Source organism: Halomonas sp. MCCC 1A11062, from assembly GCF_021404355.1.
Lineage (GTDB): Bacteria > Pseudomonadota > Gammaproteobacteria > Pseudomonadales > Halomonadaceae > Halomonas > Halomonas aerodenitrificans.
Window position 1 is genome coordinate 114296 of record NZ_JABFTW010000003.1, and the last position, 168698, is coordinate 282993.

Annotated in this window: 135 protein-coding genes and 7 tRNA genes (1 of these 142 cut by a window edge); 56 read left to right on the plus strand and 86 right to left on the minus strand. The window is 63.6% G+C overall.

The window, feature by feature from the left end:
- The 3 genes from HOP58_RS04695 to HOP58_RS04705 all read left to right on the plus strand — a co-directional run.
- A protein-coding gene (locus tag HOP58_RS04695) for a carboxylate--amine ligase (protein WP_010627881.1) crosses the window boundary here: on the plus strand, nt 1–266 show its 3' portion. Its footprint begins 958 nt before the window's first position; the window shows 266 of its 1224 coding nt (coding positions 959–1224); its start codon lies beyond the left edge, outside the window; the stop codon is at nt 264–266.
- Between the two features lie 60 nt (nt 267–326).
- Complete coding sequence (locus tag HOP58_RS04700; protein ID WP_234259762.1) at nt 327–2357, plus strand: hypothetical protein; 2031 nt, start codon at nt 327–329, stop codon at nt 2355–2357.
- 77 nt (nt 2358–2434) lie between these two features.
- Nucleotides 2435–2782, plus strand: coding sequence for a nitrogen regulatory protein P-II (locus HOP58_RS04705; RefSeq protein ID WP_010627879.1), 348 nt, complete (start codon nt 2435–2437; stop codon nt 2780–2782).
- A gap of 3 nt (nt 2783–2785) precedes the next feature.
- Here HOP58_RS04705 and HOP58_RS04710 read toward each other — a convergent pair whose 3' ends face one another.
- Complete coding sequence (locus tag HOP58_RS04710; RefSeq protein ID WP_010627878.1) at nt 2786–4777, minus strand: monovalent cation:proton antiporter family protein; 1992 nt, start codon at nt 4775–4777, stop codon at nt 2786–2788.
- A gap of 69 nt (nt 4778–4846) precedes the next feature.
- Nucleotides 4847–5869, minus strand: a complete 1023-nt coding sequence (locus HOP58_RS04715) for an AbrB family transcriptional regulator (RefSeq protein ID WP_010627877.1) — start codon at nt 5867–5869, stop codon at nt 4847–4849.
- A gap of 94 nt (nt 5870–5963) precedes the next feature.
- Between HOP58_RS04715 and HOP58_RS04720 the strand changes: the two genes are divergently transcribed.
- A complete protein-coding gene (locus tag HOP58_RS04720) occupies nt 5964–6728 on the plus strand; it encodes a TlyA family RNA methyltransferase (RefSeq protein WP_010627876.1) in 765 nt (254 codons plus the stop codon).
- Nucleotides 6729–6737: 9 nt separating this feature from the next.
- On the opposite strand, the gene mscK is transcribed toward HOP58_RS04720, so the two are convergent.
- Nucleotides 6738–10163, minus strand: a complete 3426-nt coding sequence (gene mscK / locus HOP58_RS04725) for a mechanosensitive channel MscK (protein ID WP_234259699.1) — start codon at nt 10161–10163, stop codon at nt 6738–6740.
- A 137-nt stretch (nt 10164–10300) separates the two neighbouring features.
- Between mscK and HOP58_RS04730 the strand changes: the two genes are divergently transcribed.
- From HOP58_RS04730 to HOP58_RS04745, 4 genes are all read left to right on the plus strand, one after another.
- The gene (locus tag HOP58_RS04730; protein WP_010627874.1) at nt 10301–11317 is read left to right on the plus strand and encodes a phospholipase A; all 1017 of its coding nucleotides are present in this window, start codon (nt 10301–10303) and stop codon (nt 11315–11317) included.
- 79 nt (nt 11318–11396) lie between these two features.
- Nucleotides 11397–11729: a DUF883 family protein gene (locus HOP58_RS04735; protein ID WP_010627873.1), complete on the plus strand. Its 333-nt coding sequence runs from the start codon at nt 11397–11399 to the stop codon at nt 11727–11729.
- Nucleotides 11729–12130 (plus strand): phage holin family protein, encoded by a 402-nt coding sequence (locus tag HOP58_RS04740; RefSeq protein ID WP_010627872.1) that lies wholly within the window; start codon nt 11729–11731, stop codon nt 12128–12130. The genes HOP58_RS04735 and HOP58_RS04740 overlap by 1 nt, the downstream gene beginning before the upstream one ends.
- Entirely contained in the window at nt 12111–12449 is a 339-nt protein-coding gene (locus tag HOP58_RS04745; protein WP_010627871.1) for a YqjK family protein, read from the plus strand. The genes HOP58_RS04740 and HOP58_RS04745 overlap by 20 nt, the downstream gene beginning before the upstream one ends.
- A 110-nt stretch (nt 12450–12559) precedes the next feature.
- Here the strand turns inward: HOP58_RS04745 and HOP58_RS04750 are convergent, their stop codons facing one another.
- The 4 genes from HOP58_RS04750 to HOP58_RS04765 all read right to left on the minus strand — a co-directional run bounded on the left by HOP58_RS04750 (nt 12560) and on the right by HOP58_RS04765 (nt 16886).
- On the minus strand, nt 12560–13210 hold the full coding sequence (locus HOP58_RS04750) for a hypothetical protein (RefSeq protein ID WP_234259700.1): 651 nt from the start codon (nt 13208–13210) through the stop codon (nt 12560–12562).
- 48 nt (nt 13211–13258) lie between these two features.
- Nucleotides 13259–14239, minus strand: a complete 981-nt coding sequence (egtD, locus tag HOP58_RS04755) for an L-histidine N(alpha)-methyltransferase (RefSeq protein WP_234259701.1) — start codon at nt 14237–14239, stop codon at nt 13259–13261.
- 1 nt (nt 14240) lies between these two features.
- Entirely contained in the window at nt 14241–15554 is a 1314-nt protein-coding gene (gene egtB, locus HOP58_RS04760; RefSeq protein WP_234259702.1) for an ergothioneine biosynthesis protein EgtB, read from the minus strand.
- A 126-nt stretch (nt 15555–15680) separates the two neighbouring features.
- Complete coding sequence (locus tag HOP58_RS04765) at nt 15681–16886, minus strand: NAD(P)/FAD-dependent oxidoreductase (RefSeq protein WP_234259763.1); 1206 nt, start codon at nt 16884–16886, stop codon at nt 15681–15683.
- A 158-nt stretch (nt 16887–17044) separates the two neighbouring features.
- Between HOP58_RS04765 and HOP58_RS04770 the strand changes: the two genes are divergently transcribed.
- On the plus strand, nt 17045–18016 hold the full coding sequence (locus HOP58_RS04770) for a tripartite tricarboxylate transporter substrate binding protein (RefSeq protein WP_234254195.1): 972 nt from the start codon (nt 17045–17047) through the stop codon (nt 18014–18016).
- A 227-nt stretch (nt 18017–18243) separates the two neighbouring features.
- Entirely contained in the window at nt 18244–19170 is a 927-nt protein-coding gene (locus HOP58_RS04775; RefSeq protein ID WP_010627865.1) for a DNA-binding response regulator, read from the plus strand.
- 68 nt (nt 19171–19238) lie between these two features.
- Here the strand turns inward: HOP58_RS04775 and HOP58_RS04780 are convergent, their stop codons facing one another.
- From HOP58_RS04780 to HOP58_RS04840, 13 genes are all read right to left on the minus strand, one after another.
- Entirely contained in the window at nt 19239–20504 is a 1266-nt protein-coding gene (locus HOP58_RS04780) for a TadG family pilus assembly protein (RefSeq protein ID WP_010627864.1), read from the minus strand.
- Between the two features lies 1 nt (nt 20505).
- Nucleotides 20506–20958 carry a TadE family protein gene (locus HOP58_RS04785; protein WP_010627863.1) on the minus strand — a complete coding sequence of 151 codons (453 nt, stop codon included), beginning with the start codon at nt 20956–20958 and terminating at the stop codon, nt 20506–20508.
- Nucleotides 20959–21021: 63 nt separating this feature from the next.
- Nucleotides 21022–21972 carry a tetratricopeptide repeat protein gene (locus HOP58_RS04790; RefSeq protein WP_051004628.1) on the minus strand — a complete coding sequence of 317 codons (951 nt, stop codon included), beginning with the start codon at nt 21970–21972 and terminating at the stop codon, nt 21022–21024.
- Nucleotides 21973–22008: 36 nt separating this feature from the next.
- Nucleotides 22009–22989, minus strand: coding sequence for a type II secretion system F family protein (locus HOP58_RS04795; protein WP_234259703.1), 981 nt, complete (start codon nt 22987–22989; stop codon nt 22009–22011).
- Nucleotides 22990–23002: 13 nt separating this feature from the next.
- A complete protein-coding gene (locus tag HOP58_RS04800) occupies nt 23003–23989 on the minus strand; it encodes a type II secretion system F family protein (protein ID WP_010627860.1) in 987 nt (328 codons plus the stop codon).
- Nucleotides 23980–25341, minus strand: a complete 1362-nt coding sequence (locus HOP58_RS04805; protein WP_010627859.1) for a CpaF family protein — start codon at nt 25339–25341, stop codon at nt 23980–23982. Before HOP58_RS04805 ends, HOP58_RS04800 begins: the two co-directional genes overlap by 10 nt.
- A gap of 26 nt (nt 25342–25367) precedes the next feature.
- Nucleotides 25368–26555: an AAA family ATPase gene (locus HOP58_RS04810; RefSeq protein WP_234254197.1), complete on the minus strand. Its 1188-nt coding sequence runs from the start codon at nt 26553–26555 to the stop codon at nt 25368–25370.
- A 102-nt stretch (nt 26556–26657) separates the two neighbouring features.
- Nucleotides 26658–26957: a hypothetical protein gene (locus tag HOP58_RS04815; protein ID WP_010627857.1), complete on the minus strand. Its 300-nt coding sequence runs from the start codon at nt 26955–26957 to the stop codon at nt 26658–26660.
- A 28-nt stretch (nt 26958–26985) separates the two neighbouring features.
- Complete coding sequence (locus HOP58_RS04820) at nt 26986–28608, minus strand: type II and III secretion system protein family protein (RefSeq protein WP_234259704.1); 1623 nt, start codon at nt 28606–28608, stop codon at nt 26986–26988.
- Nucleotides 28609–28683: 75 nt separating this feature from the next.
- Nucleotides 28684–29514 carry a Flp pilus assembly protein CpaB gene (gene cpaB / locus HOP58_RS04825; RefSeq protein WP_234259705.1) on the minus strand — a complete coding sequence of 277 codons (831 nt, stop codon included), beginning with the start codon at nt 29512–29514 and terminating at the stop codon, nt 28684–28686.
- Nucleotides 29511–30872 carry an AAA family ATPase gene (locus tag HOP58_RS04830; protein ID WP_234259706.1) on the minus strand — a complete coding sequence of 454 codons (1362 nt, stop codon included), beginning with the start codon at nt 30870–30872 and terminating at the stop codon, nt 29511–29513. Before HOP58_RS04830 ends, cpaB begins: the two co-directional genes overlap by 4 nt.
- Before the next feature lie 27 nt (nt 30873–30899).
- Entirely contained in the window at nt 30900–31439 is a 540-nt protein-coding gene (locus HOP58_RS04835) for an A24 family peptidase (RefSeq protein WP_234259707.1), read from the minus strand.
- A gap of 55 nt (nt 31440–31494) precedes the next feature.
- Nucleotides 31495–31680 (minus strand): hypothetical protein, encoded by a 186-nt coding sequence (locus HOP58_RS04840; protein ID WP_234239777.1) that lies wholly within the window; start codon nt 31678–31680, stop codon nt 31495–31497.
- 413 nt (nt 31681–32093) lie between these two features.
- Between HOP58_RS04840 and HOP58_RS04845 the strand changes: the two genes are divergently transcribed.
- Nucleotides 32094–33194 (plus strand): efflux RND transporter periplasmic adaptor subunit, encoded by a 1101-nt coding sequence (locus tag HOP58_RS04845; protein WP_234254202.1) that lies wholly within the window; start codon nt 32094–32096, stop codon nt 33192–33194.
- Complete coding sequence (locus tag HOP58_RS04850) at nt 33194–36310, plus strand: efflux RND transporter permease subunit (RefSeq protein WP_234259708.1); 3117 nt, start codon at nt 33194–33196, stop codon at nt 36308–36310. The genes HOP58_RS04845 and HOP58_RS04850 overlap by 1 nt, the downstream gene beginning before the upstream one ends.
- A 73-nt stretch (nt 36311–36383) precedes the next feature.
- Here HOP58_RS04850 and HOP58_RS04855 read toward each other — a convergent pair whose 3' ends face one another.
- Complete coding sequence (locus HOP58_RS04855) at nt 36384–36809, minus strand: DUF3617 family protein (RefSeq protein WP_010627849.1); 426 nt, start codon at nt 36807–36809, stop codon at nt 36384–36386.
- A gap of 121 nt (nt 36810–36930) precedes the next feature.
- Entirely contained in the window at nt 36931–38850 is a 1920-nt protein-coding gene (locus HOP58_RS04860; protein ID WP_234259709.1) for a GGDEF domain-containing phosphodiesterase, read from the minus strand.
- 1001 nt (nt 38851–39851) lie between these two features.
- On the opposite strand from HOP58_RS04860, the gene HOP58_RS04865 reads away from it, so the two are divergent.
- The gene (locus HOP58_RS04865; protein ID WP_234259710.1) at nt 39852–41033 is read left to right on the plus strand and encodes a site-specific integrase; all 1182 of its coding nucleotides are present in this window, start codon (nt 39852–39854) and stop codon (nt 41031–41033) included.
- Between the two features lie 103 nt (nt 41034–41136).
- On the opposite strand, the gene HOP58_RS04870 is transcribed toward HOP58_RS04865, so the two are convergent.
- Nucleotides 41137–41826, minus strand: coding sequence for a hypothetical protein (locus tag HOP58_RS04870; RefSeq protein WP_234259711.1), 690 nt, complete (start codon nt 41824–41826; stop codon nt 41137–41139).
- 142 nt (nt 41827–41968) lie between these two features.
- Here HOP58_RS04870 and HOP58_RS04875 point away from each other — a divergent pair, with 142 nt between their 5' ends.
- The 4 genes from HOP58_RS04875 to HOP58_RS04890 are packed head-to-tail and all read left to right on the plus strand — an operon-like array spanning nt 41969 to nt 47835.
- Nucleotides 41969–42838 (plus strand): DUF2220 domain-containing protein, encoded by an 870-nt coding sequence (locus HOP58_RS04875; protein WP_234259712.1) that lies wholly within the window; start codon nt 41969–41971, stop codon nt 42836–42838.
- The gene (locus tag HOP58_RS04880) at nt 42822–45815 is read left to right on the plus strand and encodes a hypothetical protein (RefSeq protein WP_234259713.1); all 2994 of its coding nucleotides are present in this window, start codon (nt 42822–42824) and stop codon (nt 45813–45815) included. The genes HOP58_RS04875 and HOP58_RS04880 overlap by 17 nt, the downstream gene beginning before the upstream one ends.
- Entirely contained in the window at nt 45812–47230 is a 1419-nt protein-coding gene (locus tag HOP58_RS04885; RefSeq protein ID WP_234259714.1) for a hypothetical protein, read from the plus strand. The genes HOP58_RS04880 and HOP58_RS04885 overlap by 4 nt, the downstream gene beginning before the upstream one ends.
- Nucleotides 47227–47835 carry a hypothetical protein gene (locus HOP58_RS04890; RefSeq protein ID WP_234259715.1) on the plus strand — a complete coding sequence of 203 codons (609 nt, stop codon included), beginning with the start codon at nt 47227–47229 and terminating at the stop codon, nt 47833–47835. The genes HOP58_RS04885 and HOP58_RS04890 overlap by 4 nt, the downstream gene beginning before the upstream one ends.
- A 78-nt stretch (nt 47836–47913) precedes the next feature.
- On the opposite strand, the gene HOP58_RS23250 is transcribed toward HOP58_RS04890, so the two are convergent.
- From HOP58_RS23250 to HOP58_RS04950, 12 genes are all read right to left on the minus strand, one after another.
- Nucleotides 47914–48798, minus strand: coding sequence for a Kiwa anti-phage protein KwaB-like domain-containing protein (locus HOP58_RS23250; protein ID WP_234259716.1), 885 nt, complete (start codon nt 48796–48798; stop codon nt 47914–47916).
- Nucleotides 48791–49309, minus strand: coding sequence for a hypothetical protein (locus tag HOP58_RS04900; protein ID WP_234259717.1), 519 nt, complete (start codon nt 49307–49309; stop codon nt 48791–48793). Before HOP58_RS04900 ends, HOP58_RS23250 begins: the two co-directional genes overlap by 8 nt.
- Nucleotides 49310–49349: 40 nt before the next feature.
- Nucleotides 49350–49763, minus strand: a complete 414-nt coding sequence (locus HOP58_RS04905) for a hypothetical protein (RefSeq protein ID WP_234259718.1) — start codon at nt 49761–49763, stop codon at nt 49350–49352.
- A gap of 17 nt (nt 49764–49780) precedes the next feature.
- Complete coding sequence (locus HOP58_RS04910) at nt 49781–53551, minus strand: helicase-related protein (RefSeq protein ID WP_234259719.1); 3771 nt, start codon at nt 53549–53551, stop codon at nt 49781–49783.
- A 14-nt stretch (nt 53552–53565) separates the two neighbouring features.
- The gene (locus HOP58_RS04915) at nt 53566–55266 is read right to left on the minus strand and encodes a DUF262 domain-containing protein (protein WP_234259720.1); all 1701 of its coding nucleotides are present in this window, start codon (nt 55264–55266) and stop codon (nt 53566–53568) included.
- 28 nt (nt 55267–55294) lie between these two features.
- Entirely contained in the window at nt 55295–55981 is a 687-nt protein-coding gene (locus HOP58_RS04920; RefSeq protein WP_234259721.1) for an RNA ligase family protein, read from the minus strand.
- The gene (locus HOP58_RS04925) at nt 55974–56516 is read right to left on the minus strand and encodes a hypothetical protein (RefSeq protein WP_234259722.1); all 543 of its coding nucleotides are present in this window, start codon (nt 56514–56516) and stop codon (nt 55974–55976) included. The genes HOP58_RS04920 and HOP58_RS04925 overlap by 8 nt, the downstream gene beginning before the upstream one ends.
- Nucleotides 56513–57907: a DUF3696 domain-containing protein gene (locus tag HOP58_RS04930; protein ID WP_234259723.1), complete on the minus strand. Its 1395-nt coding sequence runs from the start codon at nt 57905–57907 to the stop codon at nt 56513–56515. Before HOP58_RS04930 ends, HOP58_RS04925 begins: the two co-directional genes overlap by 4 nt.
- A gap of 12 nt (nt 57908–57919) precedes the next feature.
- Nucleotides 57920–61165, minus strand: coding sequence for a DUF1156 domain-containing protein (locus HOP58_RS04935; RefSeq protein ID WP_234259724.1), 3246 nt, complete (start codon nt 61163–61165; stop codon nt 57920–57922).
- Between the two features lie 133 nt (nt 61166–61298).
- Nucleotides 61299–61931 carry a hypothetical protein gene (locus tag HOP58_RS04940; protein ID WP_234259725.1) on the minus strand — a complete coding sequence of 211 codons (633 nt, stop codon included), beginning with the start codon at nt 61929–61931 and terminating at the stop codon, nt 61299–61301.
- A 9-nt stretch (nt 61932–61940) separates the two neighbouring features.
- Nucleotides 61941–65207: a DUF499 domain-containing protein gene (locus tag HOP58_RS04945; protein ID WP_234259726.1), complete on the minus strand. Its 3267-nt coding sequence runs from the start codon at nt 65205–65207 to the stop codon at nt 61941–61943.
- Nucleotides 65208–65431: 224 nt separating this feature from the next.
- Nucleotides 65432–66091 (minus strand): SH3 domain-containing protein, encoded by a 660-nt coding sequence (locus HOP58_RS04950; protein ID WP_234259727.1) that lies wholly within the window; start codon nt 66089–66091, stop codon nt 65432–65434.
- A 219-nt stretch (nt 66092–66310) separates the two neighbouring features.
- On the opposite strand from HOP58_RS04950, the gene HOP58_RS04955 reads away from it, so the two are divergent.
- On the plus strand, nt 66311–67585 hold the full coding sequence (locus HOP58_RS04955) for a hypothetical protein (RefSeq protein WP_234259728.1): 1275 nt from the start codon (nt 66311–66313) through the stop codon (nt 67583–67585).
- A 427-nt stretch (nt 67586–68012) separates the two neighbouring features.
- On the opposite strand, the gene HOP58_RS04960 is transcribed toward HOP58_RS04955, so the two are convergent.
- The 12 genes from HOP58_RS04960 to HOP58_RS05015 all read right to left on the minus strand — a co-directional run bounded on the left by HOP58_RS04960 (nt 68013) and on the right by HOP58_RS05015 (nt 72867).
- Nucleotides 68013–68100 (minus strand) — tRNA-Ser (locus HOP58_RS04960).
- A 105-nt stretch (nt 68101–68205) separates the two neighbouring features.
- A complete protein-coding gene (locus HOP58_RS04965; RefSeq protein ID WP_234259729.1) occupies nt 68206–68709 on the minus strand; it encodes a YiiD C-terminal domain-containing protein in 504 nt (167 codons plus the stop codon).
- Between the two features lie 3 nt (nt 68710–68712).
- Nucleotides 68713–69273 (minus strand): nitroreductase, encoded by a 561-nt coding sequence (locus HOP58_RS04970; protein WP_010627844.1) that lies wholly within the window; start codon nt 69271–69273, stop codon nt 68713–68715.
- 43 nt (nt 69274–69316) lie between these two features.
- Nucleotides 69317–70150: an NADPH-dependent 7-cyano-7-deazaguanine reductase QueF gene (gene queF / locus HOP58_RS04975; protein ID WP_010627843.1), complete on the minus strand. Its 834-nt coding sequence runs from the start codon at nt 70148–70150 to the stop codon at nt 69317–69319.
- Nucleotides 70147–70920 carry an ABC transporter permease gene (locus HOP58_RS04980; protein WP_010627842.1) on the minus strand — a complete coding sequence of 258 codons (774 nt, stop codon included), beginning with the start codon at nt 70918–70920 and terminating at the stop codon, nt 70147–70149. The genes queF and HOP58_RS04980 overlap by 4 nt, the downstream gene beginning before the upstream one ends.
- Entirely contained in the window at nt 70917–71879 is a 963-nt protein-coding gene (locus HOP58_RS04985; RefSeq protein WP_010627841.1) for an ABC transporter ATP-binding protein, read from the minus strand. Before HOP58_RS04985 ends, HOP58_RS04980 begins: the two co-directional genes overlap by 4 nt.
- A gap of 322 nt (nt 71880–72201) precedes the next feature.
- Nucleotides 72202–72276, minus strand: a tRNA-Gly gene (locus HOP58_RS04990).
- A 46-nt stretch (nt 72277–72322) separates the two neighbouring features.
- A tRNA-Glu gene (locus HOP58_RS04995) sits at nt 72323–72398 on the minus strand.
- A gap of 18 nt (nt 72399–72416) precedes the next feature.
- Nucleotides 72417–72491: transfer RNA gene (locus tag HOP58_RS05000), tRNA-Gly, on the minus strand.
- 52 nt (nt 72492–72543) lie between these two features.
- Nucleotides 72544–72619 (minus strand) — tRNA-Glu (locus HOP58_RS05005).
- Nucleotides 72620–72656: 37 nt separating this feature from the next.
- Nucleotides 72657–72731 (minus strand) — tRNA-Gly (locus HOP58_RS05010).
- Between the two features lie 60 nt (nt 72732–72791).
- A tRNA-Glu gene (locus HOP58_RS05015) sits at nt 72792–72867 on the minus strand.
- A gap of 154 nt (nt 72868–73021) precedes the next feature.
- On the opposite strand from HOP58_RS05015, the gene msrB reads away from it, so the two are divergent.
- From msrB to htpX, 4 genes are all read left to right on the plus strand, one after another.
- The gene (msrB, locus tag HOP58_RS05020; protein ID WP_010627840.1) at nt 73022–73423 is read left to right on the plus strand and encodes a peptide-methionine (R)-S-oxide reductase MsrB; all 402 of its coding nucleotides are present in this window, start codon (nt 73022–73024) and stop codon (nt 73421–73423) included.
- A gap of 71 nt (nt 73424–73494) precedes the next feature.
- Nucleotides 73495–74475, plus strand: a complete 981-nt coding sequence (gene ylqF, locus HOP58_RS05025; protein ID WP_234254207.1) for a ribosome biogenesis GTPase YlqF — start codon at nt 73495–73497, stop codon at nt 74473–74475.
- Nucleotides 74476–74539: 64 nt separating this feature from the next.
- On the plus strand, nt 74540–75772 hold the full coding sequence (locus HOP58_RS05030) for a pyridoxal phosphate-dependent aminotransferase (protein WP_010627838.1): 1233 nt from the start codon (nt 74540–74542) through the stop codon (nt 75770–75772).
- Nucleotides 75773–75901: 129 nt separating this feature from the next.
- Nucleotides 75902–76804: a protease HtpX gene (gene htpX / locus HOP58_RS05035; protein WP_010627837.1), complete on the plus strand. Its 903-nt coding sequence runs from the start codon at nt 75902–75904 to the stop codon at nt 76802–76804.
- A 133-nt stretch (nt 76805–76937) separates the two neighbouring features.
- Here htpX and pdxB read toward each other — a convergent pair whose 3' ends face one another.
- Genes pdxB through HOP58_RS05050 form a run of 3 tightly spaced genes read right to left on the minus strand, consistent with a single transcriptional unit; the run spans nt 76938 to nt 80963 of the window.
- The gene (gene pdxB / locus HOP58_RS05040; RefSeq protein ID WP_234254209.1) at nt 76938–78092 is read right to left on the minus strand and encodes a 4-phosphoerythronate dehydrogenase PdxB; all 1155 of its coding nucleotides are present in this window, start codon (nt 78090–78092) and stop codon (nt 76938–76940) included.
- 2 nt (nt 78093–78094) lie between these two features.
- Nucleotides 78095–79582, minus strand: coding sequence for an ABC transporter substrate-binding protein (locus HOP58_RS05045; protein ID WP_234254210.1), 1488 nt, complete (start codon nt 79580–79582; stop codon nt 78095–78097).
- The gene (locus tag HOP58_RS05050) at nt 79575–80963 is read right to left on the minus strand and encodes a GGDEF domain-containing protein (RefSeq protein WP_234254211.1); all 1389 of its coding nucleotides are present in this window, start codon (nt 80961–80963) and stop codon (nt 79575–79577) included. The genes HOP58_RS05045 and HOP58_RS05050 overlap by 8 nt, the downstream gene beginning before the upstream one ends.
- Nucleotides 80964–81084: 121 nt before the next feature.
- Here HOP58_RS05050 and HOP58_RS05055 point away from each other — a divergent pair, with 121 nt between their 5' ends.
- Nucleotides 81085–81366 (plus strand): hypothetical protein, encoded by a 282-nt coding sequence (locus HOP58_RS05055; protein WP_010627833.1) that lies wholly within the window; start codon nt 81085–81087, stop codon nt 81364–81366.
- Here the strand turns inward: HOP58_RS05055 and HOP58_RS05060 are convergent.
- The 3 genes from HOP58_RS05060 to rlmKL all read right to left on the minus strand — a co-directional run bounded on the left by HOP58_RS05060 (nt 81361) and on the right by rlmKL (nt 87050).
- Nucleotides 81361–84357, minus strand: coding sequence for an EAL domain-containing protein (locus tag HOP58_RS05060; RefSeq protein ID WP_234259730.1), 2997 nt, complete (start codon nt 84355–84357; stop codon nt 81361–81363). The two genes, HOP58_RS05055 and HOP58_RS05060, sit on opposite strands and share 6 nt — an antisense overlap.
- A 117-nt stretch (nt 84358–84474) precedes the next feature.
- On the minus strand, nt 84475–84840 hold the full coding sequence (locus HOP58_RS05065; protein ID WP_234254213.1) for a glutaredoxin family protein: 366 nt from the start codon (nt 84838–84840) through the stop codon (nt 84475–84477).
- Nucleotides 84837–87050: a bifunctional 23S rRNA (guanine(2069)-N(7))-methyltransferase RlmK/23S rRNA (guanine(2445)-N(2))-methyltransferase RlmL gene (rlmKL, locus tag HOP58_RS05070; protein ID WP_234259731.1), complete on the minus strand. Its 2214-nt coding sequence runs from the start codon at nt 87048–87050 to the stop codon at nt 84837–84839. The genes HOP58_RS05065 and rlmKL overlap by 4 nt, the downstream gene beginning before the upstream one ends.
- A gap of 277 nt (nt 87051–87327) precedes the next feature.
- Between rlmKL and rmf the strand changes: the two genes are divergently transcribed.
- Nucleotides 87328–87534: a ribosome modulation factor gene (rmf, locus tag HOP58_RS05075; RefSeq protein ID WP_010627829.1), complete on the plus strand. Its 207-nt coding sequence runs from the start codon at nt 87328–87330 to the stop codon at nt 87532–87534.
- Nucleotides 87535–87650: 116 nt separating this feature from the next.
- On the opposite strand, the gene HOP58_RS05080 is transcribed toward rmf, so the two are convergent.
- The 5 genes from HOP58_RS05080 to HOP58_RS05100 form a co-directional block, all read right to left on the minus strand.
- Nucleotides 87651–88691: a quinone-dependent dihydroorotate dehydrogenase gene (locus tag HOP58_RS05080; RefSeq protein ID WP_010627828.1), complete on the minus strand. Its 1041-nt coding sequence runs from the start codon at nt 88689–88691 to the stop codon at nt 87651–87653.
- Nucleotides 88692–88844: 153 nt separating this feature from the next.
- Nucleotides 88845–93686 carry an NAD-glutamate dehydrogenase gene (locus HOP58_RS05085; RefSeq protein WP_010627827.1) on the minus strand — a complete coding sequence of 1614 codons (4842 nt, stop codon included), beginning with the start codon at nt 93684–93686 and terminating at the stop codon, nt 88845–88847.
- Nucleotides 93687–93884: 198 nt separating this feature from the next.
- The gene (gene trmA / locus HOP58_RS05090; protein ID WP_234259732.1) at nt 93885–94994 is read right to left on the minus strand and encodes a tRNA (uridine(54)-C5)-methyltransferase TrmA; all 1110 of its coding nucleotides are present in this window, start codon (nt 94992–94994) and stop codon (nt 93885–93887) included.
- 41 nt (nt 94995–95035) lie between these two features.
- On the minus strand, nt 95036–95812 hold the full coding sequence (gene murI / locus HOP58_RS05095; protein WP_026038048.1) for a glutamate racemase: 777 nt from the start codon (nt 95810–95812) through the stop codon (nt 95036–95038).
- Between the two features lie 97 nt (nt 95813–95909).
- A complete protein-coding gene (locus HOP58_RS05100) occupies nt 95910–96455 on the minus strand; it encodes a hemerythrin domain-containing protein (RefSeq protein ID WP_026038047.1) in 546 nt (181 codons plus the stop codon).
- Nucleotides 96456–96658: 203 nt separating this feature from the next.
- On the opposite strand from HOP58_RS05100, the gene HOP58_RS05105 reads away from it, so the two are divergent.
- The gene (locus HOP58_RS05105) at nt 96659–97999 is read left to right on the plus strand and encodes a replication-associated recombination protein A (RefSeq protein ID WP_010627823.1); all 1341 of its coding nucleotides are present in this window, start codon (nt 96659–96661) and stop codon (nt 97997–97999) included.
- Between the two features lie 237 nt (nt 98000–98236).
- On the opposite strand, the gene lolA is transcribed toward HOP58_RS05105, so the two are convergent.
- Both lolA and HOP58_RS05115 read right to left on the minus strand, forming a co-directional pair.
- A complete protein-coding gene (gene lolA / locus HOP58_RS05110) occupies nt 98237–98866 on the minus strand; it encodes an outer membrane lipoprotein chaperone LolA (RefSeq protein WP_234254218.1) in 630 nt (209 codons plus the stop codon).
- 125 nt (nt 98867–98991) lie between these two features.
- Nucleotides 98992–102153, minus strand: coding sequence for a DNA translocase FtsK (locus tag HOP58_RS05115; RefSeq protein ID WP_234254219.1), 3162 nt, complete (start codon nt 102151–102153; stop codon nt 98992–98994).
- Between the two features lie 204 nt (nt 102154–102357).
- Here HOP58_RS05115 and aat point away from each other — a divergent pair, with 204 nt between their 5' ends.
- The 3 genes from aat to infA all read left to right on the plus strand — a co-directional run bounded on the left by aat (nt 102358) and on the right by infA (nt 104254).
- A complete protein-coding gene (gene aat, locus HOP58_RS05120; RefSeq protein ID WP_234259733.1) occupies nt 102358–103101 on the plus strand; it encodes a leucyl/phenylalanyl-tRNA--protein transferase in 744 nt (247 codons plus the stop codon).
- Nucleotides 103102–103114: 13 nt separating this feature from the next.
- Nucleotides 103115–103864, plus strand: a complete 750-nt coding sequence (locus tag HOP58_RS05125; protein ID WP_010627818.1) for an arginyltransferase — start codon at nt 103115–103117, stop codon at nt 103862–103864.
- A gap of 171 nt (nt 103865–104035) precedes the next feature.
- Nucleotides 104036–104254: a translation initiation factor IF-1 gene (infA, locus tag HOP58_RS05130; RefSeq protein ID WP_010627817.1), complete on the plus strand. Its 219-nt coding sequence runs from the start codon at nt 104036–104038 to the stop codon at nt 104252–104254.
- 93 nt (nt 104255–104347) lie between these two features.
- On the opposite strand, the gene clpA is transcribed toward infA, so the two are convergent.
- The 4 genes from clpA to HOP58_RS05150 all read right to left on the minus strand — a co-directional run bounded on the left by clpA (nt 104348) and on the right by HOP58_RS05150 (nt 110925).
- Nucleotides 104348–106624, minus strand: coding sequence for an ATP-dependent Clp protease ATP-binding subunit ClpA (gene clpA, locus HOP58_RS05135; protein WP_010627816.1), 2277 nt, complete (start codon nt 106622–106624; stop codon nt 104348–104350).
- Nucleotides 106625–106767: 143 nt separating this feature from the next.
- Nucleotides 106768–107097 (minus strand): ATP-dependent Clp protease adapter ClpS, encoded by a 330-nt coding sequence (gene clpS / locus HOP58_RS05140; protein ID WP_035590819.1) that lies wholly within the window; start codon nt 107095–107097, stop codon nt 106768–106770.
- Nucleotides 107098–107288: 191 nt separating this feature from the next.
- The gene (icd, locus tag HOP58_RS05145) at nt 107289–108545 is read right to left on the minus strand and encodes an NADP-dependent isocitrate dehydrogenase (RefSeq protein ID WP_010627814.1); all 1257 of its coding nucleotides are present in this window, start codon (nt 108543–108545) and stop codon (nt 107289–107291) included.
- A gap of 142 nt (nt 108546–108687) precedes the next feature.
- Complete coding sequence (locus tag HOP58_RS05150) at nt 108688–110925, minus strand: NADP-dependent isocitrate dehydrogenase (protein WP_234259734.1); 2238 nt, start codon at nt 110923–110925, stop codon at nt 108688–108690.
- A gap of 284 nt (nt 110926–111209) precedes the next feature.
- Between HOP58_RS05150 and HOP58_RS05155 the strand changes: the two genes are divergently transcribed.
- Entirely contained in the window at nt 111210–111824 is a 615-nt protein-coding gene (locus HOP58_RS05155; protein WP_234259735.1) for a pseudouridine synthase, read from the plus strand.
- Nucleotides 111821–112273 (plus strand): NUDIX hydrolase, encoded by a 453-nt coding sequence (locus tag HOP58_RS05160; RefSeq protein WP_234259736.1) that lies wholly within the window; start codon nt 111821–111823, stop codon nt 112271–112273. The genes HOP58_RS05155 and HOP58_RS05160 overlap by 4 nt, the downstream gene beginning before the upstream one ends.
- On the opposite strand, the gene HOP58_RS05165 is transcribed toward HOP58_RS05160, so the two are convergent.
- From HOP58_RS05165 to HOP58_RS05175, 3 genes are all read right to left on the minus strand, one after another.
- Nucleotides 112270–115272 (minus strand): efflux RND transporter permease subunit, encoded by a 3003-nt coding sequence (locus HOP58_RS05165; protein WP_234259737.1) that lies wholly within the window; start codon nt 115270–115272, stop codon nt 112270–112272. The two genes, HOP58_RS05160 and HOP58_RS05165, sit on opposite strands and share 4 nt — an antisense overlap.
- Nucleotides 115269–116333, minus strand: a complete 1065-nt coding sequence (locus tag HOP58_RS05170) for an efflux RND transporter periplasmic adaptor subunit (protein WP_234259738.1) — start codon at nt 116331–116333, stop codon at nt 115269–115271. Before HOP58_RS05170 ends, HOP58_RS05165 begins: the two co-directional genes overlap by 4 nt.
- A gap of 124 nt (nt 116334–116457) precedes the next feature.
- Nucleotides 116458–117063, minus strand: a complete 606-nt coding sequence (locus tag HOP58_RS05175; RefSeq protein WP_234254226.1) for a TetR/AcrR family transcriptional regulator — start codon at nt 117061–117063, stop codon at nt 116458–116460.
- A gap of 150 nt (nt 117064–117213) precedes the next feature.
- Here HOP58_RS05175 and mnmA point away from each other — a divergent pair, with 150 nt between their 5' ends.
- From mnmA to HOP58_RS05215, 8 genes are all read left to right on the plus strand, one after another.
- On the plus strand, nt 117214–118326 hold the full coding sequence (gene mnmA, locus HOP58_RS05180; RefSeq protein ID WP_234254227.1) for a tRNA 2-thiouridine(34) synthase MnmA: 1113 nt from the start codon (nt 117214–117216) through the stop codon (nt 118324–118326).
- A complete protein-coding gene (gene hflD / locus HOP58_RS05185; RefSeq protein ID WP_010627805.1) occupies nt 118323–118961 on the plus strand; it encodes a high frequency lysogenization protein HflD in 639 nt (212 codons plus the stop codon). The genes mnmA and hflD overlap by 4 nt, the downstream gene beginning before the upstream one ends.
- Before the next feature lie 46 nt (nt 118962–119007).
- Complete coding sequence (gene purB, locus HOP58_RS05190) at nt 119008–120372, plus strand: adenylosuccinate lyase (protein WP_234259764.1); 1365 nt, start codon at nt 119008–119010, stop codon at nt 120370–120372.
- A 27-nt stretch (nt 120373–120399) separates the two neighbouring features.
- Nucleotides 120400–120963 carry a cob(I)yrinic acid a,c-diamide adenosyltransferase gene (locus HOP58_RS05195; RefSeq protein ID WP_234259739.1) on the plus strand — a complete coding sequence of 188 codons (564 nt, stop codon included), beginning with the start codon at nt 120400–120402 and terminating at the stop codon, nt 120961–120963.
- 97 nt (nt 120964–121060) lie between these two features.
- A complete protein-coding gene (locus tag HOP58_RS05200; protein ID WP_234259740.1) occupies nt 121061–122230 on the plus strand; it encodes a cupin domain-containing protein in 1170 nt (389 codons plus the stop codon).
- Between the two features lie 59 nt (nt 122231–122289).
- Nucleotides 122290–122721 (plus strand): GNAT family N-acetyltransferase, encoded by a 432-nt coding sequence (locus HOP58_RS05205; RefSeq protein ID WP_234259741.1) that lies wholly within the window; start codon nt 122290–122292, stop codon nt 122719–122721.
- Between the two features lie 388 nt (nt 122722–123109).
- A complete protein-coding gene (locus HOP58_RS05210) occupies nt 123110–124705 on the plus strand; it encodes an isocitrate lyase (protein ID WP_234259742.1) in 1596 nt (531 codons plus the stop codon).
- A gap of 256 nt (nt 124706–124961) precedes the next feature.
- A complete protein-coding gene (locus tag HOP58_RS05215) occupies nt 124962–125429 on the plus strand; it encodes a glycine zipper 2TM domain-containing protein (RefSeq protein WP_010627798.1) in 468 nt (155 codons plus the stop codon).
- Between the two features lie 104 nt (nt 125430–125533).
- Here HOP58_RS05215 and HOP58_RS05220 read toward each other — a convergent pair whose 3' ends face one another.
- A complete protein-coding gene (locus HOP58_RS05220; protein ID WP_010627797.1) occupies nt 125534–125818 on the minus strand; it encodes a hypothetical protein in 285 nt (94 codons plus the stop codon).
- Nucleotides 125819–126029: 211 nt separating this feature from the next.
- On the opposite strand from HOP58_RS05220, the gene HOP58_RS05225 reads away from it, so the two are divergent.
- Nucleotides 126030–126512: a peptidylprolyl isomerase gene (locus HOP58_RS05225; RefSeq protein WP_010627796.1), complete on the plus strand. Its 483-nt coding sequence runs from the start codon at nt 126030–126032 to the stop codon at nt 126510–126512.
- 145 nt (nt 126513–126657) lie between these two features.
- On the opposite strand, the gene HOP58_RS05230 is transcribed toward HOP58_RS05225, so the two are convergent.
- The gene (locus HOP58_RS05230; RefSeq protein ID WP_234259743.1) at nt 126658–127278 is read right to left on the minus strand and encodes a CDP-alcohol phosphatidyltransferase family protein; all 621 of its coding nucleotides are present in this window, start codon (nt 127276–127278) and stop codon (nt 126658–126660) included.
- Entirely contained in the window at nt 127271–129508 is a 2238-nt protein-coding gene (locus HOP58_RS05235; protein ID WP_234259744.1) for a bifunctional TVP38/TMEM64 family protein/FAD-dependent oxidoreductase, read from the minus strand. The genes HOP58_RS05230 and HOP58_RS05235 overlap by 8 nt, the downstream gene beginning before the upstream one ends.
- Nucleotides 129509–129614: 106 nt before the next feature.
- Between HOP58_RS05235 and msrA the strand changes: the two genes are divergently transcribed.
- Nucleotides 129615–130232 (plus strand): peptide-methionine (S)-S-oxide reductase MsrA, encoded by a 618-nt coding sequence (gene msrA, locus HOP58_RS05240; RefSeq protein ID WP_234254234.1) that lies wholly within the window; start codon nt 129615–129617, stop codon nt 130230–130232.
- Here the strand turns inward: msrA and HOP58_RS05245 are convergent.
- Nucleotides 130218–131420 carry an MFS transporter gene (locus HOP58_RS05245; protein ID WP_234259745.1) on the minus strand — a complete coding sequence of 401 codons (1203 nt, stop codon included), beginning with the start codon at nt 131418–131420 and terminating at the stop codon, nt 130218–130220. The genes msrA and HOP58_RS05245 overlap by 15 nt on opposite strands.
- Nucleotides 131421–131553: 133 nt before the next feature.
- On the opposite strand from HOP58_RS05245, the gene HOP58_RS05250 reads away from it, so the two are divergent.
- Nucleotides 131554–132441, plus strand: coding sequence for a LysR family transcriptional regulator (locus HOP58_RS05250; RefSeq protein ID WP_234259746.1), 888 nt, complete (start codon nt 131554–131556; stop codon nt 132439–132441).
- 52 nt (nt 132442–132493) lie between these two features.
- Here the strand turns inward: HOP58_RS05250 and HOP58_RS05255 are convergent, their stop codons facing one another.
- Both HOP58_RS05255 and HOP58_RS05260 read right to left on the minus strand, forming a co-directional pair.
- Nucleotides 132494–132988 (minus strand): NlpC/P60 family protein, encoded by a 495-nt coding sequence (locus HOP58_RS05255; RefSeq protein WP_338073335.1) that lies wholly within the window; start codon nt 132986–132988, stop codon nt 132494–132496.
- Between the two features lie 362 nt (nt 132989–133350).
- Nucleotides 133351–135816, minus strand: coding sequence for a DUF1266 domain-containing protein (locus tag HOP58_RS05260; RefSeq protein ID WP_234254236.1), 2466 nt, complete (start codon nt 135814–135816; stop codon nt 133351–133353).
- A gap of 200 nt (nt 135817–136016) precedes the next feature.
- Here HOP58_RS05260 and HOP58_RS05265 point away from each other — a divergent pair, with 200 nt between their 5' ends.
- Nucleotides 136017–137462 (plus strand): NAD-dependent succinate-semialdehyde dehydrogenase, encoded by a 1446-nt coding sequence (locus tag HOP58_RS05265; protein ID WP_234259747.1) that lies wholly within the window; start codon nt 136017–136019, stop codon nt 137460–137462.
- 34 nt (nt 137463–137496) lie between these two features.
- Nucleotides 137497–138789 carry a 4-aminobutyrate--2-oxoglutarate transaminase gene (gene gabT, locus HOP58_RS05270; protein WP_010627786.1) on the plus strand — a complete coding sequence of 431 codons (1293 nt, stop codon included), beginning with the start codon at nt 137497–137499 and terminating at the stop codon, nt 138787–138789.
- Nucleotides 138790–138871: 82 nt separating this feature from the next.
- Here the strand turns inward: gabT and katE are convergent, their stop codons facing one another.
- Entirely contained in the window at nt 138872–141022 is a 2151-nt protein-coding gene (katE, locus tag HOP58_RS05275; protein WP_234259748.1) for a catalase HPII, read from the minus strand.
- A gap of 253 nt (nt 141023–141275) precedes the next feature.
- On the opposite strand from katE, the gene HOP58_RS05280 reads away from it, so the two are divergent.
- Nucleotides 141276–141962 carry a hypothetical protein gene (locus tag HOP58_RS05280; RefSeq protein WP_234259749.1) on the plus strand — a complete coding sequence of 229 codons (687 nt, stop codon included), beginning with the start codon at nt 141276–141278 and terminating at the stop codon, nt 141960–141962.
- Between the two features lie 69 nt (nt 141963–142031).
- Here the strand turns inward: HOP58_RS05280 and HOP58_RS05285 are convergent, their stop codons facing one another.
- The gene (locus tag HOP58_RS05285; RefSeq protein WP_234259750.1) at nt 142032–142274 is read right to left on the minus strand and encodes a GlsB/YeaQ/YmgE family stress response membrane protein; all 243 of its coding nucleotides are present in this window, start codon (nt 142272–142274) and stop codon (nt 142032–142034) included.
- An 85-nt stretch (nt 142275–142359) separates the two neighbouring features.
- Entirely contained in the window at nt 142360–142914 is a 555-nt protein-coding gene (locus tag HOP58_RS05290; RefSeq protein ID WP_010627782.1) for a DUF924 family protein, read from the minus strand.
- A gap of 82 nt (nt 142915–142996) precedes the next feature.
- Here HOP58_RS05290 and HOP58_RS05295 point away from each other — a divergent pair, with 82 nt between their 5' ends.
- From HOP58_RS05295 to HOP58_RS05320, 6 genes are all read left to right on the plus strand, one after another.
- Nucleotides 142997–143188 carry a hypothetical protein gene (locus HOP58_RS05295; protein WP_010627781.1) on the plus strand — a complete coding sequence of 64 codons (192 nt, stop codon included), beginning with the start codon at nt 142997–142999 and terminating at the stop codon, nt 143186–143188.
- 97 nt (nt 143189–143285) lie between these two features.
- Nucleotides 143286–144323 carry a GlxA family transcriptional regulator gene (locus HOP58_RS05300; protein ID WP_234259751.1) on the plus strand — a complete coding sequence of 346 codons (1038 nt, stop codon included), beginning with the start codon at nt 143286–143288 and terminating at the stop codon, nt 144321–144323.
- 19 nt (nt 144324–144342) lie between these two features.
- A complete protein-coding gene (locus tag HOP58_RS05305) occupies nt 144343–145521 on the plus strand; it encodes an MFS transporter (protein WP_010627779.1) in 1179 nt (392 codons plus the stop codon).
- 26 nt (nt 145522–145547) lie between these two features.
- Complete coding sequence (locus HOP58_RS05310; protein WP_234259752.1) at nt 145548–146939, plus strand: YcjX family protein; 1392 nt, start codon at nt 145548–145550, stop codon at nt 146937–146939.
- Nucleotides 146936–147982: a TIGR01620 family protein gene (locus HOP58_RS05315; RefSeq protein WP_234259753.1), complete on the plus strand. Its 1047-nt coding sequence runs from the start codon at nt 146936–146938 to the stop codon at nt 147980–147982. The genes HOP58_RS05310 and HOP58_RS05315 overlap by 4 nt, the downstream gene beginning before the upstream one ends.
- 99 nt (nt 147983–148081) lie before the next feature.
- Complete coding sequence (locus tag HOP58_RS05320) at nt 148082–148522, plus strand: universal stress protein (RefSeq protein ID WP_234259754.1); 441 nt, start codon at nt 148082–148084, stop codon at nt 148520–148522.
- A 55-nt stretch (nt 148523–148577) separates the two neighbouring features.
- Here HOP58_RS05320 and HOP58_RS05325 read toward each other — a convergent pair whose 3' ends face one another.
- From HOP58_RS05325 to HOP58_RS05355, 7 genes are all read right to left on the minus strand, one after another.
- A complete protein-coding gene (locus HOP58_RS05325) occupies nt 148578–149699 on the minus strand; it encodes an ABC transporter ATP-binding protein (protein ID WP_234259755.1) in 1122 nt (373 codons plus the stop codon).
- Between the two features lie 28 nt (nt 149700–149727).
- Complete coding sequence (locus HOP58_RS05330) at nt 149728–150606, minus strand: carbohydrate ABC transporter permease (protein WP_234254247.1); 879 nt, start codon at nt 150604–150606, stop codon at nt 149728–149730.
- Nucleotides 150599–151531, minus strand: a complete 933-nt coding sequence (locus HOP58_RS05335) for a sugar ABC transporter permease (protein ID WP_086510782.1) — start codon at nt 151529–151531, stop codon at nt 150599–150601. The genes HOP58_RS05330 and HOP58_RS05335 overlap by 8 nt, the downstream gene beginning before the upstream one ends.
- A 78-nt stretch (nt 151532–151609) precedes the next feature.
- Nucleotides 151610–152878 (minus strand): ABC transporter substrate-binding protein, encoded by a 1269-nt coding sequence (locus HOP58_RS05340; protein WP_234254248.1) that lies wholly within the window; start codon nt 152876–152878, stop codon nt 151610–151612.
- Nucleotides 152879–153013: 135 nt separating this feature from the next.
- On the minus strand, nt 153014–154417 hold the full coding sequence (locus HOP58_RS05345; RefSeq protein WP_234254298.1) for an ATP-binding protein: 1404 nt from the start codon (nt 154415–154417) through the stop codon (nt 153014–153016).
- A gap of 80 nt (nt 154418–154497) precedes the next feature.
- Nucleotides 154498–155220 carry a response regulator gene (locus HOP58_RS05350; RefSeq protein ID WP_010627770.1) on the minus strand — a complete coding sequence of 241 codons (723 nt, stop codon included), beginning with the start codon at nt 155218–155220 and terminating at the stop codon, nt 154498–154500.
- A 138-nt stretch (nt 155221–155358) separates the two neighbouring features.
- Nucleotides 155359–156156 (minus strand): Cof-type HAD-IIB family hydrolase, encoded by a 798-nt coding sequence (locus HOP58_RS05355; protein WP_010627769.1) that lies wholly within the window; start codon nt 156154–156156, stop codon nt 155359–155361.
- 181 nt (nt 156157–156337) lie between these two features.
- Between HOP58_RS05355 and HOP58_RS05360 the strand changes: the two genes are divergently transcribed.
- The 5 genes from HOP58_RS05360 to siaD all read left to right on the plus strand — a co-directional run bounded on the left by HOP58_RS05360 (nt 156338) and on the right by siaD (nt 162233).
- Nucleotides 156338–158278 carry an exoribonuclease II gene (locus tag HOP58_RS05360; RefSeq protein WP_234259765.1) on the plus strand — a complete coding sequence of 647 codons (1941 nt, stop codon included), beginning with the start codon at nt 156338–156340 and terminating at the stop codon, nt 158276–158278.
- 169 nt (nt 158279–158447) lie between these two features.
- Nucleotides 158448–160523 carry a biofilm regulation protein phosphatase SiaA gene (siaA, locus tag HOP58_RS05365; protein ID WP_234259756.1) on the plus strand — a complete coding sequence of 692 codons (2076 nt, stop codon included), beginning with the start codon at nt 158448–158450 and terminating at the stop codon, nt 160521–160523.
- Nucleotides 160523–161053: a biofilm regulation protein kinase SiaB gene (siaB, locus tag HOP58_RS05370; protein ID WP_010627766.1), complete on the plus strand. Its 531-nt coding sequence runs from the start codon at nt 160523–160525 to the stop codon at nt 161051–161053. The genes siaA and siaB overlap by 1 nt, the downstream gene beginning before the upstream one ends.
- Before the next feature lie 17 nt (nt 161054–161070).
- Entirely contained in the window at nt 161071–161460 is a 390-nt protein-coding gene (gene siaC / locus HOP58_RS05375) for a biofilm regulation phosphoprotein SiaC (protein ID WP_010627765.1), read from the plus strand.
- Nucleotides 161457–162233 carry a biofilm regulation diguanylate cyclase SiaD gene (gene siaD / locus HOP58_RS05380; protein WP_234259757.1) on the plus strand — a complete coding sequence of 259 codons (777 nt, stop codon included), beginning with the start codon at nt 161457–161459 and terminating at the stop codon, nt 162231–162233. The genes siaC and siaD overlap by 4 nt, the downstream gene beginning before the upstream one ends.
- A gap of 47 nt (nt 162234–162280) precedes the next feature.
- Here siaD and HOP58_RS05385 read toward each other — a convergent pair whose 3' ends face one another.
- The 3 genes from HOP58_RS05385 to HOP58_RS05395 all read right to left on the minus strand — a co-directional run bounded on the left by HOP58_RS05385 (nt 162281) and on the right by HOP58_RS05395 (nt 166310).
- Nucleotides 162281–163165, minus strand: coding sequence for a DUF1989 domain-containing protein (locus tag HOP58_RS05385; protein WP_234259758.1), 885 nt, complete (start codon nt 163163–163165; stop codon nt 162281–162283).
- Between the two features lie 71 nt (nt 163166–163236).
- Nucleotides 163237–164559, minus strand: a complete 1323-nt coding sequence (locus HOP58_RS05390) for an HlyD family type I secretion periplasmic adaptor subunit (protein ID WP_234254255.1) — start codon at nt 164557–164559, stop codon at nt 163237–163239.
- Nucleotides 164556–166310, minus strand: a complete 1755-nt coding sequence (locus HOP58_RS05395) for a type I secretion system permease/ATPase (RefSeq protein WP_234259759.1) — start codon at nt 166308–166310, stop codon at nt 164556–164558. The genes HOP58_RS05390 and HOP58_RS05395 overlap by 4 nt, the downstream gene beginning before the upstream one ends.
- Nucleotides 166311–166707: 397 nt before the next feature.
- Between HOP58_RS05395 and HOP58_RS05400 the strand changes: the two genes are divergently transcribed.
- On the plus strand, nt 166708–168552 hold the full coding sequence (locus HOP58_RS05400; protein WP_234259760.1) for an alginate biosynthesis protein: 1845 nt from the start codon (nt 166708–166710) through the stop codon (nt 168550–168552).
- Nucleotides 168553–168698: the final 146 nt, after the last annotated feature.

Genomic DNA, 168698 nt, shown 5'->3' on the forward strand with positions numbered 1-168698 from the left:
CTCGCGAGGTCGAGGATGCCAAGTGCTATGCCGGCTGCTTCGGCGTCTATCCACGGCGTCGCGTGGTCAGCCGCCTGGAGATCCCCGAAGAGGTGGAAGACGACCCCTACTTCGAATCCCACGAACTCACGCCGCCCATGGAGGAAACCGTGACCAAGCGCACCGCTTTCGGCACGCACTGGGGGCTGATCTACTTCAAGGGCGACGATCCGGAGCGCCTGCGGGATCTGCTCAAGCACCAGGAAGAGCTTGATTTCTACATTTGATCAGGGCGTGATGGTGCGACAGCTCGATCACAAGGAGTCGGCGTGACCACTAACGGGCACATGCACGAGGGCACCCCGCCAGCGGACGAGGAGAAGCTGCTCAGACTACTGGCCAACCTCGACGAGGCAGCCGCCATGCTCGGCGAAGCCCGCGACTTCGCCAAGCCGGGCAAACTTCCCCGGGTGCTGGATACGGCACGTCGCGTGCTGCTCCATCCCGGTGGCGCCGCCGCCCTGGAGGTACGCGCCAGGGCATTGGAAGAGGCCGGCGTGTTTCTCGGCTCCGACTGGGCCACGCCGCAGTATCTGCTCCCTTCCCTCACCACCTACTCGCTCAAGAGCCCCGACGCCAACACGGTGGTGATCGAGGCCTTGAGCGAGCTGCGTCTGCTGGCGGTGGCCAAGGGCGACTATCTGCATTCGCTGGTGTCCGGCGAGCAGGCCCACCACTACCTGACCCAGGTGATGGCGCTCAACCTCTGGCTGCTGTTCAGTTCCCCCAGCGAGGCGGAGCGGGAAACCCAGGGACGACTGGCGCGGATTCCACGCTATCTGTTCCATCACCTTGCCGAGCGTATCGGCTACGAGCACATCATCGATCAGCTGATCGAGGAGATCTGGCGGGTGCTGCAGCAGCGCCCGATCCAGGTGGAGGCGGTAAAGCAGATGATCACCCAGATCGCCATCTGCCAGGCCGATCCGGCCATCGATCTCGGTACCAGCGGCCAGGGTGCCGACCGCCTGGTGAGTTCGCTGTATGGCCCCTCCCGCGCCTGCCGCGAAGACCCCGGCCTCGAGGTCTATCGCCAGCGTCTGGCCAGTATGGACAACGCCGCCCTGCAGGGAGAAGCCACCGGCTTCGCCCGCGCCATGCACGACACCGGGCTGGTGTCGCCCTACCACCCGGTGCTGCTGCGCCACCTGCTCGACCACGGCGACCATCTCATCACCGAGGCCCTGGGGCTCTCCTCCACCGGCCGCGACTGCCTGCTGTGCTACCGCGAGCTGGCTCACGCGCTGATCCGCAGTGCGGTGCACCCGGCCACGCCCCAGGCGGTGTACGGCCTGGCGCTGATGCTGGAGCGCGGCATCCTCTATCAACCCCCTGTTGCCCCCGCCATGTGGCGTCAACTGGGACTACCGCTCTCCGAGTGGTCCCAGGCCCGCCTCAACCTGGCATACGGCGACGCGGTGTCACCGCGTGCCCGCCTGCTCGAGGGGGTGTTGTGCATGCTGGGGCTGCCGCTGGGCGTAGGTCAGGGCAACAACCCGACCTGTCAGTCGGCCAGGGCACTCTCCATGTGGGCTTACAACGATCCCGACTACCTGCTGCAGATGGTGGCCTGGGCCGCCCGCGACGACGAGATCGTGATGCACTTCGAAGGCCAGCCGATCTCCTCGATGGAGAGCAGCGGTGGCGTGGCACAGAGCCTGCCGATGGATCTCGATCCGGTGTCGCTGATCGTGGTGCCGCACCTGGACCGCATCTATGCCGAGATGGGCCGGCGCTGCATCGGCCGCGAGGGCGACCCGCACCGCTGGGTCAATCCGGAGTTCCACGGTTGGTGGTCAGGGCGCGGCTTTCGTATCAACGTGGACGTGGCCAGCGGCCAGCTGCATGAGCTGGACGTCTTTTTGCGCCACTTCTACGCCAGCTATCACCCCTACTACAACGGCAATCAGCCCCTCATCCACCCGCAGCCGGCGGGCATCGCCGTGACCGATAGCGCGGCGCGCTTCATCGGTTGGCACGCCATCACCATCCTGCGCGTCTCCCTCGATCCCACGGACGTGATGCGGGTCTACTTCTTCAATCCCAACAACGACAGCGGCCAGGACTGGGGCGATGGCGTCAGGGTCAGTACGGCAGGCAACGGCGAGCGCTTCGGCGAAGCCTCCCTGCCCTTCGAGCAGTTCGCCTCGCGGCTCTACATCTTCCACTACGATCCGCTGGAGCGCGGCGAGCTGGCCAACGTCACCCAGGAGGAGCTCAACCGGGTCACCGGCTACGTTCATCGCAGTTGGGGGGCGAACCGGGTACCCGCCGCCGATCTGCAGGCTGATAGCGGACACCCGAACCCAGGTACTTGACCCGCATCAGGACAATGACTCGGGGCTCTGCCAGAATGGCAGTATCTCAATGTGAGGCTCGCTTCGAGGGAGTTCGAATGGATTTCAAGTTATTGATGGTTTTCGTCGACCAGGACAGGACCGATACCGTGCTGACTGCCGCACGGGAAGCAGGCGCCACCGGGGCTACCATCATCAACAACGCCCAAGGCCAGGGGCTCAAGCCGCAGTTGACCTTCTTCGGCCTGGAATTCATGGCGTCTCGCAGCGTGATTCTCATTCTGGTGGAAGCCCGCCGTTCAGAGGATGTACTGAACGCCGTGAGCACGGCGGGCAAGCTCGACGAGAGTCTCGACACGGGCATTGCGCTGGAAATCGAGGTGTCCAAGGCGCTGGGGCTGACGGAACACATCAAGGCCCTGAGCAAGGAGCACCCGTTCGACTGAGCGCTACTCGGGTGGCTGGCCGGAGCCGGTGAGGCGCCGTTCCACCCGCTCGAGATTGTCCTGCGAGCCCAACAGTACCAGCACGTCGTTGGTCTGGACTTCGGTGGCAGCGCCTGGGTAGCGCTCACGCTTGTCATCACGAACCAGCGCCGTGACGGAGACATCGTCCCGCTCGGTATCCAGCTCCGAAAGGCTCTGGCCAATTGCCGGTGAGCCCTCGGACATCAGCACCGAATGCAATCGCTCCTGCTCCGATGCCTCCGGTTTGATACTGTCCAGCGTACCGCGAAACAGCTCCCTGAGCATGCGGTAGTGGCTGCTGCGCTGCTCCTGCAATCGCAGCGCCACCCGGTACAGAGGCACGCCCAGCGACTGCAGCGCGTGGGAAGTCAGCAGCATGCTCGCTTCCAGTGTCTCGGGTATGACCTCGGTGGCACCTGCCTTACGCAGCTCCTCCACATGCTGCTGGTCCCGGGTACGAACCACTGCCGCCAGCTCGGGATTCAGGCGCTTGGCATTGCGCAGCGTCGCCAGCGCCGCCGGCCTGTCGTCGTGGCTGATGACCAGTAGCGCCGCCCGCTCCACACCGACGTTTTCCAGCACCGTCAGGTCCGATGAGTCGCCATAGAACACCTGCTGCCCCGCCAGCCGCGCCTCCCTCACGATGGCCGGGTCCATATCCAGCGCCAGGTAGTCGAAGCCTTCGCTTTCGAGAAAACGGCTCACCGTTTGGCCGGTACGGCCAAAGCCGCAAATCACCACATGCCCCTGGCTCTCGGTAGGCTCGGACGGCGTCGGTACGTCGCCAGCCGGTTTCGCTCGGCCTCGTGAGCGGCCGAATGCCCATAGTGCCAAAGGTTGATTGAAGCGAATCAGCAGTGGCGCCAGGATCATCGAGAACAGCACGGCGTTGAGCACGATCTGCGCCGGCCGGCTGGCGATGACGTTGCCATCCAGGCCAATGGCCAACAGCGCGAAGCCGAACTCACCGCCGACGGCCAGCACCAGCCCGGTACGAAACGCCGTCTGGGGATCGACCCCCGAGAAACGTACGATCAGCGTGATCAGCACCACCTTTATGCCCAGCAGCCCCACCGCTCCCAGCAGCGCTTCGAGCCAGATATCGGGCAAAAGCGCGGGCTCGACCAGCATGCCAATACTGACGAAGAAGAGCCCAAGCAATACGTCGCGGAACGGACGAATGGTGGACTCGACCTGATGGCGGAACTCCGTGTCACCGAGCACCATGCCGGCAAGAAAGGCGCCGAACGCCATGGACAGCCCGAGCGTCTTGGTGGTCCAGGCGGATACCAGAGAGACGAACAACACCGTGAGGGTGAACAGCTCCGCCGAGCGCCGTTCGGCTACCAGGTGAAACAGAGGACGCAGCAGATACCTTCCCGACAGCAGCACGATAACGAACGCGAGGAAGGCCTTGGCCAGAGCCATCCCTAGCGCCCCTGCCACCTCATGCATGGCAGCTACACCCAACACCGGGATGATCACCACGAAAGGAACGGCAGTAATATCCTGGAAGACCGACATGGTAGTGCCGAGCCGCCCATGTCGCGCCTGACTCTCACCCTGCTCCAGCAACTGCTTGGTGATGATGGAGGTCGATGACTGGGCGAACACCGCTCCGACGACGAACGCCGCCGGCCCGGGCAACCCCAGCCACCAGGCGATCATTGACACTACCAGGGTAGTCAACGCCACCTGTGCCGTACCCAACCCGAGAATGGTATGGCGCAGCGCATAGATTTGCGGCAGGGAAAAGCTGAGGCCGATGGTGAAGAGCAGAAACACGATGCCGAACTCGGCGATGACGTCGATGTAGTCGTTGTCGATTACCGGGCCGGCCGTGTGGGCGCCCAGCATCACGCCGACTAGCAAATATCCCAGGCTAGGTGGGATCCTGAAGCGCTGAAAGACCAGCACGACCAATACCGTTGCACCAAGCAACAGCAGTAACTGCACCAGCGCCTGCTCAAGCATTCATTCGTTCCTGCTCATTGGATGGAGCGTCCCTGTGAAGTTGCTGAATGGGTATCATGATATTGAAATTCAACGTGTACGCATCAACCAGCGCGCCCAGAACGGCGCGAAGAGCATCAGCGCCACCATGCGCAGCAGGTGATGAAAGGCGACGAAGACGGGGTCGAGATCCAGCGCCACGGCGAGTATCGCCATCTCGCCGATACCGCCGGGGGCCAGCGCCAGCAGCGCCACGTCGCGGGGCACGCCGACCAGGCGGTGGATCAGTTCGGCGAAGCCTGCCAGCACCGCCAGCGCCAGCAGCGTGGCAATGAAGGCTTCGAACAGATAGCGTCCCAGCCTGGCGGAAGAGAGCCCGCGAAAACGCGAGCCGATGGCACAGCCGAGCACCCACAGCATGACATTCATACCCCAGTCCGGCAGGCGCAGGCTGGCAATGTCGAAGCCGGAGAGCAGACCGGCGAAGAGCAGCGGTGCGAGCAGCGTGTAACTGGGCAGGCGCAGCCAACGCCCCAGGGGAAACAGCAGCGGCAGAGCCAGCAGCATCCAGGCGGAGGCAAAGCCGTTCTCGATCTCCGCCGCCTGGGGCGCTGCGCCACCTTCGTAGGCCCAGAACAGCGGCGGCAGGATCATGATCACCAGCACGATACGCAGCGACTGGGCGATGGCGATACGCCGCGGATCGCCGCCGCACTTCTCCCCCATCAGGATCATCGCCGTCATCGCGCCGGGCGCCGAGGAGAACCAGGCGCTCATCGAATCGAAGCCGCAGCGCCGGTACCAGGCGGCGGCCACTGCCGTGGAAGCGGCCACGCCGAGCAGCAGCAGCGCCGCGGAAAGCGGCCAGTCGAGCACCCGCTGGGCCAGCTGTGGCGTCACCTGACTGCCCAGCACCAGGCCGAGCACGCCGATAAAGGCCTCGCGCAGCGGTTCGGGCACGCGCACGTCGCCGCCCTTCGCCGACATGATCAGGTTGGCCGTCAGCGGCCCCAGCATCCATGCCAGCGGCATGCCGATGAGGTGGAAAATCAGCCCACCCAGCGCCCCGATGGCCAGCGACCTGGCCAGTGCCCTCCCTTCGCTTCGCTCCACGCAGCTCCCTTCTGTTAACTGGCTAACTAAACGATTATGCCATAATGGCGGCCCCGCTTCTGGCTGCCACTCTTGCTGCATGAGGAACTATTGCATGCCCCGCCTCGATCAGCTGCTCGTTTCCCAGGGCCTGGCCCGCTCGCGAACCCGCGCCCAGCGGCTGATCCGCCATGGCCGGGTCAGCCTGGCGGAGAGCGGAAAAATACTCAGCAAGCCCGGTGAGAAGCTGCCCGAAGGGGTGCGTCTGGCGGTGACCGAAGACCCCGAGGAGCGCTACGTCTCACGGGCGGGGCTGAAGCTGGAGGCACTGGTCGCAGCGCTGGGACTCGAGCTGTCGGGCCGAGTGGTGCTCGACGTGGGGCAGTCCACCGGCGGCTTCACCGATTGTGCCCTGGCCTTCGGTGCGCGCCATGTTATCGGTATCGAAGTGGGCCACGGCCAGCTAGACCCGGAGCTGCGTGGCGACCCTCGCGTGACCTGCCTAGAGGGGCTCAATGCGCGGGCCATGCACGACGAGCCGCGCCTGCACGACGCCCTCGCCGCTCAGAGCGCCGCGGCCCCCGATATCGTCGTGATGGACGTCTCGTTCATTTCGCAGACGCTGATCCTGCCCGAGATCGCCCGACTGCTGCGCCCCGGCGGCGAACTGCTGAGTCTGGTCAAGCCGCAGTTCGAGGTGGGCCCGGGCGGGGTCAATTCACGCGGCATCGTCTCCGACCCGGCCCGCTACGGCGAGGTGGAAGCCACCGTTCGCGCCTGCTGCGCCGAGTACGGGCTTGACGTTCGCCACTGGCAGGAGAGCCCGCTGGCCGGCGGAGACGGTAACCGCGAGTTCCTGCTACACGCCGTCAAGCAGTGACGGCGTTGCTCAGCGTCCGCCATCCCCGCCGTCGCTGCCGCCGATATCGATATCGCCTGGGTCGCCCCCCGCGCCGGGCGGCGGATGACGAGACACCCTACTGGACTTGGGCGATACACTTTTGACTTTTCTCTCTTCGCCATCCTCCCGGTGCAACCACACCTCGAGCTGGTTGAAGGCAATGCTGATGCCGTTTTCGGCAAACAGTTCACCCACCCGGCAGTTGAGCTCATCGGTGGCGTAAAGCCGATCGCCCAACGCGTTGACGAAGACCCGTAGCTCGAAGTTGAGGGTACTCTCGCCATAGTCCATGAAGAATACCTGGGGTTCGGGATCGCCCAGCACCCGGGGGTTCTCCTCGGCCGCCTGGTAAAGCAACCGATGCACCAGCACCTGATCGGAACCGTAGGAAACACGGTAGCCCAGCACCACGCGGGTGATGGTGTCCGACAGCGACCAGTTGATCAGCTGATCGGTGACGAAGGTCTTGTTGGGAATGATGATTTCCTTGCGGTCGAAGTCGGTCACCGTGGTGGCACGAATGCGGATCCGGCTCACCGTACCGGTGAGGTTGCCCAGGGTGATGGTGTCGCCGATACGCACCGGCCGCTCAAACAGGATGATCAGACCCGAGACGAAGTTGGCGAAGATCTCCTGCAAACCGAAGCCCAGCCCCACGCCCAGCGCTGCCACCAGCCACTGCAGCTGGCTCCAGGCCACGCCCAGGGTGGCCAGCGCCACCACTAGCCCGGTACCGACGATGGTGTAGGAGAGCAGCGCCGAAATGGCGTAGGCGCTGCCCTGCTTGAGCTCCAGCCGCGACAGTACCATCACCTCGAGCAGGCCCGGCAGGTTGCGCGCCATCACCAAGGTCAGCACGACTATCAGGAGCGCGGCGAAGATGTCGGCGACCGAAAGCGCACTGGTGACGAGCTCATTACCTACGCCTTCGCCAGCTTCCCAGACCGCCACGTCATCGAGGTAGCCCAGCACCGTCAGCAGATCGGACCACACCAGATAAAGCAACACGGCGAAGCCGAGCAACAGAATCAGCTTGGAGAGACGCAGCGACTGCTGGTTGATCTGCTCCATGTCCAGCGGCGGCTCCTCCACCACTTCAAGCCCCCCTTCGGCGCCCTCCTGAGCCTGGGCGCGGCGACGCATCAACGCACGCTTGAACGCCAGCCGGCGCGCCGCTACCGCCAAGCCGCGCACCACTGTGGCTTCGACCAGGATCCACATCGCCAGCAGATAGAGCGTGATGACAAAGCGCCCGATCAGGCTCAGGGCGGTATATTCGTAGCCCGATACGATCAGTCCCGCCAGCACCAGCGGCACACCAGCCATGAGCAGCCCCAGCACCAGGCGGAACAGCTTGACGCCGAAGAACGGGGTGTGGGCCATGATCAGCCTTGCCAGCAGCACACTCATTGCCAACAGGCCGGTAATCAGCAGCAACAGAGCAATGGGCCGCGACGACAGATCGATCTCGCCATCCAGCGCCAGGGAAGAGATCAGCAGTACCGGCACCAGGGCCACCACGACCCAGCCCAGCAACCAGCGCAGCCGCGCCACGTAGCCCGAAGGCCAGTAGAAGTGCTTGGTCGCCACGCCATCGCGTACCAGCAGCCGTCGTGACCAGGCAATGAAGCCCCAGGCCAGCGCCAGATGCAGGAATGCCTGCCCCAGGCCCGAGGCGATGCCCGAACCGATGGTCGATAGCGAAATGCCGATGCCGGCCAGCGTCAGTGGGCCGGGAAGCGCCAGCAGAGCGTTGAGGCCAACCGCCTGGGGCGTGTGGGCCTGGGAATCGCTGCGCAGGCGGCCGATCTGCTCGTGCAGCATGGCCAGGCGACGCTGAATGCGGCGGCGCAGCCCCAGCAGCAGCACCGCCACGAGGACCAGCGGCGCACCGGACAGGGCGTCGACTCCCGGCATACGCCAGTGCACCGGCAGCACGCCGCGCCATTCACCGCGCTGCAACTCGTCGGCCACGTTCGCCGGAAGCTGGCGGAACCAGGCCAGGTCCAGAGGTCGGGTATTGGCGATCCAGAACAGCTGCTCATCGATGGTGGTACGCAGCTCACGGGTGGTTTCCAGCAGCTGCTGCTGATTGAGCTGCAGCTCGATGGCCGCACTCAGCAGGCTGCCGTAGGTCTGTTCGAGCTGATCGACGAGCTGACGGCGCGAGTGGTAGAGCCCCTGCAAGGATTCCACCAGCCCCTGAGTGACCTCGACACCGGCCTCTTCCAGACGCTGATTGGCCAGACGCTCGCTCTGGCGCAAGGCGTCGCGCTGGCGTACCAAGTCGAACTGGCGCAGGCGCAGGTCGGCGATTTCATCCTGCAGGCTGCGCCCGGGGTCGACCTGGGGCAGCGAGCGGCGCTGCTCGCGCAGGATGCGCGACAGCAGCAGACTGCCGCGAATGGCTTCTATCTGTTCATTCAAGCTGCGCTGTAGCTGACGCACGTGATCGAGCTGACTGCGTATGGCCAGGCTCTCGCGTACCAGGCCGTTGTGACGATCGTTGGCCCGCAGCAGTTCGAGGCTGAGCTCACGGTTGACGTTCTGAGCACGCTCCAGCACCGGGTGTCCGGCTTCGAGCAGGGGGTCGTCGCGAGCGGCATCGGCAATCGCCTGCTCCGAGGCGATGCGCCGCTGGCGGTCGATCACCCCCTGCAGCAGGGCCAGCTCGGACTCCTTGCGCGCAACCTGTTGGGTGATCAGGTCGCGGCGCTGCTGGGTCAGCTCCCGCAGCCGGGTATTGCTGCCCAGCTCACGCTGACGCAGCCTGAGCGTGCGCTCGGCAAGCCGTCGCTCCACTTGCAGCTGCCACAGCCGGGGCGAGTCCTCACCGACACCCTGCGCCTCCAGCGCATCCAGGGCGCGGCGGGTGCGCTCGGCCGTCTGCATCGCCTCGGCTATGGCCTGCTGGGCCCGCTCCGGCAGCGTCTGGGCCGCCAGCAACTGGGAGTTGACGTCGGCCAGGCGATCCTGCAGCTGCTGCAGCTCGAACACTGATTCCTGCTGGCGATACTCCAGCTCGTCCAGCGGCGTGTCGTCGAGCTCGGCAATCGAGCGGTCGAGCTCAGCCTCCTCTTCCTGCAGCAGTTCCCGCTCCAGGCGCAGCAGCTCGGCGGGCGCACTTTCGAGCCGCTGCTCCAGCCCCTCGATCCGCTCCTCGATCCCTTGCAGCTGTTCCAGGGCACGCAGCGTCGCCTCGAGGGCCTCGACATCGCGCTGCTCGGCCTCGCTCAGGCTCTCTCCCTCTTCGGGACGCAGCTCGACCAGGCGCTCTTCCACTGCCTGGCGCTCGGGCAGGGCATCTTCCGCCAACGCCGATGTAATCAACAGAATCCAACAGCAGATCAGTAGACACAGCGCCTGGCTGGCACGTCGGAAGATACCGGCAGCGGAGTAAAGCGTGACGTTCACGAAATTCCTCGTAGCAGCGACCCTCGTCAGAACGAGGCTCAACTGGTGCAATAACATGACAATAGCGGCGCCAGCAGTTGACTTGCCAAGGCGACATGGTAGAAACGGAAGCTCAATGCCTCGCTTCGAGTTCCTCCATGACCATCCGTTCCCTTCTTTTCGCCAGCGCCGCCGTGCTAGGGCTGCTGCCCACCTCCGCCATGGGCGAGGCCGATGCCCAGCGACAAGCGCTCGAATCTCGCATCGAAGCGTTGAGCGGCGAGCTGGAGGCATTGCGGCTTCAGCTCGACGCTCTGCCACCAGAGGACGACCCCCTCTATGCCGAGGTGGATGACCCCGTGCTGGAAGAGATCGCCCAGCGCCGTCAGCTGGAGCGGGAATCAACGCGCAACCCGCTGGCCATCACCATGCACCGGCGAAATTACCTGTTTCCCCTGAGTTATACCACGCATCCCAATCAGGTGGCCTTTCGCGACGTCTATGCCGACGGCAGCCCCAACGATCTCGAGGTGAAGTTCCAGTTCAGCGCCAAGGTCAACCTGCTCGAAGACATCCTGGGCACCACCGGGGATCTCTACTTCGCCTACACCCAGCGCAGCTGGTGGCAGGCCTACAACACCGATGCCTCCTCGCCCTTCCGCGAGACCAACTACGAGCCTGAGGTGTTCGTCGATTTCGACAACACCTCGCGCTTCCTGGGTTGGACCAACACGCGCAACCGGGTGGCCTTCAATCACCTCTCCAACGGACGCTCGATGCCGCTTTCGCGAAGCTGGAACCGCATCTACCTGGAGAGCATCTTTCAACGCGGCGACTGGGCAGTGGCAGTGGCACCCCACTGGCGCATTCCCGAATCCGACGGCGACGACGACAATCCCGACATCGACCGCTACTGGGGCTATGGCGACGTGACCGTGGCGCGCCGTTTCAACGGCGACCAGGAGGCCAGCGTCATGGTGCGCGGCAACCCCAGCCCCGGCAACATGGGCACCCAGGTAGACTACTCCTGGCCCCTGTTCGGCAACATCCGCGGCCATGTCCAGTACTTCTACGGGTACGGCGAGAGCATGATCGACTATGACCACCGCAACCAACGCATCAGCGTCGGCTTCAGCGTCAATCCGCTGTTCACCGGCGCCGGTGGCGTGCGCTGACTTGCCACAGGAGCAGCGTTGATCTCATATCAGCGAGTGCTATGCTGAGGCTGTCATTCATCGTCAGAGGAAGACTGTCATGGCAACGCGCACCCCGCATACCGATGAAACCACTCGGCAACTCAAGGAAGACCTGCACCAGCTCACCCGCACCATCGAGGAGCTGGTGCACGCCACCGCCGACGATTCCCGCAGCAACATCAAGGAACTGCGCGAGCGCGCCGAACAGCGGCTGAAGGACACCCGCGACCGACTCGAAGCCCGCGGTGAGCGGCTCTATGGCGAAGCACGCGACACCATGCACCAGCAGGCCGACGCCTGCGACCGCTACGTGCACGAGAATCCCTGGACCAGCATCGGCATCGGCGCTGCGGTGGGCGTCGTCATCGGCATGCTCATCGGACGCCGTTGATGGCTGCAAGCGAAGGACCGGCGCAACGCCTGTTCAGCATCGCCAAGCGAATTCTGGCCAATCTGGTGGCGACGGGCGAGACGCGTTTGCGCCTCGCCGTTCTCGAACTCGAAGAGGAGCGCGCCCGCCTCGTCACGCTGCTGCTGATGCTCGGGCTCAGCCTGCTGCTGCTGCTGCTGGGCCTGGGCATGCTGACCCTGCTGGTGGTGGTACTGTTCTGGGACACTCACCGCCTGGCCGCCATCGGCATCAGCGCTCTGGTGCTGCTGGGTAGCGGCATCGGCATGGCACTCTGGGGCATGCGCCTGGCGCGCCGCCATACTCTGCTCAAGGAGACACTGGCTCAGCTCGCGCTGGACCGTCACCTGATGGAGGAGCCGCGTGACACGCCGCAACGTTGACGCCTCAATACCCGCTGCCGCGAGCCGTGCCCAGCGCAAGGCCGAACTCATCGCCGCCATCGAACGGCAGCGTATCGACCTGCTGGTGGAAGCGGAGCGCTGGAAGCACGGCACCCTGGGGCTCAATGCCGGCTGGCAGCAGTTGGAGAGTCTCAAGCCCTTCATCAAGCACTACCGGGGAGCGGCTTATCTGGCCGGGGGCGCCCTGCTGGTCGCTGGCTTGCGTCATCCTCGTATGCTCGTTCGGCTGACCAGGCAAATTGCTGCCGGCGCCCTGCTGCTGCATCGGGCAAGGCACCTGCTGGAGCGGGTTCGCTGAGCACCTAGGATTAGTCAGACGGAATAGGGCTTCGAAGGGCGGCTTAGGCTTCGAAAGGCGGATTAGGCTTTGTACGAAAAGTCGGCGAGCGAAGGCACTTTTCGCAGAGCCTAGAGCTGCGCTTCGGCCCTATGCCTATGCTTTCCCCCGCTCGGCACCCATCGCATCCAGCTCTCGCCACGCTTCAAGCGCTTGTCGATGAACTGACGCGTCTTGCGCTGCCCTTCGCTGGTATCCCTTGCCCACACCGCCAGCGCCGCCACGAACAGGCTGGTCAAGACCACCTCTTCGAGCTGAGCGCGACGCGTGCCGTAACGGGCTTCCAGACGTGCCGCCTCGCGCAGCCATTGCACGGTGCGCGACAGATCGAACACCAACGGTACCCAGGTGTGCGGATGCGGCAGATGCGCCTTGGTCCGGAGCATCTGCACGGTGACCTGGCGATGGGCGGCGAAGGTATCGAACCAGGCCTGCAGACAGTGCTCGATACGCACCCGCTCCGGCCAGTCGTCGAAGGTTTCCGGCTTTTCCGCCAGCATGGCTCGCCAGCCCCGCTGGAACCACGCATTCGCGACGGCGTCCATGTCGCGAAAGCGCTCCAGCACCACCGACATCGGCAGCTCCAGGTTGCGTGCCACCTCCGAGAGCCGCACCGCCTGCCAGCCACGCTCCTCGGCCTGACGCACGGCCTCATCGACGACGAGATCGGCAAACGCAGAGGCTTCGGACCGGGAAGAGTCCTGTATCGCAATCATGGTCATGGGCGATCCTCGGCTTCCAGCATGGTTCTGCTTGCAGCATAGCCCGGTTTACGGGTGACGCCATCCGGCCGCCCGCTCCAGATAGTGGATGCAGAACAGCGCATCGCGGTCGGTCCAATGCGCCCGCGGCTCGAACCCGGCGCGCCCCGCCAACTCGAGAAACCCGGCCACGCTGTACTTGTAGGAGTTTTCGGTGTGCAGGCTCTCGCCCTCGGCGAAGAAGAAGCGCTCCTCGGCCACGTGAATGGCCTGGTCGCACCGACTCACCAGATGCATTTCGATGCGCGATTCGGCTTCGTTGTAGAAAGCAAGATGGTGAAACCGCGACGGATCCACTTCGGTATCGAAGTCGCGGCGCAGCCGCTCCAGCAGGTTGAGGTTGAAGGCCGCCGTGATGCCGGCGGCGTCGTTGTAGGCGGCGTCCAGTATCGCCCGATCCTTGATCAGGTCGACACCGATCAGTAGCCCGCCTCCGGGCGGGAGCAGCTGCGCCAGTCCCACCAGGAACGCTTCAGCCTCTTCCGGAGTGAAGTTACCGATGCTCGAACCGGGAAAGAACGCCACCGGACGCTCCCCCGACAACCCCTCGGGCCAGCGCATCGGCTGCGAGAAATCGGCGCAGGCCGCATGCACCTCCAGCCAGGGGTAGTCGGCGGCCAGGCGGCGGGTGCTGTCGAGCAGAAAGTCCCGCGATATGTCCACGCCCAGATAGCACGCCGGATGCAGCGCCTCGAGCAGCAGCCGCACCTTGCGGCTGGCGCCGCTGCCCAGCTCGATCAGGGTTGCATCGCGCCCCACCACCTCGGCGATCTCCCCCACGGCAGCACGCAGGATCGCCTCTTCCGTGCGGGTGGGATAGTACTCGGGCTGCTCGCAGATGGCGTCGAACAGCTCCGAGCCGCGGCGATCATAGAAGAACTTGGGTGAGGTGTATTTCGGCGTGGCGGCAAGCCCCACCATCAGCTCCTGGCTCAGCGAGCCCACCGCCTCCGGCGAGTGCTGATCGTGAAAAGTGACGAATGGGTTCATGTCATGCCTCCCTGGCCAGGCGGAAACCGGAGAACGCCCAGCGGGCGTGGGGCGGGAAGAAGTTACGGTACGTCGGGCGAATGTGATCGCTTGGCGTGGCACAGCAGCCCCCACGCAGCACCATCTGCCCCGACATGAACTTGCCGTTGTACTCGCCCAGGGTGCCGGGCAGCGCACGAAATCCCGGATAGGGCCGATAGGCGCTGCCGGTCCACTCCCACACGTCGCCGAACAGCTGGGCCATGGCACTGCCCCGCGCCGTCGCGGCTACCGGCTGCAGGTGGTCACTCTCGACGAAATTGCCGCCCATGGATGCGTCCCAGGCCGCCACCTCCCACTCCGCTTCGCTCGGCAGCCGCGCCCCGGCCCAACGCGCATAGGCATCGGCCTCGAAAAAGCTCACGTGCACTACCGGCGCCTGCGGGTCGACCGGCCGCAATCCGCCCAGGGTGTAGTGGTACCAGCCATCCTCGCGCTTGACCCAGTACAGCGGCGCCTGCCAGCCGGCCTGGCCGACCTGCTGCCAGCCATCGGAGAGCCACAGCGCCGGGCGGGTATAGCCACCGTCTTCGATGAAGGCCAGGAACTCGGCGTTTGTCACCGGTCGATTGGCCAACTGGAACGCCTCGAGAAACTGCCGATGCACCGGCCCTTCGTTGTCATAGGCGAAGCCGGTTTGCAGGTCGTGGCCGATCTCGCGGATGCCGGCGGCATGCTCTAGCCAGGCCAGCTCGCCCGGGAGCTCCGCCGTCGGTAGCGCCAGGTCGTCGCGGTAGGCCGGGCACAGCGGGTTCTGGGCCAGGACGTGCTTGATGTCCATGAGCAGCAGCTCCTGATGCTGCTGCTCATGGTGCAGCCCCAGCTCGACGCGGCGGACGATCTCCTCGGCATGCTCGGGTGGCGGCGAATCGAGCAGCTCCGCCATGGCCGTATCGACATGGGCACGGAAGCGGTACACCTCGGCCACCGTGGGGCGCGACAGCGTACCGCGACTCGGCCGCGGAAAGGGCACGCCGTGGGTCTCGTAATAGGAGTTGAAGAGGTGGTCGTAGATGGGGTCGAGAGGTCGGTAGCGGGGCTGGAAGGGAACGAGAATGAACGCTTCGAAGAACCAGGTGACGTGGGCGAGATGCCACTTCGGCGGGCTGACGTCATCCATGCTCTGGATCACGTAGTCCTCGGTGCACAGCGGCTCGCACAGCCGCTCCGATGCCTGGCGTATGCGCTGGTAGCGTCTCAGCCACTCCTTGGTGTGCAGGGTATCGGGCGTATCCAACTGCTGGGGGGAGGCCAACTCATGAGCTAAGGGGGGCATGGCGCACTCCTGTGACGAGCCACATCCGTGACGAACCATCCAGACGAACAGTTCTATCCAGCGTAGCAAGGCTGCCCCAGGCCACCGGTTACGTTAGGTAAGGTTTTGTCGCGTTCCCTTCAATTGCTACAGAGAGCCCCCACAGGCCACCCCCGAGGCCCAGGCCCACTGGAAGTTGTAACCGCCGAGCTCGCCGGTCACGTCGAGCACTTCGCCGATGAAGCGCAGCTGCGGCAGTCCGTCGACGCTGAAGTCCTTCGATGAGATCGCCGTGGTGTCCACGCCGCCCAAGGTCACCTCGGCGGTACGCCAGCCCTCGGTTCCTGCGGGCTTGAGCCGCCAGGCCCCCAGGCGCTCCTGCCAGGCCTCGATGCGGGAGTTGGAGAGCTCGGCCAGGGTGGGGTCTTCACCGTGCCACTCCACCAGCGCCTGGGCCAGACGGCGCGGCAGGCGTTCGCCCAGCCAGGTGGAGAGCTGACGTCGCGGTGCCGCTTGGCGCGCCTCGGCCAGTGCGTCGGCAATGTCGAACCCTGGCAGCAGGTCGACCTCCAGTTCGTCGCCGGGCTGCCAGTAGCTCGAGATTTGCAGCATGCCGGGACCGGAGAGGCCGCGGTGGGTGAACAGCATCGGCTCGCGATAGCACCGCTGCCGCCCCGGCCCCAGGCGCTGGCCTTCACGTATCGCGCTCACCGCCACGTCGCAGCTCACCCCGGCCAGATCGGCCGCCCGCGCCTTCCACTGTGAGGTCAAGGTGAACGGCACCAGCGCCGGACGCGTCTGCGTCACGTCGAGGCCGAATTGACGGGCAACGTCATAGCCGAAACCGGTGGCACCCATGGTGGGAATCGAGAGCCCGCCCGTGGCGATCACCACCGCGCCCGCTTCGATGCGGCCGGCAGAAGTGGCGAGCCGCATGCCCTCACCCGCCCTCTCGATGCGCTCCACGGTGGTCTTCAAGCGCAACTCCACCCCGGCCCACTCGCACTCGGCGAGCAGCACGCCGAGCAGATCCTTGGCCGAGTGGGCACAAAACAGCTGGCCCGGCGCTTTCTCCACGTACTCCACGCCGTGGCGCTCCACCAGCTCGACGAAATGCTCGGGGCGATAGCGCTTCAATGCCGAAATGCAGAAGTGAGGATTGGCGGAGAAGAAGTTGGCCGGGCCGGTGGCCAGATTGGTGAAGTTGCAGCGCCCGCCGCCCGACATGAGGATCTTCTTGCCCGGCTTGTTGGCATGGTCGAGTACCAGCACACGCCGCCCGGCGTAGCCCGCCGTGAGAGCACACATCAGTCCGGCGGCGCCCGCGCCGATCACCACCACATCCGCTTGCATGCTCACCTGCGTCGCCCACCGGGTTGCCACTTCGAGGCTGCGCATTCTAGCAGCTGTAAGCGGGCAAACCCACGGCGGGAGGATCGCCGCCTCGTTAGTGTGCTAGGTTTACTGAGCCAACAGAAGAAACATCATTCCAATAAGTTAGAGGCTTGACGATGACGTATCCGAAGAAGGCACTGTTGACCAGCTCCGTTGCCCTGGCATCACTGCTGGCCGTAGGAGCAACTGCCGTAAATGCCGACGACTTTCCCAGCCAGCCGCTCACCATGGTGATCGGCTTCGGCGCGGGCGGCAGCACCGACATCCAGGGCCGGGTATTGGCCAACGTACTGGAAGAGGAACTGGGCCAGCCGGTCAACGTGGTGAACCAGCCCGGGGCCGGCATGGGAGTGGCCCTGACCCGCCTGACCAACAATACCGACGATGGCTATACCTTCCTCTATGGCCCCTCCTCGCCGCTGACCTTCGCCCCGCTGGCGATGGAGACCGACTATGAGCTGGACGATTTCCGCTATGTCGGTGCGGTCTCCCTGGCCCAGGCCGGCTTCGTCACCGGCGAGGATCGCCCCTTCGGCGACAGCTGGGAGGAGCTGGTGGAATACGCGCGCGAGAACCCTGGCGTGAGCTATGCCACCCAGACCGCTCAGGACCGGCTCATCATTGACTATATTGCCGAACAGGAAGGACTCGATCTGCGCATCGTGCCTACCGAAGGCGGCGCCGGCATGGCACCGCTGATTCTCTCCGGCGACGTCGATTTCGCCTACAGCGGCGGAACCCACTCGGGCTATGCCGACAGCGGCGAGATGCCGGTGTTGCTGAGCCTGGCTGCCGATCGCCTGGTGGCCTTTCCCGATGCCCCCACCCTGGTGGAAGCCGGCTACGACATCACACCGGGCGACATCCTGATGGCCGTGCTGCCGCATGACGTATCCGATGAGCGTGCCGAGCGGCTGGCCGAGGCCCTCGAGGCGGCCACCCAGGACGAGCGCTTCATCGAAGTGACCGAAGAGCGCTTGCTGCTGCCGGTACAGTACATGAACGAGGAAGAACTCACCGACACCCTATACGAGCAGCGCGATGCTTTCGCCGCACTGATCGAAGAGATGGGCGGCGTGGAAGAGTGACTGACCCACGAGACCGGCTCCTCGGAGCCGGTCTTATTGACTAGAAAAGTAATACTTCAGCATGAGAAATATCACCCAGATATTTCCTCGCCATCTATTACATTGGCTAAGACAACCCATCACAAAAGGTTACACGCCGACATTACTAATAAACAAGAGCAAAGTAGGCCTCAAGAACTAAAACACATAAAGTAACATACGCAAGGGACTCAGGAGGGACACCGCTCATGTCCGCTCACGCCTACGTACTCATCGTATTACGCACACTGAATGAGCCTGAAGAAAGAGACTATGTGGTTGCACTAAGGCAAAAGGGTTATCGCATCGAGTTCGTCGGGGCAGAGCAGGACCCGCTTCCGATTCTGCTCTCTAATCCCCCCATCGTTGCCTGCTTCGAGTATGACTACCCTGATCTGAAGGGCCTTACCGATCTCAGACAAGCCAAGCAGCACGCGGCCTCGGTGCCCCTGCTGATGATCACCCAAGCACACTCGGAAAGCCTGGCGGTGTGGGCCTTTCGCACTCGAGTTTGGGACTACTTCGTACAGCCCGTCGACCTGGCCAGGTTCATAGGCGTGGTGGCCAGCCTTGCTCAGTTACGATCGCTCAATCCCGGCTCGCAAGAACGTAAACAGGCGACCGCCGTCGTCAATAGGATTCCGCCCGAAGCGCGCTTGCGCTGCTGCACGACCAGCAGCCAGCAGATCCAATTGGAGCGGGCCATCAGCTATATCGAGCAGCATTTGTACCAGAAGCTGGCCCAGGCGGAAGTGGCAGCGCAGTGCGGTATCACCTCGTTTCAACTCAGCCGACTGTTTCGCAAGCTCACCGGCAACACCTTCCAGGGATTCCTGCTCGAGCGGCGCATCGACGAAGCCAAGCGATTGCTGGCCAATCCTCGCACGTCCATCACCGATGTCTGCTTCAGCGTCGGCTTTCGCGATCTCTCCTACTTCACGCGAACCTTTCAGAAGCATGTCGGCCATACGCCGACACACTACCGTCAGCGCTTGCACCTTCAGCCACCCGCCAGCGCCGCTGTAGTGGAACCGATGCCGATAAATCCGTACGACAAGCTGACCCCGGCCTCTCGCCCCTTGATCAGCACCAACCAACTGCAAGACTCAACCTGCCCCCAGGTAGTCTCGCCCTGAGCCACGGGAGAACAAGGCGAAAACGATGGCGCCGGCTCTCGCCGGCGCCAGTGTGACTGCCCCACCAACTAATCCACCAGGACGGGTATCTGCGCCAGAATGCCGAAGTTCTCGCCCCCCGTCTGACCTTTGGGATCGTGATAGCTGCAGCTGGGCAGGAAGTAGATGCTCTTCTGCTGCCAGCCACTCTGCTGTGGCTGAGAGTTCCAGTGGGCCATGCTCCCATTGGCCTTGCGCAAGTTGAAGGTATTCACGAAGCTGTTCCAGCGATCCACGCCGCTGGTACTGCTATGGCTCCAGGTGCCTGGCGAGGTGCCGCCGCTGTTTTCCGGCGGCAGCTGCATTTGTTGGGGCGCCCGCTGGTCGATCTGGTTGGCTTGATCGTTCATCCATACGATGTTGACGGTCACGGCACCAATCAGCGGATTGCTCGGCGCAACACCCGAATCGCAGTCGATCACCGGCAGCGTCAGGGTCCAGACGCTCTGCTTGCCAGTCTTCTCCACCCAGCAGTCATAGAGATCGCCGAAGGCTGAGTTGACCTGACCGTTGTTGGTGGCGATGTTCTCACCGAAGCGCAGCTCATTGGGGTTGCCATCGCCGCATACCAACGACCTCAGCTCGCTGGCGCTGGATGCTCCGCTGTGATTGTGCTTGAAATTGGTCCAGCCACCGGTCTGGTCGCCCTCGGGGATGAAGCGGCCCACGCTACATGAGTAGTTGCCCGAAGGGTCCACCAGCGCCTGTCGGCACAAGGCGATGGGCTGGTCCACGTCCTCCGGGCGCAGGTTACCGGCGAAGCCGATGTAGGCCACCGAGCGCGCCGTCACGTCGTAGCCCTCGAAGCCGAAGATACGCCCAAAGAAGGCCGCCACCTGGCTCTGCTGGCGGGCCGTCACCACTTCCACGGCGTTGATGAAATTGGGGTCGCTATCGAGATCCTCGGCGGTACGACCGAACAGATCCACCGGATCGAGGGAGTCATTGGGGGTGAAAGTGCGCGTGGCGAAGCTCCAGTGGCCACGCAGCGCACTCAACACCTCGACTGCCTCCTTCTGGCTGTCGTTGGCCATGGCCGCATCGGTGGCTATCTGGTTGGCATCCGCATTGACCGAGCTGCCATCGGCGGTATACAGCATCCGAGCGCCGGCCAGGGAGCCGGCATCGGCAGCGTTGTGCAGCTCGTTTCTGGCCACGTAGAGATTGCTGCCATCCACCGCCAGGGCAGTGAAGGCCAGCAGCATGAACAGACCGACGGCCAGCAGCACGATGGAAACCCCGCGCTGGCGCTGCGGCGAGCCGTAACGGCCGCGCCTTACGTTGCGAACGTTCATCTCATTCCGCCCTCATCACGGTGGTGGCATTGAGTTCGAGCACGTTGCCCAGGGTACCGATGAAGCCTGGTAGCAGCAGGAACTGGTAGGGGTAGTCGACGCTGACCACGATCTCGTCGCCGGAATCGAAGCGGCCGTTGCCGTTGCGGTCGATGCGCTGGATGTCGATGGTCATGCTCGCCGGCCCGCCCAGCGAGATCAGGTACTGTTCGGCATAGTTGCGGATGGCCTGTTCGATGGCGGCGTTCTCGTTCCCGTTGTCGCGCGGTTCGGGCCGGAACAGGATGCCGGTTCTGGCTCCTTCGCGGCTGGCGTTGGTCAGCGTTGCCTTGTCGAACAGCGCGACGCTGAATTCGATAATGCCGAACAGCAGGATGAACAGCAGTGCCGCCGAAATCGCGAACTCCACCACCTCCGAGCCGCGCTGCCGGCGCGCCGAGCGTATTGCTTTCATGCCTGGCCCTCCCTGCTCGGGCAGCGCTCCGGTCATGACGATGCCGGAACGCTGCCCGGGCGATCAGTTGATGACCTCGCCTCCATTACGACGGATCAATTGATCCAGACTGCGGGCGTTCTCGCTGGCGGTGACGTAGTAGGCCGGCGAAAGCCGCATGGCTTCCTCGAAGAAGCCCAGGGCATCCTGATAGCGCCCCTCGAGCATCGAGATGTAGCCGATGTCGTTGTAGGCCTTGGCCCGGTCGCCGCCTCTGGCCACCGCCTCGATGGCGGTGTCGTAGTCGCCCTCGCGGGCGTGCACCAGCCCCAGGTTGCGCCAGGCCAGGTCATAGTTGGGATTGGCGTTGAGCGCCTGGCGCAGTGCCTGACGCGCCCCCGGCAGGTCGCCGGCCAGGTAGCGTGAGTAGCCCTGGTTGTTGAGCACCAGCGGCGTTCTCGGGTTCGTCTCCAGGGCCCGCGCATAGTGGCCTTGTGCCGTGGCGTGGTCGGCGCGCATGTCGGCGATCACCCCCAGGGCGTTGTGGGTCTGCCAGGGTGCATCGCGCCGCGCCGCGATTGGCGCCAGTAACCGCTCGGCCTGGTCGTAGTCGCGCTGCTGGATCAGGATGATGCCAAGCGCGGTGCCGGCACCGGGATGGCGCGGATCGATCTCCAGCACCCAGCGATAGGCCATGTCGGCCAGTTCATGGTTGCCGCGACCGTGGTGGATGATGCCGACCCGGTACAACGCTTCGGCCTGGGGGCGCCGCTCCATGCGCAACCCGCGCAGGTACTCGAACAGCGCGCGATCGGCGTCGCCGGCACGCAGGGCGGCCTCGCCGTTGCGGTAGGCCTCCTCGGGAGACCCCACCGGGAAGGCGGTACCATAGGCGACCGACGACCCACCGGCGCCCAGCGCACCGTAGACGTCGCTCTCCTGGGACATACCCCCTCCGGTGGCAGCGCAACCGGCCAGTGCCAGGGACAGCGTGGCAACGGCGCAGGCCGCACGGCATCGTGTAGTGATTTTCATGACAATCCCTCCCACTCGTTGATGACATTGGCCGACTCAGCGCCCCGCCAGGGCGGCCGCCGCACCCAGCAGCGGCGGCCCCAAAGCCACCACGAAGAAGCTGGGAAAGACACAGAAGATCAAGGGAAACAGCATCTTGGTACTGACCTTGGCGGCTTTCTCCTCCGCCTCCTGAGTGCGCTTGTCGCGCAGCTCCACGGCGAACAGGCGCAGGGTCATGGCGATGCTGGTACCGAAACGCATGCTCTGCAGCAGCGTGGTCACCAGGCCGCGGATGTCCTCCACCCCGGTGCGCTCCTCCAGGTCACGCAGTGCGGTCTTGTTGTCCATCCCGGCACGGGTCTGCATGCCGAACAGGTGCAGCTCGTCCGCCAGCTCCGGGTGACTCACCTCCAGGTCGCGGGCCACCCGCTGAATCGCCGCGCCCAGCCCCAGGCCGGCCTCGCTGCACACCACCAGCAGATCGAGGGCATCAGGCAGGCCGCGGCGCAGTTGCTGAGTGCGCAGCTTGATCGCCCGCTCCAGCCAGAAGCGCGGCAGCAGGTAGCCGAGGATGGCCGGGATGATCAGCAGCAGTACCGCCACCATCGGGGGCAGGCGCACGAATGGGATGATCAGCAGCAGCACCAGCAGTGGCGGCACCACGGTCAGCAGCAGGCGTATGCCGTAGAACAGGCTGACGGCCGATGGCGAGCGCTTGCCGGCATGGCGCAGCTCCGTGGCGATCCGGCTGCGCACCTCATCCTTTTCTGGAATCAGTTTCTCGCCCATGGGCCCGAGCCACTGGACCAGCCCGCTCTCATCCGCCTTGCCATGCCCACCGGCCACCTCGGCGCTGGCTTCCAGATGCTTGAGCCGCCGCCGCAGCGGATCCGACAGTCCCATCACCAGCAGCACCAGCGCCACCATCAGGCTGAAAACGGCCATGCCCAGCAGTGCGGCGAAGCCAAGCTGCATGGCCTGAGGGTCCTTCAGCAGGCCACTGACGCTTTCGAGCCAAGCGGTTGAAACGTTCATGCGGGCTTCCTCCTCATACGTCGATACGCACGATACGGCGCATCCACAGGATGCCGACCACGATCATGAAGAATGACGCCGCGATCATCTGCCGCCCCACGGGGTCCTGGGTGAGCATGGGCAGGAAGTTCGGCGACACTAGAGTGAGCACACCGGCCAGGGCGAACGGCAGCAGCGAGAGGATCCAGGCCGCCATGCGCCCCTGGGCAGAAAGCGTGCGTACCTTGCGCTGGAAGCGGAAGCGGTCGCGCACCACCGCGGCCAGACCGTCGAGCAGTTCGGCAAGGTTGCCGCCGCTCTCCTTCTGGATCAGCACCGAGGTGGTGAAGACCATCACGGTCACGCTCGGCACCCGTTCCAGCATGCCCAGCATGGCGGTACGCACCTCGCCGCCGTAGTTGATCTCCATGAAGGTGGTACGGAACTCGCCGGCGATGGGATCGGCCATCTCCTCCGCTACCAGGTGCATGGCGTCGCTGAAGGGATGCCCCGCACGCAGGGCGCGAGCCATGATGATCAGGGCGTCGGGCAACTGCTCTTCGAAACGCGCCAGGCGCTGGCTGCGCAGGCGCTGCAGGTGCATGAACGGCAGCGTCGCCACGCCCACCCCCAACAGCACGCCGAGCAGGGGTTGCGGCAGCAGCAGGAAGCCGACCGTGCCGCACATGCCGCCCAGTCCCAGGCTCTGCAGCACCACCCGGTAGGCCGGGGTCTCGCGCCCCGCCTGCTCGACCAGCCGCTCGACCCGGGCCATGCCGGGCAGCGCCTCCAGCGCCCGCTCCAGCGGAGACAGCTGGCGCAGGTACTTGCGCCGCACCAGCGAGGCCTTGCCATGATCGGCGCTGGCCGAAATGGCATGCAGGCGCTTCTTCAGCCGCTTCTGCGCCTTGCGGTTCTCGCCGAACGTCGGCACCAGGAAGCTCTGCATCAGCAGGAAGGCGGCAATGAAGATCATGCCGATGAAGATCGCCTCGTCGGAGAGGTTGACGTTCAGACCCATGACCGCTGGCCTCCCCCCACCTGGAACACCTCCAGCCCAGGATCCAGGCCGCGACGCTTGAGATGATCGTAGAAGCCCGGCACCACGCCGGTGGCCATGAAGCGCCCCACTACCCGGCCATGCTCGTCGATGCCTTCGCGCTCGAAGCGGAACAGCTCCGACATGGTGATGATCTCGCCCTCCTGGCCGTTGACCTCCTGCACGCTGACCAGGCGCCGCACGCCGTCCTCCTGGCGCTCCACCTGGACCACCAGATCGATGGCCGAGGAGATCTGCGAGCGCAGCGCACGAGGCGGCAGCTGGTAGCCGCTCATCGCCACCATGTTCTCGATCCGGGTCAGGGCGTCGCGGGGGGTATTGGCGTGAATGGTGGTCAACGAGCCGTCGTGACCGGTATTCATCGCCTGCAGCATGTCGAAGGCCTCACCGCCACGCACCTCGCCGACGATGATGCGGTCGGGTCGCATGCGCAGACTGTTGCGCACCAGATCACGCTGGGTCACCTCGCCACGCCCCTCGATGTTGGGCGGACGCGTTTCCAGCCGACCGACGTGGGGCTGCTGCAGCTGCAGCTCGGCGGAGTCCTCGATGGTGACGATACGCTCATCGGCCGGAATGAAACCCGACAGCACGTTGAGCAGCGTGGTCTTGCCGGCGCCGGTACCGCCCGAGACCAGCACGTTGAGCCGCGCCTTGACCACTTTTTCCAGCAGTTGGGCGATGACCGGCGAGAGGCTGCCATGGGCGATCAGATTCTCGGCGGTGAGACGGTCCACGGCGAAGCGCCGGATCGACAGCATCGGCCCGTCGATGGCCAGCGGCGGAATCACCGCGTTGACCCGCGAGCCGTCCTTGAGCCGTGCATCGACCATCGGCGAGGACTCGTCGACACGCCGCCCGACGCTGGACACGATACGGTCGATGATGGTCATCAGATGCTGGTCGCTGTCGAAGCGCAGCCGGGTCTGTTCCAGCTTGCCGCGGCGCTCCACGTAGATCGGGTTGGTGCCGTTGACCAGGATGTCTGAGACCGTCTTGTCGGCCAGCAGCGTCTCCAGCGGCCCCAGGCCCAGCACCTCGTCCTGCAGCTCGCTGACGATGCGCTGGCGTACGGCCGCGTTGAACGGCAGCGACTCCTTGCTCATCAAGGCCTCGCACACCTGCTGCACCTGGCTGCGAGCCTCGCGCTCCTCCAGACTGCTGAGCAGCGCCAGGTCCATCACCTTGACCAACTGACGGAACAGCCGCTGCTTGCACTCCTGCTCTGGGGGCGACAGGCTCACGCCCGCCAGCCCGCGGCCGCCCCAGCCACGCTCCTCATCTCCATTGGTCATGCGTTCGCGAAAGTTCATGGCCGCCTCCCGGACGTCAGCAAGGGTCAGTGTTGCGTGCGATTCCACAGCCGCAGGGACCAGCGCCGGGCAGGCGCCGGCGGCTCGCGCGGTGTCGTCAAGGCAAGCGCCAGCGCCTTGATGGCGCGTGTCAGCGGTGCCTTGCGGGCCAGATCGATCAACGGGCTGCCGACGTTGATGCTCTGGCTGGCATGACGGTAGTCGTTGGGCAGGGTATGGATCGGCAGCCGCGGCAGGGCATCGCCGATGGCACCCAACGACACCTCGTTGCGTTTGTCGTAGCGGTTGACCACCACAGTCAGGCGCGCAGGCGGCAATCCGAGCTCGTGAATCAGGATGTCGCGCAGGCGCTGGGCGTCGTGCAGGTGCGCCACGCTCTGCTGCATCACCATCAGCACGCGGTCGGCGCGCTCGAGCACGCAGGCGGTGGCACCGTTGATCCAGCGCGGCAGATCGACGACCACCTCTTCATGATCCTGGCCCAGTACGTGCAGCAGTTGCTCGACCCGGATCTCCGGCACCTCGGCGAGACTCACGCGGTCTTCCGGCGACGAGGCCAGCAGGCCCAGGCCGCTCTCGTGCTGCTGGACATAGGCCGACATGGCCAGGCTGTCGAGGCTGTCGGCGGCGTCCAGCGCCTGGACCAGCCCGTGGTCGGGGGTCAGGTTGAAATAAAGCGGCAGCGAGCCGAACTGCACGTCCATGTCGACCAGAGCGCACTCCTTGCCCTCCACCGCCAGCCGATGGGCCAGGTTGGCCGCCACCAGGCTGGCGCCGGAGCCGCCCTTGGCATTGATCACTGCGGTCAGGCTTGCCGCCGGCAGTGCCTGCTCTTCGCGGCGGTCGCGGACGATCTCACGCAGGAAGCGACCGATCTCGCCGTCGTCGATGGGCGGAGAGAAGTAGTCCCGGGCACCGGCACGCATGGCCAACCGAATCAGCTCCACGTTGCCCTTGGGGCCGACCACCAGCAGCGGTGGGCGCTCGCCGACGGGACGCTCGCACAGCGCCAGCAGCTCCGCCTCCCAGCACTCTCCCACCATCAGCACCAGCGCGTCGGGCAGCGTCTCTACGTCCTCCAGCGGATCGACGTTTCCGTTGATCAGCTGCCGTAGGGTGACGTCGATGCCACCCTGGCTGCGCAGCAGCGCTTCCAGCGCCTCCATGTCTGCCCTGGAGCGCCCCACCAGCCGTATCTCGAGCCGTGTCAGCATGGCGAATACCCGTTGGTCGTCAGCCTTGGTTTGCCGGCGGTCGCCCGACCGGCACCGTTGTTTGCGTTTCCGCTCGCTGTGCGCCTTGCGCCCGGCAAACGCTCAAGGCAGCGAACTGGAGCTCATGGGCAGCGACTGCTGCCCCGCCCCGCCGCTGCGGTAGTTGCGCATCGACTCGGCCGCCTTGGCGCCCCCCAGGGCCGGTGCGTCATCACCGGGTTCGTAGGTCTGCAACCGCTTGGTGTGCTGCACCGTGTCGCCGAAGGGCGGCAGATCGGCGCCGGGCTGGGCCGCGCAGCCCGCCAGCCCCACGGCGGTGGCAAGGGCTGCCAGCCGGATGCCACGGGCGAGCGGGCGATGAGTGGCATGGCCGAGGCCGGCAAAAGGATTCAGTGGGAACATGGCGGACACCTCCATCGTGGCGTTCGGTTCACAGGTCATGGCCGAAGCGGCCCTCGGTGCCGCCCGCACGGCGGCTCGACATCAGTTCCAGATCCAGGCTGCTGGGGCGGGGCCGCGAGCCGCCGTCTTCGTCACGGGCCTGGAAACGACCGAGCAGATAGAACTCCAGGTCGCTGGGCGCCACGAACGAACCTGTGGGCAGCCGCACCTGCTCAGGCGCGAAGGAGCGCGCCAGCCGCGGGGTGACGAAGATCACCAGTTCGGTCTGCTCCTTGATGAACTCCTGACTGCGGAACAGTGCGCCCAGTACCGGCAGGTCGCCGAGGCCGGGGAACTTGGAGACGTTCTCGCGCAGGCTCTCGTTGAGCATGCCGGCGATGGCGATGGTCTGGCCCGAGGCCAGCTCCAGGCTGGAACTGGCGCTGCGCTTGACCAGTGCCGGTACGAAGAACTGCGCCGATACCTGATCGCCCACCCCGACCCGCAGGCTGTTGGCCGGCACCAGGTCGGAGACGGATACGTTGACCTGCAGGTTGATCGAGCCGGAATCCAGCACCACCGGCAGGAAGCTCAGGCCGACGCCGAACTCCTTGTGCTCGATGGCCACCTGGCCGTTGCCCTGGGGCACCGGAATGGGAAATTCGCCGCCGGCCAGGAACTGGGCCTGCTGCCCGGTGAGGGTGGTGAGATTGGGCTCGGCGAGGATCTTGGCCACGCCCTCGCGGCTGGCCGCGTCCAGCACCAGGTTGAGCAGGTAGTCGCTGCGCTGGTAGCTGGCGAAGATACCGGTGTCCTCGATGCTGGCCACTGCGGGGGAGAACTCCCGCACCATCGGCCCCAGCGGAGTTCGCGTGCCGTTCTGGAACACCGGCAGACGGAAATCCCCGCCCGGCCCCTGGAAGATGGCATCGGGGAAGGTGGCTCCACCGCTGACCGCTCCCAAGCTGAGCGCCGACGAGCCGACGTTGAAGACGTTGAAGTTGGCCTCCAGCCGCTTGATCAGCGAACGGGAGACCTCCGCCACCTTGACGTCCAGCATCACCTGGTTGGCCCCGCCCACCTGCATCAGGTTGAGCACTGCATCCTCCCCGCCACCGGCGAAACGCATGGCCAGCCGCAGCGCGGTATCGAGCCGCTCGGCGCTGGAGACCTCGCCGCTGAGCACGATGCTGTCCTGGGCCGAGCGCACCTGGATGTTCTCGTCCGGTAGCAGCGCGTGCAAATGGCCCTTCAGCGCTTCAAGATCGTGGGTCACGGTGACGTTGAGGGTGCCCTGGATGTTTTCCGACTGATCCCACAGCACCACGTTGGTGGTTCCGGTGGACTTGCCCAGCACGTAGAGCTGACGCGAGCCCATCACCACCAGGTCGGCGATCTCGGGATTGCCCACCGACACCACCCGCACCGCGCGGGGGAACTGCAGCACCTGGGCCTTGTTCAACTCCACCGCCACCGACACCGTGCGCCCCTCCACCGGCATGGCGACGCTACGCGTGCTCTCCTGGGCCTGTAGCGCTGTCGCCCAGCTCAGGGCCAGGGCGGCGCACACCGCCAGCGCCCACCCCTTCCATGCCATTTCCCGCCATGCCGTTCTCGTGTGCGCCGCTCCCTTCCGCACCGCCGATCCCCACCCCTCGCCTTGTATGCTCATGACGCTTCTCCCCTGCCTGTTCTGATAGGCTTCGGCCGACCCGGCGCCAGCCCGGATTGCTGCGCTCCCTGCGTTTCAGTTGCGCACGTTCACGGTGCTGGCCTCGGTGCCGCGTATTACCATTACCTGGCGCTGCGGCTGAGCCGCAGGGGCCGCACGCGGTGGCGGCGGCGCATAGCTTGCGCGCGGCGGCTCGACGTTGAGCAGTTCGCGCTGGGCCGCCAGCAGGTCGGGTTTCTCTTCCTGGTCCAACGGATTGCGCAGGGTCAGTTGCACCTTGCCCTCCTGGGTGGCCTTGACCAGGGTCTCCGCCTGGGTGGGATCCACCTCGACGGTCACCGCGCGCACGATCACCGGGCCGTCGCGCTCCTGGGAGGCGATCTGGTCCACCGCCAGCACCTTGAGGTTCTGCAGCACGGTTCTCGACTCCACGCTGTTGCGAGTGCCGTTGCCGTTGTTGCGGGAGGAGACCACGTCGACCCGGTTGCCCGGCAGCAGGAACCCGGCCACCCCGACCACGTCGTCGACCCGCACGCTCATGGCCCGTTTGCCGGGGTCGAGCAGCGCCGCCAGTGCACTGCCCCCCAGATGCTCGGCCACGCGGCCCTCATGCAGAATCTCGCCGGCGAAGATCACCTGGTTGCTGATCCGCCCCACTACGCGCTCGATGTCGTCGAAGCTGCCCGGCGGCACCGACTCCGGTGGCAGGCGCATGACCCGAAGGTCGCTGGCCTGCACCGTGGTGCCGAAGGGGATCTGCAGTGCCGCCACCACCACCTGACCGGCCTCGGTCAAGGCGTCGCGCTCCTGGTGCTGCTGCTGCATCCAGCTCATGGCGATCAGCGCCGCACCGCCGGCCATCAGCAGCGAGACGCAGAACATCGTGACAATGCCTTTCTTCTTCATGACGCGTTCCTCCCGCTCGTGTGGGCGTCACCGCCTGCGCGGTCATCGCTCGAGAAGTCTCCGAAGTAGGTCTGCCAGGCCCAGGCGAGCACCTCGCGGTCGAGGGTTTCGCCGCCCCAGTAGCGCAGGTGATCCCCCGCCAGCCCCAGCAGGTCTCGTGGGTGGCAGGCCAGCAGCGGCACGCCGAGACGGGCATGCAGCTCATAGATGACGAAATCGACCAGGGTCGGGTCGAAGCCGATGCCGCTCTCCCGGCACTGGCGGGCCCAGATCTCCCGGTAGGCCTCGCGGCTCAGCGGGGCGAAGCGGATCTTGTAGCCGATGCGGCGCAGGAAGGCGGCATCGGCCAGCGACAGCGGGTCTAGGTTGGTGGAGAACACCAGCGCCACGTCGAAGGGCACGCTGAAGTGGTAGCCGTTGGCCAGCGCCAGGAAGTCGCGACGCTCCTCCAGCGGCACGATCCAGCGGTTGAACAGTTCCATGGGCGCCATGCGCTGGCGGCCCAGATCGTCGATCACCAGCATGCCGTTGTTGGCCAGCAGTTGGACTGGCGCCTGATGAATGTGGGTCGCGTGGTCGTACTGGACCTCCAGACGCTCCATGGTCAGCTCGCCCCCGGTCACCACGCAGGGCCGCCGGCAGCGCACGAAGCGCGGGTCGTGCCCTTCGGCCAGCAGCAGCGCCGCGCCGGTGTTCCCGGCTCCAGGCATCGCCAGCGGGCTGTGCACCGAGGGATCGAAGCAGCGCACCGCCTTGCCGCCGGCCAGAATGGCGTGGGGCACCAGCACCTCGCCGGGCAGCAGACGTACCAGGCGACGCGCCATGTAGCTCTTGCCGGTACCCGGCTCGCCGTGGATGAACATCGCCCTACCGGAGTGCAGCCCCGGGCCGAGCTGATCGAGCAGCATCGGGTCGATCACGGTATCGGCGAAGGCCTGGCGCACTTCGTCGCGGGAGACGCCCACGTCGCTCAGGGCCTGGGCCCGTACCAGGGTGGTGTAGCGTTCCAGCGGCACCGGTGCCGGCCCGGCATAGCCGTCGCGGATCAGCGCCTCCATGGCAGCGGCACGACCCAGTTCGGTAAGGCCGAAGCGCAGTGCGCCGCTCTCGCCTTGGCCTCGCACCTCGGCGCGCCCCTCCCGGCGCAACAGGTGGCATAGCGTCTCCACCACGCTGCCGGCCAGGGCTGCGCTGCGGCTGAGCTGGTGCAGATCGAGCACGCCCTGTTCGAGCAGCTGCTTGGAGAGCAGGTCCATCAGGTAGAGCGGCGTGAGCCCGGTCTCCTCGACGCTGGCAGGGCGCGGCGGCAGGGCATCGGCGGCATCTTCGCTGCCTGCAATGTCAATTTTCGTATCCATGCCGTCGCTCCTCTATTCGATTACCGCTTAAACCAGCGGCCACTGCCAGACGACCCAGGCAGTGGTGCCCAGGGCAATGGAAACGGCAAAGGGGAATTTCTTACCCATCACTTCACCCTCGACGGGCGGAATATAGAGCGGCCTTCCGGTGGCCACCAGGGTGCGCATCATGATGGAGTAGCGCTCCCATGGGGAAATCGACTGCCGGTTAATGAGTGCACTTGAAGCAAAGCCTAAGGCGATAACGCCACCAACGAAAATACTGATAAGTGCTGCTTGAAGCACACCAACAGGACCGAGAAAGGTACCTATCGCCGCCATCAGCTTGGCATCCCCGGCGCCGGTGAAGCCCATCAGGTAACCCGGCAGTAGAATGGCCAAACCGGCCACAAGACCGTAGATGGCGGCCAGGACACCGCCGGCTCCCGCTGCCCACCCCTGCAGCAAAAACCCCACGACGGCCCCGGCCATAACAATATAATTTGGAATCTTTCGGTGAAGTAAATCCTGAGCTGCCGTGGTCCATACTAGAACTGCGCAGGAAACTAATATAATAGAATTATCCATTCGCCTCACCTTATAATATCAACACTGCCGACATCCTTGTCGGCATAACTTTGAATTAAACAGCGGTACCACCAATTGCTTGAAGCAACTGGTTCAACAGAACCCTTGCCTGTGTTCCTAATGCAGTGAATACAGCAGCTCCAATAGCCACTATCATTCCTGCAACCAAAGCCCATTCCACCACCTCGGTACCCTCTTCCTCGCGCCAGAAGCGCACGACACCCTGCATCAGCTTGCTCATGGTCTTTCTCCCATTTCAGGTTTGTCATCCAAGCTTGCTGCTGTCGGAGTCCGGCGCCTTTGCCCCGGCTCACGTGACTCAGCATCGCCGCTACAAAGCGGTTACGCTTGGAGAATCTTGCAGAGCGATTGGAGGATCTTGCAGAACCGGCGGGCAGGCACGAAACGGCACAGGAGGCAAAAGCTGTGCAATACCTGTACAATTCAAGCGTGGAAGTAGAGAGGATATTGCGAATTTGTTGTCATATTGGTTGGTGCCAATATGAGTAGCCTGTTAAGGAAGCTCTGCACTCATTGGCTACGCCAACGAATCGCTGCGTTGCGCTTCGTCTAGCTCGCCAGTTCGTTCAGTGCTTTCAGAAGCCAAAGGAGTTGGCTTCCGTCGCGACCCGAAAACCACGACAAGAGCCACCCATGACCACATCGCGCACTTCTTTTTCCGGAGCCTGCCGCTGGCTGGCCCCGCTCTGCCTGCTGCTGGCCGTCTCGCTGCCGCTGGCGGCTCAGGACCGCACCGCCGTGATCGGAGCCCGCGCCGCACTGCAGCCCTGGTCCGACCCGCTGGAGGCGCTGGGTACGCTGCGCGCCGACGAGAGCGTGACGCTCTCGGCCACGGTGACCGAGCTGGTCGCCGAGCTGAACTTCCGCGATGGCGAAGCGGTGGAGGCCGGCCGGATGCTGATCCGCCTGGAGGATGGTGAAGAGCAGGCCCAACTGCGCGCCGCGCAGGCCCTGCGCGACGAGCGTCGCAGCGCGGTGGACCGCCTGACCCAGCTGCAGAACCGCAACATGGCGCCACGGGCCGACGTGGAAGACAGCCAGGCGCGGCTGCGCCAGGTGGAGGCCGAGATTCAGGGGCTGGAAGCGCGACTGACCAACTACCGCCTGCGCGCGCCCTTCGACGGCGTGGTCGGCTTTCGCAACATCAGCGTCGGCAGCCTGGTCACCCCCGGTACCGAGCTGGTGACCCTGGACAAGCTCGACGTGATGAAGCTCGACTTCAGTGTGCCGGAGCTCTATCTGGCGATCCTAGAGCCCGGCCTGCCGCTCTCCGCCCGCAGCGTGGCCTTCCCCGACGAACTGTTCGAGGGCGAAGTGAGCAGCATCGGCTCGCGGGTCGACCCCGTGAGCCGCAGCGTGACGATACGTGCCGAGATCGACAACCCCGAGCTGCGCCTGCGCCCGGGCATGCTGATGGAAGTGATCCTGCAGCGCAGCCCGCGCCAGGCCGTGGTGGTACCCGAGTCGGCACTTATTCCCAGCGGCGACCGGCAGTATGTGCTGGTGATCGACGAGGCCGACGAGAACCGCGTGGAGCGGCGCGAGGTGCGCGTCGGCGAGCGCCGTATCGGCCAGGCTGAGATTCTCGAAGGGTTGGAGCCTGATGACTTGATCGTCTCTCATGGCGTGCAGCGCGCCCGGGAGGGCGATCGTGTGCAACTGCTCGGCATCGCCGACGACGAGATGTCCATTCGCGAGATTCTCGAGGCGCATCGCGACGAGGGAGACGCCTGATGCGCCTCTCCGACATCTCCGTACAGCGGCCGGTCCTGGCCACGGTGCTGGCCCTGCTGATCGTCGCCTTCGGCCTGCTCTCGCTGGAGCGGCTGTCGCTGCAGGAGTACCCGGCCATCGACCCACCGGTGGTGAGTATCGACACGCGCTACCCCGGGGCGGCAGCCAACGTGGTCGAGTCGCGCATCACCCAGGTGCTCGAGGATCGGATTGCCGGGATCGAAGGCATCGAGGTGGTGACCTCTTCCAGCGAGGACGGCCGCTCGCGCATCAACATCGAATTCAATCTGGGCATGGACATCGACGCCGCGGCCAACGACGTGCGTGACCGCATTGCCGGCGCCCAGCGCAACCTGCCCGACGACGCCGACCCGCCCGAGGTGCAGAAGGCCGATTCCAGCGAAGAGATCGTGGTGTGGCTGAGCCTCTCCGGCGAGGGCTACTCCATGCCGGAGCTGACCGACTACGCCAACCGCTACCTGATCGATCGCCTCTCGGTGCAGCCCGGCGTGGCCCGGGTGCGGCTGGGCGGCGGGCGCGACTACGCCATGCGCGTATGGCTCGACCGCAACGCTCTGGCGGCACGCAACCTGACGGTGAGCGACGTGGAGAACGCCCTGCGCGCCGAGAACGTGGAGCTGCCGGCCGGCTCCATCGAGTCCCGCGAGCGGCAGTTCATCGTGCGGCTGCCGCGCAGCTTCGCCGAGGCGGCAGACTTTCGCCGCCTGGCCATCGGCCAGGGCAGCGACGGCTACCTGATACGCCTGGGCGACGTGGCCCGGGTCGAGGTGGGCTCGGTGGACGACCGCTCGGTGTTCCGCGCCAACGGCGTGCCGATGGTGGGGCTCGGCATCATGATGCAGTCCACCGCCAACGTGCTGGAGCTCTCCCAGGGGGTCCAGGCGGAGATGGAGCGGCTACAGGCCACCCTGCCCGAAGGCATGCAGATGAGCCTCAACTTCGATGCCTCGGTGTTCGTCGCCGGGGCCATCGAGCAGGTGGTGATCACGCTGTTCATCGCCATGGGGCTGGTGGTGGTGGTCATCTTCATGTTCCTCGGCAACGTGCGTACCACCCTGGTGCCGGCGGTGACGGTGCCCATCGCCATCATCGGCTCGTTCATCGCGCTAGCCGCCATGGGGTTCTCGATCAACCTGCTCACCCTGCTGGCCCTGGTGCTGGCCATCGGCCTGATCGTCGACGACGCCATCGTGGTGCTCGAGAACATCAACCGGCGCATGCACGACTACGGCGAAACGCCGCTGGTGGCAGCCTTCCGCGGCACACGGCAGATCGCCTTTGCCGTTATCGCCACCACCCTGGTGCTGGTCGCGGTGTTCGTACCGCTGAGTTTCCTGCAAGGCAACGTGGGCCGGCTGTTCTCCGAGTTCGCCCTGACCATGGCCGCGGCGGTGGCAATCTCCAGCCTGCTGGCGCTGACGCTCACGCCGATGATGGCCTCGAAGATCCTCAAGCCCAACATGGGCGACAGCCTGGCGGCCCGTGGCGTGCAGTGGCTGCTGGAATTGTCGCAGCGCATCTATCGGGCACTGCTCGAAATCGTGCTCAAGGCGCGCCTGGCGGTGCTGGCCGTATTCGTCGCGCTGATCGCGGCCACCGTGTGGATGGCCGAACAGCTGCCCAACGAGTACACCCCACGCGAAGATCGTGGCAACTTCATTATCCTGGTCAACGGCCCCGAAGGCGCCACCTTCGATTACATGATGGACTACATGGACGAGATCGAGCTGCGCCTGCAGCCGCTGCTGGACTCGGGCGAGCTCGAACGCGTGGTGATTCGCGCGCCGCGGGGCTTCGGCAACATCGAGAACTACAACGGCGGCTTCGCCATCATCAACATGGCCGACTGGGGAGAGCGCCGCAGCGCCTGGGAGATCATGGACGAGGTGCGCGCCCTGCTGGCCGATCTTCCCGGCATACAGGCCAGCCCGGTGATGCGGCAGGGTTTCGGCCAGCGCGTGCAGAAGCCGGTGCAGTTCGTACTGGGTGGCGGCACCTACGAGCAGCTCGCCGAGTGGCGCGATCTGATGTTGGAGCACATTCGTGAGCACAACCCGCGCCTGGCGGGCCTGGAGAGCGACTATCGCGAAACCCAGCCGCAGCTACGCGTGGACATCGACTACGAGCGGGCGGCTTCGCTCGGGGTCACGGTGACCGAGATCGGCCGCACCCTGGAGGTGCTGCTGGGCGGGCGCAACGTGACGCGCTACGTGGACGACGGCGAGGAGTACGACGTCATCCTCGAGGGCGACCGGGCCCGGCAGAACAGCCCCCGGGCGCTGGACAACATCCAGGTGCGCTCGGCGCGCTCGGGCGAGCTGATCCCCCTGGCCAGCCTGGTGACCCTGACCGACTACGCGGGCGCCAGCACCCTCAATCGCTTCAACCGCATACGCTCCATCACCATCGAAGCCAATCTGGTGGACGGCTACCCGCTGGGGGAAGCGCTGGAGTACCTGGAGCAGACGGCCAGCGAGATTCTCCCGCCCGAGGCCCAGACCAACGTGGCCGGCCCCTCGCGAGACTATCGCGAGGCCAGCGGCGCCACCACCTTCCTGCTGGTGCTGGGAGCACTGGTGGTGTTCCTGGTACTGGCGGCCCAGTTCGAGAGCTTCGTTCACCCCTTCGTGATCATGCTCACCGTGCCCCTGGCCATGAGCGGCGCCCTGCTCGGTCTGTTGCTGACCGGGCAGTCGCTCAACATCTACAGTCAGGTGGGGCTGGTCATGCTGATCGGCTTGGCGGCCAAGAACGGTATTCTCATCGTCGAGTTCGCCAACCAGCTGCGCGATCAGGGCCTGGCCTTCCGCGACGCCCTGCTCGATGCCGCCGTGACGCGCCTGCGCCCGATCCTGATGACGGCGGTAACCACCATGGCCGGTGCCATCCCGCTGATTGTCTCCACTGGAGCCGGCTCCGAATCGCGCATGGTGATCGGCACGGTGATCATGGCCGGCGTGGCCGCCGCCACCTTCTTCACGCTGTTCGTGGTACCGGTGGCCTACGACCTGCTGGCACGCCACACCGGCTCCCCCGGCGACGTGAAGCGGCGCCTGGAATCCGAGATGGGCGAGGTGCCGGTCGACCCTCGCTGAAGCCGATCCAGTGCCTGAAAGCGATGAGGGCCACCCTTGGGTGGCCCTCACGTGGCATCAGCGAGACGTGCGCTCAGCACTCGCCGAGACGTTCGCCCTCGATGGCGGTTTCGAGACGCATCTGCCCCATGGGCGATTCGGTGTCGATGTTTACGCTACCCTCGACCCGCTCTCCCAGGAAGTCCATGCGGCCGTCGATGTTGGCCTCGCCGCCCTCGGCGCGACAGATCATGCGGTAATCGACGCCATCGACGGAGACGTTGTGCTCGAGCAGCTCGCAGCCCTCCTCGACTTCGAGGAACTGGAAGTCGGCATCGTCGAGATCGCCCTGAACGATGCACTCCTGATGACTCTCCGTCTGATCGGGAATCGGCACGTCGCCCTTGACGGAAGTGGTGCTGGTGAACTGCCACTGGCCCGGCACGATGTTGGGCGTATCGGCCAGCGCCGTCAGCGGGAACATCAGCACGGCAGCGGCAACCCAGGGTCGTAAGGACATGAAACTCTCCGTTGTGGTGGTAGGTATGGCAGAGGAAACGATGCCTCCGGCAACACGTAGGCACCAGCTTAACCCAGCAACAACAGGAAAAGGAGGAAACACAGCGTAACGCTTTCCCCCCTTAGGTGGGGATGAAGCTCTCGGCCACTTTCAGCTTGAGGTTCTCCCTGGCCTGCGGGCGGCCGAAATAGTAGCCCTGAAACACCTGGCAGCCCTGTTCGAGCAACCAGCGATGCTGAGCTTCGCTTTCGACCCCCTCCGCCGTGACTTCCAGGCCGAGGCTCTCCGCCAGCGTGATGGTGGTATTGACGATGGCGGCGTCCACTGGGTCTTCGAGCACGCCGTTGACGAACGACTTGTCGATCTTCAAGCCATGCAGGGGCAGGCGCTTCAGATAGTTGAGCGATGAGAAGCCGGTGCCGAAATCGTCCAGGGCGAAACGAATGCCGAGCTTGCTGAGGCGCAGCATGATCTCACGCACCCACTGCGGATCCTCCATCAGCAGACTCTCGGTAACCTCCAGCACCAGGCGGGCCGGATCGGCACCGGTCATCTCCAGTGCGTGCTGCACGCGAGTCACGAAGTCGGTCTGGTGGAATTGAACCGAGCTGACGTTGACCGCAATGTAGAGGCCCTCCTTGTCGCGCTCCTTGGCCCACTCGGCCAACTGCCGGCAAGCCGTTTCGAGCACCCAGTAGCCGATCGGCAGAATCAGCCGGTTCTTTTCCGCCAGGGGGATGAAGAGCATCGGTGGGACCAGGCCGCGCTTGGGATGGTTCCAGCGAATCAGGGCCTCGACACCGACCACGCTGGCGTGGCTGTCGACCTGAACCTGATAGTGCAGACACAGCTCATCGCGTGCCAGTGCCTGGTGCAGGTCGGCCTCGAGCGATACCCGCTCCATCACGTCGGCCTGCATCTCGGCATTGAAGAAGCGCAGCGTATTCCCGCCTGCCGCCTTGGCCTGCTGCAGGGCGATGTCCGCCTGCCGCATGGCCGCCTCGACGCTGGCGTCACCGTCGGCGAACAGCGTGATGCCGATGCTGGCGGTGATGGGCAGCACCGGCAGTTGGCCGTCCTCACCCCGGGCGTTCACGATCTGGCCCAGCAGCTTCTCCGCCACGCGCTCGGCGGCATGCGCGGCCTGCTCCACGTCGAGCCCCAGGTCGTGAATGAGCAGGACGAACTCATCCGCTCCCAGGCGCGCCAGGGTATCGCTCTCCCGCACCACCTCCTCGAGGCATCGGGCCACCCGACTCAGCAGCCGGTCTCCGCTGTACAGTCCCTGGGTCTCGTTGACGACCTTGAAATCGTCCAGGTCTATGAACAGCAACGCCGCATAGCGCTCGCTGCGACGCGTGCCCTTGACGACCATGCCGAGGCGGTCCAGCAACAGGCGGCGATTGGGGAGGCCGGTTAGGGGATCGTAATAGGTCAGGCGGTACTTGCTCTCCTGGATGTCACGATACTCGGTGACGTCGGTGGAGATACCGCAGAGCGCACGAATCGAGCCGTCGGCGGCATGCAGCGGCAGCTTGATCGACAGATAGGTACGGATGGTGTCGCCCGTTGCCAGCACGTGGCCCTCTTCGGCCACCACCTTCTCCCCTTGCTGCAACACCCGCTGGTCGTTGAAGCGCAGATCCGCCGCCATGTTCGCGTCGAAGAGGTCGAAGTCGGTCTTGCCGAGGATCGAGTCGACCGGCAACCCGATGCTCTGGACGGTCTTGCAATTGACGTACTGATAGCGCAGGTCCGCCGATTTGACATAGATACAGGCATCGACGCTGTCCAGGATGGTCGCCAGCTCTTCCCGGCCGGCCCGCAGCCGCTCTGTCTCTTTCGTCAGCCTGCGGCGATAGGCCAGCCCGGCGACGACCAGGACAGGCACCAGTACCACTGTCAGCGCGAGCCCGCCCCACCCGGGAGATAGAGGCAGTACGCTTTTCCCTGCCGCCGCGAAGGCGGCCATCGGCAGGCCAGCCACTGCCCCTGCAGTAGCCGTACGGCATATGCTGACCAGCCAGCCAGAATTGGACATCCCGTCACCTGGTAGAAGGATACGTCAAATTATAGTAGAAAAATCTAAAATTATCCTACAGTGATCGACTTTCCATCATCTACCCTGTTACGACAAAGCAAAAGCAAAATATCGATGGCCATCAGGCGACTTTTCAAGCTTTAAGGCCGGAGACTTCGCCAGAAACGACCCTCCAAAAGCAAAGAGCCCGACCTCTCGGCCGGGCTGATCTTCGCCTCCGTGCTTCACCCTCGATCCTCCTGATCGAGCTTCCCTGGAACTTGCATCGTCCTGATGCGGCCTTCCCTGTTTCGGGCTTCCTACCCTTGTAACCAGCATGGCAGCTTTTGAGCAAAATGCTGTTAACCTGGGATATGCTTTCTTGTAAGAAATAACCTACAAAGCTTGTAAGCATTCACCTGCTGTAAGCCATGTGCCGATTAACTCGCCTCTCGTAACCCTTTGGCTACGCAAAATTTAAGTCCGCTAGTGCAGCCTATATGGCTAGCATCAGATAAAAGATCGACACCAAATGCTACAAAATAAAACAAGAAAGCCCGGCTTCTCAGCCGGGCTGAATCTTCGCTTCCCTACTTCCACCTCGAGCTTCCTGCTCAAGCATCCTTGGAGGTGAGTCATCCTGACTCGATCATCCCTGATGAGCCTCCCTGGCTCAGGTGTGCAGTCTGGCAGCCCAGAAGCCTGCTGTATTTAACCTGAGATAAGGGAGCTTGTAGGAAATGACGGACACGGGCTGAAATAGATACACCACAAACACTACGTGGCTACTGTGCTCTGGTCACGCATACGAAAAACCCGGCTCGCTGAGCCGGGTTTTCGAAATCTGTGGCGGAGAGGGAGTCCGTTATCTTAGCTTCCCAGGATGTCCTGAAAGCTCTACGAATTCATCTAATATCAGTCACTTGTATTGCATCAACGTCCCGCAAGATCTATCGTAATCCTATCATCTTGGGGGACCATTTGGGGGACCACCCTTCCCCTGCCATGGAGAAAGGGCAGCGATGGCAATACACAAACTCAGTCCACGCAAGGTCGCCACAGCAGGGCCTGGCAAGCATGAGGATGGCGGCGGCCTTCGTCTGGTAGTCTCAGGGGGCGGAGCAAAGAAGTGGGTGCTTCGATTCACGCTGAAGGGCAAGCGCCGTGAGATGGGCCTGGGAAGCTTCCCTGACACCGGCCTGGCTGATGCACGTCGCAAGGCTGAGCACTACCGTCGTCTCGCCAAGGACGGAGCCGACCCGATTCAGGCACGAGATGCCGAACAGCAAGAGACATCTACGCCAACCTTCACGAGTTGCGCTGCTCGGTACATCCAATCCCACCGGCGCAGTTGGCGCAATGCGAAGCACGCTCGACAGTGGGTCAGCACGCTGAAAACATACGCTCGCCCGGTAATTGGCAATATGCCGGTGGACGAGATCGACACCCAAGATATCGTATCGATTCTCACTCCCATTTGGACATCTAAGACAGAAACAGCCAAGCGGGTACAGGGACGAATCGAAAACGTCCTGGACTATGCAGCAGCTCACAAGTACCGCGATGAAGCCAATCCTGCGCGATGGCGCGGCCACTTGGACAAGCTGCTGGCCAAGCCCTCCCGGGTCAAGAGAGTCAGCCACCACCCGGCTATGCCATACGATGAAGTTGCTGCCTTCATGGCCGAGCTTCAGGGCTATACCAGCATTTCCTCCAAGGCGCTGCAGTTCCTGATCCTGACAGCGACGAGGACTTCGGAAGTCCTGCGGGCGGAGTGGCCGGAAATCGACCTTAAGAACACAACCTGGACGATACCAGCCGATCGCATGAAAGCGCGCCGGGAGCATAGGGTTCCGCTACCCACCCAGGTAGTGTCACTGCTTTCCGACCTGCCGCGGTTGCAGGGTAATCCATACGTTTTCCCTGGAGCACGGCTCGGCAGGCCCCTGTCGAACATGGCGATGCTGCAACTGATGCGCGGCATGGGGTATGGCGTCGGTGGCAAGCGTGGCGACTACGTACCCCACGGCTTCCGATCGAGCTTTCGCGACTGGTCAGGTGAGGTTTCCAGCTATCCGCGGGATGTCGCCGAAATGGCACTGGCCCACACTATCGAGAACAAGGTGGAGGCCGCGTACCGCCGAGGCGACCTGTTCGAGAAGCGTCGGGCGATGATGCAGGAATGGGCAGACTATCTTGGCTGAACCACTGAACTGCAGCATTACTACTCTACCCTCACGGTATAGTGCCGCCCGAGCATCAGCAAGTAATCGGAATGTCTTTCTCGGCATACCGGCTCGTCGAAAGCTATTCCGTCGGATCGTTCGACTGAATCGAGAAGCTATTGATCCAACGTTCCTTCTCAACAATGTGTTCGTGGATGTAGATGTAGCGCGCTGCCTTTGTGCTCAGTACTACAAGGCAATCACTGATATAATTTTCAGGAACATGCATACAAGCGTTCCAGGTATCGACATGCCGCTCACGTCTGAGTATCGCTACCCCCTTCGGGCACTCGAATACCGGCACAGGGCAGCCACGGTACGTCCGGTATCGTGGCGCTCCATGTGCGTCGTGTTGTTGAATATCAGCCACGGTATGGGAAAAATCACCTGGGCCAGGGTTTCCCCTCAGAGTGAGCACGAACTTCTCCTCTTTCCGCTCCTCGGGATAAAAGCATTTTCCTCTGACTTCCAGCTCACTGCGGGCCTCCATCACACGCGTATCGAGATTACTCCATAGAGGGTTCATCCTCAGTCGATGATTCACACCTAGCTCGACCTGAACGTCGTACCCCGTCAGCCACAGATACAAGAAATCGAAGGTATCTTGACGCTGACGCCGTGCTTTCCTCGGCATGGCACCGTCCTCCTCCGCTCCACTGGCGATGCATGTTGTTCCGGGCCACACCCATTTCTCGACAGCATAGATCAGCGACCGTGCTGTCGTTGTGCTCATGAATGGAGCGGCTAGGAAAAAAATATGAATCAGAATCATTTGCAACCCACTTCAAAGTGAGGAGCTATGATTCCTCCTGGCTTCTACGCAACCTAAGCAAATTCAAGCCCCCCACAGCCAAACCAGCAGCTGATCTCGTGATAATGTTAGGGCACCATCGGCTCTCGCCAGGGAAGGCTTTATGGTTACACACCGTCGCATCAGCCGGACGCAGTTCCTCGGGTATCTGAAGAAGCTAGAGCAAGAAGCGCCGGTACCTGAATTAAAGCTTCACCAAGCCGCCCGTCAGTTCGGCCTGATGATCGACGACCTGCTCGACGGCGCCGAGCGCCAGCATGTGAAACGAAACCTCGTCACCTATACCGGCATCGCCCCCGGCGTCATTGACCAGTGGCGAGCCGCGGTCGATGTGGAGCACGCCTCATCCCGGATCGACCAGGCTGCTCTGGGCAACAGTCACAACGCGCGCGTCAGCGGCGTCATGCTCACGGTGCGCAGCCGGCGTCAGTCGCATCCGCAGGTGTTACTGGTCGATGTACAGGGCACCATCGATACAGGCACTGCCGCTCCGCCCGCTGAGCGTGCCGTGATCGTGGAGAACCTCGAGAACTTCCTGAACCTCACTGGCACGCTGGCGTTGCTCCCTGAGTGCGGACTCGGTCCCGAGTGGCAGGAGGCTGACATTCTTTACGGTAGCGGCAACAGCATCACCAACCACCTGCTGACCCCGGCTTTCCAGCAGTACCATGAGATCGGCTGTCTGTTCGACCCTGACCCTGGCGGCGTGCGCATGTGCGACACCCTCTACCAGCGGGGCGACCTCCCACCGCTGTTCTTTCTCGCGCCAGTTGACCTCCCGGCTCGTCTCGAAGCCTCCCTTCGAACCATCGACAATGGCCAGCGCGAACAGTTGGCGATACACATTCGCCGCTCACCGCCCTGCGCCTATGTGGGCGGACTGATCTTCAAGACCGGCCGGCACCTAGAACAGGAAACCTACCTGATCCCTCCACCCTCTACCGCGGAGACCCCCAATGAATCTGGGCTTTGATACCTTCGACACCTTCCGCTTCAAGCAGCTGGTCTTCGTCAATAGCGCGGCCTACGCCTATACCCAGATTCGCATCGATCAACACACGGCCCTGTTTGGCGAGAACAATCTCGGCAAGACCTCGATGCTCAACGCCTTGAAGCTGTTCCTGCTTCCCGAGGTCAACTTCCGCAAATGCGCCAGCAAGTTCAACTTCCGGGGCACCAACGGCAAGGTCTACGACGGCCTGGCCAGCTTCCGCTACTACTTCCCCGAGGATCGGACGTTCATCATTCTGGAGGCCGAGAACCCCCACAATGACTTCTGCATCGTCCTGCATCGTGGCGGCGCGACCGACCAGCTGGAGTATGCTCGGATGGTCATACCCCGCCCCTATGCCGACATCCAGCATCTATTCTGGGACGTTGAGGCCGCGGCGGATGACGGGATCGGCGCCCCGGTTGAGAGCATGACCCTGCAGGGGACGAAAAGCGCCCTGCGCGAGCTGGGTGGTGAGCCCCTCAGCGACGCGAAGACCATCCAGGAACGGCTGTTCACCAATCAGCCCTACGACAAGAAAGCCGGTCGGTACAGCCTGCTGCCGCTGCGCAACGGCGCCGGCAAGAGGGAGATGGATGCCTGGCGCAAGCTGGTGCACCTCGCCTTCGACATCACTGCCCAGGATGAACGCACCCTGCCGGACACGCTGGCCACGATCATCGAGGGGCAGAAGAGCCGCAAGCAGGAAGAGCTGAACATCGACCTCAATGCCATCGTGGTGGAGGCAAACCAGCTGCGCGAGGAAGGCGACCGCATCACACGCATCCACAATGCCGCTGAGTACTGGGAAGCATTCAACAGCCACTTCCTTCACAAACAACAGCTGCGCGGCCAGGCCGCCAAGGCGTATGCCGATCTTGGCGACAGCGTGTCTATCGAGGAAGAACGCCTGTCAGGGGAGCAGGATGCCGCTGGCAAGGCCTTTGAGGAGGCGGAAAGCCGAGCCGAGGCGTTGGCCGAGACCAAGGGTGACGGAGAGAAGACAGTGGTGCGCCTTGAGGCCGCTGCTGCGGAGACTCGGAAGACCGCGGAGGAGCTGCGCAAGAAGATCAATGCCGCCAATGTCGTCATCAATGAGTTCCATGGCATGCCGCGCCAGGAGATCATTGCACACCTCGATGCTTATATTGATCAGAAGGACGACGACCTGGCCGGCTACGACGACAAGGCCGTGGCACAGCAGAACCTCTCGGAGGTGAGCAAGCGGCTTGAGGGGAACAAGCGCAAGGCCCGTTACCTAGACGAGAAGCTCTCGAGCCGCGCCCCGACCCTACTCGATGAGCTCACGGTACGCGACGCGAGTATCCTCTACTCACTGAACAGCGCCCTGGGCTCCACCCATGGGGAGCTGTCCTCCGAACAGAAGCAGGCGTTCACCCAGTTCAGCCAACAGTTCCATGATGAAGACGGGCACCTCGTCCTGGGCCAACCCCAGCAACGCCTTCCGCTGATGGGCATCCCCTACTACAGCTACGATGCCCAGAAAACGCGACAGAAGATGCGGGATGAGCTCGATGCACTGAATGCCGGCATTGGCCGCGATGAAAAGCGTCGGGCGACCCTCATGGAAGAGGCCACCCTGTCCGCCGTCGAGATCGCCAAGCGCCGCACCCAGGTTGAAATGGAAAAACACCAGGCAGAGCGGGACAAGAACGCCCTGAATGCCCTCGATGCCAACACCGAGACCCTCAAGGACAAGGAGGCACAGCTCAAAGAGGATGAAGCCACACTGGTTGAGCAAACGCACCAGCTCGAGACGGTGAGGGCCAACTACCAGAAGGCAGACGTTGCACGCCAGAATGCCCGCCAGCAGCTGAACCGGATTCTAGAGCGGGCTCAGGCGGTGAAGCTCATTCGCCAACGGCTCGACCGGATTGGCAAGGACGCCAACAACGTCCTGGAGGGGCGCCACCGACACCTCACGCCGACGCCATGCAACGTCAATGAGGAAACCATAGGGGCCCTCGAGGAGGACGTCGAAAAGCTGAGCGCGCTACGCAATGAGGTGCATGAGCACCTGCGCAAGATGCTCACCATGAACATCCTGACCAACCTCGACAGCCAGGCTTATATCAGCACCTTCACCGGTGAACAGGTGGAAAGCTTCCACGACCAGCTGAAGGCGATCTACGACAACCTCGACACCCAGGAAGCCAACCATCGGAACAAGGTCGAGCGACATAACAAGACCACGCATACTCAGGTCGAGATCCTGCGCACCGCCAAGGAGCAGGTGACTGCCTTCATGAATGGCATCAACGCCGAGATGGGCCAGTTCTCGATCTCAGATCTTGACGCGGTTCGAGTAGAATACCAGCTTCACCCACGCTTCCAGCAGCTGCTGGCCAACCTCGATAAAGCCGACCTCCTCAGCGACGAGCTGCAGGATGAGCGCGTCTACAAGCAGCTCAAGGAATTCCAGGCGGACTTCTTCAATAAGGATGCCCGCCGCACCGGCATCCTGATCAGCCTCGACAAGATCCTGGAGCGGGTTACCTACTCCTACCGCAAGCGCGGCGAGGACGGGTGGACGACCAACGCTCAGTCCAACGGCACCACCATGATGATCACTACCAACCTGCTCTCGGTGCTGATGTCGCGCCTCATGGACGGCGAGGCGCAGGTGACGATGCCGTTGGTGATGGACGAATTCGGCTCCCTGGCTACCCGCAACATGCGCACCGCTAGAAAGATGGCTGAGCAGCATGGCTACTGCCTATTCGTGGCCAACCCCAACCGGGACTCAAAGATCACCCAAGTGCTCGGCAACTACGTCCACCTGGGACTTTTCCACGCCAGCCGAGCCTACGCCGAGAACCGAACGGTAGTGCACCATGGCCTTTGCGAGTCGCTGACCCGCCAAGCGAAATTCACCTTGCGAGAGGCCGACGCCAATGAGGAGGCGATCTTCCAGCCCGAGGAGGAGCCCGGTCAGTGAACATCAAGTCGCCCTTCATACTGAAGCAGCTGATCGATCATCGGCAGCTATTCACACAGCTGGTGGCCTACATAGAGGAGAATGATGGGGACGTAGAGATTCCCACTCGGCTGTACCGCAATCTGGTCCGACAAGCAGTGACAGCCCAAGCCACCCAGGGCTCTGATCTCGAGTGCCAGCGCATTCGCTACACCCTGGCCGAGGACAACCTCCTACGTGAACGACTGATCTTGCGCATCGATCCGGCCCGCGGCAAGTTGGTGCTGGCACCGTTTGTCGTGGACATGCTGCGCCACTTCGATATCGGCCGTATGCGCGGCCTGAGCCAAGCCGAGCTGGAAGACTTGAGGAAGGGACTCAACCAGAGCCTTGCTGCGATACAGCGCTTGCCGATCGACATAGCAGATGAAAACTTCACCGATGAACTGCGTCTGCTCCGTCGCCGCATACAGGACACCCTCGGCAAGATGCAGGAAAGCATCGCTGCCCTGGAAGCCCAAGGGGACCACTTGGCGGATCTGGTGGAGCAACAGGACGTGGGCAGCATTGAAGGTGCGACCGAAACCCGCAAGGCCCTGGAGCACATCAATCGTATCTACCAGCGCTACATTCTGCCGGCCCTGGAGTTCCTAGACCCCAAGACACGATTCAAGCAAGGCATCCCGGCGGTGACGGCCATCCGCCGCATCGCCAAGCTCACCGAGGACAGTGCCTTCCCCTCACTGAATGAGGAACTGCAGCTGTCGGCCAACGCAATCCATAGCTACGTCAACGATATCGATGCCCTGCGCCTCTCTCTGGAGCGCTACGTCCGCCAGGATCGGCGCCAGCGGGAGCAGTATGACTGCATCGAGCGCGCCTTCAATGCCCTCAAGCTCGCCACTGACGAGCAGCATGACGACAACCTTAAGAACAAGTACATTCCGGTCCGCCATCCAGCCATCCAGTCACCCGGCACTTTCCTAGGTATCAAGCGCATGCGCTTCTACCGTCTGGACTGGCATGACATCGATCACCGAGCCGACATCGAGGAGTTCACTGACCGTCGCATTGAAGAGCTGCGGGCCGAACGTGACCGGGCCGGAGCTATCGCCATCGATCCGGCACGCGCAGGACTGTCGGAGGCCGAGCTGCGCGAACAGTTACGCCAGCACGAGATACAGACATTGCTTGAGCAGTGGACCATCCCGGAAGACTGCCAGGATCTGCATGCCGCGCTACACGGCTATCTGGAAAGCTGCCTCGAGGAATACACCTTAAACGACCTCCTCGAGGCTCTCGACTGGATCATGGCGCTGCCCGACTTCCGCTTTCATGCCCGTTTCCAGCACCACGAGATCGTCCATGCCGAGCTGGCACTGTCGTACCACCCACTCATTCCTCGCGAGGCCCCGGCCAAGGAGATCACCCCATGAGCGACTCCCCCTTCCCCCATGAGCCGAGCACCGGGCAGCCGGTCGTCAATCGCCGCCTGAGCCAGGAGGCCTTTCGCAAGCTGACCTCTGGCCAGGTGATCAACCAATATCTGTACGTGGACGGCAAGCTGGTACCCAACCCACTATTTGACGAACTCTTCAAGGAGCGTGACCGCTACTACATCGAGGCCTATGCCAACATGGGCATGGAACTGGTACAGCGGCCGGGGTTCTTCTACGTGCGCACGCTCAGCCAATCCCAGGCGGACGAAGACAACCGGGACCAGGAGAGCAGCGCATCGGTTCGCCAGATTCAGGGGGTGCTGCTAGTGCTCGGACGAGGCGTTCTCGAGAAAGGCTTCATGTTCGAGGCCATGACGCTCCCTGAGGCGGGCATCTCCCGCGAGATCCTCGAGAGCATCGGCAGCGACCCGGCCATGGCGCAGATATTGAAGGCCTGCAAAATGGACCAGCCACTGCCAGACGCTGCCAAAGTCGCACTGGTGGACCGTGACATCGCCTTCTTCAACGACAAGGGAAATCTCGTGCTGGCCGACGCCGGCAAGACGTTCTTCAATGACCTGTTCGAAAGCGAAAAAAAATAATAATTCAAGACTAGGCTGGCCCACATCGCATTACCAACTACCCAACTGACAGGCCAGCCTAAAACTCAGGTTGATTTACTACACCAAAGGTATTTTAGAATTTGTCAAATAGCGATTCTGCAGCAAAGGGGACTTGTAATAATCTTCGTCTAAAAATCTCAGCAGCGCTTTTAGCTCTTTTTTATCCTCTGGGATCTTGATTTTTTCTTTACCTTGGTCCATCTGTGCCTGCAAAGGTATATTAAATTCAGCGGCTACTGCTTTAATATCGCATACAGGGACCTTTTGGAGGATTTCACTCTGAGAAATAAGCCAAAATTTCCTACGAACCCAAGTGTCCGAGTTTGAAACCAACTGCTGCTTGCTCGAAACCAAAACACAATCCATGTCTGCAAATTGCTCAATATCAACATCTGTTGCTTCTTTATAATAATCAGAAACATCAAAAATCTGTCTCAACAAATGGAAGCTATTAAACTTTAGCTCTTTTCCATAAAGAATTGCTGAAAGCTTATTATCAATTTTAATTCCTGATCCCTCTATTTTTTTGTATACATTCGACGCATGGAAAATAGACAATCCATTATTTGATATAATCCTTTTTTTATCAAAGTTCTGCACAAGAATGACAGGCACACCTGCTGGATCGATATAGCCAGTAAACAACGCTTTTATCGTTCCAAAAACAGAAGGATCGGGAATTATTTCTTGAATGGAAAGAGGGTTATTAATTGCATAGCCCAAGTTATCGATATCATCATAATCATTTATCACCAAAACTTCGTCATGTTCAGGTTTATATTTACCATCAAATGGCACTTCATCCACTGCATTTTTATTGAAGCTAGCTTCTTGGTCTTTAATCAATGAAGTTAGATCATGTTGAACATCTTTAGACAGAGAGAACCTCAAGCAACGGTTTGCCGGATCGTTTGTCAATGCAAAAAGGTTGAAATTAGTCACGCTTAGTCTCCATCAACATAGCATCAGATATCATCTGAAAAGGACCTGCGGTGTGAGGATCCCTGATATTTCTCTTTGAAATCAATATATACCCAACCCCAGCGGACGATTCTACCTTATAGAACCTGAACCGCATTATCCTTAGCAAAGGATGTGCTGGAAGAGAACTTGATAGCCAAAGAAGAAGAAAAGCCGTTAAAACAACAAAGAAAATAGCCGTTACTGAAACTTCAGCAGCATTCATTATCAATGGAACAAAATAGCTAACAAAGAAAGCAAAATGCATAAAATCATTCGATTCTATCTTTGTAATTTTTAAATTAAAAATTTCTCCTTGCTGCCTGATGAGAATCAAAATCAGGAATGGAAGCATGCTTCCAATCAAGCCGACGATAAGTAGCTGTATGACATCGCTTCCTAAGCCATTGACATCATAACGGACATATGCCATTGTTATTAACGCAGGAGAAAATGCTGAGATAAACAACAATGCTCTCATCCACGTTTTCATCAGCTGCCCTCGCAACCAAAAGAAAGTTTCCAGGCTAACTTCAAACAAATTTCCCACGAATTTTTTCAACTTCTTTTAAATGCTGTTTAAGCTTAAAGCTATCTTCTTCTATCAATATTTCACCAACTTTCTTTACTGCTTCTTCCCCTTTGACTGTTACTTTATAGACAGTTGCATCCGCCTCCACCAAGGACATTCTTTCCAGGCAATCTAGAAAAGTAAACACCTCATTTTCATCGATTCCAATATATGCGCCAATCAAGCGCGGCTCATCTTGTCCTTTCGCATAAATGCGTGCTAATACTTGCATATGGACGGGGGATAACTCATCCAATCCTCTTATACCTTTCAACTCTGCTATCCCCATAATTTCTTGCATTGAAATCAAGCTATGTCTTTGATCTCCCAAAGAAATAGTAGACGCCACCTTTCTCCAAACATGTGTCGAATTCACTTTTCAGCACTCCAAAGCTAGTATTGATTGACATTTTCTTTCAGCCGCCTAGCCACATCATGGCTAGTTCGACTATCTTTCTTCATATCCCCAAGCTGCCTGAATATGACATCTCGAGATGCACTTAACAGCAGAGGATCCGCATCGACTGTTAGCCCATCTTTCTTTTGCAACACTGGCCACAGAAGCTTGTCCTTCAACACCAGCATTCCACTGCGATCCGGCGCATCAAACTTCAGATGCACTCGTTGTCCATGTCGATTGTTGACATCAGATCGGAACCGATCAATCTCAGCAATCTGGTTATTAGCTGTATCGGGGTTGGGTTTTAACTTCAGCTCGGCAAGGCTGACGGATACGGTATCCAGCATGACCTTCTGCTGACGCCCTATCCGGTCATCTTGTCGTTTCGCTAACGGGAGGGAGCGCTCTACCAGCTCAATCTCGGATTCTTCACCAATTTCAACGCCAAAGGCTTCCTCGAAGGTTTTCAGGTCATGGTCAGCTACGCGCACTGCTGCCAGTGGCTTGCGCGATTGCCATGCGGCTTGCACCGCTTCCAGCGGTTGCAGCATGTAATCCAGCAGCTTCTCAAAGACAGGGTCGCCAAAGGTCGCAAAGTGCAGTCTGCGATGATCAGATTCCCCAAGGCCATGCTCATAGAACCCTCGGGAGGTCGTCATCAATACCTCCTTAGGTAACCCGGGGACGTCGACCACCCGGTAAGCATCCCCATGCTTGAAGCTTTCGATGCCGCCTCCCAGAGCCCTGAGATACTGACTCTCGCTGATGGCCCGCCAGATATCCTCCAGAGTCGCCGGCATCGGCTCTGCACGACGCTGGGCCTCGAGATGCTCATAGGCCGCTTTCTGCTCTTCAGCCTTGAACTCAGTGAGCTGTTGTCGCTCCTTGATGCGCTCGGCATGCCGCTGGGCTCGGCGAATCAGCTCCTCTTCATCGATCTTGCCTTCCTCACCTTCTGCCTTGGCGTAATCCTCGAAATCCTCTGGCTGGATGGGCAGGAGCGAGAATTGCAGCTCGCCGGATACAGTAAGTGCCTCATGGAAACGCCTGACCAAACGCGAGTACACCACCTCTTCCACGCTATCCTGATATAGATAGTTAAGCACGTGGATGTGCTCGTGATGCTGGCCGATACGATCGATGCGGCCAATGCGCTGCTCCAGCATCATCGGGTTCCACGGTAAATCGAAGTTGATCAGTAGGTCGGCGCTCTGCAGGTTCAAACCTTCCGCTGCCGCATCTGTACATAGCAGGATGTCGATGTTTCCAGCAACGAAACGTTGCTTGATCGTCGTACGATCAAGCCTTTCAGGATGGTACTTACCAGCCCGGCGCAGGCTACCTCCCGCTCCAGAGAAGGTGCCGATTGGACACCCAGGGAGTAGCCGCCTCAACTCGTCATGAAGGTAGTTCATGGTGTCGGCGTAGCGGGTAAACAGTACCAACTGCCGTACACGGTCGGTGCCATTGGTTCGTCGCCTTTCGATGTCCTTCAGCAACTGCTGCATCTTCGACGGCGTCGTCGGGAGCCGGTCCATTGTGGAAATCAAACGGGCTACAGCGCCCTGCTCCCATGTCAGATCACTTTCGGTGCGATGCTTGAGGATCAACCCTTCGACCTCTTCATCACGAAGCTCTTCCAACTCTTCCCGATCGGCATAATTACTGGTGAGCTGCTGAGCCTTGTGATCCAGAGTTTGCTGAATTTTTACCAGGCGCCGCTCGAGAGAACATCGCAGTGCATGGAAGGAGGACGAATAACGGAGGCGCAGGAAGCTGAGGTAGAAACCGATAGCCGCTCTCTGTTGACCCTCTTCCATGTTGGCGGCCATATGGCTGGCCAGTTCGGCACAGTAAGCCTGCAGCTCGTCATAGACCTCACGCTCCACACCAGCAAGGGGGATGATGCCCGGGTGGACTTCCCTCCATGCCAAGTTGGCATTCAGTAGACCTTCGCGCTGATAAGCGCGTAGCAGCGAGCGGGTGTGGCGAAGCATGCTGCGGCCTAGCGGTGCCAGCAGGCTCAGCGCCGGTTGCACCTCATCCCAGCCGAAAATGGGCTCTTCCCAGCGCTCCACAAAGTCATCCAAACCGCTCTTACCAAAGGTAGAGAGCACATGCTCATGCACGAACTGCCACTGCTCGGGCGATGACGCACGGACATTATTCAGGTAGCGGCGTAGCCACTCGCTTTCGTAGTCCGCCATGGGATCGTTGTTCAGCAGCTTGTCCCGGACCCGATAGAAGATCTCGCATAGGTCTTCGGAGAACTGTACGGCGCCTGCAGAGGGCATCAACTTCAGCAGATCAAAGGCCTCGACCCGATTGAGCTGCATCGGTGTCGCCGTGGCCAGCAGCAGGGTCCGTGACTTGCTATACAGCGAGCTCTGCAGCTCCTGATAGAGCTTATTGAAGCGAGCCATGGTGGTCTGGTTATCGGGCGTCTGGCGCCTGGCCTTGTGGGCCTCATCCACCAGCACCAAATCCGTCTCTGGCAAGCTCGACAGCAATCGGCCTCCATGGCGGTTAATAACCAAACCAGTAGAGACGATCTCCAGCGGGGCATCGAACATCTGTCCATCGCCCTGGATGGGCTCGCCGCTGAGCATGTCAAGACGCTCCCAGCGCCCCTTGCGAGACGTGCGCCTCACGAAGGGCAGGAAGAACTTCTCGGCCATCTCAACCAGCCACTGCGAGGTGAGCGAGGCAGGTGCGAACACCCGAATCGATCTTGCTCGGCCACTGAGCCATAAGGCGCGGAAAGCCAGGCCCGCCTCGATGGTCTTGCCGAGACCTACCTCATCACAAAGCAAATGATTACGCGGGTAGGTGTCCAGCAAGCGGCTGGCCACAAAGCGCTGATGCGGCCAGGGCTCGATGGGCGTGGTCTCGATCCCAACTCGCTCGCCACCGGGGAGCAGTGGCGCAAGGCGGATCATGGCAAAACGAAGGCGCTCGGATGGGCTAGGCTTGAGCTCGTCTTTTTCACGGACTTCATGTGGATCCCGCGACATGGGCGTGCCATCGATCTCAAATAGCCCACTGGTGCTACTGGCAATTTTCACCAGCTCTGCCTTGACCGCTTCAGGCAGAGAGAACGTCTTGATAGCAGGATGCTTCCCCTCCCAAAGAGCGAGAAAGCTGCGATGCTTTCGTGCGAAGAGCTTGCGATTCCACTCTTCCCACGAAGGCTGGACTGTGATGTTCTCGGCATTGATGGCAAGCGCCGTTCGGGATTCGTTCAACGAGCCCGAAATGAACAACTCATCTTGATCATCACCGATGATCGCCCACTTCTCATGCAGGTAACCATCCTGGGCAAAGTCCATTGTCTGTGGGGTACCATCCTGAGCATGTACACGCAGACCCACCCGAATGGAGAGGTGTCCGTTGGCGACCATCCACGCCAGCAATTCGACGCCATGGCGTAATGCGGTGGGCCATTGCTGGGAGGACTCGAGCTGAGCCAGCATCACCTGACTGGCACGCTGCTCATCGCCTTGCAGAATCGCAGTGGCATCTTCCGGGTTGAGCTGCATGCCTACCACGAAACGCGCCACACCACCGTTCTCGACAAAACGCGAAAACCCTTGTGATGCCGCTGCAAGCGAAGAGGATGTGAAATAGCCGGCGACACGGTCATAGCGGGTCGCCCGCCTTAGCGCCGGAATATAGAAGTCATGCAGCACATCGACCAGCTTACCATCCTCGCGAATATCGGAGGTGGCGTAGCTCGGCTCCCAAGAATAGTCGCGTAGTGTCATGCCTGCCTCCTTGCCTAGCTGGTGACGAGATCCAGGCCTTTAAGCTTCCAGTTGCGTGAAAAGACTTTCAGCAAGTCGATCTGCCTTTCCTCAACCTCGTGTTCTGTCCAGAATTGGTGGTTCAAAACCTGAGTCGAGCAAGCATAAAGTGAGACGCCACTTCGTGTCTGGAAGTACTTTTGTTTCTTGAGGCTAAAATCGTAGTTTGATGCTTCCGAATTTTTCTGACGTGACAGCAGGACCAAGTTACCCAATTTATTCGTCCATTCCTCGCGCTGCTCCTCAGACCATTCATCCAGCCACTGGGAGCCTTCACTCGGGTTCTGAGGTAGCACATGCTCAATCGTCGTGGTCTTATGCTTATAGCTTACGGTAGTCGCTGCCAAAAAGGAGTCCATCCTAAGCATGATATACATGCGCAAGAGCGCCGGGTACTCATAGACGTTACCGTTTAGGCGCTCAAGAGTATATTTTTGCTCTTGGGTGGTGAGGTTCAGTGAAGAGCCTTCCTCAAGCAAATTATTGCCGGCCTCGAGCTCACTCAGCACCCGTCCATAGCGCTCCACTCGAGGTGTTACATAAACACCGCGAACAAACATACTGGCGGCCAAACGCTCCAGCAATGTCAAGTGCTTTTCTAGATCCTCAGTATCACTCTCATAGCGACGCACAAGCTCCATGGCAACTGGAACCCAGTCCATATTGTTGACTCGGTGAAGCCAACTGAACAGCTCATTGATGCTCTCTGCTCTCTCTGTGCTGACAAACGACTGGTTCCTGATCACCTCAAAGGCATCGGCATAGGGAAGGATGACTTCATCCATCAGAGTCTTGCTACCTGGTACTGCTTTTAGCACGTATTCGTTAAACTCATCCAGCACCGAACGCCGATACTTTTCCTTGCGAAAAATCATTCGGATATGAGCTATCAAATCATTGAAGCCCCGCCGGCTCAAGCGTATTTCTGCATCTTCCCAGCGTTCCGTGTACTGACTCCGCTCACGCTCTCCAATTCCACTGATAATATTGGCCTTCAGGATGTCAGATGGCTCAAGATCAAGGCCTCGGTCGTTCATCACTGAGAAGATACGATAGGCAGACTTGAAGCTCTCGGTCGATACCAGAACAAGAATGCAGTTACGTACAATAAACTGACCAAAGCGACCGACCTGCTCTTCATCAAGCTTGGAGAGCCGCTCCATGTAGTAGCTGCCGTTTTGAATAATATTCAGCTGGGAGTCTTGGTAGCGACTAGTGTCAAGATTTGCCAAGTCGGCCATTCCACCTGGGCTTTGAACATAGCGGTTGAAGAATTCGCTATCTCGTGTACGAAGGCAAAGCCGAGGTTTTTCTTCGAGGTCCAGAGTTATGTCGCCCGGCTCCATGATGTACTTATCGAAGGCAGCTCCCCATTTAGAATTGCCCTGAAGCCGGTCCCGAATAGCGGAGAGAAGGATCGTCAGTGTGGTCAAACGCTGCTGACCATCGACGACATCAGCGCGGTTAGTTCTATCATCCTTGACCAGCACGATGCTGCCCAAGAAATACTCTTCTGTCTTGTCCTCCTGCTCCATGAAGGTCCACAAGTCCTCGAACAGCTCCTCGGCCTGCTCGACCTCCCAAGCATAGGGACGCTGATACTCCGGGATGTGAAACTCATAGTCGCTGGACAAGACCTTATGCAATTTAAGGTCGCTTCCTTTGATAGTGCTCATCCCTGCGTTTCTCCTTCTTCAGATATCGTTATTGATGAGCCGCCAGCTCATTCCATTCCAACGCCCTTGACCGCCAGTGCTCCTCGATTTGTTGCACAAAATTAGGGTGAACCAGCTTGGCGCGGTGTTCACACCACTTTGGCCCATCCTGGCGGATCACGAGGCCTTCCAGCTTGCCATCCCGGTAGGCGCTGCGACCGCTATGCACCAGAGCTTCCAGCTCATTGACGGTGAAAAACCCTCGCTTGAGTAGCGGCACAACAGATAGGCCGAGCCGGCTTGCTAAGTCATTGCGTCTATCGTGGTTCCAGAATCGCTGGGCTTGACGGTCGTAAATATCGAAAATCAGGAACCAATCCGGCAAGGCGGCATAATCCAGCGAGTGGCGCGCTGCGCACCACTCGCCGAAGAGAATGACGTGATCGGGTAAGTGCTGTTGGAACACCGCAAGGTGCTGCATCAGCCACTGGTTCAGACGAGAGAACTGGCCGCGGTAAGGGGGCTCGAGGTAGGCGCCACGATTCTGTACACGCAGCTGGCCTTCATCTCCCCAGGAAATGCCCAAATTGGCACCGTCGAGCTTCTCCTCTACCAATACTTCGTCCGCTAGCAGCGCCTCGACCTCGGGGGGATCGAGCAGCTTATCGTCACGAGGCTCGCCCTCGCCAAGCCAGGCAAGATGCGGTGTATGGGGGAAGCGGAAGAACTCACTCATCCTCTGGAAACTCAGGTCTGGGTTGACCGGGAAACTTCTGAGAGTAGAACCGCCCAACATCATCGGGACAGACGAAGCGGAAGTGGACCCCAGCTATAGATAGCGGCTGCCACCAGTTGAGCCACTTGCAATCCGCTGCCTGAAGGATAGGCGGATTGCCGGCATCGGCCGCCGCCACGGCGATAAACTTGCGGTCTGGCGGGTCAAACTCGCGCTGTAGCGTGTGGTCAGGAAACTCCTCGAACCAATCATCAGCGCTTTCGGTAACGGTCACCTCGGCTACGTACCTAGAATCGACTCGTCGCTGAAATAGCCACTTGAGAAAGGCATCACCTGCGCCCGGCTGGCCACGGCGTGGATTCAGCTTATGGGTGTACTCACCCAGAATGCGCCATTCGTCATCGATCACGGTAACCCCGCCCCGGCGAAGGCTGTCGATCGCTTCAATGCAGGTGATCACACACTCCTCCGAGACATCCTCATGGTCACGATTCGCCACCAGCAGTACATTAGTATCGACCACAGCTCGCCTCATGCACTGGCCTCCTGTGCCTTCTTGGCCTTGCGCTTGCGCGCTGCCGCCAGTGCCCGCTGGGTGATGTCCTCCATGTCGTCGCCGAAGAAGTCATCGGGCCAGTTCTCAATATCTCCATATTCATTTAACTTTAATGGCTCTAAGTGAGCGCCTTTTCTATCACGATTGACGAAATATACCGCAATGTCTTTCGTGGTTATATCGCCTTCAGCCACTCGCCTTTGAAGTCGATTCAAGAAGTGCTCTGAGTGGCTTTCTATTATTAGTTGAACGTTTCTATCTTCGCCATTTTCTCGTGCTTTTATAGCACTAATAAAGGCATCGGCAAGGTTAGCCTGAACACGAGGGTGCAAATGGATTTCAGGCTGCTCCATCCATAAAACTGATTCCGGCGGTGTATAAAATGCTTGCACTAATGCTGGAAGGACTTGAGAAATCCCAAAGCCTACATCGGTCAATTTCACCCACGGCGTACCAACATGAGTTTGGATAAGAACCTCATACTCTTTTCGGCCTGGCGCAATAGGTTGCACGTCGAATTTATGGATAATTCCTAGCTCAGCTAACCAGCTAGCTATGAAAGCATCGAACCGCTGCTTTTTTTTCCCCGGCCCCCGGTTTAATTTTCGCCCCTGCTCACTGGCTGCGAGAATAGCGGGTATCATCAACTCACCCTGAGCACCTACATCTGACGGCGTATCTCCTGACCACGAATAGACACGCTTAGGATGGCTTCTCAATGGACCAAGGTGGTAAAATTTTTCCAACAGCTCCTCGGTCTGCAGCGCAAACAATGCAAGAAAATCAGCGTTCTGATATCGCGAAAGCGTTCTATCAGAAAAGCGATAAAATTTCTCAGGCGGCTCTACTGGCCACCCCCGCCCTTGTGCTCGCACCAATTTCAAAGGCTCACATTCTAACCAAGCCTTACTTCCATCTCGACCATGAGATACTCGAAGGGTCTCTTCTCGCCCCTTACAAAGGGAATAGTCAAATCGACGTGTCTCAGGCTGCATCTTATTGCTAGGTGCTATTTCAGCATGCAGAGCCAATTCCCTGCCTTGGTATGATTGCGAACCATTGAGGATATTTTTTACCGTCAAACTGCGGTTAAGCTTCCATCGAAGCCCAAACTCAATAGGTAAGGAAACGTCGCGCCCATAAACACAATCTTCATAAGTGCCTAGATCGATCAACGAATTGTTATCGCCTAGGTGCAACGATCGTTTGTGATCAGCCAGCATTGCCGTCTGCTTGAGGGCCAACAGGAGATGACCCAGGCTCGACTTGCCTGAGCTGTTGGTGCCGAAGATCACCGTCAGCGGGGCAAGGCGCATCGGCCCAGTGTCCCGCCAGGCCTTGAAGTTCTGCAGTCGCAACTCAGTGAGCATGGGCCTCTCTCCTTACAGCTCGTAGTCGATCATTTGGGCTTCGCGCTTGAGCTCGTCGTCTCGGCACTCCTTGGCCCAGACCTTGAGCAGGCCGCGCAGGGCGTCGCTGTCGCGCTTGCCATGCTGAGTCAGGAAGTTACGCGCTGCCACAATGCCGCCGTCGCGGTAGGTGACGATCAGACCACCCAGCACATCCCACAGGGTCTGCGGATTCTCCAGACGCGCAGCGGCACGCTCTTCCGGCTTGAGCAAGCGCAGCTTGTTACCCTTGATGGCCAGCGGGGCGGCGCGCTCGTCTTCGCCAACGTTGGCGTAGGCCACCATGTCATCGCTGACTCGGTAGTTGCCGTTGCGGTTCTGCAGGCGGAAGCTGAGGGAGCGACTCATCTGCAGAGCGTCATCGAAGGCGAAGTCGCCCAGGCCGTTGATGCCAAGCGCGATCACCGCAAGACGGGATTCGGCGTCCAAGTTGTCGACGGTGACCAAGCCACCGGAAAGGCGGCTGACCTCTTCCTCGGCCACCACACGGGACGCTTCCTGCATGGCGCGGGTAGGCGGTACGTCTTCGTCACCATCCTGCACAGGCCAGTGGGCGGAGTAGACGCGCAGCGCACGGCCCCAGGAAGCGATCATGCGGTCGACGGGGTTGAGCTTGAGGCGGTCGAACTCAACCAGGCCTTCGCGTACCGCAGCTTCCAGCTTGCCCTTGACCTCATAGGCCCAGCTAGAGGGCTCGCGATCACTGCGATCCGCTGGGCGGCAAGCGATAAAAATGGTGGATGCCGCTGATGCCATATCCATCTGGTGGGTTGAGAAGCCACCCTCAGATTCAACTGGCATACAGGCCGTGATATCCCAACCAGACTGAATCAGCGCATTGGTCAGGGTTTCCCAGGCATCGGAGCTCTTGTGGGTAAACATCAGCGTCATGATGCCATTAGGCTTCAGGACGCGCTTACTTTCGGCGAAGATGCCCTGCATCAGCTCCTCATACCTAGCTTTTGCGCCCTTAGCAGACCCATCGCGGGCCGGATTAGCAACAGCTTCTGCCGCCTTATCAGTTACCTCATGGTCAAACCAGCCAGGATAAAGGTCGGCCAAAGAACGTTTTTGCCAAACGTAATAATAATCAGAAAGCTCGCTATATTGAACATTGTCATAGTACGGAGGATCCATTACCACAGCATCGACACTATGGTCTGCAATTTCTGGCATGGAGGCGGCTGAGCCTTGAAGCGCCTTAATATCTCCTTCTTGAAAACCAAGCTTTCCACGCTCTCTAACTAACCCTTCGATACCCTTGTAGGCATCCAGCGCCTGAGATATTCCCCACCGTAGTGCCGATGAAGGGCCAGCATACACCATTTCCCCAAATGTCCACTTTAAAGAAAAATCATGGCGCCCAAAGGTACCCACCAAAACGGCATTGGACATATGCCATCGCGTTTGCTTGGAGTTGTAATCTACAACTTTGTCAATGGCAAATTGAAGGTAAGTGATAACGGCTCGGCCTTTTTCTTCACCCAACTCAGTGAGAATTTCGGACTTGGCATCCTGCAGTGCCTCCATTACTGAGAGGTGGCCAAGAAGCTGACGAGGAACGAACAACTCTTCCCAGCTGTTCATACCATAGCGGATCAGTTCACTTGTTTTACTGCCAGCCGGGATCGGTTCGTTAGGAACCAATCCCTTCATTTCGAAATCAAGGCGGAGCTCTTCCAGTTCCCGCTCGGCGGCCTGGATTGCTTCAAGATCTGTCTCGTTAGGTGCACGGAAGTAGCGAGCTTTCTGGGTCTTGATTTCGCCCTTTCGCTCTCCTGAGGAAAAGCGCTGCACCTGACCATGCTTGTCGACCTTGGGCTCCAGACGAATTCCGACCACGCAGAAGAGGATGTCCTTCCATTTGCCCAGCTCAGATTCACCACGGGCTTGGCGCTTGATCTCAGCACCGGAGATGGCCTGCTGGCAGTGAATGCACTGGCCGACACCACGGGTTACGGTACCAGCATCCAGGTCTTCGACACTGAGGCCGCTGTTATCGGCCGTCATCTCGAACGGTTCGAAACGTACCGTTTTATCTGGTTGCGGTTTGACTGCCACACCCCATTTTTCACCTTTTTTGGAAAGCCACAGGGAGTTGAGCAGTGGCGCATCGCCGGAGCAATGGGGGCAGGTCACCTGACGACAGTAGAGCAGCCCCATATGGTCATGCTCAGTGGCATATTCCTCGACCAGCTCTGGGTACCTGTGCAGGTGGGCTTCCAGTTTGGCATACTGATCAACGGGAATAGGGCTGAAAGGAGTAAAGGGCGCCATTCGGGCTTCGACCTTTTCCCTAAGCTTCTCCCCCCACTCTTCGATATCATCCAGCAAGCTCTCGCCGAAGCGCACAGGGTAGTCCAGCGTTGCCTTGAGGATAACGCTAGCGACGGGGTTGAGTTCGTTGGCGATCACCTTATGGCCGAGGCGCAGCGCCTCGAAGGGAATTGATCCACCACCAGCAGTTGGATCGAGCACAACCTTTCGCTCTTGCTCAGCAAATGGCTCAATTGAATTAGAAAAAGCGCGGGCATACCCATAAGAGTCCTCTGGATCCCAGCGGATAGCATTACCTAAGGCATGCTTGACATCGGCACGCTTGGCGAACTCAATTTTCTCAGAGACACCGGCAGGGTCAGCGGTTGCCTGCTCCACCTCCAGTTTCGCTCCAATATAGACACCCATCGCAGGAAGCTCCTGGACATCAGCCTTCCAGCTATGCACCACTGGCTCTTCCTGAAACTCGGAGCTTGCCTGCTCCAACTGGTCGATCATCTCTCGGCAGGATTCGCGGCGCTGTTGCTCCTTTTCCACCGCCTTAAGTACCGTCTTATCGACGGGTAATATCCAGCTACCATCATCCTCCTGACGGAGCCGTGAGGTTATGGTTCCATTCGTCAGAGTCCAGCGCTGCTCGCCCAGCTTGGCCTGCCAGCGGACGATACCCAGATCGCGAACGAACTGCTCCGGATCAGCATCTGCTGGCAACAACGACGCCAAAACTGCTGCGCGGCTGGGGGTTAGCGGACGGCGTGCCCACCATACATGAAGCCTGGCCGTGGGCGGCTGTTTGCCAGTATCACGCTCACGCTGGGTCTCAGAGCCCACCTGATGGCAAGGAAACCCGGCTTCGATCAGGCGCTGATCGTCTATCAATGGCTGGGCGGCGCTGGTAGTCGGCACGCTGGTAGCAGTCAGGCCTGATTCGTTGACGTCCATACTGTTGCTTCCTCTAACATGGCGACAGCCAGGCGAGCGGCCTGGCTGATCATTCGTTCTTGGCGCTACCGTTCTTGGCACGGCTAAGCTGCCATTTCCGGCCCGCTCTGCGAGCCACGTCGATTCCTATCCCTCAGCCACGGGCACGCACTTTCTCCAGGATGCGTGGCACCCGCTTGTCACCGGCCTCGCCGCAAAGCAGCATGCGTAATCCACTGGTGGCCCAGCTGCGCAGCGCCGGGTCAGCGGTGGTCACGTTGGCCAGCCAGTAAACAGCCTCTTCCCGGGAGAACATCGCGACCCGGCGGCCGATCAGCTCGATGCGGTCGACGTCCTTCACCTTGGTCTGCAGGCGGAAGAACAGAGCCAATCGTGCACCGGCGGCTTCATCCAGGGGGAAGTTGATATCGGTCTGCTTGAGCCCCTGGGCGGACATGAAGCGCTCCAGGCCCAGCGGGATGCCCTGTTCGTCCTTGACCTCCTCGAGGATGCGCTTGAGGACCGGCAGGCAGGCACGCACGCTCTCGCCATGCAGGGTGCCGCGCTCCACGTGCTTGGCGCGGGGGTTGGTCAGCCCTTCGGTATCGTCACGATCTTCCGGGGCGATGCGCTCCTTGACGACCAGCACCGGGGGCGGCAGATCCTTGTGGCGCGTCAGGCGCAGCACATAGGGCGAGCGCCTGGCCAGCTTGGCCAGCTGCGCTTCATCGGCCTGTGAGCTCTTGCGGCGCCCACGGGGCGCCGTCTTGGTGGCGGTGGTGGCCATCGGTCTTGTTTATCCTTCCAGTTGCTCGAGCATCTTGGTGAACTTGCAGTTCTGATCCAGCTCACCCAGGGTCAGGCGGACCTGATGCTGTTCAGTAGTAAAGCGTAAACGGCTGTTCAGGGCTGCGAACAGGGAGCGACTTTCTACCAGGCCACCTACCGTGGTAGGGCCCATGGCCAGTTGGAAACGCCCTTTGTCAGGGGTTTCCGCCTGGATCTGCAGCATCTGCACTTCGGTCTTGGACTGGGCCAGCCCGGTGCCGGAGAGCAGGTTAAAGAGCTGCTTGACCTTGTCGGGTGCGCGCAGCAGGAAGGCGCGGTTCTCGACCTTGGGCTTGCTGATCCAGCCCCGCGCTTGTGCCGTCTGGTAGGGCACCACGATGCCGCCCGTCACGCCGCCAACGGGTACAGTATCCCCTGTCATCGCCTGCTCGGGGTCGGCGTCACCTTCCTCGTTGAACGCTTCCTGCGGATAGGCCGCCAGTTGTCGCTGAGCGAAGAGGTTCTCCAGCTGCTGCTGGTAGACGTGTGGGTCGACCTTGTCGTGCTCCTGCTCGATGATCTGAGGCAGTTGGCTGAGGTCGACCTGATCGCGGCTCTGGATGGTCTGCTCGATCCAGGAGGCGACGGTGTTGGGGTCGCGTACGATGCTTTCCAGCCAGCCCAGCTGCTTGGCGTGCTCCTTGGTGCAGAGAATCCAGCCTTCGCCGTCCTTCTCCAGGGGCTCCACCGTCAGCGGCGGCGGGTTGTCCTTGTGATAGAGCGCATCGGGCTTGTGGGCCTTCTTGTCGGGCATGTGGCCCAGACACCAGCTGCTACGTTTGGCGCCTTCTACCAGCACGGTGGCCAGCAGCGCTGGACGTTGCAGGATCGGCCAGTTACGGCGCGTGGCGAAGCGCTCCACGAGGTCACTGACATTGACCTGCTTTTGGTTCTCGAAGAACAGCTTGCCGAGCAGCGTCGCCGCTTCTGCGGTGGAGGCACGTTCCTCGGTGATCAGTTCGCCTTCCTCGGCTAGCTGCTTGAGGATGGCATCTTCCAGGTGCAGGCCGCTGGAGCCACCTGCGGTGGGGCCGGCGCCCCGCTTACCCAGATCGCGCACCACCACGCGGCCACCATCGCGCCCCGGGTAGATCAGAAAACGATAGGCTTCATCGATGGCCGTGCGCAGCTCGGCCGGGCTCTTGGCGGCCCGCTCCCTGAACTCCCCTTTTTGAAGCTGGTCATGGCTGACGCCCCAGTTCTCGGGGTTTTCCTTGAGGCGCTCCACGGCGATGGCCTTGCGCGCCAGGGTAAGGATGTTCTGCCGGGTGCGGTGCTCCTGGTGCGTACGCGCTTCCGTCCAGGTCGAGCCGGCAATATGGGTGGTGCTGGGAGCCAGCAGGAACACCTGGTTCTGGTACTCGCGAACTGCCTCGCCGCGGCGCTCGATAAAGCGCGCCGGGTCCAGTTCTTCCACCTCGAAGGCGATGACGCCCAGCTGCGGCTTGCGCGTCTTGTCGGGAATCCCTTCACCATCATCGATATTGGGATGAATATCGAACACGGACGACTGCTTGATAAGGCCCCGAACGACCTGCTCGACACGCGTCATGGCCTCCGGGTAGGCCACGTTGCCCTCTATACGACGCAGGATGTTGTTGAGCGTCGGTACAGTATCGGCATACAGCCGACCGTTACGCTCGCGGAGGTAGTTCGCCTCACGCTCGATGGTTTCCAGGGCGGAACGCACGGTGGCCGGCTTGATGGCGGGTGAGGCCATCTCATAGACCGCCGAGGTCATGTCGATGCCGAACTTCTCGTCCTGCAGACCACCTCCACGACCGATCAGGCTGTGCAGGAAGACCACGCGCCAAGCCCACTCGTGCACCGGGTAGCCATCGGGATGGGGGTTGGCGGCATCCAGTTCGCCGGCCACGGTGCGGCTAGTGGTCTGGGTGCCTGAGGCCTTGCTGATATCGGAGTCAAGCACGGAGACGAAATCGGTGTTGTCCGTCTTGCCCAGAAGCTCACCGCGGATGGTGCCATCCGAGAGATCGATATGGCCGGTCTGGATCAGCGGGATAGTGAGCTTGGCCTCCCAGATCCTCCGCACGGCCCTTGCCAGGGTGCGTAGAAGGCCGCGCGTGCCCTGAAAGCTCTCCACCTGAGCCAGCTCCTCGGAGAGAAACTCGATCAGCGTGGGGTGGAAGGGATAGTGAGCCACCAGTCGATCATGGAGCTGTGGGTCGTTAGCGCCAGCCGGCAGGTCAGTACCTGCCTGGCGGTAGGTCTCGATGAACGCCGAGGCCACTTCATGAGCCGCTTCGAGGTCGACTGAAACGAACAGGCGCTTGGCCATGATGCGCGACAGGTCGCCCTCCTGCACCGGCGTCGTAGCCTCGGAGGTGCGGTTGACGACATCCAGCACACTCTTCTGGGCATCGGCCACGATAGCTTCAGCCTGTGCATCGGTGAAACCGTGCGTGCTTTTCAGACTTCCGATTAGCTTGTTGAAGCTCCCGAAGGCATTGGTTGCCGAGGCCAGGCTCAGCACGACCGCCACATTGGGTTTACCGGCAGCATAGGTGGAAAGCGACATCAGGAAGGCGGCTGACTGCTCGGCACCGATGCCGGGGAAAGCTGCCTCCATGCGCGACAGGTACTGAGCGATCTCATCGATGATGATCAGCGTCGGCCGGTCGCCGAACAGCGTCTCGAAGAACTCATCCGAGGCCGGCGCCGAGGCATCATCAAGGCGCGCCTGAATGGGTGCCTGCTGGTCGGATGACAGGGTTTGCTGGGCGACTTGCCACCATAGGGTGTTGGGCTTGGGAGACGCCCCGCCGGCGGTTTCCCGCAGCGTGTCCACGGTGTCACCGATAATTCCCACCACTTGCACCTGGCCAGGCTCCGGCAGCCGCTCAGGCTCCACGATCCCTGCCATGTGCTCGGCCAGCGGCTTGCCCTGCATGGCCGCATGCGCCAAGGCGATCAACGTGTGGGTCTTGCCGCCTCCGAAGGCGGTATCCAGCCGCTGCATCGCCGGCCGGGACAGGTCACCGTTGGCCAACCTGGCGAGTGCGTTGTCCAGAATCGTGCAGAGGCCTTGGGTCGGGTGCGTCGCATCTCGGAAGAAGGCCACTGGGTCGGAATACAGTGAGTTGGCCCCTTCGCGGGCCTCCCCCTTGCGGTAGTCCCCCAGCACGCGGCTGAGGCTGGCAGTGAAGATCTCTGGGTTGAAGGTGCCCGCCAGGATCTCGCGACGTGGCTGACAAGTGGAAAGAACGTGTCGCATCGGTTGCTCCCTGCAGCGCAGCAGGCCGGTGTAGTATCCCAACAGGCTGCGTGGTTCAAGGCCATCATGAAGGCATGCGTAAAGCGACACAGGCCTTATGACAGTTCAGTTATGGGTATTAGCATGCCATGTTACGCTAGCTGACAAAGATGGGTAAGGGGAATGAGGCTGGTCTTGACCCACCTATTTTTATACGGCAAGCCCTTCCTCCCCCCTTGCCCCGGCTACCACAGCTGAACGTTCTCGATGCGGCACGTCACCGAATCAAGTTGAACCCGATAGATTTCATCAAAGCTATTGAAACTGAAGGAAAAGTTCATCGCATTCCAGTCTGAGCCGTGAGAATACAGCGAATGGCTGAACCAGTCTGACTCTGTACTACTCCGCCGCCTGCCGTTGACGGTGTGGTGGGTAATCTCGGCGTCGCAGGAGACATCCACACCTAGGGACGACTGCCCACGGTAGTCGGTCGCCAGTTCGTACTCGGCAGTGACGTCGCAGCTTCGGTAGGTGTCGCTGGATAAGTCTTCATGACAATCGAGATTGGTATTGATGAGATTCAAGCAGACCTCTGCCCCAGAACGATATTCCATTTCGCAGCTCGAGCCACCTACGCCGGACGCGGAGGTCAAGCGGAAGTACTGGCCGTGAATCCAGCCTTCGCGAGAACGGCTGGTATCCCCTCCCTCGAAGTACATGACCTTCAGCCAGTCCCCCTGCATATCCAGCACCCCAGCAACCGTGCCCATTGGCAGAGAGGCCACCACCTCACCCGATGGTGCTGACCGGACATTCAACGACTGCGCCGTCGTCATCCCGATCGGCATGGCCACCGCTGTAACCACCGGCATCAGCCACAACAACACAAAAAATAAAATTCTCATTATCATCCCTAAGTTCCCTTGTGATCTATCCGAATACCCCGCCACCTACGGCAGCGTGGGGGCGTGTGCAGTCAGCCCCGCTCCTCCTTATCGGTATCATGACAGCTCAGCCAGCGAAGCTGAATTAGACTTGACGACCTGCCCCAGTAGCCTGGGAATGGGGTAGGTTAGAGAGGCATCATCCTGTGCGGGGAGCACGCTGACGTGGCAGGTCACTCAATGGCAGAGAAAGTCATCATCGATACGCCCGACACCCTATTCCCTTTCATGCCACCGGTATGGGAGCTTGTCGGTTGGTTCGACGACAAATGCACCGGCATGCACACTCTCCTCCATCGCATGCAGGAAGATGAAAATCTAAAACTGGAACCAGTCCACAGACAGACTCTCAAGACGGCCTGCCAGGATGGTGTTTCTCCTCGCAGCGCCAAGAAGATCGAGAAAAACCTCCATAAAGTGGCGGAACAAAAAAATATGGCTGAGCTGCTCAGTCATATTACTCCGAAAGAGCCTATAGTTAGAGATACGAATGGAACCAAGTGGCTGGTGTTCAGCCAAGGACTTCTCGAGGGAATCAACCAGCATCAGCCGATACAGAAGCTCGAACTCCCCCTGACGTTCTCTTTCCTGGAGAAGCGCGCCAAAGCGGAGAGGCAACTGATTCTGACATGCCATCAGGCCAGGAAGATGGAGACCTCGCCTGAAGAGAAACTTACTCGAATGTGCAAGGCCATTTGCGAAGCGTTCCGACACCATACTTTGCTCAACTCACAGGAGATCCGCAGCTATAGCACTGCCATGATCGATGCCAGTCGGCCTGGTCAGCAGAGAACGACAGAGCTGATAGCAGAAGCATTAAAAGTTTTGTTTAGCCTTCGGGTGGATTTTTATCATCAGCTCCTTGCCAGCTTCATGACTGACATGCTGAAAATAAAAGAATCACTCAGGATTCCAGACACACTGACAGATGCTCTGGTCAACCACGGTGGCATGGAGCAATTGATGCCATTTCTTGAAGGAGAAAAACTCGTCACGCCGACATATCGGCTGTACGAACTCTGGCTTGGCGCATTCTCGCTAAATAGCGAGAAACCGATGTCGTACCGCACCATGTCATTGCACCTACCGAGCCCTTCGATCACACGGACTCGTGTCGGTGATCAGGCAACCTTAGAGGACATTCATAACGCTGCTAATGAGACACGCCGCAGCAGGCTCAAAGAATGGAGAACTGGCACAGCTCCCAAAATAGATCAGTTGATCGCTTTTATCGAATCCTTAACCGGCGAGAGCTATGGTGCCTTCTTGCCACTAATAATGACTCATACTGCGACCGCTTGGACGAATTGGATCGAACAGGAGCTAGCTAACCTTGAAAAGCAGTTGCAGGAAGACCCATCCCTTACCGTGCACCTGAATCGAGATTGGCTGTTAGCCAGATTCTCGAGTTATCCGAACTATTGGGCACACGTCAAAGCCCAGGCTCACCGCTGATGAGCCTGGGACCATAGCACTGAAACACTACTTCTTACCGCGATTACCACCAGTATTGTGAGCAGCCGCCCTGGCAGCTCGAGCAGCAAAGCTACCCGTTGACACTTTGCCGCCACTCGATTTTGCCGTGCTGCTCTGGATACGTGAGGCAGCTGCCTGAGTCATGGGTGACTTAACTTTTGCCATTGTGATCATCTCCTGTGATGGGTGAACCAGCAACAGAGTGAGCTCACTGCGCTACTGGTCCTGAGATGATCGCCGTAGTAACGCACTCCTGGGAGGGGAGTCGAAGTGGGAAATTCTACTTGGACAGGTCTTATCAGACTAACTTGAAACAAATTGATGACGATTGATCTTCGGATGAAAGAGAAACACTTTCCTCCAGTTACAAAAAACCCGGCTCGCTGAGCCGGGTTTTCGAAATCTGTGGCGGAGAGGGAGGGATTCGAACCCTCGAAGCCTTTCGACTTACACACTTTCCAGGCGTGCTCCTTCGACCACTCGGACACCTCTCCACATTGTGGTTCTTCCACGGGGGCAGCGCCCTTGTGCGTCAGAACGGCGCAAAGTCTAACGGCTTAAGTGCGCGTTTGCAAGCCGGTTTTTCGGCTCGGTGGCATTCAGCCGACAGGCAGCACGGCATAGTCACCGCGGGCTTCCAAGCACAGCACATCGCCGCACCAGAGCTGCTGGGTCAGACCGATGCGGCCGCGCCCACGGCTGGTCAGGCGCTCTGCCAGGTTCGCCGGCCCCTGTTCGCTGTGGGGAGCGCAGACGATGCGGTAATCGCCGGTAACGGGTGCCAGGAAGCGCTGGCTGGCTTCGGCCACGACGACGTCGCGGGCGTAGCCGCGCTGGCGCAGCCAAAGGGTGGTCCAACACCAGCCCAGCAGGGTGGTCTGGGCGGTGAGCGCCCCGCCGAAGCCGGTGCCCTTGTCGTTGAGGTTGAGCTCGAGCGCGAGCTCCCACACCAGGCTCTCCCCTTCCCAGCGCATCTCGCGAATGCCCAGGTGCGCGACCATGGGAATGGCCTCGGCCAGCCAGGCGAGAAACGCCTGCGGCACGTCGCTCTGGCCGGGCTCGGGCAGCGCCAGCCGTGGGTGGGGTATACCGATTTCCCGCATGGGTCAGGTCCAGCGTTCGACGAAGTCGCCGACGTTATGCTCGGCAATGGGCTTGTGGCGTCCGCCGAGCTGGCCCAGATAAAGGAAGGCGATCAGCTCGTCGTCTTCCTCCAGCCCGAGCCCCTTGCGTACGGTGGGGTCGAAGGCGTACTTGCCGCTGCGCCACATGGCGCCAAGGCCAAGGGCATGGGTCGCCAACAGGATGCCGTGGGCGGCACAGCCGGCGGAGATCACCTGCTCGATCTTGGGCACCTTGGGCATATCGGGGGTGACCTTGGCGATCACCGCGATGACCATGGGGGCGCGCAGCGGCTTCTTGCGCGCCGCATCCAGGGCGGCATCTTCGATGTCCGGGTCCTCACGGTACTCGGCCTCGGCGAACAGCTCGCCCAGCCGCTCTAGTCCCTCACCGGTGAACTCGATGAAACGCCAGGGGCGCAGTTCCTTGTGGTCCGGCGCGCGCAGCGCAGCGCGATAGATCGCTTCCATCTGCTCGGGGCCAGGGGCCGGCCCCATCAGCTTGCCCATGGAGCTGCGTTCGTGCAGCAGGGTCATCGCATCCATGTTGCTCTCCTCTCGAGTCTTTCTCGGCACTCTACCCAAGGCGCTACTGCCGCGCCAGGCGCAGGGGCTCGGGCGGGCGTTCGCCGGGGGTGGCGCGCCAGGGGCTGATGTCGAGCCCGCCGCGGCGCACGTAGCGCGCCAGCACCAGCAGGCGCTCCGGTTTCGCCCTGGCCATCAGGTCGGTGAAGATGTGCTCCACGCAGTGCTCGTGGAAATCCTGATGTTGACGATAGCCGATCAGGTAGCGCAGCAGGCTCTCGCGGTCGAGCCTGGGGCCGCGATAGCGAATCAGTACGCTGCCCCAGTCGGGCTGGCCGGTGACCGGGCAGTTGGACTTGAGCAGGTGCGAATAGAGCGTCTCCTCGACGATCTCCTCTCCCACCTTCAAGTGCTCGGCGCTGGGAGTGTAGGCGTCGATCTCAATGTCGAGTTCGTCCAGGCACTCGCCGGGCAGCCGACACACCGCCAGCGCCGCGTCGTCGACATCGAACAGCTCCACCGAGACCGGTGCCCCGGCGGCCTGGGCCAGATCGCGCTCGAGGATTTCGATCACCTGTTCGCGGCTGTCGAAGCGGGTCTGGTTGAAGCCGTTGAGGTAGAGCTTCCACGACTTCGACTCGATCAGGTTGGGCGACTCCGCCGGCAGACGAAAACGTGCCACGGCCACCAGCGGCTTACCGCGGGCGTTGAGCCAGCTAACCTCGAAGGCGTGCCACTCATCCTCGCCGACGAAGGGCAGTTTGCCCTCTTCGATGCCCAGCGGCGTGCGATTGGCCGCGCGGGGGATGGGATAGAGCAACCCGGCATCGTAGTGCTCGGGATAGGCGGACTCGCGCCCCAGCGGGGCATGCTCGAGGGTGTCGGGACGTTGACTCATGATCTGATACCTTTACCCCTCTCCAGCATCCACAGGGCGATGGCGAAGAGCACGATGATGAAAGCGAAGATGGCCGTCAGCGCCCAGCCTACCGGAATGTCGGAGATACCGAGGAAGCCGTGGCGGAACACGTTGACCATATAGAGTATCGGGTTGAGCAGCGAGACGTTCTGCCAGAAGGTCGGCAGCAGCGAGATCGAGTAGAACACCCCGCCCAGATAGGTCAGCGGCGTGAGCACGAAGGTCGGCACGATGGAGACGTCGTCGAACTTGTCGGCCAGCAGTGCATTGATGAAGCCGCCAATGGAGAACAGCGCCGCGGTGAGCACCACCACCCCGAGGGTCAACAGCGGGTGAGCCACGCTGATGCGTGTGAAGAACAGCGATACCAGGGTGACGATGGCGCCCACCCCCAGGCCGCGGGCCATGCCGCCCAGCACGAAGCCGGCCAGGATCACCCAATTGGGCATGGGAGAGACCATCATCTCCTCCACGCTGCGCTGGAACTTGTTGGAGAAGAAACTGGAGGCCACGTTGGAGTAGCTGTTGGTGATCACCGCCATCATGATCAGCCCCGGGACGATGAAGTCCATGTAGCTGAAGCCGTCCATCTCGCCGATGCGCGGGCCGATCAGGCTGCCGAAGATGATGAAGTACATGGCCATGGTGATGGAGGGCGGCAGCAGGGTCTGCGGCCAGATCCGCGTGAAGCGCTTGATCTCCTTGAGTACCAGGGTCCACAGGGCGATGGCGATCTGAGCGGCGCTCACTTGCTCACCTCCGCTCCGTCGAGTTCGCGCTGCATCTCATTACCCTGCTCCACCATCGACACGAACATCTCCTCAAGCCGGTTGGCGCGGTTGCGCATGGAGACTACCTCGATGCCCTGCTCGCCCAGGGCGGCGAAAACGTCGTTGAGCCGCTGGCCGCGGTGCACCACCACGGCGAGCTGGGCACCCTCCACCTTGTTCACCTCGAAGCCCTCGACGTGCGGGGCCTGCTCCACCGGGCGGGCCAGGTCGAGCAGGAAGGTTTCGGTATCGAGTTCGGCGAGCAGCTCGCGCACGCCGGTGTTCCGCACGATCTCGCCGTGGTTGATGATCGCCACGTTGCGGCAGAGGCTCTCGGCCTCCTCGAGATAGTGGGTGGTGAGGATGATGGTGGTGCCCTCCTCACGATTGATGCGGCGCATGTACTCCCACATGCTGCGACGCAGCTCGATGTCGACGCCGGCGGTGGGCTCATCGAGAATCAGCAGTTTGGGGCGGTGCATCAGGGCGCGGGCGATCATCAGGCGGCGCTTCATGCCGCCGGAGAGCATGCGCGCGCTGCCGTTGCGCTTGTCCCACAGACCGAGGTCCTTGAGCAGTTGCTCGGCACGGGGCAACGCCTCGCTGCGCGGCATGCCGTAGTAGCCTGCCTGGGCCAGCACGATGTCGATGACCTTCTCGAACTGGTTGAAGTTGAACTCCTGGGGCACCACGCCCAGGTGGTACTTGGCCCGGGCGAAGTCGCGGTCGATGTCGATACCGAAGATCGAGACCCGGCCGGCGGTTTTCTGCACCAGTGAGCACACCACGCCCAGAGTGGTGGACTTGCCGGCCCCGTTGGGGCCCAGCAGGGCGAAGAAATCTCCCTGCTCGACGTCGAGATCGATACCCTTGAGGGCATGAAAGCCGTTGCCGTAGACCTTCGTCAGGCCACGGATCGACAGCGCCGGTTCGGCCATGGGACATCCTTGCGTTGGGATGAAGTGCGAGTCCAAGAGATTAGGGCGCGAAGGAATTTTTCAAGTCGCCGCCTGGAAAAACGCAAAAACCCTCGCCTGGAGCAAGGTCATCAAAAATTATGAGAGGGGCGAGCCTTGGCATTGCTAAGGCTGAAGATGTTGGAGCGGGAAAGGAGATTCGACGGTCCGGCGCCCCGGCTTCCGGCCCGAGCCTTGGCACATTCGAGATGGAGAAGAAAATTGGAGCGGGAAAGGAGATTCGACGGTCCGGCGTTCCGGCTTCCGGCCCGAGCCTTGGCATATTCGAGATGGAGAAGAAAATTGGAGCGGGAAAGGAGATTCGAACTCCCGACCCTCGCCTTGGCAAGGCGATGCTCTACCACTGAGCTATTCCCGCTTATTGCCTCTGGAGTGTCGACCATGGACATCACAGAGTATCGAAGTGGCGTCCCATAGGGGGTTCGAACCCCTGTTCCCGCCGTGAAAGGGCGGTGTCCTAGGCCACTAGACGAATGGGACGCAAAAGCCAGACCGTGCTGGAGCGGGAAAGGAGATTCGAACTCCCGACCCTCGCCTTGGCAAGGCGATGCTCTACCACTGAGCTATTCCCGCATACACGCACATCTATGCTATCGATAAAGCTACTTCTACCGCAACCGGAAGGTGGCGTCCCATAGGGGGTTCGAACCCCTGTTCCCGCCGTGAAAGGGCGGTGTCCTGGACCACTAGACGAATGGGACGCATTGGAGCACCTACTCATTCTGCCGAAGCAGAATTTGGAGCGGGAAAGGAGATTCGAACTCCCGACCCTCGCCTTGGCAAGGCGATGCTCTACCACTGAGCTATTCCCGCACTCTGCTCTTGCACTTCGGTCCTACACTCCGGTACCCGTTGAAACCAGCGTAAAACGAGTGGCGTCCCATAGGGGGTTCGAACCCCTGTTCCCGCCGTGAAAGGGCGGTGTCCTGGACCACTAGACGAATGGGACGCTGCCGTCTCGCTTTCGCCTCAACGAGGTGGCGCGAATGTTACTCAAGCCCCCCGAGGCTGTCAACTGTCGGCCTCGGGCTGGCCGAAAAGAGGGAAAACGGCCAAGCTTTCAGTGTCAGATGAAGTCGACGTCGCCCAGCAGGAGAGAGGCCATGCGCAAGAAGATCGTGAAGAGCGATGCCGAGTGGCAAGCCCAGCTTACCCCTGAGCAGTATCGCGTGACGCGCCAGCAGGGCACCGAGCGCCCTTTCAGCGGCGACTACCAGGTGACCGGCGAGCACGGCATCTACCACTGTGTCTGCTGCAATGCTCCACTGTTCGAAAATGAGCACAAGTTCGAAGCCGGCTGCGGCTGGCCCAGCTTCGACCGCCCGCTGGGCAAGGCCGCCGTCGAGGAACGCCCCGACGACTCCCACGCCATGCAGCGCACCGAGGTCGTGTGCGCTCACTGCGACGCTCACCTGGGCCATGTGTTCCCCGATGGCCCGCCCCACACCACCGGGCTACGCTACTGCATCAATTCGGTGTCCATCTCCTTCCACCCCGGCGAGTAGTCCTCCTCCACCCTGCCGAGGCCGCCCTTCTGCTATGATGGGCGGCCTCGTACGGTTTGCAGGAGTGGCACATGCTCGGCTGGTATCCGGGACACATGAACAAGGCGCGACGCCAGATCCAGGAGGCGCTGCCGGAAATCGACGTGGCGATCGAGGTGCTCGACGCCCGCCTGCCCTACTCCAGTGCCAACCCCATGCTGGCCGGCCTGACCCGCCACAAGCCGGTACTCAAGATCCTCTCGCGGGCCGACCTGGCCGACCCGGAGCGTACCCGGGAGTGGGTGGAGCACTTCGATTCGCTGCCCGACACCCGCGCGCTGGCGGTCACCACCACCAACGCCCGCGAGCTCAAGCGCATCCCCAAGCTGTGCCATGAGCTGGCCGGGCAGGTACGCGCCGACCGCGATGTGCGGGTGATGATCATGGGCATTCCCAACGTCGGCAAGTCGACCCTGATCAACGGCCTGGCCGGCAAGGCCATCGCCAAGACCGGCAACGAGCCGGCGGTGACCAAACGCCAGCAGAAGGTGCGCATTGCCGGCCGCGTGGCGCTGATCGACACCCCCGGCGTGCTGTGGCCGAAGATCGAGGATCAGGCCAGCGCCTATCGCCTGGCCGCCAGCGGTGCCATACGCGATACCGCCATCGATTACGTCGACGTGGCGGTGGTCACCGCCGCCGAGCTGGCCCGCCGCTATCCCGAGGCGTTGAAGGCTCGTTACAAGCTGACCGCCCTGCCGCCCTACGTGCCCAACCTTCAGGCTGAACAAGTAGAGGCGGATGGACCGAAGCGCATCGACCTGCTCGCCGTGGCCGGCTTCGACGGCCATGCGATACTGGCCGAGATCGCCAGCCGTCGTGGCGGGCTGCGCCCCGGCGGCGAGATCGACCTGCATCGCGGCGCCGAGGTCCTGCTGCATGAGCTGCGCGACGGCAAGCTGGGCCGTTTGACGCTGGAAACCCCCGCCGACATCCCGCCGCCGGAAGCCGACGAAGAGCCAATGCCACAAGCGGCGATCAGCGATAGCGGCGACGCCGACAACCCCGCATAATCACTGAGTTCCGGCAGCAGGGCTGACCGGAGCCACCGGACACCACTGGAATCTCGGACACCTCATGGATACGCCCTCCACGTTCAGGAAATCGTACAAGCTCGACAACGTCTGCTATGACATCCGCGGCCCCGTGCTCGAACACGCCAAGCGGCTGGAAGACGAAGGCCACCGCATCCTCAAGCTGAACATCGGCAATCCCGCGCCGTTCGGCTTCGAGGCCCCGGAGGAGATCCTCCAGGACGTAATGCGCAACCTGCCCACTGCGCAGGGCTACTGCGATTCCAAAGGGTTGTATTCGGCACGCAAGGCGATCATGCAGGAGTGCCAGCGCAAGGAGATTCCCGGCGTAGGCATCGAGGACATCTTCATCGGCAACGGGGTGTCCGAGCTGATCGTGATGGCGCTGCAGGCACTGCTCAACGATGGCGACGAGGTGCTGATTCCCGCCCCCGACTACCCGCTGTGGACCGCCGCCGCCCATCTTTCCGGCGGTCATGCGGTGCACTATCGCTGCGACGAGCAGGCCGACTGGGCGCCGGACATCTCCGACGTGCGCGCCAAGGTCACCAGCCACACCCGCGCCATCGTCATCATCAACCCCAACAACCCCACCGGCGCGGTCTATCCGCCCGAAGTGGTGCGCGAGCTGCTGGCCATCGCCCGCGAGCACGATCTCGTGGTGTTCTCCGACGAGATCTACGACAAGATCCTCTACGACGATACCGAGCACGTCTCCACCGGCGCGCTGGCCGACGAGGACCAGTTGGTGGTGACTCTCAACGGCCTGTCCAAGAGCTACCGCTGCGCCGGCTTCCGCTCCGGCTGGATGATTCTTTCCGGCAGCGTGGCCATGCAACGCGCGCAGGATTACATCCAGGGCCTCAACATGCTCGCCTCGATGCGCCTGTGCGCCAACGTGCCGGCCCAGCACGCCATCCAGACGGCACTGGGCGGCTATCAGTCGATCAACGACCTGATCCTGCCCGGCGGCAGGCTGCTGGCCCAGCGCGACATCACCTACGAGAAACTCAACGCCATTCCCGGGGTGAGCTGCACCAAGGCCAAGGGCGCGCTCTACGCCTTCCCGCGGCTCGATCCCAAGGTCTACCCCATCCAGGACGACCAGAAGCTGGTGCTCGATCTGCTGCTGCAGGAAAGAATCCTGCTGGTACAGGGCACCGCCTTCAACTGGCCCGAGCCGGACCACGTGCGTATCGTCACCCTGCCCTGGGCCGATCAGCTTGGCGACGCTCTGGATCGCTTCGCCCGCTTCCTGTCACGCTATCGCCAGTAAGCGTCGGCCTAGACCCGATTTTTCGGCTCGGACTTGAAACCTCCGTTAACCAGCCGTATCTAATCAACAGATTTTCTGGGCCGCCCGGTGCGGCCCTCGCTTCCTTGAGATGACCGGAGATTCCGAACGATGATGAGAATACTGCTCTTCCTGGGCACCAACCTGGCGGTGATCCTCGTCGCCAGCATCACGCTGCGACTGCTGGGGGTGGAGGGTTACCTGCGCGGCGAGGGCTTCAACTTCAATGCCCTGCTGATCTTCTGCTTCATCGTCGGCATGGCCGGCTCGCTGATCTCGCTGTTCCTGTCGAAGTGGATGGCCAAGCGCGGCACCGGCACGGTGGTGATCACCCAGCCGAGCAACGCTACCGAGAAGTGGCTGCTCGATACCGTTGAGGAGCTGTCCCGTGAGGCCGGCATCAAGACGCCCGAGGTCGGCATCTTCCCTGCGCAGCAGTCCAACGCCTTCGCCACCGGCTGGAACAAGAACGACGCCCTGGTGGCGGTTTCCGCCGGTCTGCTCAACCGTATGCGCCCGGAAGAGGTGCGCGCGGTACTGGCTCACGAGATCGGCCACGTGGCCAACGGCGACATGGTCACCCTGGCGCTGATCCAGGGCGTGGTGAACACCTTCGTGATGTTCTTCGCCCGCGCCGTGGCCCACCTGGTCGACAACTTCCTGCGCGCCCGCAGCGGCGGTGAAGGCGGCCTGGGCTTCATGGGTTACTTCGCGGTGGTGATCGTCGCCGAGATCGTGTTCGGCCTGATCGCCTCGGCCATCGTTGCCTGGTTCTCGCGCTACCGCGAGTACCGTGCCGACGCGGCGGGCGCCCAGCTGGCCGGTTCCGGCGCCATGATCAATGCCCTGGCCCGGCTCAAGGCGGAGACCGAGCTGCCCGATCAGATGCCCGACACCCTGCGCGCCATGGCCATCACCAAGGGCCAGACCCGCTCGCTGATGGAGCGTCTGTTCGCCAGTCACCCGCCGCTGGACGATCGTATTCGTGCGCTCAAGGAAGCCGCTTACCGCTGAGCCCTGCACGAGAAACCGGTACATGAGCCCGATACATAACTCGGTCCCAAAGACCGGTACGCAGCAGTAGAACCAGAAGAGCCCGTCGCTACGACGGGCTCTTCTGCGTTCAGGCCTGTTGCAAAATGGAACCTCACGCCAGACGCAGTCCCGCACCCTGCAGCCAGGCTGCGTGAGCCGAGGCCGCTTCGCCCAGCTCGAGGTTGAGCGTCGAGAGCTCCCGGCGCAGCGGATAGTTGGCGCGGCAGGCGTCGAAGCCGGCTGCCATGCCCAGCTGGCGGCTCTCCCGCAACAGGCTGTCATGGTCGCGACGCACGTCGTAAACCGCACGCAGGCAGAGCCGCAGCGTCTCCTCGGCATCGAGCCCACCTTCAAGGACCAGACGCGAGACGGGGGGCCGGGGCAGTAGATCGTCCAGCCCAAGCCGTGCCGGCAAGCCCAGATGCCGGCACAGCGCGGTATAGATCTGGTGCGTGCCGCGCAGCTTGCCATCCAGGCTGTGACCGGCGATGTGGGGGGTGGCAATGGCGGCCAGATCGCGCAGCGCTGGGTGGATGGCCGGCTCGTCCTCCCACACATCGAGTACCGCCGTGATGTCGCCCGGGCCGGACAGCCGCTGACGCAGCGCCGCGCCGTCCACGCAGTCGCCCCGCCCGGCATTGAGCAGCAGCGTGCCGGGGGCCAGCTCGGCGATGCGCTGCGCATCGAGCAGATGATGAGTGGCGTGTGGCCCTTCGCGAACCAGCGGCGTGTGCAGGCAGAGCACGTCGCACTCGTCGATGAGGGTATCGAGAGCCGCGAAGCCCTCACTGCCCTCACGTTCAGCCCGGGGCGGGTCGCAGGCCAGGCAGGCGATGCCCATGGCGCTCAGTCGGGCCAGCAGCCTGCCGCCCACGTTGCCCACGCCGACGATGCCTACCCGGCGCTCGGCGAGTCGCCAACCCTGACGCTCGGCCAGCGTGAGCAGACTGCCCAGCACGTAGTCGACCACCGCTTCGGCATTGCAGCCCGGTGCGCTGGCGAAAGCGATGCCGTGGCGCGCCAGCGCCGCCTGGTCGACATGGTCGGTGCCGATGGTACAGGTACCGACGAAACGCAGCCGGGAGCCCCGAGCCACGGCGGTGTCGAGCGTCGCCGCGTCGAGCCGCGTGATGGAGCGAACCACCAGCACGTCGATGTCCTGCAGGGCCGCCGCATCGATCTCGCGCCCCGGCCGCCTCACCAGTTCGCCCAGTTGGCCGAAGCAGGCCTCGGTGCCCGGCACGTTGGCATCGACGAGAATACGCATGTTCACTCCCAGTAAAGCTCTTCCAGCACCACGGCAGGAATGGGCGCATCGCTCCATACACCCTGCAGATTCGACTTGCGTATGGCCTGCTGCGGCTTGAGAAACAGAAAGACGTGAACCGCCTCTTCGGCCAGATGACGCTGCGCCTCAGCCAGCAGGCGGTGACGCTCGGCCGGGTCCTGCTGCGCCTCGATGCGTGACCAGAGTTCGCGAAACGTCTCGCTGTGATAGTTGAAGTAGTAATCATCGCGAGCGTAGATGTCGATGTCCATCGGTTCCACGTGGGCGATCACGGTCACGTCGTAGTCACGCTCGGTGAACACCTGACGCAGCCACTCCCCCCAGGAGACCCGCTGCAGCTCGACCTCGAAGCCAACCGCTTCCAGGTCCGAGGCGATGTAGAGGCTGCTCTGCTCGGCATACTGGGTCGGCGGTACCGTCAGCGTCATGGAAGTTCCAGCGCTGACGCCAGCCTCGGCGAGCAGGTCTCGAGCCCGCTCGGGGTCGTAAGGGTAGCGCTGGCTCAGGTCCACGTAGGCCGGATGGCGCGGCGAAAAGTGACTGCCGATCAGGGGCGGGTCGATGGAAGGATAGATCGCCAGCAGCGCCTCGCGGTTGACGGCATGGGAAAGTGCACGGCGCACACGTATGTCCTGGAAGAGTGCACGGCCATGATTCATGGCCAGCAGCACTTCGCCCTCGCTGAGACCGTCCTGGATCTCGTAGTCGGCTCGCTGCATGAGCGGCATATGAGCGGTCAGGCTGCTGGCATCGGGGTAGAGATCGATGGCACCCTCCGAGAGCAGATTCTCCAGTTCTACCCGGTTGGGGGTGAAGGTGAACAGCGCCTCGCGAATGGCTGGCAGCTCGCCCCAATACGCTTCGAAGACACGCAGCCGAACGCCCTCCTTGCGCTCCCAGCCGACGAATCTGTAGGGGCCGGTGCCCACCGGATGCGTACGGTTGGTGTGTACCGTATCGGGATGGACGATCACGGCGGCGGAGAGCGCCAGGCGGAATGGCAATAGCGCATCGGGCTGCTCCAGCTCGATGCGCAATTCATGCGTCCCCACTTCCTCTACGTGGCGAATCGCCCGGAACAGATGGCGCTGTGGATTGGCATTCTCGGCCTCCAGCAGGCGCCGCAGGCTATACGCCGCCACTCCAGAGTCGAATGCCTTGCCGTGATGAAAGAAGACGTCGCTACGCAAGACGAAGCGATAGACGAGGCCATCCTCGCTGACCTCCCAGCGGCTGGCCAGCGCCGGCTGCACCTCGCCATGCCGGCCGATGCGAGTGAGGCCCTGAAAGACATTCAGATGCAACGCCTCGGCCACGGTGCTGGATGCCGTCAGCGTGGGGTCGAGGTGCGGTGGTTCCAATTGCAGCTCGACCCGCAGGAGGGCCTGGGAAGCGTCTCCTGGCACCGCCAGGAACGAAAGGCTTGCGAGCAGAACCACCGCCAGCCGCCGGCTGAACGCATCACCCATAGGCCGCCTCTTCGGAATCGTCATTCGAAAGCCACTGATACATGACGCGATTGCGCCCGCTGCGCTTGGCCCGATAGAGCGCTTCGTCGGCCGCCTTGAGTGCTTCGTCGAACTCGCCGCCCGCCAACTGTTGTGCCAGGCCGAAGCTTGCCGTGACACGCAGCGCCGTTTCGCCAAGCTCGATGGCATGACTTTCGAATTCCTGGCGTATCTGCTCCAGCATGGGCGCCACTGCGTCGATGTCGAGTCCGGGCAGCAGCGCCACGAACTCCTCGCCGCCGTAGCGGGCCAGCAGAGCCGACTCGGGCAGCCCCCGCCGCAGCCGGTCGGCAACCCGACGAATCACCCGGTCGCCTGCCTCGTGGCCATGGGTGTCGTTGATCGCCTTGAAGTGGTCGATATCGATCATTGCCACGCAATAATGCTCGGCCACCAGGACGCTGCGGCGCTCATTGCACTCGCGTTCGAAGTAGTGTCGGTTGCGCAGTTGGGTCAAGGCGTCATGCGTGGCCAGGAAGTCGAGCTCCCGGTTCATCGCCATGATCCGCCGTTCGTTGTCGTTGATGCGATAGACATAGCGTTGAATGGAGCGCGCCATCTGGGCGATTTCGTCGCTACCGTCCACTCGAAGCTCATTCGGGGCGGGACGCTCACGGCTGATGACCCGCTGCAGCTTGACCACCCTGCGCACCACCGAGCGGTTGATGTGAAACGCCGTGGCCAGCAGCAACAGGACGGCAATCAGGGCAAAGCCCTTCAAGGCGCCCTCCCGCTGGCGCAGTTGCTGCTCCATCTGCTCGGCCGAATCGCGAATGGCGAGGCGAATACCGCTGACGTGATAGCCGATGGCCACGTTCAGATCCTGGGAGAGAGAACGATTGGTGCGCATCTGCCGGGCCAGCAGCCTTTCGGTCTCGCGCAGCTGGGCATCGCTGGTCTCGTCCGGCGCTTGCTGAAGCTGCCCAACGAGATCGATACGCCGCTGAACCAGAGCGTCCAGTGCGTCGAAGCTCTCCATCAGTTGATCGCGCACTCGCTCGATATCATCGAAGCTGCCTGCCTCGCCGCGTATGGCGGCAAGCTCATCCACCAGCCGTTCCATCCATTCACGCCGGTCGGCGATCTCGAACAGAGCCTGGCGCCGGCTGAAGTGATCGTCGGCCAGCAGCAGCATCGCGCCGCTGCCCAGCATGCTCTCGCTCTGCTGCATCAAACGGCTGGCCGTCATCAAGGCATGGGTATGCCGCTCGGAGAACTGCGAGACGGTCACGCGATACTCACCGAAGGAGTGTAACGCCAGCAGAATGGTGGCCAGTATGACCAGTGTCGGCACCATCGTGAGAGCGGCCAGCCTGGCTGTCAGTCCAAAAACTCTTCTCATGTCATACCAGCCACCCTCTTCCCTCGCTTGCTCGAGGACACCGAGGCTATACAATGCCGTATCTGCTACTCAACTTATCGGCAGAGCCAATGTTTTCTTTATTCCGTCACGGGGAGCGAATGTGATCGTCCGCTGGGAAAGTGACCACGATTACGTGCTGGTGCACATCCACCAGGACATGTTCGGCGACTGGATCTTCAGCCGCGCCTGGGGCCAGATCGGCACTCAGTTCGGCGGCCTCAAGCACATGCTCGCCGACGATCACGATCAGGCCAGGATGTGGCTCGCCGACGAAGCCACTATCCAATCCTCACGCGGCTTACGCAAGGTGCTGGAGGTCGAGGCAGAGAGCGCCGAAGGGCAAGCGGCAGTGCGGCAGCTCTCGCTGCTGGATGTGCTATAGCTCCTCTCTGCCGAGCTTCTTTTCGTCTATCCAGTGCTGCAACAAGCCTTGCAGTTCCTCGCTGACCTCGGCCACCCGTCGGGTCAGCGGCACCAAGCCTTGATTCCTCCCCCCCTGCCGGACCTCCAGCGCCTCCTGCACCAGTCGGTCATAGGTGGCATGCAACCTGGCGATTCGCCCCAAGGGGGTGGCCGTCGCGACCGGCCCGGCTTCCTGCTCAGACAGCCACTGCTGCAGACGACATTGGCCGCAGCCCGTCTCGGGAAGGTCGTGACGTTCACCTTTCAGGTAATCCAAAACACCAGCTGCGCAGGAGCGATGATCGACCATGGCGTAAATGGCCCGCAGCTCCGCCTGCCGGGCCGGCTGTCGCTGCCGCCATGATGGATCGGGACGCCAGGTTTCGAGCCACGTGGGGATCGATTCAGCCGGCATGGGGCGGGCAATGGCGTAGCCCTGCCCGACTTGATACCCCATCGCCAGCAGCAGACGTCCGTGCTGCAGGGTTTCCACCCCCTCGGCAATGATCTCGCGGCGAAATGCGACGGCAAGCCCCAGCACGCCTTCGAGAATCGTCAGATCCTCCGGGTCGTCGAGCATGTCGCGCACGAAGCTGCGGTCGACCTTGATTGCACTGGCAGGCAGATGGCGAAGATAGCTGAGCGAGGAGTATCCGGTACCGAAGTCATCGAGCGCGAAGTCGACGCCAAGGGCATGGCACGCCTTCATCACGTTGGCAACATGAGCGACATCGCTCAGCGCGCTGGTCTCCAGCACCTCCAGTACCAGGTCGCCCGGCGTCACGCTGGGATGACGCTCGATCTCGGCGCGCAGGTGCTCGACGAAGCTGGGCTGCTGAAGATGCAGGGCGTCGATGTTGACGCTGACCGGCAGCCGGATACCCGCCGCGGCCCAGGTCTCGAACTGGTCCAGAGCGTGGGCCAGCACCCATTCGCCCAGATCGACGGCCAGCGGATGCTGCTGGATCACCGGCAGGAAGGAAGCAGGGGCCAACAGCCCGCGCTGAGGATGCTGCCAGCGGATGAGTGCCTCTACCCCGAGCACCTCGCCCGTCGCCATGTTGACCTTGGGCTGATAATGAAGCACGAACTCCTCGCTGGTCAGGGCTTCGCGAATACGCTCGAGACTCTCGAGATGTCCGCGCACCGCCCTGTCGTGCTCGGCATCGAAGACATGAAAGCGATTCTTGCCCGCCTGCTTGGCCTGGTACATGGCCTGATCGGCCTGCCGGATGAGCTGCTCGGGCTCGATATCGTCGTCGGGGGCGCAATGCACCAGCCCGATGCTGCCCGAGACGTAAAGGCGATTCCCCTCGATGTCGATCGGCTCCGCGATGTGGTCGAGCAGGCGCACCATCAGACCGTTCACGTTCGCCGTATCGCTTTGCTCGGGCAGCACGAGAATGAACTCGTCGCCGCCGAAACGAGCCACCGTGTCGGCTTCGCGCAGGGTCGACGTCAACCGCTCGGCAATGGTCACCAGGACCCGGTCGCCGAAAACGTGGCCATACTGATCGTTGATCTCCTTGAAGCCGTCCAGGTCGATGTAGGCCAGGGAGACCTGGCAGCCGCTGCGCCGCGCCGTCAACATGGCCTGACGCAGCCGGTCGGACAACAGGATACGGTTTGGCAGCCCGGTCAGGCTGTCATAGAAGGCCAGGTTCTGTAGCTGCTGCTCATGCTGCTTCTGGCGGCTGATGTCGGTGAAAATTCCCACATAGTGGGACACTTGGCCCTGCCTACCACCCACCTTGGAAATGGTCAGAAGTTCCGGAAAGACTTCACCGTTCTTGCGCCGGTTCCATATCTCCCCTTCCCAGGAGCCGCGCTCGAGCAGCGCTTTCCAGAGTTCACGGTAAAAGGCATCGCTCTGCCGCCCCGACTGTAGCAGGCGTGGATTCTTGCCCAGCACCTCGTCGCGATGATAGCCCGTGATGCGCGAGAAGGCGTCGTTGATGTCGAGGATGTCGCCCCGGGCATCGGTGATGACGATCCCCTCCCGGGCATGCCGGAACACACTGGCGGCCAGTTCGATCTCCGCCGTCTTGCGTGCCACCAACTGGCGCAACCGGACGTTCCACGTGACGATCAAGGCCAGCAACAGCGCGAGACCCGCAGCGTAGAGCCAGTAATCGCGCCAGTCGAACTCGACTCTCCCGGGCAGCGCGGCCCCCACCCACTTCTCCTGGAGGCGATCGAGCGTGCCGCTGGCGCGAGCGTGTTCGATCCCTTTGTTCAGGATCGATTGAAGCAGGTGGTTGTCGTCCGCTACGGCCATGGCGTTCAGACCAACGTACAGCGGCTCACCCACCCGTTTCATCCGCTCATGCAGACCGCTGCTGTAGAGGTGATAGAGCACGATCTGCTCGTCGCCGACCATGGCGTCGGCACGCCCCTCGATCACGGCCATCGCAGCACTGGCGAAATCGTCGGTCTGTACCAGTTCGAACTCGAGCCCCAGCCCGGCCAGATACTCCTTGGCATAGTCGCCGCGCTGGGTGGCCACCCGCTTGCCATCGAGATCCGAGACCAGCGCGATGTCGGGGCGTCCGGCAGAGACGAAGATCGAGGCAGGCACTTCGAAGACCGTTTGCGTGAAGTCGAACTGCCGGTCTCTCACCTCGCTGTAGAAAAAGCTGGTGAGGACATGCGCCTCGCCGCTCAATACACGCTGCTGCGCTTCCTGAAAGACGGTATCGGTGAACTCGGCGTGAAACCCGGCCTCGGTGGCAATCCACTGGGCCAGCTCCACCATCATGCCTCGAGGCTGCTGGTGGGCATCGATGAATTCGAAGGGGGGATAGCGCGTCTGGCTGACGAAAACGATGGGTTCGTTCTCATGAAGGAAATGCCGCTCCTCCTCGGTCAGCGCGATACCGACGTGATCGGCACCTGACACCGAGCTGACCAGGGCCAGCAGCATGCCGGCCACAGCAGTGCGCTGCCACCGCCTGCGTTGCGGTGCATTCATCCCCACCCCCGTGCCAACGAGCCCATGCCCTTTTGATTGTCACCAATGCGCTACCGTCACACCACAGAGAAACAGGAGCCTGGTATACGCTGGGTCAACGTAGCTTATTAGCGTCAGTCAGCCCAGATAGCGTCTTCCGCTGGAACGGGCAGTAGTCTTGCCAGTAGTTTTGACAGTATCGTGCCCGCCGCTCCCTGACTCGCCTACACCGGCCTGCAGCCTCCGCCAGACGGCTTCATCGAGACGGCCGCGCTCGGCCAACCAGTTGGCCAGCCGCGGCGGCTCGAAGCCCAGGTCGAGCTCCTCGCCCGCTTCGTCCACCAGCACCGGGATGCGCACGCCGTAGCGTTGCATCAATGCCTCGTCTTCGCTGATCTCGACCTTGTTCAGCCGGTATTCACCCTCATGCAGCACGTCCAGCAAGGCTTCGAGACGCTCGCACAGATGACAGCCCAGCGTGGTGTAGAGCGTCAGGTGGGTCATGCTCCCTCCCGGTGACGAATTAAAAATACATGATGAATGTCGGGGCGGCGAGTGAAGTCCGGATCGAAAGTGCGCGCCGAGATTTCCGCCACGGTGAAGCGCTCAGCCAGGCCCGGGTCGAGCTGGAAACGGCGCTGGTTGTTGGAGAACACCAGGGTTCCGCCCGCGGCCAGCCGCGCCATGGCCAGCGAGACCAGACGCACGTGGTCGCGCTGCACGTCGAGCGTGCCCTCCATCTTCTTGGAATTGGAGAACGTCGGCGGATCGAGGAAGATCAGGTCGAACTCGGCCCTGGCGGTTTCCAACCAGCGCAGGCAGTCGTCGCGCACCACACGATGGCGCGCCGGATCGAGGCCGTTGAGGGCGAAGTTGTCCCGCGCCCACTCCAGATAGGTGTTGGAGAGATCGACGCTGACACTGTCGGTGGCACCGCCCGCCTCTTGCGTACCCAACGCAGCCTGCACCGTGGCCGCGGCGGTGTAGCAGAACAGGTTGAGGAAGCGCTTGCCCGCCGCCATCTCGCCCAGCATGCGACGTACCGGGCGATGGTCGAGGAACAGCCCGGTGTCGAGATAGTCACGCAGGTTGACCCATAGCCTGGCACGCCCTTCGTGCACCTGGAAACGCTCACCGGTGCTGGCCTGCTTGCGGTACTGGTCCTTGCCGCTCTGCTTCTCGCGACGCTTGATCACCACTTGCTCCGGGTCGACGCCCAGCACCTCGGGAATCACCTGCAGAGCGTCGAACAGGCGCTTCTGCGCCTGGGCGGCATTCACCGAGCGCGGCGCTGCGTACTCCTGAACGTGCACCCGCCCATCGTAGACATCCACCGCCAGGGCGTACTCCGGCATGTCGGCATCGTAGAGCCGGTAGCAGCTCTCACCCGACTGCTTGAGCCACTTCTTCAATCGCTTGCGGTTCTTCTCCAGGCGGTTGGCGAACATTTTCGCCCCCTCGCTGCGTCGGGGCGTCGCCGCGCCGGAAGCGCTACCCGCCCCAGCGTCCTGGGCGACGTCCGCCGCGTCGGGAACGTCCATCAACAGCAGCTTGGCCTCGAGCGGGCCGTTCTTCAGCGAATACTGCTTGTCGGCGCGCAGGCCAATTCGATGGCCGAGATCGGGATTGGCGGTGAACACCGCCAGGCGCCAGCCGGGAAATGCCTGCCGTATGCCCTCACCCAGCTCACGATAGAGCGTCACCAGCTCGGGCAGCTCGCCCAGCCGCTCGCCGTATGGCGGGTTGGTGATGACCAGGCCTCGCACCTCATCGCCCAACTCGGAAGGCCGCTGCAGTTGGCCAAGCGAGGCGCCCTGGAAGTCGATCAGTGCCGGAATGCCGGCTCGCATGGCGTTGGCCTTTGCTGCCGCTAGCGCCGGTGGGCTCTGGTCGAAGCCGCAGAGCCGGCTGCGGCAGCGCTTGCGGCCGATGCTGGCACGGGCCTCGGCCTCGCGCCTGAGCTCGGCCCAAAGCGCTTCGTCGTGCTGCGCCCAGCCGTGAAAACCGAAGCGCACCCGGTTCAGATTGGGTGCCATGTCGGCAGCCATCAGCGCCGCCTCGATCAGCAGCGTGCCGGCACCGCACAGCGGGTCGACCAGCGCCTGACCGTCGCGCAGGCGCTGCGGCCAGCCGGCACGGATGAGCAGCGCCGCCGCCAAGTTCTCCTTGAGCGGGGCATGCCCCACGTCGCGACGGTAACCGCGACGATGCAGGCTCTCGCCGGAGAGATCCACGCCCAGGGTGAGACGCCCCCGGTGCAGATGGGCATAAAGCCGCAGATCGGGACGCTGCAGGTCGACGTCGGGGCGCGGCCGCCCCTGTGCCTGCAGCGCATCGACCACGCCGTCCTTGACCGTCTGGGCACCGAAGCGGGTATGACGAATCTGCTCGCTGCGGCCATGGAAATCCACCGCCAGGGTGGCGCCAGGACGCAGATGAGCCGACCAGTCCACTCCGGCCACGGCCCGATGCAGCGCCTCGGGGTGCTCGATGCCCTCTTCGCGCAGCAGGCACAGCACGATACGATTGGCCAGCCGCGACCACAGGCAGGCGCGATAGGCCGTGGCCAGATCGGCGCGAAAATGCACGCCGGCCACCGTACTCCTGTCGACTTCCGCTCCCAGCGCGCGCAGCTCGTCGGCCAGCAGTTCTTCCAGTCCCTTGGGACAGGTGGCAAGCAGGGCCGATGTTTCCCTTTGCAATGAATCACTCATGCGACGTTCCCGCCCCCTTCGGCCGGGCATATTCCTTTCGTTACAATTTTGTCTCGGTCTTATGACGAAACATAGGTCGACAATGCCCCCCATGATGGGCTAAGAGTAGTCATGGTAGCTACTGTAAAAGACGCATGCGTTCACCCAGCGGGCCTCTGGTCCCGCATGACCTCGCTCTGCCGTCGTTAAGGGACTGAATAACGGCTAGGCGAACGGTGGAACGTCGGGGCGTGCATGTCGTGCGTCCCAAATTGGTACCTTTACAAGAGGTCATCCGATGAAAAGACAGAAACGTGATCGCTACCAACGCGCCTACCTTCATGGCTACAAGGCTGGCATTTCCGGGCGCTCCCGCGACGACTGTCCCAGTCAGGATGTCAACATACGTGAATACTGGATGAGCGGTTGGCGTGAAGGCCGAGGAGACCAATGGGCCGGCATGACCGGTGTCTCCGGCATTCACAAGAACCCCATGGTTCTATAAACCATGATGCTGTAAGTCTCTTTCTCGACCAACCCGATATCCCTTCACCGTCGTCGAACGGTGGAGAACGAGCTAAGCCCGTGCCTTGCACGGGCTTTCTTGTGCCGACAGTGCCTCTACCCCCTCGTTTTGCCGGAGTGAACACCGGCCGCTTTCAACGCCTCGGCGCACTCGGCGATCAGCTCCGGTCCGCGGTAGATGAAGCCCGAATAGAGCTGCACCAGATCGGCACCCGCCTCGGCCTTGGCCACCGCCGCGTCTCCACTGTCGATCCCGCCCACACCGATGATCGGCAACGCGGGCAGGTGACGACGCAGCTCGCGAATCACCAGATTGGAGGGCTCGAATACCGGCCGCCCGGAAAGTCCGCCCTGCTCGTCGGCATGGGGCAGCCCGGCCACCGCTTCTCGCGACACCGTGGTATTGGTGGCGATCACTGCATCGATACCGCTGCGGGCGATGCTCGCCGCCACCAGCCCCACCTCCTCGGCGCTCATGTCCGGCGCGATCTTGACCGCCAGCGGCACCTTCCGCCCCGCGCTCTGGTCCAGCCGATCACCCGCCTCGCGCAGGGTGCCCAGCAGCGTATCGAGGTGCTCGCCGAACTGCAGATTGCGCAGTCCCGGGGTATTGGGCGAGGAGATGTTGACCGTCACGTAATGCGCATGGGCGTGCACCTTCTCCAGGCAGATCAGGTAGTCGTCCACCGCGCGCTCCACCGGCGTGGTGAGGTTCTTGCCGATGTTGATACCGATCACGCCGTCGTAGCGTGCTGCCTTGACCCGCGCCACCAGGTGGTCCACCCCGGCGTTATTGAAGCCCATGCGATTGATGATCGCGCCACCCTCGGGCAGACGAAACAGGCGCGGCTTGGGGTTGCCGTCCTGGGGCTTGGGCGTGACGGTGCCCACCTCGACGAAGCCGAAGCCGAGCGCACCCAGCGCATCGAGGTGATCGGCATTCTTGTCCAGCCCCGCCGCCAGCCCCACCCGATTGGGAAAGCGCAGCCCCATCAGCTCCACCGGGTCGTCGATTCGCTTGCCGCCCAGCACGCCCAAAAGCTTCAGGCGGTGGGCCAGATCCAGGGCACGCAGCGCATGGCCGTGGGCGGTTTCTGCGTCGAGGCGAAACAGGATCGAGCGGGCAAGCGCGTACATGGGATCTCCTGGCGGTTGGCGATAGGTGGTTGGCAATGGGCGGTTGGCGATAGGCCCGGTTGAAAGGCGGGCGGATTATAGCAGCGCTACCAAGCCAAGACGACGAACCCCGCCATGGGCGGGGTTCGCAGTACCGCAGAGTTGCCGTCTCGGTCAGGCTTCGCCGTTGCTCTCGGCCAGATCGACCAGTTCGCGTACGGCCACGGCAAACAGCGGGAAGCTCGACTGGCTGCCGCCGCCACGTACCTCGGCGATCAAGCGGCACCAGCGCTCATGCAGCGAGGCATGCGTGGCCAGCCAGTTGTCGACGCGCTCGTCGGGCTCACGCCCGTCATCGGTCTTGAGCACGCTCACCGTCAGTGCCAGCTGCTGGCGGTCGATGTCGTCGCGGAAGGTCTCGCGAGCCTGGGCCTGCCAGCTGTCGCGCACGTTGAGATTGCTTACCTGCTGAATCATCCAGGGCAGCTCGAGACGATTGCCGATCTCGAAGAAGACCTCGGCCACGCGCTGCGGCTTCTCGTCGGCCTGACGGGCCGCTTGAATGATGCCGAGTGCACCGTACAGGCTTCCCGAGGCCGCCACCGTGGCCGCCAGCTCTTCGGGCACGCCGGCCTCGAGCAGCTCACCGCGCTTGTGCTCCCAGCGTTCGCGCTCCTCGCCGCGCAGCAGCTCGCCGATGCTCTCCTGCAGCTGAGCCACACGCGGGGCGAAGTACTCGATGGCATCGCGGGTGGAGAGACCCAGACGCTGACGCAGGAACCAGCGGGTGGTACGCCGGATCAGGCGGATGAGATCCGTCATCATGGTGTACTGCACCTGGCTCGGCACCTGGTTGTCCAGCGCCTCGATACGCTCCCACAGGTTGGAGAGCTGGAAGCTGTCGCGGGCAATGATGTAGGCACGGGCAATATCGGCCGGGCTGGCGCCGGTGGAATCGATCAGCAGCCGCACGAAGACGATGCCCATGTGATCGACCAGATCGTTGGCCACCTGGGTGGAGACGATCTCGCGCTTGAGGCGATGATCGTACATCTCATCGGGGAAGCGCTCGACCAGCACCCGCGGGAAGATACGCTCCACATACTGCTGGATGTAGGGGTCGTCGGGCACGTCGGAGGCCAACACCTCGCCCTTGAGCACGCTCTTGGAGTAGGAGATCAGTACCGACAGCTCCGGATGGGTCATGCCCTGGTCTTCGTTGGCGCGCTCCAGCAGCTCCTCGTCGGTGGGCAGGAATTCCAGCTCCCGGTCGATCTGCCCGGCGGCCTCCAGCTCGCTGATGAAGCGACGGTACGGGTCGATGCCCTGACGCGAGAAGATGGCCGAGATATCCAGCGCCTGGGTCTGGCGGTAGTTATCGAGGATGACCAGATCGGCCACCTCCTCGGTCATGTCGGCGAGCAGTTGGTTACGCTGCTTGTCGGTCATGTCGCCGCGCTTGACCACCTCGTCGATGAGGATCTTGATGTTTACCTCATGGTCGGAGCAGTTGACCCCGCCGGCATTGTCGATGAAGTCGGTATTGACCAGCACGCCCTTGGCGGCGGCCTCCATGCGGCCACGCTGGGTCAGGCCCAGGTTGCCGCCCTCGCCCACCACCCGGCAGTTGAGTTCGCCGCCGTTGATGCGCAGCGCATCGTTGGCCTTGTCGCCGACCATGGCGTCGGTCTCGGCGCTGCCCTTGACGTAGGTGCCGATCCCGCCGTTCCACAGCAGGTCGACCTGCGACTTGAGCATGGCGCGGATGAAGTCATTGGGCGAGAGACGGTCCTCGGCAATGCCGAAGGCCTCCTTCATCTGCGGCGTCATGGCGATCGACTTGGCGCTGCGCTTGAACACGCCGCCGCCCTCCGAGATCAGCGAGGCGTCGAAATCCTCCCAGCTGGAGCGCGGCAGCTCGAACAGGCGCTTGCGCTCGGCGAAGGTGGCCGCCGCATCGGGATTCGGGTCGACGAAGATGTGCAGATGGTTGAAGGCGCCTACCAGGCGGATCTTGTCGGAGAGCAGCATGCCGTTGCCGAACACGTCGCCGCCCATGTCGCCGATGCCGACCACGCTGAACTCCTCTTCCTGGGTGTTCAGCCCCAGGCTGCGGAAGTGGCGCTTCACCGACTCCCAGGCACCGCGAGCGGTGATGCCCATCTTCTTGTGGTCGTAACCGTTGGCCCCGCCCGAGGCGAAGGCGTCGCCCAGCCAGTGGCCGTACTCGACGGAAATCTCGTTGGCGATGTCGGAGAAGGTCGCCGTGCCCTTGTCGGCCGCCACCACCAGGTAGGCGTCGTCATCGTCGTGACGCACTACGTCTTTGGGCGGTACCACCTCGCCGCCGACCAGATTGTCGGTCACGTCGAGCAGGGCCCGGATGAAGGTCTTGTAGCAGGCGATGCCCTCCTGCTGGAGGGCGTCACGATCGCCACCCTCGGGCAGGCGCTTGCAAACGAAGCCGCCCTTGGCCCCCACCGGCACGATGACGGCGTTCTTCACCTGCTGCGCCTTGACCAGCCCCAGCACCTCGGTGCGGAAGTCCTCGTGACGATCCGACCAGCGCAACCCGCCGCGGGCAACCTTGCCGCCGCGCAGGTGGACGCCCTCGACCCGCGGTGAACAGACGAAGATCTCGAAGACCGGGCGCGGCTTGGGCATGCCGGTGATGTGCTTGGGATCCAGCTTGTAGGCGATGTAGTCCTTGAAGCCACCGTCGGCGGTGCGCTGATAGTAGTTGGTGCGCAGGGTGGCCTGGATCATCTCCATGAAGCGGCGCAGCAACTGGTCGTCATTGAGACTGGCCACGCCATCGAGGTGGCGGTTGAGTCGCTCGATGCAGGCCTCTACCTCATCCTCGCCGGGACGCTCCGCGGGGTCGAAGCGCAGCTTGAACAGCGCGACCAGCTCACGAGTGATCTCGGGATAGTTGGTCAGCGCGGAGGCGATGTAGTCCTGCGACATGCCGAAGCGGATCTGCTTCAGATAACGGGCATACGCCCGCAGCATGGCCACTTCCCGCCAGTCCAGGTTGGCGGCGATCACCAGGCGGTTGAAAGCGTCGTTCTCGGCCTCGCCGACCCAGATGCGCTTGAATGCCTCGATGAAGGGCTCACGCATCTTCTGCAGGCTGACCTCGGTGCTGGTGTGATGTTCGAGGTCGAAGTCGTGCAGCCAGTAGCGCACTTCGGGAGTGACGATCTCGTAGGGCCGCTCGCCGATCACGCGCAGCCCCAGGTTCTCCATCACCGGCAGCACGTCGGAGAGCGGAATGGTGCGATCGCGCTGAAACAGCTTGAGATTGACGCCGCTGCCCTCCTCCTCCACCAGACGATAGAGGGTCAGCGCCAGCGGCTCGCCGGCATCGAGATCGGCCAGGTGCTGCAGGTCGAACACCGCCGTGCGCGAACCGAAGTCGTCGCGATAGCTGGCCGGGAAAGCGTCGCGGAAGCGATCCATCAGCCGGTTGGCCTGCTCCTCACCGAAGCCTTCGACCAGCGCCTCGTGCAGCTCGTCGCGCCAGCTGCGCGCCAGCTGTGCCACCTTGGCCTCGAGCCGCTTGAGGTTGACCTCACGGGGGGCATCGCCACGGAAGCGCAGGATGAACTGGATACGCGCCAGGATCGATTCCGAGAGATAGGTGTTGAAGTCACCGAAGGTGGCGTCGAGTTCTTCGCACAGCAGGTTCTGGATACGCACCCGCAGATCGGTGGAGAACACGTCACGCGGCACGAACACCAGGCAGGAGTGGAAGCGCCCGGAGTGGTCGGTGCGGATGAACAGGCGCACGCGACGTCGTTCGCGAATGTCGAGAATGCCCAGCGCAGTGTGAGCCAGTTCCTGGGTATCGATCTGGAACAGGTCGTCGCGGGGGTAGACCTCGAGGATCTGCAGCAGCTGCTTGCCGTTGTGCCCCTTGGGGTTGAATCCGGCGATCTCCATCACCGCCTTGAGCTTGCGCCTCAGCAGCGGAATGTTGCGCGGCGACTCGTTGTAGACGCTGGCGGTGAACAGGCCAAGGAAGCGATGCTCGCCGATCACACGGCCCTGCTCATCATAGCGATCGATGGAGACGTAATCGGGATAGGTGGGGCGATGCACCCGGGCGTGGTGCGAACTCTTGGCAAAGGAGAGCAGTTGCGGCACGAGCACGAAACGGTTGCCCTCGATCCCCAGCTCGGTGCGGATACGCTCCTGATAGCGCGGCAGGTCCAGACGGAACACGCCGAGTTCGCTGCCCTGCTCCTTGACCAGGCGGTCACCGTCGGCGTCCGACTCGATGGTAAAGGCGTCGTAGCCCAGAAAGGTGAAGTTGTCGCGCACCAGCCACTCGAGAAAAGCAATTGCCTCTTCGTGGTCGCCCGGCTCGATCTGCTCGGGACGGCCGGCCTTGAGCTCGGCGACTGCCTTCAGGGCGCGCTCGTGCATGGTGTCGTAGTCGCCCACGGCAATCCGCACGTCGCGCAGCACCTCGCGCAGCGACTCCTCGATGTCGGCCAGCACCTCGGGGTTGGAGTGGCGGTCGATCTCGATGGCGATCAGCGATTCGCGCTGCTCGGGGGCATCGGCATCCCGCGGTGAACCGACCCGCACCAGGTTGTGGCTCGAGTTGCGCTCCACCGCCAGCACGGCGTTGTGGATCGCATGTACGGTGAGCGCCCGCCGGTTGAGCTCGATGCGCACCGAGTCGACCAGAAACGGCATATCCTCGTGCAGCACGGCAACGAAGGTGTGGGAGGACTGCCAGCCGTGCTCCTCGAAATCGGGGTTGAAGACGCGCACCTTGGGCGAGGCGTGATCGAAGTGCTGAATGTAGTGCCAAACCGACAGCGTGGCGCCGTAGAGGTCGTCCAGGCGGCGGTCGGCCAGATCCTCGAGCGGCACGGTGGCGTAAAAATGACGGGCGAACGCTTCCACCTCTTCGGCCCGCGCCTTCTCGAGTCGGCTATCCAGGCGCTCGCGCAGCTGCTTGAGAATCTCCTGCCGGCCCACTTCGATCGTCTCGTATTGCATCCCTCACCTCGGCTGCCTGGGGCCGCATGTCGGCCCTGGGAAAGAATCGGCGTGGCTCACGGCCACGTGTCGGGAAGCTTACTTCAGCCCTGCGCCACACCCTATCGACTTGCCAGCCTTCTCATGGTGCATGTCGCTTGTGCATCGAGACCTAACGTTTTGCTACTTGACAACCCGAGACTCTTCAGGACCAAGGGCTCAAGCGACGTTTCTTTCCAGCAGCACACCGCATTCACAGTGATGGGTCCAGGGGAACTGATCGAACAGTGCGAAACGGGCAATCCGATGCGTGCGGCTCAGCGACTCCAGGTTCTGCTCCAACGTATCCGGGTTGCATGAAATATAGACGACTCGCGAATATTCGCTCAGTTGCCGGCAGCTTGCCTTGTCGAGGCCGGCACGCGGAGGATCCACCAGCACGGTGGAAAAGTCATACGCTTCCAGCGCCATTTCGGTCACACGTCGGCCGCCCTTCTCGCCCTTCAGCGCAGCAGCGAACTCTTCCGCCGACATGCGCCCCACCGCAGCGTTGTCGATGCCATTGGCCGCCAGGTTCTGCTGCGCGCTGGCAACGGAGGTGCGCGAAATCTCGGTGGCCAGCACACGGCGGAAGTTCTCGGCCAGGGCCACGGTGAAGTTACCGTTGCCGCAGTAGAGCTCGACCAGATCGCTCGACTGGCTGCCCCGGGTCACGTCCCGGGCCCAGGTCAGCATGGCCCGGCTGACCTCGGCGTTAGGCTGGGTGAAGCTGTTCTCCACCTGCTGATAGTGGAAGGTGCGCCCTTCCACCTCCAGTCGCTCCCAGACATGGTCGCGCTCGAGCACCAGGCGCTGCTTGCGCGAGCGACCGATGATAAGGATGTCGAGCGCCTGCTGCAGTTGTCGTGCCTCACTCTCCCAAGCCTCGTCCAGCGGGCGATGGTAGATGAGGGTCACCAGCGCCTCGCCGGAAAGCGTGGTCAGGAACTCGACCTGGAACAGTCGCCTGCGCAGCACGTCGCTAGCCAGCAGCGCCTCGCGCAGGCGAGGCATCAGCTCGTTGATGCGTCCGCTGGCGACGGGATAGTCGTCCAGGCGAATCACCCGCTTGTGCTTGGGATCGTCCGGGTCGACCTCGAACATGGCAAAGAAGAGATCGTCACCCTCGTGCCACAGACGGAATTCGCAGCGCTGCCGATAGTGGCTCGGCGGCGAGGCAAAGACCTCCAGCGGGGGCGGCGAAAAGCGCTCGAACTGCCGGCTGATGCGCTCACGCTTGGTCGCCAGCTGCTGGTCGTAGCGTTCGGGGTCGACAACGGGAATGGACACGGCATCTCCTGACGTGTGCAGGGTGGAAAGAAAATATTGGGTCAGCCGACGATGAGCAGGCGCGGCTCGTCGAAACCGAAAGTGGCCACGGCACGGGCCAGACGGGCATCCGGCGCCGTCGCCAGGCTCTCGTCGCGTCCGCTCGCGATCTCGAGCTCCTGCACCACCTGGGCGGTACGCCGGGCGATGGCCTCACCGGAGTCGACCAGTTGGACCGGCCTGGGGGCGGCGGCCACGATGCGCTCGGCGAGCAGCGGAAAGTGAGTGCAGCCGAGCACGACGGTATCGAGATCGGGCGCTTCCCACAGGGGGGCGGTCACGGCATCGATGACCGCCTGGTCCGGCTCATCGCCGGCCAGGAATCGCTCCACCTCACGTACCATCGGGTCGGCGGCGACCCGAGTGACACGACAGTCGGCGGCAAAGGTCTCGATCAACCGGTCGGTATAGGGACGCGCCACGGTAGCGCTGGTGGCCAGCAAGCCGATGTGCCGGCTGCGACTCTGGGCAGCGGCGGGTTTGATCGCCGGCACGGTCCCCACCACCGGAACCGACAGATGTTCGCGCAGCGCATCCAGCGCCAGGGTGCTGGCCGTGTTGCAGGCAACGACCAGGACGGAGCATTCGCTCGCAGCCACGGCGGCCTTGCACACGGCCAGGATGCGCTCCACCAGCCACGCATCGGGGCGGATGCCGTAGGGCAACATGGCGTTGTCGCAGGCATAGACCAAGGCGGCACCAGGCAGGTGGTGCCGCAATGACGGTACGACCGACAGGCCGCCGACGCCGGAATCGAAGATCAGTATCGGGCCAGACATGGCGAAACGAGGCGCATTGAAATCGCTCGGCTGCTGCAAAGGGCTCTATTCTAGCAGCATGCCGAACGAGCTGAAGCCCCCGTTTCGCCGCCTGACGTCAGGCTGCCGGTTCCGCGGTCTCGCGCAGCTCGGCGTATAGCTCCGGATAGGCTTCCTGCAGCCGCCCCAACTTGGCCGCCGCGCCTTCCGGCAGCGCCTGGGCCAGTAGCTCCAGGTCGCGATCGTTGAAGTATTCGCGAATCAGCGGGAACAGCAGTTCGCGCTCATCGCGCAGATAGGCACGGTGCGCGTCGAGGTAGGCCTTGAGATCGTCGGCAAATCGGTCCATGGGGATGACCGCATCCATCAGGATCATGTCGATGTCGCCGGATAGCTGATTCAGGCGCTTGCGCAAGGCCTGATAGTCGCTGGACAACCGCTCGGTCAATTCCTGGGTTTCGGGCGCCAGGGCCTGAAGCCTCTCCGAGCAGACGCGTTCGAGGGGAACGGTGAACTCTTCCATGTAGTCGAGAATGTAATCGACGACTTCGCGGACCAGCTTGAAGTTGGGCCGTTCTCCGTCAGCGAGGGACTTCTGTTTGAGCTGAAGGACGTGCAACATGCGCGCCATATTGGCATGATCCTGACGCAGTTGGGTCAGCATGGGCATGTCGAGGCCTCCTCTAACGATGAGCGTATAGTGTTGGAGTCGCGGGACAGGAGCAGGTTCAGTCTCGTCGCCGTCGAGATACGGTCTTGTCGCCAACGAGACACGGGGCAAAAGCGGGATGCTGTATCACCCTAGACCCTTTATGCCGATCCCGCACATCGCCCAAGGTCGAATTTGCAAGCACCAAGGAGTATGCCATGGACCTTTTCGGTAAGGCGTCTGACGATTCCGCCCCCCTGGCCTATCGCATGCGCCCGCGCCGCCTCGACGATTACGTGGGCCAGCAGGCCTTGGTGGGTCCAGGCAAGCCGCTGCGACGCATGGCCGAGGCGGGCATCGTGCGCTCGATGATCTTGTGGGGGCCGCCCGGCACCGGCAAGACCACCCTGGCCGAGATCCTTGCCGAACACTCCGGCGCCCACCTGGAGCGACTCTCCGCGGTGATGGCGGGCGTGAAGGAGATTCGCGCCGCCGTTGATCGCGCGCGCGCCATGCAAGGCCAGGGCCGCCCCACGCTGCTCTTCCTCGACGAGATCCATCGGCTCAACAAGAGCCAGCAGGACGCCCTGCTGCCCCATGTGGAGGCGGGTCTGCTCACGTTGATCGGCGCCACCACCGAGAACCCCTCGTTCGAGGTCAACTCTGCCCTGCTCTCCCGGGCCCGCGTGCATGTGCTCACTGCGCTCGACGAAGAAGAGCTCATGGAAGTGATGCGACGCGCCCTGAACGACGACGAGCGCGGCCTGGGCCAGCGCCGCATCGCCGTGGATGACGAAGTGCTCGGCATGCTGGCCCGCGCCGCGGCCGGCGACGCCCGTCGCGCCCTGGGCATGCTGGAGACCGCCTGCGACTTCACTGTCGTCGAGGGCGATGGCGAGCGCCTGCCCCGCGAGGCCCTGAATGCCGCGCTCGGTCACCAGGCCAGCGCCTTCGACAAGCAGGGCGACCACTACTACGACCTGCTCTCGGCGATCCACAAGTCAGTGCGCTCATCGCGCCAGGACGCCGCCCTGCTTTACATCGCCCGCTTCATCCAGGGCGGCGGCGACCCGCTCGACGTGGTTCGCCGCCTGGCGGCGATTGCCTCGGAGGACGTTGGCAATGCCGACCCTCGCGCGCTGCCGCTGGTCATGGCAGCCTGGGACGCCTACCTGCGCCTGGGCGACTACGAGGGCCAGCGCGCCATCGCCCATGCCGCCATTCACCTCTCCATCGCGCCCAAGAGCAACGCCATCGACCAGGCCTGGAAGCGTGCCAAGGCCTTCACGGCGGCTCAGCCGCGGCTGGAGGTGCCCACCTACCTGCGCAACGCCCCGACCAAGCTGATGGAGTCGCTGGGCCATGGCCACGGCTACCGCTACGCCCACAACGAGCCGGAAGGCTACCCGGCGGGCAGCCAGCATGACTGTTGGCCCGAGGAAGTACCGCGAGAGGCCTTCTATCAGCCCAGCGAACACGGCCAGGAGAAGCGCTACGCCCAGCTGATGGCCTGGCGCGCCGAGCTGGATGCCCGGGCCGACGGAAACGCAGGCGAGTAGCAAGGCGAGCCGGAAAGACGCCAGCTAAGGAAACGCTGAATAAATCGGCGAGCGAGATGAAGCGCTAGGCGCACGGAGCACAGGAACCGGAGCATATGGGGTATATGTGAGGATTCCGCGCACCGCGCAACGCAGCGATTCGCTCGCGCAGCCATTTGTGCAGTGTTTCCCTAACGAAAGCGCCGCCTCAAGGGCGGCGCTTTGCGTTCTGCTTGAACTATCCGTGGATAACGAGGATCAGTGAGTGTCGCGGATCACGTCGGCCCCTTCGGGGATCTGGAACGCGAAGCGACGCTCGTCGATGGCGTGGTTGGTGCGCACGTCGCTGAACTCAATGACGGTCTCCTGGCCGGTGCTGTCGATCATCTGCAGGGCCGCCAGCTGCTCGCCGCGGAAGGTCATCTGCAGCTCTTCGAACAGGGTGTCCGGCGATCTCGGCACCAGCCGGAAGCTCTCGCCACCGCCCTCCTGATGGCGTGTGACCTCGTAGCTATCGGTCAGCTCGCGGGCGCTACCCGACAGCAGCAGCGCCGGGGTGTGGGTGACCCGCTGGTCGAGCGCCTGTACGGTGACCTGCTCCAGATCGGGATCGTAGAGATAGACCTCGCTGCCGTCGGAGATCACCTCCTGCTGATAGGGCGCCGCGACCTCCCAGCGGAACTTGCCGGGACGCGACAGCCACATCTGGCCGTTGGCCTGCTGCAGACGCTCCCCACTGCCGTCGAGGATCAACTGCTCGAAGCGCGCCTCGAGGGTTTCCAGTGGCTCCAACAGACTGGTCAGCCGGTCGGCACCTTCGCTGGCCAAGGCGGCTGCCGGCATGACGAGGGTAAGGGCCAGTGCAGTTAGGGTCTTCTTCACACTCATCGTCTCTCTCCCTGGGCGGGTCCTGAATGGATCCTGTCACTCGGACCCGCTACGTGCCGGCGGGTTGCATTGCCCGCCGGCACTTTCATGATTGATGCATGGTTGTCGCCTGTCGCCGACGGCGATCAATTGCCCACTGGCGGCGGCGCCAGCACTTCACGACCGCCGTTGGTGCCCATCGAGGAGACCACGCCGGCCGCCTCCATGGCTTCCACCAGGCGCGCCGCGCGGTTGTAGCCGATCTTGAAGCGCCGCTGCACCGCCGAGATGGAGGCGCGGCGACTCTCGGTGACGAACTGTACCGCTTCGTCGTAGAGGGCATCCTGCTCGGCATCGCCGCCACCCTCGCCCATATCGGCCTCGAGCCCGGTCAGGGCGTCGGCCGAGACGCCGCCGGAGAGGATCTCGTCGACGTATTCCGGCTCGCCGCGACGTTTCCAGTCCTCCACCACCCGATGCACCTCGTCGTCATCGACGAAGGCCCCGTGCACCCGGGTCGGCAGCCCCGAACCCGCCGGCAGGTAGAGCATGTCGCCATGGCCCAGCAGATTCTCGGCGCCCCCCTGATCGAGAATGGTGCGCGAATCGACCTTGGACGACACCTGGAAGGCCATGCGGGTGGGGATGTTGGCCTTGATCAGACCGGTCACCACGTCAACCGAGGGGCGCTGGGTGGCCAGTATCAGGTGGATACCGGCGGCCCGCGCCTTCTGCGCCAGACGCGCGATCAGCTCTTCGACCTTCTTGCCGACGATCATGAACATGTCGGCGAATTCGTCGATCACCACCACGATGTAGGGCAGTTTCTCCAGTACCGGTGGGGCTTCGTGCATCTCCCACGGCTGCGGCTCCCACAGCGGGTCGGCCACCTGGGCGCCGGCACGCCCGGCCTCGTCGAGCTTGCCGTTGAAGCCGGCGATGTTGCGCACGCCCATGGCCGCCATCAGCTTGTAGCGCCGCTCCATCTCGGCCACGCACCAGCGCAGCGCGTTGGCGGCCTCCTTCATGTCGGTGACCACTGGGGCCAGCAGATGCGGGATGCCGTCGTAGACGGAAAGCTCCAGCATCTTGGGGTCGACCATGATCAGGCGCAGCTCGTCCGGTGTGGCCTTGAGCAGCATCGAGATGAGCATGGCGTTGACGCCCACCGACTTGCCCGAGCCGGTGGTACCGGCCACCAGCAGGTGAGGCATCTTGCCCAGGTTGGCCACCACCGGGCCACCACCGATGTCCTGGCCCAGCGCCAGGGTCAGTGCCGAAGCCTCCTGCTGGTAGCGGTCGGAGTCGATCACTTCGCGCAGACGGATCATCGCCCGGTGCGGATTGGGAATCTCGATGCCCACCGTGGGTCGCCCGGGGATGACCTCCACCACGCGCACGCTCTTGACCATCAGCGAGCGCGCCAGATCCTTGGCCAGGTTGCTGATCTTCGACACCTTCACCCCGGCGGCGGGCTTGATCTCGAAGCGGGTGATCACCGGCCCCGGCCAGGTGTGCACCACCTCGGCCTTGACGCCGTATTCGCGCAGGCGGGTCTCGAGCAGTTCGGCCATGTCGGCCAGTTGCTGCTCGGTGTAGTTCTGCTGATGCGGCTCCGGCGGCGTGAGCAGGCGCAGGCTGGGCAGCTCGCCGTCCGGCTCCGGCATGTCGTCGAGGGTGGGCCGCTGGCTCTGCAGATGCTCCACCGTCCAGAGCGTGGGGCCATCGGGCTCCGCTGCCGCGGCACGTGCCTGTTCGGCGGTGGCGACTCTGCCGCCACTTTCGCTCTCGTCTTCGCTCTCGTTTTCTTCCTCGTCATCGATGAACGTCAATGAGGGCTCATCGGTGGCAGCCGACCGGCCGGCCGACTCACGCCAGGCCCGCAGACCCTCGGCCTGATCGGTATAGGCAGTGGGGCGTTGCGCAGCGCTGGCCGTCTGAGGCGGCATGGCCTCGTCCGCATTCGCCTCGTCGAGATCGCCATCGTCTTCGAAGTCGTCGCCACCGACGTCGTTCCAGTTCAGCCGCGGCTCGTAAGCATCGGTCGACTCTTCGGGCTGCAGATCGCCGAGCCCTGGCTCGCGCCGTGCTTCCTCACGCCGCACTTCCCCACGCGGTGCAGCAGGCTCGGGGGCTGCGGGCTCCGCCGTGGACGACACCGTCTCGGGATCGGGTGGCTGGAAGCCGGGAGAGGTAGCCTTGGCTGCCGGCGTCTGAACGTCATCGGTGGCGCGTAGCGGCATGGCGGCGGTAGGCAGCGGTTCGTCGTCGCGGCTGGCCTTGAGCGCAGCGGCGGCAAGCGGCCCGGCGACAGCCGCACCCGGTGCCGCCGCCATCGTAGCGCCGGCGGCAGCCACAGAGGCAGCAGCAGGCCGCGCCCCGGCGGCCACGTCGTCACGACGGGCCGTATAGGCGGCATCCGGCCGCTTCGCCGAAGGCGTACGCTCGGGCACTTCCCAGGGAATATCGGTATCGCCGTCGTCACCGAAGGTGGGCTCGAGCCCCGGTTCACGCAGCGAAGGCACCTCGGCATCGGCTCCGCCGCGACGCCGCTGCCAAAACCGCCAACGCCGCGGCGCCGGCTCGGCTGCTGCCTCAGCGTCGTGTTCCGTCTCGTTCTGCTCCTGGTCATCGCCCTCGCGCCAGTGCGGTTCATGCCGCTCGCGCACCAAACCGAACGGAGAAGCCGCCCAGCGCCACAGGCGCAGGAAGCGATAGCCGAGCTCATCCATGACGGCCAGCCAGGAGAGCCCGGTGAAGAGCGGGAAGCCACACAGCATGGCCGCCACCGCCAGCAGGCCGGTGCCACCCGAGTCGACCAACGGCACCAGAGCGCCTACCAGCCCCTCGCCCAGGATGCCGCCCGAGGCATAGGGCAGCACGCTGTTCGGGCTGTAGAAATGCAGCGCCCCCAGCGTGGTGGTGCCCAGCAGCAGCAGCACCAGGCCGCCCAGGCGAACGGCAACGGCCGTGGCGTCCCATTCGATCTGCACGCGGCGATGGCGAATCAGCCACCAGCCGGCAAAGCCCAGCATGCCGGGCCACCACAGCGCACTGGCGCCGAACAAGGAATACAGCACGTCGGCCAGCCAGGCACCGAAAGGCCCCATCCAGTTACCAACCTCGGTTTCCGGGCCGCGACGCGACCAGCCGGGGTCGGTGCCCTGATAGCTGAACAGCGCCAGCAGCAGAAACACGCAGGCAGCCAGCAGAAGAATGATTGCCCCTTCCCGGGCCACGCCCTGCAGGTGAATTGCCAGGCGTGTGGTCGGCTGCTGGGGGCTCTCCTCCGTTGCGCGCCGCGGCACGCCTCTTTCCTTTGCACTCAACTCGCCAACCCCCTCGCACCGTTACGGCAACGGTGCCTTTCTCGACTTGCACGAAGCAGATTGAATTCAGCCGCCATCATACCGGGAGTACAGGCCTCGGCACAGTGGTCACGCAGGTCGCTTGAGCCAAATCGGCTGCGGCGTCAGACTAGAGGTATTCCTGCTGACGAGGAGCGCCATTCGATGCTGTCCTGGCTTCCCGCGCGTCCCGTGCGTTTTCCTCCCGTTTCGCACGCGTTGCGTGACCCGGAAGGCTTGCTGGCAGCGGGCGGCGAACTCACGCCCGAGTGGCTGTTGGCGGCCTACCGGCACGGCATCTTTCCCTGGTACAGCGATGACCAACCCATCCTGTGGTGGTGCCCGAACCCGCGCATGGTGCTGTTCCTCGACGAACTGCGCATCGCTCGCAGCCTGGACAAGCGGCTACGCAACGGCGGCCTTCGGGTCACCTTCGATCGCGCCTTCGCGGCCATCGTCAGAGCCTGCGCCGAGCCCCGCCAAGGTCAGCCGGGCACCTGGATCACCGAGGAAATGCATGCCGCCTACGTGACGCTGCATCGCCTCGGCTATGCCCGCTCGGTAGAGGTGTGGCGCGGAGCCGAGCTGGTCGGCGGTCTCTACGGCGTGGCCATGGGACCGGTATTCTTCGGCGAGTCGATGTTCTCGCGGGCCAACGATGCCTCCAAGATCGCCCTCGTGCATCTGGTACGCGCCATGCGCGCGGGCGGCGGGCGCCTGATCGACTGCCAGATGCATACCCGCCACCTCGCCAGCCTGGGCGCACGCGACATCGCTCGCACCGAGTTCATCAACTATCTTGAATCATGTCTGGCGACGTCGGAACATAAGGATAGCCAATATCCCCTGCCCTGCTGGGGGCTACCCGATGACTCATCCCGCGTCGAACCCCTGACGGCACTCACTTAAGGAGGCGACCCCCGTGAGCAGCAATGCGCCTCGTCATCCGATAAGGGATCTGCGCTTCTTCCTGACCGTACCGCACGCCTGCAGCTATCTGGAAGGACACGAAGCCACGACCCTGTTCCTCGATCCCCAGGAGTCGCATGGGCAGGGCATCTACGACTCGCTGGCCCTGCTCGGCTTTCGTCGCAGCGGACGGCACCTCTACCGCCCTCACTGCGAGGGCTGCAGCGCCTGCGTCTCGGTGCGCATACCGGTCGACGACTTCCAGCCCAGCCGCAGCCAGCGGCGGGTCGCCAGGCGCAACGGGGACTTGTCGCTGGTCGAGCGACCGGCGCTGTTCGACGTAGAGCACTACGCGCTCTACGAGCGCTACATCCAGGTACGCCACTGGGATGGCGACATGTTCCCCCCCAGTCGCGAGCAGTACCGCACCTTCCTGACCCTCGACGAGCCCTACTCGCGGCTGCTCGAGTTCCGCCAGGATGGACGCTTGATCGCCGTGTCGGCCTTCGACCGCCTGGAGCACGGCCTCTCCGCCATCTACACCTTCTTCGACCCGGACCCGGACTACGACCGGCGTTCGCTCGGGACCTTCGCCGTACTGAGCCTGTTGAATCTGGCCTACCGCGAGGGGCTGCCCCACGTCTATCTGGGCTACTGGATTCGCCAATGCCGCAAGATGGCCTACAAAGAGGCCTACCGCCCGCTGGAAGCACTGGAAGGGCGGCACTGGCGGCGCCTGTTACCCACTTCGTCCTCACCCTGACACGGCCCGCTTTGCCTTGACGCCCGGCTTGCGGCACAATATCGCGCTATCCTAGGGACGGGCGCGCCGTTCATCGGTGCGCTCGGCGCCCTGTCGTACGGTAGCCATGGCGCCTGGGGCTCATGGCATACGAAGTCATGCATACATCGTCATCAGCGAGGAACCGCCTATATGGCACGTGAAGACCATATCGAAATGGAAGGCGTCGTCGTCGATACCCTTCCCAACACCACCTTTCGCGTCGAGCTGGAAAACGGCCACGTCGTGACCGCCCACATCTCGGGCAAGATGCGCAAGAACTACATCCGCATTCTCACCGGCGACAAGGTCAAGGTCGAACTGACCCCCTACGACCTGACCAAGGGCCGCATCGTCTATCGCTCACGCTGAGCGAACGCGGGCGCCTGGCAGCGACGCCGCCCTCGACACGACAACGCCCCGTCCGGAGACAGGGCGCTGTGCGAGGTCGAAACCACCCTGGGCTCAGGGCGCGTCGGCCATTTCCGACTCCGTGGAGAGATGCAACTCACCATCCTCCACCGTGACGTGAACCACTCCCCCGTGCTCGGATAGCTCCCCGAACAGGATCAGCTCCGCCAACGGCTTCTTGAGTTTCTCCTGGATCAGCCTCGCCATGGGCCTTGCGCCCATGCTGGGGTCGTAGCCCTTCTCGGCCAGCCAGTCTCGGGCGGCGATGTCCACATCCAGCTGTACCCGCTTCTCGTCGAGCTGCGCCTGCAGCTCCACCAGGAACTTGTCCACCACGCTGCGCACCACCGAGGTGGGCAGAGAGTGGAACTGGATGATGCCGTCCAGGCGGTTACGGAACTCCGGCGAGAAGGTCTTGCGAATCACCTCCATGGCATCGGTGGAGTGATCCTGGCTCTGGAAGCCGATGGAGCGGCGAGCCTGCTGCTCGGCACCGGCATTCGAGGTCATGATCACGATCACATGGCGGAAGTCCGCCTCGCGCCCGTTGTTGTCGGTGAGCCGGCCGTGGTCCATTACCTGCAGCAGCAGGTTGAAGACCTCCGGGTGCGCCTTCTCGATCTCGTCGAGCAACAGCACGCAGTGCGGCTGCTTGGTGATCGCCTCGGTAAGCAACCCGCCCTGGTCGTAGCCGACGTAGCCCGGGGGGGCACCGATCAGCCGCGACACGGTGTGGCGCTCCATGTACTCCGACATGTCGAAACGCACCAGCTCGATGCCCATGATGCGTGACAATTGACGCGCCACTTCGGTCTTGCCCACCCCGGTGGGGCCGGCGAAGAGGAAGCTGCCCACCGGCTTGTCGGGGGACTTGAGACCGGCCCGCGACAGTTTGATGGCGGCAGAGAGGCTGTCGATGGCCTCGTCCTGACCGAACACCAGCATCTTCAGGTCGCGGTCCAGGTTCTCGAGCAGCTTGCGGTCGGAGCTGGACACACTCTTGGGCGGAATCCGCGCGATCGACGCCACTACGGCCTCGACCTGGTCCACGTCGATGGTATCGACCCGCACCTCCGGCGGCAGCAGGCGCTGATGCGCACCGGCCTCGTCGATCACGTCGATGGCCTTGTCGGGCAGATGGCGATCGTTGATGTAGCGATCCGCCAAGCGCGCCGCGCTCTCCAGTGCCGCGTCGGTGTACTTGAGGCGATGGTGCTCCTCGAAGCGCGAGCGCAGCCCCTTGAGGATGCGGATGGTGTCGTCCACCGAGGGGGCCATGACGTCGACCTTCTGGAAACGACGTGCCAGCGCCCGATCCTTCTCGAAGATGCCGCGGAACTCCTGGAAGGTGGTGGAGCCGATACAGCGCAGCTCACCCGAGGAGAGCAGAGGCTTGAGCAGGTTCGAGGCATCCATCACGCCGCCGGAAGCCGCTCCGGCACCGATCACGGTGTGGATCTCGTCGATGAAGAGGATCGAGTTGGGCTGCTTCTTGAGCTCCGCCAACAGGCTCTTCAGACGCTTCTCGAAATCGCCGCGATACTTGGTGCCGGCCAGCAAAGCACCCATGTCGAGGGCGTAGACCACGGCATCGCCGATGACCTCGGGCACGTCCTCTTCGACGATGCGCTTGGCCAGACCCTCGGCGATGGCGGTCTTGCCCACGCCGGCCTCGCCCACCAGCAGCGGGTTGTTCTTGCGCCGGCGGGCAAGGATCTGGATCACCCGCTCGAGCTCGTGCTCACGCCCGATGAGCGGATCGATCTTGCCCATCCGCGCCTGCTCGTTGAGGTTGGTGGCGTAGCCGGTCAGCGGGTTGGCGCTGGTCTCGCCGCCGCCCTCTTCGGCCTCTTCGCTATCGCTGGGCGACGACGAAGGATTCTGGCCGTGTCCCGCCACCTTGGAAATTCCGTGGGCGATGTAATTCACCGCATCGACCCGGGCCACGTTTTGCTGCTTGAGGAAGTAGACCGCCTGGCTCTCCTGCTCGGAGAAGATGGCCACCAGTACGTTGGCCCCGGTCACTTCGCTCTTGCCGGAGGACTGCACGTGGAACACGGCACGCTGCAGCACGCGTTGAAAACCCAGGGTCGGCTGGGTCTCGCGGTCGCTCTGATCCTCGGGAATCAGCGGAGTGGTGGAATTGATGAAATCCTGCAGGTCGGACCGCAACTTGTCGAGGTTGGCCCCACAGGCTCGCAGCACGTCTGCCGCTGAGGCATTGTCGAGCAGCGCCAGCAGCAGGTGCTCCACGGTCATGAACTCGTGCCGCTTGGAGCGGGCCACGGTAAATGCCGTGTTCAGGGTCAGTTCAAGTTCTTTGCTCAGCATGGCAGTCCCCTTCTCGCCGCTTAGGGCTTGCATCGGATCTTTCGTGGTCCGGCACCTTCAACATCGGGCACAAACGCTGCCGTTGCAAGTCTCTTCACTCAACGACTGCCATTCCTGTCCCGTCTCGAGCAGGCCGGGAGTCGTCAGTCCGTCGCCTCGATGTCGCTGAGCAACGGATGCTGACACTCTCTTGCATATTGATTGACCTGATGACTTTTGGTTTCCGCGATGTCGCGGGTAAATATGCCGCAGGTCGCCTTGCCTTGGGTATGCACCGTGAGCATCACCTGCACGGCGGTCTCGCTGTCCATGTGGAAGAAGCTCTGCAGCACCTCCACCACGAACTCCATGGGGGTGTAGTCGTCGTTGTGCAGCACCACCTTATACATCGGCGGGCGCGCCACCTCGGGGTCGGCAGGCTGCACGGCGAGATCGCCGTCATCCTGTTCTTCGGGACGCGGCGGTCGCGTCATGCCTGCCACGACACCGACCGACTCCCATGCGCTCGGGTCTTCAATCTCGAACATAAAAGCCACACACCATCTCGACAAGCCGGTCATCTGGCATCTCAGGTTAGACGAGAACAGACCGGCAGGGTTCAGCTTGATACGTAAAAGGCCCCCGTCCGCCAGGCGGACGGGGGCCCGGTGGGTCGACGAGCCGCTTACATGTTGTCCGCAACCGCCTGACCGAACTCGGAGCACTTGAGCAGCTTGGCATTGTCCATCAGGCGATGGAAGTCATAGGTGACCTCGCCCTTGGCAATGGCCTTCTCCATGCCCTTGAGCACCAGGTCGGCAGCCTCGACCCAGCCCATGTGGCGCAGCATCATCTCGGCAGAGAGAATCACCGAACCGGGGTTGACCTTGTCCTGACCGGCGTACTTCGGCGCGGTGCCGTGCGTGGCCTCGAACATGGCCACGGCGTCGGCCAGATTGGCACCCGGCGCAATGCCGATACCGCCCACTTCCGCCGCCAGGGCGTCGGAGAGGTAGTCACCGTTGAGGTTCAGGGTGGCGATGACGTCGTACTCGGCCGGACGCAGCAGGATCTGCTGCAGCATGGCGTCGGCGATGACGTCCTTGACCACGATGTTCTTGCCGGTCTTGGGGTTCTTGAACTGCATCCACGGACCGCCGTCGAGCAGCTCGGCACCGAACTCCTGCTTGGCGACCTCGTAGCCCCAGTCCTTGAAGGAGCCCTCGGTGAACTTCATGATGTTGCCCTTGTGCACCAGGGTCAGCGACTCACGGTCGTTGTCCACGGTGTACTGCAGAGCCTGACGCACCAGACGCTTGGTACCTTCCTCGGAGACCGGCTTGACGCCGATGCCGCAGTTCTCGGGGAAACGAATGTTGGTGACACCCATCTCCTCGCGCAAGAACTTGATCACCTTGTCGGCTTCCGGGGTGCCGGCCTTCCACTCGATGCCGGCGTAGATGTCCTCGGAGTTCTCGCGGAAGATCACCATGTCGACGTCGGCAGGCTTCTTCACCGGGCTCGGCACGCCTTCGAACCAGCGCACCGGACGCAGGCAGACGTAGAGATCGAGCTTCTGACGCAGGGCCACGTTCAGCGAGCGGATGCCACCGCCCACGGGCGTGGTCAGCGGACCCTTGATGGAGACGACGTACTCCTGGACGGCCTCCAGGGTCTCTTCCGGCAGCCAGGTATCGGCGTCGTAGACCTGGGTGGCCTTCTCGCCGGCGTAGACTTCCATCCAGTGGATCTTACGCTCGCCGTTGTAGGCCTTCTGCACGGCAGCGTCGATGGCAATCTTCATCGCCGGTGTGACGTCGACGCCAATGCCATCACCCTCGATGAACGGGATGATCGGATTGTTCGGTACGTTCAGGGTGTTGTCGGCGTTGACGGTAATCTTCTCGCCGCCTTCAGGGACGACAATTTTCTGATACCCCATGAGAACTCCCCTGTCTGGTATGTTCAGTGGAGCGCGGAGTATAGCATCGTCCACCCTGACCGGCCCATATGACCTAAGGACCCCCACCCGCCGGTGGGCGGATGGGGGTCGATGGTCAGCGCCTGAAGGTGCTAGCGCGACATCAGCCCTTGGCCACCAGCGCCAGGGCCTCGTTCAAGGTCTTGCTCGGACGCATGGCCGCGCGAGCCAGCTCAGCGTCGGCATGGTAGTAGCCGCCGATATCGACCGGCTGGCCCTGCACGCCATTCAGCTCGTCGAGAATGGTCGCTTCGTTGGCTTGCAGGGTCTCGGCCAGGCGGCCGAACAGCGCCTTGAGGTTGGCGTCCTGGTCCTGGGCGGCCAGGGCCTGGGCCCAGTACAGGGCCAGGTAGAAATGGCTACCCCGGTTGTCCAGCTCACCAACCTTGCGCGAGGGCGACTTGTCGTTCTCGAGGAACTGACCGGTGGCCTTGTCCAGCGCATCCGCCAGCAGCGCGGCGCGATCGTTGCCGAAGCGCTTGGCGAGATGCTCCAGGGAGGCGGTCAGCGCGAGGAACTCGCCGAGGCTGTCCCAGCGCAGGTGGTTTTCCTCGAGCAGCTGCTGCACGTGCTTGGGTGCCGAGCCGCCGGCGCCGGTCTCGAACATGCCGCCACCGGCCATCAGCGGCACGATGGAGAGCATCTTGGCGCTGGTGCCCAGCTCCATGATCGGGAACAGGTCGGTGAGATAGTCACGCAGGATGTTGCCGGTCACCGAGATGGTGTCGAGGCCACGGATAACGCGTTCCAGGGTATAGCGCATGGCCCGAACCTGGGACATGATCTGGATGTCGAGACCGCTGGTGTCGTGATCCTCGAGGTAGGTCTTCACCTTCTTGATCAGCTCGTTCTCGTGCGGGCGGTAGGGGTCGAGCCAGAACACCGCCGGCATGCCGGAATCGCGGCAGCGCTCCACGGCCAGCTTGACCCAGTCGCGGATCGGCTCGTCCTTGACCTGACACATCCGCCAGATATCGCCCTTTTCAACGTTCTGGGACAGCAGCACCTCGCCGGTCTCCAGGTCGGTGATGTTGGCGACGCCGTCCGCCGGCACCTCGAAGGTCTTGTCGTGGGAGCCGTATTCCTCCGCCTTCTGCGCCATCAGGCCGACGTTGGGCACGGTGCCCATGGTGGCCGGGTCGAAGGCGCCATGCCATTTGCAGAAGTTGATCATCTCCTGATAAATGCGGGCGAAGGTGGACTCCGGGATCACCGCCTTGACGTCCTTCATGCGGCCATCGGCGCCGTACATCTGGCCGCCGGCGCGGATCATGGCGGGCATCGAAGCGTCGACGATCACGTCGCTGGGCGAGTGGAAGTTGGTGATGCCACGGGCCGAGTCCACCATGGCCAGCTCAGGACGCTGGTCGTGGCAGGCGTGCAGGTCGCGGATGACCTCCTCACGCTGGGATTCGGGCAGGGTGTCGAGCTTGTCGTAGAGGTTCACCATGCCGTTGTTGACGTCGACACCCAGCTCATCGAACAGCGCGCCGTGCTTCTCGAAGGCATCCTTGTAGAAGATCTTGACGCAGTGGCCGAAGACGATCGGGTGCGAGACCTTCATCATCGTGGCCTTGACGTGCAGGGAGAACATCACACCGGTCTTGCGCGCGTCCTCGATCTCACGCTCGTAGAATTCGCACAGCGCCTTCTTGCTCATGAACATGCTGTCGATGATCTCGCCTTCGAGCAGCGCGACCTTGGGCTTGAGCACCAGCGACTCGCCGCTCTTGGTGATCAGCTCCATCTTCACGTTGCGGGCGCGATCCAACGTCATCGACTTCTCGCCGTGGTAGAAGTCGCCGCCGTGCATGTGCGATACGTGAGTGCGCGAAGCCTGGCTCCACTCACCCATGGAGTGCGGATACTTGCGGGCGTACTCCTTGACCGCCTTGGGTGCGCGGCGGTCGGAGTTACCCTCGCGCAGCACCGGGTTGACGGCACTGCCCTTGACCTTGTCGTAACGCGCCTTGATCTCTTTCTCTTCGTCGTTCTTCGGCTCGTCCGGATATTCCGGCAGCTTGTAACCCTGCCCCTGTAGCTCCTTGATCGCTGCCCTGAGCTGCGGCATGGAGGCACTGATGTTGGGCAGCTTGATGATGTTGGCTTCCGGCGTCTTGGCCAGAGCGCCCAGTTCGGCGAGGTGGTCCTCGACGCGCTGCTCGGCGGTCAGGTAATCGGGGAACTGGGAGAGAATCCGAGCCGCCAGGGAGATGTCCCGGGTTTCCACCTCGATACCCGCGGCGTCGGTGTAAGCGTCGATGATCGGCAACAGCGAATGGGTCGCCAGCGCAGGCGCTTCGTCGGTGAACGTATAGATAATCTTCGGCGTTTTTGACATGGTGGCTTTGATCTCTCTGGTCGCTGCGGTGGCAAATAACTGGAACGGTTGCGCGCACTCACGATGCCTGAAACGGGGTCCCTGGGTGCTCCACCTACGGTTCTCATCTGGCGGGGGATGCGCTTGGCATCGACCCGGTGGCGGAGTCACGGCAGGCCCGTAACGACGAGGGCGCTCCCGGCGAGCGTGCGCATTATATCAGCCCGTTCGCCTCGGCGTATGGTCAATAAGGCTGACGCGTTTCCCCCTCCCATCCCGTCCCGCTTGCCGGTAAGCTTTGCCCCATGAGCGCCATCTATCTCCTGCACAAGCCCTACCGCATGCTCTCCCAGTTCACCGATCGCCGCGGTAAGGGGGAAGCACCGCGTGCGACACTGGCGGACATCATCAAGGTGCCGGGCGTCTACGCTGCAGGACGGCTGGACTATGATTCAGAAGGATTGCTGCTGTTGACCGACGATGGTGCGCTGATCCAGCGCATCAGCGACCCGAGCCACAAGCAGCCCAAGACCTATCGCGTGCAGGTGGAAGGCAGCCCCGACGAGTCGGCACTGGACGCGCTGCGTCAAGGTGTCGCGCTCAGCGACGGCATGACCCGTCCAGCCAAGGTCCGGCGACTGGCCCACAGCGGCCTGGCGGAGCGCACGCCGCCGCTGGATCCGAAGCGGCATCCGTTGACGACCTGGCTGGAGCTGACCATCAGCGAAGGCCGCAACCGCCAGGTCAGGCGCATGACCGCCCATGTCGGCCACCCCACCCTGCGCCTGGTGCGCGTGGCCATCGGCCCCTGGCGCCTGGACGGACTGGCACCGGGTGAGTGGCGCCGCGAGACCCTGCACGCCCCGCGCAACACGACCCGAAGACCGCCGCACCGCAAAGGCAGAGGAGAACAACGATGAGCCGCTGGCAACCAAACGTCACCGTGGCTACCGTCGTGGAGCGCGCCGGTCGTTTTCTGATGGTGGAAGAGGCCCCCCGAGGCAGCAAGGTCACCCTGTTCAATCAGCCCGCCGGCCATCTGGAGCCCGGAGAGAGACTGAAAGAAGCCGCCCTGCGCGAACTGCGCGAGGAGACCGCCTGGCAGGTGGGCATCACCGACTATCTCGGTCTCTACGTCTACCAGACGCCGAACGGCGAAACCTTCCACAGTCACGGCTTTTTTGGCATGGCCCTGGCCCACCTGGGTAACCCGCTCGACCCCGCCATCGTCGCCGTGCACTGGCTGACCCTCGACGAGGTCGAGGAGCTCGAACGCCTGGGGCGCATGCGCAGCCCCCTGGTGCTGCGCCGCATTCGCGATGCCTTGGCCGCACGCTTCTATCCCATGGATGTGGTACACGAGATCTAATCCCTCATCAGCAGCCGATACAGCGCCGGGATCACCAGCAGCGTCAGCAGCGTCGAGGCCACCAGCCCGGAGATGATCGCCCAGGCCATCGGCGGCCACAGCGTCGATTGCGTCAGGGTCAGCGGCACCAGGCCGGCCACGGTGGTGGCGGTGGTGAGCAGCACCGGTCGCGTACGCCGGGCGACGGCCGCGATCACGGCCTCGCTCACCGACTCGCCCTGGCGCCGGTTGGCGTTCATCAGGTCGATCAGCACGATGGCGTTGTTGACCACGATGCCGACCAGCGCCACCACGCCGAGAATGGCGGTGAAGCCGAACGGCTGGCCGGTCAGCCACAGCCCCGGCACCACGCCGATGATCGCCAGCGGCAGCGTGGTCAGCACGATGAACAGCTGGCGGAAGGAGTTGAACTGGGCGAGCAGGAAGACCACCAGCAACAGGCCGCCGAACGGCAGCGTCTGGAACAGCGCGGTATTGGCATCGCCGGCGGACTCCGCTGCACCGCCGACGCTGTAGCTGACTCCGGGCGGTAGCTCGAGCGCCTCCAGGCGCGGCAGGATGTCGCCCAATACGCCATCGTAGGTCCAGCCATCCGCCACCTCCGCCAGTACCGACGTCATGCGCTGCAGGCCGCGATGCTGGATCACCGCCGGGCGCCAGGCGGGCGTCAGGTTGGCGATCTCCCCCAGCGGCAGCGAACGCCCGTCGGCCGCGGTCAGACGCAGCCCCTCGAGCCCCTCGAGGGAGAAACGCTCACCCTCCGGCGCACGCACCAGCAGCGGGGCCGGGTCGCGTCCGGCACGCCAGGCGCTGACCTCGATGCCGCGACTGGCACCGGCCAGGGCCATGGCCACGTCGTGTCGCGAGAGGCCGTACTCGGCGGCGCGGGCATCGTCGGTCTCGACCCGCAGAGTGGCCAGCCCCTCACCCAGGCGATGCCGCGCATCCCGGGCGCCCTCTGCCGCCCGCACCACACTGAGAATCGCACCAGCGGCGTCGGCCAGGGCGGCGCGGTCCTCAGCGAATACACGAATCTCCACCGGCGCTTCCAGCGGCGGTCCCTGCCCCAGCCGGCGTGCCACCACCTCGGCCTCGGGCAGCCACTCCGGCGCCACGGCTCGCACCCAGGTCATCAACGCGGGCAGGTCGTCGGCACTGTCGGCCTCCACCACCAGCCGCGCCAGGTGCGACTGGCGCGGCTGCTCGACCAGGTTGTAGTAGAAGCGCGGACCGCTGAAGCCGGCGAAACGGTGCACTGCCTGCATCGCCGGACGCGCGGCCAGCTCGGCGGCCAGCACCTCGGCCTGATAGGCGGTGTAGTCGAGGTGGGTGCCCTCGGGGAAATTGAGGTCGACGATGAGCTGGTTGCGGTCGGTGTCGGGGAAGAAGTCGTGGTCGAGCAGCGGCAGCATGGCGATGGCAGCCACCAGCAGAACGCCCGCCCCTGCCAGCACCGCCAGCGGCCAGCGCACGGCGACCCGACCGACACGCTGGCCGATGGCCTGCAGCCGCTCACGGCGTGCCGCCAGCCGGGGCTTGAGGATACCGGCGGCGAACACCGGGGTGACGAACACGGCATAGACGTAGCTCACCGCCAGGGTCAGCATCACCATGATGGGTATGGCACGGGTGAAGTCGGCGGTGTTGCCGCCGGAAAGCAGCAGCGGCACGAAAGCGGCCAGGGTGGTGCCGGTCGCCGCCAGCAAGGGCGTGGCCAGCTCCCGCACCGAGCGGGTCACGGCCTGCATGGCCGAACGCCCCTGGTCGCGGTGGTACTGGATGTTCTCGACCATCACGATGGCGTTGTCCACCAGCATGCCCAGCGCGATCACCATGCCGGCCACGGCGATCTGATGCAGCACGCCGCCGCCCATGGCGTACAGGGCCAGGGCGGAGAAGGTCACCAGCGGCACGATCACCATCACCGCGAGTCCCAGCCGCAGCCCCATGACCAGGAACAGCAGCACGCCGAGAATGGCGACCCCCAGCAGCAGCGAGAAGCCCAGCTCCGCCAGGCGTCGCTCGACCCAGTGCGGCTGGTAGAAGGTCTCCTCGATGGCGAGCGGAGCGTAGGCGGGACGCAGCTCATCCACCAGCGCGCGCAGCTGTTTGCCGAAGCGAACGGCGTTGCCGCGGTCGTTGGCGAGCACCACCCCCAGCGCCACCGCCGGGCGCCCGTCGTGCCACATGCGAGCGGTGGCGGGCTCCTGGGGTGCCAGGCTGACGTCGGTGAGTTCGCCGAGCGGCACCAGGTCGCCCTGCCGGGTGCGAATCGGGGTGGCGGCCAGCTCCTCCAGCGAACCGAACTCGGTGAGCGGATCGAGCACCAGGGAGCGCCCCGCCATCTCCAGCGTGCCACCGGGAGAGGTCAGGTTGCGCGCGGCGAGCTGGTCGCCGAGCGCCCGGGCGTCCAGTCCGGTCATCTCGGCCAGCGTATCGTCCCAGCCCACCACCACCTGCTGACCCGGGTCGGCGAGCAGGTCGATGCGAGAAACCTCCTTGAGCCGGAACAGGTCGCGGCGCAGTCGCTTGGCCGCCTCGCGTAGCTCGAGCAGATCGTCCGAGCCGGTCACCGCCAGCACGATGCCGTGAGTATCGGAATCGCGGTCGCTGATCTCCGCCTCGCCCACGCCATCGGGGAACTGCCGCCTGGCCCGATTCACGGCGATACGCACCTGCTCCCAGGCGGCATCGGTGTCGTAAACGTGCTCGTGCATCTCGATGGTGACGTGGGCCACGCCGAGACGCGCGGTACCGATGATGTCGTTGACCTCCTCGACCTGGGCCAGCTCCTCTTCGAGAGGGTTGAGCACCAGCCGCTCCACCTGTTCCGGCTCCGCGCCGGGATAGGGCACCAGCACCTGGCCGAAGCGATAGGGAAAGAAGGGGTCCTCCTGACGGTCCATCGCCACCCAGGCTGCCAGGCCCAGTAGCGCTAACAGCAGCGTGACGGTCAGGATCAAGCGTTTGTAGCGCAGCGAGGCGAGCATCCAGCTCATGGCAACACCCTCACCCGCATGCCCTCTTCCAGGCGCCCTTGCCCCGCCGTCACCACCCGGTCTCCCGGCGCCAACCCCTCGCCGTTCACCGACACCCAACCGCCGGCCAGACGCCCCGGCGTTACGGAAGCGCGTCGAATCGTGTCGTCGTCGTTCAACGCCAGCACGTAAGGCGCGCTGCCGGCGGGATCGACCACCGCCGCCAGCGGCACCCGCGTAGCCGCACGGGCGGCGATCTCGAGCTGGACCCGCACCGGCTCGCCCAGCGCCGGGGCATTCTGGACGGGAATCGCAACGATGACCGGCGCCATGCTCTCTCCCGCCCTCCCGACATGGACGACCTCCCCGGCGATACGCTGGGCGCCGAACGTCGGTACGACGCTTGCCATCTGTCCGGGTTCGAGACGAGTGGCAAGGTTCGCCGGCACGCGGATCTCAACCTCACGCTCGGCTATCCCGGCCAGACGCATGATCGGCTGGCCAGCCGTAACGAAGTCACCGGGCTCGGCGTCAAGGTCGGTCACCTCGGCGGCGAAAGGTGCGCGCAGCGTCAGCTCCTCGAGCTGCGCCTGGGCCTCGTCGCGCTGTGCCAGCGCCTGCTCGCGGGCCTGGGCCAGGGCCTCGTGCTCCGAGCGCAGCCGGTCCAGCTCCTCTTCGGCGCTGAGATTGCGCTCACGCAGGGTGCGGGCACGCTCCACGTCGCGCCCCAGCCGGCTCAGGCTGGCGTCCAGCTCACGCACCCGCGCCTCGGCCGCGGCGAACGCCGGTGCCATGGCCGGGTTGTGCAGCGTGGCCAGCGGCTCCCCCTGCTCGACCCGCTGCCCCCGTACCACGTGGCGCTCGCGCAGCACACCGCCATGCAGAAAGGCCGGGGCCGCACGTTCGCTGGCTCGCACCACGCCGGGAAAGCGATACCTCACCTCGTCCGGCACCAACTGCACCGCTTCACTGCGCACGCTGGGCAGCGGCGCCTCGACACGCTCGACCTGCGCCGGTGCCGCGTCGCAGCCCGCCAGCAGAGCTGCCGTTAGCATCAGCGAAGCCGCAAGGCTTGCACGCATCACCCTCCCCATCGCTCTTCCCTCCATCGAACGGTATTGCCTTCAAACCGGGTTGCCATCGAACCGTGTTGATTGGCCCACCCATGAACTGGCCGACCGGTCAGTTATTTGCGTAAAAAAACACTCACTCTCGCGGCGTTACGCCTTCCATGAATATCTTCAGGAAATCTTCCAGGAACGCCTCGTCGGAGCCCATGCCCGGCCAGTGCTGATGATGGCACTTGGCCTCGAACCACTGGGTACAGGTCATCACGAAGACGGCGATGACATGCGTGGGGTTGATGTCGGCCCGCAGCAGGCCGCGCAGTTGGGTCTGCCGCACCCACTCGGCCCCTGCCCCGACGAGTTGGTTGTCCAGCTCACCGCAATGGCTATCCCCCTCCAGGTGGGTCCAGGCGAATAGCCTCACCACGCCGGGGTTGTCGCGCAGAAAATGGAAATAGGCTTCCACCGAGCGGCGCAGCAGCGCGGCATCCGGCTCGCCGGCTTCCTCCAGCATGGCCATCTGGGCGGTGAAGTAGCGCTCGAAGGCGCGGTTCTTGACCGCCTCCCACAGCTGCTCCTTGCTGCCGAAGTGGTGGTGGATCAAGCTCTTGGTCACCTCGGCCGCACGTGCCAGCTCACTGAGCTTGACGGCGGAAAAGCCCTTCTCGACGAACAGCGCTTCCGCCGCCTCGAGGATGCGGGCGCGGGTCAGTTCGGGATCGCGGGTCTGGGTTTTTCGATTCATGTGCCGAAGATAGCGCTAACTGGCCGGCCGGTCAATTAGCTGGAAATGCACCGACACGTAAAAGCGTCATCCGTGCGCCAGGATGAAGACACTACAATATGTAGGGTATAATCCCCGCCCATTTGCGACCCACTCAACCCGAGAGCGCCCATGACCGCCACCTCAGGCAAGGTGATCGTCGGCATGTCCGGCGGCGTCGACTCCTCCGTTTCCGCCCTGCTGCTGCTGGAGCAGGGTTATCAGGTCGAAGGCCTGTTTATGAAGAACTGGGACGAGGACGACGGCACCGAGTACTGTACCGCCAAGGCCGACCTGGCGGACGCCCAGGCCGTGTGCGAAAAGCTCGGCATCAAGCTGCATACGGCCAACTTTGCCGCCGAGTACTGGGACAACGTCTTCGAGCACTTCCTGGCCGAATACAAGGCCGGACGCACGCCGAACCCGGACATCCTGTGCAACCGCGAGATCAAGTTCAAGGTGTTCCTCGAGTACGCCGAGATGCTCGGCGCCGAGAAGATCGCCACCGGCCACTATGTTCGTGGCGGTGTGCGCCGCGGTCGGCCGCGGCTGCTCAAGGGCATCGACCCCAACAAGGACCAAAGCTACTTCCTGCACGCCGTGCCGGAGGCCGCCATCGCCCGCACGCTGTTCCCGGTGGGCGAACTGGAGAAGCCCGAGGTACGCGCCATTGCCGAGCGCCACGGCCTGGCCACCGCACGCAAGAAGGATTCCACCGGTATCTGCTTCATCGGCGAGCGGCGTTTCCGCGACTTCCTGCAGCAGTACCTGCCGGCCCAGCCGGGCGTGATCGAGACGCCCGAGGGCGAAGTCATCGGCGAGCACATGGGACTGATGTACTACACCCTGGGCCAGCGCCAGGGGCTCGGCATCGGCGGGCTGGCCAACCACCCCGAGGCGCCCTGGTACGTGGCAGGCAAGGATCTCGAACGCAACGTGCTGGTCGCGGTGCAGGGCAAGCACCATCCGCTGCTGTATACCGATTCGCTGGCCACCGAGGCGATGGACTGGGTAGCCGGCGAGCCCCCCGCCGCCGAGGGCCGCCTTACCGCCAAGACCCGCTACCGCCAGAGCGACGTGCCGTGCCACATGCGCACGCTCCCGGATGGCGGCGTCGAGGTGCGCTTCATCGATCCCCAGCGTGCCGTCACGCCCGGTCAGTCGCTGGTGCTCTACGACGGCGAGATCTGTCTGGGCGGCGGCGTGATTCGCGACATCTGGAATGCCGAGGAGACCGGCGCATGAACACCACTCCCATTCATCGCGCTCCCGACACCCCCGCCGCGCGCCAGGCGCTGGCACTGGCCGGCGTGTTCCAGGCCGCCAGTCTGGTCGACGAGCTGGCCCGCACCGGACAGGTCGAGCCGCGCCCCTGGGAAACCCTGATTCGCGCTACGCTGGACACCGACCCGGAAAGCTTCGAGGCGATCTACGGCGGTCACCCCAACAACCTGCGCCGCGGGCTCGAGGTGCTCGAAGCCGTGGTCGGGCGCCGTCAGGCCAATCCGGTGGTGCTGCGCTACGGCTTCTCGCTACTGCTGCTGATGAGCAAGCTGCGCAGCGACAACGCCATGATGAGCACCCTCGGCCAGCACCTCAGCCGTATCCAGGGCCAGGCCGAGCACTTCGGCGCCACCCACGAGAACGTCGTCGCCAGCCTCGGTGAGGCCTATCAGGAGACGCTCTCGACCCTGAAGACCCGCATCGTGGTACAGGGCGACCCCTCGATGCTGCAAAGCCGCATGATGCCCGAACGGGTACGCGCCATTTTGCTCGCCGGCATCCGCTTCGCCCTGCTCTGGCACCAGCAGGGCGGCCGCCGCTGGAGGCTCGTACTCCAGCGCGGCGCCCTCAAGAACGCCCTGGACCAGCTGAGCTGACCCCTTTTCCTACACGTACCGGACCATGACCATGCAAGCCGCTTCCCTGCCCCTCACCGCTCTTACCGCCCTCTCTCCCGTCGACGGCCGCTACGGCAACAAGGCCGAGAGCCTGCGTGAACACTTCAGCGAGTTCGGCCTGATCCGCGCCCGCGTGATCGTCGAGATTCGTTGGCTGCAGCGCCTCGCCGAGCAGGGCGGTATCGTCGAGGTACCGCCGCTCTCAGCCGAGGCCACCGCCTTTCTCGAAGCCATGATTCGCGACTTCTCGCTGGCCGACGCCGAGCGCATCAAGGAGATCGAGCGCACCACCAACCACGACGTCAAGGCGGTGGAGTACTTCATCAAGGAGAAGATCGTCGAGCAGCCGGAGCTGCACGCCATCACCGAGTTCGTGCACTTCGCCTGCACCAGCGAGGACATCAACAATCTCTCCTACGGCGTGATGCTTGCCGACGGCCTGAAGACACTGCTGCCGGTGATGCAACGGGTCGCCGACGAGATCGCCAAGCTGGCCCATGCGCACGCCGCCCTGCCGATGCTCTCGCGCACCCATGGCCAGACAGCCAGCCCCACCACCCTGGGCAAGGAGATGGCCAACGTCGCCTATCGCCTGCGTCGCCAGCTCGCCCAGATCGAGAACGTCGAGATCCTCGGCAAGATCAACGGTGCGGTGGGCAACTACAACGCTCACCTGGCCACCTATCCGGACGTGGACTGGGAGGCCAACGCGCGCACTTTCGTCGAGGGCCTGGGGCTGACCTTCAACCCCTACACCACCCAGATCGAACCCCACGACTACATCGCCGAGCTGTTCGACGCCGTGTGCCGCTTCAACACCGTGCTGATCGACTTCGACCGCGACGTGTGGGGCTACATTTCATTGGGCTACTTCAAGCAGAAGACCGTCGAGGGCGAGATCGGCTCCTCGACCATGCCGCACAAGGTCAACCCCATCGACTTCGAGAACTCCGAGGGCAACCTGGGCCTGGCCAATGCGGTGCTCGGCCATCTGGCGCAGAAGCTGCCCATCTCCCGCTGGCAGCGCGACCTCACCGACTCCACCGTGCTGCGTAACCTGGGCGTCGGCCTGGCTTACGGCCTGATCGCCTATGAAGCGGCGCTCAAGGGCATCGGCAAGCTCGAGGCCAACCCGGCGCGCCTGGCCGAGGATCTCGACGCCAGTTGGGAGGTGCTCGCCGAGCCGATCCAGACGGTGATGCGTCGCTACGGCATCGAGAAGCCCTACGAAAAGCTCAAGGAGCTGACCCGCGGCAAGCGCATCGACCAGGCCGGCTTTGCCGCCTTCATCGACACGCTGGAACTGCCGGCCGAGGTGAAGACCGAGCTCAAGGCGCTGACGCCAGCCAACTACATCGGCAACGCCGAGGCCCAGGCCCGCCGGCTGTGAGCCGGCCGGCAACGCACAGGAGGCGCCATGGTCAAGCTGACCAAGATCTACACCCGTACCGGCGACAAGGGCGACACCGGCCTCGGCGACGGCACCCGCGTGGCCAAGCACGACCTGCGCGTGGAAGCCTTCGGCACGGTGGATGAGACCAACGCCACCCTCGGCCTGGCCCAGCTCCACGCCGAAGGCGAGCTCGCCGAGGTGCTGAGCCGGGTGCAGAACGACCTGTTCGACGTCGGCGCCGATCTGTGCACGCCGGAGCAGGAGAATCCGCCGTGCCCGCCGTTGCGGGTCACGGCTGGCCAGGTCGAGTATCTGGAAGCGCGCATCGACGCCTACAACGCCGAGCTCGCCACCCTGCGCTCGTTCATCCTGCCGGGCGGTACGCCGCTTGCCGCCCACCTGCACCTGGCCCGCACCGTGACCCGCCGCGCCGAGCGTGCGGTCACGGCGCTGATGACGGAGCAGCCGGTCAATCCCGAGGTGCTGCGCTACCTCAACCGCCTCTCCGATCTGCTGTTCATCCTCGCGCGGCGGGCCAACGGCAACGGCGAGCGCGATGTGCTGTGGGTGCCCGGCGCCAACCGCTGAGCCTCACACAACGCAATACGCTACCATGACGCTTTACCGCAGGGTCGCCCATGGCGCCCTGCGGCTCTTCGTGCCATCTGCCGGATAGCGAGACACCATGCCAAGCGACGCCCCTCTCAGCCTGCTGGGCGGCCTCACCGCCGCCGAGTTCCTGCGCGATTACTGGCAGCGCAAGCCGCTGCTGATCCGCGGTGCCTTTGTCGACTTCGAAAGCCCCCTGGACCCCGACGAACTGGCCGGGCTCGCCTGCGAAGAGGGCGTCGAGGCCCGGCTGGTGGAAGAGGACGGCCCCGACGGCCCCTGGCAGGTCAGCCACGGCCCCTTCGAGGAGGCCGTGTTCGGCGAGCTGCCCGAGCGCGACTGGACTCTGCTGGTACAAGCGGTGGATCACTACGTGCCCGAAGTGGCCGAACTGCTCGAGCACTTCGACTTCCTGCCGCGCTGGCGGCTCGACGACATCATGATCAGCTATGCTCCGCCGGGCGGCAGCGTCGGCCCCCATGTCGACCAGTACGATGTATTTCTGCTCCAGGGCCTGGGTCGGCGACGCTGGCAGCTGGGCGGCAGGGTGCCCGACGACGCGCCGATCATCTCTGGCATCGACCTGCGCATTCTCGAGAGCTTCACGGTGGAACCGGGCGACGACTGGGTGCTGGAGCCCGGCGACATGCTCTATCTGCCGCCGGGCTGGGCGCACCACGGCGTCAGCCAGTCCGACGACTGCATGACCTACTCGGTAGGCTTTCGCGCGCCCTCGGCGGACGAGGCGGTCACCTCCTTCGCCGACTTCATCGGCGAAGGGCTGCCGCCCTCGCTGCGCTACGCCGATGCCGGCATGCCCCCACCCTCCGACCCGGCGGAGCTCGACGATGCCGCACTCGAGCGCATGCGCCGGCTGATCCTCGCCACCCTGGACGATCCGCGCCAGCTAGCCCAATGGTTCGGCCGGGTAATGACCCAGCCCAAGTACGTCGACCAACTGGTACCCAGCGACACCCCGACGGACGTCGATGAGCTTGTCGCTCTACTACAGGAAGGCGAGGAGCTGCTACGAAGTCCCGGCTCACGCTTCGCCTGGCGCGCCCTGGATGACGACACCGCCACCCTGTTCGCCGACGGCGACGGCATCGCCTGTGCGCTGCCGCTGGCACGCGCCGTGGCCAGCGACGAGCCCCTGAATGCGGAACTGCTGGCCCATGAGGGCGCCGCCGAGCTACTCGCCGCCCTGTACGATGCCGGCAGCCTGACCTGGGCCGAGGAAGAGTGAAAGCAAGCGGAAAGTGAAAGCAAGCGGAAAGTGAAAGCAAGCGGAAAAGGAGTGCTAACGTGAAGGAGCGGATCGAGATTCGCGAAGGCAGTTGGGCCGAGCTTGGCGATGTCGCCGGCGAAATCCGTCGTATCGTATTCATCGAGGAGCAGCAGGTGCCCCGCGAAGAGGAGTGGGACGGGCGCGACGACGAGTGCCGCCACTTCCTCGCGCTGCACGACGCCTCGCCGTTGGGCACCGCCCGGCTGCTGCCCGACGGCCACATCGGCCGGGTCGCCGTGCTACGCGAGGCGCGCGGCCTGGGTATCGGCGCGGCGCTGATGCAGGCCGCCATCGCCTCGGCCCGCCGCCTGGGCCACCCCCAGGTCGAACTGGCCGCCCAGACTCACGCCCTCGCCTTCTATGAAAACCTCGGCTTCACAGCCTATGGCGAAGTTTTCCTCGACGCCGGCATACCGCACCGCAACATGCGCCTTTCCCTGATCGACTAAACCCCCTCCTCCACATTGGAAAAGGCGAAATTCGACTACAGGATTCAGGCGTAAAGCCATGCTCTTGTAGTCGAACTACAACCCTCCCTGCCCCCAAGTGATGATTGTGAAGCTCAGTCTTCATGCGGCATAGTGATACCAAGGCGAAGTTAAAACGATCGTTCGATAACGTTTGCAATGTGTCGAAAACAGTAAGCGTCTTAACGTTCAGCTGAGTTCGACCAACGCCGTAGAGACAAGCAGGACGTTCTGGTTGACTCTGACATGACTTCGCAGGTGCAGCATAGGCCGGACAGCCCGGTCGAATGCCGCCAACTGACGAGGCAGCGAGCGCCGCCGCATGGCAATCGACGCCGAAGACCCCACCTCAGATCGGAAGGATGGCAACATGTCATACAAAGACGACATCAAGGCACTGGCTCAACTGCGTGAAGCCCAGCAAGGCAAGTGGGCCAGCATCAGCCCCGAGAATGCCGCCCGCATGCGTGCCCAGAACCGCTTCAAGACCGGTCTGGACATTGCCAAGTACACTGCCAAGATCATGCGCGAAGACATGGCCGCCTACGATGCCGACAGCTCCCAGTACACCCAGTCGCTGGGCTGCTGGCACGGTTTCATCGGCCAGCAGAAGCTGATTTCGATCAAGAAGCACTTCGGCACCACCAAGCGTCGCTACCTCTACCTCTCCGGCTGGATGGTCGCCGCCCTGCGCTCCGAGTTCGGCCCGCTGCCCGACCAGTCCATGCACGAGAAGACCTCCGTTTCGAGCCTGATCGAAGAACTCTATACCTTCCTGCGTCAAGCCGATGCCTGGGAACTGAACCACCTGTTCCGCGACCTGGAAGAAGCCCAGAAGGCAGGCGACAAGGCGAAAGCCGAAGAATTGATCGCCAAGATCGACAATCACGAGACCCACGTGGTGCCGATCATTGCCGACATCGATGCCGGTTTTGGTAACGCCGAGGCCACTTACCTGCTGGCCAAGCAGATGATCGAAGCGGGCGCCTGCTGTATTCAGCTCGAGAACCAGGTCTCCGACGAGAAGCAGTGCGGCCACCAGGACGGCAAGGTCACCGTGCCCCACGAAGACTTCCTGGCCAAGATCAATGCCGTGCGCTACGCCTTCCTCGAGCTGGGCGTGGACGACGGCGTGATCGTCGCGCGTACCGACTCTCTGGGCGCCGGCCTGACCCAGAAGATCGCCGTGACCAAGGAGCCGGGCGACCTGGGCGACCAGTACAACAGCTTCCTCGATGGCGACGAAATCACCTCGGCTTCCGACATCGACAACGGCGACGTGGTGATCAAGCAGAACGGCAAGCTGGTCAAGGTCAAGCGTCTGGCTTCCGGCCTCTATCAGTTCAAGCCCGGTACCGGTGAAGACCGCGTGGTGCTCGACTGTATCACCAGCCTGCAGAACGGCGCCGACCTGCTGTGGATCGAGACCGAGAAGCCCCACGTCGGTCAGATTGCCAACATGGTCAACCGCATCCGCCAAGTGGTGCCGGACGCCAAGCTGGTCTACAACAATTCGCCCTCCTTCAACTGGACGCTCAACTTCCGTCAGCAGGTATTCGATGCCTGGGAGAAGGAAGGCAAGGATGTCTCGGCCTACGACCGCGCCAACCTGATGAGCGCCGAGTACGACGACACCGAGCTTGGCATGCTGGCCGACGAGTGGACCCGCAACTTCCAGCGCGACGCTGCCCGCGAAGCCGGCATCTTCCACCACCTGATCACGCTGCCGACCTACCACACCGCCGCCCTGTCCACCGACAACCTGGCCAAGGGCTACTTCGGCGCCGAGGGCATGCTGGCCTACGTGGCGGGCGTACAGCGCCGCGAGATCCGCGAGGGCATCGCCACGGTCAAGCATCAGGACATGGCCGGCTCCAACATCGGCGACGACCACAAGGAGTTCTTCCACGGCGAGGCGGCACTCAAGGCCGGCGGCAAGGACAACACCATGAACCAGTTTGGCTGAGCATGGCGCTGCGGTAGAACGACTGGAACCCTTGGGAGGCCTCGCGCCTCCCTTTTTTCGTTGCGCCATCCGGCGAGCCGCCTGCACTTGCACAATATTTACCCCTTTTTCTGCTGCTGTGAGCGGCACTTGCAGCATTGGGCTATGGTCAAATGCAACATGAATGGCTAAGCTAGCCAGTTAGCAAACAGTGTTTCTCTAAACAATGGCAAAGACGATCCCCAAAGTGACATCGGCTTGCCCTCAGGAGGTGTACATGAAGCGTCTTCTTCCCGTGCTGGCTCTCGGCATGCTGACCCTGGCCGGCTGTGCCAACACCTCGACCATGGGCGGCGATGTCTACCGCGGCACCCAGGCCGGGACTTCCCAGACCGTGACGTTCGGCAACATCACCGCACTGCGCCAAGTGCAGATTCAGGCCGACAGCCGCGCGGGCGGGATCATCGGCACCGGCGGTGGTGCCGTGGTCGGTGGCCTGCTCGGTCGTCAGGTGGGCGGTGGTTCCGGTCGGCAGCTGGCTACCGCAGCCGGCGTGATCGGTGGCGCCGTGGCGGGTAGCGCCATCGAAGAGTCGACCAACCGTGTTCGCGCCTGGGAAATGGAGATCCGCCGCGACGACGGTCAGAACGTGGTGATCGTGCAGAAAGCCGACCGCCCGTTCCAGGTCGGCCAGCGGGTGCGCATGATCGGCAGCGGCGCCAATGTCACCGTAGCCCCCTACTGACAGCTCGAGACAGCCAGTCCAAGGTTCTTTCTTAACGCCCTTTCTCAACGTAAAACGCAACGAGCCCGCGGCATCGCCGCGGGCTCGTTGCGTTCGATGAGAAATTAGTGGAAGTTGGCCCGGCCCATAGCCCAACACACCAGCTTCCAGGCGATAAAGCCCAGCAGAGCGATCACGATCAGGGTCAGCAGCATGTCGATGGGACGCACCAGCGTGGTGGCCCCCAGTACGGCAAGTGCCACGCTCCACACCCAACGGTTGCCGTCATCGCTCTTGATGACACGAGGCACCACCTTGTTCAAAGCAGCGCTGACGGTCGCCTCCCACAGCTTGATGCTGAAGAACAGAATAAGGGCAAAGGCAATCAGCCAGATCACGATTTCGGTCATGGGCACGGCTCCAATCAAGGTTGATAGAAATGGGACGGAAATTTTGGGTCACGCTAGGGTAGCCGCGAGGCTCATGCCGCGCAACTCGACATAAGAGCGTGAACGGAACTCAGGTCGAGCCGGCCAAAGCTGAAAAAACCGCATCCCCCCTGACAGCTCCGGCCTCGCGCGTTACCATGGTTCCTACATGCACTCACCGAAAGGTTCATCAATGCAGATTGCGCAGAATTCAGTCGTCGCGTTTCACTACACCCTGACCAACGATGCAGGTGAAGTGCTGGACAGCTCGGAAGGTCGTCAGCCGCTGACTTATCTCCACGGCGCCGGCAACATCATTCCCGGCCTGGAGAAGCAGCTGGAAGGGCGTGAAGCTGGCGAAAAACTCAATGTGACCGTCTCCCCCGAGGAGGGTTACGGCGAGGTGCAGCCGCAGCTGGTGCAGGAAGTGCCGCGTGACGCCTTCCAGGGCGTCGAGGCCGTCGAGCCGGGTATGCAGTTCCAGGCCCAGACTCAAGGCGGCCCGCTGATGGTCACCGTCACCAAGGTGGAAGGCGATACCGTCACTGTCGACGGCAATCACCCGCTGGCCGGCCAGAAGCTCAACTTCGACGTCGAGATCGCCAACGTACGTGAAGCCAGCCAGGAAGAGATCGAGCACGGTCATGTGCATGGCGAAGGTGGCGTCGAGCACTGAAGCAGCGCTTCGCGTTCGAACGAACCATCCCCAAGAGGGCAGCCCCGGGCTGCCCTCTTTGTCTTTCTACCCACGCCTGCTCTTGCATTGGCCTGCGCAGCGCGCCCACCGCCACTCTCCAAGTACCACCACTCTGAAAGCACCATCACTCTTCGAGTCGCCGTAAGGTCCGGTAGCCGCCCCACAGCCGCGTGGCGGTGGTGATCAGGCACGCCACGGCAAACAGCGTGGCCAGCAGAGCGAAATGCTGGGGCCATAGACAGAAGAGCACGAAAGCCAGAATGGTTTCCGTTCCCTCGGTCAAGCCATGCAGATAGTAGAACGCCTTGCGCTGAAAGTGCGGCCGCTCGAGCCCGTACCGGGTAGCCATGATGGCAAAGGCCAGAAACGACGTTCCGGTACCGATGAAGGCAAACAGCAGGAAGGCGGCTGCCAGCGCATTGGCCGCTGGATCGGCCAGGGCGAACCCCAGCACCACGGCGGCATAGAAGACGAAGTCGAGGCCGATGTCGAGAAAGCCCCCGGCATCGCTCGTCTTGCCCGTGAGCCGTGCCAGGGCGCCATCCACGCCGTCTCCGATTCGATTGACCAAGATCGCGGCCAGGGCGGCCAGATAGAGCTCCCACGCCAGCATCGGCAGGCTGAGCATGCCGATGCCGAACGACACCAGCGTCACCTGATCGGGGCGGACGCTCATGCGCTGCAGCCCTCTTGCCACGACCTGCAACGGGGCCTGCGCCAACGGCATGGTCCAGCGGTCAAGCACCCTTGCTCCTCCTCTCAGACGACGTTGGCGATGACGACTCGGCCACCGCACTCCGGCCTTCCCCTCGCCGCCAGGCGAAGTAGCGCGCCAGCCAGTGCAGCAGCCGCTCGGGCTTGTGCGCATTCTTCCATATGCCGGCCGTTGCCTTGGCCGCCTCGGACCAGGTGGGATACGGATGAACCGTGCCCAGCAGCTTGTTCAGCCCGATACCGTGGGTCATCGCCAGGGTGAACTCGGCCAGTAGCTCGCCGGCCCCCTGCCCCACCACGCTGGCACCGAGAATGCGATCCCGGCCCGGCACCGTCAGCACCTTGACGAACCCTTCGGTACGCCCCTCGGTAATGGCCCGATCCAGCTCGGCGAGCGAATAGCGCGTGACTTCGAACTCGACGCCCTGGCGGCGCGCCTCGCGCTCGCTGAGGCCGACCCGGGCCACCTCGGGTTCGGTATAGGTTACCGCCGGCAGCGCCCGATAGCTGACCCGAAAGCGCTTGAGCTCACCGAACAGCGCATTCACCGTCGCGTGCCAGGCCTGGTGGGCACTGGCATGGGTCAACTGGAACGGCCCGGCCACGTCACCGCAGGCCCATACGTTGGGTAGCACCGACTGCAGGCTTTCGTCCACCGCCAGGGTGCCATCGGCGCGGGTCTCCACCCCCAGCGCCTCGAGCCCGAGGCCGCTCACGTTGGCCTGGCGCCCCACCGCCACCAGCAGGCGATCGAATGGCAGCCGGTGCACTTCGACCTCACCCGAAGCGAGGCGACGCTCCACCTCCAGTACATGAGCGCTATCGGCTTCCGTACCCGGCACGACGCGCAGCGCCCGGGTGTCGAGCCATGGCTCAACGCCCTCGCTCACGAGACGTTGGCGCAGCAGGTCGGCGGCATCGATATCCTCCCGCGGCAGCAGTTGGGACCCCATCTCGACCAGGCTCACCCGGCTTCCCAGGCGGGCGAAGCTCTGTCCCAGCTCACAGCCGATGGGGCCCCCGCCCAGCACCACCAAACGCTCGGGAAGGGTCTCGAGCTGCCACAGATTGTCCGAGGTCAGCACCTCGATGGCCTCGAGGCCGGGCAGCGGTGGCACCTTCGGACTCGCCCCGCTGGCCACGATCACGTGCCGCGTGGTCAGCACGCGCTCGCCGTCGGCCCCGCTGACCCGTACGCGCCAGGGGTCGTCAAACCGCGCCTCCCCCGCCAGCACCTCGACCCCGAGGCTCTCGTAGCGCTCCCGACTGTCGTGAGGCTCCACGTCGCGTATGGCACGCCGCACGTGGGCCATCACGGCGCCGAAGTCGACCCGGGGTTCGCCGGCCTGGATGCCGTAGCGGCCGGCCTCGCGCACCTCCGCCGCAACCCGCGCCGCACGAATCAGCGCCTTGGACGGCACGCAGCCGGTATTCAGGCAGTCGCCGCCCAGGCGGTCGCGCTCCACCAGCGCCACCCTGGCCTTGACCGCCGCCGCGATATAGCTGGCCACCAGGCCCGCGGAGCCCCCGCCGATCACCACGATGTCGTAGTCGAAGCGAGCCGGACGTGAATGACGCAGCGCCAGCTGCCGGCGCTTGAGCACGGCCACCAGGCCCCGCGCCAGCCAGGGGAACAGGCCGATCAGCACGAACGAGCCGACCAGCCCGGGTGAGAGGATGTCGGAGAGCGACTGCAGATTGCCGAGCTCGCGACCGGCATTCACGAACACGGCGGTACCCGGCAGCATGCCCAGTTGGCTGACCCAGTAGAAGGTCCACAGTCGCATGCGGGTGAGCCCCACCACCAGGTTGATGACGAAGAAGGGAAACAGCGGAATCAGGCGCAGGGTGAAGAGGTAGAAGGCGCCCTCACGCCGAATGCCCGCATTGATGCGCTCGAGCTGCGGAGCAAAGCGCCTCTCCAGCGGCGCCCGGGCCAGGGTACGGGCGATCAGCGCCGCCAGCGTGGCGCCCAGGGTGCTGGCGAAGGAGATGATCAGCAGCCCCCAACCGAACCCGAACAGCGCCCCGCCCAATACCGTCAGCAGCGTTGCCCCGGGCAGCGACAGCGCGGCCATGAGCACGTAGAGTACGAAGAAGCCACCCACGACCAGGACCGGATCATCGGCCAGCCAGGCCTGAAAACGGGCCTGCTCGGCCTGCAGGTTGGCCAGGGTCAGCAGCTCGTTGGCGCCGCTGAGGAAGAAGAGCGCCACGAGGGAGAGAAGTACGAACAAGAGTGCTAGACGGCGACGCGTCACAGGGTGGCTCCCGAGGCAGTGACTTTAAACAAGGTTATCCGGAACCTCAGTCGCTTGACAGCTTCCAACCTTACACAACGATACGAACCACAAGAGGCGAACCGTCATGATCGGGATACGAAGCCTGGCCCTGGCTGGCGTGGTGCTATTGGCGCTGCCCTGGACGAAGGGCATGGCCAGCGGTGAAACCGCCACCGCCGTGTTCGGCGGCGGCTGCTTCTGGTGCGTCGAGGAGGCCTTCGACAAGGTAGAGGGCGTGACCGCCACGACTTCCGGCTTCAGCGGCGGGCACGTCGAGAACCCCAGCTACCAGCAGGTGGTGGCCGGCAACACTGGCCATGCCGAGGTGGTCCTGGTGGAGTACGACCCCGAGGCGGTCGACTACGCCACGCTGCTGCACGTGTTCTGGCGCAACATCGATCCATTTGCCGTCGACCGTCAGTTCTGCGACGTGGGCGAGGCCTATCGCAGCGCGATCTTCTACGCCAACGAGTCGGAGCGCGAGCTGGCCGAGGCCACCCGCGACGAACTCGCCGTGCGCTTCGAGCGTGACATCGCCACCGAGATCTCCCCCTTCGAGGTCTTCTACCCTGCCGAGGAGTATCACCAGGACTACTATCGCAAGAATCCGGTGCGCTACAACTACTACAAGGCGGCCTGCGGGCGCGAACGCCGCCTGGAGCAGGTATGGGGCGACGAGGCCGGCGGCCTAGCGCAGCGCTGACAGGCGCTCGAAGCCTCGCTCGCCGCGCCATAGCCACAGCGCGATGGCGAACGTCAGGCCGAGCAGCAGCCAGGAGCCGATCGCCACGCCGAACCAGCCGCCACGCTGCCAGAACGGCTCCAGCCACAGGCTGCCGAGGCTCGCTCCTAGATAGTAGAACACCAGATAGAGCGCCGAGGCGCTGCCCCTTGCCCGCTCCGCCTGACGACTGACCCAGCTCGACGCCATGGAGTGAGCGAGAAAGAAACCCACCGCGTTGACGGTCAGGCCGGCGATGATCCAGGGCAGCGAATCGGCCAGGGTAATGAGGGTCCCGGCCATCAGGATGAGAATGCCCAGCGCCATGCAGGCCGGCTGGCTGAAGTGGCGTGTCAGGCGGCCGGAGAGCGCCGAGCTGAAGGTTCCGCCCAGGTAGGTCAGGAAGATCATCCCCAGCCAGCGGGCGCTGAGCCCGAACGGCTCATCGGCCAGGCGGAAGGTGATGTAGCTGTACTGGTTGATGAAGATGAGAAAGTTGATGCCACCCAGCAGATAGGCCGCCAGCAGCAGCGGATGACGCAAATGCCCACCCAGATCGGCCAGGGCGCCACGCAGCTCGAAGCGCCGCGGCTTGAACTGGCGCGGCGCCGGCAGCAGCTTCCAGAACAGGGCCACCCCCACCAGGGTCACCAGCCCCACCGCCAGAAAACCGGCACTGGCACCGCCGAACTCGCCGATGCCACCGCCGATCAGCCGCCCACCGATGCCCCCCAGGGTGTTGGCACCGATGTAGAGCCCCACGGCCGCCATCAGCGCCGGCCGATCGAATTCATCGCCCATCCAGGCAATGGCCACCGCCGGCAGCCCACCGAGCACGAAGCCCTGAACCAGGCGCAGCGCCAGCAGGGTTTCGAAGTTGGGCGCGAAGGCCAGGCCCAGCGAACAGAGCCCGGTCAGCAGCAGCGTCACCCGCATGATGCCACCGCGGCCAATGGCATCGGACAGAGGGCCGAACACCAGCAGCGCCCCCGCCAGGGCCAGCGTGGCAACCGACATGATCAGGCTCACGGCCAGGGTCGAGACGCCGTAGGTCTGGCGCAGATCCGGCAGCAACGGCTGCGGCGCATAGAGATTGAAGAACACCAGAATGGAGCCGAGACAGAGCGCCAGTGTGGCACGCCACCAAGCGGGGGAACGCGCGGATATCATGCCGGTTTCCTGAGTGGGAAAGCTTGGCGCTTATGATCCGCCATGGCTTATGATAAGCCAAACAGAATAAAAAGATCGTAGCCATCTATTATTCTTATCACCGTTCTCACGCTCGCTCTTATTAGGAAGTGCCATGGCCCTGCCCTTCGATCTACGCGCCCTGCGGGTCTTCGTCACCGTCGCCGACCGCGCCGGTTTCAGCGCTGCCGCCCGCGAGCTTCACGTGGCACAGTCCGCCATCAGCCAGACGATCGCCAATCTCGAACGCCAGTTGGAGCTGATCCTGTTCCACCGTCACGAGCGTCGTATCGCCCTGACACCGGAAGGAGAGGAGCTGTACGCCCATGCCCGCGAGCTGCTCGAGCGCGCCGAGAGCACCCACTTGGCCATGCGCGAGCTGCACGGTCTGGTCAAGGGCGAGGTACGTATCGGCATCCCTTCGATGCTCGGCTCCTACTACTTCCCGCCGCTGCTGATGGGTTTCAAGGCGCAGCATCCCGGTATTCGGCTCACCGTGGTGGAAGCCGGCGCACGCCGGCTGCAGCGCATGATTGCCGCGGGCGAGCTGGACTTGGGCGTCGTGGTCGACGACGAGCAGAGCCGGCCCATGGAGCGGCGGCATCTGACGCGTGAAGAGATGGTGGTTTGCGTGCCGCGCACCCACACCTTTGCCAGGCGCCGCAGCGTGACGGCGGAAGAGTTCTTTCAGGAGCCGCTGGTGCTGTTCCAGGACGGCTACTTTCATCGCGAGTTCGTCGAGGCCCTGTCGCGCCAGACAGGGCTCACGGCTAACGTGGCCTTCCAGTCGAACCTGATACCTCTGACCAAGGCCATCGTGCGTCAGGGCTTCGGCATCACCACCTTCCTGCGCCGGGTGGTGGATGAGCCCGGACTCGCGGCGGTCTCCTTCGCCAACCCGGCCTGGCTCGACCTGTCACTGGCCTGGGCCCAGGACGCCTATCTGTCGCGGGCGGAGAGCGCCTTCGTACAGTACGTCATCGCTCACCGCGACGCCTTGTAAGAGTGAAGCGCCATCGCGCTGACGCTTCTTGAGGGGTATGCAGAGATGCTTCTCAGCCTTCGCCCGGTTCGGTGACGCGCTGTGCCAGCGTGGTCGGTTCCAGGGTCCGGCGCGCCTGCCAGTAATAGCGCTGCCAGTAGCTGTTGCCGAGCTGCGAGAGCTTCACGCCCCGGGACGTGGAGGCGTGCAGGAAGTAGCCGTCGCCAACGTAGATGCCCACGTGGTCGTAGCGGCCCGGAGGACGGAAGAAGACCAGGTCGCCGACCTGCAGCTCATCGCGGGAGATCTCGGTGCCCTGCCGCACCTGCTCGCCGGTAGAGCGCGGCAGCTGCAGGCGGAAGGTTTCGCTGAAGATCGTCTGCACCAACGCCGAGCAGTCGATCCCGTTGCGACCGGTACCGCCGATCCGGTAAGGGGTCCCGGCCCAGCGCTCGTGCTGCGCCAGCAGCGCTTCGCGGATCAGCTCGGGCGGCGGGTTGTGCAGGCTGCTGACCCGGAGGATGGGATTGTCCACCGGAGACATCATCGGATTGAAGGAGGACGACATGCCGGGCAACTGTCGTGCAAAGTAGTCGTCGGGCGCCTCCAACGACGTTTTCGATGGGCCAGCACATCCGGACAACAACGCCAACAATACACCGAGTAGAGCGATACGACTCGATCCCGTGGCTACCATCTTGCGAGGTCCTCGTTTCCCTGAGCCGCACGCATGCCCGGGTCGAGCAAGAAGCTCTACCTGACTGCCCGAGAGGATCGCTGTGGTAGTGGTGCTTGGCGACGTGTCGCCCGTACCACTGCCAAAGCGGCCTTGCGCTGGCTCGCGATTTGGCCGTTTCCAAGCTCCCTCAGCGGGGAGCCGGTTCAATAAACTTGCTGACTATAAACCACACTTCCTGACCAGAGCGAGCCCTAATGTAGCGTTTTGACATCGCCCGGTAACGTGTCGATATGCATAGGCGCCCAATGGCGCGGTCTCGCCCCGGGAAAGTCCAGGCTCGCCCAGGGACCGGTCAGCGGCGGCGCCCCCGAAAGCCATGCCACCAGGGCCTGGCGGAAGCTGCCCAGAAAGGCATCCCGCTCGGGGGTCTCCCCCATGAAGAACGAGAAACCGGCGTAGAGCCCGCTGGCATAGGCCGTCCAGCTACCGTAGTGTACCGCGGCCAGCCCATGGGCCCGATCCAGCACCTGGCTGAAGGCGTCGTCGTCGAGCCAGCCCAGCTGTCTTCCGGCAATGGCCAGATCCACCGCCTGGGCCACATCCCAGGCGGTCATGTCCAGCTCATTGCAGCCATCGGTATTGTCGCGTACCCGCTGCAGACGCAACAGGTGGTTGCGATCCTCTTCGCTGCAGTCGCCGCTCTCCAGCATGGCGATCTCCGACGCCAACCGCTGGGTATTCAGGGTATAAGGGGCGTAGTTGATCTGATACTCCTGCCGATCGCCCGCCTCGAGCAGGAAATCCAGAAATTCGGCAAGCTCGCGGCGCCCATGCAGGCCGTAATGGCTATCGATCCACTCCCGAATCGACACCGCCTCGCGTTCGCTTTCCACATGCGGTTCACTCCAGGCGGCATTGTTGAGCGGCCCTACCAGTGCCATGGACGTGAAGCGCGACAGCGTGGGGCGAGGCCCCGGCTCCTGCCACTGGGATGAGTGCCAGTCGAGCCAGTGGAAGGGGCTGCCCGGATCCTCCAGGTGCCAGCGGATCTCATGCACCAGCGGCGGATGCTCTCCTTCAGGCAGCAGCGCCTCCCACTGAGCCCAGGCCTCCAGCAAGCGCCGGGCATCGGGATAGAAGCGGCACAGAGTACCGCGCAGCGCCTCGGCCAGCGTCTCCAGCGCCTGGGAATCGAATGCCTCGCTGTCCATGGCCATCTGCAGATAGAAGGCATACTTCTCGGCCATGTGAATGGTCGCCGCATGGCGACTGCCCTGCCTCATCGCTTCGAGCATGGCCCTGTCGGCGGAATTGGGCCGACCGAACGGCGTCTCGGTGTCGGGCAAAATACCGTGGGCGGCATCGGCGGCCAGTTGATTGAGGTGATGTGCCTGTGCCGGCAGCCAGTAACGAGTGAGCGCTTGCACACCCTCGTCGGGGTGCAGGCCGAGGGTCTCTTCGAGATAGCGCAGCGCATCGCCGCGCCGCTCGGCGGCTACCGCCGCGGCGACGCCTTGGCGCATGCCGAACTCGGGCTCGCGTACCGCGGCCAGTGCCAGCACCCAATGCCTGGGTGAGCGCCGCCAGGCCATTATCGCTGCACGCGATGTCTCTCGCTCCGCTTCGCTCATCAACTGTTGCAACGGCATACGCCAGGGGCTGACCGGCGAGTTGAACAGCAACCCCCAATCGCGCTGCATGTCACCCAACCGGTCGCGCCCTTCGAACAGACTGCAGCCGCGCTGGTAGGCCCGCGCCAGCGCCGACCAGTCGCTGTAGCGGCGCAGCACCAGATCGGCGGCATGCGCGGCCAGCTCTTGGGCCTCGGCGACGCTCAGCCAGCCGGCACAGGCGCCGGCCCAGGCCAGATCGACCATGCGCAGCCAGTCCCAGGCGGCCCACTCGAGCGGCTCACCGTGCTCGATGAAACCCAGCAACACCTTGCCATAGTCACGCTCGCCAGGTGCAAGACCGGCAAGCCACTCCTGGCGTTCGGCACTCGAGGCCGTCAGCAGGCGAGCGGCATCGAGATCCCAGCCCTGCCGGTGCCCGTATCCCGCCAGCCACAGCAGGGTCTGGATCGTCCCTTCGCGACCCTCGAGCTGCCAGTAACGCTCCATCCACTCCGCCACGCCGGGCCAGTCGATGGCGGTGGGTGGAGCCTCCAGCACCGGAGAGAAGGCCGCCCGCAGACGCCAGATGCCGGCATGTTCCTCGTCGGCCCAGAGTGAAGGGCGCGGCTCCTTGCGCCGTTTGGCCACCCACGCGGTCAAGGCGTCCCAGGTGATGCCATCGCCGTCGCGCTCGAGTGCCGCCAGCGCTTCACAGGCTTCCCAGAAATCGTCGTCACCGCGCACCCAGCCCTCGGCGCTCTTGGCGTGGCGCAGCGCCTCGAGCCATTCCGCGAGGCTGTCGTAGCGGCTGGCGATCTCCTCGGTCACCCGCATCAACCAGCCGCGCAGGCGTGGCTCGGTCAGCCACTTGGCCGACCCCGCCAGGGCGAGCAGCTCCAGTGCAGCCAGCAGCCGGGCCGGGTCGGCCGTATCGGTGCCGAAGGCTTCGATGAGCCGCCAGCCCAGCTCGCCGCGATCGGCCACGCCCAGCGCCTGCAGCCTGGCGCTGGCCGCTTGGGCATCGATCATGTTGGGTTCGGGCTCGAAGGCCCAGTCGCACAGGACCAACTGCTGAGCCCACCAGGCGAAAAGGGGATCGACCAAGTCTCACCTCGACGTTCAACCAGCATAAGAAGGAGCGGCATCGCCTCTCCCGGGAAACCGGCGCCTAGTGTAGCGGAAAGCGCCGCGCGCGCCGATGACCTTGGCGCGGAAAAAAGCTCATGACGCAAGCTTCCAGGTCTTGGCGATGCGTTTTAAATAATGCACACTCAGCAGATAAGATAATCAACACTGGAGCTCCCATGTCCCTCCCTGCCGACATCTTCAGCGACAAGGCCTTCATCGGCGGCCAGTGGCGCGACGCCGAGCGGCGATTCGACGTGACCAACCCCGCCAACGGCGAAACGCTTGCCAGTGTGCCCGACCTGAGCGCAGACGACGCGCGCGACGCCGTGGCGGCGGCCGAGGCCGCGTGGCCGGCCTGGCGCCGTCAGACCGCCAAGCAGCGCGCCGCCCTGCTGCGAGCCTGGTTCGACGCCATCATGACTCACCAGGAGTCGCTGGCCCGCATGATGACCCTGGAACAGGGCAAACCGCTGGCCGAGTCCCGCGGTGAGGTGGCCTATGGCGCTTCCTTCGTGGAGTTCTACGCCGAACAGGCCAAGCGCATGGCCGGCGAGACCCTGCCGAGCCACGGAGCCGACAAGCGCATCCTGGTGTTTCGCGAGCCAATCGGCGTGGTGGCGGCGATCACACCGTGGAACTTCCCGCTGGCGATGATCACCCGCAAGTGCGCACCGGCCCTGGCCGCTGGCTGCCCGGTGGTGATCAAGCCCGCCGAGGCTACGCCGCTGACCGCCCTGGCCCTGGCCAGGCTGGCCGAGCAGGTCGGTTTCCCCGCCGGCGTGCTCAACGTGGTCACGGCAAGCCGCCCCGCCGAGATCGGCGAAGTGCTGACCACCGACCCGCGGGTACGCAAGGTCTCCTTCACCGGCTCCACCGCCGTCGGCAAGCGACTGCTCGCCCAGTGCGCCGGCACGGTGAAGAAGGCGTCCATGGAGCTGGGCGGCAACGCCCCCTTCATCGTCTTCGACGACGCCGATCTGGACGCCGCGGTCGAGGGTGCGGTGGCGTCCAAGTACCGCAACTCCGGCCAGACCTGCGTGTGCACCAACCGTCTGCTGGTGCAGAGCGGTGTGTACGATGCCTTCGTCGAGAAGCTCGCCGCCCGGGTCGCCCAGCTGCAGGTAGGCAACGGCCTCGACGAGGGCGTGGTGCAGGGCCCGCTGATCAACCAGGCCGCGGTGGACAAGGTGCAGTCCCACATTGCCGACGCCCTGGCCAAGGGCGCCCGGTTGGTCTGCGGCGGCGAGCCTCATGCGCTCGGCGGCACCTTCTTCCAGCCCACCGTGGTCGCCGACGTCACCGATGAGATGCGTGTGGCCCGCGAGGAGACCTTCGGCCCGCTGGCACCGGTGTTCCGCTTCGACAGCGACGAGCAGGCCATCGCCATGGCCAATGCCACCGAGTTCGGCCTGGCAGCCTATTTCTACGCTCGCGATTACCGCCGGATCTGGCATGTGATGGAGGGTCTCGAATATGGCATGGTGGCCGTCAACGAGGGGATTCTCTCCACCGAGCTGGCGCCCTTCGGCGGCGTCAAGGAGTCAGGCCTGGGCCGCGAAGGCTCGCATCACGGCCTGGATGAATTCACTGAACTAAAATACGTCTGTGTCGGCGGCCTTTGATCGCCTGCAACGTCCACGCACGAAGGGAGGCAAGATGAACAACGCACAGCTCAACGAACTCAAGCAGCGCTACGTGGCCAACGGCGCCGCCAGCCCCGCCACCCAGTTCGCCGACCGCGCCGAGAATGCGCTGATCTGGGACGCCGACGGCAACCGCATCATCGACTTCGCCGGCGGCATCGGCGTGCTCAACATCGGCCACCGCCATCCCAAGGTGGTCGAGGCGGTCAAGGCCCAGCTCGATCGCGTCATGCATACCTGCCAGACCGTCATGCCCTATGAGGGCTACGTCAAGGTGGCGGAAAAGCTCAGCCAGGTCACGCCCGTGCGCGGCCATGCCAAGGTGATGCTGGTCAACTCCGGCGCCGAGGCGCTAGAGAACGCAGTGAAGATCGCCCGCGCCGCCACCGGCAAGAACAACGTGATCTGCTTCGACGGCGGCTATCACGGCCGTACCTTCATGACTATGGCCATGAACGGCAAGGTCGCACCCTACGCCGCCGACTTCGGCACCATGCCGGGCAACGTTTTCCGTGCCCCCTTCCCGGTGCCCTATCACGGCGTCAGCGAGGACGAGGCGATCCGCGGCCTGAAGATGGCGATCAAGACCGACGCCAACCCCCGCGATACTGCCGCCATCGTGCTCGAGCCGGTGCTCGGCGAAGGCGGTTTCTACCCGGCCCCGGCCAGCTTCCTCAAGGCGATCCGCGAGATCTGCGATGAGCACGGCATGCTGATGATCATCGACGAGGTGCAGTCGGGCTTCGGCCGTACCGGTAAGCTGTTCGCCATCGAGCACAGCGGCGTCGAGCCGGACATCATCACCATGGCCAAGAGCATGGCCGACGGCATGCCGATTTCCGCCGTGGTGGGTACCGACAAGGTCATGGATGCCTCCGGCTCCAACTCTCTGGGCGGCACATATGCCGGCAACCCGCTCTCCTGCGCAGCCACCCTGGCGGTGCTCGAGGTCTTCGAAGAGGAAAAGATCCTCGAGAAGAGCCAGGCCCTGGGCGACAAGCTGGCCAAGCGCTTCGCCCAGTGGCAGAGCGACTTCGACTGCGTCGACAACGCCCGCAACATGGGTGCCATGGCCGCCCTCGACCTGGTGTCGGACAAGGCCAAGCACACCCCGGACGCCGACCTGGCCGCCGCGCTGTGCAAGAAGGCCCGCGAGAAGGGGCTGATCCTGCTCTCCTGCGGCCTCTACGGCAACACCATCCGCTTCCTGATGCCGGTGACCATCGAGGACGAGATTCTCGAAGAGGGCCTGGGCATCGTCGAAGCCGCGCTCACGGAACTGGTCGGCAGCAAGGCCACCGCCTGATCGTGACCACGTAGCGAAACGCCCGCCGGCTCATGCCGGCGGGCGTTTTCGTTCATGCCGTATCGTCGAGCGCAATAGGCTATCAGGCGGGCATGTCGTTGGCTTTCGGGTCACGAGCCCACACCCGATGCTGCCCCATGGCATCGCGCAGCGCGGTGAAGACGTCATCCAGCGAAGCGCCGGTCAGCACACCCTCCTCGTTGGTGGGTATGTCCGCGGCATCCAGCAGCATCTTGCCCTCACCCACCGCGGCGACTGCCTTGAGGTGTTTGTAGGCTTCCTGCACGTAGTAACGACCGAGCCCCGAGCGGGCCAGCGCATCCACGCTGTCGGTGCCGCCGGGCACGATCACCGCGTCCACCGCCACCGAAGGCATGCCGTTGAGCATGGCGTCGGGGGTCACCTGGCTGCCATCGGCCGCTTTCAACGGGGCCATGCTGGGGGCGATCACCTTGCCCTCGGCGCCTTCGGCCTCGAGCTTCTGCTTGATCGCCTCGACCTGGCCGGCGTCGACCCCATCGGCGGCCAGGATCGCCACCTTACGATACTTGATGTTGCCGGGAAGGCGCGCCATCAGGCTCAGGGCGGACGATTCCAGCTGGGAGCTCGTTCCCAGCTCCTCGGCAGGCGCGGGCTTTTCGCTCGGTGCCTCGATGCCGTGGTTCTCGCCGACCCGGCGCGCCAGCTCGAGATCGATGTTGGGCAGGATCTCCTTGATCACCCGCTCGCGGATCCAGGGCCGTTGCACCTTGGAGAGCTCGAAGGTGTAGGCGGCGATGATGTGCTCCTTTTCGACCTCGGTCTGGCTGTTCCAGAACAGCGTGGCCTGGGAGTAGTGATCGCCGAACGAGGGGCTGCGAGCACGAATCTTGTGTGCGTCGATGCGCTCGTAGTGAGACTCGAAGCCACCGTGCTCCGGCCCTGCCGGGGTCTCGCTGGGCCAGCCGCCGTCGATGGAGTTGGGCTCGTAGGAGGCCTGCCCCTTGTTGATGGTCTGGCGATGCATCGAGTCGCGCTGGTTGTTGTGGAACGGGCACACCGGCTGGTTGATCGGGATCTCGTGGAAATTGGGCCCGCCCAGGCGCAGCATCTGGGTGTCGAGATAGGAGAACAGCCGCCCCTGCAGCAGCGGGTCGTTGCTGAAGTCGATGCCCGGCACGATGTGCGCGGGATTGAAGGCGACCTGCTCGGTCTCGGCGAAAAAGTTGTCCGGATTGCGGTTGAGCACCATCTTGCCGATTGGGATGACCGGCACCTGCTCCTCGGGGATCAGTTTGGTGGGATCGAGTAGATCGAAGTCGAAGTTGTGCTCGTCCTCCTCCTCGACCACTTGGATGCCGAACTCGTACTCGAGGAAGTCGCCGTTCTCGATGTCTTCCCACATCATGCGGCGATTGAAGTCGGGATCACGTCCCCAGAGCTTCTGCGCTTCGTCCCAGATCAGCGAGCAGGTGCCGGCCAGCGGTTTCCAGTGGAACTTGACGAAGCGCGCCTTGCCCTGCTTGTCGATCAGGCGGAAGGTGTGCACGCCGAAGCCTTCCATGTTGCGGTAATGCCGCGGGAAGGCGCGGTCGGACATGGTCCACAGCACCATGTGGGTCGACTCGGGCATCAGCGAGACGAAGTCCCAGAAGGTGTCGTGTGCCGACTGTCCTTGAGGGATCTCGTTGTGCGGCTCAGGCTTCACCGCGTGCACGAAGTCGGGAAACTTGATCGCATCCTGAATGAAGAACACCGGCATGTTGTTGGCCACCAGATCCCAGTTGCCCTCGTCGGTGTAGAACTTGGTGGCAAAACCGCGTACGTCGCGCACCGTGTCGTTGGAGCCGCGCGCCCCCTGTACGGTGGAGAAGCGCACGAATACCGGCGTCTTATTGCCGGGGTCCTGGAACAGCCCTGCCTTGGAGTACTGAGCGGCACTGTCGTAGGGCTGGAAGTAGCCATGCGCCGCGGCGCCACGGGCATGCACGATACGTTCGGGAATACGCTCATTGTCGAAGTGATTGAGCTTCTCGCGGAAGATGAAGTCCTCGAGCAGCGTCGGCCCGCGCTCGCCCGCCTTCAACGAGTTGTGATTGTCGGCGATGCGCGTGCCATGGTTGGTGCGCAGGTCGTGCCCGGTGGCATCGCTGCGGTACTTCTCCAGATTCTCGGACTTGCTGTGCTCGTCGGTCTTGAAGTCGGTGTCGTTGGGTTGGCCGCTGTTGGACGTGGTGTGGGGGTTGTTCGCCATGCTCGAACTCCTGTAGTGACAGTGGGATCCATCCTCCCTGGCGCACACTGCGCTCCGCCTTGCCCCGGCAGTTATGATTCTAAAGCTCCGACTGACAAGGTAGTTCCACCCCTGCTGACCGCCAATCGCCATAGACTATGGCAACAAAAGAAAACATTAATCGCTTCAAGCCGTCACCCACTCCGGCCGATACTGGGTAACTGAACGAGGCGGCGCAGTACCGCAAACGATGGCAGGAATGAGGATTGAATCGATGAAAAGGATGACGGCCACCGGCGTGATAGCCACTCTGTGCCTGCTCGGTACGACTCACGCCCAGGCCCAGGAGAACAACCGGATAACGCTGGGGGCGGTTGCCGGCAGCACCGGTGTGGGCGCCGACGTGGCGTGGCGATTCAGCGACCGTCTGGGGATCTCTGCGCGCTACACCGGCGGCCTGGACTGGAGCACCGACTACAGCACCAGTGACGTCGACTACGACGGCGACGTCAATCTGGCGGCCGGCAAGCTGACGCTGGACTACTACCCCTTTGCTGGAGGATTCTTCCTCAGCGCCGGCCTCATGCTGCCGGATATCGAGGCCGACGTGGTGGGCCGGCCGCGCGGCGCAAGCTACCAGTTCAATGGCCAGGAGTATCCGGCCGATGCCCTCGGCACCCTGCACGGCACGGTGACCCTCGCTGACGGCGTGCAACCCTATGCCGGAGTGGGCTGGCGCCAGTCGCATCGCAGCGGCTTTGGTGTGTTCGCCGAAGTCGGCGTGATTCCCACCGATCCGGACGTATCGCTGAGAACATCGAGTGGTGTCGAAAACCTGGACAATCCATTCTCGGCGCAGCTGCGCCAGGCGATTCGTCAGGAAGAGCAGCGTCTCGAGAACGATGCCGAGAAATGGCCGGTCTATCCGGTGGCGGTGGTGGGCGTGAGCTACACCTTCTAGCAGAGCGCCCGGCTCCAGACGACTCGGCCCGGGCAGTTGCCCGGGCCGAGTCGTGTCACTGCATCGAGATTAGGACTGCCGTACCTTAGAGATGATCCACAGCAGCACTACGGCCCCCACCGTCGCCGTGACCAACGAGCCGATGAAGCCGCCGGCCTGAAGCCCCAGCAGACGAAACAGGAAGCCACCGATCACGGCTCCCACGATCCCCACGCCGATGTTGGGCAGGATGCCGAATCCGCCACCGCGCATGATGTTACCGGCGATCCAACCCGCCAGCCCGCCGATGACCAGCCAGGCAATAAGTCCCATGTCGTCTCTCCTCTCCTTTTGGTCGGTCCTGTCCCCAGAGGGGCTAATAATGGTGCCTGAGCGCAGCTTCCCTGCAAAGCGTAGCTTAGAATGACGAGCCGGGCTGCTCGAGAAACGCCAGCTCATCGGCGCTCGACTCACGGCCGAGGATGGCGTTGCGGTGCGGGTAGCGGCCGAAGCGCAGCAGGATATCCCGGTGCAGATGTTCGAAACGCAGGTTGTCTTCCAGCCCCGGCTGGTCGAACAGGCGCACTGCCTCGTCGTGCACCTTGAGCGACTCGCTGTGCATGTAGGGCATGTAGAGAAAGCTGCGCCACGTCACGTCGAGCCCACCGTCCAGCCCGTGGGCCACGGCCTCCTGGGCCAGCACCAGCGCCATGGCATCCTGGGCGAAAGCTCGAGGATCGTCGCGATAGAGGTTACGTGAGAACTGATCGAGTACCAGGATCTCGGCCAGCCGTCCTTGCGGCGTATCGCGCCAGTGCCACAGCTCACCGGCCGCGGCGGCGCCGTGCAGCGCGCTGAAGCGCTCACGTATCGTACCGTCGAGCGCTTCGTCCTTACGAAACCAATGGGCAGGTTCGAGCTCCTCGAACCAGAAGGCAATTACCGCGTCGCGGCCGGGCAGGCTCTCGCTCATGTCGTGTCCTCAGGTTTCATACTCTTGATATCATGAGCCTCGGTCGCGTTTATTTCACCCTCCGTTCGCTTCGGGAGATACCATGACGCCCATGCTCGGCATGTTCACCTTCGTCTTCAACCTCATCGGCCTGGTGATCTGTATCGCCGGGCTGACCCTGGCCCAGCGCCGGGGGAAGTATCGGCAGACGCGCTGGCCCGGTTACACCCTGGCTGGGCTCGGCTTCGTGGTCGCCACTACGCCGATCTGGATCCAGGGGCTACTGGTCCAGTGAAGCGACTCACCGATGTCCCAATCGGTGGGATATCGGTCGTTGCAGACATCCAGCCATCAGCGGAAACTGGCAACACGTCTCGTCATGAGAGTTTGCCATGCCGCGTACCGTCGTCATCCTCGCCTACCCCGATTGCCAGTTGCTCGATGTCAGCGGCCCCTGGCAGGTCTTCGCCTCGGCCAACGATCTGAGCGGCCGTGAGCTCTATCGTTTGCATCTTGCCGCCGATGCGCCGGGCAGCGTGGCGACCAATGGCGGCCTGCCGCTGCTGGCCGACACGGCCTGGAGCGATCTTGCCTCGCTCGGCCCGCTGGATACGCTGCTCGTGGCCGGCGGTCGCGGTATCGTCAGCCAGCGTCAGCGCCCGGTGCTGCTCGCCACACTGCGCGATCAGGCACGCCAGGTTCGCCGGCTGGGCTCGATCTGTACCGGCGCCTTTCTGCTGGCCGACGCCGGCCTGCTGGACGGCCACCAGGCCACCACTCACTGGCGGCACTGCGCCCAGTTGGCCCACGAGCATCCCACGGTTCAAGTGGTACCCGATGCCCTCTACGTCGAGTCGGCCGGGCGCTTCACCAGCGCCGGGGTCACCGCCGGCATCGACCTGGCCCTGTCGCTGCTCGAAGCGGACCACGGCAGTGCCCTGGCCGGCCAGGTCGCCCGCGAGCTGGTACTGTTTTTGCGCCGCCCCGGCGGGCAGTCGCAGTTCAGTGAAGTGTTGCGCAGCCAGAACCGCGCCCAGGGGGCGCTGCGAAAGCTGCTCGACCGCCTCCACGCCGACCCCGGCGCGCCCCACTGCCTGGATGGGCTGGCCGAGTCGATCGGGGTCACGCCGCGCCACCTGTCGCGCCTGTTCCGTCAGCAGCTCGCCACCACGCCCGGTGCCTACCTGACCCGTTTGCGCCTGGAGCAGGCCCGCCTGGCGCTGGTGGCCAGCGAGCGGTCGCCGCCGCTGGAACCACTGGCACGGCAGTGGCGACTGGGCGGCGCGGAGCAGCTGAGACGCCTGTTCCAGCGCCACTACGGCATTTCGCCCAGCCTCTACTACCAGCGCTTCGGCCCCAAGGGGCCAGTCGTTACATCTACAGTCGCTACATCGACAGCCACCACACCCCGACTCTCGAACGATGGATGAGCGCCCCCAGGAGGCCACCATGCCCTTCAACGTCATGCTGCTGTCGCTGTGCCAGGCCCTGCTGGTAAGCGGTAACATTCTGCTGATCGCGGTTTCGCCGCTGATCGGCGCCCGCCTCGCCCCCGACCCGGCCTGGTCCACGGCGCCGGTCGCCACCCAGTGGCTGGGGCTGATGTGCGCCACCATTCCCGCCTCGCTGATCATGGCGCATCTGGGGCGCAAGCGCGGCTTCCTGCTCGGCAACCTGGTGGGGCTGGCCGGTGTGGTCGTGGCCGCCCAGGCCCTGGTGACCGAGGCCTTTACGCTGTTCATGCTGGGCACCTGGCTGATCGGCATCGGCATCGGCTTCGGCCAGCTGTATCGCTTCGCCGCGGTGGAAGCGGCACCGCTGGCCCTGCGCGACCGAGCCATCGGCCTGGTCATGGGCGGCGGCGTGCTGGCCGCCTTCTTCGGCCCGTGGCTGGCCCGCATCAGTCGCGAGGCGGCCGTCACGCCTTTCCTCGGCAGCTTCATCGGCCTGGGCGCGCTCTACCTGGTGGCCCTGCTGGTACTGCTGGCGACCCGGCTGCCGCCGGCCGAGAAGACCCACGGCGACGGCCAGCCGCGACCGCTCGGCGAGATCCTGCGCCAGCCGGTGTTCGTGGTGGCGGTGCTCTCGGCGCTGATCGGCTACGGCGTGATGAACCTGGCGATGACCGCCACGCCGCTGGCCATGGCCGGCGCCGGCCACCACTTCGACCATGTCGCCACCACGATCCAGTGGCACGTGGTAGCGATGTTCCTGCCCTCGTTCTTCACCGGGCACCTGACCGCTCGCTTCGGCGCACCGCGCATGATCGCCGCCGGCTGCGTGCTGCTGGCGGCAAGCGGCCTGGCCGCCCAGGTCGAGGCCGGCGTGGCGGGCTTCCATTTCGCTTTGATCCTGCTCGGGCTGGGCTGGAACTTCACCTTCCTGCCCGCCACCGGACTGCTCACCGAGACGTACCGGCCGGTGGAGAAGGCCCGCACCCAGGCTGCCAATGAGTTCCTGGTCTTCTCCACCGTGGCCGTCACCGCGCTGCTGGCCGGGCCGCTGGTCAACCAGCTCGGCTGGGCACTGCTCAACGCCCTGCTGGTGCCACTGTCGCTGGTTCCCATCATGCTGCTCGGCTGGCAACGCCTTGCCAGACGCCGCCAAGACCCTCACATTAGCGGCTGACACCGCTGTGAAGGGATTCCTCGCCAATGCGCCAGTCGCTCACCCGGGAGCTGACCAATCTGATCGAGCGCGGCCGCGACCGTCAGCTGCGGCTGGCGGTCACCGGCCTGTCGCGCTCGGGCAAGACCGCCTTTCTCACCTCGCTGGTCAACCAACTGCGTCATGCCGGCCTCGAGGCGCGGCTCGACCTGATGCCGGCCGCCCGCGAAGGGCGGCTGCTGGGGGCGCGCCGGGTCAGCCAACCCGACCTCGGCGTGCCGCGCTTTCCCTACGACCAGGCCATGGCGGCGCTGGATGCCGAGCCGCCACGCTGGCCCGAGCCCACCCGCGGCATCAGCGAGCTGCGCCTGTCAATCCGCTATCGACCGGCACGCCGGGGCCTGCTGCGCGCCGAGACCGCCGAGCTCAATCTCGATCTGTTCGACTATCCCGGTGAGTGGCTGCTCGACCTGCCGCTGCTGGGCCACGACTATCTGAGCTGGAGCCGCGCCATGCTGGCCGGCGCCGGCGAGCAGCGCCGCGCCCTGCTGGCCGAGTGGGAGCGTGTCGCCGCCGGGCTCGACCCCACCGCCGAGGCCAACGAGGCCGAACTGGCCGAAGTCGCCACGCTCTACGCCCAGAGCCTGCAGGCCGCCCGCGAGGCGGGCTTCGCCAACCTGCAGCCAGGCCGTTTTCTGCTGCCCGGCGACCTGGAAGGCGCCCCGGTGCTGCAGTTCTTCCCGCTGCCGGCGCTGGCGGATGCCGACGATTCAATGCTGGCCAAACTGCCGCCAGAAAGCGTCTACGCCACCCTCGCCGCGCGTTTTCACCACTATCAGCAGCATATCGTGAGGCCCTTCTACCGCGACCATTTCCGTCGCTTCGACCGTCAGATCGTGCTGGTCGACGTGCTCGGTGCGCTGAATGCCGGCCCGGAGCGCTTCGAGGATCTTTCCCAGGCGCTGGCTACGCTGATGCAGAGCTTCGATTACGGCAAGCGCAGCCTGCTCTCGCGGCTGTTCTCGCCGCGTATCGACAAGCTGGCCATCGCCGCTACCAAGGCCGACCACGTCACCCCGGAGCAGCACGCCAACCTGACCGCACTGCTCGAGGCCCTGCTGGCCGAGCCGCTGCAGGACCTGCGCTACGCCAACGTGCCGGTCAAGGCGCTGTCGCTGGCGGCGATACGCGCCACCGAGGCGCATGAGGTGAGTCACAAGAACGAACGCAGCCCGGCGCTGCGCGGCACTACCCTGACAGGCGAAGAGGTGCTGGTGTTTCCCGGCGAGGTGCCGGCGAAGCTGCCCGAGGCTGGATTCTGGGCCCGCCAAGGGTTCGACTTCCGCGCCTTTCGCCCCGCCCCGCGGGAGGGCGGCGCCCTGCCCCACATCCGGCTCGATGCCGCCCTGGACTGGTTGATCGGAGACAAGCTGCAATGAGCGATCGTCGTCACGAGCCTACGGAGAACGACCCGCGTCCGGCTCGCCGTTTCACCCTTGACGAGCCGGCGGCGCCTAGCCCGGAGACGCCACGGGCGCGGCTCGACTTCGACAGCCAGCTGCCGACGCAGCCACTAGAGGAAGCTCCGGTGAGCCGCGCCGAGCGCGATCTGGAGGCCAGTCTCGGCCGCCCGCGCAAGCGCCGCTGGGGCCTGCTGACGCTGCTTGGCGGCGGCATCGTACTGGGCAGCGTCGAACTGGCCCTGCGCCTGCCGCAGGCCCTGCTCGGCGGCGACTGGCTCAGCGGGGGCTGGCATCTGCTGGGGCTCGGCGCCATCGCCCTGGGTGCCGGGGCGCTGCTGCGTGAAGCGTGGCGGCTGCGTCGGCTGAAACGCCACGATGCCCTGCGCAGCCGCCTGGCCCGGCTGCCCGAGGCCGACGCGGCGGAAGCGCTGAGCCTGGCCAAGGTGCTCAAGCAGCAGCTCGGGCTCGACGACGATCATCCCCACTGGCAGGCCTTTCTTGCCGCTCGGGAAGCGCATCATACCGGCGACGATGTTCGCCAATTGTTGTCGCACCATTTGCTTGCGCCCCGCGACCGCCAGGCCCGGCGCCTGATCTCGCGCATGTCCGGCGAAACGGCGGTGATGGTGGCGGTCAGCCCGCTGACACTGGTCGACATGTTCCTGGTGGCGTGGCGCAACCTGGCGATGATCGACCGGATCTGCCGTCTCTACGGGTTGGAGCTGGGCTATGCCAGCCGTCTGCGCCTGCTGCGCAACGTGCTCTACAACATGGCCTTTGCCGGGGCCACCGAGATGGCCAGCGATGCGGGGGTGGAGCTGCTCTCGCTCAATCTGGCCGGGCGCCTCTCGGCGCGGGCCGGCCAGGGCATGGGGGTGGGGTTGCTCACTGCCCGCCTCGGCCTGCGCACCCAGCGCCTGACACGCCCGCTGGTATTCGGCGAGGGTGAGGCACCACGCATGGCCGATCTGCGCAGCGAACTCTGGCAGCAGTTGAGGCGGCTGGAAAAGCAGGAATGATGTTGGGATCCGACGCTCCCTTGACCCGGATCATGACACTCTCTGCCCAAGGGTCTAGGCTCTTGAATATGGACAGCTCAACAACCTAAGGAAACCGCCATGTTCAAATCGATCCTGGTTCCCGTCGATGGCTCCGAGGGCGCCAAGAAAGCGCTCGACGTCGCCTGTCTATTGGCCAATCAGGCCGACGCCACCCTGCACCTCCTGCATATCCCCGAGGAGCTCTCCCACGAGACGACGCTGGTGTGGGGCATCGGTGCCATTGCCATCGAGGCCTCACGCACGGAGCGGGAAGACATCGGCCGACAGGTCGTCGAGAAGGCAGCCGAAGCCGCACGCGCCAAGGGCGTGTCCCAGGTGGAGACCGCCGTCGGCCAGGGCGACCCGGCACGCACCATCGTCAGCGAGGCGCGCCGTCGCGGTGTCGAAGCCATCGTCATGGGCAGTCGTGGCCTGAGCGACCTGCGCGGGCTGGTGGTGGGCAGCGTGTCGCACAAGGTCAGCCATGTGGCCGAGTGCACGGTGATCACCGTACGCTGATGCCGTAACGCACACAGGCCGCCAGGCGGCCTGTCTCTTTAATGGCCCAGGCGGCTCAGGCCAGGCGCTTTTCCGTCTCGCGGTCGAACATGACTGCACGGCCCATATCGATGCGCAGGGTCAGCCGCTCGCCCGCCTTCACCCGGCACTTGGGCCCGACCCGGGCGGTGGCCTCACCATCCCCCAGCTTCAGCTGCAGCAGGATGTCCGCCCCGGTGGGTTCCACCACCGTGATGTGCGGCGTGAGTGCCACCCCCTCGGCGTACTCGCCGAGCCGCGCGTCGTCCTCGGTGAAGTGCTCGGGGCGCAGCCCCAGGATCACACGCTCACCGATCTTTCCGGCCAGCGCCGGCGTTTCACGCTCCCGCGGCCAGGGCAGCTCCAGCGTCTCTTCCCCCGGGGTCTCCACGCGCAGCCGGAATGCCCCGCTCCCGCCCACCAGCGTGGCGCTGATGAAGTTCATCGACGGCGAGCCCATGAAGCCGGCGACGAACAGGTCCACCGGGTCGTTGTAGACCTCGTCGGGCGAGCCGAGCTGGAGAATGCGCCCGTCGCGCATCACCGCGATGCAGTCGGCCAACGTCATCGCCTCGATCTGGTCGTGGGTGACGTAAACGATGGTGGTGCCCAGGCGTTGGTGCAGCTTCTTGATCTCGGTGCGCATGTCCACGCGCAGCTTGGCATCCAGATTGGAGAGCGGCTCGTCGAACAGGTAGACCTTGGGCTCCCGGGCCAGCGCGCGGCCCATGGCAACGCGCTGACGCTGGCCGCCGGAGAGCTGCGAAGGCTTGCGTTCGAGCAGATGCGCGATCTGCAACAGCTCGGCGACCCGCTCCACCGCCGCCTCGCGCTCAACCTTGGGCACCTTGCGCATCTCCAGGCCGAAGCTGATGTTCTGACGCACGGTCATGCTCGGATAGAGCGCATAGGACTGGAACACCATGGCGATGTCGCGCTCCGCCGGGGTCTGCCAGGTGACGTTCTCGCCGGCGATGCGGATTTCGCCGGAGGTGACCGGCTCGAGCCCGGCAATGGCGTTCATCAGCGTCGACTTGCCGCAGCCCGAAGGCCCCACCAGGATCAGAAACTCCCCCGAGTCGATCGCCAGGCTGACGTCCTTGAGCACCTGCTCGCTGCCGAAGTCCTTGCACACGTTGTTGATTTCAAGCGCTGCCATGTCGAAAAACCTCTCGTTGTTCGGTTGCTCAGCCCTTGACCGAGCCGGCCGTGAGCCCACGGACGAAATACTTTCCCGCCAGCACGTAGACAATCAGCGTGGGCAGCGCGGCAATCATTGCCGCCGCCATGTCGACGTTGTATTCGCGCGCCCCGGTGGAGGTGTTGACCAGATTGTTGAGCGCCACCGTCACCGGCTGGGTGTTGTGGGCCGAGAAGGCCACGCCGAACAGGAAATCGTTCCAGATCTGAGTGAACTGCCAGATCACCGAGACCACGATGATCGGCGCCGATACGGGCAGCAGGATGCGCCAGAAGATGCGGAAGAAGCCGGCGCCGTCGAGCTTGGCCGCCGATACCAGCTCGGTGGGTACCGCCACGTAGAAATTGCGGAAGAACAGCGTGGTGAAGGCGATGCCGAAGATCACGTGGACCAGGATCAGCCCCGCCCGCGAACTCGACAGCCCCAGCCAGCCCAGCGTCTGCGCCATGGGCAGCAGCACCACCTGAAACGGGATGAAGCAGCCGAACAGCATCAGCGCGAAGAGCAGCTCCGAGCCCTTGAAGCGCCACTTGGTCAGGGCGTAGCCATTGAGCGCGCCGATGGCAGTGGAGATCAATACCGCGGGCACCACGATGGCAATCGAGTTGAAGAAGTAGACCCCGATGCCTTCGCAGCGCATGCCGGTACAGGCCTCACCCCAGGCCTTGGCCCAGGGTGCCAGGGTCGGCTCCCGGGGCAGCGAGAGCAGCGTGCCGGGGGTGATCTCGGCCAGCGGCTTGACCGAGGTGATCAGCATCACCGCCAGCGGCAGCAGATAGAACAGCGCGGCCAGCAGCAGCACGGCGTAGAGCATGGCCCGACCGAGCCGCGCGCCCGGAGTGCGGCGACGAATGACATTATCCATGACGGCGGCTCCTCAATTCCGAGTAGAGATAGGGAATCAGGATCGCCAGCACGCCGCCCAGCATCAGCATGGCGCTGGCCGAGCCCAGACCGATCTGTGCCCGGGTGAAGGCATGGGCGTACATGAAGGTGGCCGGCAGATCGGAGGCGTAGCCGGGCCCGCCGCCGGTGAGCGCCACCACCAGGTCGAAGCTCTTGATGGCGATGTGCGAAAGGATCATCACCGCGCTGAACACCACCGGACGCAGACAGGGAATCACCACCCGCCAGTAGATGCGCGGCAGGCTGGCGCCATCGAGCTGGGCGGCCTTGAGGATGCTGTCGTCGATGCCGCGCAGCCCGGCGAGAAACAGCGCCATGACGAAGCCGGAAGCCTGCCACACCGCGGCGATCACCAGGGTGTAGACGGCCATGTCCGGGTCGACCAGCCAGTCGAAGCGGAAATTCTCGAAGCCCCAACTGCGCACCATGGCCTGGATGCCGAGACCGGGGTTGAGCAGCCACTTCCACACCACGCCGGTGACGATGAACGACAGCGCCATGGGATAGAGATAGATCGTACGCAGCGCGCCCTCCTGGCGAATGCGCTGGTCGAGCAAGATGGCGAGCACCAGCCCCAGTGCCAGGCAGATGGCCACGAACAGACCGCCGAACACCACCAGGTTGGTGGAAGCCACCCACCAGCGGTCGTTGGCCATCAGCCGCGCGTACTGGGCGAAACCGACGAACTCGTAGCTGGGCAGCATGCGCGAGTTGGTCAGCGAGAGAACGAAGGTCCACAGCATGAAGCCATAGACGAAGAACAGCGAGATGGCGGCAGAGGGTGCCAACACCAGCTTGGGCAGCCAGGCCTGGAGCAGGCCTGAGTGGCTGCGTCGGGCAGTGGAACCGGCGGTCGGGCGTGCCGCCGAACTTGACAGGGACATAACGGGAGACCTCGGGCTTGAGCGGCGTACCACCAGGGCGAACCTGGATTGCAGGTTCGCCCTATCGGTTGGCTACGGTCAGAGCGCGGCCTGGGCGGCGTTGACCATCCGACGAGCGGCTTCTTCGGCGGCCATGTCACGCGAGTTGAAGTAGTTGGTCACCACGTCGAAGATGGCGCCCTGGACGTCGGCACGTACCGCCATGCCGTGGGCCATGCTGGGAACCAGGCCGCCCTCCTCGGCGGTGCGCTGGAAGTCGTCCATTGACTGCTGGGCACACTGATCGAACTCGCTCATGTCGAGATCGGGCCGGGCGGGGATCGAGCCCTTGGCCAGATTGAAGGCCTCCTGGAAGGTCGGTTCCAGCACCAGACGCGCCAGGGCCTGCTGCGCTTCGCGCTCCGCTCCTTCGACACGGAACATGGCCAGGCTGTCGATGTTGAAGGTGAAGGCATCCTGGGTACCCGGCGCCGCGGCGCAGAGATACTCCTCGCCGGCGGTGAGCCCGGCGGCGGTGAACTCGCCCTTGGCCCAGTCACCCATCAGCTGCATGCCGGCGCTACCCTCGATCACCATGGAGGTGGCGATGTTCCAGTCGCGGCCAGACATGTCGGCGTCCATCAGCTCACGCAGACGCTTGAAGGTCTCCAGCGCCTCGATCATCCTCTCGCTGCCCAGCGCTTCGGGGTCGAGCTCGACCAGCGCCTGCTGGTAGAACTCGGTACCGCCGCTTGCCAGCAGCACGCTCTCGAACACGGTGGCGTCCTGCCATGCCTGGCCGCCGTGGGCCAGCGGGATGAAGCCCGCCTCACGGATCGCCTCACCGGCCTCGAACAGTTCGTCGAGGGTGGTGGGCATCTCCACGCCGGCGGCTTCGAGCACTTGGGGGTTGGCCCACAGCCAGTTGACCCGGTGCACGTTGACCGGCACCGCCACATAGCTGCCGTTGTGACGCATGACGTCGGCCACCGTGGGCGGCAGCAGCTCGTCCCAACCTTCGGCCTCGGCCACCTCGTCGAGCTCGCCGAGCAGGCCCAACTCACCCCACTCCTGAATCTCCGGCCCCTTGATCTGGGCAGCCGACGGCGGATTGCCGGACATGGCCCGCGACTTGAGTACGGTCATGGCCGTTTCGCCGCCGCCACCGGCCACGGCAAAGTCTTCCCAGCCGTAGCCTTCGGCTTCCATCAGCTCCTTGAGTACGTTGGCCGCACGGGCCTCGCCGCCCGAGGTCCACCAGTGAAGGACCTCCACCTCGGCGGCCTGAACGCTGAACGTCAGTGACGTTGCTGCCGCGGTGGCCAGGGCCAGGGCCGTCTTGCGCAAGGGATTCTCGAGAAGGGTCATCGGCATGCTCCTGCTGTTGTTATTGAACAGTTATTGAAACTGTTATCGAGACCGGTGATGGCCGGCATGCCAGTAACGTTAACCGAGAGCGGGTGTGACTGGGGTTACCTAGTCCTGCAAAGCATTGCAGCCCTATTACAGCGGCGTAACATCCTGCGGACGCGGTAGCGAGAGCGTAACCACCAGCCCGCCTTCGGGATGGTTGGACAGCGCAATGTCACCGCCCGTGGCGCGGGCGATGTGCCGGGCGATACCCAGCCCCAGACCGCTACCGCCGGTGTTGCGGCTGCGTGAGGGTTCGAGACGCACGAAGGGAGCGAATACCCGCTCGTGCTGCGCCTCGGGAATGCCCGGACCGTGGTCGCGGATGACGATGGTCAGACGCTGCGGCGAGTCGACCAGCGTCACCTCGGCACGCCGACCGTAGAACACCGCATTCTCCAGCAGATTCGCCAGGCAGCGCTTGAAGGCCAGCGGCTTCACCGGCAGCGGAGCGGCATGACCGTGCAGCGTCACCACCCCACCCTGCAGCGTCAGCTCGTCGGCCAGCTCGGCCAGCAGTTCACCGGGCTCCACCTCGGTCACCTCCTCGTGCAGGTCGAAGCCCTTCACCGAGGCCAGCGCCCCCTTCACCAGCAGATCGAGCTCGTCGAGCGAGGCGCAGAAACGCTCGCGCTGTACCGGATCGTCGAGCATCTCGGCCCGCAGGCGCAGCCGGGTGATGGGTGTCTTGAGATCATGGGAGATGGCCGAGAACAGCCGCTCGCGCTCGTCGACCTGATCGCGAATGCGCTCCTGCATGCGATTGAACGCCGCCGCTGTGGCCGCCACCTCACGCGGCCCGCTCTCGCGCAGCGGCGGCGCATCGAGGTCGTCGCCAAGCTGGCGCGCCGCTCGCGACAGCCGTGCCAGCGGTCGGGTCACGCTGCGAATCCCGAGCAGGGCCAGGCCGATCACCGTGAGTAGGACCATCAGGCTCGCCAGCAGTCGTTCGCCCGACAGCCAGCCGTGTTCATTGAACAGGTCGGGCACTGGCAGCAGCGTGGCCACGTAGAGCCAGGTGTCGGGGCCGAGCTCCATCTGCACCACCAGGATTGGCGGCGACAGCGGTTCCATCAGCAGACTGTGCTGGCCCCAGCGCGGCGGCAGGTCGTGCAGTAGCACCTCGTTGTTGTAGACGCGCAGGGTCTCGGCCCGGGAGAACTCCACCAGTACATCGTCGATGTTCAGCTCGGCGGTGAGGATCTCACGAAAGTTGTCCACGACCAGGCGTTTTTCCGGCCCTGAGCCGATGTCCTCGACCGGGATGCGCCGCTCGTTGACGCTGACGAAGAAGCGCGTGCCGCCCATGTTGCGCAGCTGATCGAGCACGATATGACGATACTCGAAGGGCAGCGAACGGAAGAAGCGCATGGTCGAGGCCACGCTGAAGGCGACGTTGCGCGACAGCTCGTCGAGCTGCTCGAGCTGGCTGGAACGCACCTGGGAGGTCCACACAGCATAGCTGGCCAGCTGGGCACTGAGCACGCCGACCAACATGATCAGCACGAAGCGTCCGCGCAGGGTACGAGGCAGCAGGCGCGCCAGGCGACGCTGCCAATGGCGGCGCAGTCCCTCGTTCACGTCAGCGCTTCGACCCGGGCGGTGAAGACGTAGCCCGCCCCGCGCACGGTACGAATCATCTGATGATAGTGGGCATCCTCGCCGAGGCGCTGACGCAGCCGGCAGACGTGCACGTCGATGGAGCGATCCAGCGGCGGTGCCGGACGCCCGCGGGTCAGCTCATACAGCGCCTCCCGCGAGAGGACCTGCTCGGGACGCTCGAGAAACACCTGCAGCAGCTGGAAATCGGCCCCCGAGAGCGGCGTGCGCTCGTCGCGCTCGTCGATCAGTTCGCGAGTCATGCGGTCGAGCCGCCAGGCCCCGAAGGCTACCAGCCGGGCACGGGCCGGATCGGCTGGCGAACCGCCGCGGACACGCCGCAGCACCGCCTTGATGCGCGCCAGCAGTTCGCGCGGGTTGAACGGCTTGCCCAGATAGTCGTCGGCGCCCAGCTCCAGGCCGAGAATGCGATCGGTCTCGTCGGCGCTGGCGGTGAGCATGATGATCGGCACGTCGCTGTCGCGGCGAATGTCGCGGCAGATGGTGAAGCCGTCGTCGCCGGGCAGCATGATGTCGACGATCAGCAGATCGGGGGTTTCGCTCGTCAACAGGCCGTGCAGCGCCTTGGCATCCTCGGCAGCCAGGGCGCGATAGCCGTGACGTCCGAGGTAGTCGACCAGCAGTTCGCGGATTTCGGGGTCGTCGTCGACCACGATCAGAGTGGCGGGCGTTGTGGTCATCGTCTTCCGATGGCAGGGGCAATGCCTGGGGCAGGCAACGCCGTGAATCGTTGTCGTTATGGCATCGATGATGGGCATGCACGCGCGGCACGGCAAGGGGGCCTAGACCAACGTCGCAACGCTCGCTCCCGCTTGATCCTAGAGAGAAAAGCGCTCCTGCAGATGCCGCGCCACGGCGCTTTCGGCGTGATGGCCGATGCGGCGAGCCACGGGCACCCGCTCGAACAGCGCGGGATGCGCGTTGGCCATCACGTGGGCCTCGCCGGCGAGACTGAGCATCTCGGTATCGTTGAGATTGTCGCCGAAGGCCAGGCAGCGGGTGCTGTCGATGTCGAGGGTGGCCAGCAGCGCTTCGAGCGCGGTGCCCTTGTTGACGCCACCGGCCATGATCTCCAGCGAATTGACCGTGGAATAAGTGACGTGCAGGCGCTCCCCGTGACTTATGCGCACCTGGGCCTCGAGCCCGGCCAGCCGTTCGGGCTCGCCGATGTAGAGCACCTTGCCCACCCCTTCCCCATCCAGACTCGACGGTTCGACCACGCGGTAACCGAAGCCGGTGTGGGCGTGGTAGGCCAGAAGGCGCGGCTCGGGGGCATCGATCAGCCACTCGTGCTCCAGATAGAGGTTGAGGCGCACGCTGGCGTGGCGCTCCAGGGCGATCAGCTCACGGGCCAGCTGCGCCTCGAGATGACGCGCGGCCAACAGGTCGCCTTCGGGCCCGTGCAGGTAAGCGCCGTTGGTACTGATCACGTGGAGCGGCACGCCCAGCCGTTCGCGAAAGGCCAGCATGTCGCGGAAATGGCGCCCCGAGGCGAAGGCCAGATGATGCCCCTGCCCGGCCAGCAGGCGCAGGGTCTCGACGGTTTCGGGATGCAGGTCGTGGTTGGCGTCGAGCAGAGTGCCGTCGAGGTCGGAGACGATCAGGTGAGGTGTCATGGCGTCCATTCCTTCGTATACCCGCTAGAGGCTAACGCAGCCGACGAGGCTTGCCCAGCGTACGAGGCATTTCTGCCCGCCGCGCCAAGCGATTGTTTTGTCGTGACCGGCCCGGCAACGTTTGGCGCCGGCTGCGGGAATCCGTATAGTGGCCCTCCTATCCCGCCACACGTTCGTGATCATGCTGCAGAACAACCCGCTGCTCGCCCAGCTCAAGCAACAGATTCGTGAGACCACGCCGCGCGCCGAGGGGGTCATCAAGGCCACCGACAAGGGCTTCGGCTTCCTCGAAACCGACGACGGCCAGTCCTACTTCGTGCCGCCGCCTGCCATGAAGCAGGTGCTGCATGGCGACCGCGTCCAGGCCGTGATTCACGAGAATGGCGACAAGACCTCCGTCGAGCCCGACACGCTCCTCGAAGCGGGCCTGAGCCGCTTCATCGCTCGCGTGCAGAAGCGTGAGGGCCGCCTGGCCGTGGTGCCCGACCACCCTTCGATCAACAACGTGCTCAAGGCGCGCATCAAGAACAGCCTCGACGAGGCCAGCATCGGCGATGCCGACTGGGTCGTGGCGCGGCTGGTGCGCCATCCGCTCAAGCCCGACGATCGCGCGTTCTTCACCCAGATCGACGAGCTGGTGGCCAAGGCCGACGACCCCGCCGTGCCGTGGCGGGTGACCCTGGCGCGTCACGCGCTGGAACAGGAGTGCCCCGAAGCCGGCAACGACTGGCCCCTGCGCGACGAGGGACTCGAGCGCGAGGATCTTACCGCCGAGCCTTTCTTCACCATTGATAGCGAGAAGACCCGCGACATGGACGATGCCCTGCGCATCGAACCGCGGGATGAAGGCGGCTGGCGTCTGACGGTGGCTATCGCCGACCCCACCGCCTACGTGGAGGAGGGGCATGCCGCCGACCTGGAGGCCCGCACGCGCGCCTTCACCGTCTACCTGCCGGGCCAGAACGTCACCATGCTGCCCGAGCAGCTGGCCGACGACCTCTGCTCGCTGCGCGAAGGCGAAGAGCGCCCGGTGCTGGCGTGCACGCTGGAGGTGGAAGCCGACGGCGGCCTCGGCGACTATCGCTTCTTTGCCGCCCGCGTGCGCTCCCGGGCCAAGCTGGTCTACGACCGCATCTCCGACTGGCTCGAAGGTCAGGGCGAATGGGCTCCTGCCGAGGAGATCGTCGGTCAGCTGCAGGCCCTGCGTGACATGACAGAGGCGCGCAGCGCCTGGCGCACCGAACATGCTCTGGTGTTCAAGGATCGCCCCGACTACGTGTTCGACCTGGATCCGGCCGGCAACGTGCTCGACGTGCGCATCGAGGAACGGCGCATCGCCAACCGCATGATCGAAGAGTCGATGATCGCGGCCAACGCCTGCTGCGCCCACTTTCTCGCCGAGCACATCGGTCACGGTATCTTCAACGTGCATCGCGCTTTCGACCCCGAGAAGGCCCAGGCCGCCCATGAGTTCCTCACCGCGCAGCAGATCGAGGTCGAGCTCGAGGCGCTCTCCGAGCTGCCGCGCTACAAGGAGCTCAAGCGTGCACTGGAGAGCCGCGACGACGCCTGGCTCGACGCCCGCCTGCGCCGCTTCCAGGGCTTCACCAGCATGTCGGCCCGCCCTGGCCCGCATTTCGGCCTGGGGCTGAACGCCTATGCCACCTGGACCTCGCCGATTCGCAAGTACGGCGACATGGTCAATCACCGGTTGATCAAGCGCGTGCTCAAGGGTGAGCAGGCCCCGGCCGAGGCGACCCAGGCGCTGACCGAGCAGCTCACCGAACGCCGCAAGCTCAACCGCATGGCCGAGCGCGACGTCAAGGACTGGCTCTACGTGCGCTATCTGACGCCGGCAGCCAAGGAGCAGCAAGACTTCGAAGCGGAGATCTTCGGCATCACCCGCGGCGGGATGCGTGTACGTCTCACTGCCAACGGTGCCACCGCCTTCGTACCTGCTCCGATGATCCATAGCGACCGCGACAAGGTGGTCATCGACGACAAGGAAGGTCGCATCCAGGTCGAGGGCGAAGAGCGCTACAAGCTCGGCGACGTGATCCGCGTGGCGCTGATCGAAGCACGCGAGGAGACCCGTTCGCTGGTGGCACGTCCGGCCTCCTAGACAACTATGCGTCGCTGAGTGACTGCAATGCCCGGCCCGCAGAGCCGGGCATTTTTTATCTTTGTCATCCTCTCGCTTTGCGCCCGGGCTTGTGGCATTTTTAGCTGAAAAACATCACACCTCGAGGCTGACGCCCATCAGTCTCGCCAGCGCAGGGATTCCCAATACCATGGCCGCACGATGGGGGCTACGTGGCAAGTCGATCGCGACCCTGCTTCTTGCCTGTCTTCTTGCCTTGATTCCCGCCGTTCTGCTGGGCTGGAAGGCGGTCGACGACGTACGCCGTCATTTCGCCAACGCTTATGCCGAGAATTACACCCTGCTGCATATGCAGAAGATTCATGCGCCGATATCGCGAGAGCTGGCCCTGGCCCAGCGCTTCGCCGACAACCTGGCGCTACGGCAGTGGCTGAACGATGAAAGAGATCCGCGGCTTCAGGCGCGTTTCTTCGAGGAGGCCGAGGGGTTTCGCCAGGACTTTGCCGATCGCTCCTACTTCGTGATCGTCGACGCCAGCGGTGACTACTACTACATCGACGCCACCGATGCCGGAAACGCCATGCCGACCCCGCGTTACCGTCTGGATGGCGCTCAAGCCAACGATGCCTGGTACTTCCAGATCACCCGGAGTCAAGAGCCTTATAACCTCAACGTCAACGTCGACCATGAGCTCGACGTGACCAAAGTCTGGCTCAACGTTCAGGTTCGCGAGGACGGTGCCTTGCTGGGCCTGGCCGGTACCGGTTTCGAACTCGGCGACTTCCTCAATGCCTTCATTCGCGATGAGGCGGAAGGGGTGACGCCAATGATCGTCGACCGTCAGGGCGCGCTGCAGGCCCACCCATCTCTTGAGCGAATCGCCCTCGGCTCGGGAGCGGGAGACGTCGACGGTGAGCGTACCATTCATGCCTTGCTCGGCAGCGACGAGCAGCGGGCCACACTGACCGCAGCCATGTTGGCGGCCAACGGCTCCCCTGAGGTGATCCAGACCCTATGGGCCACCCTCGAAGGACGCGAGCGCCTGCTCTCGGTGGGCTACATTCCCGAACTGGACTGGTACCTGATCACCGCGCTGGACATGAGCGTGGCCAACATCCTCGATCAGCGCTGGCTTTGGCCGCTGTTGATTGCCGCCGCGCTGATCCTGGGGGTTCTGCTCACGGTCATCGCCCTGGCCACCGAGCGACTGATACTGGCGCCTCTGAGTCGTTTCAAGCAGTCGGCCCAGGCGATCGCCGCCGGTCACTACGACTCACCGCTGCCGACCTCGCGTCGCGACGAAATCGGTGAGCTGTCACAGGCCTTCTCGCACATGGCCAACCAGGTGCAGCGTCATACCCGCGAGCTGGAAGAGAAGGTTCAGGAGCGTACCCGGGAGCTCGAACTGGCCAACGCCGAAATGGCCGCCACCCAGAAGAAGCTCAACGACTCCATCGACTACGCCAGCTTCATTCAGCGCGCCATCCTGCCCGACCAACAGCTCGAGCTGCATCTCGAGCATCATCATGGCGTGTTGTGGAAGCCACGAGACACGGTGGGCGGTGACTTCTACCTGTTCCGCCCCGGCCAGGGCGGCTACCTGTTCGGTGTGGTGGACTGCGCCGGCCATGGCGTTCCCGGCTCGCTCATGACCATGCTGGCCAGAGCCATTCTCGATCATGCCATCCTCAAGCTCGGGCACGAGGATCCGGCAGCGATCCTCAACGAAACCGATCGTCAGAGCCGCGAAGTGCTGCGTGCCGAGGAGCTCCCCGCCTCCGTTGCCACCAACATGGATATCGGCCTGGCCTGGGTGGATCTGGATTCACGCAAGGTCACCTTCGCCGGGGCCAAGATCGGCCTTTACACCAGCGACGGCACGGCACTGACGCACCTTCAGGGCGACCGGCGACCGCTGGGCCACAAGCGCCGGATCGAATATCGCAACCAGACCGTCGACCTTCGCCCTGGCTGGACCTATTCGCTGTGCACCGATGGCTTCTTCGACCAGGCCGGCGGCAGCGAAGGCTTCGGCTTCGGCAACTCGCGCTTCGAGGCACTGCTCAGGCAGCACGCCCAGCGCTCCCTGCCGGAACAGATGAAGGCCTTCGAACAGGCGCTGCGCGACTACCAGGGTAATCTGCCACAGCGCGACGACATCACTCTGTTGAGCTTCCGCTTCACCGAGCAGGACCGTCCGCCCGGCAGCGACCCAACCACTCCGCTCCCTGCCATGGCAGGCGCCACATCACAGGAGAATGTGTGATGAACCTGTTGAGCATGCGCGAAAGCTATCTCGAGCAGCGCATCATGCTGTGCTTCAATGGCCCGATCTCGCGTAGCCTGATCGAGGAAATCGGTAACGCTTTGCGCAACTACCTGAACTCCCAGCAGGCCACACCGACGGATGCCATGGACGTCTTCGCCGCTTACATCGAAATGACCCAGAACATCCGGCACTATGCCATGCGCCTTGGCTACGATGAGGAGGCCGCTTCGGCCACGGTGGCGGTAGCCAAGGATGCCCAGGGCCATTACCTGGTTTCCGCCGGCAATCTGGTGGAATACACCGACGGCGAAGCACTGCTCCGCACCATCGAGTCGCTTGCCAAGCTCGACAAGCTGGAGCTCAAACAGGCCTACAAGAAGCAGCTGCGCATGCCGCGTGGCAACGTAAGCTCCGGCGCTGGCCTGGGGCTCCTGGACATCGCACGCAAGTCGAGCGAGCCAATGCGGGCCTCTCTCGAGCCACTGCCCGACGGAAGAGGCTTCTTCAGCCTCACCGCCGTGATCTGATCAGCCGAGTGCTAGTAATGACCAACGACCTCAACATCCCCGGCAGCCAGTCCACGCCTACCATCATCAGCGACTGGCAGGCCGGCCTACTCACCATGCAAGGCGACTCCTACCCGGAGAACTCCTTCGAGCTGTTCGATCAGGTGATCGACTGGGTCAAGCGCTTCCTCGAGGAGGAGTCACGCCCACTGACGCTGGAGCTGGCGTTGGTCTATCTCAACACCAGTTCGGTCAAGGCCATGATGGATATCTTCGATCTGCTGGAGGAAGCACACCAGGAAGGACGCGGCATCCAGGTCACCTGGCTCTACGATCCACGCAACGAGCGCATTGCCGAACTCGCCGAGGAGTTCCGCGAGGACTGCACCTTCGCATTCGCCATCACTCCTGCGCAGGCCCCGGAATGACCCGCGAGGAAACCGAGCTGATGGCGCAGATCGAGGCGCTACTGAACGACCCCGCGCATGCCGATAGCCCGCTGCGCCCGGCCCTGGCGCGCCTGCATGCATTTCACCGCGCCGAGAAACAGCGGTTGGAACGACTGGTGACGATCGCCGATGGATACCAGCGTTACGTGCGCGAGGACGAACGCAAGGCCCAGCGCCGCTACCAGAAGTCGCTGCACCGACAGGAAAAGCTATCGCGCATTTCCGACGGCTACCAGCGGCTCATGCACGAACGCAACAGCGCCCTGCGTGAGGCCTCGACTCACGATCTTCTGACCGGTCTACCCAATCGGCGCTTGATCGACGAGCGGCTACCCAAGCTGGACGAGCGCAAGCGTTACACCCTGGTGATGCTCGATATCGACCACTTCAAGCAGATCAACGACCGGCACGGACACGAAGCCGGCGACCAGGTGCTGGTGTCCATCGCCCAGACCATCCGCCAGGAGCTGCGCGATTACGACCTGTGCGTACGCTGGGGCGGTGAGGAGTTCCTGCTGCTGCTGGCCGATACCGGCCTCTCCGAGGCCAGTACCATCGTCGATCGCTTGCGCCAGCGCTTGGCCGAGCAGGCGGTCCAGGTGGGTGACAGCCGGCTCTCGATCACCGCCAGCGCGGGGCTGAGCGAATACCGCGACGGCGAGGATCTGCTCAACCATACCCTGCTACGCGCCGACCAGGCCCTGTTGCAGGCCAAGCGCAGCGGACGGGATCGCAGCTGCGTCGCCGAGTGAGCCCTTAGCTCGCGGTAAAAATGCCCTCAGCGCCTTGCGCACGGGCCTCAGCGATCGGCACGCCGCCGCTTCTCCTCTCCCCAGTCGACGGTGGGGCCCGTGAGGCCATGCCCACCGGCATAGGGCGAGGGCACCGGTGGCTGCCAACCGGTCAGCAGTTCAGGCGCGAGAGAGAACACCTCGACCCCGATGGGGTGACAGGTCAGCAGCGGATCGCCGGCATTCGGCCCCCACAGTTCCACCGAGAGATCGCCACCCGGGCAGCAGGACAGCGCGCACAGCAGGTCGATCTCGGCAAACAGCTCCAGGTAATCGCCCTGCCGCGCCGGACAGGCCTTCATGAAATACTGGTCGTCTTCGTTGAGGCCGGTGCACTGGAACACGTTGAGCACGTCGTGCACGTCGAACTCGGTGAGGCCATGCGGCAGCACGGCGCGTACCAGGTTGGAGTGACAGTGATGATCGAAGTCATCGCCGGTGAGCAGGCGATTGACGTAGGGGTCACAGCGGGTTCCCAGCAGATCGTGAATACGTCCGCCCTGTTCGTCCATGCCGCTACCGTCGACGCCATAGCCCGCCAGGCTGTCATCGATGATCGTGGCCATGGGGCGCAGATAGGGCAGCGTCGACCATAGCCGATCGAAGGTGGAAACGTGGGCACGCTGTAGCTGACGGGTGCGCGAGGCCCAGAAACGTTCTCGCGGGTTGTGCCGGTTCCACAGGTTGAGGTCACCGACCTGCGGCCCCTCCAGGGTCGTGAGCCGCATCACGTGCCCTGCAGGCACCTGCCACGCCCGCCCCTCGCGAATCGGCACCACCAGCGAGTCGACGCGCTCCCGGGCCGTTGGGTCGGTCAGCCGCGAATAGAACGTTCTGTCGACGTTGAGGACGGAGCCTCGGGTCGCCTGATAGGCGGCGGGTACCTTGTTCATCGTGGTTCTCCAAGCTCGTTTGCCTCAGCCTAGCCGATAGCGCGCCACCTCACGTCAACGCAGCCGAACGGCTAGCCGCGCATGGCCCGGGCCAGGACGTCGCTGAACGGCTCTAGCAGGTAGCTGGCGAAGGTACGCTCGCCGGTATGGATCATCACCTCGGCCGGCATGCCCGCCACCAGCCGCATCTCCTCGTGCAGCCGCGTCTCGTCCACGGCGATGCGCGCCAGGTAATAGTCGCTGCCCGTGGTCTCGTCCACCAGGCTGTCGGCGGAGAGATGGACGAGCTCGCCTTCGACGGCACGGCTCGAGCGCTGGTCGAAGGCAGTGAAGCGGATGCGCGCCGCCTGCCCGGGATGCAGGCTGTCGATCTCGTGGACCGGCACGCGCGCCTCGACCACGAACCCTTCGTCCACCGGCACGATGTCCAGTACCGCATCGCCCGGATCGATCACCGCGCCGCTGCTGCGTAGGCGCAGGTCGACGACGCTGCCCGCTACCGGCGCTCGCACGGCAGTGCGCCGCACTTCGTCCTCGAGCGCGGTGATGCGCTCCTCGGCGTCGGCAATCTGCGCCTGCACGTCCCGCAGTTGCTCGCCGGTCTCCTGCAGGAACTCCTGGCGCAGTATCTGCCGCTGCAGACGGTTCTCGCTGATCTGCGCGTCGATGCTCGCGGCATTCGACTCCTGCTGAGCCGTCTCCCCTTGCAGCTCGAGAAGATCACGCTCCAGCTCACGCAGACGCTGCCGATCGCCGTGGCCACGCTCGAACAGGCTGCGCAGGTCCTCCGCCTCCTCGTCCAACGAGGCGCTTCGCTGCCGGCTGACCTTGATCAGCGCTTCCAGACCATCGCGCTGCTCGCGATACTGATGGGCCTGCTGCTCGAGGGTGGCCAGGGTGCCGTCGAGCGTCTGCCGGCGGGCGAAGAACAGCCCCTGCTGCACCGCCAGCGCTTCGCGGACACGACGCGACTGACTGTTGCGCAGCTCGGCAGGAAACGTCAGCGTCTCGCGCTCGGCCAGCTCGGCCGACAGCCGCACTTCACTGGCCCGGTTGAGCAGATACTGGTTGCGTGCCAGCTGAAGCTGCGAACGCGCCCGGGTATCGTCGAGCACCACCAGAACCTCGCCCGCCTCGACTCGGTCGCCATCGGCTACCCGGATCTCGCTGACGATACCGCCTTCGTAGTGCTGCACCGAGCGCGTGAATGAAGCCGCCGTTACCTTGCCCGACGCCACGACCCCCACCGCCAGATTGGCTGCCACCGCCCAGCCACCGAAGCCGCCGAAGGCAATCATCAACACCAGCAGGCCGATGCGCTGCCAGGGGCGCGGATCGACGGGCGGGGCCGGCGTGGCCGCGGCAGGTGGCGCCGGTTGCTGCGGATAGATCATGTGCCCGCCTCGTGCGTTGTACGCCGGGGCGGCGCGGGCCGGCTCGACGGTCGTGCCGAGGCTTCGCGCCTGCTCGCGGAGGCCTCCAGCCGGGCCAGCACCTCTTCACGGGCTCCCTGCAGACGCAGATGCCCCTCGTCGAGCACCAGCAGCGTATCGACGCTTGCCAGTACGCTGCGCCGATGGGTGATCACGAACAGGGTGACGCCATCCCGCTTGAGGCGTTCCAGCGCCGCCATCAGCGCGCGCTCACCGGTATCGTCGAGATTGGCGTTGGGCTCGTCGAGCACCACCAGCACCGGGTCGCCATACAGGGCCCGGGCCAGGGCCACCCGTTGACGCTGACCGCGCGACAGCACCACGCCGGAACGGCCGAGTCGGGTCTCATAGCCCGCCGGCAGACGCAGGATCATGTCGTGCACGCCGGCCTTGCGCGCTGCCTCGACCACCTGCTCGGGGCATGGCTCATCGAAGCGGGCGATGTTGTCACTCACCGTGCCGTCGAAAAGCTCGATCTCCTGGGGTAGATAGCCCAGGAAAGGCCCCAAGGCGGCGCGGTCCCACTGCTCGAAGCTGGCCCCATCGAGGCGTATCGCCCCCCTCGCCGGCGCCTGGGCGCCGGCCAGCAGACGGGCCAGGCTGCTCTTGCCGGCCGCGCTCGGCCCGACGATGCCGACGTGTTCGCCGGGTTCGACGCGAAAGGCGATGTCGTCGAGTACGGCCCGGTCGGACCCCGGCACCAGCAGCGTGGCCGACTCTACCGTCACCTCTCCGCGGGGGGCGGGCAGTGCCAGGCGCTGCCGTTCGGCGGGCATTTCCCTGAGCAGCGTCGCCAACCGCCGATAAGCGTCGCGGGCGCTCACCAACCCCCGCCAGCCGCCGATCATGCCGTCGATGGGCGCCAGGGCGCGGGCCAGAACGATGGAAGCGGCGATCATGACGCCCGGCGTGATACGCCCCTCGAGCACCAGCAGCGCCCCCAGACCGAGGATCAACGACTGGAATGTCAGGCGCAGGGTCCTGGCGAGCTGGATCAGGCCGCTGGCCCGGTCGCTCGCGCGAGACTGCAGGACGAGGGCGGCCCGATGTCTGGCCAGCCAGCGCTGCCGCAGCGTCGGCAGCATGCCCAGCGAGCGGGCGACTTCGGCGCCGTTCAGGCTCTCCGCGACCTGCTCGCGCGCCTCGCGATAGCGCTCTCCCGCATCCTGCATGAGCCCCCGGGTCAGCTTTTCATTGGTCAGCGTCAGGCCGAGCAGCACCAGCCCTGCCAGGCTGGCGAAAACGCCGAGCCAGGGGTCGAAGAGAAACAGCAGGGTCAGATAGAGCGGAACCCAGGGGGCATCGAAGAAGGCGAAGAGCGCATTGCCGGAAACGAACTGGCGCAGCGTGCGCAAGTCATCAAGCGGCTGCACCGAGGTACGCCCCTCGCCGGCAAGTTGCCGGGCGAATACGGCTTGGTGCAAGCGCGCCCCCAGCCGAGCATCGAGGCGGTTGCCGATACGCACCAGCAGGCGTGACCGCACCACATCGAGAAAGCCCATGACCGCCATCAGGAACAGGACGACCAGGGTAAGCAGCAGCAGCGTCTCACGGCTGCCGGTGGTAATGACACGATCGTACACCTGGAGCATGTAGAGCGCCGGCACCAGCATCAGGGCATTGACGAAAAGACTGAAGCCGAGCACCCACATCAGGGTCGGCCGGCACTGACGCAGCGCTCTTGCGAGATCGTCGACGGTCTCGGCGGCCATGGCTTGTATCCCTCCCGCAGAGATACTCTGCTCGCACTCGTGGCACGAGAGCGGCGGTATGAAGGCTTGAAGCGGGGCAGCCTAACAGAGCCGCAGCGAAGCCATGACTACGGAATGATGGTTTTCGTAACGACGGGTCTTGTTATGTTTCTTCCCCAGACTACCTCTCTCTTCATTTGCCATGAGCTTCGCCGCTTAGCATCACTCCCCGGACAATTTTTCTAGGTTGAATTAAGTGTTACAAAGCCGGAAAGCCTGTCCGATTGCCACCCTTTTGGCGCCTAGACCGCCTGTTTTTCTCGCCGCCAAGCGTTTAGCATCTCGCCGCCCGTCACATCGCAAACCTCGCAAATGAGTCTTGAAAACGAGTCCAACAAGGTGCACGAGGAGAGACGACATGTCCGTGTTAAAGGCTGGCCCATCGACGACGGCAGCGGCCCTTCAGACCCTGATCGATGACGCACCGAGTGGTGCCACCATCGAACTCTCGGCGGGTGAATATACGCTCGACGCCCCCCTGACCATCGACCGTTCCGACCTCACCCTCACCGGAGCCGGCTCCGACGCTACCCGCCTGACCTTCACCCGCAACGCCCTGGATCAGGGCCATGCCATCAAGCTGGACGGCACCGCCGACAGTCTCGACCTCGGCACCCTCGATGCCGCCGTACGGCGGGGTGACACGGGTATCGCCATCGATGCCGAACTGGAAGTGGGCGATACCCTGCGCCTGTGGCAGGACAACGACAGCGCCTTTCTCGATGAAATAGGCGACAGCGCGTGGCGCAAGCAGGAGCATGCGGAGCTGCGCACCAGCATGGCCAAGGTCACGGCAGTGGAAGATGGGCAGGTCAGCCTGGATCGTGGGGTACATTTCGATTTCGAAGCGGGCAAGACCCAGGTGGAAAGAGTGGCCAGCGTCGATGACGTTACCCTGTCGGGTTTCGGCATCGATTTCGAGCTCGGCACTCCCGACGCTGCAAGCTTCCAGAATACCGAGAGCGAGCTGACGGGCTTCAAAGGCGTGTATCTCGACGGCACCAACGGTTCGCAGCTCCACGATATCGACGTCACGAATGGCCCCTCCACCGCCTTTCATGTTTCGCGCTCAGTGGATGCCGACGTTGCCGATGTCTCTGCCGAAGGCGCTTTCAATAAAGGCGGCGGTGGCAACGGCTATGCTTTCGAGCTGCGCGAAAGCTACGACGGCAGCTTCACCGGCCTGGAGGACAGCGGCATGCGACATGGCCTGGTATTCGCCTCCTGGCGCTCCTCCGTCGATAACGACGTCGAGGTCGCTCGGACCGATCGCGACGTCAACTTCCACGGTGGACGCGACCACGGCAATCAGGTGCGGGTCGAGCGCTCGCTGCGCGACCCGGAGAACGACGGCCTGTCACCGACCCTTTGGGTGAACGAGGGGGGAGAAGCGTTCGGCGCCCCCACCGACCCGGACGCCAATCAGGTCCGTTTCGACTATGTCGTCGGCTCCCGCCGCGACGACGTGATTCGCGGCAGCGACGATGGCGTCTACCTCAACGGCGGCCTGGGTGACGATACCCTGATCGGCGGCGCCGGCAACGACATCCTGCAAAGCGGCCCCGGCGACGACTGGAACGACGGTGAGGACGTTCTGATTGGTGGTGGCGGTACCAACACCGCCCGCTATACGAGCGACTTCGACGCTTACCGCATCGACTTTGTCGACGACGAGGTACGCATCCGCGACGACAAGGGCACCGACGACACCCTCCTCGACATGCAGTACGCCGTGTTCGGTGACGGCACCACGCTGCACGTGGTCTCACGCAGCCTGTTCGAAGCCGAGCCGATGCCCGTCCCCGGCGAACGGGAAGTGCTGGCGAGTGATGGTGGCTTGCTGCCGCCGCTGATCGACGATACGGCCGAGCTGGTCGTGACCGGCAATACGCTCGACGAGTGGAGTGACGGCCATAGCGCCGAAATCTTCGTCGAGAACGCGACCCAGGAGACGCTGGCGCTACCCGAGCTCCGCTTCGACCTGGACGACGAGCTGGATACGCTATGGAACGGCGAGTTCAGTCGTGAGGGCGAGACCTACCGGGTCGGCGACTCGCGCGAGCTGGCCCCGGGCGAGGCCTGGCGCTTCGCCTACCGGGCCCAGGGCGACGACAAGCAGCTGCCGCAGGCCATTGAAGCCGACGATCTCGAACTTCAGCTGCTGGGCATGGACGCCCCGCGCTTCGACGAGGCACTGGCCTGAAGCGAACACCGGACAGTAGACGATGAATCGAGTAGGAGGGGGAGTCGCCTCCCCCGTCCTCTCACACCACCGGGCATACGGTTCCGTACCACGGCGGTTCACGAAGAACGACTAAGCCCTCTTGACCGTATCGAGTACCGAGATCA

What these genes read in the sequence shown, in the direction of transcription:
- htpX (WP_010627837.1), top strand. Translation starts at nt 75,902, where the DNA reads ATGATGAGAATACTGCTCTTCCTGGGCACCAACCTGGCGGTGATCCTC.
- rlmKL (WP_234259731.1), bottom strand. Translation starts at nt 87,050, where the DNA reads ATGAGTGATTCATTGCAAAGGGAAACATCGGCCCTGCTTGCCACCTGT.
- HOP58_RS04900 (WP_234259717.1), bottom strand. Translation starts at nt 49,309, where the DNA reads ATGAAAACGTGGATGAGAGCATTGTTGTTTATCTCAGCATTTTCTCCT.
- HOP58_RS04880 (WP_234259713.1), top strand. Translation starts at nt 42,822, where the DNA reads ATGAATCTGGGCTTTGATACCTTCGACACCTTCCGCTTCAAGCAGCTG.
- rmf (WP_010627829.1), top strand. Translation starts at nt 87,328, where the DNA reads ATGAAAAGACAGAAACGTGATCGCTACCAACGCGCCTACCTTCATGGC.
- HOP58_RS05065 (WP_234254213.1), bottom strand. Translation starts at nt 84,840, where the DNA reads ATGACCCACCTGACGCTCTACACCACGCTGGGCTGTCATCTGTGCGAG.
- HOP58_RS05220 (WP_010627797.1), bottom strand. Translation starts at nt 125,818, where the DNA reads ATGACCGAAATCGTGATCTGGCTGATTGCCTTTGCCCTTATTCTGTTC.
- HOP58_RS05325 (WP_234259755.1), bottom strand. Translation starts at nt 149,699, where the DNA reads ATGGCAGCGCTTGAAATCAACAACGTGTGCAAGGACTTCGGCAGCGAG.
- HOP58_RS05045 (WP_234254210.1), bottom strand. Translation starts at nt 79,582, where the DNA reads ATGGGTGATGCGTTCAGCCGGCGGCTGGCGGTGGTTCTGCTCGCAAGC.
- HOP58_RS04810 (WP_234254197.1), bottom strand. Translation starts at nt 26,555, where the DNA reads ATGCTGACACGGCTCGAGATACGGCTGGTGGGGCGCTCCAGGGCAGAC.
- HOP58_RS04930 (WP_234259723.1), bottom strand. Translation starts at nt 57,907, where the DNA reads ATGCTCACTGAGTTGCGACTGCAGAACTTCAAGGCCTGGCGGGACACT.
- HOP58_RS05305 (WP_010627779.1), top strand. Translation starts at nt 144,343, where the DNA reads ATGCCCTTCAACGTCATGCTGCTGTCGCTGTGCCAGGCCCTGCTGGTA.
- aat (WP_234259733.1), top strand. Translation starts at nt 102,358, where the DNA reads ATGCTGTCCTGGCTTCCCGCGCGTCCCGTGCGTTTTCCTCCCGTTTCG.
- HOP58_RS04865 (WP_234259710.1), top strand. Translation starts at nt 39,852, where the DNA reads ATGGCAATACACAAACTCAGTCCACGCAAGGTCGCCACAGCAGGGCCT.
- HOP58_RS04875 (WP_234259712.1), top strand. Translation starts at nt 41,969, where the DNA reads ATGGTTACACACCGTCGCATCAGCCGGACGCAGTTCCTCGGGTATCTG.
- HOP58_RS05295 (WP_010627781.1), top strand. Translation starts at nt 142,997, where the DNA reads ATGACGCCCATGCTCGGCATGTTCACCTTCGTCTTCAACCTCATCGGC.
- HOP58_RS04735 (WP_010627873.1), top strand. Translation starts at nt 11,397, where the DNA reads ATGGCAACGCGCACCCCGCATACCGATGAAACCACTCGGCAACTCAAG.
- HOP58_RS05390 (WP_234254255.1), bottom strand. Translation starts at nt 164,559, where the DNA reads ATGATCTATCCGCAGCAACCGGCGCCACCTGCCGCGGCCACGCCGGCC.
- HOP58_RS05175 (WP_234254226.1), bottom strand. Translation starts at nt 117,063, where the DNA reads ATGAATCGAAAAACCCAGACCCGCGATCCCGAACTGACCCGCGCCCGC.
- ylqF (WP_234254207.1), top strand. Translation starts at nt 73,495, where the DNA reads ATGCTCGGCTGGTATCCGGGACACATGAACAAGGCGCGACGCCAGATC.
- HOP58_RS05150 (WP_234259734.1), bottom strand. Translation starts at nt 110,925, where the DNA reads ATGTCAAAAACGCCGAAGATTATCTATACGTTCACCGACGAAGCGCCT.
- HOP58_RS05310 (WP_234259752.1), top strand. Translation starts at nt 145,548, where the DNA reads ATGCGCCAGTCGCTCACCCGGGAGCTGACCAATCTGATCGAGCGCGGC.
- HOP58_RS04940 (WP_234259725.1), bottom strand. Translation starts at nt 61,931, where the DNA reads ATGGCCACCACCGCCACCAAGACGGCGCCCCGTGGGCGCCGCAAGAGC.
- msrB (WP_010627840.1), top strand. Translation starts at nt 73,022, where the DNA reads ATGCGCAAGAAGATCGTGAAGAGCGATGCCGAGTGGCAAGCCCAGCTT.
- HOP58_RS04935 (WP_234259724.1), bottom strand. Translation starts at nt 61,165, where the DNA reads ATGGACGTCAACGAATCAGGCCTGACTGCTACCAGCGTGCCGACTACC.
- HOP58_RS05165 (WP_234259737.1), bottom strand. Translation starts at nt 115,272, where the DNA reads ATGAGCTGGATGCTCGCCTCGCTGCGCTACAAACGCTTGATCCTGACC.
- clpA (WP_010627816.1), bottom strand. Translation starts at nt 106,624, where the DNA reads ATGCTGAGCAAAGAACTTGAACTGACCCTGAACACGGCATTTACCGTG.
- HOP58_RS04910 (WP_234259719.1), bottom strand. Translation starts at nt 53,551, where the DNA reads ATGACACTACGCGACTATTCTTGGGAGCCGAGCTACGCCACCTCCGAT.
- HOP58_RS05080 (WP_010627828.1), bottom strand. Translation starts at nt 88,691, where the DNA reads ATGTACGCGCTTGCCCGCTCGATCCTGTTTCGCCTCGACGCAGAAACC.
- HOP58_RS04965 (WP_234259729.1), bottom strand. Translation starts at nt 68,709, where the DNA reads ATGCGGGAAATCGGTATACCCCACCCACGGCTGGCGCTGCCCGAGCCC.
- HOP58_RS05105 (WP_010627823.1), top strand. Translation starts at nt 96,659, where the DNA reads ATGGACCTTTTCGGTAAGGCGTCTGACGATTCCGCCCCCCTGGCCTAT.
- HOP58_RS05385 (WP_234259758.1), bottom strand. Translation starts at nt 163,165, where the DNA reads ATGAACAAGGTACCCGCCGCCTATCAGGCGACCCGAGGCTCCGTCCTC.
- HOP58_RS04730 (WP_010627874.1), top strand. Translation starts at nt 10,301, where the DNA reads ATGACCATCCGTTCCCTTCTTTTCGCCAGCGCCGCCGTGCTAGGGCTG.
- gabT (WP_010627786.1), top strand. Translation starts at nt 137,497, where the DNA reads ATGAACAACGCACAGCTCAACGAACTCAAGCAGCGCTACGTGGCCAAC.
- HOP58_RS04795 (WP_234259703.1), bottom strand. Translation starts at nt 22,989, where the DNA reads ATGAACGTTTCAACCGCTTGGCTCGAAAGCGTCAGTGGCCTGCTGAAG.
- HOP58_RS04920 (WP_234259721.1), bottom strand. Translation starts at nt 55,981, where the DNA reads ATGAGTGAGTTCTTCCGCTTCCCCCATACACCGCATCTTGCCTGGCTT.
- HOP58_RS05085 (WP_010627827.1), bottom strand. Translation starts at nt 93,686, where the DNA reads ATGCAATACGAGACGATCGAAGTGGGCCGGCAGGAGATTCTCAAGCAG.
- egtB (WP_234259702.1), bottom strand. Translation starts at nt 15,554, where the DNA reads ATGCCCCCCTTAGCTCATGAGTTGGCCTCCCCCCAGCAGTTGGATACG.
- HOP58_RS04845 (WP_234254202.1), top strand. Translation starts at nt 32,094, where the DNA reads ATGACCACATCGCGCACTTCTTTTTCCGGAGCCTGCCGCTGGCTGGCC.
- HOP58_RS04805 (WP_010627859.1), bottom strand. Translation starts at nt 25,341, where the DNA reads ATGAACTTTCGCGAACGCATGACCAATGGAGATGAGGAGCGTGGCTGG.
- HOP58_RS05160 (WP_234259736.1), top strand. Translation starts at nt 111,821, where the DNA reads ATGAGCCGCTGGCAACCAAACGTCACCGTGGCTACCGTCGTGGAGCGC.
- HOP58_RS05345 (WP_234254298.1), bottom strand. Translation starts at nt 154,417, where the DNA reads ATGTTGGTCGGCGTGCTCAGTGCCCAGCTGGCCAGCTATGCTGTGTGG.
- HOP58_RS05330 (WP_234254247.1), bottom strand. Translation starts at nt 150,606, where the DNA reads ATGGATAATGTCATTCGTCGCCGCACTCCGGGCGCGCGGCTCGGTCGG.
- siaD (WP_234259757.1), top strand. Translation starts at nt 161,457, where the DNA reads ATGACCCGCGAGGAAACCGAGCTGATGGCGCAGATCGAGGCGCTACTG.
- HOP58_RS04765 (WP_234259763.1), bottom strand. Translation starts at nt 16,886, where the DNA reads ATGCAAGCGGATGTGGTGGTGATCGGCGCGGGCGCCGCCGGACTGATG.
- infA (WP_010627817.1), top strand. Translation starts at nt 104,036, where the DNA reads ATGGCACGTGAAGACCATATCGAAATGGAAGGCGTCGTCGTCGATACC.
- HOP58_RS05195 (WP_234259739.1), top strand. Translation starts at nt 120,400, where the DNA reads ATGGTCAAGCTGACCAAGATCTACACCCGTACCGGCGACAAGGGCGAC.
- HOP58_RS05320 (WP_234259754.1), top strand. Translation starts at nt 148,082, where the DNA reads ATGTTCAAATCGATCCTGGTTCCCGTCGATGGCTCCGAGGGCGCCAAG.
- pdxB (WP_234254209.1), bottom strand. Translation starts at nt 78,092, where the DNA reads ATGCGTATTCTCGTCGATGCCAACGTGCCGGGCACCGAGGCCTGCTTC.
- HOP58_RS05100 (WP_026038047.1), bottom strand. Translation starts at nt 96,455, where the DNA reads ATGCTGACCCAACTGCGTCAGGATCATGCCAATATGGCGCGCATGTTG.
- HOP58_RS05335 (WP_086510782.1), bottom strand. Translation starts at nt 151,531, where the DNA reads ATGTCCCTGTCAAGTTCGGCGGCACGCCCGACCGCCGGTTCCACTGCC.
- HOP58_RS04740 (WP_010627872.1), top strand. Translation starts at nt 11,729, where the DNA reads ATGGCTGCAAGCGAAGGACCGGCGCAACGCCTGTTCAGCATCGCCAAG.
- siaB (WP_010627766.1), top strand. Translation starts at nt 160,523, where the DNA reads ATGAACCTGTTGAGCATGCGCGAAAGCTATCTCGAGCAGCGCATCATG.
- HOP58_RS04855 (WP_010627849.1), bottom strand. Translation starts at nt 36,809, where the DNA reads ATGTCCTTACGACCCTGGGTTGCCGCTGCCGTGCTGATGTTCCCGCTG.
- HOP58_RS04955 (WP_234259728.1), top strand. Translation starts at nt 66,311, where the DNA reads ATGGCAGAGAAAGTCATCATCGATACGCCCGACACCCTATTCCCTTTC.
- HOP58_RS05285 (WP_234259750.1), bottom strand. Translation starts at nt 142,274, where the DNA reads ATGGGACTTATTGCCTGGCTGGTCATCGGCGGGCTGGCGGGTTGGATC.
- HOP58_RS04710 (WP_010627878.1), bottom strand. Translation starts at nt 4,777, where the DNA reads ATGCTTGAGCAGGCGCTGGTGCAGTTACTGCTGTTGCTTGGTGCAACG.
- HOP58_RS04915 (WP_234259720.1), bottom strand. Translation starts at nt 55,266, where the DNA reads ATGAGCACTATCAAAGGAAGCGACCTTAAATTGCATAAGGTCTTGTCC.
- HOP58_RS05060 (WP_234259730.1), bottom strand. Translation starts at nt 84,357, where the DNA reads ATGAATGCACCGCAACGCAGGCGGTGGCAGCGCACTGCTGTGGCCGGC.
- siaA (WP_234259756.1), top strand. Translation starts at nt 158,448, where the DNA reads ATGGCCGCACGATGGGGGCTACGTGGCAAGTCGATCGCGACCCTGCTT.
- HOP58_RS05280 (WP_234259749.1), top strand. Translation starts at nt 141,276, where the DNA reads ATGAAAAGGATGACGGCCACCGGCGTGATAGCCACTCTGTGCCTGCTC.
- HOP58_RS05340 (WP_234254248.1), bottom strand. Translation starts at nt 152,878, where the DNA reads ATGACCCTTCTCGAGAATCCCTTGCGCAAGACGGCCCTGGCCCTGGCC.
- HOP58_RS05050 (WP_234254211.1), bottom strand. Translation starts at nt 80,963, where the DNA reads ATGAGAAGAGTTTTTGGACTGACAGCCAGGCTGGCCGCTCTCACGATG.
- HOP58_RS04780 (WP_010627864.1), bottom strand. Translation starts at nt 20,504, where the DNA reads ATGAACGTTCGCAACGTAAGGCGCGGCCGTTACGGCTCGCCGCAGCGC.
- HOP58_RS04820 (WP_234259704.1), bottom strand. Translation starts at nt 28,608, where the DNA reads ATGAGCATACAAGGCGAGGGGTGGGGATCGGCGGTGCGGAAGGGAGCG.
- HOP58_RS05265 (WP_234259747.1), top strand. Translation starts at nt 136,017, where the DNA reads ATGTCCCTCCCTGCCGACATCTTCAGCGACAAGGCCTTCATCGGCGGC.
- queF (WP_010627843.1), bottom strand. Translation starts at nt 70,150, where the DNA reads ATGAGTCAACGTCCCGACACCCTCGAGCATGCCCCGCTGGGGCGCGAG.
- HOP58_RS04830 (WP_234259706.1), bottom strand. Translation starts at nt 30,872, where the DNA reads ATGGATACGAAAATTGACATTGCAGGCAGCGAAGATGCCGCCGATGCC.
- HOP58_RS04790 (WP_051004628.1), bottom strand. Translation starts at nt 21,972, where the DNA reads ATGAAAATCACTACACGATGCCGTGCGGCCTGCGCCGTTGCCACGCTG.
- HOP58_RS05360 (WP_234259765.1), top strand. Translation starts at nt 156,338, where the DNA reads ATGCTGCAGAACAACCCGCTGCTCGCCCAGCTCAAGCAACAGATTCGT.
- HOP58_RS04835 (WP_234259707.1), bottom strand. Translation starts at nt 31,439, where the DNA reads ATGGATAATTCTATTATATTAGTTTCCTGCGCAGTTCTAGTATGGACC.
- cpaB (WP_234259705.1), bottom strand. Translation starts at nt 29,514, where the DNA reads ATGAAGAAGAAAGGCATTGTCACGATGTTCTGCGTCTCGCTGCTGATG.
- HOP58_RS05155 (WP_234259735.1), top strand. Translation starts at nt 111,210, where the DNA reads ATGAGCGCCATCTATCTCCTGCACAAGCCCTACCGCATGCTCTCCCAG.
- HOP58_RS04700 (WP_234259762.1), top strand. Translation starts at nt 327, where the DNA reads ATGCACGAGGGCACCCCGCCAGCGGACGAGGAGAAGCTGCTCAGACTA.
- HOP58_RS05290 (WP_010627782.1), bottom strand. Translation starts at nt 142,914, where the DNA reads ATGAGCGAGAGCCTGCCCGGCCGCGACGCGGTAATTGCCTTCTGGTTC.
- HOP58_RS04950 (WP_234259727.1), bottom strand. Translation starts at nt 66,091, where the DNA reads ATGAGAATTTTATTTTTTGTGTTGTTGTGGCTGATGCCGGTGGTTACA.
- HOP58_RS04985 (WP_010627841.1), bottom strand. Translation starts at nt 71,879, where the DNA reads ATGGCCGAACCGGCGCTGTCGATCCGTGGCCTGACGAAGGTCTACGGC.
- HOP58_RS04705 (WP_010627879.1), top strand. Translation starts at nt 2,435, where the DNA reads ATGGATTTCAAGTTATTGATGGTTTTCGTCGACCAGGACAGGACCGAT.
- lolA (WP_234254218.1), bottom strand. Translation starts at nt 98,866, where the DNA reads ATGAGTGTGAAGAAGACCCTAACTGCACTGGCCCTTACCCTCGTCATG.
- HOP58_RS04750 (WP_234259700.1), bottom strand. Translation starts at nt 13,210, where the DNA reads ATGACCATGATTGCGATACAGGACTCTTCCCGGTCCGAAGCCTCTGCG.
- clpS (WP_035590819.1), bottom strand. Translation starts at nt 107,097, where the DNA reads ATGACGCGACCGCCGCGTCCCGAAGAACAGGATGACGGCGATCTCGCC.
- HOP58_RS05250 (WP_234259746.1), top strand. Translation starts at nt 131,554, where the DNA reads ATGGCCCTGCCCTTCGATCTACGCGCCCTGCGGGTCTTCGTCACCGTC.
- HOP58_RS05225 (WP_010627796.1), top strand. Translation starts at nt 126,030, where the DNA reads ATGCAGATTGCGCAGAATTCAGTCGTCGCGTTTCACTACACCCTGACC.
- HOP58_RS04970 (WP_010627844.1), bottom strand. Translation starts at nt 69,273, where the DNA reads ATGGATGCGATGACCCTGCTGCACGAACGCAGCTCCATGGGCAAGCTG.
- hflD (WP_010627805.1), top strand. Translation starts at nt 118,323, where the DNA reads ATGAACACCACTCCCATTCATCGCGCTCCCGACACCCCCGCCGCGCGC.
- HOP58_RS04785 (WP_010627863.1), bottom strand. Translation starts at nt 20,958, where the DNA reads ATGAAAGCAATACGCTCGGCGCGCCGGCAGCGCGGCTCGGAGGTGGTG.
- HOP58_RS04860 (WP_234259709.1), bottom strand. Translation starts at nt 38,850, where the DNA reads ATGTCCAATTCTGGCTGGCTGGTCAGCATATGCCGTACGGCTACTGCA.
- HOP58_RS05355 (WP_010627769.1), bottom strand. Translation starts at nt 156,156, where the DNA reads ATGACACCTCACCTGATCGTCTCCGACCTCGACGGCACTCTGCTCGAC.
- icd (WP_010627814.1), bottom strand. Translation starts at nt 108,545, where the DNA reads ATGGGGTATCAGAAAATTGTCGTCCCTGAAGGCGGCGAGAAGATTACC.
- HOP58_RS04815 (WP_010627857.1), bottom strand. Translation starts at nt 26,957, where the DNA reads ATGTTCCCACTGAATCCTTTTGCCGGCCTCGGCCATGCCACTCATCGC.
- egtD (WP_234259701.1), bottom strand. Translation starts at nt 14,239, where the DNA reads ATGAACCCATTCGTCACTTTTCACGATCAGCACTCGCCGGAGGCGGTG.
- HOP58_RS04870 (WP_234259711.1), bottom strand. Translation starts at nt 41,826, where the DNA reads ATGATTCTGATTCATATTTTTTTCCTAGCCGCTCCATTCATGAGCACA.
- HOP58_RS05395 (WP_234259759.1), bottom strand. Translation starts at nt 166,310, where the DNA reads ATGGCCGCCGAGACCGTCGACGATCTCGCAAGAGCGCTGCGTCAGTGC.
- HOP58_RS04770 (WP_234254195.1), top strand. Translation starts at nt 17,045, where the DNA reads ATGACGTATCCGAAGAAGGCACTGTTGACCAGCTCCGTTGCCCTGGCA.
- mnmA (WP_234254227.1), top strand. Translation starts at nt 117,214, where the DNA reads ATGACCGCCACCTCAGGCAAGGTGATCGTCGGCATGTCCGGCGGCGTC.
- HOP58_RS05170 (WP_234259738.1), bottom strand. Translation starts at nt 116,333, where the DNA reads ATGCGTGCAAGCCTTGCGGCTTCGCTGATGCTAACGGCAGCTCTGCTG.
- HOP58_RS05315 (WP_234259753.1), top strand. Translation starts at nt 146,936, where the DNA reads ATGAGCGATCGTCGTCACGAGCCTACGGAGAACGACCCGCGTCCGGCT.
- HOP58_RS05300 (WP_234259751.1), top strand. Translation starts at nt 143,286, where the DNA reads ATGCCGCGTACCGTCGTCATCCTCGCCTACCCCGATTGCCAGTTGCTC.
- HOP58_RS05215 (WP_010627798.1), top strand. Translation starts at nt 124,962, where the DNA reads ATGAAGCGTCTTCTTCCCGTGCTGGCTCTCGGCATGCTGACCCTGGCC.
- HOP58_RS05350 (WP_010627770.1), bottom strand. Translation starts at nt 155,220, where the DNA reads ATGACCACAACGCCCGCCACTCTGATCGTGGTCGACGACGACCCCGAA.
- HOP58_RS05400 (WP_234259760.1), top strand. Translation starts at nt 166,708, where the DNA reads ATGTCCGTGTTAAAGGCTGGCCCATCGACGACGGCAGCGGCCCTTCAG.
- HOP58_RS04775 (WP_010627865.1), top strand. Translation starts at nt 18,244, where the DNA reads ATGTCCGCTCACGCCTACGTACTCATCGTATTACGCACACTGAATGAG.
- HOP58_RS04890 (WP_234259715.1), top strand. Translation starts at nt 47,227, where the DNA reads ATGAGCGACTCCCCCTTCCCCCATGAGCCGAGCACCGGGCAGCCGGTC.
- HOP58_RS04850 (WP_234259708.1), top strand. Translation starts at nt 33,194, where the DNA reads ATGCGCCTCTCCGACATCTCCGTACAGCGGCCGGTCCTGGCCACGGTG.
- HOP58_RS05210 (WP_234259742.1), top strand. Translation starts at nt 123,110, where the DNA reads ATGTCATACAAAGACGACATCAAGGCACTGGCTCAACTGCGTGAAGCC.
- HOP58_RS04945 (WP_234259726.1), bottom strand. Translation starts at nt 65,207, where the DNA reads ATGCGACACGTTCTTTCCACTTGTCAGCCACGTCGCGAGATCCTGGCG.
- siaC (WP_010627765.1), top strand. Translation starts at nt 161,071, where the DNA reads ATGACCAACGACCTCAACATCCCCGGCAGCCAGTCCACGCCTACCATC.
- HOP58_RS04925 (WP_234259722.1), bottom strand. Translation starts at nt 56,516, where the DNA reads ATGAGGCGAGCTGTGGTCGATACTAATGTACTGCTGGTGGCGAATCGT.
- HOP58_RS05255 (WP_338073335.1), bottom strand. Translation starts at nt 132,988, where the DNA reads ATGTCGTCCTCCTTCAATCCGATGATGTCTCCGGTGGACAATCCCATC.
- HOP58_RS04840 (WP_234239777.1), bottom strand. Translation starts at nt 31,680, where the DNA reads ATGAGCAAGCTGATGCAGGGTGTCGTGCGCTTCTGGCGCGAGGAAGAG.
- HOP58_RS04800 (WP_010627860.1), bottom strand. Translation starts at nt 23,989, where the DNA reads ATGGGTCTGAACGTCAACCTCTCCGACGAGGCGATCTTCATCGGCATG.
- HOP58_RS05200 (WP_234259740.1), top strand. Translation starts at nt 121,061, where the DNA reads ATGCCAAGCGACGCCCCTCTCAGCCTGCTGGGCGGCCTCACCGCCGCC.
- HOP58_RS05030 (WP_010627838.1), top strand. Translation starts at nt 74,540, where the DNA reads ATGGATACGCCCTCCACGTTCAGGAAATCGTACAAGCTCGACAACGTC.
- HOP58_RS04720 (WP_010627876.1), top strand. Translation starts at nt 5,964, where the DNA reads ATGCCCCGCCTCGATCAGCTGCTCGTTTCCCAGGGCCTGGCCCGCTCG.
- katE (WP_234259748.1), bottom strand. Translation starts at nt 141,022, where the DNA reads ATGGCGAACAACCCCCACACCACGTCCAACAGCGGCCAACCCAACGAC.
- msrA (WP_234254234.1), top strand. Translation starts at nt 129,615, where the DNA reads ATGATCGGGATACGAAGCCTGGCCCTGGCTGGCGTGGTGCTATTGGCG.
- murI (WP_026038048.1), bottom strand. Translation starts at nt 95,812, where the DNA reads ATGTCTGGCCCGATACTGATCTTCGATTCCGGCGTCGGCGGCCTGTCG.
- HOP58_RS05245 (WP_234259745.1), bottom strand. Translation starts at nt 131,420, where the DNA reads ATGATATCCGCGCGTTCCCCCGCTTGGTGGCGTGCCACACTGGCGCTC.